This is a genomic window from Streptomyces sp. DSM 118878, assembly GCF_052936595.1.
The window spans coordinates 5614525-5842145 of sequence record NZ_CP193622.1 but is presented as its reverse complement, the minus strand read 5'-3'; the positions used below and the strand labels follow the sequence as shown (position 1 = coordinate 5842145).

200 protein-coding genes, 2 tRNA genes, 3 pseudogenes and 1 riboswitch (2 of these 206 only partly in view) are annotated in these 227621 nt (G+C 70.8%); of the genes and pseudogenes, 95 read left to right on the top strand and 110 right to left on the bottom strand.

Going from position 1 to position 227621, the window contains the following annotated elements:
* From ACRAKF_RS26115 to ACRAKF_RS26095, 5 genes are all read left to right on the top strand, one after another.
* A protein-coding gene (locus ACRAKF_RS26115; protein WP_447039981.1) for a hypothetical protein crosses the window boundary here: on the top strand, positions 1-454 show its 3' portion. Its footprint begins 299 nt before the window's first position; the window shows 454 of its 753 coding nt (coding positions 300-753); its start codon lies off the left edge, out of view; the stop codon is at positions 452-454.
* Positions 451-1803, top strand: a complete 1353-nt coding sequence (locus ACRAKF_RS26110; protein WP_447039980.1) for an ATP-binding protein — start codon at positions 451-453, stop codon at positions 1801-1803. The genes ACRAKF_RS26115 and ACRAKF_RS26110 overlap by 4 nt, the downstream gene beginning before the upstream one ends.
* Positions 1804-1934: 131 nt before the next feature.
* The gene (locus ACRAKF_RS26105) at positions 1935-2300 is read left to right on the top strand and encodes an SH3 domain-containing protein (RefSeq protein WP_447039979.1); all 366 of its coding nucleotides are present in this window, start codon (positions 1935-1937) and stop codon (positions 2298-2300) included.
* A gap of 75 nt (positions 2301-2375) precedes the next feature.
* Positions 2376-3740, top strand: coding sequence for an FtsW/RodA/SpoVE family cell cycle protein (locus ACRAKF_RS26100; RefSeq protein WP_447039978.1), 1365 nt, complete (start codon positions 2376-2378; stop codon positions 3738-3740).
* Positions 3737-5227, top strand: a complete 1491-nt coding sequence (locus ACRAKF_RS26095) for a peptidoglycan D,D-transpeptidase FtsI family protein (RefSeq protein ID WP_447039977.1) — start codon at positions 3737-3739, stop codon at positions 5225-5227. Before ACRAKF_RS26100 ends, ACRAKF_RS26095 begins: the two co-directional genes overlap by 4 nt.
* A gap of 11 nt (positions 5228-5238) precedes the next feature.
* Here ACRAKF_RS26095 and ACRAKF_RS26090 read toward each other — a convergent pair whose 3' ends face one another.
* Positions 5239-6345, bottom strand: a complete 1107-nt coding sequence (locus ACRAKF_RS26090; RefSeq protein ID WP_447039976.1) for a ferritin-like domain-containing protein — start codon at positions 6343-6345, stop codon at positions 5239-5241.
* 147 nt (positions 6346-6492) lie between these two features.
* Between ACRAKF_RS26090 and ACRAKF_RS26085 the strand changes: the two genes are divergently transcribed.
* From ACRAKF_RS26085 to ACRAKF_RS26070, 4 genes are all read left to right on the top strand, one after another.
* The gene (locus ACRAKF_RS26085; RefSeq protein ID WP_447039975.1) at positions 6493-7431 is read left to right on the top strand and encodes an AurF N-oxygenase family protein; all 939 of its coding nucleotides are present in this window, start codon (positions 6493-6495) and stop codon (positions 7429-7431) included.
* Between the two features lie 39 nt (positions 7432-7470).
* The gene (locus ACRAKF_RS26080) at positions 7471-8196 is read left to right on the top strand and encodes a TetR/AcrR family transcriptional regulator (protein ID WP_447039974.1); all 726 of its coding nucleotides are present in this window, start codon (positions 7471-7473) and stop codon (positions 8194-8196) included.
* Positions 8197-8230: 34 nt separating this feature from the next.
* Positions 8231-8506, top strand: a complete 276-nt coding sequence (locus ACRAKF_RS26075; RefSeq protein ID WP_447039973.1) for a hypothetical protein — start codon at positions 8231-8233, stop codon at positions 8504-8506.
* Positions 8507-8635: 129 nt separating this feature from the next.
* A complete protein-coding gene (locus ACRAKF_RS26070; RefSeq protein WP_447039972.1) occupies positions 8636-9805 on the top strand; it encodes an NlpC/P60 family protein in 1170 nt (389 codons plus the stop codon).
* Here ACRAKF_RS26070 and ACRAKF_RS26065 read toward each other — a convergent pair.
* The 5 genes from ACRAKF_RS26065 to ACRAKF_RS26045 all read right to left on the bottom strand — a co-directional run bounded on the left by ACRAKF_RS26065 (position 9775) and on the right by ACRAKF_RS26045 (position 15621).
* Positions 9775-11013 (bottom strand): styrene monooxygenase/indole monooxygenase family protein, encoded by a 1239-nt coding sequence (locus ACRAKF_RS26065; RefSeq protein ID WP_447039971.1) that lies wholly within the window; start codon positions 11011-11013, stop codon positions 9775-9777. The two genes, ACRAKF_RS26070 and ACRAKF_RS26065, sit on opposite strands and share 31 nt — an antisense overlap.
* An 85-nt stretch (positions 11014-11098) precedes the next feature.
* A complete protein-coding gene (locus ACRAKF_RS26060) occupies positions 11099-11716 on the bottom strand; it encodes a GTP-binding protein (RefSeq protein WP_447039970.1) in 618 nt (205 codons plus the stop codon).
* Positions 11697-12119: a DUF742 domain-containing protein gene (locus tag ACRAKF_RS26055; RefSeq protein WP_447039969.1), complete on the bottom strand. Its 423-nt coding sequence runs from the start codon at positions 12117-12119 to the stop codon at positions 11697-11699. The genes ACRAKF_RS26060 and ACRAKF_RS26055 overlap by 20 nt, the downstream gene beginning before the upstream one ends.
* Positions 12116-12688, bottom strand: a complete 573-nt coding sequence (locus tag ACRAKF_RS26050) for a roadblock/LC7 domain-containing protein (protein WP_447039968.1) — start codon at positions 12686-12688, stop codon at positions 12116-12118. The genes ACRAKF_RS26055 and ACRAKF_RS26050 overlap by 4 nt, the downstream gene beginning before the upstream one ends.
* Entirely contained in the window at positions 12685-15621 is a 2937-nt protein-coding gene (locus tag ACRAKF_RS26045; RefSeq protein ID WP_447042179.1) for a sensor histidine kinase, read from the bottom strand. The genes ACRAKF_RS26050 and ACRAKF_RS26045 overlap by 4 nt, the downstream gene beginning before the upstream one ends.
* A 377-nt stretch (positions 15622-15998) precedes the next feature.
* On the opposite strand from ACRAKF_RS26045, the gene ACRAKF_RS26040 reads away from it, so the two are divergent.
* Positions 15999-16844, top strand: a complete 846-nt coding sequence (locus ACRAKF_RS26040) for a protein phosphatase 2C domain-containing protein (protein ID WP_447039967.1) — start codon at positions 15999-16001, stop codon at positions 16842-16844.
* Positions 16845-16881: 37 nt separating this feature from the next.
* Here the strand turns inward: ACRAKF_RS26040 and ACRAKF_RS26035 are convergent, their stop codons facing one another.
* A complete protein-coding gene (locus tag ACRAKF_RS26035; RefSeq protein ID WP_447039966.1) occupies positions 16882-17370 on the bottom strand; it encodes a MarR family winged helix-turn-helix transcriptional regulator in 489 nt (162 codons plus the stop codon).
* Positions 17371-17639: 269 nt separating this feature from the next.
* On the opposite strand from ACRAKF_RS26035, the gene ACRAKF_RS26030 reads away from it, so the two are divergent.
* Positions 17640-18473, top strand: coding sequence for a lysozyme (locus ACRAKF_RS26030; protein WP_447039964.1), 834 nt, complete (start codon positions 17640-17642; stop codon positions 18471-18473).
* A gap of 56 nt (positions 18474-18529) precedes the next feature.
* Here the strand turns inward: ACRAKF_RS26030 and lon are convergent, their stop codons facing one another.
* Complete coding sequence (lon, locus tag ACRAKF_RS26025) at positions 18530-20944, bottom strand: endopeptidase La (RefSeq protein ID WP_447039963.1); 2415 nt, start codon at positions 20942-20944, stop codon at positions 18530-18532.
* Positions 20945-21170: 226 nt separating this feature from the next.
* Between lon and ACRAKF_RS26020 the strand changes: the two genes are divergently transcribed.
* A complete protein-coding gene (locus ACRAKF_RS26020; protein ID WP_447039962.1) occupies positions 21171-22187 on the top strand; it encodes a methyltransferase in 1017 nt (338 codons plus the stop codon).
* Here the strand turns inward: ACRAKF_RS26020 and ACRAKF_RS26015 are convergent.
* Positions 22073-22978 (bottom strand): rhomboid-like protein, encoded by a 906-nt coding sequence (locus ACRAKF_RS26015; RefSeq protein ID WP_447039961.1) that lies wholly within the window; start codon positions 22976-22978, stop codon positions 22073-22075. The two genes, ACRAKF_RS26020 and ACRAKF_RS26015, sit on opposite strands and share 115 nt — an antisense overlap.
* A gap of 224 nt (positions 22979-23202) precedes the next feature.
* Between ACRAKF_RS26015 and ACRAKF_RS26010 the strand changes: the two genes are divergently transcribed.
* The 5 genes from ACRAKF_RS26010 to ACRAKF_RS25990 all read left to right on the top strand — a co-directional run bounded on the left by ACRAKF_RS26010 (position 23203) and on the right by ACRAKF_RS25990 (position 30174).
* Positions 23203-23901, top strand: a complete 699-nt coding sequence (locus ACRAKF_RS26010; protein WP_447039960.1) for a spermidine synthase — start codon at positions 23203-23205, stop codon at positions 23899-23901.
* Positions 23902-23966: 65 nt separating this feature from the next.
* A complete protein-coding gene (locus ACRAKF_RS26005) occupies positions 23967-24707 on the top strand; it encodes a response regulator transcription factor (protein WP_447039958.1) in 741 nt (246 codons plus the stop codon).
* A gap of 34 nt (positions 24708-24741) precedes the next feature.
* Positions 24742-25797, top strand: a complete 1056-nt coding sequence (locus ACRAKF_RS26000) for a HAMP domain-containing sensor histidine kinase (RefSeq protein WP_447042178.1) — start codon at positions 24742-24744, stop codon at positions 25795-25797.
* A 279-nt stretch (positions 25798-26076) separates the two neighbouring features.
* Positions 26077-29871: a multifunctional oxoglutarate decarboxylase/oxoglutarate dehydrogenase thiamine pyrophosphate-binding subunit/dihydrolipoyllysine-residue succinyltransferase subunit gene (locus ACRAKF_RS25995; RefSeq protein ID WP_447039957.1), complete on the top strand. Its 3795-nt coding sequence runs from the start codon at positions 26077-26079 to the stop codon at positions 29869-29871.
* Between the two features lie 114 nt (positions 29872-29985).
* The gene (locus tag ACRAKF_RS25990) at positions 29986-30174 is read left to right on the top strand and encodes a DUF6104 family protein (protein WP_351336564.1); all 189 of its coding nucleotides are present in this window, start codon (positions 29986-29988) and stop codon (positions 30172-30174) included.
* 108 nt (positions 30175-30282) lie between these two features.
* Here ACRAKF_RS25990 and ACRAKF_RS25985 read toward each other — a convergent pair whose 3' ends face one another.
* Complete coding sequence (locus ACRAKF_RS25985) at positions 30283-31125, bottom strand: hypothetical protein (RefSeq protein ID WP_447039955.1); 843 nt, start codon at positions 31123-31125, stop codon at positions 30283-30285.
* 200 nt (positions 31126-31325) lie between these two features.
* On the opposite strand from ACRAKF_RS25985, the gene ACRAKF_RS25980 reads away from it, so the two are divergent.
* Both ACRAKF_RS25980 and ACRAKF_RS25975 read left to right on the top strand, forming a co-directional pair.
* Positions 31326-32336: a DUF4097 family beta strand repeat-containing protein gene (locus ACRAKF_RS25980; protein ID WP_447039953.1), complete on the top strand. Its 1011-nt coding sequence runs from the start codon at positions 31326-31328 to the stop codon at positions 32334-32336.
* A gap of 1 nt (position 32337) precedes the next feature.
* A complete protein-coding gene (locus tag ACRAKF_RS25975; RefSeq protein ID WP_447039952.1) occupies positions 32338-33510 on the top strand; it encodes a helix-turn-helix transcriptional regulator in 1173 nt (390 codons plus the stop codon).
* A gap of 78 nt (positions 33511-33588) precedes the next feature.
* Here ACRAKF_RS25975 and ACRAKF_RS25970 read toward each other — a convergent pair whose 3' ends face one another.
* The 4 genes from ACRAKF_RS25970 to ACRAKF_RS25955 all read right to left on the bottom strand — a co-directional run bounded on the left by ACRAKF_RS25970 (position 33589) and on the right by ACRAKF_RS25955 (position 36861).
* Positions 33589-34188: a Clp protease N-terminal domain-containing protein gene (locus ACRAKF_RS25970; protein ID WP_447039951.1), complete on the bottom strand. Its 600-nt coding sequence runs from the start codon at positions 34186-34188 to the stop codon at positions 33589-33591.
* Complete coding sequence (locus ACRAKF_RS25965) at positions 34188-34397, bottom strand: helix-turn-helix domain-containing protein (RefSeq protein ID WP_447039950.1); 210 nt, start codon at positions 34395-34397, stop codon at positions 34188-34190. The genes ACRAKF_RS25970 and ACRAKF_RS25965 overlap by 1 nt, the downstream gene beginning before the upstream one ends.
* A gap of 163 nt (positions 34398-34560) precedes the next feature.
* Positions 34561-35523: a zinc-binding dehydrogenase gene (locus ACRAKF_RS25960; protein WP_447039949.1), complete on the bottom strand. Its 963-nt coding sequence runs from the start codon at positions 35521-35523 to the stop codon at positions 34561-34563.
* 114 nt (positions 35524-35637) lie between these two features.
* On the bottom strand, positions 35638-36861 hold the full coding sequence (locus ACRAKF_RS25955; RefSeq protein ID WP_447039948.1) for an NAD(P)-dependent malic enzyme: 1224 nt from the start codon (positions 36859-36861) through the stop codon (positions 35638-35640).
* 535 nt (positions 36862-37396) lie between these two features.
* Here ACRAKF_RS25955 and ACRAKF_RS25950 point away from each other — a divergent pair.
* The 3 genes from ACRAKF_RS25950 to ACRAKF_RS25940 are packed head-to-tail and all read left to right on the top strand — an operon-like array spanning position 37397 to position 40093.
* A complete protein-coding gene (locus tag ACRAKF_RS25950; protein ID WP_447039946.1) occupies positions 37397-38353 on the top strand; it encodes an ABC transporter substrate-binding protein in 957 nt (318 codons plus the stop codon).
* Positions 38354-38393: 40 nt separating this feature from the next.
* Positions 38394-39335 (top strand): amino acid ABC transporter permease, encoded by a 942-nt coding sequence (locus ACRAKF_RS25945; RefSeq protein WP_447039944.1) that lies wholly within the window; start codon positions 38394-38396, stop codon positions 39333-39335.
* A complete protein-coding gene (locus ACRAKF_RS25940; RefSeq protein WP_447039943.1) occupies positions 39332-40093 on the top strand; it encodes an amino acid ABC transporter ATP-binding protein in 762 nt (253 codons plus the stop codon). Before ACRAKF_RS25945 ends, ACRAKF_RS25940 begins: the two co-directional genes overlap by 4 nt.
* A gap of 293 nt (positions 40094-40386) precedes the next feature.
* Here the strand turns inward: ACRAKF_RS25940 and ACRAKF_RS25935 are convergent, their stop codons facing one another.
* On the bottom strand, positions 40387-41160 hold the full coding sequence (locus ACRAKF_RS25935; RefSeq protein WP_447039942.1) for a class I SAM-dependent methyltransferase: 774 nt from the start codon (positions 41158-41160) through the stop codon (positions 40387-40389).
* A gap of 91 nt (positions 41161-41251) precedes the next feature.
* On the opposite strand from ACRAKF_RS25935, the gene ACRAKF_RS25930 reads away from it, so the two are divergent.
* Positions 41252-41902, top strand: a complete 651-nt coding sequence (locus ACRAKF_RS25930; RefSeq protein ID WP_447039941.1) for a CGNR zinc finger domain-containing protein — start codon at positions 41252-41254, stop codon at positions 41900-41902.
* On the opposite strand, the gene sodX is transcribed toward ACRAKF_RS25930, so the two are convergent.
* On the bottom strand, positions 41785-42219 hold the full coding sequence (gene sodX, locus ACRAKF_RS25925) for a nickel-type superoxide dismutase maturation protease (protein ID WP_447042176.1): 435 nt from the start codon (positions 42217-42219) through the stop codon (positions 41785-41787). The genes ACRAKF_RS25930 and sodX overlap by 118 nt on opposite strands.
* A 144-nt stretch (positions 42220-42363) precedes the next feature.
* On the opposite strand from sodX, the gene sodN reads away from it, so the two are divergent.
* Complete coding sequence (gene sodN / locus ACRAKF_RS25920; protein ID WP_447039940.1) at positions 42364-42759, top strand: superoxide dismutase, Ni; 396 nt, start codon at positions 42364-42366, stop codon at positions 42757-42759.
* Between the two features lie 94 nt (positions 42760-42853).
* Here sodN and ACRAKF_RS25915 read toward each other — a convergent pair whose 3' ends face one another.
* Positions 42854-43513 carry a response regulator gene (locus ACRAKF_RS25915; protein ID WP_447042174.1) on the bottom strand — a complete coding sequence of 220 codons (660 nt, stop codon included), beginning with the start codon at positions 43511-43513 and terminating at the stop codon, positions 42854-42856.
* 383 nt (positions 43514-43896) lie between these two features.
* On the opposite strand from ACRAKF_RS25915, the gene ACRAKF_RS25910 reads away from it, so the two are divergent.
* Positions 43897-44928: a CPBP family intramembrane glutamic endopeptidase gene (locus ACRAKF_RS25910; protein WP_447039939.1), complete on the top strand. Its 1032-nt coding sequence runs from the start codon at positions 43897-43899 to the stop codon at positions 44926-44928.
* A gap of 259 nt (positions 44929-45187) precedes the next feature.
* Entirely contained in the window at positions 45188-47233 is a 2046-nt protein-coding gene (locus ACRAKF_RS25905) for a GTP-binding protein (RefSeq protein ID WP_447042172.1), read from the top strand.
* Positions 47234-47291: 58 nt separating this feature from the next.
* Here ACRAKF_RS25905 and sigJ read toward each other — a convergent pair whose 3' ends face one another.
* The gene (gene sigJ, locus ACRAKF_RS25900; RefSeq protein WP_447039938.1) at positions 47292-48200 is read right to left on the bottom strand and encodes an RNA polymerase sigma factor SigJ; all 909 of its coding nucleotides are present in this window, start codon (positions 48198-48200) and stop codon (positions 47292-47294) included.
* Positions 48201-48252: 52 nt separating this feature from the next.
* On the opposite strand from sigJ, the gene ACRAKF_RS25895 reads away from it, so the two are divergent.
* Positions 48253-49209 carry an aminoglycoside phosphotransferase family protein gene (locus ACRAKF_RS25895; protein WP_447039937.1) on the top strand — a complete coding sequence of 319 codons (957 nt, stop codon included), beginning with the start codon at positions 48253-48255 and terminating at the stop codon, positions 49207-49209.
* On the opposite strand, the gene ACRAKF_RS25890 is transcribed toward ACRAKF_RS25895, so the two are convergent.
* The 5 genes from ACRAKF_RS25890 to ACRAKF_RS25870 form a co-directional block, all read right to left on the bottom strand.
* The gene (locus ACRAKF_RS25890; protein ID WP_447039936.1) at positions 49198-49827 is read right to left on the bottom strand and encodes an HAD family hydrolase; all 630 of its coding nucleotides are present in this window, start codon (positions 49825-49827) and stop codon (positions 49198-49200) included. The two genes, ACRAKF_RS25895 and ACRAKF_RS25890, sit on opposite strands and share 12 nt — an antisense overlap.
* Positions 49828-49904: 77 nt before the next feature.
* A complete protein-coding gene (locus ACRAKF_RS25885) occupies positions 49905-50864 on the bottom strand; it encodes a hypothetical protein (protein ID WP_447039935.1) in 960 nt (319 codons plus the stop codon).
* A 560-nt stretch (positions 50865-51424) separates the two neighbouring features.
* Positions 51425-52084 carry a GNAT family N-acetyltransferase gene (locus ACRAKF_RS25880; protein WP_447039933.1) on the bottom strand — a complete coding sequence of 220 codons (660 nt, stop codon included), beginning with the start codon at positions 52082-52084 and terminating at the stop codon, positions 51425-51427.
* Between the two features lie 228 nt (positions 52085-52312).
* Complete coding sequence (locus ACRAKF_RS25875) at positions 52313-53389, bottom strand: family 2 encapsulin nanocompartment cargo protein polyprenyl transferase (protein ID WP_447039932.1); 1077 nt, start codon at positions 53387-53389, stop codon at positions 52313-52315.
* A gap of 103 nt (positions 53390-53492) precedes the next feature.
* On the bottom strand, positions 53493-54899 hold the full coding sequence (locus tag ACRAKF_RS25870) for a family 2B encapsulin nanocompartment shell protein (protein ID WP_447039931.1): 1407 nt from the start codon (positions 54897-54899) through the stop codon (positions 53493-53495).
* Positions 54900-55122: 223 nt separating this feature from the next.
* Between ACRAKF_RS25870 and ACRAKF_RS25865 the strand changes: the two genes are divergently transcribed.
* From ACRAKF_RS25865 to ACRAKF_RS25855, 3 genes are all read left to right on the top strand, one after another.
* Complete coding sequence (locus ACRAKF_RS25865; RefSeq protein ID WP_447039930.1) at positions 55123-55467, top strand: hypothetical protein; 345 nt, start codon at positions 55123-55125, stop codon at positions 55465-55467.
* A 139-nt stretch (positions 55468-55606) separates the two neighbouring features.
* Positions 55607-56197, top strand: coding sequence for an N-acetylmuramoyl-L-alanine amidase (locus tag ACRAKF_RS25860; RefSeq protein ID WP_447039929.1), 591 nt, complete (start codon positions 55607-55609; stop codon positions 56195-56197).
* Positions 56198-56249: 52 nt separating this feature from the next.
* Positions 56250-57182, top strand: coding sequence for a 1-aminocyclopropane-1-carboxylate deaminase/D-cysteine desulfhydrase (locus ACRAKF_RS25855; RefSeq protein WP_447039928.1), 933 nt, complete (start codon positions 56250-56252; stop codon positions 57180-57182).
* A gap of 12 nt (positions 57183-57194) precedes the next feature.
* On the opposite strand, the gene ACRAKF_RS25850 is transcribed toward ACRAKF_RS25855, so the two are convergent.
* A complete protein-coding gene (locus ACRAKF_RS25850; RefSeq protein WP_447039926.1) occupies positions 57195-58793 on the bottom strand; it encodes a Na+/H+ antiporter in 1599 nt (532 codons plus the stop codon).
* Between the two features lie 46 nt (positions 58794-58839).
* On the opposite strand from ACRAKF_RS25850, the gene ACRAKF_RS25845 reads away from it, so the two are divergent.
* The 3 genes from ACRAKF_RS25845 to ACRAKF_RS25835 all read left to right on the top strand — a co-directional run bounded on the left by ACRAKF_RS25845 (position 58840) and on the right by ACRAKF_RS25835 (position 60788).
* Complete coding sequence (locus ACRAKF_RS25845; RefSeq protein ID WP_447039925.1) at positions 58840-59100, top strand: UBP-type zinc finger domain-containing protein; 261 nt, start codon at positions 58840-58842, stop codon at positions 59098-59100.
* A gap of 243 nt (positions 59101-59343) precedes the next feature.
* On the top strand, positions 59344-59757 hold the full coding sequence (locus ACRAKF_RS25840) for an anti-sigma regulatory factor (protein ID WP_447039924.1): 414 nt from the start codon (positions 59344-59346) through the stop codon (positions 59755-59757).
* Between the two features lie 14 nt (positions 59758-59771).
* The gene (locus ACRAKF_RS25835) at positions 59772-60788 is read left to right on the top strand and encodes an RNA polymerase sigma factor SigF (RefSeq protein WP_447039923.1); all 1017 of its coding nucleotides are present in this window, start codon (positions 59772-59774) and stop codon (positions 60786-60788) included.
* A gap of 32 nt (positions 60789-60820) precedes the next feature.
* Here ACRAKF_RS25835 and ACRAKF_RS25830 read toward each other — a convergent pair whose 3' ends face one another.
* Complete coding sequence (locus ACRAKF_RS25830) at positions 60821-61279, bottom strand: hypothetical protein (protein ID WP_447039921.1); 459 nt, start codon at positions 61277-61279, stop codon at positions 60821-60823.
* Positions 61280-61359: 80 nt separating this feature from the next.
* Here ACRAKF_RS25830 and ACRAKF_RS25825 point away from each other — a divergent pair, with 80 nt between their 5' ends.
* Both ACRAKF_RS25825 and ACRAKF_RS25820 read left to right on the top strand, forming a co-directional pair.
* Positions 61360-62328, top strand: a complete 969-nt coding sequence (locus tag ACRAKF_RS25825) for a diacylglycerol/lipid kinase family protein (protein WP_447039920.1) — start codon at positions 61360-61362, stop codon at positions 62326-62328.
* A gap of 316 nt (positions 62329-62644) precedes the next feature.
* Positions 62645-62902, top strand: a complete 258-nt coding sequence (locus ACRAKF_RS25820; RefSeq protein ID WP_016639615.1) for a WhiB family transcriptional regulator — start codon at positions 62645-62647, stop codon at positions 62900-62902.
* A gap of 191 nt (positions 62903-63093) precedes the next feature.
* On the opposite strand, the gene ACRAKF_RS25815 is transcribed toward ACRAKF_RS25820, so the two are convergent.
* Together ACRAKF_RS25815 and ACRAKF_RS25810 are read right to left on the bottom strand one after the other, a co-directional pair.
* Complete coding sequence (locus tag ACRAKF_RS25815) at positions 63094-64560, bottom strand: PAS domain-containing sensor histidine kinase (protein WP_447042170.1); 1467 nt, start codon at positions 64558-64560, stop codon at positions 63094-63096.
* Between the two features lie 323 nt (positions 64561-64883).
* Positions 64884-65501 carry a TetR/AcrR family transcriptional regulator gene (locus ACRAKF_RS25810; RefSeq protein ID WP_447039918.1) on the bottom strand — a complete coding sequence of 206 codons (618 nt, stop codon included), beginning with the start codon at positions 65499-65501 and terminating at the stop codon, positions 64884-64886.
* A gap of 175 nt (positions 65502-65676) precedes the next feature.
* On the opposite strand from ACRAKF_RS25810, the gene ACRAKF_RS25805 reads away from it, so the two are divergent.
* Entirely contained in the window at positions 65677-66435 is a 759-nt protein-coding gene (locus ACRAKF_RS25805; RefSeq protein WP_447039917.1) for an SDR family oxidoreductase, read from the top strand.
* Between the two features lie 292 nt (positions 66436-66727).
* Positions 66728-67513 carry a glucosamine-6-phosphate deaminase gene (gene nagB / locus ACRAKF_RS25800; protein ID WP_447039916.1) on the top strand — a complete coding sequence of 262 codons (786 nt, stop codon included), beginning with the start codon at positions 66728-66730 and terminating at the stop codon, positions 67511-67513.
* Between the two features lie 129 nt (positions 67514-67642).
* On the opposite strand, the gene ACRAKF_RS25795 is transcribed toward nagB, so the two are convergent.
* From ACRAKF_RS25795 to ACRAKF_RS25780, 4 genes are all read right to left on the bottom strand, one after another.
* On the bottom strand, positions 67643-69151 hold the full coding sequence (locus ACRAKF_RS25795) for a glycoside hydrolase family 3 protein (RefSeq protein ID WP_447039915.1): 1509 nt from the start codon (positions 69149-69151) through the stop codon (positions 67643-67645).
* Between the two features lie 6 nt (positions 69152-69157).
* Complete coding sequence (locus ACRAKF_RS25790) at positions 69158-69988, bottom strand: carbohydrate ABC transporter permease (protein ID WP_447039914.1); 831 nt, start codon at positions 69986-69988, stop codon at positions 69158-69160.
* A complete protein-coding gene (locus ACRAKF_RS25785; protein WP_447039913.1) occupies positions 69985-70974 on the bottom strand; it encodes a carbohydrate ABC transporter permease in 990 nt (329 codons plus the stop codon). The genes ACRAKF_RS25790 and ACRAKF_RS25785 overlap by 4 nt, the downstream gene beginning before the upstream one ends.
* A gap of 94 nt (positions 70975-71068) precedes the next feature.
* On the bottom strand, positions 71069-72346 hold the full coding sequence (locus tag ACRAKF_RS25780; RefSeq protein ID WP_447039912.1) for an extracellular solute-binding protein: 1278 nt from the start codon (positions 72344-72346) through the stop codon (positions 71069-71071).
* A gap of 397 nt (positions 72347-72743) precedes the next feature.
* Here ACRAKF_RS25780 and ACRAKF_RS25775 point away from each other — a divergent pair, with 397 nt between their 5' ends.
* The 7 genes from ACRAKF_RS25775 (at position 72744) to ACRAKF_RS25745 (ending at position 81829) form a co-directional block, all read left to right on the top strand.
* On the top strand, positions 72744-73541 hold the full coding sequence (locus ACRAKF_RS25775; protein WP_447042169.1) for a GntR family transcriptional regulator: 798 nt from the start codon (positions 72744-72746) through the stop codon (positions 73539-73541).
* A 103-nt stretch (positions 73542-73644) separates the two neighbouring features.
* A complete protein-coding gene (locus ACRAKF_RS25770) occupies positions 73645-75780 on the top strand; it encodes a carbon starvation CstA family protein (RefSeq protein WP_447039910.1) in 2136 nt (711 codons plus the stop codon).
* Positions 75777-75977 carry a CstA-like transporter-associated (seleno)protein gene (locus tag ACRAKF_RS25765; protein WP_447039909.1) on the top strand — a complete coding sequence of 67 codons (201 nt, stop codon included), beginning with the start codon at positions 75777-75779 and terminating at the stop codon, positions 75975-75977. The genes ACRAKF_RS25770 and ACRAKF_RS25765 overlap by 4 nt, the downstream gene beginning before the upstream one ends.
* A 122-nt stretch (positions 75978-76099) precedes the next feature.
* The gene (locus ACRAKF_RS25760; protein WP_447039907.1) at positions 76100-76369 is read left to right on the top strand and encodes a DUF3311 domain-containing protein; all 270 of its coding nucleotides are present in this window, start codon (positions 76100-76102) and stop codon (positions 76367-76369) included.
* The gene (mctP, locus tag ACRAKF_RS25755) at positions 76366-78009 is read left to right on the top strand and encodes a monocarboxylate uptake permease MctP (protein ID WP_447039906.1); all 1644 of its coding nucleotides are present in this window, start codon (positions 76366-76368) and stop codon (positions 78007-78009) included. The genes ACRAKF_RS25760 and mctP overlap by 4 nt, the downstream gene beginning before the upstream one ends.
* Before the next feature lie 134 nt (positions 78010-78143).
* Positions 78144-78266: riboswitch (cobalamin riboswitch) on the top strand.
* Between the two features lie 129 nt (positions 78267-78395).
* Positions 78396-80807 (top strand): ribonucleoside-diphosphate reductase subunit alpha, encoded by a 2412-nt coding sequence (locus ACRAKF_RS25750; protein ID WP_447039904.1) that lies wholly within the window; start codon positions 78396-78398, stop codon positions 80805-80807.
* Positions 80807-81829 (top strand): ribonucleotide-diphosphate reductase subunit beta, encoded by a 1023-nt coding sequence (locus tag ACRAKF_RS25745; protein ID WP_447039902.1) that lies wholly within the window; start codon positions 80807-80809, stop codon positions 81827-81829. The genes ACRAKF_RS25750 and ACRAKF_RS25745 overlap by 1 nt, the downstream gene beginning before the upstream one ends.
* Positions 81830-81911: 82 nt before the next feature.
* Here ACRAKF_RS25745 and ACRAKF_RS25740 read toward each other — a convergent pair whose 3' ends face one another.
* The 10 genes from ACRAKF_RS25740 to ACRAKF_RS25695 all read right to left on the bottom strand — a co-directional run bounded on the left by ACRAKF_RS25740 (position 81912) and on the right by ACRAKF_RS25695 (position 92219).
* Positions 81912-83288, bottom strand: a complete 1377-nt coding sequence (locus ACRAKF_RS25740; protein ID WP_447039901.1) for a bifunctional albaflavenone monooxygenase/terpene synthase — start codon at positions 83286-83288, stop codon at positions 81912-81914.
* Positions 83285-84397 (bottom strand): epi-isozizaene synthase, encoded by a 1113-nt coding sequence (gene cyc1 / locus ACRAKF_RS25735; RefSeq protein WP_447039899.1) that lies wholly within the window; start codon positions 84395-84397, stop codon positions 83285-83287. The genes ACRAKF_RS25740 and cyc1 overlap by 4 nt, the downstream gene beginning before the upstream one ends.
* 302 nt (positions 84398-84699) lie before the next feature.
* A complete protein-coding gene (gene def, locus ACRAKF_RS25730; protein ID WP_447039897.1) occupies positions 84700-85350 on the bottom strand; it encodes a peptide deformylase in 651 nt (216 codons plus the stop codon).
* Between the two features lie 81 nt (positions 85351-85431).
* Entirely contained in the window at positions 85432-86412 is a 981-nt protein-coding gene (locus ACRAKF_RS25725) for a tetratricopeptide repeat protein (RefSeq protein ID WP_447039895.1), read from the bottom strand.
* Positions 86413-86587: 175 nt separating this feature from the next.
* Positions 86588-87838 carry an HD-GYP domain-containing protein gene (locus tag ACRAKF_RS25720; RefSeq protein WP_447042167.1) on the bottom strand — a complete coding sequence of 417 codons (1251 nt, stop codon included), beginning with the start codon at positions 87836-87838 and terminating at the stop codon, positions 86588-86590.
* Positions 87839-87927: 89 nt separating this feature from the next.
* The gene (locus ACRAKF_RS25715) at positions 87928-89352 is read right to left on the bottom strand and encodes an HD-GYP domain-containing protein (RefSeq protein ID WP_447039894.1); all 1425 of its coding nucleotides are present in this window, start codon (positions 89350-89352) and stop codon (positions 87928-87930) included.
* A 178-nt stretch (positions 89353-89530) separates the two neighbouring features.
* Complete coding sequence (rsrA, locus tag ACRAKF_RS25710) at positions 89531-89839, bottom strand: mycothiol system anti-sigma-R factor (protein ID WP_363253195.1); 309 nt, start codon at positions 89837-89839, stop codon at positions 89531-89533.
* Complete coding sequence (locus ACRAKF_RS25705) at positions 89836-90519, bottom strand: sigma-70 family RNA polymerase sigma factor (RefSeq protein ID WP_447042165.1); 684 nt, start codon at positions 90517-90519, stop codon at positions 89836-89838. The genes rsrA and ACRAKF_RS25705 overlap by 4 nt, the downstream gene beginning before the upstream one ends.
* A 232-nt stretch (positions 90520-90751) precedes the next feature.
* Positions 90752-91402 carry an alpha/beta hydrolase family protein gene (locus ACRAKF_RS25700; RefSeq protein WP_447039892.1) on the bottom strand — a complete coding sequence of 217 codons (651 nt, stop codon included), beginning with the start codon at positions 91400-91402 and terminating at the stop codon, positions 90752-90754.
* A 1-nt stretch (position 91403) separates the two neighbouring features.
* Complete coding sequence (locus tag ACRAKF_RS25695) at positions 91404-92219, bottom strand: SOS response-associated peptidase (RefSeq protein ID WP_447039891.1); 816 nt, start codon at positions 92217-92219, stop codon at positions 91404-91406.
* An 874-nt stretch (positions 92220-93093) separates the two neighbouring features.
* Here ACRAKF_RS25695 and ACRAKF_RS25690 point away from each other — a divergent pair.
* From ACRAKF_RS25690 to ACRAKF_RS25670, 5 genes are all read left to right on the top strand, one after another.
* On the top strand, positions 93094-94083 hold the full coding sequence (locus ACRAKF_RS25690) for an AAA family ATPase (protein WP_447039889.1): 990 nt from the start codon (positions 93094-93096) through the stop codon (positions 94081-94083).
* The gene (locus ACRAKF_RS25685) at positions 94076-96718 is read left to right on the top strand and encodes a S8 family peptidase (protein ID WP_447039887.1); all 2643 of its coding nucleotides are present in this window, start codon (positions 94076-94078) and stop codon (positions 96716-96718) included. The genes ACRAKF_RS25690 and ACRAKF_RS25685 overlap by 8 nt, the downstream gene beginning before the upstream one ends.
* A gap of 155 nt (positions 96719-96873) precedes the next feature.
* Entirely contained in the window at positions 96874-97542 is a 669-nt protein-coding gene (locus ACRAKF_RS25680) for a TnsA-like heteromeric transposase endonuclease subunit (protein ID WP_447039885.1), read from the top strand.
* Between the two features lie 139 nt (positions 97543-97681).
* Positions 97682-98053 carry a hypothetical protein gene (locus ACRAKF_RS25675; RefSeq protein WP_447039883.1) on the top strand — a complete coding sequence of 124 codons (372 nt, stop codon included), beginning with the start codon at positions 97682-97684 and terminating at the stop codon, positions 98051-98053.
* A gap of 144 nt (positions 98054-98197) precedes the next feature.
* Positions 98198-99472, top strand: coding sequence for a DGQHR domain-containing protein (locus ACRAKF_RS25670; protein ID WP_447039881.1), 1275 nt, complete (start codon positions 98198-98200; stop codon positions 99470-99472).
* Between the two features lie 249 nt (positions 99473-99721).
* Here ACRAKF_RS25670 and ACRAKF_RS25665 read toward each other — a convergent pair whose 3' ends face one another.
* From ACRAKF_RS25665 to ACRAKF_RS25655, 3 genes are all read right to left on the bottom strand, one after another.
* Positions 99722-100525 carry a hypothetical protein gene (locus ACRAKF_RS25665; RefSeq protein ID WP_447039880.1) on the bottom strand — a complete coding sequence of 268 codons (804 nt, stop codon included), beginning with the start codon at positions 100523-100525 and terminating at the stop codon, positions 99722-99724.
* A gap of 141 nt (positions 100526-100666) precedes the next feature.
* Positions 100667-100957, bottom strand: coding sequence for a hypothetical protein (locus ACRAKF_RS25660; RefSeq protein WP_447039878.1), 291 nt, complete (start codon positions 100955-100957; stop codon positions 100667-100669).
* A 45-nt stretch (positions 100958-101002) separates the two neighbouring features.
* Complete coding sequence (locus tag ACRAKF_RS25655; RefSeq protein WP_447039877.1) at positions 101003-102025, bottom strand: hypothetical protein; 1023 nt, start codon at positions 102023-102025, stop codon at positions 101003-101005.
* Positions 102026-102183: 158 nt separating this feature from the next.
* Between ACRAKF_RS25655 and ACRAKF_RS25650 the strand changes: the two genes are divergently transcribed.
* The 6 genes from ACRAKF_RS25650 to ACRAKF_RS25625 all read left to right on the top strand — a co-directional run bounded on the left by ACRAKF_RS25650 (position 102184) and on the right by ACRAKF_RS25625 (position 107160).
* Positions 102184-102546, top strand: coding sequence for a hypothetical protein (locus tag ACRAKF_RS25650; RefSeq protein ID WP_447039875.1), 363 nt, complete (start codon positions 102184-102186; stop codon positions 102544-102546).
* A gap of 318 nt (positions 102547-102864) precedes the next feature.
* Positions 102865-103035: a hypothetical protein gene (locus ACRAKF_RS25645; protein ID WP_447039874.1), complete on the top strand. Its 171-nt coding sequence runs from the start codon at positions 102865-102867 to the stop codon at positions 103033-103035.
* A gap of 558 nt (positions 103036-103593) precedes the next feature.
* Entirely contained in the window at positions 103594-104328 is a 735-nt protein-coding gene (locus ACRAKF_RS25640; protein ID WP_447039873.1) for a M50 family metallopeptidase, read from the top strand.
* A 32-nt stretch (positions 104329-104360) separates the two neighbouring features.
* Entirely contained in the window at positions 104361-105704 is a 1344-nt protein-coding gene (gene aroA / locus ACRAKF_RS25635; RefSeq protein ID WP_447039872.1) for a 3-phosphoshikimate 1-carboxyvinyltransferase, read from the top strand.
* Between the two features lie 17 nt (positions 105705-105721).
* The gene (rsgA, locus tag ACRAKF_RS25630) at positions 105722-106732 is read left to right on the top strand and encodes a ribosome small subunit-dependent GTPase A (RefSeq protein WP_447039871.1); all 1011 of its coding nucleotides are present in this window, start codon (positions 105722-105724) and stop codon (positions 106730-106732) included.
* Positions 106733-106836: 104 nt separating this feature from the next.
* Positions 106837-107160: a DMT family transporter gene (locus ACRAKF_RS25625; protein WP_447039870.1), complete on the top strand. Its 324-nt coding sequence runs from the start codon at positions 106837-106839 to the stop codon at positions 107158-107160.
* A 10-nt stretch (positions 107161-107170) separates the two neighbouring features.
* Here ACRAKF_RS25625 and ACRAKF_RS25620 read toward each other — a convergent pair whose 3' ends face one another.
* Positions 107171-107776 carry a TetR/AcrR family transcriptional regulator gene (locus tag ACRAKF_RS25620; protein ID WP_447039869.1) on the bottom strand — a complete coding sequence of 202 codons (606 nt, stop codon included), beginning with the start codon at positions 107774-107776 and terminating at the stop codon, positions 107171-107173.
* A gap of 142 nt (positions 107777-107918) precedes the next feature.
* Between ACRAKF_RS25620 and hisN the strand changes: the two genes are divergently transcribed.
* Together hisN and ACRAKF_RS25610 are read left to right on the top strand one after the other, a co-directional pair.
* Entirely contained in the window at positions 107919-108716 is a 798-nt protein-coding gene (gene hisN, locus ACRAKF_RS25615; protein WP_447039868.1) for a histidinol-phosphatase, read from the top strand.
* Between the two features lie 238 nt (positions 108717-108954).
* Positions 108955-109356, top strand: coding sequence for a CBS domain-containing protein (locus ACRAKF_RS25610; RefSeq protein ID WP_447039866.1), 402 nt, complete (start codon positions 108955-108957; stop codon positions 109354-109356).
* Between the two features lie 70 nt (positions 109357-109426).
* Here ACRAKF_RS25610 and ACRAKF_RS25605 read toward each other — a convergent pair whose 3' ends face one another.
* The gene (locus ACRAKF_RS25605; protein WP_447039864.1) at positions 109427-110896 is read right to left on the bottom strand and encodes a catalase; all 1470 of its coding nucleotides are present in this window, start codon (positions 110894-110896) and stop codon (positions 109427-109429) included.
* Between the two features lie 125 nt (positions 110897-111021).
* Between ACRAKF_RS25605 and ACRAKF_RS25600 the strand changes: the two genes are divergently transcribed.
* Both ACRAKF_RS25600 and ACRAKF_RS25595 read left to right on the top strand, forming a co-directional pair.
* Positions 111022-111438 carry a Fur family transcriptional regulator gene (locus tag ACRAKF_RS25600; RefSeq protein ID WP_447039863.1) on the top strand — a complete coding sequence of 139 codons (417 nt, stop codon included), beginning with the start codon at positions 111022-111024 and terminating at the stop codon, positions 111436-111438.
* Positions 111439-111625: 187 nt separating this feature from the next.
* Entirely contained in the window at positions 111626-112768 is a 1143-nt protein-coding gene (locus tag ACRAKF_RS25595; RefSeq protein ID WP_447039861.1) for an ABC transporter substrate-binding protein, read from the top strand.
* A gap of 71 nt (positions 112769-112839) precedes the next feature.
* On the opposite strand, the gene ACRAKF_RS25590 is transcribed toward ACRAKF_RS25595, so the two are convergent.
* From ACRAKF_RS25590 to ACRAKF_RS25575, 4 genes are all read right to left on the bottom strand, one after another.
* A tRNA-Met gene (locus ACRAKF_RS25590) sits at positions 112840-112913 on the bottom strand.
* Between the two features lie 137 nt (positions 112914-113050).
* Positions 113051-114964, bottom strand: coding sequence for a sel1 repeat family protein (locus tag ACRAKF_RS25585; RefSeq protein ID WP_447039860.1), 1914 nt, complete (start codon positions 114962-114964; stop codon positions 113051-113053).
* 298 nt (positions 114965-115262) lie between these two features.
* Positions 115263-115336: transfer RNA gene (locus ACRAKF_RS25580), tRNA-Met, on the bottom strand.
* 51 nt (positions 115337-115387) lie between these two features.
* Positions 115388-118360, bottom strand: a complete 2973-nt coding sequence (locus ACRAKF_RS25575) for a UPF0182 family membrane protein (protein WP_447042163.1) — start codon at positions 118358-118360, stop codon at positions 115388-115390.
* Between the two features lie 137 nt (positions 118361-118497).
* Between ACRAKF_RS25575 and ACRAKF_RS25570 the strand changes: the two genes are divergently transcribed.
* Entirely contained in the window at positions 118498-119037 is a 540-nt protein-coding gene (locus tag ACRAKF_RS25570; RefSeq protein WP_447039859.1) for a PPA1309 family protein, read from the top strand.
* A gap of 97 nt (positions 119038-119134) precedes the next feature.
* On the opposite strand, the gene ACRAKF_RS25565 is transcribed toward ACRAKF_RS25570, so the two are convergent.
* The 4 genes from ACRAKF_RS25565 to ACRAKF_RS25550 all read right to left on the bottom strand — a co-directional run bounded on the left by ACRAKF_RS25565 (position 119135) and on the right by ACRAKF_RS25550 (position 122404).
* Positions 119135-120223: a YlbL family protein gene (locus tag ACRAKF_RS25565; RefSeq protein WP_447039858.1), complete on the bottom strand. Its 1089-nt coding sequence runs from the start codon at positions 120221-120223 to the stop codon at positions 119135-119137.
* Between the two features lie 92 nt (positions 120224-120315).
* Positions 120316-120486 carry a hypothetical protein gene (locus ACRAKF_RS25560; protein WP_447039857.1) on the bottom strand — a complete coding sequence of 57 codons (171 nt, stop codon included), beginning with the start codon at positions 120484-120486 and terminating at the stop codon, positions 120316-120318.
* Between the two features lie 139 nt (positions 120487-120625).
* Positions 120626-121090: a molybdenum cofactor biosynthesis protein MoaE gene (locus ACRAKF_RS25555; RefSeq protein ID WP_447039855.1), complete on the bottom strand. Its 465-nt coding sequence runs from the start codon at positions 121088-121090 to the stop codon at positions 120626-120628.
* 198 nt (positions 121091-121288) lie between these two features.
* Positions 121289-122404 carry an SDR family oxidoreductase gene (locus ACRAKF_RS25550; RefSeq protein WP_447039854.1) on the bottom strand — a complete coding sequence of 372 codons (1116 nt, stop codon included), beginning with the start codon at positions 122402-122404 and terminating at the stop codon, positions 121289-121291.
* 191 nt (positions 122405-122595) lie between these two features.
* Here ACRAKF_RS25550 and ACRAKF_RS25545 point away from each other — a divergent pair, with 191 nt between their 5' ends.
* Together ACRAKF_RS25545 and ACRAKF_RS25540 are read left to right on the top strand one after the other, a co-directional pair.
* Positions 122596-124116, top strand: a complete 1521-nt coding sequence (locus ACRAKF_RS25545; protein WP_447039853.1) for a zinc-dependent metalloprotease — start codon at positions 122596-122598, stop codon at positions 124114-124116.
* Positions 124113-124637: an NUDIX hydrolase gene (locus ACRAKF_RS25540; RefSeq protein ID WP_447039851.1), complete on the top strand. Its 525-nt coding sequence runs from the start codon at positions 124113-124115 to the stop codon at positions 124635-124637. The genes ACRAKF_RS25545 and ACRAKF_RS25540 overlap by 4 nt, the downstream gene beginning before the upstream one ends.
* A gap of 114 nt (positions 124638-124751) precedes the next feature.
* On the opposite strand, the gene ACRAKF_RS25535 is transcribed toward ACRAKF_RS25540, so the two are convergent.
* The 4 genes from ACRAKF_RS25535 to ACRAKF_RS25520 form a co-directional block, all read right to left on the bottom strand.
* Positions 124752-125507 (bottom strand): AIM24 family protein, encoded by a 756-nt coding sequence (locus tag ACRAKF_RS25535; protein WP_447039850.1) that lies wholly within the window; start codon positions 125505-125507, stop codon positions 124752-124754.
* A gap of 17 nt (positions 125508-125524) precedes the next feature.
* Positions 125525-126205, bottom strand: coding sequence for an AIM24 family protein (locus ACRAKF_RS25530; protein WP_447039849.1), 681 nt, complete (start codon positions 126203-126205; stop codon positions 125525-125527).
* An 11-nt stretch (positions 126206-126216) separates the two neighbouring features.
* The gene (locus ACRAKF_RS25525; protein WP_447039848.1) at positions 126217-127959 is read right to left on the bottom strand and encodes a TerD family protein; all 1743 of its coding nucleotides are present in this window, start codon (positions 127957-127959) and stop codon (positions 126217-126219) included.
* A 117-nt stretch (positions 127960-128076) separates the two neighbouring features.
* Positions 128077-128724, bottom strand: a complete 648-nt coding sequence (locus ACRAKF_RS25520; RefSeq protein WP_447039847.1) for a M48 metallopeptidase family protein — start codon at positions 128722-128724, stop codon at positions 128077-128079.
* 236 nt (positions 128725-128960) lie between these two features.
* On the opposite strand from ACRAKF_RS25520, the gene ACRAKF_RS25515 reads away from it, so the two are divergent.
* Together ACRAKF_RS25515 and ACRAKF_RS25510 are read left to right on the top strand one after the other, a co-directional pair.
* A complete protein-coding gene (locus ACRAKF_RS25515) occupies positions 128961-130139 on the top strand; it encodes a TOMM precursor leader peptide-binding protein (protein ID WP_447039845.1) in 1179 nt (392 codons plus the stop codon).
* A 41-nt stretch (positions 130140-130180) separates the two neighbouring features.
* Complete coding sequence (locus tag ACRAKF_RS25510) at positions 130181-131575, top strand: ABC1 kinase family protein (RefSeq protein ID WP_447039843.1); 1395 nt, start codon at positions 130181-130183, stop codon at positions 131573-131575.
* 12 nt (positions 131576-131587) lie between these two features.
* Here the strand turns inward: ACRAKF_RS25510 and ACRAKF_RS25505 are convergent, their stop codons facing one another.
* The 5 genes from ACRAKF_RS25505 to ACRAKF_RS25485 all read right to left on the bottom strand — a co-directional run bounded on the left by ACRAKF_RS25505 (position 131588) and on the right by ACRAKF_RS25485 (position 135597).
* Complete coding sequence (locus tag ACRAKF_RS25505; RefSeq protein ID WP_447039842.1) at positions 131588-131797, bottom strand: hypothetical protein; 210 nt, start codon at positions 131795-131797, stop codon at positions 131588-131590.
* A gap of 145 nt (positions 131798-131942) precedes the next feature.
* Entirely contained in the window at positions 131943-132266 is a 324-nt protein-coding gene (locus ACRAKF_RS25500) for a hypothetical protein (protein ID WP_447039841.1), read from the bottom strand.
* Positions 132263-132631: a WhiB family transcriptional regulator gene (locus ACRAKF_RS25495; RefSeq protein ID WP_447039840.1), complete on the bottom strand. Its 369-nt coding sequence runs from the start codon at positions 132629-132631 to the stop codon at positions 132263-132265. The genes ACRAKF_RS25500 and ACRAKF_RS25495 overlap by 4 nt, the downstream gene beginning before the upstream one ends.
* 168 nt (positions 132632-132799) lie before the next feature.
* On the bottom strand, positions 132800-133141 hold the full coding sequence (locus ACRAKF_RS25490) for a hypothetical protein (protein ID WP_447039838.1): 342 nt from the start codon (positions 133139-133141) through the stop codon (positions 132800-132802).
* Positions 133142-133302: 161 nt separating this feature from the next.
* Entirely contained in the window at positions 133303-135597 is a 2295-nt protein-coding gene (locus ACRAKF_RS25485; RefSeq protein ID WP_447042161.1) for an ATP-dependent DNA helicase UvrD2, read from the bottom strand.
* Positions 135598-135666: 69 nt separating this feature from the next.
* Between ACRAKF_RS25485 and ACRAKF_RS25480 the strand changes: the two genes are divergently transcribed.
* Positions 135667-135909 (top strand): mycoredoxin, encoded by a 243-nt coding sequence (locus ACRAKF_RS25480; protein ID WP_447039837.1) that lies wholly within the window; start codon positions 135667-135669, stop codon positions 135907-135909.
* Positions 135910-135913: 4 nt separating this feature from the next.
* On the opposite strand, the gene nudC is transcribed toward ACRAKF_RS25480, so the two are convergent.
* The 6 genes and pseudogenes from nudC to ACRAKF_RS25450 form a co-directional block, all read right to left on the bottom strand.
* A complete protein-coding gene (gene nudC / locus ACRAKF_RS25475; protein ID WP_447039835.1) occupies positions 135914-136861 on the bottom strand; it encodes an NAD(+) diphosphatase in 948 nt (315 codons plus the stop codon).
* A gap of 73 nt (positions 136862-136934) precedes the next feature.
* The gene (locus tag ACRAKF_RS25470; RefSeq protein ID WP_447039834.1) at positions 136935-138338 is read right to left on the bottom strand and encodes a dipeptidase; all 1404 of its coding nucleotides are present in this window, start codon (positions 138336-138338) and stop codon (positions 136935-136937) included.
* Positions 138339-138348: 10 nt separating this feature from the next.
* Positions 138349-142170 carry a UvrD-helicase domain-containing protein gene (locus ACRAKF_RS25465; RefSeq protein ID WP_447039832.1) on the bottom strand — a complete coding sequence of 1274 codons (3822 nt, stop codon included), beginning with the start codon at positions 142168-142170 and terminating at the stop codon, positions 138349-138351.
* Between the two features lie 83 nt (positions 142171-142253).
* Positions 142254-142955 (bottom strand): hypothetical protein, encoded by a 702-nt coding sequence (locus ACRAKF_RS25460; RefSeq protein WP_447039831.1) that lies wholly within the window; start codon positions 142953-142955, stop codon positions 142254-142256.
* A 96-nt stretch (positions 142956-143051) separates the two neighbouring features.
* Positions 143052-146708 (bottom strand): ATP-dependent helicase, encoded by a 3657-nt coding sequence (locus tag ACRAKF_RS25455; RefSeq protein ID WP_447039829.1) that lies wholly within the window; start codon positions 146706-146708, stop codon positions 143052-143054.
* Positions 146709-147046: 338 nt separating this feature from the next.
* Positions 147047-147412 (bottom strand): annotated as a pseudogene (locus ACRAKF_RS25450) (MGMT family protein); the annotation flags it as partial.
* Between the two features lie 173 nt (positions 147413-147585).
* On the opposite strand from ACRAKF_RS25450, the gene ACRAKF_RS25445 reads away from it, so the two are divergent.
* The 3 genes from ACRAKF_RS25445 (at position 147586) to ACRAKF_RS25435 (ending at position 153667) form a co-directional block, all read left to right on the top strand.
* On the top strand, positions 147586-150363 hold the full coding sequence (locus tag ACRAKF_RS25445) for a lysylphosphatidylglycerol synthase domain-containing protein (protein ID WP_447039828.1): 2778 nt from the start codon (positions 147586-147588) through the stop codon (positions 150361-150363).
* Positions 150364-150479: 116 nt separating this feature from the next.
* Positions 150480-152027: an alpha/beta hydrolase gene (locus tag ACRAKF_RS25440; RefSeq protein ID WP_447039826.1), complete on the top strand. Its 1548-nt coding sequence runs from the start codon at positions 150480-150482 to the stop codon at positions 152025-152027.
* Positions 152028-152098: 71 nt separating this feature from the next.
* Positions 152099-153667 carry an alpha/beta hydrolase gene (locus ACRAKF_RS25435; RefSeq protein ID WP_447039825.1) on the top strand — a complete coding sequence of 523 codons (1569 nt, stop codon included), beginning with the start codon at positions 152099-152101 and terminating at the stop codon, positions 153665-153667.
* A 77-nt stretch (positions 153668-153744) separates the two neighbouring features.
* Here ACRAKF_RS25435 and moeZ read toward each other — a convergent pair whose 3' ends face one another.
* The 6 genes from moeZ to ACRAKF_RS25405 form a co-directional block, all read right to left on the bottom strand.
* Entirely contained in the window at positions 153745-154923 is a 1179-nt protein-coding gene (moeZ, locus tag ACRAKF_RS25430) for an adenylyltransferase/sulfurtransferase MoeZ (RefSeq protein WP_447039824.1), read from the bottom strand.
* A 183-nt stretch (positions 154924-155106) separates the two neighbouring features.
* Complete coding sequence (locus tag ACRAKF_RS25425) at positions 155107-156060, bottom strand: NAD-dependent epimerase/dehydratase family protein (RefSeq protein ID WP_447039823.1); 954 nt, start codon at positions 156058-156060, stop codon at positions 155107-155109.
* Positions 156061-156205: 145 nt separating this feature from the next.
* Positions 156206-157474, bottom strand: a complete 1269-nt coding sequence (locus tag ACRAKF_RS25420; protein ID WP_447039822.1) for a hypothetical protein — start codon at positions 157472-157474, stop codon at positions 156206-156208.
* The gene (locus ACRAKF_RS25415; RefSeq protein WP_447039821.1) at positions 157471-159276 is read right to left on the bottom strand and encodes a DUF3492 domain-containing protein; all 1806 of its coding nucleotides are present in this window, start codon (positions 159274-159276) and stop codon (positions 157471-157473) included. The genes ACRAKF_RS25420 and ACRAKF_RS25415 overlap by 4 nt, the downstream gene beginning before the upstream one ends.
* Positions 159277-159539: 263 nt before the next feature.
* Positions 159540-160823 carry a DUF3152 domain-containing protein gene (locus ACRAKF_RS25410; RefSeq protein ID WP_447039819.1) on the bottom strand — a complete coding sequence of 428 codons (1284 nt, stop codon included), beginning with the start codon at positions 160821-160823 and terminating at the stop codon, positions 159540-159542.
* A gap of 86 nt (positions 160824-160909) precedes the next feature.
* Positions 160910-161977, bottom strand: coding sequence for an alpha/beta fold hydrolase (locus ACRAKF_RS25405; protein ID WP_447039817.1), 1068 nt, complete (start codon positions 161975-161977; stop codon positions 160910-160912).
* A gap of 193 nt (positions 161978-162170) precedes the next feature.
* Between ACRAKF_RS25405 and ACRAKF_RS25400 the strand changes: the two genes are divergently transcribed.
* The 4 genes from ACRAKF_RS25400 to ACRAKF_RS25385 all read left to right on the top strand — a co-directional run bounded on the left by ACRAKF_RS25400 (position 162171) and on the right by ACRAKF_RS25385 (position 164051).
* The gene (locus ACRAKF_RS25400; protein ID WP_447039816.1) at positions 162171-162392 is read left to right on the top strand and encodes a hypothetical protein; all 222 of its coding nucleotides are present in this window, start codon (positions 162171-162173) and stop codon (positions 162390-162392) included.
* Positions 162393-162541: 149 nt separating this feature from the next.
* Entirely contained in the window at positions 162542-163183 is a 642-nt protein-coding gene (locus ACRAKF_RS25395; protein WP_447039815.1) for a TetR/AcrR family transcriptional regulator, read from the top strand.
* 140 nt (positions 163184-163323) lie between these two features.
* The gene (locus ACRAKF_RS25390) at positions 163324-163551 is read left to right on the top strand and encodes a DUF3107 domain-containing protein (RefSeq protein ID WP_194138286.1); all 228 of its coding nucleotides are present in this window, start codon (positions 163324-163326) and stop codon (positions 163549-163551) included.
* 230 nt (positions 163552-163781) lie between these two features.
* Positions 163782-164051, top strand: coding sequence for a hypothetical protein (locus ACRAKF_RS25385; protein ID WP_447039814.1), 270 nt, complete (start codon positions 163782-163784; stop codon positions 164049-164051).
* Positions 164052-164109: 58 nt separating this feature from the next.
* Here the strand turns inward: ACRAKF_RS25385 and ACRAKF_RS25380 are convergent, their stop codons facing one another.
* Positions 164110-164847, bottom strand: a complete 738-nt coding sequence (locus ACRAKF_RS25380; protein ID WP_447039813.1) for a ferritin-like fold-containing protein — start codon at positions 164845-164847, stop codon at positions 164110-164112.
* Positions 164848-165357: 510 nt separating this feature from the next.
* Between ACRAKF_RS25380 and ACRAKF_RS25375 the strand changes: the two genes are divergently transcribed.
* The gene (locus tag ACRAKF_RS25375; RefSeq protein WP_447039812.1) at positions 165358-167574 is read left to right on the top strand and encodes a DEAD/DEAH box helicase; all 2217 of its coding nucleotides are present in this window, start codon (positions 165358-165360) and stop codon (positions 167572-167574) included.
* A 143-nt stretch (positions 167575-167717) separates the two neighbouring features.
* Positions 167718-168602: an alpha/beta fold hydrolase gene (locus ACRAKF_RS25370; protein WP_447039811.1), complete on the top strand. Its 885-nt coding sequence runs from the start codon at positions 167718-167720 to the stop codon at positions 168600-168602.
* 56 nt (positions 168603-168658) lie between these two features.
* Here ACRAKF_RS25370 and ACRAKF_RS25365 read toward each other — a convergent pair whose 3' ends face one another.
* On the bottom strand, positions 168659-169588 hold the full coding sequence (locus ACRAKF_RS25365; RefSeq protein ID WP_447039809.1) for an NYN domain-containing protein: 930 nt from the start codon (positions 169586-169588) through the stop codon (positions 168659-168661).
* A gap of 237 nt (positions 169589-169825) precedes the next feature.
* Here ACRAKF_RS25365 and ACRAKF_RS25360 point away from each other — a divergent pair, with 237 nt between their 5' ends.
* A complete protein-coding gene (locus ACRAKF_RS25360) occupies positions 169826-169978 on the top strand; it encodes a hypothetical protein (protein WP_447039807.1) in 153 nt (50 codons plus the stop codon).
* 124 nt (positions 169979-170102) lie between these two features.
* Here ACRAKF_RS25360 and ACRAKF_RS25355 read toward each other — a convergent pair whose 3' ends face one another.
* From ACRAKF_RS25355 to ACRAKF_RS25345, 3 genes are all read right to left on the bottom strand, one after another.
* Entirely contained in the window at positions 170103-170708 is a 606-nt protein-coding gene (locus tag ACRAKF_RS25355; RefSeq protein WP_447039805.1) for a MarC family protein, read from the bottom strand.
* Between the two features lie 139 nt (positions 170709-170847).
* Entirely contained in the window at positions 170848-171729 is an 882-nt protein-coding gene (locus tag ACRAKF_RS25350; protein WP_447039804.1) for a PHP domain-containing protein, read from the bottom strand.
* Between the two features lie 200 nt (positions 171730-171929).
* Positions 171930-172571, bottom strand: a complete 642-nt coding sequence (locus ACRAKF_RS25345; protein WP_447042160.1) for a DUF6758 family protein — start codon at positions 172569-172571, stop codon at positions 171930-171932.
* A 191-nt stretch (positions 172572-172762) separates the two neighbouring features.
* Between ACRAKF_RS25345 and ACRAKF_RS25340 the strand changes: the two genes are divergently transcribed.
* Positions 172763-174016 (top strand): MFS transporter, encoded by a 1254-nt coding sequence (locus tag ACRAKF_RS25340; protein WP_447039803.1) that lies wholly within the window; start codon positions 172763-172765, stop codon positions 174014-174016.
* Between the two features lie 96 nt (positions 174017-174112).
* Here ACRAKF_RS25340 and ACRAKF_RS25335 read toward each other — a convergent pair whose 3' ends face one another.
* Positions 174113-174697 (bottom strand): suppressor of fused domain protein, encoded by a 585-nt coding sequence (locus tag ACRAKF_RS25335; RefSeq protein WP_447039801.1) that lies wholly within the window; start codon positions 174695-174697, stop codon positions 174113-174115.
* A gap of 505 nt (positions 174698-175202) precedes the next feature.
* Between ACRAKF_RS25335 and ACRAKF_RS25330 the strand changes: the two genes are divergently transcribed.
* Positions 175203-176330 (top strand): magnesium and cobalt transport protein CorA, encoded by a 1128-nt coding sequence (locus ACRAKF_RS25330; protein WP_447039800.1) that lies wholly within the window; start codon positions 175203-175205, stop codon positions 176328-176330.
* A gap of 23 nt (positions 176331-176353) precedes the next feature.
* Entirely contained in the window at positions 176354-176866 is a 513-nt protein-coding gene (locus ACRAKF_RS25325) for a hypothetical protein (protein ID WP_447039799.1), read from the top strand.
* Between the two features lie 71 nt (positions 176867-176937).
* Here ACRAKF_RS25325 and ACRAKF_RS25320 read toward each other — a convergent pair whose 3' ends face one another.
* On the bottom strand, positions 176938-177705 hold the full coding sequence (locus tag ACRAKF_RS25320) for a hypothetical protein (protein WP_447039797.1): 768 nt from the start codon (positions 177703-177705) through the stop codon (positions 176938-176940).
* Positions 177706-177894: 189 nt separating this feature from the next.
* Between ACRAKF_RS25320 and ACRAKF_RS25315 the strand changes: the two genes are divergently transcribed.
* The 3 genes from ACRAKF_RS25315 to ACRAKF_RS25305 are packed head-to-tail and all read left to right on the top strand — an operon-like array spanning position 177895 to position 180936.
* Entirely contained in the window at positions 177895-179175 is a 1281-nt protein-coding gene (locus tag ACRAKF_RS25315; protein WP_447039795.1) for a magnesium transporter MgtE N-terminal domain-containing protein, read from the top strand.
* A complete protein-coding gene (locus ACRAKF_RS25310) occupies positions 179162-179758 on the top strand; it encodes a DUF1003 domain-containing protein (protein ID WP_447039794.1) in 597 nt (198 codons plus the stop codon). Before ACRAKF_RS25315 ends, ACRAKF_RS25310 begins: the two co-directional genes overlap by 14 nt.
* 44 nt (positions 179759-179802) lie before the next feature.
* Complete coding sequence (locus ACRAKF_RS25305; protein WP_447039793.1) at positions 179803-180936, top strand: Mrp/NBP35 family ATP-binding protein; 1134 nt, start codon at positions 179803-179805, stop codon at positions 180934-180936.
* Between the two features lie 76 nt (positions 180937-181012).
* Here ACRAKF_RS25305 and ACRAKF_RS25300 read toward each other — a convergent pair whose 3' ends face one another.
* From ACRAKF_RS25300 to sigE, 5 genes are all read right to left on the bottom strand, one after another.
* Positions 181013-181678 (bottom strand): hypothetical protein, encoded by a 666-nt coding sequence (locus ACRAKF_RS25300; protein WP_447039792.1) that lies wholly within the window; start codon positions 181676-181678, stop codon positions 181013-181015.
* Positions 181679-181801: 123 nt separating this feature from the next.
* The gene (locus ACRAKF_RS25295; RefSeq protein ID WP_447039790.1) at positions 181802-182260 is read right to left on the bottom strand and encodes a sec-independent translocase; all 459 of its coding nucleotides are present in this window, start codon (positions 182258-182260) and stop codon (positions 181802-181804) included.
* Positions 182261-182469: 209 nt separating this feature from the next.
* The gene (locus ACRAKF_RS25290) at positions 182470-184305 is read right to left on the bottom strand and encodes a trypsin-like peptidase domain-containing protein (RefSeq protein ID WP_447039789.1); all 1836 of its coding nucleotides are present in this window, start codon (positions 184303-184305) and stop codon (positions 182470-182472) included.
* Between the two features lie 129 nt (positions 184306-184434).
* The gene (locus ACRAKF_RS25285) at positions 184435-185451 is read right to left on the bottom strand and encodes a zf-HC2 domain-containing protein (protein ID WP_447039788.1); all 1017 of its coding nucleotides are present in this window, start codon (positions 185449-185451) and stop codon (positions 184435-184437) included.
* Positions 185448-186179 (bottom strand): RNA polymerase sigma factor SigE, encoded by a 732-nt coding sequence (sigE, locus tag ACRAKF_RS25280; RefSeq protein ID WP_447039787.1) that lies wholly within the window; start codon positions 186177-186179, stop codon positions 185448-185450. Before sigE ends, ACRAKF_RS25285 begins: the two co-directional genes overlap by 4 nt.
* Before the next feature lie 225 nt (positions 186180-186404).
* Between sigE and ACRAKF_RS25275 the strand changes: the two genes are divergently transcribed.
* Positions 186405-187103, top strand: a complete 699-nt coding sequence (locus ACRAKF_RS25275; RefSeq protein WP_447042158.1) for an O-methyltransferase — start codon at positions 186405-186407, stop codon at positions 187101-187103.
* Between the two features lie 246 nt (positions 187104-187349).
* Here ACRAKF_RS25275 and ACRAKF_RS25270 read toward each other — a convergent pair whose 3' ends face one another.
* The gene (locus ACRAKF_RS25270) at positions 187350-187517 is read right to left on the bottom strand and encodes a DUF3117 domain-containing protein (RefSeq protein ID WP_003966491.1); all 168 of its coding nucleotides are present in this window, start codon (positions 187515-187517) and stop codon (positions 187350-187352) included.
* Positions 187518-187823: 306 nt separating this feature from the next.
* Here ACRAKF_RS25270 and chcB point away from each other — a divergent pair, with 306 nt between their 5' ends.
* Positions 187824-188624: a 2-cyclohexenylcarbonyl CoA isomerase gene (chcB, locus tag ACRAKF_RS25265; protein WP_447039785.1), complete on the top strand. Its 801-nt coding sequence runs from the start codon at positions 187824-187826 to the stop codon at positions 188622-188624.
* Positions 188625-188669: 45 nt separating this feature from the next.
* On the opposite strand, the gene ACRAKF_RS25260 is transcribed toward chcB, so the two are convergent.
* On the bottom strand, positions 188670-189260 hold the full coding sequence (locus ACRAKF_RS25260) for a DNA-3-methyladenine glycosylase I (protein WP_447039784.1): 591 nt from the start codon (positions 189258-189260) through the stop codon (positions 188670-188672).
* Positions 189261-189484: 224 nt separating this feature from the next.
* Positions 189485-189817: pseudogene (locus ACRAKF_RS25255) on the bottom strand (DivIVA domain-containing protein); the annotation flags it as partial.
* Positions 189818-189942: 125 nt separating this feature from the next.
* Between ACRAKF_RS25255 and folP the strand changes: the two are divergent.
* Positions 189943-190803 carry a dihydropteroate synthase gene (gene folP, locus ACRAKF_RS25250; RefSeq protein WP_447039783.1) on the top strand — a complete coding sequence of 287 codons (861 nt, stop codon included), beginning with the start codon at positions 189943-189945 and terminating at the stop codon, positions 190801-190803.
* Positions 190804-190855: 52 nt separating this feature from the next.
* Here folP and ACRAKF_RS25245 read toward each other — a convergent pair whose 3' ends face one another.
* Positions 190856-191614, bottom strand: coding sequence for an LOG family protein (locus ACRAKF_RS25245; protein WP_447039782.1), 759 nt, complete (start codon positions 191612-191614; stop codon positions 190856-190858).
* A gap of 77 nt (positions 191615-191691) precedes the next feature.
* Positions 191692-192771 (bottom strand): succinyl-diaminopimelate desuccinylase, encoded by a 1080-nt coding sequence (dapE, locus tag ACRAKF_RS25240; RefSeq protein ID WP_447039781.1) that lies wholly within the window; start codon positions 192769-192771, stop codon positions 191692-191694.
* Positions 192772-192833: 62 nt separating this feature from the next.
* Here dapE and ACRAKF_RS25235 point away from each other — a divergent pair, with 62 nt between their 5' ends.
* Positions 192834-193733, top strand: coding sequence for a heavy metal transporter (locus tag ACRAKF_RS25235; protein WP_447039780.1), 900 nt, complete (start codon positions 192834-192836; stop codon positions 193731-193733).
* Positions 193734-194058: 325 nt separating this feature from the next.
* A complete protein-coding gene (locus ACRAKF_RS25230; RefSeq protein WP_447039778.1) occupies positions 194059-194481 on the top strand; it encodes an ATP-binding protein in 423 nt (140 codons plus the stop codon).
* A gap of 76 nt (positions 194482-194557) precedes the next feature.
* Here the strand turns inward: ACRAKF_RS25230 and ACRAKF_RS25225 are convergent, their stop codons facing one another.
* Together ACRAKF_RS25225 and fdxA are read right to left on the bottom strand one after the other, a co-directional pair.
* A complete protein-coding gene (locus ACRAKF_RS25225) occupies positions 194558-195676 on the bottom strand; it encodes a bifunctional succinyldiaminopimelate transaminase/glutamate-prephenate aminotransferase (RefSeq protein ID WP_447039776.1) in 1119 nt (372 codons plus the stop codon).
* Positions 195677-195768: 92 nt separating this feature from the next.
* A complete protein-coding gene (gene fdxA / locus ACRAKF_RS25220; protein ID WP_030573070.1) occupies positions 195769-196089 on the bottom strand; it encodes a ferredoxin in 321 nt (106 codons plus the stop codon).
* A 143-nt stretch (positions 196090-196232) separates the two neighbouring features.
* Here fdxA and ACRAKF_RS25215 point away from each other — a divergent pair, with 143 nt between their 5' ends.
* The 3 genes from ACRAKF_RS25215 to ACRAKF_RS25205 are packed head-to-tail and all read left to right on the top strand — an operon-like array spanning position 196233 to position 199045.
* Positions 196233-197234, top strand: coding sequence for a GNAT family N-acetyltransferase (locus tag ACRAKF_RS25215; protein WP_447039775.1), 1002 nt, complete (start codon positions 196233-196235; stop codon positions 197232-197234).
* Positions 197235-197294: 60 nt separating this feature from the next.
* Positions 197295-198143 (top strand): transglutaminase family protein, encoded by an 849-nt coding sequence (locus ACRAKF_RS25210; RefSeq protein WP_447039774.1) that lies wholly within the window; start codon positions 197295-197297, stop codon positions 198141-198143.
* Positions 198144-198190: 47 nt separating this feature from the next.
* Complete coding sequence (locus tag ACRAKF_RS25205) at positions 198191-199045, top strand: transglutaminase-like domain-containing protein (RefSeq protein ID WP_447039773.1); 855 nt, start codon at positions 198191-198193, stop codon at positions 199043-199045.
* 89 nt (positions 199046-199134) lie between these two features.
* Here the strand turns inward: ACRAKF_RS25205 and ACRAKF_RS25200 are convergent, their stop codons facing one another.
* From ACRAKF_RS25200 to ACRAKF_RS25185, 4 genes are all read right to left on the bottom strand, one after another.
* Entirely contained in the window at positions 199135-201333 is a 2199-nt protein-coding gene (locus ACRAKF_RS25200) for a hypothetical protein (RefSeq protein WP_447039772.1), read from the bottom strand.
* A gap of 164 nt (positions 201334-201497) precedes the next feature.
* Positions 201498-201866 (bottom strand): DUF6113 family protein, encoded by a 369-nt coding sequence (locus ACRAKF_RS25195; protein WP_447042156.1) that lies wholly within the window; start codon positions 201864-201866, stop codon positions 201498-201500.
* A 98-nt stretch (positions 201867-201964) separates the two neighbouring features.
* Positions 201965-202888 carry an N-acetyl-1-D-myo-inositol-2-amino-2-deoxy-alpha-D-glucopyranoside deacetylase gene (gene mshB / locus ACRAKF_RS25190; RefSeq protein WP_447039771.1) on the bottom strand — a complete coding sequence of 308 codons (924 nt, stop codon included), beginning with the start codon at positions 202886-202888 and terminating at the stop codon, positions 201965-201967.
* 31 nt (positions 202889-202919) lie between these two features.
* Positions 202920-203114: a hypothetical protein gene (locus ACRAKF_RS25185; protein ID WP_447042154.1), complete on the bottom strand. Its 195-nt coding sequence runs from the start codon at positions 203112-203114 to the stop codon at positions 202920-202922.
* 145 nt (positions 203115-203259) lie between these two features.
* On the opposite strand from ACRAKF_RS25185, the gene ACRAKF_RS25180 reads away from it, so the two are divergent.
* Positions 203260-205425: a prolyl oligopeptidase family serine peptidase gene (locus ACRAKF_RS25180; protein WP_447039770.1), complete on the top strand. Its 2166-nt coding sequence runs from the start codon at positions 203260-203262 to the stop codon at positions 205423-205425.
* Positions 205426-205450: 25 nt separating this feature from the next.
* On the opposite strand, the gene ACRAKF_RS25175 is transcribed toward ACRAKF_RS25180, so the two are convergent.
* From ACRAKF_RS25175 to ACRAKF_RS25155, 5 genes are all read right to left on the bottom strand, one after another.
* Positions 205451-206491: an ABC transporter ATP-binding protein gene (locus tag ACRAKF_RS25175; RefSeq protein ID WP_447039769.1), complete on the bottom strand. Its 1041-nt coding sequence runs from the start codon at positions 206489-206491 to the stop codon at positions 205451-205453.
* Positions 206466-207473, bottom strand: coding sequence for an ABC transporter ATP-binding protein (locus ACRAKF_RS25170; protein ID WP_447039767.1), 1008 nt, complete (start codon positions 207471-207473; stop codon positions 206466-206468). The genes ACRAKF_RS25175 and ACRAKF_RS25170 overlap by 26 nt, the downstream gene beginning before the upstream one ends.
* Positions 207474-207479: 6 nt before the next feature.
* Complete coding sequence (locus ACRAKF_RS25165) at positions 207480-208472, bottom strand: ABC transporter permease (protein ID WP_447039765.1); 993 nt, start codon at positions 208470-208472, stop codon at positions 207480-207482.
* Entirely contained in the window at positions 208465-209388 is a 924-nt protein-coding gene (locus tag ACRAKF_RS25160) for an ABC transporter permease (protein WP_447039764.1), read from the bottom strand. Before ACRAKF_RS25160 ends, ACRAKF_RS25165 begins: the two co-directional genes overlap by 8 nt.
* A gap of 69 nt (positions 209389-209457) precedes the next feature.
* Entirely contained in the window at positions 209458-211083 is a 1626-nt protein-coding gene (locus tag ACRAKF_RS25155) for a peptide ABC transporter substrate-binding protein (protein WP_447039762.1), read from the bottom strand.
* Positions 211084-211460: 377 nt separating this feature from the next.
* Between ACRAKF_RS25155 and ACRAKF_RS25150 the strand changes: the two genes are divergently transcribed.
* From ACRAKF_RS25150 to ACRAKF_RS25130, 5 genes are all read left to right on the top strand, one after another.
* Positions 211461-212483, top strand: coding sequence for an ABC transporter permease (locus ACRAKF_RS25150; protein WP_447039761.1), 1023 nt, complete (start codon positions 211461-211463; stop codon positions 212481-212483).
* Positions 212484-212567: 84 nt separating this feature from the next.
* The gene (locus tag ACRAKF_RS25145) at positions 212568-214355 is read left to right on the top strand and encodes an ABC transporter substrate-binding protein (RefSeq protein ID WP_447039760.1); all 1788 of its coding nucleotides are present in this window, start codon (positions 212568-212570) and stop codon (positions 214353-214355) included.
* A gap of 90 nt (positions 214356-214445) precedes the next feature.
* A complete protein-coding gene (locus ACRAKF_RS25140) occupies positions 214446-215426 on the top strand; it encodes an ABC transporter permease (RefSeq protein ID WP_447039758.1) in 981 nt (326 codons plus the stop codon).
* 11 nt (positions 215427-215437) lie between these two features.
* On the top strand, positions 215438-216463 hold the full coding sequence (locus tag ACRAKF_RS25135; protein WP_447039757.1) for an ABC transporter ATP-binding protein: 1026 nt from the start codon (positions 215438-215440) through the stop codon (positions 216461-216463).
* A 163-nt stretch (positions 216464-216626) separates the two neighbouring features.
* A complete protein-coding gene (locus tag ACRAKF_RS25130; RefSeq protein WP_447039756.1) occupies positions 216627-217667 on the top strand; it encodes an ABC transporter ATP-binding protein in 1041 nt (346 codons plus the stop codon).
* 1968 nt (positions 217668-219635) lie between these two features.
* Here ACRAKF_RS25130 and ACRAKF_RS25125 read toward each other — a convergent pair.
* The 7 genes and pseudogenes from ACRAKF_RS25125 to typA all read right to left on the bottom strand — a co-directional run.
* Positions 219636-220129, bottom strand: a pseudogene (locus tag ACRAKF_RS25125) (GNAT family N-acetyltransferase).
* 220 nt (positions 220130-220349) lie between these two features.
* On the bottom strand, positions 220350-221525 hold the full coding sequence (locus ACRAKF_RS25120; protein WP_447039755.1) for an ABC transporter ATP-binding protein: 1176 nt from the start codon (positions 221523-221525) through the stop codon (positions 220350-220352).
* Positions 221518-222579 (bottom strand): ABC transporter ATP-binding protein, encoded by a 1062-nt coding sequence (locus ACRAKF_RS25115; protein WP_447039754.1) that lies wholly within the window; start codon positions 222577-222579, stop codon positions 221518-221520. The genes ACRAKF_RS25120 and ACRAKF_RS25115 overlap by 8 nt, the downstream gene beginning before the upstream one ends.
* Positions 222580-222592: 13 nt before the next feature.
* Positions 222593-223555, bottom strand: coding sequence for an ABC transporter permease (locus tag ACRAKF_RS25110; protein ID WP_447039753.1), 963 nt, complete (start codon positions 223553-223555; stop codon positions 222593-222595).
* Entirely contained in the window at positions 223548-224477 is a 930-nt protein-coding gene (locus ACRAKF_RS25105) for an ABC transporter permease (RefSeq protein ID WP_447039751.1), read from the bottom strand. The genes ACRAKF_RS25110 and ACRAKF_RS25105 overlap by 8 nt, the downstream gene beginning before the upstream one ends.
* 90 nt (positions 224478-224567) lie before the next feature.
* The gene (locus tag ACRAKF_RS25100; RefSeq protein ID WP_447039749.1) at positions 224568-226193 is read right to left on the bottom strand and encodes a peptide ABC transporter substrate-binding protein; all 1626 of its coding nucleotides are present in this window, start codon (positions 226191-226193) and stop codon (positions 224568-224570) included.
* A 522-nt stretch (positions 226194-226715) separates the two neighbouring features.
* Positions 226716-227621 carry the final stretch of a translational GTPase TypA gene (gene typA / locus ACRAKF_RS25095; RefSeq protein ID WP_447039748.1) on the bottom strand. Its footprint extends 969 nt past the window's final position, so 906 of the gene's 1875 nt are visible here — the last part of the coding sequence; its start codon lies beyond the right edge, outside the window; the stop codon is at positions 226716-226718.

The window sequence follows — 227621 nt, the reverse complement described above, 5'->3', positions numbered from 1 at the left end:
CACCGCCTACCGGAAGACCCTCGCCCGTCTTGCGGACTGCGCCGCGGAGAGTTCCGGCACCCGGGAGCGGTGTCCGGTGCTCAAGGCGTACTACCGGGACCTGACCGGCGACGACAAGGACGACCTGATCGTCGGCGTCTCGATGCCCGACGACAATCTCGACGTCCGGGTGTACGCCGAGGAGGAGCGGCAGCTCACGCAGATCATGGAGATGAGCGACGCCGTGCTCGGGGTCGAGCTGGCCGGGCGCGACCTGATCATCCGCGCCGTCTCCAGCCTCGCGGGGTACGAGTACCACACGGTCTGGTCCTGGGACGCCCATCAGAAGGCGATGCTGCCGACGAGCGACGAGATCGTGCGGGCCGCGGACGCGCACCGCGCGCGGACGCCGCACCCCTCCCGTTCGGTGGGTCCCGGCGCCACGCCGGCGCCGTCGGGGAGCGGCGGACGATGAGCCACCGGCAGCCGCGCGGGCCGCGGTTCCCCGCCTGGACGGCGTCGCTCACCTGGAAGGCCGCCGTCTTCATCACCGTCATGTGCTGTGCGCTCGCGGCGCTGCTCGGCGCGCTCGTGCACGTCTCGGTGACCGACCAGACCGTCGGCCAGGCACGTGAGCGCGCGCTCTCACGCCTCGAAGAGGTCACCGAGCGGTACGAGGCGGGCGACCGGCTCGGGCCCGGCGCGGGCATCGACCCGGCGGGGCTGCCGGAGCGCCTGCGGGAGCTCGCGGTGGACGGCGATCGCGGCACGATGGTCGCCTCCCACGAGTCGCGGCCGACCGTGTGGGCCGCCGGGCCCGCGGACGGGGGCCGGGCGCTGGCCGTCCAGGTGGACTACGCGCAGGGCGCCCGCACCATCGACGGCCTCGACCGGGCGATCCTCGGCTCCTCCGTCCTCGCGATCGGCGCGACGCTGCTGGTCGGCGCGTTCGCCGTGACCCGCGTGACCCGGCGGCTGCATCTGACGGCACAGGTCGCCAGGAAGATCAGCGGCGGGGATCTGGACGCCCGCGTCAACGACCTCCGCACCAGGGAGCCGGCACGCCGTCAGGACGAGGTCGCCGCGGTCGCCGGGGCGCTCGACACCATGGCCTCCTCGCTCCAGGGCAAACTCCTGAGCGAGCAGCGGTTCACCGCCGACGTGGCCCATGAGCTGCGTACGCCGCTGACCGGGCTGCACGCCGCGGCGGAGCTGCTGCCGCCGGGGCGGCCGACCGAGCTGGTGCGGGACCGGGTGGCCGCCCTGCGCACCCTGACCGAGGACCTCCTGGAGATCTCCCGGCTCGACGCGAGGAGCGAGCAGGTGGACCTCGACGCGCACCGGCTCGCTCCACTGGCGGAGCGTGTGGTGCGGGGTTCCGGCGAGGGGGCGGAGCTGGTCGTCATCCGTGACGTCACCGTGGAGACCGACCGGCGGCGCCTTGAGCGAGTCCTCGGCAATCTCGTCGCCAACGCCCGCAAACACGGGCGGGCGCCGGTGCTCGTCTCGGTCGACGGGCCGGTGGTCACCGTGCGGGACCACGGGGACGGCTATCCGGACTACCTCGTGGAGCACGGCCCGCAGCGCTTCAGGACCGAGGGCACGACCCAGGGGCACGGCCTCGGTCTGACCATCGCGCTCGGCCAGGCCGGGGTCCTCGGCGCCCGGCTGACCTTCGCCAACGCGGCGGACGGCGGCGCCCTCGCGACACTGCGGCTGCCCTACGAGGAGTCGGCCGCCGAGGCGGGGGCCGGCGAGGCGGGGGCCGGCGAGTCTGTTGGTGAGGGCGGTCCCGGCGAGGACGGGCGTGACGGCGCGGCGTGAGCCTTTGCGCACACTCCGTGCCGCTTTTACTGTGAGTTGCGGCTTATGCGCAGTTCCCGGAGCCGCCCCCACCCGCGGCTCACGCGCACGCGCCGAAGGCCGCCCCGTTCGCTCCCCTCGGAGGAGAACCCATGCCCCTGCGGACCACAGCCACCCGGCTCGGCATACTCGTCGCCGGCGGCGCCCTCACCGCCCTCACCCTCACCGGACCCGCCGTCGCCGGACCCGCCGTCGCCGCGGACGGCGCCGACAGCAAGGCGCCCGTCTACAAGGGCCGCGTCATCGCCAAGTCCGGCCTCCTGCTCCGCAACGCCCCCAACCGCGGCAGCCGCGTGATCCGCAGCGTGCCGTACGGCAAGGTGGTCACCATCTACTGCAAGACGCGGGGTGACCGGGTGGGCAACAACAACCTCTGGTACCTGCTCACCGACGGCACGTGGGCGTGGGGTTCCGCGCACTACATCGCCAACATCGGCAAGGTGCCGCGCTGGTGCTGACGCCACCTCACCCCATCCGGCCGACATAGCCGACATAAGCGGACTTCAGGGCTTGTCGCTTGCTACGTTCCCGGCATGACCGGAACACGAGCGGGCCCCGCACCCCCCGCGGTGCCCGCCGTCCGCGTCCCCCGGCGCCGCGGCACCGAACTCGCCCTGCTCGTCCTCGCCGTCCTGCTCTGCGTGTACGGCTACTGCGGTGTCGGCCTGGCCAGGCAGGGCTCCGTCCCGCCCGGCGCCGTCGGTTACGGCGCCGGGCTCGGGACGCTCGCCCTCCTCGCGCACCTCGCCGTACGGCTCCGCGCCCCGTACGCCGATCCGCTGCCGCTGCCCATCGCGGTGCTGCTCAACGGGCTCGGCCTGGTGCTCATCTACCGCCTCGACCTCCAGACGCCGCACGACGAGGCCGCGCCCGCCCAGCTCGTCTGGTCCACCGTCGGCGTCGCGCTCTTCATCACCGTGGTGCTCCTGCTGCGCGACCACAGGACGCTCCAGCGCTACGCCTACCTCTCCGTCGTCGCCGCGCTGGCCCTGATGATCGTGCCGATCTTCTTCCCCGCCGTGAACGGCGCCCGGATCTGGATCAGGTTCGGCGGGCTCTCCATCCAGCCGGGCGAGTTCGCCAAGGTCCTGCTCGCCGTCTTCTTCGCCAGCTACCTGGCGGCCAACCGCAGCGCGCTGGCCTACACCGGCCGCACCGTCTGGCGGTTCACCCGGCTCCAGCTCCCCACCGGACGCGTCCTCGGGCCCGTCGCCGCGGTCTGGCTGCTGAGCGTCGGCGTCCTGGTCCTCGAACGCGACCTCGGCACCTCGCTGCTCTTCTTCGGGCTCTTCGTGACCCTGCTGTACGTCGCGACGGGCCGCATCGGCTGGATCGCGGTCTGCCTGCTGCTCGCGGCGCTCGGCGCGTACGCCGTCGGCTCGCTCGAACCGCATGTGCACGGCCGCGTCCAGGACTGGCTGGACCCCTTCGCCTCCATCGAGGCGGGCGCGGGACCCAACCAACTGGCCCAGTCGCTCTTCGCGTTCGCGGCCGGCGGAATGCTCGGCACCGGGCTCGGGCTCGGCCACTCCGTCCTCATCGGCTTCGCCGCGAAGTCCGACTTCATCCTCGCCACGGCCGGCGAGGAGCTGGGCCTCGTGGGCCTCTGCGCGGTCTTCGCGCTCTACGCCCTGCTCGTCGAGCGCGGCTACCGCGCCGGTCTTGACCTGCGCGACCCCTTCGGGCGGCTGCTCGCCGTCGGGCTCGCCTCGATCATCGCGCTCCAGGTCTTCGTCATCGCGGGCGGCGTGATGGGCCTCATCCCGCTCACCGGCATGGCCATGCCGTTCCTCGCGCAGGGCGGTTCGTCGGTCGTCACCAACTGGATCATCGTGGCGCTGCTCATCCGGGTCAGCGACTCGGCCCGCCGCCAGGTCGTGGCCCGGGAGGGGCGGTGACCCGGTACATCCGGCACGCCGCCGTGTTCTGCGCGCTGCTGCTCGTCGCCCTGCTGGTCAACGCCGTCCGCGTCCAGCTCGTCGACGCCGGGTCCCTGGACACCGACCCCGCCAACCGCCGCGTGCCCATCGTGCGCTTCGGTGAGCCGCGCGGCGACATCCTGGTCGACGGGGTCGCCGTCACCGGCTCCAAGGACACCGGGGAGCAGCTCCGCTACGAACGTACGTACAAGGACGGCCCGCTGTACGCGCCCGTGACCGGCTTCGCCTCGCAGGTCTACGGCACATCCCTCCTGGAGGACGCCGAGGACTCCCTCCTCTCCGGCACCGATCCGATGCTGGCCCCGCTGCCGTTCTGGAACGACCTGACGCGCGCGCGGAGTCCGGGCGGCAAGGTGGAGACCACCATCAGGGCGGCGGTGCAGCGGGCCGCCTACTCCGGTCTGGGCGGCAGGCGGGGCGCGGTCGCCGCGCTCGAACCGGCGACCGGGAAGATCCTCGCCCTGGTCAGCACCCCCAGTTACGACCCGGAGCGGCTCTCGGGGAACGGCGGGGCGGTGGCGGACGCCTGGGCGGAGCTGAACCGCGCCCGCGAGAAGCCGATGCTGAACCGCGCGATCCACCGGACCTATCCGCCGGGGTCGACGTTCAAGGTGGTCACGGCCGCCGCCGCGCTCGACTCGGGCACCGTGACGGATCCGGACGAGCCGACCAGGTCCCCGGACCCGTACACCCTGCCCGGCACCCGTACGCAGCTCACGAACGAGGTGGACGGCTGCGCCGACGCCTCGCTGCGCCAGGCCTTCCAGTGGTCGTGCAACACGGTCTTCGCCAGGCTGGGGGTGGCCACGGGGCTGCGGGCGATGGTGCGCACCGCACGGAACTTCGGCTTCAACGACGCGGGCCTTCGCATCCCCTCCGCCGTGGCGCGCAGCAACTTCGACACATCCCTGGACAAGGCGCAGCTCGCGCTCTCCGCCATCGGGCAGTACGACACCCGGGCGACGCCGCTTCAGATGGCGATGGTCTCGGCGGCCGTCGCGAACGGCGGCTCGGTCAGGATGCCGCACCTGGTGGAGCGGACGACCACGGACGACGGCGACGTGGTCGGCGCCACGGGGCACCGGACCCTGCGCCAGGCGATGCACCCGGCGACCGCCATGCGGCTGCGGGAGATGATGACGGATGTCGTCGAGAAGGGCACGGGGGCGAACGCCGCCATCCCCGGGGTGACCGTCGGCGGCAAGACGGGGACGGCGCAGCACGGCGTCGACAACAACGGGACGCCGTACGCCTGGTTCGTCTCCTGGGCGCAGGCCCCGGGCGACCCGGAGCCTTCGGTGGCGGTGGCCGTGGTGATCGAGGACGCGGCGGCGGACCGCGGGGACATCAGCGGCGGCGGCAGTGCGGCGCCGATCGCCAGGGCCGTGATGGAGGCGGCCCTGAAGCCGGGAGCGACCACGGACCGCGGACCCGCTCCCGGCTGACCGGCGCCCCGCTACTCCTGGCCGCCCGCGGCGATGGTCTGTCCGACCTCGGTCACGCGCGCGTGCTCCTCGGCCGCGAAGCGTTCCGCGTCCAGCTCCTCGGCGATCTCCTCGTCCTGGCGCATGAGCTGGTCGAGGTTGTGGTCGCCCATCTCGAAGACGCCCATGTCCACGTACGCCTCCTGGAGGCGCTTGCCCCACAGGCCGATGTCCTTGACGCAGGGCACGATGCGGCTGAAGAGCAGCTGCCGGAACAGCGCGAGGTACTCGGACTGCTCGCTGTACTCCTCGGCCTGGGCCTTGGGGATGCCGAAGTTCTCCAGGACCTCGACGCCGCGCAGCCGGTCGCGCATCAGGTAGCAGCCCTCGATGACGAAGTCCTCGCGCTCGCGCAGCTCCGCGTCCGTGAGCTCCTTGTAGTGGTCACGCAGCGCCATCCGCCCGAAGGCGACGTGCCGGGCCTCGTCCTGCATCACGTACGCGAGGATCTGCCGGGGCAGCGGCTTGGTCGTGGTGTCGCGGATCATGCCGAACGCGGCGAGCGCGAGGCCCTCGATGAGGACCTGCATGCCGAGGTAGGGCATGTCCCAGCGGGAGTCGCGGAGGGTGTCGCCGAGCAGCGCCTTGAGGTTGTCGTTGACGGGGTAGAGCAGCCCCAACTTCTCGTGCAGGAAGCGGCCGTAGATCTCGGCGTGCCGCGCCTCGTCCATGGTCTGGGTCGCGGAGTAGAACTTCGCGTCCAGGTCGGGGGCCGACTCCACGATGCGCGCCGCGCACACCATGGCGCCCTGTTCACCGTGGAGGAACTGGCTGAACTGCCAGGGCGTGTAGTGCTTGCGGAGCTCCCCCTTGTCCCGTTCGGTCATCTTCGCCCAGTGCGGGGTGCCGTAGAGCGACATCGACTCGTCGGGGGTGCCGAGGGCGTCGAGCGGGTCGACCTCCAGATCCCAGTCGATGCGCGTGGCACCGTCCCACTGCTTGTCCTTCCCCTTCTGATAGAGGGCCAGGAGACGATCGCGCCCTTCGTCGTACTCCCAGCTGAGGCGGGCCGAACCGGCCGACGGAATCTGCCAGTTGGGCTCCCCGAGAGGCATGGTGTAGAGCTCATGCGTCGACATACAGGCAGGCTCACACGCTCCTGGACAAGGGGTCAACAAGTGGCGCGCGAGGGATTGACGGCCTTACTGACAAGCAGTCTCATAAGAGATGACCGCCGGTAACCCCACTGTCGGCGCCTCACCTCCGACGACAAGGCAGGTATCCGCATGTCGACCGTGCCGGAAGACGTTTCGCTCCAGGGGCTGCGGGACGCGCTCGGCCTGCTCAAGGACAGGGAGCAGGTGGCCGTCCGGCTCCTGGAGTCGTCCGCCAGGAACTCCTTCGACCCCGACAGGGACCTCGACTGGGAAGCCCCGCTCGAAGAGGGCAAGTGGTTCTGGCCGCCGGAGCTCGTCTCGCTCTACGACACCCCGATGTGGAAGCGGATGTCCGAGGAGCAGCGCTTCGACCTCGCCCGGCACGAGGCCGCCGCCCTCACCTCGCTGGGCATCTGGTTCGAGATCATCCTGATGCAGCTCCTCGTCCGGCACATCTACGACAAGTCGGTGACCAGCGCGCACGTGCGCTACGCGCTGACCGAGATCGCCGACGAGTGCCGTCACTCGATGATGTTCGCGCGCGTGATCGAGAAGAGCGGGGCGCCGACATACCCCGTCACGCGCCTCCACCACAACCTCGCGCGCGTCCTGAAGACCGTCTCCACGACGCCCGGCTCCTTCGCCTGCACGCTCCTCGGCGAGGAGATCCTCGACTGGATGCAGCGGCTCACCTTCCCCGACGAGCGCGTCCAGACGCTGGTGCGCGGTGTGACCCGTATCCATGTGGTCGAGGAGGCCCGTCATGTGCGGTACGCGCGTGAGGAGCTGCGGCGGCAGATGGTGACCGCGCCGCGCTGGGAGCGTGAGCTGACGCGGGTCAGCAGCGGGGAGGCGGCGCGGGTCTTCTCCCTCGCGTTCGTGAACCCGGAGGTCTACACGAACGTCGGCCTGAACCGGGCGGAGGCTGTCGCGCAGGTGCGGGCGAGCGGGCACCGCAGGGAGGTCATGCAGAGCGGGGCCAAGCGGCTCACGGACTTCCTGGACGACATAGGGGTGCTTCGGGGGGTCGGCCGGCGGCTCTGGAGGTCTTCGGGATTGCTGGCCTAGCGCCCCTACGGGGACCCCCGCCCGGTTACGCTGCGAGGCATGACCTCGCCGGCCACCACCCCCGCGTACCGCCGCCTGAGCGTCGAAGCGCGGCGGCGGCAGCTCCTGGAGTCCGCGCTGTCCCTCTTCGCGCACCGCGCGCCCGAAGACGTCAATCTCGATGACGTCGCGGAGGAGGCCGGAGTCTCCCGGCCGCTCGTCTACCGCTACTTCCCCGGCGGCAAGCAGCAGTTGTACGAGGCCGCGCTGCGCTCCGCGGCCGACGAGCTGGAGCAGTGCTTCGCCGAGCCCCCGCGGGGCCCGCTCACCCAGCGGCTCTCGCGGGCGCTCGACCGGTACCTCGCCTTCGTGGACCAGCACGACGCCGGGTTCAGCGCGCTGCTCCAGGGCGGCAGCGTGGTGGAGACCTCGCGGACCACCGCCATCGTGGACGGCGTCCGCAGGGCCGCCGCCGATCACATCCTGGCCCACCTGGACGTGCCGGAGCCGGGCCCCTCGCTGCGGATGACCGTACGCATGTGGATCACCGCGGTGGAAGCGGCCTCGCTGATCTGGCTCGACGGGGGGAAGCAGCCGCCGCTGGACGAGTTGCGGGACATGCTGGTCGAGCAGTTCATGGCGGTGCTCGTCACGACGGCGGGACGCGACCCGCAGACGGCCGACGTCGTGCGGTGGGCACTCGCCAAGGAGACGCCCGAGGGCCCCGTGGGCGGCCTCGCCCGGCGGGTCCTGCCCGTGGTCGCCGACGCGGCCCACCTGCTGTGAGTACCCGCGCCGCCCGTGGTGTGACACTGGTGGCGTGAAGAGCGAAGAGACCCCCTTCGTGGGCGGCCCCCTGGACGGCCGGGTGCTCCCGGTGCTGCTCGGGCCGACCGGGCACCCGCCGAAGGTGTACCGCGTGCCCGTCCCCGACGACGCGGGCGGCCCGCCGACCGTCCTGGTCTACCGCAGGGCGCCCGCACAGACCGGCCGGCGCCTCTCGCTGACCGCGCGGTGGCGGTACGAGTACGACGAGAGCGGCGACAAGGGCGGCGGCCTGAAGTGGCCGTGGACCAAGCCCTCCGGCGCAAGCTGACACGCCGTCACCCACTGGACGGGTGACTTCATTGCGCCGACCGGACACCCTCCGGAGGCGGACCGCGGAAGTCGGGCCGATGCTCGCGGTGCGCGGCGGAAGGGCCGCCCGCGCACCGGAGGTGATGAGGTGTCAGGCAAGCTGCTGCGCTGGGTCTGCACGGGGGCCGTGGTCGGTGTCCTGTTCACGGCCGCTCCCCCGGTCCAGGCGCTCCCGGCGCCGGCGCCGGACCCCGAAGGCCGTTCCGTGCCCGCGCTCCTGATGGACCTTCAGCGTCTCTACCGCAAGGCGGAGGACGCCACGGAGAAGTACAACGCGACCGCGGAGAAGCTGAAGAGGAAGCGCGCGCACGCCGCCGATCTGCGCGCGAAGCTCGCGAAGGCGCGCGCGTCGCTCAAGGACAGCAGGGGCGACGCGGGCCGCCTTGCCCGTCAGCAGTACCAGAACGCCTCGGCCACCGACGTCTCCTCCTACCTCCGCCTGCTCCTCGCCCGCGACCCGCAGCACGCCCTCGCCCAGGGCCATGTGGTCGGCCGGGCCGCCGCCGACCGGGCCGCGGCCGTGGAGCGCATGACCAGCGGCGCGAAGAAGGCGGACGCCCTGGCCGCGGCGGCGAAGCGGGCCGTGGACGAGCAGGCCGCGCTCGCCGCCCGGCGGAACAAGCAGCGGAACACCGTCGTCCGGCAACTGAAGGAGGTCGAGGAGCTGCTCGCCTCGCTGACCGGGGACCAGCTCGCGTCGCTGCGCAGGGCCGAGGACGCGGGCGCGAAGAACAACCAGAAGCGGTTCATCGCCACCCGCGCGCTCGGCGGCAGCCCGGCCAAGCGGGCGCCCTCGGTCCGGGGCCACAAGGCCCTCACGTTCGCGGTGAAGCAGATCGGGCGGCCCTACAAGTGGGGCGCCGTGGGCCCCGAGGCCTACGACTGCTCGGGGCTGACCTCACGGGCCTGGCAGCGCGCGGGCCGCGAGATCCCCCGCACCAGCCAGGAGCAGTGGAAGCGGCTGCGCCGCATCCCGCTGAACGAGCTGCGCCCCGGTGACCTCGTCATCTACTTCCCCAAGGCCACGCATGTCGCGATCTACCTCGGCGACGGCAAGGTCGTCCAGGCGCCCCGGCCCGGCGCCCGGATCAAGGTCTCGCCCATCGCCGCCAACCCCGTGCTCGGCGCGGTGCGGCCCGACCCCGGGGGCCGGGCCATGCGCGGCTACACCCCGCCGAAGCTGCCCAAGGGCGCCGCGTCGGGCAGCGACCTGGGATACCGCGACCGTCAGGCGCCGGCCGCCACGGCCTCCAGGTAGGCGGCGGCCTTCGCCGGGTCGTAGAAGTAGTCCTCGAAGTCCGCCGGGTCGTTGAAGCCGTTCGCGAAGCGGTCGGCCACCGGCTGGAGCTGACAGCCCGCGCCGAGGATGTTCAGGACGTGCTCGGGCGGGGTGCCCAGCATCGCGTTCGTCCACTTGGTGACCGACTGGGCGGTGTCCCAGTAGCGGTCGAACGCCGACTGCATCCACGCCTCGTCGAAGGGCTTGTCACCGTGCTCGACGATGGAGGAGATGTACGAGGCGGCGCACTTGGACGCCGAGTTGGAGCCCTGTCCCGTGATCGGGTCGTTGGCGACGACGACGTCCGCGACGCCGAGGACCAGACCGCCGCCGGGCAGCCGTCCGATCGGCTTGCGGACCGTCGGCGTGTACCGCCCGGCGAGCGTGCCGCCCGCGTCGGTCAGCTCGACCTTCGTGGCGCGCGCGTACTCCCAGGGCACGTACTTCTCCAGGAGTTCGAGCGTCAGCGCCAGGTGCTCCGAGGGGTCCTTGACGCCCTGGAAGACGTCCAGGGGGCCGCCGGGTACGCCCTCCCAGAACAGGATGTCGGCGCGGCCCGTGTGGGTGACGGTCGGCATCACGAAGAGCTCGCCGACGCCGGGCACGAGGTTGCAGCGCACCGCGTCGAACTCGGGGTGCTCGGGGCGCGGGCCGAGACCGTGCACGTAGGCGACGGCGAGGGCGCGCTGCGGCTCGCTGAACGGGGAGCGGGCGGCGTCACGCTCGAACATCGAGACCAGCTCGCCCTTGCCCGCCGAGACGAGCACCAGGTCGTAGGTGCGCGCGAAGTAGTCGAGGTCGGAGACCGCGGCGCCGTGGATGACGAGCTGGCCGCCGCGCTGCGCGAAGGTCTCCATCCAGCCGGCCATCTTCACGCGCTGGTCGACGGACTGGGCGTACCCGTCGAGCTTGCCGACCCAGTCGATGACGCGAGCGGAATCGGGGCCGGCGACGGAGACGCCGACGCCCTCGATCCGCGGGGCCTGCGACTCCCAGAAGTTCGCCTGGATGTCCCGCTCGTGCTGGAGCGCGGTGTGGAACATGCACTGGGTCGACATGACCCGCCCGGACCGGATCTCGTCCGCCGTCCGGTTGGACATCAGAGTGACCTCGTACCCCTGGGCCTGGAGCCCGAGGGCGATCTGGAGCCCGGACTGACCGGCTCCCACGACAAGTATCTTCCGCATGAGGGCACTACTCCTACGTACGTTCACAAAAGGCTGGGGGGAAAGGCGGGGGAAAGGCTTGGGGGAAAGGCTGTGGGGGGCGTCGTCACTCGGGAGCGACGTCCAGCGCGTGGCCGACGAGGGCGAGCAGCGCCTCGATCGCCGCGACCCGCTGGCGCGCGTCCATGATCAGTACGGGTATGTGCGGCGGCACGGTCAGCGCCTCGCGCACATCGGCGACCTCGTACTCCTGGCTGCCGTCGAAGTGGTTCACGGCCACGATGTACGGCAGGCCACAGCTCTCGAAGTAGTCGAGGGCCGGGAAGCAGTCGGACAGCCTGCGGGTGTCGGCGAGGACCACGGCGCCGATCGCACCGCGCATCAGGTCGTCCCACATGAACCAGAAGCGCTGCTGTCCGGGCGTGCCGAAGAGGTAGAGCACCAGGTCGTCGTTGAGCGTGATGCGGCCGAAGTCCATGGCCACCGTGGTGGTCGTCTTCTCCGGTGTGTCGCTCAGGTCGTCGGTGCCGACGCTCGCCTGCGTCATCAGCGCCTCCGTCTGGAGGGGCGTGATCTCGGAGACGGCGGTCACCAGCGTCGTCTTGCCGACGCCGAAGCCGCCCGCCACCACGATCTTCGTGGCGATCGGGGCGCGTGACGTGTCCGTCTGCCAGGGCTGTAGCTGACCCTCGTCCTCGAGGAGTTCAGAGACGGCGGAGTCCACTCAGCACCCTTTCCAGCAGTGCGCGGTCGGGCCGGCCCGGGCCGTGGCCCGTTCCGTACACCCGGATCTTTCCCTGGTCGGCGAGGTCGCTCAGAAGTACGCGGACCACGCCGAGCGGCATCTTGAGGAGGGCCGCGATCTCCGCGACCGTGCGCATGCGGCGGCAGATCTCGACGATCGCCTGTATCTCCGGCATGACACGGGATGTGCCCTTGGTCAGTTCGAGGCGCTCGTCGGGGGCCTCGATGGCCGCGCTGCTGGCCACGAAGGTCTCGACGAGCAGGACGTGCCCGAAGCGGGTCCGTCCGCCGGTCAGCGAGTAGGGCCGCACCCGGGCGGGTTTTCTGTCGCCGCCGCGCTGGGGCAGCTTCGGCGTCGCACGGCCGCCGCTCCCGCCGCTCATCGCGCGTTCTCCAGCGACTGGCGCAGCTCGCTGCGGAGTTCGGGGGTGAGGACGTGTCCGGCGCGGCCGACGAAGAGGGCCATGTGGTACGCGACGACGCTCATGTCGCAGTCCGGGGTGGCGTGCACGCCGAGCAGCGAACCGTCGCTGACCGACATGACGAAGAGGCTGCCGTCCTCCATCGCGACCACGGTCTGCTTGACCGGGCCGCCGTCCATCAGCTTGGCGGCACCCACGGTGAGGGAGCCGAGTCCGGACACGATCGTGGCGAGGTCGGCGCTGGAGCCCTTGGGGCCCTTGGGGGCCGCCGAGGGGCGCTCGGCGTTCTGCCCGGGGTCGGAGGAGAGCAGCAGGAGTCCGTCGGACGAGACCACCGCGACGGAGAGAATCCCGGGCACCTCCTCCACGAGGTTCGTGAGCAGCCAGTGCAGATTGCGGGCTTCACGGCTCAGGCCGTACTGCCCGGGTCCTGTCGTGCCGCCGGACGTGGTGGGTGCGGCGGATGTGGCGGGTGCGACGGATGTGGCGGGCGCGACGGAAGAACTGGGCGTGCGCATGGGTGCAGTCAACTGCTTGCCTCCTCGACTGAGTCCCCCATTACGTCTGCGGCTTTTACGTTCTTTTCGTTACTTTGTGATGGTTCGTCGCGCTGCGCCGGTTCTGACGTGGTCGGTGTCTCGACCGGCTCCTCCCCGGCGATCTCGGCCTCCACGTCCCGACGGCCGCTCTCCGCGCCCTGGTGGAAGCCGCCGAGGCGGCGGCGGAGCGCCGAGGCGTCCACGGAGCCGCCGCGCGGCCTCGGCACGGGGGCCGAGGGCGCGGTGATCTTCGGCGTGCGCTTGGGCAGGCCCTTGTCGGTGACGCGCTCCCACTTGGGCGGCCTGGGGGCCGCCTCGGGCCTGGGTTCCGGTGCCGGCTCGGGCCGGGGGTCCGCTTCCGGGGCGCGGGGCGGTGCGAGCTCCATGGTCGTCTCGGACGAGGGCAGGGGCACGGCTTCGGGCTCGGGCGCGGCTTCGGGCTCTTCGGCCTCCGGCTCGGGCTCCGCGGCCTGCGGCTTCGGCTCCGGCTCCGGCTTCGGCTCGGGCTTCGGGAGTGCCGTCTCCAGGGTCCGCTCGGCCGCCGCGATCAGCGGGTCGCCGCCGTCCTCCGAAACGGCGGTCAGCCGGCCCGGGATGACGTTGGAGTTGGCCTCGGCCTCCGAGCCCGGCAGATGAACGACGCTCTCCCCGGCCGCGCCCGGGGTGACCACCCCGCCGGGCGCCCCCGCCAGGTCCGGCGCCGCCGCGAGGATCGACTTGGGCAGCACCACGACCGCCGCCGTGCCGCCCTGCTTCTGCTCCCGCAGCCGCACCCGGGCCCCGTGTCGCGCGGCGAGCCGCGCCACGACGTAGAGGCCGAGGCCGAGGCCGTCGCCGCTCTCCTGGTCGTACGCGTCGTCCGGGTCGAAGTCGGTGAGGCGGGCGTTGAGCTCGCGCATGCGGTCCTCGGCGACGCCGATGCCCTCGTCCTGCACGGAGAGCATGACCTCGCCGTTCTCCAGGAGCCAGCCGGAGACCTCGACGGGGGCGTCCGGCGGCGAGAACGAGGTCGCGTTCTCCAGGAGCTCGGCGGTGAGATGGCTGATGTCGTCCGCGGCGAAGCCCGCGATGTGGGCGTGCGGCGGCAGCGTGGCGATGCGGACGCGTTCGTACCGCTCGATCTCGGAGACGGCGGCCCGCACCACGTCGACCAGCGGGACCGCGCCGGGGTTCTGATGGCCGTGCTCGGCGCCCGCGAGGACCAGGAGGTTCTCGCTGTGGCGGCGCATGACCGTGGCGAGGTGGTCGAGCTTGAAGAGCGTCGAGAGGCGGTCCGGGTCCTGCTCGCGGTCCTCCAGGTTCTCGATGACGGCGAGCTGGCGCTCGACCAGCCCCAGGGTGCGCAGGGCCAGGTTCACGAACGTGCCGTGGATGGACTGGCGTACGCGGTCCAGGTGCGCGGAGGCCTCGGCCAGCTCGGTACGGAGGGCGTCGCGCTCGTCGGCCATGGTCCGGCGCTTGCCGATGAGGTGCTTGCGGTCCGCTTCGAGCGTGGTCAGCCGCTCGGTGAGCGCGGCGGCGTGGCCGTGCAGCGCGTTGACGGAGCGTACGACCTGGGCGAACTCGTCGTCGCGGCCGGTGAAACGAATCGGCTCCTGGGGCGCGGGCTCGGTGGCGAGACGGGCCGAGCCGAGGCGCAGGACGGCGAGCGGCCGGGTCAGCGAGCGGGCCATGGCCATGGAGACGCCGACGGCGGCGAGCAGGCAGACGCCGATGAGCGCGATCCGGATCTCCAGGGCCGTGACGTCGTCGTCGCGGAGCTGGGCGAGGTGCTTGGTGCGCTCGACGCCGAGCGCGGACTCGGTGCCGCGCATCAGCTCGATGCGGGCGGAGAGGGCCGCGTCGAGCTTCTTGGGGTCGTAGGCCAGCTCGGCGTCGGAGAGCGTCGGCTGGTCGGTGAGGCGCTTGAGGTACTTCTCGGCGGCGCCGGCGTCGGAGCCCGTGACGGTCGACTCGTACGTGGCGCGGGCGGAGTCGTCGGCGGTGTCCGAGAAGTCGGCGAGCGCCGCCAGTTCGCGGGTACGGGCCTGCTGGGCGGCGGCGCTGAGCCCGGCGCGGCGCTTCGCGGCCTCCGGCGACTCCTCGGTGACGGTGCTCGGCAGCCCCGTGACCGGGTCGACGCCGGGCGTGGTGGAGGCCGGCCGCTCCACGGCGAACGCGGCCAGGAGCAGGCCGCGGGCGGCGGCGGCCTGCTCGACGGCGTGGTCGAGGTCGACGAGGGCGAAGGCCCCCTCGTTGGCCTCGGGCGGCAGCCGCTCGGCCAGGTCACGGGTGAGGCCGTGCAGTTCGGTGATGACCTTCGTGTACGCCTCGTGGGCGTCGAGGGCGCTGCTCTTGCCGGTGAGCGCGGACCGTCGGACGGCGGCGATGTCGGCGAGGTCGCCGCGGAGCCCGGCGGGGGCGTCGGCCTCCCGCAGCTCGTCGATCTGCCGGTCCACGCGGGCGCTGCGGCTCTCGGAGAGACCCCTGCCCTGCGGGCGGCCCGCGGCGATGAAGGACGTGACCTCGTCGCGCTCGTCGGCGAGCGAGTGGCCGAGGGAGACCGCCTGCTGCGTCTGCTCGGCGAGGGTCACCAGGCCCTGTGTGTCGTTCAGCCGGTCGGAGGCGGCGATGACGGCGGGTGCGCCCGCCCCGGCGATCGCGGCGGCCACGACCGCCACGGCGACGATCAGCCGGTTGCGCACGCGGGCGGTGGGCCGCCCGGTGACGGCGGGGGCGCCGCCGGTGGGCGTCCTGGGTGTGGGGGCCGACGCGGACGAGGGCTCGGACGCGGGCGAGGGCTCGGCGGCCGGGGCCTGCGTCACCTCGTCCGTCTCCGTCACGGGGTCCGTGACGGTGCGCTCCGGCGCTTGCTCGGTCGGGTTGGTCGCGTCCGGCGTGGTCCCTTCCGGGGCCGTCTGCTTGCCTTTGCGCCGAGGCCGCATCTTCTGCACCGGTGCTCGCATTCTTGTTCTCGGCTGACCTGGGCCCGGATGACGGTATGTCAACACGAGCGCGCCCCAGGTACGGCTCCAGACCATTCCAGTGCCATTGGGTGGCGGACGCGCATCGTCTGCCTGGCCACCCGAAGGAGTGAACATCGGGGAGGAGTTGGCGGGCAAGTCCTCACGGGGCCGCCACCGGGGCCGTTCGGAGCGCCGGTTGGACGTTGCCGGGCGCCTTTGGCAGGATTCGCCGCCACACCTCGGCGGAGTTGATCATTCCGGCCCAATTCCGGCGCGTGACCTGCTGGTACTGGACAAACCCGTGGGCTCCTCCACCTCTGAGGGGCCCGCGCGAACGTCTCATGCAGACTGGCTGGATGCGTATCGAACTCGCCACCGAGCCCGGAGACCCCGCACGCCCCAACGAGGACTACGCGTCGGTCGCGCTTCCCGCGTCCGGACAGGGTGGTTCGCTCGTTCTCCTGGACGGCGTGACGCCGCCGGAGGGTTCGGTGGGTTGTCCGCATTCCGTCCCCTGGTTCACCGCCCGGCTGGGCGGCGCACTGGGTGAACTGTCCGCTTCGCGGCGAGATATGACGCTCCCTGAGGTGCTGGCCGAGGCAATCACGCGTACCGCCGAAGCGCACGGTTCAACCTGTGACCTTTCTCACCCACGCACCCCTCAGGCAACGGTGGTGCTCGTGCGCTGGGACGCCGAGCGCGTCGAACATCTGGTCCTCTCCGACTCGGCGCTGCTGCTCGCGGGGCGCGACGGCGGGGTGACCGCGGTCCTGGACCGCCGCCTCGCGGAACTGCCGCCCGCGGTGCGGGCGCTGCGCGACCAGGTGCGCGCCCTGCCGCGCGGCTCTGCCGAGCGCGAGGTGGCGGGACGCGCGTACGGGGCGGCGGTCGAGGCCCTGCGCAACGCCGAGGACGGCTTCTACACCGCGGCGGCCGACCCCTCGGCGGCCCTGCGCGCCGTCACCGGTGAGGTGCCGCGGACGGAGGTCACCGCGGTGGCGGCGCTGACCGACGGGGCGTCGCGCTGGGTGGAGACGTTCCGCGAGGGCGACTGGGCCGACTGCCTGGAGCTCGTGCGCAAGGAGGGCCCGCAGCACCTGGTCGACCGGGTCAGGGAGCTGGAGCTCGCCGACCCCGACCGCCTCGCCTTCCCGCGCGGCAAGCGCCACGACGACGCGGCGGTCGTCTACGCGGAGTTCTGACCCCACGGCGGTCCGTCCGCGGTCATGACACGGGCTCTCAGCCCTCGGCGCTGCTGTTGAGCTGGCCGAGCAGTCTGGCCAGCTCGGCGACCTCGGCGCGGTCCCAGCCCTGGAGGCGGCGCACGTACTGGGCGCGGCGGGCGGCGCGCACCGTGCGGAAGCGGGTGCGGCCGTCGCGGGTGAGCCGGATCAGCCAGGCGCGGCCGTCCGCCGGGTCGGGCTCCCTGGAGACCAGGCCGAGTTCCTCCAGGGCCCGGAGCTGGCGGCTCATGGTCGCCTTGCCGACGCCGATGTACGCGGCCAGCTCGGTGGCCCGCTGCGGCCCCCCGTCGTCCAGGCAGACGAGCAGGCCGTACGCGGCGGGCTCCAGGTCGGGGTGGACCTGGCGCGCCATCTCGCCGGACGAGGCCCGTGCCCGGCGCATCAGGAGCGTCAACTCCCGCTCCAGGGAGAGGAACTCACGGTCCGCCCCCGGCTCGGCGGCTGCGCCGTCCCCGCCCCGCACGCCCTCTTCTGCAGCACTCATGTCCCGCTTTCCCGATTCTGAAAGTTTCCGCCGGAAGGCTTCCCCGCCGCGGTCGCGGCGACAGCGGCCTGACCAGTATTTCGCAAGGTCGGAACGGTGCCGCTCCGGCGCCACCGCCACAGGAGTGGACCAACGGCAGCGGCTTGCCCCTCTTCCCCGGCGGCGGTCTACGTGCGTAGCTTTCAAGTGACATGTTCACACCATGGCGGTCGCCAGAGCATGTCGACAGGTCCCCACCGAGCACCACCGAGGCCATCGGAGGCACGCACATGCCCGTGCACAGACCCGGATCGGCCCGCCGCTCGCGCTTGTCGCCGGCGGGGGTTCTCCTCGCAGCACTCTCCGCGCTCTCCCTCCTCCTCACGCTCCCCACACCGGCCCAGGCTGACGACGTCCCGCCGCGCGGCTCCGCCCGCCTCGGCCAGGGCGTCATCGAGCACGACGGCCAGGGCGGCCGCCCCTCGGGCGGTGACGCCACCCAGACCGAGGGCGTCGACGTCAGCAGCCACCAGGGCAACGTCGCCTGGCAGACCCTCTGGAACAGCGGGGTGAAGTGGGCCTACGTCAAGGCCACCGAGAGCACCTCGTACAAGAACCCCTACTTCACCCAGCAGTACACCGGTTCGTACAACGTGGGCATGATCCGCGGTGCCTATCACTTCGCCACGCCCGACACCTCCAGCGGCGCCACCCAGGCCAACTACTTCGCGAGCAACGGCGGGGGCTGGTCGCGCGACGGCAAGACACTGCCGGGCGCCCTGGACATCGAGTGGAACCCGTACGGTGCGGCCTGCTTCGGCAAGTCGCAGTCGGGGATGGTGAGCTGGATCCGCGACTTCCTGACCACGTACAAGGCGCGCACCGGGCGTGACGCGGTGATCTACACCGCGACGAGCTGGTGGAAGCAGTGCACCGGCAACTACAGCGGCTTCGGCGCGAGCAACCCGCTGTGGATCGCCCGCTACAACACCAGCCCGGGTGAACTCCCGGCCGGCTGGGGCTTCCACACCATGTGGCAGTACACCTCGTCGGGGCCGACGGTCGGCGACCACAACAAGTTCAACGGCGCCCTCGACCGGGTCCAGGCGCTCGCCAACGGCTGAGCACACGGCGGTGGCCGGCCCCGGGACCCGGGGCCGGCCACCGCTTCGTCACGGCGTCAGGCCGCTACGGCGACCTTGATCCCGGCGTCCGCGAGCGTCACCTCCAGCGCCTGGCGCACATCGGTGACGGCGTGCACGTCGAGCTTCTCCAGGACCTCGGCGGGCACGTCGTCGAGGTCCGCCTCGTTCCGCTTCGGGATGATCACCGTGGTGATCCCGGCGCGGTGCGCGGCGAGCAGCTTCTGCTTGACCCCGCCGATCGGCAGGACCCGGCCGGTCAGTGAGATCTCGCCGGTCATCGCCACGTCCGTGCGGACGAGTCGCCCGCTGAGCAGCGACGCGAGGGCGGTCGTCAGCGCGACGCCCGCGCTCGGACCGTCCTTGGGGACCGCGCCCGCCGGGAAGTGGATGTGCACGCCCCGGTCCTTCAGGTCGCCCACGGGCAGCTCCAGCTCGGCGCCGTGCGAGCGCAGGAAGCTCAGCGCGATCTGCGCCGACTCCTTCATGACGTCACCGAGCTGACCGGTGAGCGTGAGCCCCGAGGCGCCGGTCTCCGGGTCCGCGAGCGAGGCCTCCACGTAGAGGACGTCGCCGCCCGCGCCGGTGACGGCCAGCCCGGTCGCCACACCCGGCACCGCGGTGCGGCGCTCGGCCGGGTCCTGGGCGGACTCGGGCACGTGGTGCGGGCGCCCGATCAGGCCGCGCAGGTCCGCGTCCGTGATGGTGAAGGGCAGCTCCCGGTCGCCCAGTTCGTGCTGGGCCGCGACCTTGCGGAGCAGCCGCGCCACCGAGCGTTCGAGGTTGCGTACGCCCGCCTCGCGCGTGTACTCACCGGCGAGCCTGCGCAGCGCGCTCTCGTCGAGGGTGACCTCGTCCGCGCCGAGGCCCGCCCGCTCCAGCTGGCGCGGGAGCAGGTGGTCGCGGGCGATGACGACCTTCTCGTCCTCGGTGTAGCCGTCCAGCCTGACGAGCTCCATGCGGTCGAGCAGCGCCTCCGGGATGGCTTCGAGGACGTTGGCCGTGGCGAGGAAGACGACGTCGCTCAGGTCCAGCTCGACCTCCAGGTAGTGGTCCCGGAAGGTGTGGTTCTGGGCCGGGTCGAGGACTTCGAGGAGGGCGGCCGCCGGGTCGCCCCTGAAGTCCGAGCCCACCTTGTCGATCTCGTCGAGGAGCACGACCGGGTTCATGGACCCGGCCTCCTTGATGGCCCGCACGATCCGTCCGGGCAACGCCCCCACGTACGTACGGCGGTGGCCGCGGATCTCCGCCTCGTCGCGTACGCCGCCGAGCGCGACCCGCACGAACTTGCGCCCCATGGCGTGCGCGACGCTCTCGCCGAGGCTCGTCTTGCCGACACCGGGAGGGCCCACCAGGGCGAGGACGGCGCCGCCGCGGCGGCCCCCGACGACCCCGAGACCGCGGTCGGAACGGCGCTTGCGCACCGCGAGGTACTCGGTGATGCGCTCCTTCACGTCCCGCAGCCCCGAGTGCTCGGCGTCGAGGATCTCCTGGGCGCCCTTGATGTCGTACTCGTCCTCGGTGCGCTCGCTCCACGGCAGTTCGAGGACGGTGTCGAGCCACGTCCTGATCCAGGAGCCCTCGGGCGACTGGTCGCTCGCCCGCTCCAGCTTGTCGACCTCCTTGAGGGCGGCCTCGCGGACCTTCTCGGGCAGGTCGGCGGCCTCGACGCGGGCGCGGTAGTCGTCGCACTCCTCGCCCTCCTTCTCGCCGCCCAGCTCGCGCAGCTCCTTGCGTACGGCGTCGAGCTGGCGCCGCAGCAGGAACTCGCGCTGCTGCTTGTCCACTCCCTCCTGCACGTCCTTGGCGATGGACTCGGCCACGTCCTGCTCGGCGAGGTGCTCGCGGAGCTGCTCGGTGGCGAGCCGGAGACGGTCGAAGGCGTCCTCGGTCTCCAGGAGCGCGATCTTCTGCTGGACGGTGAGGAAGGGGGAGTAACCGGAGTTGTCGGCGAGCGTGGAGATGTCCTCGATCTGCGTGACGCGGTCGACGACCTGCCAGGCGCCGCGCTTCTTCAGCCAGCTCGTGGCGAGCGCCTTGTACTCCTTGACGAGCTCGGTCACGGCGCCGGGCAGGGGTTCGGACACGGCGTCGTCGATCTTCAGGCCCTCGACCCAGAGGGCCGCGCCGGGCCCGGTCGTGCCCGCGCCGATGCGCACGCGGCTCCGGCCGCGGATCAGCGCGCCCGGGTCGCCGTCCGCGAGCCGCCCGACCTGCTCGACGGTGCCGAGCACGCCGGTGGCGGCGTACGTCCCGTCGATGCGCGGAACAAGCAGCACCTTCGGCTTGCTGTCGCCCTCGGAGCCGGCGGCGGCCTGCGCGGCCTCCACGGCAGCGCGCACCTCGGCGTCGGAGAGGTCGAACGGGACCACCATGCCGGGCAGGACCACCTCGTCGTCGAGCGGCAGCACGGGCAGAGTGAGCGGTGTGTACGAGGTGGACTCAGTAGCCATGATCTCCCCTTCGGCATTCAAGTTGAGCTATACCGGCTCAATGCTTGTGAGCGCCGCGGTGTTCCCCAAGTGATGTTCGCTCTGAGCGATCGGCGGAAATCCGTCAGTGGTTCCTGCCCGCCTCTGTACGAATCGGCGCCCTGCCAGGACGGTGGTCCCCCGACCCACGCACACGTCCGGCCCGCACGTCCGGCCGCACGTCCGACCCGCACGGAGGAGACCCACGGTGGACACACCCGAGGCGCAGGACGTCACCGGTCAGCTCGTCGAGCACGCGCTCGGCCATCTCTTCTCCGCGGCCCTGCGCACGGCCGCGCGCTGCCGGGTGGCCGACCTCATGGCCGCGGGCCCGCGCACCGCGCGCGAGCTGGCCGAGCTGACCGGCACGGACGCCGGGCACCTGCGGCGCGTCCTGCGCTACCTCGCCACGCGCGGCGTCTTCCGCGAGGACGGGACCGGCGCCTTCCACCTGACGCCGACCGGCGACGCCCTGCGCACGGACGTGCCGTACTCACAGCACGCGGCGGTCCTGATGCTGACCGACCCGACGTTCCAGCGGACCTCGGCGGGTCTTGAGGAGACCGTGCGCAAGGCGGGCCCGTCCTTCGAGCGGCTCTTCGGCGAGCCGTTCTTCGCGTACCTGGCGAAGGAGCCCGGGCTGCGGGAGTTGTTCGACTCCGGGATGGCGTCGCTCTCGGCCCGGGTCGACGCGGTGGTCGCGGGGACGTACCCCTTCCCGGAGCACGGCCGGGTGGTGGACGTCGGCGGCGGGCGCGGCGGGCTGCTCCTGGCGGTCCTGCGCGGGCGCCCCGGCCTCTCGGGGGTGCTCTTCGACCAGACGCCCGCGATCAGCACGCACGTCCTGAGCGGCGAGGAAGCGGTGCGGGGCCGGTGGAGCGCCGAGTCGGGCGACTTCTTCACGGAGGTGCCGAAGGGCGGCGACCTCTACGTCCTCAAGCACGTCCTGCACGACTGGCCCGACGACGGCTGCCTGCGGATCCTGCGCAACTGCCGCGCGGCGATGGCCCCGGACGCCCGCCTCGTCATCGTCGAGTCCGTCCTCTCCGAGGGCAACGCCCCGCACCCCGGCAAGGCGATGGACCTGGCCATGGCCTCCGTGGTGGACGGTCAGGAGCGCACGCGGGAGGAGTTCGCCGCGCTGCTCGCGGCGGCGGAGCTGAGGCTGACGCGGGTGCTGCCGACGGCGGCGTTCCCCTCGGTCGTCGAGGCGGTGGCGGCGTGACGTGACCGGCGGGCGCGCCGGAGCAGCGGCCAGGTGGCGACGCCGATGGCGAGGGCGAGCAGATGGCCCCAGTTGGTCATCGGGTCCTCGAACGCGATCAGGTCGTCCACCAGGACCCAGCCGAAGCCGGCCAGGACGGTCCATCCGGACCAGGGCGGCAGCAGCCCCGCGAGCGCCCCGACGCTGGCGGCCACGCCGAAGCTGATCCCGTAGTCCAGGCGGTGCAGCGAGCTGTCGGGCAGGTGCCCCGCGAGGACCGAGAGGCCCACAGGGACCTCCGTGGCGAGCGTGGCGACGACGTGGCCGAGCAGGAAGACCCCGGCCGTGCGGAGGCCGCCGATGCGGCGTTCGAGGGCGGTCAGGACCAGCAGGAAGCCGATCGCGTACGGCGAGGTGATCCCGCCCGCGATCCACAGGGCGCTGGCGGTCAGGACGAGGGCGGGGCTGTGCGCGAGGTGGGCCACGTCGGTGCTCGAACCGTGCAGCAGCGAGGAGACGAGCCGCGGGTCCGCGTACTGGGTGACGAGCGACGTGACGGCGAGGACGAGCGCGTACGCGAAGGTGAAGGGCGTGGCCCTCGGCCCCGGGAGCAGCTTTCCGAGCCGGAGCGGAAGCCGGGCCCCCGCCGGTGCCCTTACCTTCTCGTGCTCGTGCTCGTGCTCGTACTCGTGCTCATACTCGTACGAGCCGGCGGGCCTGCGGTCCCGCTGGCCGGGGATCGCGTTCAGGGTGGGCCGCTGCTGCCCCTTGCGCGCGCGGGCGACGTCCGGGGGCTCGACGCTCTGGTTCACGGGTGAGGGGCTCCTTCCGGCGTTCCATCCCACCCTTTGCTGTTTTTTCCGCGGTTGTCCAACGTCCGAAGCAATGCGTGACGCAATTCACAGCAACCCGGAGGGTGACTTCTGCGTCACCGCGTTGCCGCCTGTCGGCGGGCCGGCGTCCGACCTCCGACTTCCGGCTCCGGGGTTCCGCGTTGCCACCCGCCGCGTGCGGCGCATTCCCTACGCTGAGTGCCATGCGGACCGACACCACCGCCCCCGTCGTCATCGACCGACGCGAGGGCCCGTACGGCGAGGTCGTGCTGCGGCGCCACGGTGAGCTGCTGCAGATCATCGCCAACGGCTGTTTCCTGATGGACACCTCCGACGGCCGCTCCGAGCGACTGCTCGTCGACGCGGCGCGGGACGCCCTCGACGGCAGGGCGGAGCCCAGCGTCCTGATCGGCGGGCTCGGCGTGGGGTTCTCCCTGGCCCACGCCGCCGCGGACCCCCGCTGGGGACGCGTCACCGTCGTCGAGCGCGAGGCGGCCGTCATCGACTGGCACCGGGAGGGACCGCTGGCCGGACTCTCCGGTGCGGCGCTCGCGGACTCGCGTACGCGAATCCTCCACACCGACCTCGTGACATACGTCTCCGAGGCCCTGGACCCCGCTTCCGGGCCCGCCGAGACGTACGACGCGCTCTGTCTCGACATCGACAACGGCCCGGACTGGACGGTGACGGAGAGCAACAACTCCCTTTACTCGCCTACGGGTCTGGCCGCCTGCAAAGCCCGGCTGAACCCGGGCGGAGTGCTCGCCGTGTGGTCCGCCAGACCCTCGTCCACTTTCGACGACGCTCTACGGAATGCCGGGTTCCGGCAGGTAACCACCCAAGAGATCCCCGTTGCCCGAGGCGTCCCCGACGTGGTGCACCTCGGCGTCAGGGCTGCGTAGCCGGGGCCCCTTCGCGCCCCGTACGCTGCTGACCGAACACAAGCGATCAGTGTCAGGGGCGGGCGATGGAGCAGACACACACCTCCCAGAACGGCGCGGCGGCGGCGACGCCGGGCGCCCAGCGCCGGGTGCTGGTGGTCGAGGACGACCCGACGATCGTCGACGCCATCGCGGCCCGGCTACGCGCCGAGGGTTTCGTCGTGCAAACGGCGGTGGACGGCCCGTCGGCGGTCGACACCGCCCAGGCATGGCAGCCCGACCTGCTGATTCTGGACATCATGCTGCCGGGCTTCGACGGCCTGGAGGTGTGCCGCCGGGTCCAGGCCCAGCGCCCCGTCCCGGTCCTCATGCTCACGGCGCGCGACGACGAGACGGACATGCTGGTCGGGCTCGGTGTCGGCGCGGACGACTACATGACCAAGCCGTTCTCCATGCGGGAGCTCGCGGCCCGCGTGCACGTCCTGCTGCGCAGGGTCGAGCGGGCCGCGCTGGCCGCCACCACGCCGCGCAGCGGCATCCTGCGCCTAGGCGAGCTGGAGATCGACCACGCCCAGCGGCGTGTGCGTGTGCGCAGCGAGGACGTCCACCTGACGCCCACGGAGTTCGACCTGCTGGTCTGCCTGGCCAACACCCCGCGCGCGGTCCTCTCCCGCGAGCAGCTCCTCGCCGAGGTGTGGGACTGGGCCGACGCGTCCGGCACCCGCACGGTCGACAGCCACATCAAGGCGCTGCGCCGCAAGATCGGTGCCGAGCGCATCCGTACCGTGCACGGCGTGGGCTACGCCCTCGAGACCCCCACGCCATGAGGCCGGCCTCGCCATGAGCGGGCCCTTCGGCGAGATGCGGCCGTTCTCCATCAAGACCAAGCTCGGCGCCCTCGTGGTCGTCTCGGTGTTCATCACCACGGGCCTGCTCCTCGTGGCCATGAAGACCGAGACCGAGCTCCGCTTCATCACCGTCTTCTCGGTGATCGCCACGCTCCTCATCACGCAGTTCGTCGCGCACAGCCTCACGGCCCCGCTCGACGAGATGAACGCGGTGGCCCGCGCCGTCAGCCACGGCGACTACACGCGCCGGGCGCGCGGCGCCGACCGCCGCGACGAGCTGGGCGACGTGGCCTCCACGATCAACGCCATGGCCGACGACCTGGAGGCCCAGGACACCCAGCGCAAGGAGCTCGTGGCCAACGTCAGCCATGAGCTGCGCACCCCCATCGCCGGCCTGCGCGCGGTCCTGGAGAACGTCGTCGACGGTGTCTCCGCCGCCGACCCCGAGACGATGCGCACCGCCCTGAAGCAGACCGAGCGCCTGGGGCGGCTCGTCGAGACCCTGCTGGACCTCTCCCGCCTCGACAACGGCGTCGTACCGCTGAAGGCCCGCCGCTTCGAGGTGTGGCCGTACCTGTCGGGCGTGCTCAAGGAGGCCAACATGGTGGCCTCCGCGCGCGCGGGCATCGCCTCGGGCTCCGGCAGCCACACGCGTACGGACGTCCATCTGCACCTGGACGTCTCACCCCCCGAGCTGACGGCCCACGCGGACGCGGAGCGGCTGCACCAGGTCGTGGCGAACCTCATCGACAACGCGGTCAAGCACAGCCCGCCGCACGGCCGCGTGACGGTCCGCGCCCGGCGCGGCCCCTTCCGCGAGTCCCTGGAGCTGGAGGTGCTCGACGAGGGCCCCGGCATCCCCGAGGCGGAGCGGCACCGCGTCTTCGAGCGCTTCAACCGCGGCAGCCACGCGGGTGCCAGCGCGCAGAACGCGGGCAACGACGGCGGCACGGGTCTCGGCCTCGCCATCGCGCGCTGGGCGGTGGACCTGCACGGCGGACAGATCGGAGTGGCCGAATCCCCTCGCGGCTGCCGCATCCAGGTCACTCTTCCGGGCCTGTCCGAGTGATGAAGTTGACGTAGGGTTCGAAGCGGAAGCGATGAGTCGGGCCCCTTCGGGGGTACTCGGCAGCCGCCGCCGCGCGTAGACGGCCTTCGGGCGTACCCGCGCGGCCATCTCGCGTTGCGGAACTTCGCTTGTTTCCCGCCATTCACAGCGCCGAAACCATCGTTCCGGTGTGACTTACGCGACGGATGACGGGCCCGGCCTGCACCTCGCGCCGATGGAGGCGTAGCCTTTATTTCCGCTGTCCATCACCTTGTGAAGCGGAAGAGGGCGGTTACCGCCGTGTCGTCAGAGTCCCCCAGTAACTCGAGCATCTCGACCGACCAAGACGGGCAGGGCAAGGACCCTGCCGCCGCCTTCGGTCCCAACGAATGGCTCGTCGACGAGATCTATCAGCAGTACCTCCAGGATCCGAATTCGGTCGACCGAGCCTGGTGGGACTTCTTTGCCGACTACAAGCCAGGGGTGGGCGCTTCCGTAGCCGCCGCCCCGGCGAAGCCGGCGGGTGACACGGCCGCGGGGGCCGCGGCCACCAGTGCTCCCGCCCCGGCCGCCCAGGCTCCCGCCGCGAAGCCCGAGGCCCAGGCCCCGGCCGCGCCGGCCGCCGCCCCCGCGGCGAAGCCCGCGGCAGCCGCTCCGGCCCCCGCGGCCAAGCCGGCGGCCGCGAAGCCCGCCGCCAAGGCTGAGCCCGCGAAGGAAGCCCCGGCAGGACCCGAGTACGTGACGCTGCGCGGCCCGAGCGCCGCCGTCGCGAAGAACATGAACGCCTCGATCGAGGTCCCGACGGCGACGTCGGTCCGCGCGGTCCCGGTGAAGCTGCTCTTCGACAACCGCATCGTCATCAACAACCACCTCAAGCGCGCCCGCGGCGGGAAGATCTCCTTCACGCACCTCATCGGGTACGCGATGGTGCAGGCCATCAAGGCCATGCCGTCGATGAACTACTCCTTCGTGCAGAAGGACGGCAAGCCCACCCTGGTCAAGCCGGAGCACATCAACTTCGGCCTCGCCATCGACCTCGTGAAGCCCAACGGCGACCGCCAGCTCGTCGTCGCGGGCATCAAGAAGGCCGAGACGCTGAACTTCTTCGAGTTCTGGCAGGCCTACGAGGACATCGTCCGCCGCGCCCGCGACGGCAAGCTCGGCATGGACGACTTCACCGGCGTCACGGTTTCCCTGACCAACCCCGGCGGCCTCGGCACCGTCCACTCGGTCCCCCGCCTGATGCCCGGACAGTCGGTCATCATGGGCGTCGGCGCCATGGACTACCCCGCGGAGTTCCAGGGCACCTCCCAGGACACCCTGAACAAGCTCGGCATCTCGAAGGTCATGACGCTCACGTCGACCTACGACCACCGGGTCATCCAGGGCGCCGCCTCCGGCGAGTTCCTGCGGATCGTCGCGAACCTCCTCCTCGGCGAGAACGAGTTCTACGACGAGATCTTCAAGGCGCTGCGCATCCCCTACGAGCCGGTCCGCTGGCTCAAGGACATCGACGCCTCGCACGACGACGACGTCACGAAGGCCGCCCGCGTCTTCGAGCTGATCCACTCCTACCGCGTCCGCGGCCACGTCATGGCCGACACGGACCCGCTGGAGTACAAGCAGCGCAAGCACCCCGACCTGGACATCACCGAGCACGGCCTCACCCTGTGGGACCTGGAGCGGGAGTTCGCGGTCGGCGGCTTCGCCGGCAAGTCGATGATGAAGCTGCGCGACGTCCTCGGCGTGCTGCGCGACTCGTACTGCCGCACCACCGGCGTCGAGTTCATGCACATCCAGGACCCCAAGCAGCGCAAGTGGCTCCAGGACCGCATCGAGCGCCAGCACGCCACGAAGCCGGAGCGCGAGGAGCAGCTGCGCATCCTGCGCCGACTGAACTCCGCCGAGGCCTTCGAGACCTTCCTCCAGACGAAGTACGTCGGCCAGAAGCGCTTCTCCCTGGAGGGCGGCGAGTCCGTCATCCCGCTGCTCGACGCCGTCATCGACAGTGCCGCCGAGTCGCGCCTGGACGAGGTCGTCATCGGCATGGCCCACCGCGGCCGCCTGAACGTCCTCGCCAACATCGTCGGCAAGTCGTACGCCCAGATCTTCCGCGAGTTCGAGGGCAACATGGACCCCAAGTCCATGCACGGCTCCGGCGACGTGAAGTACCACCTGGGCGCCGAGGGCACCTTCACCGGCCTGGACGGCGAGCAGATCAAGGTCTCGCTCGCCGCGAACCCGTCCCACCTGGAGACGGTCGACCCGGTCATCGAGGGCATCACCCGCGCCAAGCAGGACATCATCAACAAGGGCGGCACGGACTTCACGGTCCTGCCCGTCGCCCTGCACGGTGACGCGGCCTTCGCGGGCCAGGGTGTGGTCGCCGAGACGCTGAACATGTCGCAGCTGCGGGGCTACCGCACCGGCGGCACGGTCCACATCGTCATCAACAACCAGGTCGGCTTCACCGCCGCCCCGGAGTCGTCGCGCTCCTCCATGTACGCCACCGACGTGGCCCGCATGATCGAGGCGCCGATCTTCCACGTGAACGGCGACGACCCCGAGGCCGTCGTCCGCGTTGCCCGCCTGGCCTTCGAGTTCCGCCAGGCGTTCAACAAGGACGTCGTCATCGACCTCATCTGCTACCGCCGCCGCGGTCACAACGAGTCGGACAACCCGGCGTTCACACAGCCGCTGATGTACGACCTGATCGACAAGAAGCGCTCGGTGCGCAAGCTCTACACCGAGTCCCTCATCGGTCGCGGCGACATCACCCTGGAAGAGGCCGAGCAGGCGCTCCAGGACTTCCAGGGCCAGCTGGAGAAGGTCTTCACGGAGGTCCGCGAGGCCACCGCGCAGCCGACCGAGTCCGAGGTTCCGGCGCCCGAGGCCGAGTTCCCGGTCAAGATCGACACCGCGATCTCCCAGGAGATCGTGAAGCGGATCGCCGAGTCCCAGGTCAACATCCCCGACCGGGTCACCGTCCACCCGCGCCTGCTGCCGCAGCTCCAGCGCAGGGCGGCGATGGTCGAGGACGGCACGATCGACTGGGGCATGGGCGAGACCCTCGCCATCGGCTCGCTGCTCCTGGAGGGCACCCCGGTCCGCCTGTCGGGCCAGGACTCGCGCCGCGGCACGTTCGGTCAGCGCCACGCGGTGCTCATCGACCGCGAGACGGGCGAGGACTTCACGCCGCTCCTGTACCTCTCCGAGGACCAGGCGCGCTACAACGTCTACGACTCGCTGCTCTCCGAGTACGCGGTGATGGGCTTCGAGTACGGCTACTCGCTGGCCCGTCCCGAGGCGCTGGTGATGTGGGAGGCGCAGTTCGGCGACTTCGTCAACGGCGCGCAGACGGTGGTGGACGAGTACATCTCGGCCGCCGAGCAGAAGTGGAACCAGCACTCCGGCGTCACGCTGCTGCTGCCGCACGGCTATGAGGGCCAGGGCCCGGACCACTCGTCCGCCCGCATCGAGCGCTTCCTCCAGCTCTGCGCGCAGAACAACATGACGGTCGCCATGCCGACGCTCCCGTCGAACTACTTCCACCTCCTGCGGTGGCAGGTGCACAACCCGCACCACAAGCCGCTGGTGGTCTTCACCCCGAAGTCGATGCTGCGCCTGAAGGCGGCGGCCTCGAAGACGGAGGAGTTCACCACGGGTGGCTTCCGGCCGGTCATCGGTGACGACACGGTCGAGGCGTCGGCGGTCCGCAAGGTCGTCTTCTGCGCCGGCAAGCTGTACTACGACCTTGAGGCCGAGCGGAAGAAGCGCGGCGACACGGCCACCGCGATCATCCGCATCGAGCGTCTGTACCCGCTGCCGGGTGCCGAGCTCCAGGCGGAGATCGCGAAGTACCCGAACGCCGAGAAGTACCTGTGGGCGCAGGAGGAGCCGGCGAACCAGGGCGCGTGGCCCTTCATCGCCCTCAACCTCATCGACCACCTGGACCTGGCGGTCGGCGCGGACATCCCGCACGGCGAGCGCCTGCGCCGCATCTCGCGGCCGCACGGCTCGTCCCCGGCGGTCGGCTCGAAGAAGCGCCACGAGCAGGAGCAGGAGCAGCTCCTGAACGAGGTCTTCGAGGCCTAGGCCCCGACGGTTCCACCCGCTGGGCCCGGCCCCCGAGTGCTCGTCACCCGGGGGCCGGGCCCTACTGCCTGAACACCCCTGATCACCCCTGATTCACCCCTGACGGAGAACGCCTTGTACTTCACCGACCGTGGCATCGAGGAACTGGAGAAGCGGCGCGGCGAGGAGGAGGTCACCTTCGAGTGGCTCGCCGAGCAGCTCCGCACCTTCGTGGACCTCAACCCCGACTTCGAGGTCCCGGTCGAGCGCCTGGCGACGTGGCTGGCGCGACTCGACGACGAGGACGACGACGAGGACGAGTAGGCGTCGCGTGCGGGGCGGGGCGGGGCGGGGCGGGGCGGGCGGGGCTATGGAGCTACGGGCTCGCGGAACCCCGCGCGCCGCTGACCGGCGGCTCTGCGGCGCGCTCCCTCAGCCGTGCGGCCGCGTCCCGTCGTGCGCCCGCATCCTGTCGTACGCCAGGCCGAGTGCGCCCTGCGCCAGCAGGACCCCGGCGGCCGTGGCCCAGCCCGCGCTGCGCCGTCGCACCGCCCAGGCCGCCAGCGGGAGGCCCACGGCCACCTGCGCCGCGGCCAGCGTCCGCGCCCGGGGGCCTCGCATCCAGGGGCCGAGCGGCCCGCTCTCGACCACGTCGAACTCCGCCCGCACCGCGTCCCGCCACCCGGTCCACTCGATCGGGCGCGCGCCCTGGCCGGCCCGTGCCGCCTCCCGCAGCCGGTCGGCCGGTTCACCGGGGTCGAGCCCCGGCGGGAGCGCGAGACCGGTGCGGATGAGGACGGCGAGCAGCCCCCGCATCCTGGCACGCGCGTCGGCTCCGGCGTCCGGCCTGGTCAGCGCGGACAGGGACTGCACGTCCAGTACGGGGTCGAGGCCGAGCCGCGCGGCGAACGTCCGCATCGCCTCGTCCTCCCCGACCGCCGTGCCGCTCGCCAGCCATTCGTAGCCGACGGTGCGCCGGAATCCGGCGGCGAGGGTGTAGCCGGAGCGGTCGGTGTCCCACCACAGGGCCAGCACAGGCCAATTCGATCCCACGGCGAGCGCCGTGGCCCAGCCGGTGACCACCCGGTCGACCGGCTCCTCGCCGCGCTGCCACGGCCGCCCCTCGGGCACCAGGACGCTCCAGCCGCGGCCCGCGGGCGCGAGCACCATCCGCTCGCGGAGCAACTGGGCCATGGGTCCGACCGCGTCGGGTTCGGCCCGGCAGAGCAGCAGCGCACCGGCGGTCCCGGTGCGCTCGGAGGCTTTGGACGACATGTTCCTACGCTAGGACAGATCCGACTATTCGGCTCTTAAACCCCGGAAAGGGGTCACGCTCGAAGGCCGCGGGGAGGTCACGGGAAGGTCACGCCGGAAGGACCCTTCACATGTCTTGACTTCCCCGAACCGCGATATATCGTGAATGACAGAAGACGCGATATGGCGCGTCGAGTTCGAACCGTCGAGGAGGCAGCTCCATGCCTGAGTGGTCCGTCGCCGAGCCGCAGAAGCTCACGTTCGACGCCCCGGTGAGCGCCCTCCGGGTCCGCGTCGTCAACGGCACGGTGAACGTGGTGGGCACGGGCGAGGACTCCGCCCGCCTTGAGGTGTCCGAGATCGAGGGTCCTCCCCTGACGGTGAGCCATCGGGACGGCGTGGTCTCCGTCGCCTATGACGACCTCCAGTGGAAGGGCTTCCTCAAGCGCTTCGACTTCAAGGGGTGGCGTCGCAGCGCGGCGGTCACCCTTGCCGTGCCGGCCGGGACGCGCGTCGAGGTGGGCGCGGTCGGCGCGGCCACCATGGTCTCCGGCATCGAGGGGCGTACGGAAGTCAGGGGCGTCACCGGCGGCACGACGCTGGTAGGTCTCTCCGGCCCGGTCCACGCCGAGACGGTCTCGGGGAGCATCGAGACGCAGGGCGTCACCGGCGAGCTGCGGTGCGTCTCCGTCTCGGGCGACCTGACCGTGGTCGAGGCCGCGGGGCCGTCCGTTCGGGCCGATTCGGTGAGCGGCTCGATGATCGTGGACCTCGCCCCGGCGGGCGAGGCGCCGAAGGTGGCCCTGACCAACGTCACGGGTGAGATCGCGGTCCGGCTGCCGCATCCCGCGGACGCGGAGGTGGAGGTGGACACCACGAGCGGCACGGTGTCGAACGCCTTCGAGGATCTGCGCGTGAGCGGCCAGTGGGGCGCCAAGCGCGTCACGGGCCGCCTGGGCACGGGCAGCGGCCGGCTCAAGGCGGCCACGGTCTCCGGTTCCGTCGCGCTTTTGCGCAGGCCGCCCATGGACGAAGATCCTTACGGAGAAGGTCCGTACGCAGAAGGTCCGTACGGGGAGCCTCCACAGGACCAGGCGCCACACGGCACGGACGCGGACGGCCCGGGGCCACACGGACCTGAGCCGCACGACGAACCGCTGGACCCCGCCGCGGCCGACGACCAGACAGGCCCGACCGGCCCTACTGGCCCGACAGACAAGAAGGTGCTCTGAGATGCCTCCCGTGTTCGCCCACGGCCGCCTGCGCCTGTATCTGCTCAAGCTGCTGGACGAGGCCCCGCGCCATGGTTACGAGGTGATCCGCCTCCTGGAGGAGCGCTTCCACGGGCTGTACGCACCCTCGGCAGGCACCGTCTACCCCCGCCTGGCGAAGCTGGAGGCCGAGGGCCTGGTCAGGCACACCACCGAGGGCGGCAGGAAGGTGTACGCCATCACGGACGCGGGCCGCGCCGAGCTGGCATCGCGCAGCGGTGAGCTGGTCGACCTGGAGCTGGAGATCCGCGACTCGGTCGCCGAGCTGGCCGCGGAGATCCGTGACGGCGTCCAGGGCGTGGCGGGCGATCTGCGCCGCGAGATGCGGGCGGCGGCCAAGGAGACGCGTACGGCCGGCGGGGCGGGGTCCGGTGCCTTCCCCGACCCGGCCGAGTTCCTCGACGCCGCTTGGGGCGACAAGGAGGGCTGGCGCCAGGCCAAGGAGGAGTTCAAGCGCGCCAAGCAGGAGTGGAGGGAGCAGGCGCGGCGGGCCAAGGACGAGAGCCGCCGGGCCCGTGACGAGGCCCAGCGGGCGCGCCGCGAGGCCAAGGAGGCCCAGGAGCGCGCGCGGACCCTGGCCCAGGAAGAGGTCCAGCGCATCGCCCGGCGCATCCGGGAGCAGATCGAGGGCCACTATCCCCGCGAGGACTGGCCGACGGGTGTCGAGGAGGGCCTGACGAAGCTGGCCAAGGAGTTCGGCCAGTTCGGCATGGATCTCGGCAAGGACTTCGGCGCATGGCCGGGCTCCCGCACGTCCGGCTCATCCGGCTCATCCGGCTCATCCGACTCATCCGGCTCATCCGCCGAGGCGAAGGATGCCGACGGCACGCGGGACTCGGCCGAGCCGGGGGACGCCGGGAGCGCCGCCGATGCGGGGTCCGGGACCAAGGCCGGGGCCACGTTCAGTACAGCTCCCGAGGACGTCCCCGTCGGCTACGTCCCCGACTGGGCCGAGGAGGACTCGACCGGTGACCCCGCCCGCGACCTGGACCGCCTCTTGGACCGCTTCCGGGACGACATCCGCGACACGGCCCGGGACCACGGCGTGACGGGCGAGCAGTTTCGCGATGCCCGCCGCCACTTGAGCACCGCGGCGGCACACATCGCAGCGGCCCTGCGAACGCCCGGCCCCTGACGCCACACCACGCCACGCCACGGGCCACCGAGCCCCCCCCCCGGGGCGGCCACGCCCCCGCCCCGGGGGCAAGGCCGCCTACGTCCCGTCATCCCCCGCGAACAGCACCCGCTCCAGTTCTCCGTAGGTGACCCCGTGCTCCGCCAGGGCCTCGGAGACCGTGCCGGGGCGGACCGTGAGGGCGAGGAGGATGTGGTGGGCGCCGATGGAGCGGTCACGGCGGGCCGTGGCGACGCGGAGGGACTTGACGAGGACCTCCTTGGCGTCGCGCGTGAACGGCAGATGCCCCGACCAGCCCCAGCCGCGCAGCCCCTTGCCCCGCCGGGCGCCCCTGCCGGAGCCCGCACCGGCCAGTACCCCGGCCCCGTGCGCCTCCTCGACCCGGGAGACGATCTCGTCGACGTCGATGCCGAGCCCGGCGAGCGCCTCGGTGTCCGCCTGGGAGAGCCCGCCCCTGCGCCGCGCCTCGGCGAGGGCCGCTTCGAGCGACTCCCGCCGGTCCATGGCGCCCAGGGCCGTCAGCGCGAAGGCGGCACGGCTGCCGGTCCCCTCGGCCGGCTGCGCGAGCAGGGCGAGGAGCATGTGCCCGTCGTCCACCGCCGCCGCCCCCGCCCGTTCCGCCTGTCCGGTCGCGCCCAGCACCACGGCGCGGGCGTCTTCGGTGAATCGCTCGAACATCACTGCCTCCCGTACTTCTTGTGCACGGCCTGCCTGCTCACTCCGAGCTCCGTGGCGATCTCCTGCCACGACCAGCCCTGCATGCGCGCGCTGCGCACCTGCACGGCCTCCAACTGCTCCACCAGCTTCCGCAGTGCGGTCACGGCCCGCAGTCCGACTCGGGGGTCACGATCGCCCGCGCGCTCGGCGAGATCCGTTGCTTCGGTCATGGATGTCAACTTACATTGACATCGACCAGTCGTCAACCATAGTTGACGATACGGGAGACGGTACGAGACGGGAGACGGTACGAGACGGGAGACGGTACGAGACGGGAGACGGTACTGGCGGCGGTACCGGCGGCGGTATCGGCGGCCGTACCGGCGGCGGCCCTCAGACCTCCAGCACGATCTTGCCGAAGAGGTCACCGGAGGCGAGCCGTTCGAAGCCCTCGCGCGCCCGGTCGAGGGGCAGCACCTCGTCGATCACGGGCCGCACGCCCGTGGCCGCGCAGAACGCGAGGAGGTCCTCCAGTTCGTCCTTGGTGCCCATCGTCGAGCCGACGACCTTCAGCTCCAGGAAGAAGATCCGGGTGAGTTCCGCGTGCGCGGGCCGGTCGCCGCTCGTCGCCCCCGAGATGACCAGCGTGCCGCCGGGCTTCAGCGACTTGACCGAGTGGGACCACGTCGCCGCGCCGACCGTCTCGATCACGGCGTCCACCCGCTCCGGCAGCCGCGCGCCGGACTCGACCGCCTCCACCGCCCCCAGCTCCAGGGCCCGCTTCCGCTTGGCCTCGTCCCGGCTCGTGGCGAAGACCCGGAGGCCCGCCGCCTTGCCGAGCACGATCGCGGCCGTGGCGACACCGCCGCCGGCGCCCTGCACGAGGACCGAGTCACCGGGCCGTACACCGGCGTTGGTGAAGAGCATGCGGTACGCGGTGAGCCACGCGGTCGGCAGACAGGCCGCCTCCGCGAAGGAGAGCTCCTTGGGCTTGGGCAGCACGTTCCAGGTGGGCACGGCGACCCGCTCGGCGAACGTCCCCTGGTACTTCTCCGTCAGGATGGAGCGGCTCTCGCGCGGGCCGACACCGTGCCCGGACTGGCCGATGACGGAGTGCAGGACGACCTCGTTGCCGTCCTCGTCGATCCCTGCGGCGTCACAGCCGAGGATCATCGGCAGCTTCTCCTCGCCGAGGCCGACCCCGCGCAGCGACCACAGGTCGTGGTGGTTGAGGGAGGCGGCTCGGACGTTCACGGTCGACCAGCCGGGGCGGGCGTCGGGGGCCGGGCGCTCCCCCAACTCCAGGCCTGAAAGCGGCTGGTCACGGTCGATTCGGGCGGCATAGGCAGCGAACATGCCGCCGACCCTAGGCCGCCGCCGGGCCACGGCGGAACCTCGTACGACTGTGACACGCGCCGCGCCCCCCGCCGCGGCGTGCACGGCAGGGGGCGCGGTCGGCGCGACGGGCGCTCAGCGGCGGGCGACGCCCTCCGCGCGGGCCGTGGCGGCGACGGCCGCGGTCACGGCCGGGGCGACCCGCTCGTCGAACGGCGACGGGATCACGTAATCCGCGGCGAGCTCGTCACCCACGACGGCCGCGAGGGCGTCGGCGGCGGCGATCTTCATGCCCTCGGTGATCCGCGAGGCACGGACCTGGAGGGCGCCGGCGAAGATGCCGGGGAAGGCGAGCACGTTGTTGATCTGGTTGGGGTAGTCCGACCGTCCGGTCGCCACCACGGCCGCGTACTTGTGCGCGACGTCGGGGTGGACCTCCGGGTTCGGGTTGGCCATGGCGAAGACGAAGGCCTCGGGAGCCATGGACGCGACGGCCGCCTCGGGGACGGTGCCGCCCGAGACGCCGATGAACACGTCGGCGCCGGCGAGCGCGGACTCCAGCGAGCCGCTGAGCCCGGCCTTGTTGGTGAGCTCGGCCAGCTCACGCTTGACCGGGGTGAGGTCCTCCCGGTCCCGGCTCACGACGCCCTTGCGGTCCGCGACCGCCACGTCGCCGAGCCCCGCCTCCAGCAGGAACTTGGCGATGGCGACACCGGCGGCACCGGCCCCGGAGATCACGGCGCGCAGCTCGCCGAGCGTGCGCCCGGTCAGCTTCGCCGCGTTGCGCAGCGCGGCCAGCGTCACCACGGCCGTGCCGTGCTGGTCGTCGTGGAAGACCGGGATGTCGAGCCGCTCCTGGAGCTTGCGCTCGATCTCGAAGCACCGGGGCGCCGAGATGTCCTCCAGGTTCACGCCGCCGAACGACGGGGCGAGCCGCACCACGGTGTCGACGATCTCGTCGGCGTCGGTCGTCGCGAGCGCGATCGGCACCGCGTCCACGCCGCCGAACTGCTTGAAGAGAATGGCCTTGCCCTCCATGACGGGGAGGGAGGCCTCGGGACCGATGTCCCCGAGGCCGAGCACGGCGGTCCCGTCGGTCACGACGGCGACCACGTTCGACTTCCACGTGTAGTCGTGGACGAGCTCCGGCTGCTCCGCGATGGCGCTGCACACCTTCGCGACGCCGGGCGTGTACGCGAGGGACAGGTCGTCCTTGTCGCGGACCGGCACGGTGGCCTGCACGGCCATCTTGCCGCCGCGGTGCAGCGCAAACGCCGGATCGAAGGGTTCCGCAGCATCCGCGGGGCCCTCGTGATCCGTACTGCTGTCGCTGCGAGGATTGACGATCTCCGCTGCCACTGTTCTGACCCCTTAAGTCTTAATCATTCGTTGAGGGTGTCCGCTCCTGGTTGAGAAGCGGGCGGGCACCGCGTCCGTTCTCCGCCTGTCGGCGGAGGGAGGTACGGACACGCGGGCGCGCCGCACACGCGCCCTGAGCCCCGGATGAGGGGTGTAACCACTCTTTCTACCCGACAGCGGCAGGGAGGGGCGAGTGACATTGGTTGCAGCCGGGCGAAGAGGACCGCGGGATCCGGGAGGCGTCACGCCGGGTGCCCCGAATTGACCGTATCGCGCTCACGCGAGGTCCAGATGGCGAGATTCGCTGCCTATCGGCGCCTATCGGCCGGTTGGCACGGATTGGCTGCGGAACCTTTTCACCCGCACTGCACCGGCCTGTTGGGATTCGGATTCTTCCCGTTATCCGATTTTGACATCACGGGCACCCAGAATCGGACGGTCCGAATGGCAAGATGCCGTCATCACACGAGGTCGCGACACCCGAAGGTGTGTGCACGACTCATCGGCAGCTCCCTCATCCGCCGGAGGACCCACCATGACCGCAGGCTCCATTTGTCGTAAGACCGCAGCGAAGTCCGCGAAGTCCCGGATCGCGGCGGTCGGCGCGATCGCGGTCGCCGGCACGCTGCTGCTGTCCGGCTGTGGCGACCAGACCAAGGACAAGAGCGGCGAATCGGCCAGCGACGCCCCGCTCGCCGACAAGCTCCCCAAGGACATACGCGACAAGGGCGTGATCAAGGTCGGGTCGGACATCGCCTACCCGCCGGTCGAGTTCAAGGACAAGTCCGGCAACACCGTCGGCATCGACCCGGACCTGGGCAAGGCGCTGGGCAAGCAGCTCGGCGTGGAGTTCGAGTTCGAGAACGGCACCTTCGACACCCTCCTCGGCGGCCTGCGCTCCAAGCGCTACCAGATCGCCATGTCGGCCATGACGGACACCAAGAACCGTCAGGAAGGCGTCGACGAGGACACCGGCAAGAAGGTCGGCACCGGCGTCGACTTCGTCGACTACTTCACGGCCGGCGTCTCGATCTACACCAAGAAGGGCGACGACCAGGGGATCAAGACCTGGGCGGACCTCTGCGGCAAGAAGATCGTCGTCCAGCGCGGCACCGTCTCGCACGACCTGGCCAAGGCCGAGTCGAAGAAGTGCGGGGGCGGCAAGAAGATCTCGATCGAGCAGTTCGACAACGACCAGCAGGCCCAGGCCCGGCTGCGCTCCGGCGGCGCCGACGCCGGCTCCTCGGACTTCCCGGTGGCCGCGTACGCGGTGAAGACCTCGGGCGGCGGCAAGGACTTCGAGCTGGTCGGCGAGCAGGTCGAGGCGGCCCCGTACGGCATCGCGGTCTCCAAGAAGAACCCCGAGCTGCGCGACGCGATCAAGGCCGCGCTCGACGCGATCATCAAGAACGGCGAGTACGGCAAGATCATCGCGAAGTGGGGCGTGAAGGACGGCGCGGTCGAGGAAGCCACCGTCAACGGCGGCAAGTGACCGACGACCGACGTCTCCTAGTCGCTGAAAGGCCACTGACGTGACCACCGACATCTCCAAGAAGGGCCCGGGGGACGACGTCCCGAAGGCACGACCGGCGGAGGCCATCAAGGCCATCCCGGTCCGGCACTTCGGCCGCTACGTCGCCGCGGTCCTCGCCATCGGCGTCCTCGCCTCCATCGTCTACGCCTTCTCGCAGGGCGACATCAGCTGGGGCGCGATCCCCGACAACTTCTTCGACGACCGCATCCTCACGGGTGTCCGCGAGACGCTGATCCTGACGTTCCTCTCGATGCTCATCGGCGTCGTCGGCGGCGTCATCCTCTCCGTGATGCGCCTGTCGAAGAACCCGGTGACCTCGTCGATCGCCTGGTTCTACATCTGGTTCTTCCGCGGTACGCCGGTCCTGGTCCAGCTCTTCGTCTGGTTCAACCTCGGCTTCGTCTTCGACTACGTGAACCTCGGCCCCGTCTACAAGGACGAGTGGTCGGACTTCATGACGCCGTTCCTGACGGCGCTGCTCGGCCTCGGCCTCAACGAGGCCGCGTACATGGCGGAGATCTGCCGCGCCGGCCTGCTCTCGGTCGACGAGGGCCAGACCGAGGCGTCGCACGCGCTCGGCATGAGCCACAACAAGACGTTGCGCCGCGTGGTCCTGCCGCAGGCGATGCGCGTCGTCGTGCCCCCGACGGGCAACGAGTTCATCAACATGCTGAAGACGACGTCGCTGGTCGCCGCCGTCCAGTACTACGAGCTCCTCAAGTACGCCCAGGACATCGGCACCTCGTCGGGCGCGACGGTCGAGACGCTGCTGCTCGCCGCCTGCTGGTACCTGATCATGACGTCGGTCCTCAGCATCGGGCAGTTCTACCTGGAGCGTTACTACGCGCGCGGTTCGTCGCGCTCCCTGCCGAGCACTCCATGGCAGAAGATCAAGGCCAACATGCTGTCCCTCAACAGCCCGCGGGGAGGCACCGCATGACCGCCATGGTGAAGGCCGAGAACGTCCACAAGTCGTTCGGCAGCGTAGAAGTGCTCAAGGGCATCGACCTGGAGGTCAAGACGGGCGAGGTCTTCTGCCTCATCGGCCCCTCGGGCTCCGGCAAGTCGACGTTCCTGCGCTGCATCAACCACCTGGAGAAGATCAACGCCGGGCGGCTGTACGTCGACGGGGAACTGGTCGGCTACCGGCAGAAGGGGGACAAGCTGTACGAGCTCAAGGACAGCGAAGTCGCCCTCAAGCGCCGCGACATCGGCATGGTCTTCCAGCGCTTCAACCTCTTCCCGCACATGACGGCCCTGGAGAACGTCATGGAGGCGCCGGTCCAGGTCAAGGGCGTCGCCAAGGCCGAGGCCCGGGAGCGCGCCGGACAGCTTCTGGAGCGCGTGGGCCTCGCCGACAAGGCGGGCAACTACCCCTCGCAGCTCTCCGGCGGCCAGCAGCAGCGCGTCGCGATCGCGCGGGCGCTCGCGATGGACCCGAAGCTGATGCTGTTCGACGAGCCGACGTCGGCGCTCGACCCCGAGCTGGTCGGTGACGTGCTCGACGTGATGCGCGACCTCGCGGAGTCCGGCATGACGATGGTCGTCGTCACGCACGAGATGGGCTTCGCGCGCGAGGTCGGCGACAGCCTCGTCTTCATGGACGAGGGCGTGGTGGTCGAGTCGGGCCACCCGCGCGACGTGCTCACCAACCCGCGCCAGGAGCGGACGCAGTCGTTCCTGTCGAAGGTGCTTTAGCGCTCCGCTCGGCGGGGCAGTGCTCGGTTCGCCTTTCCGGCGCGGGGCAGTGCTCGGTTCACTCTTCCGGTGCGGGGCAGTGCTCGGCTCGCCTTTCCGGCGCGGGGCAGTGCTCGGCTCGCCTTTCCGGCGCGGGGCAGTGCTCGGTTCACTCTTCCGGTCGCTTTCCGGTCACTTTCCGGTGCGGGTTCGGTGCGGGTTCGCTGCGGGATCGCTGCGGGTTCGCTGCGGCCGGGCGCGCGGTTCCCCTGCCCCTCGCGGGGGCGTCCCTTCGGACGCCCCCGCTTCTTTCGTTACTTCAGCCCCAGGACCACCGCGTCCGCGGGCGAGGCCCAGACCGGGCGGGCCTCCGCGAAGCCGGCCTCACGCAGCGTCCGCACGTGCCACTCGGCAGAGGGCATGTCGCCGTCGGCGTGCTCCCCGTAGATCTCGAACCGCTTGGCGGTGGGCTCGGCGAGGACCGGGTCCTGCGCGGCGAGCCGCCACCACTCCTTCCAGTCCAGGACGCCCTCGGCCTTGGCGCGCTCCATCTGCCGGTGGCGGAAGGCGCCCTCCGCGGCGTTCAGGCGCGGGGTGGCCGGGTCGGGCATGTGGTCGGCATTCATGAAGACGCCGCCGTCGCGCACGAGCCCCGCGACCTGGCCGTAGAGGGCGGCGAGCGGTTCGCTGAAGAGCCAGTGCAGGGCGGTCGCGGTGAGCACGGCGTCGTAGCTGTCGTGCGGGAGCGCGGCGGCCCAGTCCGGGTCCTTGAGGTCCGCGGTGACGAAGGTGACCCGGTCGTCCCCGGCGAACGTGCCCTCGGCGATGGCCAGCAGCGCGGGGTCCAGGTCGACGCCGACACTGGTGGCTTCGGGGAACCTCTTGAGCAGCCGGTCCGTAATACTTCCGGTACCGCACGCGAGGTCGAGTACGCGCGGTGCGGTTCCGACCACGGCCTCGACCATGTCGAGCATGATCGTGAAACGCTCCTCGCGGTCGGGCAGGTACCACTGCTGCTGCCGGTCCCAGCTGTCCTGCCAGGCGCGCCAGTCGGTGCCGAGCCCGGTCCCCGTACCCGTCTCCGTCATCGAAACCCCTCCACTCCGTAATACCCTGGTACCGCAGACGGCTATTACTTGCCGATGAGTCGACCATAGACCGCCCTCGTAAGGACTACAAGTGGAACTGGCCTATTACTCGGACTACGCCGTACGCCTGGTCAACAGCGAGGAGCCGGGCCGCAACAAGGACACGCTGACCTCCGTCGAGGTGATCAGGGAGCTGTTCGGGCCCAGCACGCAGATGGCCCGCCGCGCGACGGACGCCGACGTCACGCGCTTCCGGTCGGTCCGGGCGCGGCTGCGCGCGGTGTTCGAGGCTGCGGACGGCGACGACGAGACGCTCGCGGTCGACCTGCTGAACTCACTGCTCCTGGAGTTCCCGGTGAGCCCGCAGATCTCGGGGCACGACCACCGGGACGACAACGGGCGCCCGCTGTGGCACATGCACCTGGCCGACCACCCCTCGAACGCCACCGCCGGGTACGCGGCCATCGCCGCGATGGGCCTCGCCTTCCACCTCACCGAGCACGGCGTGGAGCGCCTGGGCCTGTGCGAGGCGGCTCCGTGCCGCAACGCCTACCTCGACACGTCCACCAACCGCTCCCGGCGCTACTGCTCGGACCGCTGCGCGACCCGCGCCAACGTCGCCGCCTACCGCGCCCGCAAGCGCCTGGAGACCGAGCGCTCGGCGAGCACAGGACGTACGGCCGAGACCGTCCAGCGCGCCAGCGCGAGCGGTGAGCGGCGTCCCGGCGTGGGCGGGCGGTAGCGGAACCACACCTTCCCGAGAACGAGGTCCTCGGGGACCACGCCGTAGTCGGTGCTGTCGCCGCCCGCGAACGTGTTGTCGCCGAGCACCCACCAGCCGCCGTCACGGCGCTCCTTGGCCCGCTTGACGACCAGCAGGTCCTGCTGGAACGGATGGCGCAGGATCACCACGTCACCCGGGCGGACGCGTGCGCCCCACCGGACGAGCAGCCGGTCCCCGTGGAGCAGTGTGGGCACCATGGAGGGGCCCGTCACCTCGGCCGCGCCCCATGGCAGCGCGGCCCTTCCGCCCTCGGTCTCCTGCGACAGCTCCGGCATCGCCGGCACCTCCCCGGTCCCATCGTCCACCAGTCCCAGTCTGACCCTGGACTTTTGTCCTAAGCCCATGGGGGCACTCGCGAAATCCGGTCTCTCACGGAGTAATGTCCCACCTGAGAAGACGATCACGAGGAGGACCGCTCCATGCTTTCCCGCCTGTTTGCCCCCACGGTAAAGGTCAGCGCACACTGCGACCTGCCCTGCGGCGTGTACGATCCCGCCCAGGCCCGGATCGAGGCCGAGTCGGTCAAGGCCGTGCAGGAGAAGATGGCCGCCAACGACGACGCGCACTACCAGGCGCGCGCCACGGTCATCAAGGAGCAGCGTGCCGAGCTCGCCAAGCACCACGTCTCGGTGCTCTGGAGCGACTACTTCAAGCCCCCGCACTTCGAGAAGTACCCGGAGCTGCACCAGCTGGTCAACGACACCCTGAAGGCCCTCTCGGCCGCCAAGGCGTCGAAGGACCCGGCCACGGGCCAGAAGGCGCTGGACTACATCGCCCAGATCGACAAGATCTTCTGGGAGACCAAGAAGGCCTGAACCAGGCTTTTCCCCGAAGGGGCCCGTCCACTGTGCCAGGGGCGGGCCCCTTCGGCGTTCCGCCCCGCGGACGGGCCCCCGTGTTCCGTCCCGACTAGCCTGCCGCTCCGCGGGGGCGTGCGAGGCCCAGGTCGTACGCGAGGATCGTCGCCTGTACGCGGTCGCGCAGGCCCAACTTTCCGAGCACCGCGTTGACATGCGACTTCACCGTGCCGGTGGTCACGCCGAGCGCCTCGCCGATCTCCGCGTTGGTGTGCCCGGCGGCGACGAGGGCCAGCACCTCGCCCTCGCGGGGCGTGAGGGCCTCCACGAGAGCGGGGTCCGGGGCGGGCGCCGTGCCGGCGAAGGCGTCGATCAGGCGGCGCGTGACGGTGGGCGCGAGCATCGCCTCGCCGGAGGCGACGACGCGGATACCGGCGAGGAGTTCCTGCGGCAGAGCGTCCTTGAGCAGGAACCCGGAGGCCCCGGCGCGCAGGGCGTCGTGCACGTAGGCGTCCTGGTCGAAGGTGGTCAGGACGAGGACGCGCGGTACGGGCTCGGGCCCGTCGGTGAGCAGCCGGGTGGCCGTGAGGCCGTCCATCCCCGGCATGCGGATGTCCATGAGGACCACGTCCGGGTTCAGCTCGGCCGCCAGACGCACGGCGTCGACCCCGTCCGCGGCCTCCCCGACCACATCGAGATCCGGCTCGGCGTCGACGACCGCGGCGAACCCCGCCCGGACGACGGCTTGGTCATCGACGACCAGAACACGGATGGTCCGGGCGCCGGGCCCTGAGTTGCCTGAGTTGCCTGAGTTGCCTGAGTTGTCGGTGGTGCTGATGGTGCGGCTCCTTCAGGGGAGAGGGGAGAGAGGGAGGGGGGAGAGAGGGGCCCCCATGGTGGCCCGGTCACCTCCATAGTGGCCCGATCGTACGGAAAGCGTGGCCAGGCGGCGGCCGAGCGGAGACCGCCCTGGCAGGGGCTCGGCGGCCGAGCCGAGACCGCCCCGGCAGGGGCTCGCCGCCCGTGGCCCCCGCCCCCGGCCGCGGCCCCGCCCCCGTCACGAGGGATACCGGTCCACGCGTATGCCCCAGGGAGGAGGCGATGATCGTACGAGCGGCCGACGCGAGGCCGCGGGACCGCCGGAATCCTTGACGCATGACGTCCCCGCACTCCCCCTACTCCCCCCGTTCCCCCCAATCCCCCCACTCCCCCGCCTCACCGTCGGACCCCTGGGGCCCGCCCCCCGTTCCGTACCCCTACGAGCCCCGCCCCCCGTACGTACCGCCGCCGCTCCCCTACCACCGTCTCGCCCTGGCCACCGGCACGCACCGCTGGTGGCGGCCGGTGGCCGGGACCGCCGTGGTGCTCGGTGGCGCGGTCGCCGCCTCGCTCCTCGTGCTGCTCGGCGCGGAGATCGCGGGCTCGGCCCTCGACAGGCCCGTGGGCAAGGACGGGTTCCACGTCTGGGGCGGCATCGGGGAGACGGGACAGGGCCTGCTCACCCTGGCGCTGCTGCTCCCGGTGGTGTTCCTCGCCGCCCGCTGGTCCCAGGGGCGTCCGGCGGGGACGGTCTCGTCGGTGGTCGGACGGCTGCGCTGGGACTGGCTGGTGCGCTGCCTGCTCCTCGCGGTGCCGCTGGTCGCCGCGTCGATCGGGACCATGCTGCTGCTCCCCGAATCGTCGGGCGACGGCACGGACGAGATGGTGTGGGCCGGGCTCCCCGACTTCCTGCTCGGGCTCGCGATGGTCTGCGTGCTCGTTCCGTTCCAGAGCGCGGCCGAGGAGTACGTGTTCCGGGGCTGGCTCACCCAGGCGGTCGGCGCCTGGTGCCGCTCGCCGTGGCTGGCCATCCTGCCCCAAGCACCGCTGTTCGCGGCGGCCCACGGCTGGGGCACACCGTGGGGCTTCGCGGACCTGGTGGTGTTCGCGCTGGTCGCGGGCGTGCTGACAGTGCGTACGGGTGGCCTTGAGGCGGCCATCGGGCTCCACGTGATCAACAACCTGATCGCCATGGGCCTTTCGGCCGCCATCGCCGGAGCGCTCTCCAGCGACGAGACGGCCGCTGACATGGACGCGGCGGCGGTCTGCGTGGACACCGTGATGATCTTCGGTTACGCGGTGCTGGTGCTGTGGTGGGCCCGGCGCCGCGGGGTCGAAGCGGTGGGCACGGGCACTGCCTGTGCCTGACGCCCGGACTTAATCGGTTGCCGCGCGCGGCGGCGGCCTGCTGCACTGGCGGAGTCGGCGAGCAGCCGGCACCCGTCACTCGCGGCCCGCGCGCACTCCCGCGCGGCCCACCAAGGAGAAGAAATGCGGCGTTCGTGCATGTCCCGCTCAGAAGGAAATAACCCCTCTTCCAAGGACATGACGGTACGTGCAATCGCATTCACCTGCTTCGAACCTGAACCCGCACGCAAGCCCTGACACCAGGCCGGGCGCGAGATACCTGAACCTCGGCATCCTCGCCCACATCGACGCCGGCAAGACCAGCCTCACCGAGCGGCTCCTGCACAGCGCGGGCGTCATCGACGAGGTCGGCCGCGTCGACGACGGCAGCACCCTCACCGACTCGCTCGCCCTGGAGCGACAGCGCGGCATCACGATCAAGTCCGCGGTCGTCTCCTTCGCCATCGGCGCTCCCGGAGGCACGGGCGACGACGACGTCACGGTCAACCTGATCGACACCCCCGGGCACCCTGACTTCATCGCCGAGGTGGAGCGGGTCCTGAGCGTGCTCGACGGTGCCGTGCTCGTCATCTCCGCCGTGGAGGGCGTCCAGGCGCAGACCCGCGTACTGCTGCGCACCCTGCGGCGCCTGCGCATCCCCACGCTCATCTTCGTGAACAAGGCCGACCGCACCGGTGCCCGCCACGAAGGCGTCCTCGAACACATCGCCCGGCGGCTCACCCCCGACATCACCCCGATGGGCACGGTCGAAGCACTCGGCACACGCGAGGCGCGCTTCACCCCGTTCACCACGGCGGCCCCGGGCCTGGCCGAACTGCTCGCCGGACACGACGACGAACTGCTCACCGCGTACGTGGAGAACCCGGCCACCCTCACGTACGGGCGGCTGCGCCGCGAACTGGCCCGGCAGACCCGGCGCGCCCTCGTGCACCCCGTCTACTTCGGCTCCGCCATGACAGGCGTCGGCGTCGGCGAACTGGCGGCCGGCATCGCGGAGTTCCTGCCCTCCGACGCGGGGGACGCCGAAGCTCCGCTCTCCGGCAGCGTGTTCAAGGTCGAGCGCGGCACGGCCGGGGAGAAGATCGCGTACGTACGCGTGTTCTCGGGCACGGTCCGCACACGTGACCGCCTCGACATCGCGGCGGGCGACGGTACGGACGTCAGGGAGGGCAAGGTCACCGCCGTCAGCGTCTTCGAGCACGGCGCCGACGAACGCGGCGCACGGGTCCCGGCGGGCCGCATCGGCAAGCTGTGGGGCCTCGGTGACGTGCGGATCGGTGACGTGATCGGCGTACCGCCCGCGGGAGCGGGGGCCGGGGGGCGGTTCTTCGCGCCGCCGACCCTGGAGACGGTCGTCGCCCCGGTCAGGACCGGCGACCGGGGCGCCCTGCACGTGGCCCTCACGCAGCTCGCCGAGCAGGACCCGCTGATCGACCTGCGGCAGGACGACGTACGGCAGGAGGTGTCCGTCTCGCTCTACGGCGAGGTCCAGAAGGAGGTCATCCAGGCGACCCTCGCCGCGGACTTCGGCCTGGACGTCACTTTCCGCGAGACGACGACGATCTGCGTGGAGCGGATCGTCGGCACGGGCGAGGCGTTCGAGATCATCGACAAGGACCCGAACCCGTTCCTCGCCACGGTCGGGCTGCGGGTGGGGCCCGCGCCGGTCGGGGCCGGTGTGGAGTTCCGGCTCGGCGTGGAGCTCGGTTCGATGCCGTACGCGTTCTTCCGCGCGGTCGAGGAGACGGTCCGGGAGACGCTGGGCCAGGGGCTGTACGGCTGGCGGATCCCCGACTGCACGGTCACGATGACGCACTCCGGGTACTGGCCGCGGCAGAGCCACTCGCACGGCACGTTCGACAAGAGCATGTCGAGCACTGCGGGAGACTTCCGGCACCTGACGCCGCTGGTCCTGATGGACGCGCTGCGCCGGGCGGGCACGGCGGTGCATGAGCCGATGCACCGCTTCAGGCTCGACCTGCCCGCCGACACCTTCGGGGCGGTGCTGCCGGTCCTGTCGCGGCTGCGGGCCGTGCCGCACACACCGACGACGAGCAAGGACTCGTACCGTCTGGAGGGAGACATCCCCGCGAACCAGGTGCACGCCCTGGAGCAGCAGTTGCCCGGGCTCACGCGCGGCGAGGGCGAGCTGGAGTCCGCCTTCGACCACTACGAGCCGGTGCGCGGCACCGTCCCGACCCGCGCACGGACGGACGACGACCCGCTGCACCGCAAGGAGTACCTGCTCCGGGTGGTGCGCAGAACGAACGGGGGAGGCCGGGAAGGCTGCGGCGGCCATGGCTGACCGGCCGCTGCCTCCCTCCGGGACCGGGGGCCGGGCCCCGGTCCCCGGGCCCGCGCGGTCAGGCCAGCAGCGCCTCCGCGTCCAAGCCCTGGAGGCGCTCCGGGTCGGCGATGATGTTGATCTCGGTGATCCTGCCGTCCACGACCGTGAAGGCGCCGACCGAGAACAACGTGCCGCCGGGCGCCGCGATGAGGCCGGGCAGGCCGTTGACCAGCACCATGACCTGGACGTCGGCGAGCTGCGCGAACATCGCCGCCTGCCCCGCCACCGTCGCCGCGCCCCGCACCAGCTTCGACAGGCCGGAGGCGAGACCGCCGCTGTCCGCGCGGAGCACGACGTCGGGGTCGAGAAGCGTGAGCAGCGCGTCGAAGTCGCCCGCCTTGGTGGCCGCCATCCAGGCCTCGACGACCTCGCGCTGCTTGGCGACATCGGTCTCCGGGGCCGGGGCGGAGCCCTGCACGCGGCGGCGGGCCCGGCTCGCGAGCTGCCGGGTCGCGGCGGCCGAGCGCTCGACCACGGGCGCGATGTCCTCGAACGGCACGGCGAACATGTCGTGCAGTACGAACGCGAGGCGCTCGGCGGGCGCGAGGGTGTCGAGCACGACGAGAAGGGCGAGGCCCACGGAGTCGGCGAGCAGCACCTCCTGCTCGGGGTCGACCGCGTCCAGGCGGCTCAGGACGGGGTCGGGCACATGGGTCTCCAGGGAGACGTCCAAGGAGTCCTCACGGCGGGACTGCCGGGAGCGCAGCAGGTCGAGACAGACCCGGCCGACCACGGTGGTGAGCCAGCCGCCGAGGTTCCGCACCTCCGCCGCGTCGGAACGGCTCAGCCTGAACCACGCCTCCTGGACCGCGTCCTCCGACTCCCCGAGCGAGCCCAGCATGCGGTACGCGACCGCGTTGAGACGGGGCCTGTGCTCCTCGAACGCGGCTGCCAGGGCGGCCTGTTCCGAACGGTTCTGATCCATCTGTCACATTCTCCCGTCGCGTTCCTGTGCGAGCCACAGTAAGGAGTTTCGTATGAAGACCACCAAGGCCAACAAAGCCGACGAGACCGATGAGTTCGACGAGATCGATGCCGACCTCGTACGCCGATTGGTGGCCGAGCAGTTCCCGCGGTGGGCCGACCTGCCCGTGGCACCGGTGCCGCTGTCGGGCATGGACAACGCCACGTTCCGGCTCGGCGACGACCTCTCCGTACGGCTGCCGCGCTACGCCCGGTGGACCGGCCAGGTCGAGCGCGAGCAGCGGTGGCTGCCGCGGCTCGCCCCGCATCTGCCGCTCACCGTGTCCACGCCGGTCGCGCGGGGCGGCCCTGGGCAGGGCTACCCCTTCCCGTGGTCGGTCTACCGCTGGCTGGACGGGGAGGCCGCGACCACGGAAGGGCTGGCCGACCCGGTGGCCGCTGCCGGACAACTGGCCGAGTTCATCGCGGCGTTGCAGCGGATCGACGCCGCCGGCGGCCCCGCGCCCGAGCTGAGCAACGCCTTCCGCGGCGAGCGCGTGGGCACCGAGTGCGACTCGCTCGCGGCCGACTCCCTCGTCCGCGCCAAGATCGCGAAGCTGGACGGCATCGTCGACACGGAGGCGGTGACGGCCGTGTGGGAGGCGGCGCTCGCGGCGCCCGCTTGGCACCGCGACCCCGTCTGGCTGCACGGGGACCTCGCCACCGGCAACCTCCTCGCCGTCGACGGGCGGCTCCACGCGGTCATCGACTTCGGGACGCTGGCCGTGGGCGATCCCGCCTGCGACCTCATCCCGATGTGGATGTTCCTGCCCGCGACGGCGCGGGGCGCGTTCCGGGCGGCGGTCGGCATGGACGACGCCACCTGGGCGCGGGCCCGCGGCCTCGCGCTCGCCGGGTCACTGCCGGTGCCGGACGACCCGTTCTTCGCGGTTCCGCAGCGGGTGACGGCGGCGCTACGGCACCTGGACGCCGTACTGGAGGATCACGCGGAGCACGGCTCAGCCGGCTGAGGCCAGCGCCGCTTCCAGGTCGGAAGGGGTGCGGTACAGGAGCCCCCGCATGCCCAGGGCCACCGCCGCGTCCACGTTCTCCTGGCGGTCGTCCACGAACAGGCAGCGGCCGGGGGCGACACCCGCCCGCCGTGCCGCCGCCTCGTATATGCGGGGGTCCGGCTTGGTGACGCCGAGGTCCGCGCTGCTGAGCACGGCGTCGAAGAGCCCGTCCGGGCCGGTGAGGCCGAGCAGCGCGAGGTCCTCGGCCAGCCATGGCGTCGCGTTGGTCACGAGCACCACCGGCAGCCCGGCCGCGCGGGCCCCGCGGAGCAGCCCGACCACCGTGTCGTCGGCGCGGAACTTGGTCTCGGCCAGCACGTTCCCCAGCTCGCGGCCGCGCTCCAGCGGCACGCGGTCGGCCAGCCCGCGGGCGATCGACTCGACCCACAGCTCCTTGGTGATCTCCCCGCGCATCAACGGCAGGTCGTTCTCGGGCGCGAAGCCGACCGCGGCGGTGCTGCCCGGCGGCAGCCCTGCCGCGGCCTCCTGCTGTTCGAGGTCCGCCATGTCGTAGAAACGGATCACGCCATCAAGGTCACTCAGCACGGCGTCGAACGCCCGATCGGAGATCGTCATCCCACGTGTCTATCACCACGGGCCGAGCGCCGCGGAGGGCGCGTGCCACCGCCCGGCCAGTGCCACCGCAGGCAGCGCTAGTCGAGCTCCTTGCGGACGGTGGCCCGTACCCGGTCAAGGTCTGCCCGTACTGCCTCGTACCGGGCCTTGTCGGCGCGGAGGTCCGCCCGCTGCTTCTCGTCGCTGACCGTCCACCACACGCCGGCCGTGTTCAGCTCGCGGTTGCACTCGATGTCGGCGACGGCCGTGCCGAGCTCCTTCTCCGTACGTGCCGTGTTGCCGTCCTCGCGGCCCTTGCGCCACGCCTTGTCGTGGAAGGCGTGCGTCGGGCTCTCGTACCGCTCGAAGCCCTTGCCCCGCACGCAGCGCGACCAGTCCCGGAAGGCCCTGCGCACCCGCTCGTCCTTGGCCACGGCCTTGTCCAGCTTCTCGACGCGTCCGGAGACGGAGGCGCGCAGCCGTGCCGCCTTCTCGTCCCCCATGACCCGCCGCTGCCCCAGCGCGGCACAGCCGCCCTCGGGGACCGCGCGGCCCCGCACCACTTCGGCGCGCCCGTCCCGCACACCGGTGCCGTGCAGCACGCTGTCCTCCCGGTCCGTCGGCACCCGCCCCTTGGGACCACGGCCGTCCGACGCCGCCTCGATGCTCTCCGGGTCGAAGCCATAACCCCAACGCCGGGCCTGGCCGAGGTCGAGCATCCCGTACGGAGACACGGAAACCACCACCGAGAGCAACGGGGCCGCCATCTCGACCCGGCCGGGGTGCAGCGGGAAGTCGTCGAAACCGTAGGACCGCATGCACCGCTGGGTGACCCGCGCCTGCGCCTCTTCGATACGGTCGTAGTCACGGCGGCTGAACTGGTAGCGGTCCAGCGGCAACGCGGGAAAGTCCTTCTCGCTCCGGACCCTGGGCACACCGGGCTCGCGCGCGTACCCGGGAGCGTCGTCCTCCGCCGACGAGCCGAACCCGCACCCCGCCGACGCCACCCCCATCAGCACCAGACCCGCCAGAACGAGCCCACCCCGCCGCCTCTTCACGTACCCGTACCCCTCCCCCAGTGGCACCGCGCCGTCGATCAACCGACGGACCTTACCGCGCGCGGCAGTTGGGGAGTACGGGGGTACTGGCATCAAGGCCGCGTCAGCCTTGAGGGCGCCTCGGGTCAGGCCACACCCACCCCGCCCCGGGGGCCGGAGACGGGCAGGCCTCGAAATCAGCGCTTGCGGTGACGTGACCGACCGCGTCTGCCCGCCGCCCGGCCGCCGGGGCGGTCACCGTCCTCGTCGGTCACACAGGCCTCGCATCGCGCGTTGCGGCACGGCCCGGGGCCCCATACCGGGACGAACACCCCGAGCACCTTGCGCCGCCGGATCGTCGTGCCGACCGGACATCCGCAGGCCTTGCACACCGGCTCATCCTGCGGGCCTTCGCCCTGGCCTTGGTCTTGACCTTCACCTTGACCCTGGTCTTGGTCTTGGCCGGGGCCTGATCGCGGACCTTCGCTGCCCATACGCGCAGCCTATTCCCGCCGGACGCCACTGGGCAGCCCCGCGGCGACGCCTCCTGGCCAGTTTCCCGTCCTCGTCGGGACCGCCTCCTACGCCGAGGCCCCCGCGTCCCGCGGTTCACGCCACATCGGCCACATCCTCGGCCCGTCGGGCAGGTCGAGCGGCGTCCCCGTGAAGGCGAACCCGAGGCGTTCGTACAGCTCACGGCTTCGGGCGTTGCTCGCCTCCAGGTAGGCGTGTTCGCCCTCCCTGTCGCACCGTTCGAGGACGGCGGCGACGAGGGCCGTGCCGAGCCCCTCGCCCTGCCGGTCCGGCCGCACGGCGATCATGTGGAGGTACTGGTGGGCCCGGTCAGTCGGGTGGGAGGCGTCCGTCAACCGGCCTATCAGCTCGACCCGCTCGTTCTCCGGGTCGACGGCCTGCCGCAGCAACGCGGGCCCGTCCTGCCCACCCTGCTCACTCTCCCCGTCCCGCCCGTCCCGCTCGCCCTGTCCGTCGTCGTCGGCTGGGCCGTCCGCGGGGACGGACCACCACAGGGCCGCGGCGGCGCCGTCCTCGGTGACGTCGATGTACCCCTCGGCGATGGCCAGGTCGAAGAAGGCGCCCATCAGCGCGCCATGCCTGCGCCGGCGGTGCTCCTCGCCGGGAAAGACCCACCTGCTCACCGGGTCCCCCATGAACGCCTCGTCGAGCAGCCGCACCACATCGGCCCGGTCCCCCTCCCCGGCCCTACGGATCGCCACGCCCACAGCCCGCCCCTCCCGATCACCCTCGCCCCAACGGAACGGCGCGCCGCATCGAGCACTCAACTACGCTCGGAGGCTCGCCGGTTGCAGCCTAAGTGATCGCCTCACGGGCAACAGGGAGGGCCCCGCGGCCGCCCGAACCGGCACCCGCGAGGCCCGTCGCACACGCCTCACCGCGTACGTCTTATCCCCCTGTCAGGGCCTCAACCGCCAGGCCCCATCGCTCGCGCCTCAGTGCGTACGGCGCGTCACGAACTCCGCGAGGGCGAGGAGACCGCCCGCCGACTCCGGGTCCGGCACCGCCCTGGCGAGCTGCCCCATGGCCCGGGACATCCGGTCGGCGGCGTGCACCTGCGCCCAGTCTCGGCCGCCCGCGCGCTCCACCGCGCTCGCCGTCCGCGCCGGCTCGTCGTCCCCGCCCGGCGGACCGCCGTACAGCTCGGCGAGTTCCGCCGCGGCCGGGGTACCCGAGGCCAGTGCGGCCACCACCGGCAGGGACTTCTTGCGGGCGGCGAGATCGGCGCCCGCCGGCTTGCCCGTACGTAGGGGATCGCCCCAGATGCCGATGACGTCGTCGATGAGCTGGAAGGCGAGCCCTGCCTGGCGGCCGAAGCCGTCGAGCGCGTCGGCCGCCTCGGTCTCCGCCCCCGCGTACAGCGCCCCGATCGCGCACGCGCAGCCGAGCAGCGCACCGGTCTTGGCCTCGGCCATGGCCAAGCACTCGTCGAGCGTGACCTGCTCCGGGGAGCGGCGCTCCAAGGACCAGTCCATGAACTGCCCCTCGCAGAGCTCCTCCACACACAGGGCCAGCCGCGTGGCGGCCTCCGAGGCCCCCGGGTGGGGGTCGTCGGCGAGCAGCCGCTGCGCCAGTGCCTGCATGGCGTCACCGGTGAGGATCGCGGCGGCGTCGCCGAACACGGTCCAGGCAGTGGGCCGGTGCCTGCGCGTGGTGTCGCGGTCCATCACGTCGTCGTGCAGGAGTGTGAAGTTGTGGGTCAGCTCCACGGCCGCGGCGGCACGGACCGCCGTCTTCTGCTCCCCGCCGAGCGCCCGCACCGCCGCGAGCACGAGGGCGGGCCGGATGGCCTTGCCGCCGTTCCCCGTGGCCGGTGTGCCGTCGGCGTGCTCCCACCCGAGGTGGTAGCGCGCGACCCCGCGCATGGCAGTGGGCAGTGAGTCGACCGCCGTGCGCAGCTCCGGATCGACGTGGGCCCGCGCCGCGGCCAGGATCTCGGCGGCCTCATGGCCCTCACCCACCCCCTGCGCCGGCAGTGTCACGCCTGCCGTGTCCGTCGTCGTGTCCGTCATGGACTCACCCCGCGTAAGGACGTGGACGGTGGCGGTTCCTCGGTCTGTGGGCGCGTACGGACAGGTTGTACCCCGCGACGCGGCCATGGACGCCGACCGGGGGTCACGTCCAGCGGCCGATCTCGACGTCCTCCAGGACGCCGAGCGCGTCGGGGACGAGCACGGCAGCGGAGTAGTAGGTCGACACCAGGTACGAGATGATCGCCTGCTCGCTGATGCCCATGAACCGTACGGACAGGCTCGGCTCGATCTCGTCCGGGATGCCGCTCTGGCGCAGTCCGATGACACCTTGCTCCTCCTCGCCCGTACGCATGCAGATGATGGACGTCGTACGGGCCTCGGTGACCGGGATCTTGTTGCACGGGAAGATCGGCACACCGCGCCAGGTCGGGATGCGGTTCCCCGCCATGTCGATGGTCTCGGGGACGAGCCCGCGCTTGTTGAGCTCGCGGCCGAACGCGGCGATCGCGCGCGGATGGGCGAGGAAGAGCTTGGAGCCGCGCCTGCGGCTGAGCAGTTCGTCCAGGTCGTCGGGGCCTGGCACACCGGCGTGCGGCTGGATCCGCTGGTCGTACTCGCAGTTGTTCAGAAGGCCGAACTCGCGGTTGTTGATCAGCTCGTGCTCCTGGCGCTCCTTGAGCGCCTCGACGGTGAGCCGAAGCTGCTGCTCCGTCTGGTTCATCGGCTGGTTGTAGAGGTCGGCCACGCGCGAGTGGACGCGCAGGACTGTTTGGGCGACGCTCAGTTCATACTCGCGCGGCGCCGATTCATAGTCCACGAAGGTGCCCGGCAGTACGGCCTCGCCTACGTGCCCCGCCGAGAGGTCGATGGGCGCCTCGCCGTACGTGTTGGTGCGCTGGGCCGGGATGGACCGCAGCCGCTGGAGGTGGCCGCGCAGGGCTTCGCTGCGCTCGGCGACCTGTTCGAGATCCTGACGCGGGAGGACGAGCACCGTACAGGCCGTCACCGCGCGCGTGGTGTACTCCCAGATCGCCTCGGGGTCGAGGAGCGCCTGCTCCCCGAAGTACGAGCCGTCGGCGAGCGTGCCGAGCACCGTGTCGTCGCCGTAGGGACCGGTGCCGACCTTCTCCACCCTGCCGTGCGCGAGCAGGAAGACCTCGCCCGAAGGGCTGCCGAAGGAGGTCAGGACGTCGCCCGCGGCATACTCCCGCTGCGCGCAGCGGGAGGCCAGCTCGCCGAGCACCTCCGGGTCGTCGAAGTCCCGCAGCACCGGCAGCTCGCCCAGCTCGGCAGGGATGACCTGGACCTGGTCGCCCGTCTTCACGAACGTCACCCTGCCGTCGCCGACCGAGTAGCTCAGCCTGCGGTTCACCCGGTACGTGCCGCCCTGCACCTGCACCCACGGCAGCATCCGCAGCAGCCAGCGCGAGCTGATCTCCTGCATCTGCGGTGCCGACTTGGTGGTGGTGGCCAGGTTCCGCGCGGCCGACGTGCCGAGGCTCTGCTGCGGCTTGTCCGACTCGGCGCGGATCTCTTCGCCTACCGACATTGGCTGTGCCCTCCCGAGTACTGCGGTGATCCGCATGGCTGCGGTGATCCGCATACGTGCGGCGATCTCGCGGACCACACTTCCAGCACGCCGCGTGGCCGCGCCATTACACAAAAGAGGGGGAATGGATCACGCGCCAACGGGGCATGGAGGGCGTTTTCGCCCGTTCGGCCCAGCCGGGTGGCGCATGGGAACTCGGGGGCCGGGGCACCCGTTGGACCGCATGCGGGGCATTCGCACCGCCCGCACCCTTCAGACCTTCCGCACCATTCTCACCATTCATGACTTCCGCACCTTTAGCACCTTTCGCACCGACTGGCAGGAGAAAGCAATGGCGGGCTTCCTGGATCGCGCCAAGGAGCAGGCGCAGCGCGGCCTCACTCAGGGCAAGCAGAAGATCGACGAGGTCCAGGAGAAGCGGGCGGGCGACGCGCTCCTGAAGAAGCTGGGCGCGGCGTATTACGCCGAGCGCCGGGGCTCGGGCTCCCCCGAGGCCACCGCGCAGGCGCTACAGGCCGTGGAGTCCCACATCGCGGCGAACGGCGACGCGTTCCTGCACGGCAACTGACCGGATCGGCTCGCACGGTGCCCGAACACGCCCCGGATTGCTTCCGAACGGCTGGTCCGGGCACCGGAGTTCCGGTACAAGCAGGGCGTACGAGGCGGTTCGCGACAGGCGGCCGTCGCGCCCCGCAAAGGAGGCGGTCATGGCCCCACCCATGTCCGCGGGACGCTTTCTGGCCGCGCTGCGAGACGAGGGTGTCACCGTCGTCGAGGTCGGCGACTGGGAGCACCACAACCGCAACCACAAGGGCCCCTGGGGCCCCGTGCACGGCGTCATGATCCACCACACGGCGACCGAGGGCAGCGAGCGCACGGTCGAGATCTGCCGCAAGGGGCACCCCTCACTGGCGGGTCCGCTCTGCCACGGCGTCATCACCAAGGACGGCCGCGTCCACCTCGTCGGGTACGGCCGTGCCAACCACGCCGGGCTCGGCGACGACGAGGTCCTGCGGGCGGTCATCGCCGAGAAGCGCCTGCCCTCGGACAACGAGTCGAACACCGACGGCAACCGCCACTTCTACGGCTTCGAGTGCGAGAACCTCGGCGACGGCGAGGACCCCTGGCCCGACGCGCAGCTCGACGCCATCGAGAGGGTCTCGGCGGCGGTCTGCCGCGTCCACGGCTGGACGGAACGCTCGGTGATCGGCCACCTGGAGTGGCAGCCGGGCAAGGTGGACCCCCGCGGCTTCACCATGAAGGCGATGCGGTCACGCATCGAGGAGCGCCTCAAGTAGGCCCGCGCAGGGTTCCCCCGCCGCACGACGAGCCGCGGGGGACAATGGCGGGGTGCATCCCACCCCGCCCGTCGGCCTGCGCCCACGACTGCCGTCGCCGTTGCAGCGCGTCGAGGACGACCGCTTCGAGCGCCACGGCGTGCGGCTGCTGCTCAAGCGGGACGATCTGATCCACCCGGACCTGCCGGGCAACAAGTACCGCAAGCTGGTGCTGAACCTGTCGGCCGCCGCCGACGCCGGGCACGACACCCTGCTCACCTTCGGCGGCGCCTACTCCAACCACCTGCGCGCCACCGCCGCCGCGGGCCGCCTCCTCGGCTTCGCCACCATCGGCGTCGTACGCGGCGACGAACTCGCCGGGCGCCCCCTGAACCCGTCCCTGGCCCGCTGCACGGCCGACGGCATGCGGCTGCACTTCGTCGACAGATCGACGTACCGCGCGAAGAGCGACCCGGCGACGCTGGACCAGATCCTGCGCGAGACGGACGCGCGAGGCGCCTACGTGATCCCCGAGGGCGGCAGCAACGCCCTGGCCGTCCGGGGCTGCGCCGCGCTGGGCGAGGAGCTGCGCGAGCACACCGACGTGGCGGCGGTGGCCTGCGGCACCGGCGGCACCCTCGCGGGGCTCGCCGCGGGGCTCGGTCCGGAGCGCCGGGCCCTTGGCATACCCGTGCTCAAGGGCGGCTTCCTCGGCCCCGGCATACGGGCGCTGCAGCAGCGGGCACTCGGCGCCCCGACCGCCAACTGGAGCCTGGACGAGCGCTTCCACTGCGGCGGATACGCCCGTACGCCGCCCGGACTGCTCGCCTTCGCCGAGGACTTCGAACGGCGCCACGGCGGGGGCATCGGCCTCTCCGTGGAGCGGCTCTACGTCGCCAAGCTCCTCCACGCGCTGACCGCCCTCGCCGCAGAGGGCGCCTTCCCGCCCGGCACCCGCCTCACCGCGGTGATCACCGGCGCCCGGGACGGCCTGCCTCAGGCCTGAGTCACACCTGACTCAGTCGTCGACCTCGCGGTGGACGGCCGCCTCCTCCAGGTCCAGCTTGCGCAGCAGCGTCCGCATCATCTCGTCGTCGATGCGCCGCTCGTCCCGCATCTTCACGAAGACCTCGCGCTCCGCGGCGATCGCCTCGCGCGCCAGGCGGCGGTAGGTGTGGTCCGCCGACTCGCCCGTCACGCGGTTGGGCTGGCCGAGCCGTTCCCACACGGAGTTGCGGCGCCGCTCCAGAACAGTGCTCAGACGGTCCTGGAGGGGCTGTGGGAGGCAATTGCGCTCGTCCCGCATGAGTTCCTCCACCCTCGCCTCCGCGGCCTGCGAGGCGGCGTTCTGCGCCTGCGCCTCGGCGAGGGTCTGCGCCTGCGCGTCCCGGCCCGGCAGTTTCAGGACACGGATGAGCCACGGCAGCGAGAGCCCGTGCACGACGAGCGTGCCGATGACCGTGGTGAAGGTCAGGAACAGGACAAGGTTGCGCGCGGGGAATGGCTCCCCGTTCTCCATGACGAGCGGGATCGAGAAGGCGATCGCCAGCGAGACCACGCCCCGCATCCCGGCCCAGCTCACGATCAGCGGTCTGCGCCAGTCCAGGTCGTCCTCACGCTCCCTGATCCGCCGGGAGACCATTCGCGGCAGATACGTCGCCGGATAGGACCACACGAAACGCACCACCACGACGCACACGAAGACGCCGGCGGCGTACCAGGCGGCCTGGCCGACGCTGTACTCGCCGAGCCCCTTGAGCACGACGGGCAGTTGCAGCCCGATGAGGGCGAAGACCGCCGACTCCAGGATGAACGCGACGACCCGCCACACGGCGGCCTCCTGCAACCGCGTCTCGAAGTCGACCTGCCAGGAGCGGTGCCCCAGGTAGAGGGCGACGACGACCACGGCGAGCACTCCGGAGGCGCCCACCTGCTCGGCGGCGGCGTACGCGACGAAGGGGATGAGCAGCGACAGCGTGTTCTGCAGGATCGACTCCTTGACGTGCGTGCGCAGCCAGTGGATCGGCACCATCAGGATCAGTCCGACACCGACGCCGCCGACCGCGGCCACCAGGAACTCGCGGACGCCGCCCGACCAGCTCGCGCCCTCGCCGACCGCCGCCGCGAGAGCGACCTTGTAGGCGGTGATCGCGGTCGCGTCGTTCACCAGGGACTCGCCCTGGAGGATCGTGGTGATCCTCGACGGCAGGCCGACCTTGCGCGCGATGGCGGTCGCCGCGACGGCGTCCGGTGGCGCGATCACGGCACCGAGGACGAGCGCGGCCGTCAGCGGCAGATCGGGGATGAGCAGATACGCGAGCCAGCCGACGGCGACCGTGGCGAACAGTACGTAGCCGACGGAGAGCAGCGCGACGGGTCTGAGGTTGGCGCGCAGGTCCAGGTAGGAGCTCTCCAGGGCGGCCGTGTGCAGCAGGGGCGGCAGGATCAGCGGCAGCACGATGTGCGGATCGAGGTGGTAGTCGGGCACTCCGGGCACGTACGCGGCGACGAGGCCCGCACCGACCAGGAGCAGCGGTGCCGGTACGGGGGTCCTGCGCGCCGCCCCCGCCACCACGGCGCTCGCCGCGACCAATGCCACCAGGGGCAGTACATCCATCGGCAGACCCCTCCGCCTTCCGTTTTCCCGACGTAACCTGGCAATCATGAACGAGTGCCCGCATGTCGCCGCGCTGCCCCGACCCGAGGTGTCACCCCTGAGCGACACGTGCCTGGAGTGCCGTGCGGCCGGCAGTCACCCCGTCCAGCTGCGGCTCTGCCTGGAGTGCGGGCACGTGGGCTGCTGCGACTCGTCGCCGTTCCGGCACGCGACGGCGCACTTCAAGGAGACCTCACACGCAGTGATGAGGACCTTCGAGCCCGGCGAGAGCTGGCGCTGGTGCTTCGTGGACGGTTCGATCGTCTGACGCCTGGGTACGTCAACCCGGCACCCGTTCTTTCCAATTGGGGTCGCCGAACCCCTAGCCACTGTGTGTACTCGTATGCTTACTATGAGTGACAGCATCAGGGCGGGGCCCCCGGGACACGGAGCTGGGGATCGCGGTAGCGTCACCGCAGAACTACGTGGCGCGTTACCCGTGTGACGCAGGCCGGACCGCCGGACGGTGGGCCGGAGCCCCGAAAGTGCTTGTACCACCTTGGAGGTGAGGGTGTCCCACATCGCAGGCGAGCCCGGAAATCAGGACTTCGTGGAAGTCCGCCTTCCGGCTGCGGGTGCCTACCTGTCGGTGCTGCGGACGGCGACGGCCGGCCTCGCGGCGCGTTTGGACTTCACTCTCGACGAGATCGAGGACCTCCGCATCGCGGTCGACGAGGCCTGCGCGATCCTCTTGCAACAGGCCGTGCCCGGCTCGGTGCTCAGCTGCGTCTTCCGGCTCGTCGACGACTCGTTGGAGGTGACGGTCTCGGCGCCCACGACCGACGGCCGGGCCCCGGAGCGGGACACCTTCGCCTGGACTGTGCTGTCGGCCCTCGCGGGCCAGGTGGACTCCACCGTCGCCGAGGACAACACCGTCTCGATCAGCCTCTACAAGAAGCGCGGCGCGGGACCCGGGCCGGCGTGAACGGAGACGGGCCGGTGCGGGACGAAGAGCGCGGCACAGAGAGTCTGCCCGTCGACGGCAGGGAGGGGATGCCTCGTATGACCACCGGAATCCCCGAGCAGCAGGCCAAACCGCACCCGGAGGACCCGGAGCAGCCGGGTCCGGCGACCGGGGCCGAGGCCGATGTGTCGGAGCAGGCAGAGCCGACCGCCAAGGACGGGCTCGAGCAGCTCTCCGGCCGGGGCGGCGGGCGACGGGCGGGAATCATGAGCGAGCACGAGCACAGCCGTCACGATCCACGGGACCGGAGCAGCGCACGCGCGATGTTCGTCGAGCTGCGCGCCCTGGAGAACAGCAGCCGGGAGTACGCGGAGCTGCGCAACCAGCTCGTGCGCATGCACCTGCCGCTCGTCGAGCACCTGGCCCGTCGCTTCCGCAACCGCGGCGAGCCGCTCGACGACCTCACCCAGGTCGCCACGATCGGCCTGATCAAGTCCGTCGACCGGTTCGACCCGGAGCGCGGCGTGGAGTTCTCCACGTACGCGACTCCGACGGTCGTCGGCGAGATCAAGCGGCACTTCCGCGACAAGGGGTGGGCGGTCCGCGTCCCGCGGCGCCTCCAGGAGCTGCGTCTCTCGCTGACGACGGCGACGGCCGAGCTGTCCCAGATGCACGGCCGATCCCCCACGGTGCATGAGCTGGCGGAGAAGCTGGCCATCTCCGAGGAGGAGGTCCTGGAGGGCCTGGAGTCGGCGAACGCCTACTCCACGCTGTCCCTGGACGTGCCCGACACGGACGACGAGTCGCCGGCCGTGGCGGACACCCTGGGCGCCGAGGACGAGGCCCTGGAGGGCGTCGAGTACCGCGAGTCGCTCAAACCGCTCCTGGAGGACCTGCCGCCGCGCGAGAAGCGGATCCTGCTGCTGCGCTTCTTCGGCAACATGACGCAGTCGCAGATCGCGCAGGAGGTCGGCATCTCCCAGATGCACGTCTCGCGCCTGCTGGCCCGCACGCTGGCCCAGCTCCGCGAGAAGCTCCTCGTGGAGGAGTAGGCCGCCCCGCGGCCGCCCCGCGGAAGCAGGCGCTACTTCTGGTCCTGCACGCTGCCGGGGCCCCGGATGCCGAGGGCCTCGGTCGTCACCGGATGGACCAGCAGCACCAGTGAGACGATCGCCACGACCGCGAGGGCGATGCCCGCGGGGATCGCGGCGCTGTCGGCCTGGAGCAGTTGCCAGGCCACCGGCAGCGCCATGATCTGCGTGATGATCGCGGGCCCCCGGCTCCACCGGCGCAGCTTGAGCAGTCCGCGCGCGGCGAGCAGCGGCAGCAGCGCCAGGACGATCAGCGTGACGCCGCCGGTCTCGGCCTGCCGCGGGTCGTCGGGCGATCCCGCGAGGCCCATCACGAGCATGTACACACCCCCGGCGAAGAGGGCGAGGCCCTCCAGCCCGGCCAGGGCCGCGGCGGCGGTGAGCCGCCCGGGGCGCGGGCCCGGCGCGGGCGGCTCCGGGGCTTCGGGGGTGGTTTTCCGCTCAGTACTCACTCCAGCAGGGTAGCTCTGTGTGCCCGCCCCCCGGCACCTCGGTCTGGGCCGTCCGCGAAGCGCTAGGTACCCTGCTGAGCATGCGTGCACTTCTCGTGGTCAACCCGGCGGCAACCACCACCAGTGCGCGTACGCGTGACGTCCTGGTTCACGCACTGGCGAGCGAGATGAAGCTCGATGCGGTGACGACGGAGTACCGGGGACACGCCAGAGACCTCGGCCGGCAGGCCGCGGAGAGCAAGGACATCGAGCTGGTCGTCGCTCTCGGTGGCGACGGCACCGTCAACGAAGTCGTCAACGGACTGCTGCACCACGGCCCCGATCCCGACCATCTCCCGCGCCTCGCCGTCGTCCCCGGTGGCTCGACCAACGTCTTCGCGCGCGCCCTGGGGCTGCCGAACGACGCGGTGGAGGCCACCGGCGCCCTGCTCGACGCCCTGCGCGAGGGCAGCGAGCGCACGGTGGGCCTGGGCATCGCGGGCGGCACGCCGGGCACGGAGGACGAGGCGGTGCCCTCGCGCTGGTTCACGTTCTGCGCGGGACTCGGTTTCGACGGCGGCGTGGTCGGCAGGGTCGAGCAGCAGCGGGAGCTCGGCAGACGCTCCACGCACGCGCTGTACGTGCGCCAGGTGCTGCGGCAGTTCATCGACGAGCCCCACCGCCGGCACGGCATGATCACGCTGGAGCGGCCCGGCGAGGACCCGGTGACCGACCTGGTGATGTCGATAGTCTGCAACACCTCGCCCTACTCCTACCTGGGCAATCGCCCGCTGTACGCATCCCCGCGGGCGTCGTTCGACACCGCGCTGGACGTACTGGGCCTGAAGAAGCTGTCGACGGCCGCGGTGGCCCGCTACGGCACGCAGCTCCTGACGTCGACGCCGGAGCGGGGACCGCACGGTAAGCACGCGGTCACGCTCCACGACCTCACGGACTTCACCTTGCATTCAAAGGTTCCACTACCCCTCCAGATGGACGGTGACCACTTGGGACTCCGTACGAGCGTGACGTTCACAGGCGTTCGCCGTGCACTGCGTGTGATTGTGTGAGTAGAAGGGCCTAAAGTCCTTTCACTCGAACGTTTAGGCCAGGATCCACCCCATGGAAGTACGGCTGTGACCCAGCCGACACTGAGGAATCAAAAAAAACTTCCCGGAAGGGGTTGTATCCGCCGCCGAGGTTTGCGAATCTCTACATGGCGATCGGGACGGCCCGCAACATCGGCCCCACAGAAAGCCAGAACCCCTCCTCCACCACAGGTCCACACCAGGCAACTGGGAGTCGGCCCTTCCCGTGCGGGGGGATTCGTGAAAGCGTTCACATTCACAAGCAATCTGCATGTAATACCAAGGAGAGGTAGCAGCCATGGACTGGCGTCACAACGCCGTTTGCCGCGAAGAAGACCCCGAGCTCTTCTTCCCCATCGGCAACACCGGTCCTGCGCTGCTGCAGATCGAGGAAGCCAAGGCCGTCTGCCGCCGCTGCCCCGTCATGGAGCAGTGCCTGCAGTGGGCGCTCGAGTCCGGCCAGGACTCCGGCGTCTGGGGTGGCCTCAGCGAGGACGAGCGCCGCGCAATGAAGCGCCGCGCCGCTCGCAACCGTGCACGCCAGGCCAGCGCCTGACGCCCACACCCCCGACGAGCCTGAGCTTGGCGGCGCGTACAGCGTGTACGCATCTCCCCCCGAGCCGCAGCCGCGCAGTACCCCCGATGCGCAACGCAACGTGAGCAGTGAGCCCCGGACCATTTCGGTCCGGGGCTCACTGCTGTGTGCTGCCCGGTTCACGGCCGGCGCCGCCGCGGCCGCTGTCGCCGTTACTTGTCGCCGTGGATCGGGATGTCGAGGAGCACCTGCGTGCCGCGCTCGGGGGCGCGGACCATGTCGAAGCCGCCGCCGAGCTCCCCCTCGACGAGGGTGCGGACGATCTGCAGGCCGAGGTTGCCGGAGCGGTGCGGGTCGAAGTCGTCCGGCAGACCGACGCCGTCGTCCTGGACGGTGATCAGCAGCCGCACATCCTTGCTGGTGCCGCCGCGCACCGCCGAGACCTCGACCGTGCCGGTGTCCCCCTCGCGGAACCCGTGCTCCAGGGCGTTCTGAAGGATCTCCGTGAGCACCATCGACAGCGGTGTCGCCACCTCCGCGTCGAGGATGCCGAAGCGTCCGGTGCGCCGGCCCCTGACCTTGCCCGGCGAGATCTCGGCGACCATCGCGAGGACCCGGTCGGCGATCTCGTCGAACTCCACGCGCTCGTCGAGGTTCTGGGAGAGCGTCTCGTGGACGATGGCGATGGAACCCACGCGGCGCACCGCCTCCTCCAGCGCCTCCCGGCCCGTGGCCGAGTCGATGCGGCGGGCCTGGAGACGCAGCAGCGCGGCGACCGTCTGGAGGTTGTTCTTCACCCGGTGGTGGATCTCCCGGATGGTCGCGTCCTTGGTGATCAACTCCCGCTCACGTCGGCGCAGTTCCGTGACGTCGCGCAGGAGTACGAGTGAACCGATGCGTGGCCCCTTGGGCTTGAGCGGGATCGCGCGGAGCTGGATCACTCCGTCTCCGCCCTCGATCTCGAACTCACGCGGCGCCCAGCCGCTGGCGACCTTGGCCAGGGCTTCGTCCACCGGACCGCGCGAGGGCGCGAGTTCGGCGGTGGCCCGGCCGAGGTGATGACCGACCAGATCGGCGGCGAGGCCGAGGCGGTGGTAGGCGGAGAGGGCGTTCGGCGAGGCGTACTGGACGACGCCGTCGGCGTCTAGCCGCAGCAGACCGTCCCCCACGCGCGGGGACGCGTCCATGTCCACCTGCTGGCCCGGGAAGGGGAACGACCCGGCGGCGATCATCTGCGCGAGGTCGGAGGCCGACTGAAGATAGGTCAGCTCAAGACGCGAAGGCGTGCGGACCGTCAGCAGGTTGGTGTTGCGGGCGATCACTCCCAGTACACGCCCCTCCCGTCGTACGGGGATGGACTCCACCCGCACCGGGACCTCCTCGCGCCACTCGGGGTCGCCCTCGCGGACGATGCGGCCCTCGTCCAGGGCCGCGTCCAGAAGAGGGCGCCGGCCGCGCGGTACGAGGTGGCCGACCATGTCGTCCTGGTAGGAGGTGGGGCCCGTGTTGGGCCGCATCTGCGCGACCGAGACATAGCGGGTGCCGTCACGGGTGGGAACCCAGAGCACGAGGTCGGCGAAGGACAGGTCGGAGAGCAGCTGCCACTCCGAGACCAGCAGATGCAGCCACTCGAGGTCGGAGTCACCGAGGGCGGTGTGCTGGCGTACGAGGTCGTTCATGGAGGGCACGAGTGGAGCGTACCTGTCGTGCACGGCGGCTCCCGTCGAGCCGCGGCGCCAGGGCGGGACCCTCGACCCGCCGCGGCACCGCAGCCCTTCAGGTGCATCGGCCGCCAGAATGTGCGGTACTGGTCGGCCGATCAGGAGGTTCCGGCGCGGTCAGGGCAGAGAGCGCCGGCCCCTCGGTCCGCTCGCCTGTGCGGGGAGAGCGGAGGCTTTACCCTCGCATTGTGGACTAGACCATTCTCGGATGTCTACGCGTCGACGGATCTTTGTTCTCGCCGCTTCTCGTCGCTTCCTCCGAGGGGCGCGCCCGCGGGGAATCAGCCCCTGTTCCCCGGCAGTCCACTCCCCGGCCACGCCGACATCGCCAGAGCCGCCACCGCTTCCAGGTCCTCCCTGCTGGCGCCGTCCCTGGCCTGCTGGGACATGCCCTGGAAGACCGCTCCCGTGTAGCGGGCGAGGGCCGAGGGGTCGGCGCTCTGCGGCAGCTCGCCCGCCGCGACGGCCGCGGCGACGCGGGCCTCGATGTCGGCGATGTTGGCGTTCCGCCGCTCGCGCAGGGCCTCCTCCACCTCCGGGGTCGTGCAGTTCGTGGCGGCGGTGATGACCAGGCAGCCGCGCGGATGGGCGGGGTCGGTGAAGGCGGCCGCGGCCTCGCGCAGCATCCGCTCCACACCGCCGCGCACGGTGGGCTCCTCGTCGAAGGCGGACCCGCCGAAGACGCCGTACCTGGCGCCGTACCGCACGACGACCTCGTCGAAGAGCGTGCGCTTGTCGCCGAACGCGGCGTAGAGGCTGGGGGCGCCGATACCCATGACGCGGGTCAGGTCCGAGACCGACGTGCCCTCGTACCCGTGCTCCCAGAAGGCCTTGATCGCCTGTTCGAGCGCCGTCTCGCGGTCGAAGGAGCGGGGGCGGCCGCGCTGTTTCGTCGCCATGGAGTGAATTGTATAGCGGGCGCTAGTAAATGGAGGCGACGTGGGTTACGGTTCTTTCTGTAGCGAGCACTAGCTAATTCCGTCGGAAAGATCCACGGAGAGATCCGCAGAGGATCCACGAAGAGATCCACGAAGGATCCGCAGAGGATCCACGGAGAAAGAGGGGGCGTCTGTCATGGGTATGTCCGAGGGCAGGCTTGCGGGAAAGACGGCACTGGTCACGGGGGCGAGCCGGGGCATCGGGCGAGGAATCGCCGAGCGGCTCGGGCGGGACGGGGCGCGGGTCGCCGTGCACTACGGCAGCAATGAGACGGCCGCGAAGGAGACGGTGACCGCGATCGAGGCCGCGGGCGGCTCCGCCTTCGCGATCCGCGCCGAGCTGGGCGTCTCCGGCGACGCCGAAGCGCTCTGGGCGGAGTTCGACCGGCACGCGGACGGCCTGGACATCCTGGTGAACAACGCGGGCATCGGGCTGTACGGCAGGGTGGACGAAGTGCGCGAGGAGGACTACGACCGGGCGTTCGCGGTCAACACCAAGGCGCTGTACTTCATCGTGCAGAAGGGCCTCGGCCGGCTGAGCGACGGCGGCCGCATCATCAACATCTCCTCCGGGGTCACCCGGATCGCCTTCCCGGTCACCATCGCGTACTCCATGACGAAGGGCGCGGTGAACGTACTCACGCACACGCTCGCCCAGGAGCTCGGCCCCCGCGGGATCACCGTCAACGCGGTGGCGCCGGGGATCGTCGAGACGGAGATGATGCGGGGCGCCCCCGAGGAGCAGCGGGCGGAGATGGCGGGGTACTCGACCTTCGGCCGCATAGGTCAGCCCGCCGACGTGGCGGACATCGTCTCCTTCGTCGCCTCGGACGACGCGCGATGGATCACCGGCCAGTACATCGACGCGACGGGAGGTTCCGCGCTGGGGCTGTGACGGCCGGGGCCGGCGACGGGCGGGGCCGGCGACGGGCGGGACCGGTGACGACCGGGGGCCAGCGACCGGCGGGACTGGCGACCGCCGGGGCCGGCGACGGGCGGGGACGGCGACCGCCCGGGCCGGTGGCGGGTGCGGACGGCGTCGCCCCGGCCCGGGGAAGTTCGGCGGGCGCGGGGCGGGCGGAGGGGTCAGCATGGGCGGGGGAAAGGACTGTTCTCGGGGCGCGGCTCTGCTAGATTGGTCTATACCACCACCTTCATAGAGCCCTCTCCAGATCGGCAGGCCCAGCGTGGAAGTTGTCATCGTCCCGGACGCCACGGCAGGCGGCGAGCTCATCGCGGAGGCCATGGCCGCCCTGGTGCGCCGTAAGCCTGACGCCCTGCTCGGTGTCGCCACCGGATCCACCCCCTTGCCCATCTACGAGGCGCTGGCCGCCAAGGTCGCCGCCGGTGACGTGGACGCGTCGCGGGTGCGGATCTGCCAGCTCGACGAGTACGTGGGCCTGCCCGCCGGGCACCCGGAGTCCTACCGCTCCGTCGTGCTGCGCGAGGTCGTCGAGCCGCTCGGGCTGAGCGAGGCCTCGTTCATGGGCCCGAACGGCAGCGCCAAGGACGTGCAGTCGGCGTGCGTGCAGTACGACAAGGCGCTGGCCGAGGCCGGTGGCGTCGACCTCCAGCTCCTCGGGATCGGCACGGACGGGCACATCGGGTTCAACGAGCCGTGCTCGTCGCTCGCTTCGCGTACGCGGATCAAGACGCTGACGGAGCAGACGCGGGTGGACAACGCGCGCTTCTTCGACGGGGACATCGAGCAGGTCCCGCACCACGTGATCACCCAGGGGATCGGGACGATCCTGGAGGCGCGGCACGTGGTGCTGCTCGCCACGGGTGAGGGCAAGGCGGACGCGGTGGCCGCGACGGTCGAGGGGCCTGTCGCCTCCATCGTCCCCGCGTCGGCCCTGCAACTGCATCCGCACGCCACGGTGGTCGTGGACGAGGCCGCCGCGTCGAAGCTGAAGCTCGCGGAGTACTTCCGGCACACCTTCGCCGACAAGCCTGCCTGGCAGGGACTGTAAAGAGGGGCCTGGCTCAGGTCGTGCCGAAAGGGGCGCCCCCCGCTGGGGGGCGCCCCTTTCGTTTGGTGGGCCTTGGCCCGGCGGGCCTTGGCTCGGCGGGCCCTTCGGCTCGGGCCGTTCGAGGGTGGGTCAGCCCGCGGTGATGACTTCTGCCGCCGCCTCGCCGCAGACCCTGGCCGCGCCGCGGGTGGCGATGTGGAGGGCGCCGGTCGGGGCGGACTGGGGGACGCCCATTTCGACCACGATGGTGTCGGGGCGGGCGGCGAGCAGGGTGTCCAGGGCCGCGGACATCCAGCCGTGGCGGTGGGCGTCGCGGACGACCGCGACGATGCGCCGCTCCCCCGCCGCCGCGAGGGCCTCGGTGCCCGCCGCGCCGCCGGAGAACGTGCCCGCCGTGGTGCCGGGGAACCTGCGCTCCAGTTCGGCCGTGACGCCCCACGGGGTCTCGTCGCCGACCGCGATGTTCGGGAGGGGGCTGAAGGTGGCGACGTAGGGCGCCGAGGTGAGCGGAGCGGCGTAGGTCTCGCCGCGGGTGACCGTCAGGGCGCGGCGGGCCGCGACCAGGCCGATCCCGCTGTCGGGTGCGCTCCCCGAACGATCGGGCGCGCCCGAACCGCCTGACGTCGCGGCCCAGCCCGCCAGGGCCCGTACGCGGTCGGCCGCGTCGGCGAGGCGTTCCTCGGGCAGTTCGCCCGAGCGCACCGCCGCGACGAAGGCGTCCCGCAGCCGCAGCACGGTCCCCTCGTCCGAGGGCCCGCCACCCGTGCAGATCGCGTCGGCGCCGGCGGCGATGGCGAGGACGCAGCCGCGTTCGAAGCCGTACGTGCCGGCGATGGCCTGCATGTCCATGCCGTCGGTGACGATGAGTCCCTCGTAGCCGAACTCCTCGCGGAGCAGGCCGGTGAGGATGCGGCGGGAGAGCGTTCCGGGGTTGTCCGGGTCGAGGGCCGGGGCCAGGACGTGGGCGCTCATCACGGCCCGCGTGCCCGCGGCGATCGCCGCGCGGAAGGGCGCGAGGTCGCGGGAGTTCAGGACGTCCCTGTCGACGTCGATGACCGGCACGGAGTGGTGCGAGTCGATCGCCGTGTCGCCGTGCCCCGGGAAGTGCTTGGCGGAGGTGGCGACGCCGGAGGACTGCATGCCCTCGACGTAGGCGGCGGTGTGCCGGGCCACGAGTGCGGGGTCCGCGCCGAAGGAACGTACGCCGATGACGGGGTTGTCGGGGTTGGCGTTGACGTCGGCCGAGGGCGCCCAGTTGAGGTTGATGCCGCAGGCGGCGAGGCGGCGGCCGAGGTCGGCGGCGACCTCGCGGGTCAGCGTCGTGTCGTCGACGGCGCCGAGCGCGTGGTTGCCCGGGTAGGAGGAGCCGGTGCGCACCTCCAGGCGGGTGACGTCGCCGCTCTCCTCGTCGATGGCGATCAGGAGGTCGTCGCGCTCGGCGTGCAACTGCGCGGTGAGGGCGGCCACCTGCTCGGCGGTGCGTACGTTGCGGCCGAACAGGCTGACGGAGGCGAGGCCTTCGCCGATCCGGCGGCGCAGCCAGTCCGGTGCGGCGGTGGTGCCGTCGAAGCCGGGCTGGAGCACGGCCAGGGCGTTACGGGTGAGGGTGTCACCAGCGGGCGTCGTGAGTGTCGTCATCAGGCGTTATCCCTTCACTGCGCCGTCGGTGAGGCCGCTGACGGCCCTGCGCTGCAGGAAGACGAAGAGGATCAGGATCGGGACGGCGAAGAGGGAGGCGGCGGCCATGGTGGCGCCCCAGTCGTCGCCGAAGGCGGTCTGGAAGCTGGAGAGCCAGACCGGCAGGGTCTTGGCCTCGGCCTCCTTGTTGAGCACGAGGACCAGCGGGAACTCGTTCCAGGCGGTGATGAAGCCGAAGAGCGAGGTCGACATCAGGCCGGGTGCGAGCAGCGGCAGGATCACCCGGCGGAAGGCCTGCATACGGGTGCAGCCGTCGACCATGGCGGACTCCTCCAGCTCCTTGGGCACCGCGGCGACGAAGCCGCGCAGCGTGAGGAGGGTGAAGGGCAGGATCATCACCATGTAGAAGAGGGTCAGCGGGATCAGGCTGTTCAGCATGTCCGCGTCGCGCACGATGATGTAGATCGCGATGACCATGACTTCCCAGGGCGCCATCTGCGCCAGCATGAAGCCGATGATGAAGCCGCGCCGGCCCTTGAACCGCATGCGGGCGAGGGCGAACGCCGCGGTCACGCCGATGATGAGGGAGAAGAGGACCGCGAGGAGCGTCACGGTCAGGGAGTTGCCGACCATGGTCCAGAAGTGGTCGGCGTCCATCGCCGTCTTGAAGTGCTCAAGCGTGGCGTCGGTCGGGAACCAGACCGGGTCCTCGGCGATGATGTCGCCGGTCGGCTTGAAGGCCGTCGCGAACATCCAGTACACGGGGAAGACGCAGAGGACGAAGATGACGACGGCGACCAGGTTGGGCCACAGCCGGCCCAGCAGCGAGCGGTTCACAGCTCGTCCTCCTCTTGCTTGAGCACGATCCGCAGGTAGAACGAGGTGATGGCCAGCAGGATGATGATGGTGAGCAGCGCGATGGCGGCACCCATGCCGAAGTGCTGGTTGCCCATGCCCTCGATGTAGGCGTAGACGGGAAGGATCTCGGTCAGCCGGTCGGGGCCGCCCTCGTTGATCGTGAAGACCTGGACGAACGCCTTGAAGACCCAGATGATCTCCAGGAACGTCGTGGCGTAGAGGAAGGGCCGCAGGTACGGCAGTGTGACCTGGGTGAACTGCTTCCAGGCGCCGGCGCCGTCCAGCGCGGCGGCCTCGTACAGCTCCTTGGGGATGGTGGTCGTGGCGGCGTACAGGTTGATCGCCACGAAGGGGATGGACATCCAGACGACCAGCAGCAGGACGACGAAGAAGGTCGAGTACTGCGTGGCCAGCCAGTCGTGGTCGGCCATCGACTCGAAGCCGATCTTGGCGAGCACCCAGTTGACGACGCCGAAGCGCTGCGCGAACAGCCACTGGTAGACCGTGCTCGCCGCGACGACGGGCATCGCCCAGGTGAGGACGAGGCCGAGCAGGAGGAACGTGCGCATCTTCTGGCCGAGGCGGGCGAGGAGCAGTCCCACCAGCGTTCCGAGGGCCATGATCAGCACGACGTTGACGGCGGTGAAGGCGATCGAGCGGCCGGTGACCCGCCAGAAGTCCTCGCCGGTGAGGACTTCCTTGTAGTTGTCGAATCCGTTCCACTCCGTCAAGTGCAGAATGAACTGCCGCATGTTGAGGTTCTGGAACGACAGCACCCCGTTGTTGACCAGCGGCCAGCCGAGCAGCAGCAGGGTGACGGCTATCGCGGGGGCGAGGAGCAGATAGGGCGCCACCCCGGCGAGACGTTTTGGTCCCCCGCGCGGGGTACTGGGCTTCGGCCCGCCTGCCGGTGTCTGCACCTCCGTCGGGCCGGAGGGCGGCCGTTCGGTCTTCTGCACGGTCATGCTCGCCATCTCTTTCGTGGGCATCGCGGTACGCAGAGGTGAGCCGGGGGCGGCGAGGTCGTGTCACCCGCCGCCCCCGGCAGGAGGGGCGTCCTTACTGCTTCTGCGACAGGCGCTTGTTGAGCTCGCCCTCGACCTGCTTGGCGGCGTCGGCAGGCGACTTACCGTTGAGCACCGCGGTCATGTAGTTCTTGATCGGGTTCGGCGGGTTCTCGACCGCGCCCCACTCCGGGATCAGCGGGGTGGTACCGCCGCCCGCGGTGGCGGGAGCGGCTGCCTCGGCGGCCGGGTTGCCCTTGAGGTTGGACTCCAGGGCCTTCTTGTTCGGGATCGTGCCGCCTTCCTTGGCGAACTGACCCTCGAACTTGTCGGACAGCGCGATCTTCAGGAACTCCTTGGCGAGCTCCTGCTTCTTGCTGGTCGCGGCGATGGCGAGGTTGGAGCCGCCGAGGAAGACGCCCTCGGGCTTGTCGGCGGTGGCGCCGGGGATCGTGAAGAAGCCGATGTCCTTCTCGATCTTCGGGTTGGCCTTGACGGCGGTGGGCGCTTCCCAGCTCATGCCGATGAAGGCGCCGGTCTTGCCCTTGGCGAAGACCTCGGCCTGCTGCGGGGTGGCCTCGTCCTTGTTCTTGGGGGCCTTGGAGAGGTCCGCGAACTGCTTGTACGTCTTCATCGCCTTGGTGATCTTGGGGTCACCCAGGTTGGAGACGTACTTGTCGCCGTCCTTCTTGACCAGCTCGGCGCCCTCACCGATGGTCAGGCCGACGAAGTGGTACCAGTTCTGGCCGGGCATGTAGATCGGCTCGGCATCGGTCTTCTCGGCGATCTGCTTCAGGTTCTTGAGGAACTCGGCGCGGGTCTTCGGAAGCTCCTTGATGCCGGCGTCGGCCCAGATCTTCTTGTTGTAGACCACGACGCGGTTCAGGACGAACCACGGGGCGGCGTACTGCTTGCCGTCGATGACCGAGGCCTTGTTCATCGACTCGGTCCAGTCGGCGCCGATGGACTCCTTGAGGTCACCGAGCTCCGCGAGGCCGCCGGTCTTGGCGTACGCCGCGGTCTGGGTGTTGCCGATCTCGAAGACGTCCGGCGGGTTCTCCTCGGAGAGGGCCGTGGTCAGCTTCTGCTGAATGCCGTTCCACTGCTGGACCTCGAACTTCAGCTTCGCGCCGGTCTTCTTCTCGAAGGCGGCCGTGACGTCCTTCTGCCACTGGTCGGGCGTCGAGCCGTCCATCGCCCACAGCGTCAGCGTCTGGCCCTTGAAGCCGTCGGCCCCTCCGGCGTTGTCGTCGCTGTCGCTGTCGCCGCCGCATGCCGCGACCGAGACCAACATGCCCGCGACACCAATGGCCGCTATGAGCTTGCGCTTCACGTCACCCTCCTCAAGGGATGCCAGTCAACCCCCCACCCGCAGCGACCGAATGGACCGAGATCTGCCCGTGGGACTGGAACCTGGTCTTTAATGGTGTAGACCAGTACGGGGAGCTTGGCCTAGACCTTTAGGGGTGTCAAGGGTGTATAAGAAGGGCTGTCACGTCCGTTATCGGACCGACACCTGAGGAGCGGGACTCCCCCTTCGCACCTCGACTTCGCACCCCGGATTCCCGGCGGGCGACTTTCGTTCGGGCGACTTTCGTTCGAGCAGGGGGACCCAGGGCCGTACCGTGCCACGATGTGAGCCGCGACAGACGGAGGAGCCGGTGACGGCAGCAGCACAGGAGCCGAACCAGTCGCTGAAGAGCGGCGGCCGGGAGACGGGTGGGCGGACCATGGGCACCGAGGCGGGCAGTACCAGGATCGACGCGGGCGCGCCCGCGTCGACCGACGGCACGGGCGCCCCGAGCATCGGCCGCACCGCGCGCGTACCCAAGTACTACCGTCTGAAGCGGCACCTCCTCGACATGACGGAGACGCTGCCGCCCGGCACCCCCGTCCCCCCGGAGCGCACGCTCGCCGCCGAGTTCGACACCTCGCGCACGACGGTCCGCCAGGCCCTTCAGGAGCTGGTCGTCGAGGGCCGCCTGGAGCGCATCCAGGGCAAGGGCACCTTCGTCGCCAAGCCGAAGGTGTCGCAGGCACTGCAACTGACCTCGTACACCGAGGACATGCGCGCCCAGGGCCTGGAGCCGACCTCGCAGCTCCTGGACATCGGCTACATCACCGCCGACGACACCCTCGCCGGGCTGCTCGACATCGGCGCGGGCAGCCGGGTCCTGCGCATCGAGCGGCTGCGCCTGGCCAACGGCGAGGCGATGGCCATAGAGACCACGCACCTCTCGGCCAAGCGCTTCCCCGCGCTGCGCCGCTCCCTGGTCAAGTACACCTCGCTCTACACCGCCCTCGCCGAGGTCTACGACGTGCACCTCGCCGAGGCCGAGGAGACCATCGAGACCTCGCTGGCCACCCCGCGCGAGGCCGGCCTGCTCGGCACCGACGTCGGCCTGCCCATGCTGCTGCTCTCCCGGCACTCCCTGGACGGCGAGGGCCGGCCCGTGGAGTGGGTGCGCTCGGTCTACCGCGGCGACCGCTACAAGTTCGTGGCCCGCCTGAAGCGGCCGATGGACTGAGAACGCCCCGCCCTCCCCACGAGTCCCGTACGCGGTCTGGCGCGCGGCACTCCACTGCCCTACGTTCCTGACGTCATCGCATGATGAACGGGAGGACGGCCCGGTGCGCAGAGCGAATCCCCGAACCATCGTCGTCTGGAGCCTCGTCGCGCTGGTCGGCGCCGCGGGCTGGAGTGTCCTCGCGCTGGCGCGCGACGAGGAGGTGTCGGCCGCCTGGATGGTGGCCGCGGCCCTCGGCTCGTACGCCATCGCCTACCGCTTCTACTCGAAGTTCGTCGCGCACAAGGTCCTGAAGGTCGACAGGACCAGGGCGACGCCCGCCGAGCGGCTCGACAACGGCATCGACTTCCACCCGACCGACCGCCGCGTCCTGCTCGGCCACCACTTCGCGGCGATCGCGGGCGCGGGCCCGCTGGTCGGCCCGGTGCTGGCCGCGCAGATGGGGTATCTGCCGGGCACCATCTGGATCATCGTCGGCGTGATCTTCGCCGGGGCCGTGCAGGACATGGTCGTGCTGTTCTTCTCCACCCGGCGTGACGGCAAGTCGCTGGGCCAGATGGCGCGCGAGGAGATCGGCCCCTTCGGCGGGGCCGCGGCCCTGCTCGCCGCCTTCGCCATCATGATCATCCTGCTCGGCGTGCTGGCCCTGGTGATCGTCAACGCGCTCGCCGAGTCGCCGTGGGGCACCTTCTCCATCGCGATGACCGTCCCCATCGCCCTGCTGATGGGCTTCTACCTGCGGGTGCTGCGTCCCGGCCGGGTCAGCGAGGTCTCCCTCATCGGCATCGCGCTGCTGCTGCTCGCGCTGGTCGCGGGGCGCTGGGTCGCGGAGTCCTCGCTCGCCGACACCTTCACCCTCGCGCCGTCGACGCTGGTCATCTGGCTGGTCGCGTACGGGTTCATCGCCTCGATCCTCCCGGTGTGGATGCTCCTCGCGCCGCGCGACTACCTCTCGACCTTCATGAAGATCGGCACCATCCTGCTGCTCGCCCTCGGCGTGGTGGTCACCCTGCCGACGCTGAAGATGGACCCGGTGACCGACTTCGCCTCCCGCGGCGACGGTCCCGTCTTCGCGGGCTCGCTGTTCCCCTTCGTCTTCATCACCATCGCGTGCGGGGCGCTCTCCGGCTTCCACGCGCTGATCTCCTCGGGCACGACACCGAAGATGATCCAGAAGGAGACGCAGGTCAGGATGGTCGGCTACGGCTCCATGCTGATGGAGTCGGCCGTCGCGATCATGGCGCTCGTCGCCGCGTCCATCATCGACCCCGGGCTCTTCTTCGCGATGAACGCGCCCGCGGGCGTCGTCGGCGACACCGTCCAGGAGGCGTCGAAGGCCGTCGCGGGCTTCGGGTACTCCATCTCCCCCGCCGAGCTCGCGCGCGCCGCCGAGCAGGTGGAGGAGTCGTCGCTGCTCTCGCGCACCGGCGGCGCGCCCACGCTCGCCGTCGGCGTCTCCGAGATCTTCTCGAAGGTCACCGGCGGCTCGATGCGGGCCTTCTGGTACCACTTCGCGATCATGTTCGAGGCGCTGTTCATCCTGACCGCGCTCGACGCGGGCACGCGCGTGGGGCGCTTCATGCTCCAGGACATGCTCGGCAACGTGTACAAGCCGTTCAGGAACGTGAGCTGGAAGCCCGGCCTGATCCTGACCAGCGCAGCCGTCACCGGTCTGTGGGGCTACTTCCTCTGGGTCGGCGTGCACGAGCCGCTCGGCGGGATCAACCAGCTCTTCCCGATCTTCGGCATCGCCAACCAGCTCCTCGCCGCCGTCGCCCTGGCCGTCTGCACGACGCTGCTCGTGAAGTCGGGGCGCCTGAAGTGGGCCTGGATCACCGCGGTGCCGCTCGCCTGGGACGCCACCGTGACGCTCACCGCGAGCTGGCAGAAGGTGTTCTCCGACGACCCCCGCGTGGGCTTCTTCCAGCAGCGCTCCGACTACCAGGACGCCATCGAGGCGGGCAAGGTCCTGCCGCCCGCCAAGTCCATGGACGACATGCACACGGTGGTCACCAACTCCACGGTGGACGGGGTGATCTCGGCGGTCCTCGCCCTGCTCATCGTCGTCGTGATCGTGGACGCGGCGCGGGTCTGCGTCCGGCACATCCGCGACCCGTGGGCCTCGCGGCTGAGCGAGGCCCCGTACGTGGAGTCGAAGCTGACGGCCCCCGCCGGACTCTTCCCCACCCGCGAGGAGAAACAGGAGGCCTCGCGGCAGGAGCCGGCGGCCCACCCATGACCGCACTGCTGCTGCGCGGACTGCGCTGGATGCGCTGGTACGTCCGCGAACTCACCGACGAGACGGCGTACGAGCGGTACGTGGCGCACGTACGCAAGGAGCATCCGGCCGCGGCCGTGCCCGACCGCCGGGCCTTCGAGCGGATGCGGACACAGACACAGGAGTCGGACCCCCGGCAGGGCTTCCGCTGCTGCTGAGCCCCGCACGCCGCAAGGGCGAGTCCCGTCCGTTATTCGGACAGGGGTTCCATAGCGCGAGACTCTCGCTTAGATTTCCCGCACGTTAAGCATGGGATAAGTGAGTGAACGGGAGCCGCGATATGTCAGATGCGCCTGAAGTGAACAGACCGGTGGTCACGCCGGTCCGCGTGGTCATCGCGGTCTGCCTTGTCGCGCCGTTCGTGGCGATGCTCTGGGTCAGCTCGTACGCCAAGATCGACCCGACCTTCATCGGCATCCCGTTCTTCTACTGGTACCAGATGCTGTGGGTGGTCATCTCCACGGCGCTCACGATGATCGCCTACAAACTGTGGCAGCGTGACCAGCGCGCCCGCAAGACCGAGCAGGTCCAGGGGGGTGCGGGCCGATGAACGTCCTCGCAGCAGGCGCCGGCGGTGTCAACGGCATCGCGCTCGCCGTCTTCATCTTCTTCTTCATCGCCGTCACGGTGATGGGCTTCCTCGCCGCGCGCTGGCGCAGGGCCGAGACCGAGAGCCTGGACGAATGGGGCCTCGGCGGCCGCTCGTTCGGCACCTGGGTCACCTGGTTCCTGCTCGGCGGCGACCTCTACACCGCGTACACCTTCGTCGCCGTGCCCGCGGCGATCTACGCGGCGGGCGCGGCCGGCTTCTTCGCGGTGCCGTACACGATCCTCGTCTACCCGCTGATCTTCACCTTCCTGCCGCGGCTCTGGTCGGTCTCGCACAAGCACGGCTATGTGACGACCTCGGACTTCGTGCGCGGACGCTTCGGCTCCAAGGGGCTCTCCCTGGCGGTCGCGGTCACCGGCATCCTCGCCACGATGCCGTACATCGCGCTCCAACTCGTGGGCATCCAGGCCGTGCTGGACGTCATGGGCGTCGGCGGCGGCCCCGACACCAACTGGTTCATCAAGGACCTGCCGCTCCTCATCGCCTTCGCGGTGCTCGCGGCGTACACGTACTCCTCGGGTCTGCGCGCCCCCGCCCTGATCGCGTTCGTGAAGGACGGCCTGATCTACCTCGTCATCGCCGTGGCGATCATCTACATCCCGATCAAGCTGGGCGGGTTCGACGAGATCTTCCGGGCGGCCGACGCCAAGTTCTCCGCCGCCAACGACGCCGCGGGCAAACCCGTCGCGGGCCTGGCGCCGGCGCAGACCGGGCAGTGGACGTACGCGACACTGGCCCTCGGCTCCGCGCTCGCGCTCTTCATGTACCCGCACTCGATCACGGCGACGCTCTCCTCCAAGAGCCGCGACGTGATCCGCCGCAACACCACGATCCTGCCGCTGTACTCGCTGATGCTCGGCCTGCTCGCGCTGCTCGGCTTCATGGCGATCGCGGCCGGGGTCAAGGTGGAGAACGGGCAGCTCGCGATCCCGCAGCTCTTCGAGAACATGTTCCCCGACTGGTTCACGGGCGTCGCCTTCGCCGCGATCGGCATCGGCGCGCTCGTCCCCGCCGCCATCATGTCGATCGCCGCCGCGAACCTTTTCACCCGCAACATCTACAAGGACTTCATCAGGCCGGACGCGACGCCCGCGCAGGAGACCAAGGTCTCCAAGCTGGTCTCGCTCCTGGTGAAGGTCGGCGCGCTGGCCTTCGTCCTCACCATGGACAAGACCGTCGCGATCAACTTCCAGCTCCTCGGCGGCATCTGGATCCTCCAGACCATGCCCGCGCTGGTCGGCGGCCTGTTCACGCGCTGGTTCCACCGCTGGGCGCTGCTGGCCGGATGGGCGGTCGGCATGCTCTACGGCACCCTGGCCGCGTACGGCGTCGCCTCTCCCTCGCAGAAGCACTTCGGCGGCTCCTCCGACGAGATCCCCGGCATCGGCGAGATCGGCTACATCGGCCTCACCGCGTTCGTCCTGAACGTCGTCGTGACGGTGGTCCTCACCTTCGTCCTGAGGGCCATGAAGGCCCCCGACGGCATCGACGAGACCTCGCCCGAGGACTACACCGCGGACGCGGGAGACCCCGGCGTCGCCACGGAACTGCCCCCGGCCACCGCGGGCGCCGCCCACTGACCGCACCCCTCGCACGGGCCCCCGGGGGCCCTCTCCGGAGATGACGCAGGGCCGCCGGGCAACCGGCGGCCCTGCGTCATCTCCGCGTACCGACACAAGATGTGGGCCCGCTTCGGCGAGCCAGCACAAGATGTATGCTCATGCTCGCTGTCGCCGCAGGGGAATCCGGTGCAAGTCCGGAACTGTCCCGCAACGGTGTACGTGTACGCATTTGGCGTACGCGGAGTCCGAAGACCTGTCGGCAGCGCACCCGTGCCGTCCGGCCCGGGTGCCGACCGTCCGGGCCTCGCGGAGTGGGCCGGTGGACGTGGTGCACCGCCCTGCGCGCGTGCTGCCCGTGCGCCTTCCCCTCCCCTGGCCCAGAGCCGAGCGAGGGAGTGCCCCACGTGACCATCGCGCCTGCCGAACCAGCGTCAGCGACGAAGCCGCCGACCGCCGAGGGCGGCGAAGGAACCGACGGCCCGGGAACCGCGCTGCTGCGCACCCTGACCGACCTCACCGCCGACCTGCCCGACGCCGACCCCGGCCGGGTCGCCGCCGCCGCGCTGCGGGGCCGCTCGGCCCGTGCCGACGAGGCGGAGCTGCGGGAGCTCGCCACCGAGGCCGCCGCGGGGCTCATCTCCGAGGACCCGGAGTACTCGAAGCTCGCGGCCAGGCTGCTCTCGATCGGCATCCGCGAGGAAGCGGCGACGCAGGGCGTGCGCTCCTTCACCGACTCCATCGCGGTGGGCCACCGCGAGGGTCTGATCGCCGACCGCACGGCGTCGTTCGTGACGGAGCACGCGGCCCGGCTCGACGCGCTGGTGGACGCGGCTCTCGCGGACGGCGCCGACTTCCGCTTCGGCTACTTCGGCCTGCGCACCCTGCACGGCCGCTATCTGCTGCGCCACCCCCTCACCCGCCAGGTCATCGAGACCCCGCAGCACTTCATGCTGCGCGTCGCGAGCGGCCTCGCGGAGGACGAGGGTGCCCGCGCGGTGGACGAGGTCGCCGCGCTGTACGGCCTGATGAGCCGCCTGGACTACCTGCCCTCGTCGCCGACGCTCTTCAACTCCGGCACCCGCCACCCGCAGATGTCCTCCTGCTACCTCCTCGACTCCCCGCTGGACGAGCTGGACTCGATCTACGACCGCTACCACCAGGTCGCGCGCCTCTCCAAGCACGCGGGCGGCATCGGACTCTCGTACTCCCGCATCCGTTCCCGCGGTTCGCTGATCCGCGGCACGAACGGCCACTCCAACGGCATCGTGCCGTTCCTGAAGACCCTCGACGCCTCGGTCGCCGCCGTGAACCAGGGCGGCCGGCGCAAGGGCGCCGCCGCGGTCTACCTGGAGACCTGGCACTCCGACATCGAGGAGTTCCTCGAACTGCGGGACAACACCGGTGAGGACGCGCGCCGCACGCACAACCTCAACCTCGCGCACTGGATCCCGGACGAGTTCATGCGCCGGGTCGCCGCCGACCAGGACTGGTCGCTGTTCTCCCCCGCCGACGTGCCCGACCTCGTGGATCTGTGGGGCGAGGAGTTCGACGCCGCCTACCGCGGGGCGGAGGCCGCCGGGCTCGCGAAGAAGACCCTCCCGGCCCGGGAGCTGTACGGCCGCATGATGCGCACCCTCGCGCAGACCGGCAACGGCTGGATGACGTTCAAGGACGCCGCCAACCGCACCGCCAACCAGACGGCGGAGCCCGGCCACACCGTGCACTCCTCCAACCTCTGCACGGAGATCCTGGAGGTCACGGACGACGGCGAGACGGCGGTCTGCAACCTCGGCTCGGTCAACCTCGGCGCGTTCGTGGACACGGCCGCCGGTGACATCGACTGGCAGCGGCTCGACGAGACCGTCCGTACCGCCGTCACCTTCCTCGACCGCGTCGTCGACATCAACTTCTACCCGACCGACCAGGCCCGGCGCTCCAACGCCAAGTGGCGCCCGGTGGGCCTGGGCACGATGGGCCTCCAGGACGTCTTCTTCCAGCTCAAGCTGGGCTTCGACTCCCCCGAGGCGCGCGCCCTGTCCACCCGCATCGCCGAGCGGATCATGCTCGCCGCGTACGAGGCCTCCGCCGACCTCGCCGAGCGGAGCGGCCCCCTCCCCGCCTGGGAGAAGACCCGCACCGCGCGCGGCGTCCTGCACCCGGATCACTACGACGTCGACCTGACGTGGCCGGAGCGCTGGGCCGCGCTGCGGGAACGTATCGCCGTGACCGGCATGCGCAACTCGCTGCTGCTCGCCATCGCGCCGACCGCCACCATCGCGTCCATCGCGGGCGTCTACGAGTGCATCGAGCCGCAGGTCTCCAACCTCTTCAAGCGCGAGACGCTCAGCGGTGAGTTCCTCCAGGTCAACGCCTATCTGGTGAAGGAGCTGAAGCGGCTCGGCGTCTGGGACGCGCAGACCCGCGAGGCACTGCGCGAGGCCAGCGGCTCCGTGCAGGGCTTCGGCTGGATCCCCGAGGACGTGCGCGCGCTGTACCGCACGGCGTGGGAGCTCCCGCAGCGCGGCCTCATCGACATGGCCGCCGCGCGCACGCCGTTCCTCGACCAGGCGCAGTCCCTGAACCTGTTCCTGGAGACGCCGACCATCGGCAAGCTCTCCTCCATGTACGCCTACGCCTGGCAGCGGGGCCTGAAGACCACGTACTACCTGCGCTCGCGCCCCGCCACGCGCATCGCCCGCGCGGCCGGCTCCGGTGCGACCGCCGCCACCGCCCCCGCCCCCGCGCAGGTCACGGCAGCCGAAGACGCCGTCGCCTGCTCCCTGGAAAACCCCGAGTCCTGCGAGGCCTGCCAGTAATGAGCACCACGACCAACAGCACGAAGAACCTCCTCGACCCGGGCTTCGAGCTGACCCTGCGCCCCATGCGCTATCCGGACTTCTACGAGCGCTACCGGGACGCGATCAAGAACACCTGGACCGTGGAGGAGGTCGACCTCCACTCCGACGTCACCGACCTCGCGAAGCTCTCGCCCGGCGAGCAGCACATGATCGGCCGTCTCGTCGCGTTCTTCGCGACCGGTGACTCGATCGTCTCGAACAACCTGGTGCTCACGCTCTACAAGCACATCAACTCCCCCGAGGCGCGGCTCTACCTGAGCCGTCAGCTCTTCGAGGAGGCCGTGCACGTGCAGTTCTATCTGACGCTGCTCGACACCTATCTCCCCGACCCGGAGGACCGCGCGGCGGCCTTCGACGCGGTGGAGGAGATCCCCTCCATCCGCGAGAAGGCGGAGTTCTGCTTCCGGTGGATGGACTCCGTCGAGAAGATGGACCGGCTCGAGTCCCAGGCCGACCGGCGCCGCTTCCTGCTCAACCTCATCTGCTTCGCCGCGTGCATCGAGGGCCTGTTCTTCTACGGTGCCTTCGCGTACGTCTACTGGTTCCGCAGCCGCGGCCTGCTGCACGGCCTCGCGACCGGCACGAACTGGGTGTTCCGCGACGAGACGATGCACATGAGCTTCGCCTTCGACGTCGTCGACACCGTCCGCAAGGAGGAGCCCGAGCTCTTCGACGACGCGCTGGGGACGCAGGTCACGGACATGCTGAAGGAGGCCGTGGAGGCCGAGCTCCAGTTCGCCCGTGATCTGTGCGGCGACGGCCTGCCGGGCATGAACACCGACTCGATGCGCGAGTACCTCCAGTGCGTCGCCGACCAGCGGCTCCAGCGGCTCGGCTTCGCGCCGGTCTACGGCTCGTCGAACCCGTTCTCCTTCATGGAGCTCCAGGGCGTGCAGGAGCTGACCAACTTCTTCGAGCGGCGGCCCTCGGCGTACCAGGTCGCGGTGGAGGGCTCGGTCTCCTTCGACGACGAGTTCTGAGAGCCTGGGTCATCACCTCGGCGCGGACCGGTCCGGGTGTGCCCGCCCCCGTCACGGGGGCGGGGCGGGCACACCCCTCGGTTCAGCGGGGCCGCACCCGCATGAGGAGCTTCTTGGGGTGCAGGGTGATGCCGACGCGGGTGTCCGTGTCGGTCTCCGCGACCGGCTCCAGGCGCCACTTCGGCGCCACGGTCCCCAGGATCAGCGTCAGTTCGGCCAGGCTGAAGTGGTCCCCCGGGCACTTACGGTTACCGACGCCGAACGGCATCATGGCGAACTCCGGTACGTCCGCGGCGCGTTCCGGGTTCCAGCGGTCCGGGTCGAACTCCAGGTGCCGCTCGAAGGAACGCGGGTCGCGCTGCATCGCGTAGACGCTGTAGACGATGTCCGCGTCAGCCGGAATACGGTAGCCGCCCAGTTCGGTTTCGGCCACGGACCTGCGCGTGAATATCCAGGCCGCCGGACGGATACGCATGGCCTCGGTCACCACATTGCGGGTGTGCCGCAGCTCGCCGAGATCGGCGAAAGTGATCGCGCGGCCCGGGGCCACGGAATTTACTTCGTCAATCAACTGCCTTTCCTGTTCTCGGTGTTCGGTGAGCAGATGGAACGTCCACGCCAGCGTCGACGCGACATTCTCCGCGCCCGCGACGACGAGGGACACCACGTGGTCGTGGATCTCCTGGTCGGCCAGGGGCCTGTCCGACTCGTCCGTGGCCCGCAGCAATTCCGCGAGGAGGTCGTCGGGGCCCCCGGGTCCCGCGCCGCGGCGCTCGGCGATGATCTCGTCGACGAGCGTGTGCAGATCGGCAAGGGCGCTCTCGAAGCGCCGGTTGGCGGGGGTCGGCACCCGGTGGAGCGGGCCGGCCGAGAGCACCATCCGGCGGTAGAGGCCGTCGAAGACGGTGTGCAGCGAGTCGGCGATGCGGTCCGCCTTGGCGCCTATCGACTCGACCTCCAGGAGGGAGCGCGAGACGATGCGCACGGCCGTGCGGAACATCTCCGCACCGACGTCGACCGTGGTGCCCGGCTGCCAGCGGGCCGCCGTGGCGCGGGCCTCCTCCTCCATCACCTTGGCGTAGTCGGCGATCCGCTCGGGCCGGAACGAGGGCTGCATCATGCGGCGCTGGCGCCGGTGCAGCCGGCCGTTGCTGGTCGCCACGCCCTTGCCGAGGAGCACCTCGAGGGTGTCCCAGAGCGGGCCGCCGACGACGTACTCGGGGCTCTTCAGCATGGCGCCGACGAGCTCCGGATCGCAGACCGCGTAGGCGGTTTTGGGTCCCAGCCTGATCCGTACGAGATCTCCGTGGTCCCGCAGCGCCGAGAGGAACCCGAGCGGGTCTCGGACCAGGTTCCAGGCGTGCCCGAGCAGCGGGACGCCGCCCTTCACGAGTGGTGGGGTGCGCAGCGGCCCGGGGCCTGACGCGGCGGGCGCGGGCACCGCGGATTCGACGCTCATTCCTCACCTACCAGTTCGTTTTCCGCCATGATTTCTTCGGTCACGTACGGGGGCATCGACCTGTCGTCCCAGCTGTCCACCCGATAGCGTCCGGATTCGTGGTGGAACCAGTACACGGATGAGAACCAGTTCCGCATATTGAAGACGCATGATTCGAGCGCGTCCGCGAGTTTCTCCCCATTCTCCGTCCCGTCCGCCAGTTTCCCGGCGAACATCAGCACTTCTTTCTCGGTCCGCAGGAATTCCGTGACGCAGCCGAGGACCCGCCGGCGCACTTCCCGTACGGCTTCTTCGAGTGTCAGTCCCTCGTGGTGAATGAGGCTGATCCCGAGATTGTGCAGTTCGTCTCCGGCGAGTTCCTTGGGGAGCGAGCACAGGTCGTTGTACCAGGCGGAGAAGTCCTGGGTCGCGAGTGCCGCACGCCGGTACGCGGGGTGCCTGCGTATCTGGCGCGGCAGCTCACGCCGCGCGGTCGGCTCCAGGAGATCGATCCACGCCCAGTGCGCGAACGTCAGGCGCCGCAGCTCGATGTACGTGTCGACCGGCGGGATGGTGCCGCACCGCCGGTTCTTGAACTCCTGGTCGTACGCGTCGATGACCGGGTGGAAGTGCCGGGCGAACCTGGCGTTCCAGCTCGGGCCCAGGAAGGAGTACAGGCGCAGGACGCAGTCGGCGAACCCCGCGACGAGCGGGTCGCCGTGCCGCAGGTACCGCCTCGGGTCGTCGAGGGTGCCGTGCAGGCCCCGGCAGAGGCGCCGCCACTGGCCGGTCCTGCCGTGCACCGAGTCCCGGTCGTGCCGGTCGTCCCAGGCGAAGAACCAGCTGCTGAGGTCCGCTATCGCGGTGAGCAGGTCGTCGGGCGCCCCGATGTAGTAGCCCGCCACCAGGTCGGTGTAGCAGAGTCCGTCCGCGTACCGCTCGACCTTGTCCGGCGGCATCAGGCGCATTTCGCGCAACCAGGTCCTGGACTTCTCCTGAAGTTTGGGCCAATACGGGTGCAGACGGCGGGGGAAAGACCCCTCGATCACCGGAACCGCCAGTGCCGGGGGGACCATTGCCGTCGGTGCGCTTGGCTGTGTCTGTGAAGTGCTCCCGGAATATGCAGGCACGAACGAACCCCTTTCAGCGCCTGAGCGCGCGCGCCCCTCCCGCTGTACCGGGCGCGCGCCGTCGTGTATCCCCCGCGCTTTCCATTCAGCACCACAACTGACCGATCAGGGAACAGTTTTGCGCCATTCACTACCCCTCCGCGCCGAGAACCTCCCCTTACGTGACTGAATATGGATCTTCGACAGCCGGATCGGCTCGCGCGGACGAACCGCTCATGCCAACGGCCCCTGGCCGGGGAGCAGTTCCCGACCAGGGGCCGTTGGTGTCACGCGGTTCCCGCGTCTCTCGTGCGGCGCGCGCGTCAGTCGTTCGGGACCACGGGGTAGCGCGGAGTGCCCTCTTCCATCTGGCGGAGCGCGTCCTTGCGCTCGCGCTTGGAGAGGCGGTCGATGTAGAGGTAGCCGTACAGGTGGTCCGTCTCGTGCTGGAGGCAGCGCGCGAAGTAGCCACCGCCGCGGACCTTGATGGGGTTGCCCTTCTCGTCCTGGCCGCTCACCTCGGCGTAGTCCGGGCGGGCCAGCGGGGCGTAGGCGGTCGGCACGGAGAGGCAGCCCTCGCCCGAGTCGTCGAGGCGGCGCCGGTCGGCGGGCAGCTCGTGCAGGACGGGGTTGCAGACCACGCCGACGTGGCGCACGCCCTCGTCGTCCATGCAGTCGTACACGAAGACCTTCAGGTCGACGCCGACCTGGTTGGCGGCCACGCCCACGCCCTGGGCGACGCGCTGGGTCGCGAACATGTCGTCGACCAGCTTCGCGAGGTCCTCGTCGAAGGCCGTGACGTCCTTGCACTCCTTGTGCAGGACCGGGTTGCCGACGACGGTGATGGGCCGGGACGTGCCGCGCTCGCGGTAGGCCGTCTCCCGCTCCTCGCAGTCCTCCGTGTCGATGACGAAGCCCTCGTCGTCGACGGGGAGCACCCCGCCGGAAGCCTGCTGCTCAGTGTCCTGCGCCATGTCCGCCGTACGCCTTCCTTGGAACCCTCAAGAGATTGTGCCGGTACAGCCTACGGCGAACGGCGGGCGGCGCCCCACGGGTCAGCAGACCTCTTCGAGGTCCCGCCAGTCGCGGGAGTCCGGGCTGTCCGCCACCCAGCTGTCCAGGAGCCCTCGCACCAGGGCGGCGGGCGCCGCGAGACCGCACTCACGCTCCGGCACCCAGATCGCGCCGGGGCTGCGGTGGCCCAGCGGCCCCGGGTGACCCGGCTCACTGTGGTCGTGCGGGTCGAGGTGCTCCCCGTCGCCCTCGTCGCTCGGCATCCGGGACTCGGAGCACATGCGGCACAGCAGCCGTACGGAGGACGACCAGTCCTCCGCGGCGAAGCCCGCGTCGGCGGCGAGCCGCTCCAGGGCGTCCCTGTCCTCCTCGGTGGCGGCCTCCAGGAGGACCACCCAGGTCGGGACGGGAGAAGGGGCCCAGAGCTCGATCTCGTCGAACACGGGGTACGAGTGCCCGTCCGCCGTCGTCCGCTCGCCGTGCGGGACGCCGTCGTGCAGCACGACCTCGCCCCAGCGGCGCCCGGAGGAGGGCAGCGGGATGGACAGGAGCTCGATGCGGGCCGGGTCGAGCCTGCGGCCCCACACGACCTCCGCCTCGCCCTCGGGGGAGAGCCGCACCGCCGCGCTGCCGAGATCCATCCCCGTGGGCTCACCGGAGGCGGCGACCCCGCCGGGCACCCGCAGGCCGTACGCCTGCCAGGCGCGGCGGGCCAGCGGCCAGTCCTGGAGGGCGGTCGCCGCGATGCCGACGTTCCACCAGTCCGGGGCGCCGGCCGAGCGGTCCAGGAGCGCGACGGCGCGCAGCCCGGCGGCGCGGGCCTGCTCCCAGTCGTGCCGGAACTTGTGCAGGAGCGCGAGGTTGAACCAGGACTCGGACAGCCAGGGCTCCAGGTCCGCCGCGCGCGTGAGCAGCGCTCCCGCGTCCTCGTACCGGCCGTCGCCGATCAGCGTGAACGCGCGGTCGGTCGCCTGCCGCCATGAGGCGGAGGGCCGGTGCCGTCCCTTGCCGAAGATCCTCACGATTCCCGCCTGATTCCCGCCTGTCACGATTTGGAATTCCCATCTGCGAGGGGCGCGGCGTCGGGGCGCTGCCCCCGTGCACCCTCTTCTTCGCATCCAACCACGTACGGTCGGACGGTCGCTCATTACCCATGGGTTACCCAGCAGGGGACGAGCTAAGGCCCGCCCTTCGTCCTCACCCCCGCGCCGCGCCCCGTGGCCCGCTCCGCTCCCTGGCGAGGACCCTCGCCAGGGATTCCACCACCTCGGGCTGGTGGTCGCGTCCGGTGGCCAGGCGCAGCCGCTCCAGGGCGTACAGCGGACCGCCCAGCGCCCCAGACGGCCCCTCTCCCCGCGCCATCTCGTCGTACGCGTTCGCGGTGCGCACGATGCGCGCGGTCAGCGGCTGCTCGCGGTACGGGTCGGCCTGCCGCTCCACGACCACGGCGACCGCGGGGTCCACCCCCGTCTGCCGGACGACGGCGCCGCCCAGCAGGGCTATGCGGCGCTGCTCCGCCTCGGGCAGCCCCGCGGTCGCCCCCTGCGGCACCGGGTCGACCAGGGAGAGCTGGCCGATGTCGTGCATCAGCGCCGCGTGCTCCAGGACGGTGAGGTCCGGCTCGAAGAGCCCGAGGTCGCGCCCGACCGCCTTGCTGAGCCGCGCGACGCGGTGGGCATGGCCCTGCGGGGTGCATCCGGCGATCTCCGTGGCCCTGGCCAGCGACGCGATGGTCTGCCGGTAGGTCGCCCGCACCGCCGCGTAGCGCCGGAAGGAGAGCTGGGTGAGCAGCAGCGGGAGGCTGAACACGGGCAGCGCCCAGAGCCCCGCGACGGCCACCGCGAGCGCCATGACGGCCCCCGTCGCGCACACGGCGGAACCGATGCCGAGCAGGGCCCGCAGCTCGTCGCGGAGCAGCGGTCCGAAGGGCCAGCGGGTACGGGCGTGCGCCGTCGCGGCGGCGAGGACGGCGTCGCAGAGCGCGGTGAGGACGAGCACGGCGACGATGACGAGCGCGAAGTACGGGCCGTGGCCGACCCACTCCTTCAACAGGCCGCTGTTGTAGAGCGGTTGGAAGCAGACGGCGGCGAAGCCGACGGTCAGCAGCCGCCGCGCCACCTGGTCGGGCGAGGGGCCGCGCCCCCTGGCCACGTGCGGCACGGCACCCGCCAGGGAGGCGGCGACCACCACGGCGATCACCTGCGGCGCCCCGTGGTGGGTGTCGTGCCCGGCGTTCTCCCCCAGCAGGGCGTACGCCAGGGCTCCCGCGGCCCCCAGCGGCGCCGGCTCCCGAGTCCGCGCGCTCCCCCACCTGGCGAGCTCCCCCAGCGCGACGAGCACCCCGAAGGCGAAGGCCGTCCGCCCCTCGACGACGCCGTGCCAGAGGGTCCAGGCGAGCGCGGTCAGGGCGAGGAGGGCGGCGACGGTCTGGGCGAGCGTCACGGGCAGGCCGCCGGGGCGCTCCTCGCGCGTACGCGGCTCGGCGTCCGGGGCGGCTTCGGCGCGTCCCGGGCCGCCGGGCGCCACCGAGGGGGCGGTCACCGGGCCGCCGGTCCGGACGCGGGGCCGGGGGCCGAGCCGGACGCCGAGGGCGCGGGCAGCGCAGACGGTACGTTTCCGCGCCGGTCCGGGGGCTGACCGGAGGCGAGGTCGAGGGACTGGCCCGGGAGGTCCGACGTGACCCCGGGGTGCCAGCCGTGCCGGCCGAGCGCACGCGTCAGCGCGGTGACCATCACCGGGTCGAACTGGGCCCCCGCGCACCGGTCCAGCTCCTCCAGCGCCACCTCGACGGGCCTGGCCCGGCTGTAGGACCGCGTGGACGTCATCGCGTCGAAGGCGTCGGCCACGGCCACCACCCGGGCGCTCTCCGGGATCTGCCGCCCGGCGAGCCCGTAGGGGTATCCGCTGCCGTCGATCCGCTCGTGGTGGTGCAGGATCGCCGCCCGTGCCTCACCGAGGAAGCCGATGCCGCGCACCATCTCGTGGCCGTACTCGGGATGCAGCTCGATGACGCGCCGCTCCTCGGGCGTCAGCGGGCCGTCCTTGCGCAGCAGCCGCGTGGGCACGCCGAGCTTGCCGACGTCGTGCAGGATGCCGGCGAACCGCAGGACCTCGACGCGGTCGTCGTCCATGCCCAGCTCCCGGGCGATCAGCACGGAGGCACGGCCGACCCGCTCGCTGTGCCCGCGGGTGTACCGGTCCTTCAGGTCGACGGCCTGGACGAGCGCCCTGATCGTCGCCTGGTGGGCGGCCCGCTCGTGGTGGTACTGGGCGAAGGCCCAGCAGGAGACGCCCATGGGCAGCAGGACGAGCAGCGCGGCGGGGGGCCCGTAGGGGCTGGTCCACAGGACGGCCATCATCAGCCCGGCGAGGCCGTGCACGGCCACGGGCGCGAGCGAGCGCAGGAAGAGCCCCCGCCACGCGGCCCGCGCGGGCACCCGCTCGGCGGTGGCGAGGATGCCGCCGTCCAGGGCGGTGAGCACGGCCGCGAAGGCGAGCACGGCGGCTCCCGCGGGCCCCAGCACGTACGGGAAGTCCGGCGCGGAGGTGGCCGCGGGCCCGCCGAGCGCCGCGTACACCCGCGCGGAGCTCCAGGAGGCGAGGGCGAGCTGTGCCGCGCGCCAGACGCGCCGCACCCACCGGGGGCTCCGGTCGGCGCGGGCGAGCAGCGTCCCCGGCACGGCGACGAGCGCGGCGGCGGCGGGCGGCAGCAGGAAGACCCCGGCGAGCAGCACGGGGAAGAGGGTGCCGAGGCTGCGCGGGGCGCGGCGTCCCGCGGCTCCGCCGGCCCTGCCCCTGAGGCGGTCCAGCAGGGCGTTGCGCTCGCACCCGGCGTAGAGCACCGCGAGGAGCGCGACCGCGGGCCAAGGGGTGTGCGCGCCCAGGGCCGGCGCGGCACAGGCGGCGCCGCCCAGGGCGACGCACAGGATGTAAGCGCGGGCCCACACCGGCACCGACCGCATGGAGGTCTCCTCCCCGTCCAGGTCGGAGACTAGGTGCGCGGCCCATCGGTCCGGTTCCCGTCAGCGGGGAATTAGCACCTTCGGGTGACGGGAGGGAAAAGAGGGCCGAACAGCGAAACAGGCCGCGCAGAATGCGCGGCCTGCTCCTGCTCTCAACCCCCGGGCGCCGCCCGGGGCTTCACGCCTCCGAGGCCGTCACGTCCTGGATGACGTCCTGCTCGGGCACGGTCTGCCCGGAGCGGATCAGATCGATGCGGCCCATGACCTTCGCCCGCAGGTCGACGGGTACGTCGTCCGAGCCGCAGCAGCGCTTGACCAGCTTCTTGACGGCCTGTTCGAGTCCGTACTTCTCCAGGCACGGGGAGCACTCCTCGAAGTGCGTCTCGAACTTGGTGCAGTCGCTGTCCGGCATCTCGTGGTCCAGGAACTCATAGAGATGGTCCAGGACCTCACTGCAGTCAGTCTCGTGCGGCTCTCCGCAGCTCATGAGCCTGAGCCTTTCGTTCCGTTCGACTCTCCTGCACCGGCCGGGACGAGCCCGCGGTCACGGGCGTAGTCCTCCAGCATGCCGCGCAGCTGGCGGCGGCCACGGTGCAGACGGGACATCACCGTGCCGATGGGTGTCCCCATAATGTCCGCGATCTCCTTGTACGCAAAGCCCTCTACGTCGGCCAGATAGACGGCGATGCGGAATTCCTCGGGGATCGCCTGCAACGCCCTCTTCACGTCCGAGTCGGGCAGGTGGTCGAGCGCCTGTGACTCGGCCGAGCGCAGACCGGTGGACATGTGCGACTCGGCACGCGCGAGCTGCCAGTCCTCGATCTCCTCGGCGGCGCTGCGCTGCGGCTCGCGCTGCTTCTTGCGGTAGGAGTTGATGAACGTGTTGGTGAGGATGCGGTACAGCCAGGCCTTGAGATTGGTGCCCTCTCGGAACTGGTGGAATGACGCGTACGCCTTGGCGTACGTCTCCTGCACCAGGTCCTCCGCGTCCGCCGGGTTGCGCGTCATGCGCAGCGCCGCCGAGTACATCTGGTCCAGGAAGGTCAGCGCGTCCCGCTCGAAGCGGGCCGTGCGCTCCGCGGCCGTCTCCGGCCTCTCCGGATTCTCTCGGGGCTGCTCCGCTTGACCGTGTTCGGTCCCTGCGTCGGTCCCAGTGACCGGACCCACCTCCTCCAACGACGTGGCGAGGCCGAAAGCAGCCCCACTCGAATCGGAGGATAGACGACGATCCGCTCCGCGCGCCGCCCGAATAGTTGCGTTTTTGGGTGCGCTCAACACCGTCCACTCCAGGTCAGCGGCGCTGGAGCGGTTCGGGCAGATGGTCGAACCCATGCGGCGGACTCCCTCTCGTACGAACAGGTCGGCGACGGTGTTCACCGTCTGTTCGCGACAACAGAGGTCACGCGTCCAACATTCCCGTCCAGCGCGTCACGGCGTCCGTGATCCGCTTCACGGCCTCGTCCTGGCCGGTCTCCGCGCGCTTGGGCACGGCGAACCCGTGATCGGCGTACGGGACTTCCACCAGCTCGTACGTGCCGCCGTCGGGGAACTCGGCGGGCCTGCCGAACGGGTCGTTGCCGCCCTGCACGACGAGCGTGGGCACGCCTGCCGCGAGCAGCTCGTCGGCGCGTGACTTCTCGGGCTTGCCCGGGGGGTGCAGCGGGAAGCTGAGGGCGAGCACGGCTGCGGCGCCCAGTTCGGCCGCGGTCCGGCAGGCGACGCGGGCGCCCGCGCTGCGGCCCCCGGAGATCACCGGGAGCCCCGCTTTCGCCAGGGCGGGCCAGACGCCCCGCCATCCGGCGTCCAGCGCTCTGGGGGCGGGCGCCAGCTTCTTGCCCGCCACCCGCCAGGGCTGTTCCACCAGGGCCACGCTCACGCCGTGGGCGGGCAGCGCGGCGGCGAGCGCCCGGAGGTCCCTGGCCTCGATCCCGCCGCCCGCGCCGTGGCTGACGGCGAGCAGGAGCCGGGCGTTCGCCTGCGCGGGGTGCCAGGTGATCCGCGCCTCGCCGACGTCGGTCGGGACCGTTTCGGTCTGTGTCTCGTGCGTCACATCAGAAGAGTGTGCCCTCTTCAGGCCCGTCCAGCTCCTTCAGCAGCTCGGGGCCGTTGTTGCGTACGTTGCTGACGGCCGTCGACACCGGGAAGGCCCGCATCAGTCCGTGCGGCGGCGGCTCCAGGAGGGTGCGCAGGTCCTCGACGTCGGTGCGGGACGGGTCGAGCCAGGCGTCCCAGCGGTCCGGGGTGAGCATCAGCGGCATCCGCGGGTGGATGTCGGCGAGCGAGCGGGGGCCCTCGTCGGGGGCGACGGCCAGCGGCGACGTCTCGGCCTCCGTGGTGATCACCGTGCAGGTCACCCACCAGGCGAGGGGGTGCTCGTCGGGGAGGGTCTTGTCCCGCCAGAACTCGTAGAGCCCCGCCATGGCGAAGACCGAGCCGTCGGCGGGCGTCACGAAGTACGGCTGCTTGCGCGGCCGCTTCTTCCTGCCCTCGACCTCCAGCTGCCGCTCCTCGGGCGCGGTGACCCACTCGTAGTAGCCGTCGGCAGGGATGACGCAGCGCCGGGAGGTGAAGGCGCGGCGGTAGGACGGCTTCTCGTGCACGGTCTCGGCACGGGCGTTGATCATCCGCGCGCCGCCCTCGGGCGTCTTGGACCAGGAGGGCACCAGGCCCCACTTCAGGGTGCGCAGCTGGCGAACCGGCGCCGGGTCCTCGGCGTCTTTCAGTGGACGGTCCAGGACGGCGTAGACCTCTTTGGTGGGCGCCACGTTGAAATCGGGGGCCAAGGACTCCTCGGGCTCGTACTTCTCGACCTCGAAGATCCCCGCGAGATCCTCGGGCCCACGACTCGATGCATACCGTCCGCACATATGGAGAACCCCTTTGACCTGCGGAAATATCTGTTTAGTCAGCACCAAGTCAGCACAGTGCTGGCCAGCGTCACATCCATCACCTTGACCGCCCGGCCAGCGGCGTCCGGCGTAAGGTGCCCGCACGTGTCCGCCGTTGATGCTCCTGTGCCCCGGCCACCGGGACACGTGCAAGAGTGACAGACCGCTACTGAGCGAGCGGTCGAGGCGAACCAAGTCGCAGGTAGTGACGTGACCAGCCGTAACCTAGGGTCTTCATAACCTTACGGAATACAGACGGGTAGTCCGAGTGGTGACCAGGGTTCCGGTGATCGTCTAAAGGAGGGCACCGCCCAGACCGGTGCCACAGCGGACCACGTGCTCGCCCATGGCCTCGGCCAGGTCCGTCGCCAACGGAATGTCCCGCCTGCGCCCCTTCGGTGCGCCCTTCACCCAGCCGTGGAGAGACCATCCGCCTCCCGCCCCATCCCAGGGGCGGCGGCTGGCACAGCGTCGCCGGCCGAACGGGATCTTCGGAGCGAGCGCTCGCTTCTCGCAGGCAGATCCCCGATCCGGAAGCAGGCTGAGGAACTGAATGAAGGCGGGGCCTGAGAGGGGCGCCGAGCACCTAGATTGCCTGCACTCGCCCCTTGCTCGGCATACATGATTCGGGCATCACCGGCAGACAAACCTGCCGCGGCCTGGGTTACAGATAGATCCCAGGCCAGCAGGCTGCGCGGGTTCTGGCGCCGCGATCCGCTCATTCGGACATCACGGCCAGTGGAGGATCCGGGCAGCAGCCCGGAGCCCAGGGCCGTACGATGCAGGCGCAGGGGCCCGCCGATTTGGGTATACCTCTTCTTACAAACAGTCCACATCGGAGGGTGACAGGCGTATGGCGGCGAACGCCGATCACCTGAAAGCTCTTGTGAGGGCGCACTCCGAAGCCAACGACGACCTCTTCTACAGCGTCGCTCTACAAGTTGCGGCGAAGTCCGCCCGCCAGGGGCAGGGAAAGTTCGCCGTAGAGCTGCGCGAGCTGGTCGAGGCCGCCCAGCAGAGGCAGGGGAAGCCGGACTCCCAGCAGCGTGCCGCTACTCCGGTGGTGCAGCCCCGCGGTGAGCTGACCAGTCTCCTAACGGCAGGCTATCCGGACACCCAGCTCGACGACATGACTCTGGACGCCGGACTGCGCGCCTCGCTGGATCGTGTGCTGCACGAACAGCGACAGCGTGCACGGCTCGAGCGTTTCGGCTTTACCCCGGTGCACCGCATTCTGCTGTCCGGGCCTCCCGGGACAGGCAAAAGCATGACGGCAGCGGCGCTGGCGGGAGAGCTGAAACTGCCTCTGTTCACCATTCGTCTGGACGGTCTGATCAGCCGGTTCATGGGCGAGACCGCCGCCAAGCTGCGTCTGGTCTTCGACGCCGTGGCCCAGACCCGTGCGGTCTACCTGTTCGATGAATTCGACGCTCTGGGAGCCGAACGGGCAGCAGGCAACGACGTCGGCGAAGCCCGCAGGATCCTCAACTCGTTCCTGCTGTTCCTCGATGAGGCGCCCTCTGAGAGTCTCGTGGTCGCTGGCACCAACCACCACCAACTTCTGGACCAAGCTCTGTTCCGCCGCTTCGACATGATCGCCACCTACGGCCCTCCCACCGGCGAGGAAGCTGTACAGGTGCTGCAGCGACGCCTAGCCGGAATGGACACAAGCACACTACGGTGGGACCTCGTGACAGAACGTGCATCGGGCCTGAGTCACGCCGAGCTGGTCAAAGCGGCGGAAGCAGCGGCCAAACGAGCCATCCTGGCTGACCGGGACGTGGTGGACGAGCAACTGCTGCTGGAAGCCCTGAGCGAGCGGCACGCCACCCACCATGCCTGAGCCCAACTCTTCCGCACAGCTCAGTCCGCACCTGATCGTGCCCTGGGAGGCCGCCACCCTCACGCCGCGCTCCGAGGCTGCCGGCGGGAGCGGTCCGGACCTGGTTCAGCACACGGACCGGCAGAGGCATGCCGACGCTTTGGTGGACGGGCTGGAGACGGCCCGCCGTGAGGCAACCCAGCTCATGCAACAGGTTCCCGAAGACCGTCAGCCTGACGGTTTCGCGGTGCGCATCGAGGCGGCTCGCGACCATCCTCTGAGCCTGGAGCGCCTGGACGCATCTGGCCTGACGCTCATGAGCAGCCACCCGCAGACCGAGAACACTCAACAGGACGCACTGGTCTGGATCCCCTTCGACAAAGTCACCTCGTTCACCCAGCGGATCGCCGATTTCACGGACAACACCCCCGGCGGTAACCCAAAACAGGCCCTGTTGGTGGCCAATATGGAACAAGTCCAACGGGCTCTGCTGGAGCACCTCTGGCAGGAGCGGCAGGATCTGCCGCCGCTGGACGAGGAGCGGTGGTGGGAGTTGTGGTTCGATCCGCTGATCTCGCCGACGGCGGTTGCCACCTTGCGTTCCCTGGCCGAAGATCGTCGCTGGCAAGTCAGTGAACGGGCAATCCATGTCGGGGAACGCCTGGTGGCTCACGTCGCGACGACCGCTAGCGAGCTGGCGTTCCTGTTGGCCACGAACGCCTGTCCTGCTGAGATCCGCAGTCCTACCTTCGCCGAGGGCCTCTACACCGTCGACCGCGAATTCCGCGTGGACCTGGTCAAGGACCTCGCCACGCGCATCGAGCCGGCCGCACCGGAAGCCCCGGCGGTATGCATCCTGGACACAGGGATAGCCCAGGAGCATGCCCTGCTGAAGCCCGCGCTGCACGAGCGCGCCTACAGTGTGCTCCCCGGCAGCACGCCGGCCGACCGGATCGGGCACGGCACGCAGATGGCTGGGCTCGCCCTATTCGGGGACTTCGCCGCAGCCCTTGAATCACAAGGTCCCGTCGTACTCGGTCACGGCCTTGAGTCCGTGAAGATCCTCAACGATGTTCACACACCCGACGTGTCCCCGCGGACCTGTGCGGAGACCACTGCGAACGCGGTCGCGACCGCTGAGATCGGCAACGGAGGCCCCGAACCCTCGGGACGGGTCTTCTCGATGGCTGTCACCCGGGAGTCCGGGGAAGGGGAGAACGGCGTAGACGGGACAGCCACCCTGTGGTCGGCCACGCTGGACGCCCTGGCGGCAGGCACGGACGTCGCCGTCCGGGACGACCGGATCGAACTGGTCGGAGCGCCCGATCCTGAAGCCTCACGCCTGATCATCGTCAGTGCTGGCAACATCCGCGGTGCTGTCCCCCACCAGATGCGTCGCGACGACGGCACGCTCGATCCGCTGCTCCTCTCCGACCTGTCGCGCATCGAGGAACCCGCCCAGGCACACAACGTACTCACCGTCGGGGCGTGCACGCATATGGACGCCGTCCCCGATTCCGCCCTGTTCAGCGGATTCCGTCCGCTGGCGGCTCCCGGTGCCCTGTCCCCCTTCAGCCGGACATCGGTGGCGCTGACCAACGGCTCCATCACCAAGCCCGACATCGTTCTGGAGGGCGGCAACATGCTCGTCGCCCCTGACAACAGCATCCTGGACCCACACGATCTAGTGAGCGTGGCGACCACCCACCACGACCCGGCGCGTCAGCTGACCTGGACGAACGCCACGAGCGCTGCCACGGCCCAGGCGGCTGCGCTCGCCGCCACGGCGATGAGTACCTACCCCGGGCTGCGGCCGGAGACTGTTCGCGCCCTTCTCGTGCACGAAGCCCAGTGGACCCCGGCCATGGTCGAACAGGGCCTGTTCAAGAAGACCGGCGCCCCCAAACTCGCCAAGGGCGACGTGATGCGACAGGTGATCCGCCGGTACGGGTGGGGCATGCCCACCGCCGAGCGTATCCGCAGCAGCGCCTCGAACGCCGTCACCATGATCATCCAGAACACTCTGGTGCCGTACAAGGTCAAGGGCGGGCAGGCTCGTCTGGCCGAACTTAAGCTGCACGAGCTGCCCTGGCCCCTGGAACAACTGCGCGACCTGGCCGAGACCACCGTCGACCTGCGCGTGACGCTCGCCTACATGATCGAGCCCAATCCCGGCCGACGCGGCATGCTCGGCCGCTACAGCTACGCATCCCACGGCCTGCGCTTCGCCATCAAAGGCTCCGCCGAATCCGGTGACTCCTTCCAGAGGCGACTGGCCGAACAGGCCGAACACGAAAGCGACGGCCTTGGCAACCCCAAGGCATTCGAGTCCAACAGCAGGTGGCTGGTCGGCCCCCGGGCCCGCAACCTCGGATCCCTGCACGCTGACATCTGGCGCGGATCGGCAGCCGAACTCGCCGACTGCGGCACGCTAGCCGTCTACCCCGTCGGAGGCTGGTGGAAGGCGAACAGGCGCAACGACCGCATGGGCCTGCCCGTCAGCTACGCCCTTCTGATCTCCCTGCGCACACCGGAGGTCTCCACCGATCTGTATACGCCCATCGCAACTCAGCTCGGCGTATCGATCGGAGTGGCTCCACACGCCCAGACCGAAGTCGTGGACGGCATCCCCATTCAGATGGAATTCGGCTGGTAGCTTCCCGGGCGAGTTCGGTCGAGGCCGAGCTTGACCCGACCGCGCCCACTGACCTGCGACAGCGATGATTGATCCATTGCCACGGAAGTTTGACCACCGGTAGGTTCCTGCCTGCGAAGTTTGACTGGTGGGGCTGCTGATGGTCAGGGGGCATCGTGGGAGCGCCGGCGCTTGCGTACGGCGATGCCGCGTTATCGGCCTTTGAACTGGACTTTTACGACGCGGGTGAGCGTCGACGGGAGCCGTTAGGACGGGCCTGGGGCACACGGTTCGAGGCAGGCGACCCGACCCGTACGTTCAACTGGGCCAAGGACACCGAGGGTTTCGCCGGCTGGTACTACTCGGTGACCGCAGGTGGCCACGTGGGCTACGAGTCGCGGCTGGAGCGGGACCGGCTGATCCTGATGGACCGGGATCCGGAGATCATCGGGATCGCGTCGCAGCCGTTCTGGCTGCACTGGCGCGAGGGGAAGCGCCTGCGCCGCCACGCTCCGGACTACTTCGTACGGCTCGCGGACGGCCGTGCCCGAGTGGTCGATGTTCGCGCCGGTGACCGGATGGACAAGGCGACCGCGGAGCTGTTCGCCGGGACCCAAGTGGCCTGCCGGGCGGTGGGCTGGGAGTTCTCCCACGTCGGCGTTCCCGACCCGGTAGCCATGGCGAATGTCCGGTGGCTGTCGCGCGCTATCGCAGGCGCCGGTGCGGCCGCCGCACCGATCTCGCCGAGCGGCTGCTGGACATCTTCGCGGAGCCGACTGCGTAATTGGCAGAGGCAGTTGGAGGCGGTGACCGCTTGCTGGTGCTGCCCGTGCTGTTCCACCTGATGTGGTCGGGGATCCTGGCCGCGCATCTGGAGGGCGGACTCCTCCAGGCCGAGAGCCCGGTCTGGGCGGAAAGGCGGCAGGGTGAGTAGTTGCGACGGCCGGCGGGGATCGCGGTCGGCTCGACCTCGACCTCGACCTGGTGGCGCAGGTCACTGGACAGAGCGTCACCAACCTGCGACGGGCACTCCCCGATGCCCCGGGGCGCGTTGACTCCGACCCGGCTCGGACCTGCGTCTTCTCCACGGCACTCGACCGCCAGCTCACAGACTCCCCGACCAGGCTCAACCTCGTCATGCTCCTGTTCGACGCCTACCAGGACGGCACCCACCGGCACCAGCTCAGCACCCGCTACAAACTCGACCGGCGCATCGCACTCCAGCACCAGCACCAGCACCAGCACCCAGGCGGACCCATGCGCCACACCCACAACCTGATCACGCTTCTGGCCGCCCTCGACCCCGTCGACCTGCACGACATGCTCGCCCCATTGATGCCAACACCACCCCCGTGATCACGGTCAAATTTCGGCAGCAAAACATCAAGAACGATCACCACTACGAGTTAGCGTCGACAGTTTCTGTCGACGACTTGTGTTGGGCGAATTCCGTCTGCCACCGTTCATCTGACAGTTCCTCAAGTTAGGAGTGATGTCGCAGTGGCAGAAATCAAACGACCCGCGCTGATCGAGGTGCAGCGCGGGCGGGCCATGGTGTCGACCACGTTCACGCCAGCCCAACTGCACGACGCAACAGACGTCGACGCCTACGACCCGGAGCGGGGCAACGACCCCGAGAACGGCTATCAACGCCGGGGATCAGCCACTCGCATGGCACAAGCGGCCTCCTTCTACGGCGAGGGCGAAGAGAAGCGCCAAGGCCGGGTCTTTGAAGACCGGCACGGCTTGATGCCCAACCCGATCATCGCCAACATCAGGCCAGCTGTTGACGGAGATCCCACGGATGACTTGGGGCTCGGTCTGCCCGCAGGTGTGATCATCAAGTTCTCCTCCGACGAAGACCGTCAAAGGGTGCGCGCCGCGATCGAAGGCGGTGGCAGCGTCACGGCGGCCGGAATGATCACGCTTGATGATGCGGCCATCACGTGGATCGTTGATGGGCAGCACCGGAGCGGCGCAATCCGGATGCTCAGCGAGCGGAACAGGCTCAGCGACGACTTCCCGGTGCCGGTCAAGCTCATGCTGGGGTTTGACCGCAACGAGGAGATCAAGCAGTTCTACTACATCAACCGGGAGGCGAAGAGCGTTCCCACCGATCTGACTGCCGACCTGCTCCAGCGGATGGCCCGGCAGGACAGTCACGAGGCCGAGTACCTCAGCGAGCGCAAAGGCAAGGGCAGCCTCCTCGCGGGCGCCGCCATCTACGACGCGATGGTGAGCAAGGGCAGCCCTTGGCTCACGCGCATCCGCAAGCCGAACGAGAAGATCTCCAAGGACACTTCGATCGCTGTGTCCCAGTTCATCGGCAGCCTGAAGCCGCTGCAGAACGCGCAGATGCCGCGCGAACTCAGTCCGCAGGAGTGGGCACTGATCATCGATGCATTCTGGGAAGCCGTCGCCCGGATGCTGCCTACCCCGTTCGATCCGACCGAGCAGCCCGGTGACTGGGTGCTACTCAAGACTACGGGCGTGACCACGATGCATCGCGTGCTCGCTGACTGCCTGCCGATTGTGATCCAACGTGGCGCTCGGCTGTCTGACGCGCAGCAGTACGAACTGTTGCTGGCCGATCTGCCCACACTCGCTGGGATCGTCATCAACCCGGATACCGGTGAGGAACACCAGGTTGATGGAGCCGAGTTTTGGCGATCTGCCTCAAGCGCCTCGCAGTACACCGGCCGCTACGGTACTGATCGCCTCGTCGGCATGATCCGTGGTCTCATCGCTAAGACGAACAGCGCCATCACCGTCTAGCCGAGACGAACGGTCCACACAATGAGGGCGGTCGAAGCCATTACAGCTGGCTTCGACCGCCCTTTCACTCTACGCGCGGCCAGCTGGCAGCCGGTCAAACTTCAGTGGCAAACCGTCAAACTTCACTGTCACAGGTCACCCACGTGGGGCTTCCCTGTCGGCAGCCAAGCGACGCGCAAGCCGTCCAAGCTCTTGGCCCGGGTGAAATCCGCAGCGCAGGAAGCCCACGAACCCTGCTGAGCCGCGTCTCTACCGTCGCGCGAGCCTCGCAAGGAATGTGTCTACGAACTTCTCGACTTCAGCTTTCGAGTGCACATCGCGGACATCGAGGCGGCTGACCCACTCAACCCCAGCGTTGATCATCAGGCTGTCCCGGCTGCTATCACTTGACGCTCTGCCTGGCTTTCCGTGATGAGGGCCATCCACCTCGATGACCCCCGCACGCCCTCTGTAAGTGACCAAGAAGTCTGGCTCTCGTGTAGACCCGAGCAGCCGCATCCTACCCAGGGGCATGATGCCGATCGTCTCGCTGTCCGACAGAGTGGCCTGCCGTTCCTTCAGCACTTGGTAGACCCTGTGCTCCCACTCGTTGGTGAAGTGCAGGTCATCCTCGATCGGGTGCTGATCCTCGGGCTCAAGGCGGATCCTCCGGGCCTGGTTCGTCGGCATGGGCCCGTTAGCCGTGCGGAGTTGCTTCCGCCAGTCCGCGCTAGGAACCGGGACAACCGGACTGACCTCGATCGAATCGATGCGCATGCTGGCCCGCCTGGGCACGACGGCGTGCATACCACCCTCGATGCGACTCAGCACCGCTTCCGTGAACTGATCAACCAGGTTCGGTTCCACCGTGAAGTACACCATGTACTCGTCCGGCTCGTACTCGTTCGAGTTCCAGAGAATCAGATCGACCGCAAGCACGTCAGTGGCGGCAATCGCAGCCTCGGTATCGCCCTGCTGGTAGAGCAGAGTGGCAGCAGCGGCCAACCACTGCTCCCCCACTTGGTCGATCGGGTTCTTCTCCATGATGTCGGCCAGCGACAGCGCTTCACCCATACAGAGCATTCTGACAGCCGCCACTGACAACACCGCTGCTCTCCGGGCCCGATTGGAACGGTAGATCGAATCGGGCCGGGGGCGCCAGCTACACTCTGTCGCGACACAAACACGGGAATGAGGTGCACACTGCTGGTCGAGCTACTGGCAGGAGCTGCGTTCGGGAAGGCGATCCGCCACGCAAAGCTTGACCAGCAGGTAGCGGCAGACGCTACAGCCAAAGAGGCGGAACGCAAGAGGATCCGTCGCGTGCATGCCGAGCTCAAAAAGGCGCCGCCAATCGAGAATGAGGCCGTACGGACCCACACGAGTCAGAGCTCCCTCGACACACTGGTATACGCAAGCCGGACATTTGCGCGCCGGGATGCCGAGGGCGACCCCGGCGGCGAGCGCGGACACCTTGCCGAGCAGATTGCGCACCGCGTCACGCACCAAGACCGCTTCGTCGGACCACGGGCCGGACTGACCGCCCGCCCCTCACTCCTCCCTGGCACCCCGGGCGACTTCGGCCATGACCTCCGTAGCAATGCCGAGGAGGGGGCGGCGGAAGTCCCCGTAGGCGGCTTTCCACCACGCCGAGGTGCGCGGGTCGAGGATCTGGCACGTGATGAGCGCGTCCCAATCGGCCGCCACCCGACAACGTTGAATGTGGTGGTCCTCGTGCGGGAAGCGCCCCGTGCGTCGCGCCTGCCCTACGCGCAACACGCTCTGCCGTAGGACAACGTCGTTGCTCTCATCGAGCAGACGCAACGCCCGGTCCGTGTCCGTGAGGTTGGCCGTGCTGACCATGTCGATCAGGCCGGCCATGCCGTCGCCGCGCGTGGGCCCCAGCTTGTAGCCTTCCGCCTCCATCAGCTCGCGCAGGCGTCTCGCCCCAGGGTTGGCGGAGAGGAATGCATCTTCTAGGGCCTTCTGGCTCAGCGGGCTGAGGGGCTGTCCCATCTCGACGCACATGGCCCCGAATGCGTCGCGCAGACCCGTTTTCCAGGCACGCTTCCCCCCGGGGGCTTGCTCCACGTCCTCCAGGAAGGCGTTGATCTGATCCTGGCTGAGCCCGCGAAGCTGGGCGAGGTGGACGAACATCGCCAGCACCGGCTTGGGTGAAAGGGGAAGCAACGCCTCGATGGCCTTCTGGGAGTAGACGTTGATTCTGGGAGGCGCCGGTCCGAACTCAGGTCGCTTCAGAAGGTTCTCAACTCCTTTCCTTAGTCTGGTGCGGAGTTCGCGGGTGGCGCCAGGATCCGGATTCATCGCCAGCAGCCTCCCTTTCACCCCCGGGCACAGCTGGCCGACAATGCGGGCCCGAGCACAGAGTTCGGCGGCCAGCACTACGTTATCGACCTCCTCGGCGGTGGCGTCCACGGTCGGCTTCGGGATGAAGCCCTTGCGGTAGTCGAGAAGGAACGTCTTGTCCTTGTAGACATCCGGACCGTAGCCAGCAGCGTCCAGGGCTTGCCGTACGGGCTGGAACGCAAGGGGTGGCTTGTTGTCCGGGCTCACGCCCTGAGGCTAGGCATCCTCACGGGGCGGGGGTCCACTTTTCTGCCTACCCGCCATCCGGCGCTTGCGGTCCGATGGGCTCTCCACGAGGACGAGGACTTGCGGGGCTAACCCCCGCTCCCTCCATCGTGGCGATCCCAACTCACCGGAGGTCCCTCATGTTCAGCATCGACGGCATCACATTGGCGGCCGCCTCCCAGGTCACGGCACCCTTGCCTGCTGTCACGTTCGACCTGTTCACCGTATTCGTCGTCGCCGTCGCGCTGGTGCTCGCGTGGCTCGTCTACCGGTGGACGGCCCCGGCTCCGGGGTCCCCCGTCCAGGCGTCCAAAGGCGAACGGCTCGCGTACGCCATCGGCGCCGCGGCGTCGGTCATCGTGATCGGCGGCTACCTGGTCGGCGGGTTCAGGGGGTTCGGGTACCCGGAGACAGACGCCCGTCCGGTGTTCCGTGACAGCCGTCCGGCAGCGCTCATGCAGGGGCTCGTGGCCGACGGTAGTCCTGCCGGCCACGGGCCGTAGACCCGTGGCCGGACCAGGTCCCAGGCGGTCAGGTCGAGAGAACGCCGCACGGACGCCTGCTGGCCGCGGATGGTCACCAGCCGCACCGTGCCGTCGTCGGTGATGCCACGCTGCCGGTCGGCACGGACCTTGACCGGCTTGTCGCTTCCCCTCGACGGCGTCGACCACCGCCTCGCTTACCCGCTCCTGGGTGATCAGATCCCTGCACGCGACGACCGCGCGGGCGGCGAATTCGACGTTAGTGCCGATTTCCGTTCCGATGCCGCCGCTGGGTAGCTGTTCGCTCACTGCGGAAGTCGCTCCCTACGAGAGCCGGGCGTGGAGTCCCCCGAACACCTCGGAAGGCACCGATGGAAGGTCCAGAGAGCGATCTCATGGCTCTTCGGATACCGCCGCCTGACCATCCGCCACGAACACAAGGGCAGACACTTCCTCGCCTTCCTCGGGCTCGCGGCAGTCATGACCTGCTACAAGAAGATCGCCACGTGAGACACCGTCTTGCCAACGAGCCAGGCCGATGCCGCCGGTGCTCATGCACGGTGTGAGCGTCATCGAGGTTGAGGGCCGCCAGCGACCAGCCTGGGCGCACTCCACAGCACCAGGAGTGCAGCGCCAGGCTCACGGCGGAGACCCCGAGCCATTCACGGACCGGGCTCTGAAAGGCGCCATGCGAACCAGGCACTCAACGATCACCGGTGCCTCACGGCGTGGCCTTGGTCACGCTGCGTCTGAAGCAGCCACGTACGGCCCACACAGGCACACCGGGATCGGTACGAGCCTCGCACTCACAGACCAGCGACTCGTGTGCAAGGAGATCAGCACCAGCCCAGCACGGGACGGGTTCACTGGGGTGATCACAGGTGTCTACAGGTCAGCACCCAGTCAGCACGGGTAAAGAAAAAGCCCCGGAGCGATCCAAGGCCGTAGGGCTGTGACCTGCACGTTTGCCGTCAGGAACGATCCCTGTTACGTCGGCGTCTCAGGTACCGTCCGCACATACGTGCCAGACTGCCAGACCCCGTACGACCATAGGAGTCAGTCCCACTAATGGATCAAGGACTCGAGACCGCCGCCGACGCCAGCCTGACCGGTCTCTGGGACCGGATCTTCGGCACGCAGGCCGCACCCGACGAGTGGCTGGTCATAGCCACCGGCGTCGTCGCGCTCGCCGTCGTGGTGCCACACGGCGTCTGGCGGCTCGCCCGCAACGCCGTCACCATCGCCCACGAGGGCGGCCACGGCCTTGTGGCGTTGCTCACCGGGCGGCGCCTCGACGGCATCCGGCTGCACTCCGACACCTCCGGCCTGACCGTCTCGCGGGGCAAGCCCAGCGGCCTCGGCATGATCCTCACCGCGGCGGCCGGCTACACCGCCCCGCCGCTGCTCGGTCTCGGCGGCGCGGCGCTGCTCGCCTCCGGGCGCATCACGGCGCTCCTGTGGATCGCCACCGCGCTGCTCGTCGCGATGCTGGTGATGATCCGCAACGCGTACGGCGCCCTGACGGTCGTCCTGACCGGCGGCGCCTTCCTGCTCGTCTCCTGGCTGACCAGTTCCGAGGTGCAGGCCGCCTTCGCGTACGCGGTGGTGTGGTTCCTGCTCCTGGGCGGTGTGCGGCCCGCCTTCGAGCTCCAGTCCAAGCGCCGGCACGGGGGCGCGGGCGACTCGGACGCGGACCAGCTCTCGCGGCTCACGCACGTCCCCGCCGGCCTCTGGCTCTTCTTCTTCCACGCCGTCTCGCTCTGCTCCCTGATGGGCGGGGCCCGCTGGCTCCTCGACGTCTGAGCGGTGTCCCTGCCAGCCACTAAAGTGAGGGCATGACCGAAACCCCGGCGAACACCGCCCTCTGGCCAGCCCCGCACGCAAGCGGAGCCGTCACCGCGACGGTCCATGTACCCGGTTCGAAATCGGTCACCAACCGCGCGCTCGTCCTGGCCGCGCTCGCCGCCGAGCCCGGCTGGCTGCGCCGCCCGCTGCGCTCCCGCGACACCCTCCTGATGGCGGGCGCCCTGCGCGCCATGGGCGTCGGCATCGAGGAGACCATCTCGTCGAGCTCCACCGCGGCCGGCGCCCCCGAGGGCTCCGGCGAGGCCTGGCGGGTCATCCCCTCGGGGCTGCACGGCCCGGCCACGGTCGACGTCGGCAACGCCGGTACGGTCATGCGCTTCCTGCCCCCGGTCGCCGCCCTCGCCGACGGCCCGATCCGCTTCGACGGCGACCCCCGTTCGTACGAGCGGCCCCTGACCGGCGTGATCGACGCCCTGCGCGTGCTCGGCGCCCGCATCGACGACGACCACCGCGGCGCGCTGCCCCTGACCGTGCACGGCGCCGGCGCCCTGGACGGCGGCCAGGTCGAGATCGACGCCTCGTCCTCCTCGCAGTTCGTGAGCGCCCTGCTGCTCTCGGCCCCGCGCTTCAACCAGGGCGTGGAGGTGCGGCACGTGGGCGGCGCCCTGCCCTCCATGCCGCACATCCGGATGACCGTCGACATGCTCCGCGCGGTCGGCGCCCAGGTGGACACCCCCGAGGCGGGCGGCGAGCCCAACGTCTGGCGGGTCACCCCCGGCGCGCTGCTCGGCCGTGACCTGACCGTCGAGCCGGACCTCTCCAACGCGCAGCCGTTCCTCGCCGCGGCCCTGGTCACCGGCGGCACGGTCACCATCCCCGACTGGCCCGCGCACACCACGCAGCCCGGCGACGCGCTGCGGGAGATCTTCACCGAGATGGGCGGCTCCTGCGAACTGACGCAGGCGGGCCTGGTGTTCACCGGCTCCGGGTCCATCCACGGCCTGGACGTGGACCTCAGCGAGGTCGGCGAGCTCACGCCCGGCATCGCGGCCGTGGCCGCCCTCGCCGACTCGCCCTCCACGCTGCGCGGCGTCGCCCACCTGCGGCTGCACGAGACGGACCGCCTCGCCGCGCTCACCAAGGAGATCAACGAACTGGGCGGCGACGTCACCGAGACCGCCGACGGCCTGCACATCCGCCCCCGCCCGCTGCACGGCGGCGTCTTCCACACCTACGACGACCACCGCATGGCGACCGCGGGCGCGGTCATCGGCCTCGCGGTCGACGGCGTACGGATCGAGAACGTCGGGACGACGGCGAAGACGCTCCCCGACTTCCCCGACCTCTGGACCGGAATGCTCGGAAACGGCTGACGGGCGGAGAGACGACCATGCGCCGTTACGGCAAGAACCCCGACGAGGACGACATCCGCGTCCGCCCCAACCGCAAGGGCAACCGCCCCCGTACCCACATCCGGCCCAAGCACGAGGACGCGGCCGAGGGCATGGTCCTCACCGTGGACCGTGGCCGTCTCACCGTCCTCGTCGAGGACCGGGTCATCATGGCCATGAAGGCCCGCGAGCTGGGCCGCAAGGCCGCCGTGGTGGGCGACAGGGTCGCGGTCGTCGGGGACCTGACGGGCAAGAAGGACACCCTCGCCCGGATCGTGCGGATCGCGGAGCGCACCTCCGTCCTGCGGCGCACCGCCGACGACGACGACCCGTACGAGCGGGTGGTCGTCGCCAACGCCGACCAGCTCGCCATCGTCACCGCCCTCGCCGACCCCGAGCCGCGCCCGCGGCTGATCGACCGGTGTGTGGTGGCCGCGTACGACGGCGGTCTCGAACCGATCCTCGTGCTGACCAAGTCGGACCTCGCGTCGGCCGACAAGATCCTGGAGACCTACGCGACGCTCGACATCCCCTACGTGGTGACCAGCCGCGAGGAGTTCACCGACGGCGCGGAGCTGGCGCGCGTCCACGAGCTCCTGGACGGCAAGATCACGGCCTTCGTCGGGCACTCGGGCGTGGGCAAGACGACGCTGGTCAACGCGCTGGTGCCCGAGGAGCGGCGGCGCACCACCGGGCACGTCAACGCGGTCACGGGCCGCGGCAGGCACACCACGACCTCCGCGCTCGCGCTGCCCCTCGCGGGCTCGGGCGGCTGGGTGGTCGACACTCCCGGCGTGCGGTCCTTCGGGCTGAACCACGTGGACCCCTCCCGCGTGATCCTCGCCTTCCCAGATCTGGAGCCCGGGACGGTGGACTGCCCGCGCGGCTGTAGCCACGACGAGAAGGACTGTGCCCTGGACGCCTGGGTGACGGATGGTCACGCGGACCCGGCGCGGCTGTACTCCCTGCGACGGCTGCTCGCCACGCGGGAGCGGCGCGAAGACGACTGACCTCCCCGGTGTTTGCGGCTTCGCGGGACCGGTAAGGGCATAATCGCACCGAGCCGGAACCGGCCGGGCTGAGCGGTCACCGAACATAGTGCGGGAGGCAGGTCATGGCGTGGCTGCTGGTCATAGTGGCGGGAATCCTCGAAACCGGCTTCGCGGTCTGTCTGAAGCTGTCGCACGGCTTCACCAGGCTCTGGCCGACGATCGCGTTCGCCAGCTTCGCGCTCGGCAGCTTCGGTCTGCTCACGCTCGCGCTGAAGAAGCTGGACGTCGGGCCCGCGTACGCGGTGTGGACCGGCATCGGCGCCGCGGGCACCGCGATCTACGGCATGGTCTTCCTCGGTGACCTGGTCTCCACGCTGAAGATCGTCTCGATCTCGTTCGTGATCATCGGCGTGGTCGGCCTCCAGCTCTCGGGCTCCGCGCACTGACCCGGCCGGCCTATACCGCTCCGACCCACCGTCCGATGGCCCCGCGCACCACTTCCGCGGGGTCGTCGTCGTTCCCGGCGGGCGCGACGACGTAGGACAGGGCGAGGCGGACGGCGCTCTCGCAGGCCAGGGCGAGGTCGGGCTCCCTGGCCCGGCCCCGGCCGCCGAGCGCGGCCACCGCCCGGTCGCGCACCAGTGCGAGCAACTCGGCGGAGTTGGGCACCCCGGCGTCCGCGCGGCGCTGCGCGGGCACGGGTGAGGAGGACCCGGCCACGCGGCTCGGCGCGGGCAGCCGCTCGCCCCAGCAGCCGGTGAGCGCGGCCCGCACCAGGGGGTTGCCGCGGGCGGCGCCGACCGTCCAGGCGGCCACCGCCGCGAGCCGGTCGGCGGGCTCGCGCTCCTCGGCGAGTGCGCGCTCGACGCCGTGCAGATAGCCGTCGGTCTCGCGCCTCAGCAGGGCGCGGGCGAGGCCGTCCTTGCTGCCGAACTCGTTGTACAGGGTCTGCCGGGACACTCCGGCGACGGCCGCGACGTCGACCATGCGGACGCCCGGCCAGGGCCGCCGGGCGAGCGCGGTGTAGGCCGCGTCGAGCAATGACTCCCGTGCCGCAGGCATCGTCGCCTCCCCGGGCCGCATCGGCTCCGGATGCCAGAGTTGACGGGCTCGGAGGCGCTGTCAATAGCTTTGGCGCGAGGCGCCCGGGCCTGTCCGCCACGGGGTGGTGGCTCGTCACTTTCGAGATCGATACTGTTCATGCATGCCCGACTACCACGATGATCTGCGTCTCGCCCATGTCCTCGCGGACGCCGCCGACGCCCAGACCATGAGCCGGTTCAAGGCTCTCGACCTCAAGGTCGAGACCAAGCCGGACATGACGCCGGTGAGCGAGGCCGACAAGGCGGCCGAGGAGCTGATCCGTACCTCGCTCAAGCGCACGAGGCCCCGCGACGCGATCCTCGGCGAGGAGTACGGGATCGAGGGGACGGGCCCGCGCCGCTGGGTGATCGACCCGATCGACGGCACGAAGAACTACGTACGGGGCGTCCCCGTCTGGGCCACGCTGATCTCCCTGATGGAGGCAAGCGAGGGCGGTTACCAGCCGGTGGTCGGCGTCGTCTCCGCGCCCGCGCTCGGCCGCCGCTGGTGGGCGGCGAAGGGCGGCGGCGCCTACACCGGGCGCAGCCTCACGTCGGCGAGCCGGCTGCGGGTCTCGCAGGTCTCCCGGCTGGCGGACGCCTCCTTCGCGTACTCCTCGCTGACCGGCTGGGAGGAGCGGGGGCACCTCGACGGCTTCCTCGACCTCACGCGGTCGGTGTGGCGCACGCGGGCCTACGGCGACTTCTGGCCGTACATGATGGTGGCCGAGGGTTCGGTGGACATCTGCGCGGAGCCCGAGCTCTCGCTCTGGGACATGGCGGCGACCGCGATCGTGGTCACGGAGGCCGGCGGCTCCTTCACCGGTCTCGACGGCAGGCCGGGCCCGCACAGCGGCAACGCGGCGGCGTCGAACGGCCTCCTCCACGACGAGCTGCTGGCCCGGCTGGACCAGCGCTGACGGGTCGCTGGACCAGCGCTGACGGGTCTCTCGTACCGCGAGCGGGGCGACGTACGCCCTGAACTGCCCTGAACTGCCGTGAACTGAGCGCCCGCGACCCCTTGTTGGCGCCCTGCTCGGCTGCGACTCTATGAGTCCCCCCACTTGTGAACTTGTGAATCCGTTCTCCAGCAGGTAGCGGAGGCAATCCTTCGCCCACCGGGAGGCCGCGGTCTCACCAAGGAGGTGGCTCACGCCCATGATCGTCCGCGATGCCATGAGCACGGTGGTCCTGACCATCGGTCCCACCCACACCCTGCGCCAGGCAGCCCGGCTGATGTCCGCGCGCCATGTCGGCGCGGCCGTCGTCCTCGACCCCGACACCTACGGCCTCGGCATCCTGACCGAGCGCGACATCCTCGACTCGCTCGCCCTCGGCCAGAGCCCGGACACCGAGATCGCCGGCACCCACACCACCACCGAGGTCGTTTTCGCCACCCCGTCGTGGACCCTGGAGGAAGCGGCGGACGCCATGGCGCACGGCGGCTTCCGGCATCTGATCGTCATGGACGGGAACGAACCCACGGGGATCGTCTCGGTGCGCGACATCATCCGCTGCTGGGCGCCCGGCCGGCGCGCGGCGGCCCAGCTGACGGGGTGACGGAACGGCGGCGGGCCGGCCCCCCGAAGGGGAACCGGCCCGCCGTCTCGCTACGACAAGTGAGGCTGGGTCAGCCGCGCAGGGCCTGGACCGCGGCCTCCAGCCGCTTGCCGAAGTCTCCGTCGGCCTGACGGAAGTTGTTGATCGCGCGGTCCACGATGTCCTCGCGCGAGACCTTGGCGAGGAAGCCCGCCAGGTTGTCGATCAGGCGGCCCTTCTCGTCGTCGGTCATCAGGCGGTAGAGGTTGCCCGCCTGCACGAAGTCGTTGTCCTCGGCGTGCCGGGGCGTCTCGTGGTTGCCGGTGGCGCCGGTGACGGGGACGGGCTGCCACAGCGCCCGGTCCGTCTGGAAGGGACCGCCGAAGCTGTTCGGCTCGTAGTTCTTCGCGCCCTTGTGGCGGCCGTCGTACAGGAAGCCGTCACGGGAGTGGGTGCGCGCCTCGGTGGCGTGCGGGCGGTTCACCGGCAGATGGTCGGCGTTGATGCCGACGCGGTAGCGGTGGGCGTCGCCGTACGCGAAGAGACGGCCCTGGAGCATCTTGTCCGGGGACGGCCCGATGCCCGGCACGAAGTGGGCGGGCGAGAAGATGCTCTGCTCGACCTCCGCGAAGACGTTCTCCGGGTTGCGGTTGAGCTCCAGCTTGCCGATCTCGATCGGCGGGTAGTCCGCGTGCGGCCACACCTTGGTGAGGTCGAACGGGTTGAAGCGGTACGTGGCCGCCTCGGCCGCCGGCATGATCTGCACCTGCACGGTCCAGGACGGGAACTCGCCGCGCTCGATCGACTCGCGCAGGTCGCGCTGGTGGGAGTCGGGGTCCTCACCGGCGAGCTTGTTGGCCTCGTCCTGCGTGAGGTTCTTGATGCCCTGGTCGGTCTTGAAGTGGTACTTGACCCAGAAGACCTCGCCGGCCGCGTTGTTCCACTGGAACGTGTGCGAGCCGAAGCCGTCCATGTGGCGGTACGAGGCGGGGATGCCTCGGTCGCCGAAGAGCCAGGTCACCTGGTGGGTGCTCTCGGGGCTGAGCCCCCAGAAGTCCCAGACGTTGTCCGCCTCCTGCGAGCCCGTGTAGGGGTCCCGCTTCTGGGTGTGGATGAAGTCGGGGAACTTGATGGCGTCCCGGATGAAGAAGACCGGGGTGTTGTTGCCGACGAGGTCGTAGTTGCCCTCTTCGGTGTAGAACTTCAGCGCCCAGCCGCGCGGGTCGCGCACCGCGTCGGCCGCGCCGAGGTTGCCGGCCACGGTGGAGAAGCGCAGAAACGTCTCCGTCTCCTTGCCGACCTCGGAGAGGAACTTCGCCCGCGTCCACTGCGAGACGTCACGGGTGAGCGTGAACGTGCCGTAGGCGCCCGCGCCCCGGGCGTGCACGACACGCTCCGGGATGCGCTCGCGGTTGAAGTGGGCCAGCTTCTCCAGCAGGAGCTGGTCCTGCACGAGCACCGGACCGCCGAGGCCCGCGGTCTCGCTGTTCTGGTTGTCGGCGACCGGTGCTCCGGCCTCCGTGGTGAGCGGTCCCTGCGTCACGTGCGCCTCCTGCGTCATTCCTGCGGGTCCTGTCCCTTGGCTTGCGATGAGTCCGATCCTACAATGGACATTGTCTAAGTCAAGCAACCATCCAAAGTCACACCCGTTCGGGACTTGTTCCCTCGCCTGTTAGGCTGGTTTTCATGAGTGACCTGCTGGAACGACTGCGCGGACGCGGTTGGCGCATGACGGCGCAGCGGCGCGTGGTGGCCGAGGTCCTCGACGGGGACCACGTCCACCTGACGGCCGACGAGGTGCACGCCCGTGCCGTCGGCAAGCTGCCCGAGATCTCCCGGGCCACCGTCTACAACACGCTGGGCGAGCTGGTGTCCCTCGGCGAGATCCTCGAGGTCTCCACGGACCGCCGCGCCAAGCGGTACGACCCGAACGCGCACCGCCCCCATCACCACCTGGTCTGCGCCCAGTGCGGAGCCATCCGGGACGTCCACCCCACGGGCGACCCCCTGACCGACCTGCCCGACGCGGAGCGCTTCGGCTTCACGGTCCAGGGCGTCGAGGTCACCTACCGCGGCGTCTGCCCGAACTGCGCGTCGGCGTAGCAACGCCTCTCGTACGTCCACGAAGCCCCTGGTGCCGTCTGCGGCGCCGGGGGCTTTCGCGTGCCCGGGGGCTTCCGGACGCCGGCAGTGGGTCATATCGTCGGCGGGTCCCGTGCCCGTACGGCGGGGTCTCCTCGCGGAGCCGGGGCCGGAGCCGGTCGTGAACCATCCGCCCTCGGGAGGCCCCATGCGCACTGGTACCCGCACCACTGCTCTGGTCCTGCTCATGGCGGGCTCGCTGCTCGCGGCGGCGGGCTGCGCCGAGGAGGACGACGAGCCGCCCGCCGGGCCCGCGAAGCCCCGCGCCGGCGCCCCGGTGGCGGGCTGCGGCAAGGGAAGCTGGACCGACCCCGCCGACCTCGCCCCCGACCGCGAACCGGCCCGCTGCGCCCGCGACACCCCGGCCCCGAAACCGCTGGGCGAGCGCCGCAGCGTGACGATCGCGACCGGCACCCTGAGTGCCGAGTACATCGCTCCGCTGCGCGTGGCGGTGGACAAGGGTGAGTTCAAGAAGGAGGGCCTGGACGTCGAGCTGAAGGTCCTGCCCACCCCCGACGCCCTGCCGCTCCTCGCCGAGGGCGGCATCGACGCCCAGTGGGCGGCCCCCGAGGCCGCCGTGCTGAACGGCATCATCAGCGGCTTCGACATCAGGTGGACGGCCGGCAACTTCTCCCCCGACCCCCGGTCCAAGAGCGGCCTGTGGGTGAGGCTGAAGAAGGGCGAGAGCGCCGGCCGCGTCCGCATGGCCGGCCGCAAGCTCGGCACGATGATCGGCAAGGGCTCCGTCATCGCCTACCCGATGGGCAAGGCCATCGAGAAGCACGGCGGCGGCCTCGACGAGGTCCGGTTCCGGCAGCTCGGCCCGGCGGACGTGCTCACCGCGCTGGAGAACGGCGGCACCGACGCGGCCTGGCTGCTCGACCCGGTCTGGCGCAAGGTCGACGGCGACAAGCGGTACGCGTTCCTCGGCGGCCAGCCGCTCGGCGAACCCCTCGGCGGGCTCCTCTTCGGCCCGAACCTCCTCAAGAAGGCCCCGGACGCCGGCGTCGCGCTGCTGCGCGCGTACATCCGTACCGTCAACACGTACTTCGCGGGCGACTACAAGGCCGACGAGTCCTTCACGAAGGAGCTGGCCCATCTGCTCGACACGGACGAGGAGGTGCTGCTCTCGACGCCGTCGCTCCGCATGGACTGGGAGATCCGCGCGGGCACCACGGACCGGCTCCAGGCCGCGTACCGCGCGGCGGGCGTCACCGAGGGGGACCAGGTGGTCCCGGAGTCGAAGGCGGTCGACCGCGAGCTGTACGAGAAGGCGGTGGGACACAAGTAGCGATGCCGCGCCGCGCCCCGGGAAACACCGAAGGCCCGGAACCTTGTCGGTTCCGGGCCTTCGGCCTTCAGTAGCGGGGACAGGATTTGAACCTGCGACCTCTGGGTTATGAGCCCAGCGAGCTACCGAGCTGCTCCACCCCGCGTCGGTAAACACAACAGTACTTCAAGGCTACGACCAGCGCAAATCCGTTCTCCGCCGCCCATGGAGGGGGGCGGGAGCCCCTCGGCACCCGCCCCGTCCCAGGTGTCCGCCGCACCCGGAGGGCCTCACCCGGAGGGCCTACGCGGACTGCTCCTGCCGCAGGGCCTCCCGCAGGCGTCCCGCCCGCTCGGCGACCTCCGCCGGGCCGAGCTCGACCGCGCGCGTGGCCCAGCGCTGGCCCTGGGCGAGCTGCCCGTGCCGTGCGTAGAGCAGCGCGAGGCGGAGCGCCGCCCTGCCGTGGCCCGCGTCGGCCGCCCGGGTCCACCAGAGCGCGGCCTCGGGCTCGCTGCCCTCCCTGGCGAGCAGCAGGCCGAGGTTGAACGCGCCGTTGCGGCTGCCCGCCTCCGCGGCCTTGCGGTACCACCGCGCGGCCTCGACGACGTCGCCCCGCCCCGCGGCCAGCATGCCGACCCGGACCTGGGCCCGCCGATGGCCCTGCTCGGCGGCCCGCTCGTACCACTCCTCGCACTCGGTCTTCTCCGTGGCCGGTTCACCGAGCGCGGGCGGCGTCTCCGCCGGGCGCCGCGCGTCGAGCACCGTGCCGAGCCGGTACGCCGCCTCGGCGCTGCCGCCGCCCGCCGCGCACCGCAGATGCCGCTCCGCCTCCTGGTCGTCGCCCTCGCGCAGCCGCGCGGTGCCGACCTGGAGGGCCGCGTCGGTGTGCCCGGCGGCCGCCGCGCGTTCGTACCACCGCAGGGCGGACGCCTCGTCGTTCCTGCTCGCGTACAGGATGCCGAGGTTGAACGCCGCGTCGACGCTGCCCGCCTCCGCCGCCTTGGAGAACCACGGCTCGGCCCCCGCCGCGTCGCCGCCCTGGAGCAGCAGCACGGCCAGCGCGTTCGCCGCTTCGCGGTGCCCGGCGTAGGCGGCCCTGCGGTACCACTGGTCGGCCTGCGCGGTGCGGTCCTGCTCGGCGCAGAGCAGCCCGAGGTTGTACGCGCCGTTCACGTCGCCCGCGTCCATGGCGGCGCGGTACCAGCGCTCGGCGGTCTGGTTCTCGCCGCGCTCGGCGTGCAGCGCGCCCAGGGCGTTCGCGGCGTTGCCGTCGCCGTCCTGGGCGGCCTTGAGCCACCACACGGCGGCGCTCTCCTGGTCGCCCGCGTCCCTCAGCAGGAACCCGAGCGCGCAGGCCGCCCTGGCCTCGCCGTCCTTGGCGGAGTTGAGGTACCAGCGCCCGGCCTCCTTGAGGTCGCCGCGCTGCTCCAGGATCGCGCCGAGGTGCAGGGCGGCCCGCCGGTGCCCGCGCGCGGCGGCCTGGCGGTACCACTGCTCGGCCTCACCGGCCGGTCCTCGTACGTCCTTGGCGGCGCGTACGCCGTTGTCCGCGCGCCCGTTCTTGCCCGCGCGCGGGTTCTTGTCCGCGCGCACGTCCATGGCGGCGTCGCGGATCGCCCGTACGGGGTCCTCGCCCGGCTCGGCGCCCTCACCGCGCTCTGCGGCTGCCCGCCGGTCGAGCGCGCGGGCCAGGCGGTACGCGGCCTCGCGGTGGCCCCGCTCGGCGGCGACCCGCATCCAGCGCTCGGCCCCGACGTCCCCGCGGTGCTCCAGGAGGTCGGCGAGCGCGTACGCCCCGAGCGTGTGGCCCTGCTCGGCGGACTGCCGCAGCCAGTACTCGGCGGCGGGCTCGTCGCCGCGCTCGCGGTGGTGCCTGCCGAGCGCGTGCGCGGCGGCAGCGGAACCGGCGACCGCGGCGACCCGCCACCAGCCGGCCGCCTCGTCGGCGTAACCGCGCTGGTGCAGGAGGACACCGAGGTTGTTGGCCGCGGCACGGTCGCCCTCGGCCGTCGCCGCGCGCAGCATCGACTCGGCCCCGTCGAGGTCACCGCGGCGCAGCAGAAGGCTTCCCAGGACGCTCATGGCGTCGACATCGCCTGACTCGGCGGCCAGCCGATGGCGAAACTCCTCGGCGGCCGCCCCGGGATCCTCCCGGTCGGCCGACTGCACAAACCGCCCCGTCTCCAACAGAGTTGCCTTATCCCCCATAACGTCCATCGTCGCACCACCTGCAACCTGGGTACACCTGGTATACCGCAGCCAGTGAGGTCACTTCAGCGTTTTGTCGACATGCCCACAGAGAGATAAGTGAAACACAGATCCCCCAACTCTCCCCCGCGCAGACACGGTTCACATTTCTTGGCATAGGCCACCCGCACACGCAGTTTCGCCGTCGCTTCTCGAACCCGCTGTTGACGACCGCCCGGGCGCGTCGCCGACACCGCCGCTTCCGGGCAGGCCGCACCGCGCACGACGAAGGCCCGGATCCAAAAGGATCCGGGCCTTCACCTTGCAGTAGCGGGGACAGGATTTGAACCTGCGACCTCTGGGTTATGAGCCCAGCGAGCTACCGAGCTGCTCCACCCCGCGCCGTTGTGTTCAAACCGTACCACGGCGCGAGGGGGCCTCCTGACCAGCTACTCAGCCACTGTTCTTGTCGCCGTCCTTGTCGCCGTTCTTGTCGGCTGCCTTGTCGGCGTCCTGGTCCCCGGCCTTGTCCGCGTTCTTGTCGGCGTTCTTGTCGCCGTCCTTCTCCGCGGCCTTGGCCGACGCCTCCTCGGCGCGCTGAAGCGCCTCCTGGAGCCGCTCCTGGGCCTCGCCGTACTTCTTCCAGTCGCCGTCCTTCAGGGCCTTCTCGCCGTCCTCGAACGCCGTCTGGGCGTCATCGAGCGCGGCCTGGACCGTCGGGTCGCTCGCCTTCGGCGGCTTGGTCGGCTCGCCCTCGTCCTGGTCCTCGCCCGGTGGCTGGGTGGACGCGCCGGCACCGAAGACCTGGTTGAGGCCCTCGCTCAGGGTGTCGGCGAAGGCGGTCTCCGTGCCGTACGAGACGGCCACCTTCTTCAGGAGCGGATACGCCGACTTGCGGCCCTGCACATAGACGGGCTCCACGTAGAGGAAGCCGTCGTCCAGTGGCACGGTCAGCAGATTGCCGTAGAGGACGTCGGAGTCGGCGCCCTTCATGTCGCGGACGAAGTTGCCGACCTCCGTCATGGAGTTCAGCTTGTTCTGCACCTGTTCAGGTCCGTCGACGTCGCCTCTGACTCTCAGGAGCCGCATCTTGCCGTAGTCCGCACTCCTGGCGTCTGCGTCCACCGTCATGAAGGCCCGTAGGTTGGGCCGCTCACTCGGTGTGAACGTCGTCGTCAGCGCGAACTGCTGCCGGTCCTGGCCCGGCGACTTCAAGGACAGGTAGTACGGCGGGACCGCGCTGTCGTCCTTCTTCGTCGGGTCGTTCGGGACCTGCCACGCGTCACTCGCGTTGTAGAACTGGCCGGCGTCCGTGACGTGGTACTTCGTCAGGAGCTCGCGCTGCACCTTGAACATGTCCTGCGGGTAGCGCAGGTGGTCCATCAGCGTCTGCGGGATCTCGCTCTTGTCCTTGACCGTGCCCGGGAACGCCTTCTTCCAGGTCTTGAGGACGGGGTCCTTCTCGTCCCAGGTGTAGAGCTTGACGTCACCGGTGTACGCGTCGACGGTCGCCTTCACCGAGTTACGGATGTAGTTGACCCGGTTCTGCTGGGCGATCACCGTGCGCTGGCTGTCGGCCTGCGACAGCGAGTCGGCCGTGGTGTCACCGAGCGTGGTCCGCGAGGCGTACGGATAGCCGTTGGACGTCGTGTAGGCGTCGACCACCCACTGGATGCGGTTGCCGACCACCGTCGGATACACGTCGCCGTCGATCGTCAGCCAGGGGGCCACCGCCTCGACGCGCTCCTTGGGCGTGCGGTTGTAGAGAATCCGCGAGCCCTCGCCGATCGCGCCCGAGTACAGGATCTGCGGCTCCCCGAAGGACACCGCGTACGCGGCGCGGTTGATCGGGTTGGAGAGGTTGACCCCGCTGTCGCCCTTGTAGCTGTAGGTCTTCTGGCCGCCGCCGTTCTCCTCGTAGTCGAGCTCCTTCTGGGGCCCGCCCACGATGGAGTACTGCGACGTCTTCTCGCCGTAGTAGATCCGCTGCTCGTACTCACCGAGGTCGCCGGTGGTGGGCAGACCGGACTCGGTGAACGCCGGGGCGCCCTTGGAGCCCTTCTTCGTCTCCGTGCCCTTGGCGGCGACCATGCCGTAACCATGAGTGTAGGCGAAGTGGTCGTTGATCCAGTTCCGCTTGTCGAGCTTGTTCACGTCGATCTCGCGGAGGCCGACGATGGTGTCCTGGCCGTTGTAGCGGTCCACGTCGAGCGTCTTCGGGAACTGGTAGTAGCTGCGCTCCTGCTCCAGCTGCTGGAACGTCGGCGAGACGATGTTCGGGTCGTTCAGCCGGTAGTTCGCCGCCGACTCCGCGTCGTTGCGCTTCTTCTTGGGGTCCTCGTCGACCTTGCCCGCGCCCTCGTAGGCCTCGGGCTTGACGCCGCTGATGCCGTACGCGTCGCGGGTGGCCTTGATGTTCTTCTTGATGTACGGCGCTTCCTTGGCCTGCTCGTTCGGCTGGACCTGGAACTTCTGGACGATCGCGGGATAGAGCCCGCCGATGAGGATCGCCGAGAGCACCATCAGGCCGAAGCCGATGACCGGGAGCTGCCAGGTGCGCCGCCACAGCGTCGCGAAGAAGAGCAGGGCGCAGATGACCGCGATGCAGAAGAGGATCGTCTTGGCCGGCAGATAGGCGTTGGCGTCCACATACCGCAGGCCGGTCCAGTTGCCCGTCGCCTTGAAGTCACTGGACTTCACCGCGAGGCCGTACCGGTCGAGCCAGTACGCGACGGCCTTGAGCGTGACGAAGACGCCGAGCAGCACCGAGAGGTGGCCGGTGGCCGCAGCGGTCGCCCGCGCGCCGGGGCTGGTGATCCGCAGCCCGCCGTACAGGTAGTGCGTCAGGGCGGCGGCGACCAGGGAGAGCACCGTCGCCGCGAAGCCGAAGCCCAGCAGGAAGCGGTACCAGGGCAGGTCGAACGCGAAGAACGCCACATCCATGTGGAACTGCGGGTCCTTCTGGCCGAAGGGCACGCCATTGACCCACAGCAGCCATGTGCGCCACTGCCCCGAGGCGGACGCGCCCGCGATCAGGCCCACCAGGGCAGTGATCCCGATGAGCAGCCACTTCTTGTACGGGGCGATGCCCATGCGGTACCGGTCGAGGCTCTGCTGCTCCATCGACATGGCACTCAGTGGCGGGCGCAGCCTGTGCGCCAGCCAGATGTTCACTCCGACCGCGACCGCCATGAGGAGGCCGAAGACGGAGAAGAGGCCGATCTTGGTCCACAGGGTTGTCGTGAAGACCGATGAGTAATTGACCGAGCGGTACCACAACCAGTCCGTCCAGAACCCGGAGAACATGACAAAGGCCATGGCCAGCACGGCCAGGACCCCCAAGGTCATGAGCAAGGTCCGGACACGACGGGAGGGTCGGCCCACTCTGATCCGTGGCCCCGTCGGGCCTCCGCCGCGGTCCGGCATCTGGAAAGCCAAGGTGCGCACCTCGAAGTTCGCTGTTGATCCGTCAGGCCCCCGAGATCGTGGAGCCACACCTATGCAACTTACTCACGCTTTACTCGGTTCCCGTTTCTCGGGACTAACGAGGCAGGATTGTGACCATGTCCAACACTCCCATGGCAGCGAGCCCCCTCACCCGAGCCGTCCTCGAGATCGACGAGTACGTCTCCGGCCTCGGCTGGGACCGGCCCGCCCGCCTCTTCGCGCTCGTCGACACGGCGCGACTGCGCACCCAAGAACCCGGCCTCGCCTCACAGCTCGGCCTCGACGACGGCGTGGAGCACGCCGGCCTCACCCCCATCGAGCAGGAAGAGATCCCCGCGAACAAGCCGCTGGACGAGTTCCTCGGCACCATCGCCTGGCCCGACGCGGTGGTGGGCTGCGCCCTCACCGTGGAGCGCCAGATGCTGCCCCCGTCCGCCGAGACGTCCGTCCCCGAGGGCCTGAGCGACGCCGAGCTCGCCGACTGGGTGGCGGCGCACCCGGAGCGCCAGGAGGTCCGCATGACGGTGGCGGTGCTCCGTGACGGCGCGCGCGAGTCGGCGCTGCGGCTGCGCGAGAAGGACTCGCCGACCGAGGTCCTCACCGGTTCCGACCTGGTGCCGGGTCTGGCGGACGCGCTGGCGGCGACATTCGCGTAGCGACGCTCGCCGTGTCTGCGGTCTTCTGATTCCCGTACGCGGGTGGGGCCTCCTCACCCGCGTACTTCCGTACCCGCGTACTTCCGTCAGCGGTCTCTCAGCCCGCGCTGCACCGGGGCAGGTCGGCCGTGTCGCCCTCGCGGATCTTCTTGAGGGACTTCACGGCGTCGGCGATGGTGTCCACCTTGATGAGCGTGAGTCCGCCGGGCACGTCGCTCGCGGCGGCCTCGCAGTTGTCCTTGGGCGTCAGGAAGTACTCGGCGCCCTTCTCCCGCGCGCCGACGGTCTTCATCTCGATGCCGCCGATCGGGCCGACCTTGCCCCTGTCGTCGATCGTTCCCGTGCCGGCCACGAACTTGCCGCCCGTGAGGTCGTCCGGGGTGAGCTTGTCGACGATGCCGAGCGCGAACATCAGTCCGGCGCTGGGGCCGCCCACGTCGGCCAGCTTGATGTCGATCGTGAACGGGAAGGTGTGGTCGGTCCCCGCCTGGATGCCCACGACGGCACGGTCGCTGTCGTCGGCCTTCTTCGTGGTGATCTTGATGTCCTCGGTCCGCGTCGACTCCTTGCCCGCCTTCTCCGCGGCGGCCGCCTCCTTGACCGGGACGATCGTGAACGTGACGCTGTCGCCGGGCTTGCGCTGGGTGACGAGCTTCGCGACGTCCGTCATCTCCTTGACGGACTTGCCGTCGACCTTCTTGATGACGTCGCCCGCGTGCAGCTTGCCCTCCGCCGGGTCGCCCTTGAAGACGGTGGAGACGATGACCTGCGACTGCACCGGCAGCTTCAGCTCCCGGAGCGCCGCGACCTTGGCGCTCTCCTGTGACTGGCTGAACTCCTCGGCGTTCTCCTGCGAGGACTGCTGCTCCGTCTTGCCGTCCGGGTAGAGCGTCTCGTGCGGCACCACGATGTTGTCGTGCGCCAGCCAGCCGTAGACGGCCTCCGCCAGGTTCATGTCGAAGTCGGCGCTGGTGACCCTGACCGTCGTCATGTTGAGGTTGCCGGTCGTGGGATAGGTCTTGTGCCCGGAGATCTGCAGCACCGGCTCGCCGTCGTGGTCGCCGAGGGTGTTCACCGTGGGGCCCGGGGACATCTCGGCGTACGGCACTTTGATGAGCACTCCGGCGCAGAGCAGCGCGATCAGCATCAGGGTGGAGGCGAGCATCGTCGCGGTGCGGCGTGGCATGGAAAGACAGTACGGGACCGGCCTGTCAGGGAACCTGCGGGGCCGGTCCGTCCGAGGCCGTGCGCCACGCGCGTGGTGCTCGCCGGACGGGCTCACGTGCCGGTGTGGGACTTCTCCATGGCCTCGCGAAACGCGGCATAGCCGTTGAGCTCGGTGTCGTCGCCGGTCTTGCCCGACTTACGGTTACGGGCGGCCCACGTGCCCCACAGCCCCGCACCGACGGCCGCCAGAAACGGAATCAGCAACCAGGCAAGTGATGCCATGTAGACCTCCCGACCCCTGTACGACCCGCGACTGACTGATCAGCAGATTAACCGTCCGTACGGTCAACGCTCACGGCAGGGGTCGGGTTACGCAACCGGAGCCACACGGGTCAACCGGCCCCGCCGGCCCGCTCCCGCCTCAACAGGCGCCGACCCACTCCTCATTGCCGTCGGAGAACCGCTGGTGCTTCCAGATGGGCACCTCGTGCTTCAGGTCGTCGATGAGTCTGCGGCAGGCGGCGAAGGCCTCGGCCCGGTGCGGACACGAGACGGCGACGACCACCGCGAGGTCGCCGACCGCGAGGTCTCCGACGCGGTGCACGGCCGCCAGGGCCCGCACCGGGAACTCCGCCGTGACCTTCTCGGCGACCCTGCGCAGCTCGGCCTCGGCGGTGGGGTGCGTCGAATAGCCCAGCTCGTCGACGTCCGCGCCCCCGTCGTGGTTGCGCACCGTCCCCACGAAGAGCGCCGTGCCGCCCGCCGCGTCGTCGCCGACGGCACGGAAGACCTCGTCCAGGGAGAGCGGGGTGTCGCGGATCGCGAGCAGGCGGATCGGGTCCTGGGCGGCCTGCTCGCCGGGGTGGTCGTTCGTGGTGCGTGCCATGCGGCCATGGTGCCGCACGGCACTGACATCACGGAATAGATCTTTCGCCCGGCACGCGCGCGTGGGCCCTTGGAGCTCCCTACAGGGACGCCGCTGCGGGGTGGCGCGACCAGTGGCGGCGCGACCGGGGCTCCCCGCGGGGAACGCGCCCGGTGGGTTCCGGGGCCGCCGGGCTTCGCTCCGGGCGGCCCCGGGGGCTCAGATCCGGCGGCGGGCCTTGCGTGCGCGCCGCACCACCGCGGCCGCGCCCAGCAGCGCGACCGTCGCGCCCGCGGCACCCGCCGCCGTCGCGTCCTTCCGGCCGAGCCGCCGTCCCGCCACGGTCCGCCGCCCCGCGACCTCCTCGAGCAGCTCCGCGAGGACCTCCTCGTTGGTCCACTGGGGCCGCCACCCGGCGTCGTGCAGCCGGCTCACGCTCACCACCCAGGGGTACATCGTGTAGGCGAGGTCACCGGCCGGGGACGGCGTGAGGCCGATGCGGTGCAGCCGCGCGGCGGCGCCGAGGGCGACCGTGGAGGGCAGCTCCATGCGCCGGATCCCGCTGAGCTCCTCGACCTCCTCCTGTTCGAGCCAGCCGTCGCAGCCGACGGCGAGCTCCCCGTCGACCTGCTCCAGGACGGCGTACTCCAGGGCGCTGCACAGGTCCTCGACGTGGCAGAACTGCCAGGCGGGCCGGGAACCGGCCACGACCAGGAGGCGGGGCGACTCGAAATAGCGGGTGAGGGCCGTGTCGGTGCCGCCCACCAGCGTCGCGGGCCGCACGACGGTGACGTTGAGACCGGGGTGGGCGCGGGGTGCCCGGCGGGCGAGCCGCTCGACCTCCAGGAGGTCGCCGACGCCAGTGGCCTCGGCGGTCGCACGCAGTTCGGCCTCTTCGGAGAGGGGCAGTTCGTTGTCGGGCAGTGCTCCGTAGACCATCGCCGAGGTGCACAGGACGACGCGGTGGACGCCCGCGGCGGCGGCAGCCGTCAGGACGGTCTGGGTACCACGTACGTTGTACGCGGTACGGGCCGCGCCATCGGTCTCCAGGTCGAGATCGAGCGCGAGATGCACCACGACGTCGGCGCCGCGCAGCTTCTCGGCGATCGCGGGGTCCCGGACGTCCAGGATGTGCCACTGGGCCTGCGTGCAGTCGCCGCGGCGCTCGTCGATGGCGATGACCTGCTTGATCTGCTCCGAAGCGGCGAGGCGCTCGGTCAGTAGCGCGCCCACGCCGGAAGCGGCGCCGGTGACGGCGACGACCGGCCCGCGCAGGGGCGAAGAGGAGGCTGACGGGTTTCGCGCTGCGCGAACCTGTGGATCTGGGGAACTCACCGGGCGTCTCCAGCGGTTGTCTTCAGTACGTACCCGAATGACGCGTACGTACCAGGTGGCATCCATCCTGCCGCAGGCCATCAGTGGGCGAAGCATCGAGGCCCGAACCCGTCATGGTGTCTACGCTGGGTGGTGTTGTAGGGCAGCCGCCGCCGGAACGATACCGGCGGCCTTACGAGCCGAGGAATCCCGTGAGTGACACCCCATTCGGATTCGGCCTTCCGCCGGAGGAGCCGGAAGACGGCGACGAGGGCAAGAAGAAGGACACCCCCGGAGGGGGACAGGGCGCTGGTGGCCCGGCGAACCCGCTCGGTTTCGGGGGGTTCCCCGGGGCCGGCGGCCCCGGCGGCGGTGACAATCCGTTCGCCGCGATGTTCGGTTCGATGAACCCGAACGACCTGGGCGCCGCGTTCCAGCAGCTCGGCCAGATGCTCTCGTACGAGGGCGGCCCGGTGAACTGGGACATGGCCAAGGACATCGCCCGGCAGACCGTCGCCCAGGGCACGTCGGACGGCGTCAAGGACGCCAGCGTGGGCCCGGCCGAGCGCTCCGCCGTCGCGGAGGCCGTGCGCCTGGCCGACCTGTGGCTGGACGACGCGACGTCGCTGCCGTCCGGGTCCGGCACGGCCGTGGCGTGGAGCCGTGCCGAGTGGGTCGAGGCGACCCTGCCGGTCTGGAAGGAGCTCGTCGACCCGGTGGCCGAGCGGGTGGGCCTCGCCATGGGCGATGTGCTGCCCGAGGAGATGCAGGCCATGGCGGGCCCGCTGATCGGCATGATGCGCTCCATGGGCGGCGCCATGTTCGGCCAGCAGATCGGCCAGGCCGTGGGCGTGCTCGCGGGCGAGGTCGTCGGCTCCACCGACATCGGCCTGCCCCTCGGCCCGTCCGGCAAGGCCGCGCTCCTCCCGCTGAACATCCAGGCCATCGGCAAGGACCTGGGCATCGACAAGGACGAGGTGCGGCTCTATCTGGCGCTGCGCGAGGCCGCCCACCAGCGGCTCTTCGCCCACGTCCCGTGGCTGCGCTCGCACCTCTTCGGCGCCGTCGAGGGCTATGCCCGCGGGATCAAGGTCGACACGGCCAAGCTGGAGGACGTCGTCGGCCAGCTCGACCCGCAGAATCCGGAGCAGCTTCAGGAGGCGCTCCAGCAGGGCATGTTCCAGCCGGAGGACACCCCGGCCCAGAAGACCGCTCTGGCCCGCCTGGAGACGGCTCTGGCGCTCGTGGAGGGCTGGGTGGACGCCGTGGTGCACGCCGCGGCCAAGCCCCGTCTGACGTCCGCCGACGCGCTCCGGGAGACGCTGCGCCGCCGTCGGGCGACGGGCGGCCCGGCCGAGCAGACGTTCGCCACGCTGATCGGTCTCGAACTGCGTCCGCGCCGCCTGCGGGATGCCTCGCGCCTGTGGGCCTCGCTCACGGACGCGCGCGGCGTCGACGGCCGTGACGACCTCTGGGAGCACCCGGACATGCTGCCGACGGCGTCCGACCTGGACGACCCGGACGGCTTCGTCCACCGCGAGCAGATGGACTTCTCCGAGCTGGACAAGATGCTCGGCGAGGCGGCGGGCAGCGGCTCATCGGCCAAGCCCGACCTGCGCAAGGACAAGGGTGACGACGAGGGCAAGGGCGACGGCCAGCAGTCCGATGCTTCCGGCGATTCAGGCGATTCCGGCGATTCCGGCAAGGAGTCCCCGGAGGACGAGGGCAAGTGAGTCTGTACGACGACACGGTCCTCGTCCTCAAGGGGTACGAGGACCAGTCCGAGCTGCGCCAGGCCTATCTGGACCACCTGTCCACGCACGGCGACGACGGCATGTGGAAGGCCTGCACGGCGGGCCACGTGACGGCGAGCGCCCTGGTGGTCGATCCCGCACGCGGACGTGTGCTGCTCACCCTGCACAAGAAGCTGCGGATGTGGCTCCAGATGGGCGGCCACTGCGAGCCGGGCGACACGACGCTGGCCGACGCCGCCCTGCGGGAGGCCACCGAGGAGTCCGGCGTACCGGGCCTGACGCTGCTCCAGGGCGGCCCCGTCCGCCTGGACAGGCATCCGATCCCGGGCCCGTGCACGCAGCACCTTGACGTGCAGTACGCCGCGCTCACCCCCGAGGACGCCATCGAGGCGATCAGCGACGAGTCGCTCGACCTGCGCTGGTTCTCGTACAAAGAGGTGGCGGGCGTAGCGGACGAGTCGGTCGTACGCCTGGTGGAAGCCACGAGGGCACGCCTGTAGGGACCGCTTCGAGGCGCCCCGCAAGAGCCGCCGAAGGGGCGCGGGGAACTGCGCGACCAGCCACATACGGCCCGCAGTCCCCGCGCCCCTCAGCTCCGGGTTCGGTTCCGGTGGCTAACTCCAGACGTTGCCCTGGTTCTGTCCCCTGGCGCCCTGCTGGCCCACGCCGAACTGAGCGCCGGCGCCCTGCCCGATGACCGCGTTCTGAGGCGGCAGCATCTCGCTCGGCTGCACGAGCGCGTAGCCCTGCCCCATGAAGCTGAGCTCCCAGCCCTCGCCGGTGTTGCCGCGGCGCCTCCAGACGCCCGAGGAGTGGGTCTGGGCCTGCATCTGCACGCGCAGGCCGTTGGACCAGGCGACGATCGCGTCCGCGTCGGCGTTGACGTACCGGTCGGGCGTGACCTGGAGCATCAGCGGCTGGCCCGACGTCATCAGCGCGACCTTGCCGCGTCCGGAGATGTTGAGCTGGTACTTGCCGGAGCCGGAGATGCCGTACTGGCTGTCCACGGCGATGACCTGGTGGGTCAGCGACGAGTCCATCGCGAGGACATAGCTGCTGTCCACGGTCAGCCCGTCCTGGTCCACGTCCACCACATGGATGTACTGGGCGAGGTTGGCGAAGTAGACGGTGCCCTGACCGTGGCACCGCATCAGGTCGAGGCCCTCGCCCGTCTGCGCGCGTGCCCGCTGGTTGCCCCGGCTCTGGTACTCGGCGTCGAACTCGATCAGGCCCTGGTAGGCGACCATGGAGCCCTTACGGGCCAGGATGTCGTCGTGCCCCTCCAGGGCCACCCGCAGGAGCTGCGGGTTCTGGACGCTGTAGCGCTCGTGCGTCTGCTGCTCGGCATGCGCGAAAAGTGAGCTCTGCATGATGTTGGTGTTCCCCCTCAGCCCCGCGCCCGGAGACGGTCGGTGCTGTCCTCGCTCGGCTGTACGACGACGATGCCCTCTCCGGAGAAGCCCATCTGATAGGCCTCGCCGCTGCCGCGTCCGATGAGGGAACCGGCCTTGAAGCTGCGCTTGCCCTTCACCTTCAGGTTCGGGGACCAGGCGATCAGGGCGTCCGGGTCGACGTACGTCTCGTCCTCGCCGCGACCGCAGTCGACGACGACGGGGGTCCCGCGCGAGGTCAGCGCGACCCAGCCCTGACCGGAGATCTTGATGTTCCACAGGCCCTGGCCGGCGAACTTGGCCATGCCCTTGACCCGCTCGACGCCCCACTGGAGGGAGGTGTCGAAGGCGAGCAGGTTGGTGCCGTTCACCGAGAGCGAGTCGCCCGCCAGGTTGATGACGACGACATCCGCTCCGTAGTCGGCGAGGTAGAGCAGGCCGTCTCCGGAGCACTTCATCAGGGGCGCGCCCTCGCCGGTCATCCACTCGCGTGCGACCTGACGGACGGCGGGCGGGTTCGGCTCGTACTGCACGAAGCCTTCGTAGGCGACCATCGAGCCCACGCGCGCGTAGAGGTCGTTTCCGGTCTGCATGGCCACCTTGACCATGTGGTGGCCGTGGTTCTCCATGCGGGTGGCGACAGGTGCGGGAGCGAAGCCCGCGAGCTGCTGGTTCATGACGGGCTCCCTCAGACCTCGTACGGCTGGACGACGATGAAGTTGCCGGGCGCACCACGGAACTGGAGGTTGACGCTCTCCCCCGTGGAGCCGGCATAGGCGTTGCTGCGCATCCGCACCTGGCTGGAGACGATCGCCTGGGCGGCGGCCGACCAGGCGACGACGGCGTGGCAGTCGGCGAACGTCGTCGGCGTGACGGGCAGCACGACGGGCACACCGTGCGTCTTCACGATGACCGTGCCGGTGCCCTGGAACTGCATGACGAACAGCGCGCCGCCGGGAATGCCGTGGCCCTCGATCCTGCGCACCTCGTGCTGCAGGGTCTCGTCGAACGCGAGCACGTTCTCCGCGGAGACACAGATCGCGTCGCCCTGGAGTTCCATCGGGTGCAGGTGGGTGCCCTCCTCGGCGAGGAAGACCTGGCCACGGCCGGAGCAGCGCATCAGCTGCATCTCCTGGCCGGTGGCATTGCCCACGATGCGGCCCGCGAAGCCGGCGCCCTTGTAGCTGAACTCGACCTTGCCCTGGTAGAGCACCATGCTGCCCTGGCGGGCGAGGATCGGCTGCTCGCTGACCCCGAGGTCGACGCGGACCAGCTTCTCGTTCTGCTGGGTCCAGCGCTGGCCGGTGGGTGCCTCGCGGTACTTCTGCAGCGCGGCGGCGACACCGGCGCCCTGAGGAGCGGCGCCCTGCGGCACGCCCTGAGGCACGCCCTGCGGAGCGGGCTGGCCGGGGAACTGGCCGCCCTGCGGCTGGCCGTAACCGGGAGGCATGGGCGCGGCCGGCGGCTGGCCGTAACCAGGAGGCATCGGGGCCTGCGGCTGCTGGCCGTAGCCCGGAGGCGGGGGCGCGGTCTGGCCGGGAGGCTGCTGCTGGCCGGGCACCTGGCCGAACTGGGGCGGCTGCTGCTGACCTGGCTGGCCGTACGGGGAGGGCGCCTGCGGGGGCGGCACGGAGCCGCCGGGAGGCTGGCTCATCGGGGCCACGATCGTCTGCGCGGCGTGCACCGACGGGTCGGCGGGAGCGGGCGGCGGCGTGGCACCCTGCGGCGGCGCGAAGTGCTGCGCGGGGGCCGGGGCGGCGGGCGCCGGAGCCGGGGCGGGGGCCGGAGCCGGGGCGGGCGCTGCTGCGGCGGGGGCGCCGAACGCCGGCGGCGCCGCGGCCTGCGCGGGCGGCGCGAAGGAGGGCGCGGCACCGCTCTGCGGCGGCGCGGGCGCGGGCTCCTCCTCGGCGACCTCTCCGCCGAAGTTCTTCAGGAGGGCGTCGAGCCCGCCGTCGAATCCCTGTCCGATCGCGGCGAACCGCCAGACGTCCTTCAGATAGAAGTCGCCCAGCATGACGGCGCGCTCCGTGGAGAACTCCGCGCCGCTGAAGGCGTAGCGCGCGACTTCCTCGCCGCCCGCGACGATGCGGATGTACCCCGATGCGACCTGCGACATCTGCCCGGCACCGTCGATCGTCGCCGTGAACGACAGTCGCTGGATCTGCTGCGGGACGCGGTCGAGCGTGACGCGGAAGGACTCGGTGTCGCCGGCCTGCGCGCCGAGGAGCTGGATCGACTCCTCCGGCGACTTCGGCTGGTTGAAGAAGATGAAGTAGCGGTCGTCCGACAGCCGCTCGCTCGCGTCCAGGCCGAAGCAACTGATGTCGAAGGACAGTCCGGGGGCGGAGATCTGCACACCTACGTACAGATCGGTCCCCGCTGTGAGGTCACTGATCTTGGCCTTGTGGCCTCGTTGGAATTCCCTGGCCATACGTAACGACCGTCCCCCATCCCGAATGTGATTGCGTCGCGCCAGGCTAACCGCAAAGTCGGACAACGGACCAAGCCGGTACAGACCCGCTACACAACCGTCCGCGACCGCGGACGCTCACTCCTCGCGGGCGGCGGGCAGATGAGGCAGCCGGTCGGCCGCGACCACACCTTCGAGGTAACCCCGGGCCCTCTCGGTGCGCGGATAGGCCTCCAGGAGACGCCAGAAACTGGGGCCGTGTCCGGGGACGAGCAGATGGGCGAGCTCGTGGACGAGGACGTAGTCCACGACGTACTCGGGCATGCCCTGGAGCCGGTGCGAAAGACGGATGCTGCCCTCCGAGGGGGTGCAGGAACCCCACCGGGTGTTCTGGTTCGTGACCCAGCGGACGGAAGCGGGCCTGGCCCGGCCCCCGAAGTACTGCTCGGAGAGCTGCTCGGCGCGCTCGGAGAGCTCCGCGTCGCCGAGGAGCCGCTTGCTCTCCTGCGCCGCGAGCTTGTCGAGCATCACGCCGACCCAGCGCTGTTCCTCCGCCTCCGACATGCGGGCGGGGATGAGGACCACGGTGCGGTCGCCCTCCCGGTAGGCCGAGACCGTTCTGCGCCGGCGGGCGCTGCGTCGGACCTCGACCGCGCTGGCTTTCGCACCGGTTTTCGCACCGGCTTTCGCGCCGGACTGCGGCGGACTGGTCGTGCTGCGCTGTGGAGGCCCTGCGCGGCGCGCCGAGGTCTCCCCAGCGACGCGAGGGAACGGGTCTGCGGGCACGCCCCGACGTTACCCGCTGGGCATGGGGGAAGTCCCGCCTCCGGGGCGGTTCGGCGCTGTTCCCCTCCCCGTCCGTTTGACTAATAGGACCGGCCGGTTTGACGAGTACGGCCTATTAGTACGACGAATACCCCCTGCCTGTGGACAACGCGAGGCGGAGATTCGGCGGGGCGGGCACTCTGGCAGTCGATCGGTACCGCGGACGGGCGGCGCCGGCCGGACGACGGGGGACGACCATGCATCCGACGCTGAAGCCCGCGCTGCGGCGCGGCTGGCGGGACCTGAGCACCGTGCAGTTCGGGGTGGCGCCCGCGCACGCCTTGGTGCTCGGCCCGATGGACACGGCCACGAGCAGCTTCCTGAACCTCCTGGACGGCACCCGTGGGCTGCCGCTCCTGCGCGAGGAGGCGCAGCGCATGGGCCTGCCCGAAGGACATGTGGACCGTCTCGTGGGTGAGCTGTCGCGGGCCGGACTCCTCGACGACTCGACGGGCGGCGGGCCCGCCGCCGACGGTCTGCGCGAGCGGGGCGGAGTCATGGACCGGCTGCGGGCCGACCTGGCCTCGCTGTCGCTCTCCTCGTCGGAGCCGGGCGAGGCGATCGGGAAGCTGGCGGCGCGCCGGTCCATGCGCGTGCGGGTCCAGGGCGCGGGCCGGGTGGGCGCCGTGGTGGCCTCGGTCCTCGCCGGCGCGGGCGTGGGCCGGGTCGATGTGCTGGACGGCGGTCAGGTGGAGCCGTGGGACGTCGCACCGGGCGGGCTGCCCGCCGAGTCGATCGGGGAGCGCAGGGACACGACCGTACGACGCCTCGTCCGCGGGTCGGCGCCGGACCGGCCGCCCCGCGCCGCTCCGCCGAAGCGCTCCACAGCCGCCGGCCGTCCGGCAGGGGCGCCCCCGGGTCCTGAGGGCGACGCGGGGCTCTCCCTCGTGATCGTCGCTCCGCGGGACGGGCTGCACGCCTATGCTCCCGACGCCGCCACCGCGGAGGACCTCCTGGCCGCCGGCACCCCTCATCTCTATGCCGGTGTGATCGAGGGCACGGGGGTGGTGGGACCGCTGGTCCTGCCGGGAGCGACCGCGTGTGCCGGATGTCTCTTCCGGCAGCGCGCGGACCGCGACCCCACGTGGCCGCGCATGCTGGCCCAGTGGCGCTCGGGGCGCGCCCGGCATGTGCCCGCGTGCGATCTGGCGCTGTCGACCTCCGTCGCGGGGCTGGTGGCGGGGCATGCCCTCGCGTTCCTGGACGGAGCACCATCGGCCTGTACGAACGCGCGATGGGAGGCGTCCGTGCCCAATTTCCATTGGCACGCGCGCCCGGTCCGGGCACATCCTGCCTGTCCTTGTGGGGCGGCTGAGCACGTTAAGGGGGATCGGCTCACCACGGACAAGGAGCCGCACGCAACAATGGCCGGGTAACCGCCTGAGAGGGCGTGGCAGTCTGGGACTTGGAGGGGCGAATGTCTGATCTTCCCCGGAAGGCGGTCACACGGACCGCCAAACTGGCCGCGCTGCCACTCGGCTTCGCGGGACGCGCGACCTGGGGGCTCGGCAAGCGCATCGGCGGCAAGTCGGCGGAAATCGTCGGCCGTGAGCTCCAGCAGCGCACGGCGGAGCAGCTCTTCAAGGTCCTCGGGGAGCTGAAGGGCGGCGCCATGAAGTTCGGGCAGGCCCTGTCCGTCTTCGAGTCCGCGCTGCCCGAGGAGGTCGCGGGGCCCTACCGCGCGGCGCTGACGAAGCTTCAGGAGGCGGCGCCTCCGATGCCGACCCGCACGGTGCACTCCGTGCTCGCGGAGCGGCTCGGCGAGGACTGGCGCGACCGGTTCCTGGAGTTCGAGGACAAGCCCGCGGCCGCCGCGTCGATCGGTCAGGTGCACCGGGCGGTCTGGGAGGACGGCCGCGAGGTCGCGGTCAAGGTGCAGTATCCAGGGGCGGGCGAGGCGCTGCTGTCGGACCTGAACCAGATCAGCCGCTTCGCCCGGCTGCTCGGCCCGCTGATCCCGGGCATGGACATCAAGCCGCTCATCGCCGAGCTGCGTGACCGTGTGTCGGAAGAGCTCGACTACGCCTTGGAGGCACACGCGCAGCAGGCGCACGCGAAGGAGTTCGCGGACGACCCGGACGTGGTGGTGCCGGCAGTGGTGCACCAGAGCGATCAGGTCCTGGTCACCGAGTGGATGGACGGGACTCCCCTGTCGGAGGTGATCGCGGACGGCTCGCAGGAGCAGCGCGACCGGGCTGGTCAGCTGCTGGCCCGCTTCCTCTTCTCGGGCCCGGCGCGCACGGGTCTGCTGCACGCCGACCCGCACCCCGGGAACTTCCGGCTGGTGCCCGATGGCGAGGATGGCTGGCGGCTCGGCGTCCTGGACTTCGGCACGGTGGACCGGCTTCCCGGCGGCCTGCCGGTGACCATCGGCGAGGCCCTGCGGATGACGCTGGAGGGCGAGGCCGACGCGGTCCACGCGATGCTGTGCGAGGAGGGCTTCGTCAAGGAGTCCGTGGAGCTCGAACCCGACGCGGTGCTCGACTATCTGCTGCCGATCATCGAGCCGATGCAAGTGGACGAGTTCACGTTCACGCGGGGCTGGATCCGCAGCCAGGCGGCCCGCGTGGCCGATCCCCGCTCCCCCGCCCACCAGTTGGGCAAGCAGCTGAACCTGCCTCCGTCGTATCTGCTGATACACCGTGTGACGTTGAGCACCATCGGAGTGCTGTGTCAGCTGGGGGCGACGGTCCGGATGCGGGACGAGCTGGAGGAGTGGCTGCCCGGCTTCGTGGCGGAGCCGGACGTGGACACCGAGGCCGCAGCGGTGGCCGAGGCCGAAGAGGAAGGCGTGGCGGTGGCCGAGGCCTGAGCTGCTCCGCGCCTACCAGCGGTCGGAGTCGAGGCGCCCCTCGATGGCTCTGATGTTGTCGCGCGCGCAGGTGTCGCAGAAGTAGCGGCGCACGCCGTTCTCGACTGAGTAGGTCCAGGTCAGCGGCGTACCGTCGGCGGTCTCGCCGCAGAGGGAGCACACCGGGTCCGCCGCGGGCGCGGCCGCGGAGGCGTCCGCGGCCGGAGGGTTCTGCTGGTCCACCCCGTGACCCTATCGCCCGCTTCCGGACGTGCGCGTGCGTGGGGCACAACGCACTGCGGGGGCCGGTCCGTTCGGACCGGCCCCCGTTCGCTTCTTCGCTTCTGCGCTTCTTACGCTGCGCTTGTCTCTCGCGGTGTCCGGGCTCTTACTGCATGACCGCCATGGCGAGCGCGCGCCGGGCACGCAGCGATGCGCGCTCCGCGCGGCGCTGCATGCGGCGGGCCGCCAGCAGGCGCTCGGCCGGGCGCCGGGCCTCGGCTTCACGCAGTCGTTCGTGCATATGCGCACGAGCCATGGCTTCTGGGATGAGTTGCATCTCACGGGTCCTGTTCTGGCGCGAGGCGTGCGCGCCGGTGGTGGTGAAGTCCTGGGTGGCGGAGCCGGCGGGCTCGCTGGTCGCTGCCTTCATCGGGGCCTGCTTCTTCGGGTCGTGCGTCAGGGGGCGATCGATGGTTCCGGTGCTGTTCATGCGACGACCGGGTTCTTGCGCGGGCGGCCACGGGGCCGCTTGCGGGCAACGACGACGCCCTGGACGAACAGCTCGCCGCCCCAGACGCCCCACGGCTCACGCCGCTCCTTGGCGCCGGCGAGGCAGGCCTCCATCAGCGGGCAGGTGCGGCAGAGCGACTTGGCGTACTCGACGTCGGCCGGGGACTCCGCGAAGAAGACCTCGGGGTCGTACGCACGGCAGGGGACGGGTACGCCGAGGTTCTCGATGGCGTCGTCGAGCGCGGTGAGCGCGGTCAGGGGGGTCAAGGTCGGGTCCTCCGTGGGAGTGGGCGGGGCGATCGCTTGTGCAGGTGGTACGGACGGGGCGTGCGCTTCGAGTTGCACGGTGTGGTTTTCCTCGTCTGGTCGTGCCGGCCTGGGTCGGCCGGTTGGCGGCTGGTACCGGGTCTTGCTGGTGGCCCCTTCTCCTTGTCTTCCTGTTCGGGGAAAACAAAAGGGCCGCGGATCCCGGGTGGGGTTCCGCGGCCCTGAAGGCGCCTGTCTGATCGCTGATCAGACTGGATCACTCCAGGGTTCGAGCCCACGGAAGGCCCACATCAGGTGGTGCTGCGTCGTCTGCTTGCGGAATCCGGCACCGGCTGCCGCAAAGGCATAGGCCTGGGCCTGCGCCTTCGCTACTGCTGCTTCCGGTGCCTTGGTCGGTCGCTCATTGCCCTCGATGGCCTCGCGAACGGGGAGACCGGAGAGAGGCAGGGAGACGGACAGCGGACGCACGGCGGGGGTGCCGCCGGACAGACCGGTGCCCTGGTTCGAGAAGCCGAGCAGGCAGGAAGCGACGACCGAGCGATCGGTCATTTTGGCGGTGCTGATGAAGCTCTCGGTAATGCTGATCACTGGAATTCGCCTCCTCTCGGCGTCTAAGGGATCGACCAGAATCGATCCTGCGGAACAAGTACAGCACGGGGCCAGGGCTTCGGAGAAGCCGCCGTTCCCGTGCCTAAGAACCTATGGGTCTTCCTTGCGCATGCGCAAACTATTTTTTCGACGAGTTTGAATCACTCGTCGTCGGCGCCCCTTACACCGTCCTGACCTGCACAGATAGCGAGGACTTCGGCGCCGAAGCGGTGAAACTTGCGCACGCCGACACCAGGGATGCGCGCCAGCTCGCCCTCGTCTTCGGGCACCGCCTCGGCGATGGCGATCAAGGTCTTGTCCGTGAAGACGCAGTACGCGGGCTGCCCCAGACGCCTCGCCTGGACACTCCGCCACTCCCGCAGCCGTTCGTAGAGCCCTTCGTCCATGTCGGACGGGCAGTCCTCGCACCGCATCAGCTTCATCTCGCCCGCGTCGGTGAGCGTCCGGCCGCAGACACGGCAACGGGCCGGCGTGCGGCTCGTGCGCTGCCGTCGGCCGGATACCGCGCCCGGCGCCGCCTCTCCGGCGCTGCCGCGCTCCACACCGCCGGGGCCGCCGCCCGCCGCGCGCGCCGCCGATCCCGCGCCGGAGCCCGGCCGCAGGCCGTCCAGGAAGCGGCTGGGACGGCGGTTGGGACGGCCGCCCGGTGAGCGGGAGAGCGCCCAGGAGAGCCCGAGGTGCACGCGGGCCCGGGTCACGCCCACATAGAGGAGCCTGCGCTCTTCCTCGACCTGCTCGTCGGTCTTGGCGTAGGTGATCGGCATCATGCCCTCGGTGAGGCCGACGACGAAGACGGCGTCCCACTCCAGGCCCTTGGCCGCGTGCAGCGAGGCCAAGGTGACGCCTTCGACGGTCGGGGCGTGCTGGGCGTTCGCCCGCTCGTCCAGCTCGGCCACGAGGTCGGCGAGGGTCGCGTCGCCTTTGGCCCGCGCGAAGTCCTCGGCGAGGCGGACCAGCGCGGCCAGCGACTCCCAGCGGTCACGGACCGCGCCGGAGCCCGCGGGCGGCTCCGACGTCCAGCCCTTCGTGGAGAGCACGGCCCGCACCTGGGAGGGCAGGTCGACGACGTCGTCCAGGAGTGCGTCGTTGCCACCGAAGCGGGCGGCGCCGCGCAGGGCCGCGCCCGCCTCGCGGACCTCGGTGCGCTCGAAGAACCGCTCGGCGCCGCGCAGCTGGTAGGGCACGTTGACGTCGGCCAGGGCCTGTTCGTAGATCTCCGACTGGGAGTTCGTACGGAAGAGGATCGCGATCTCGCTGGGGGGGACGCCGTCGGCGATCAGGGCGCGGATGCGGCGGGCGGCGCCCTCGGCCTCGGCCGGCTCGTCCGCGTACTCCGTGTAGACCGGCTCGGCGCCGGGGTCGCGCTGGGAGATCAGTTCGAGCCGGTGGTCGGCGGCGCGGCCGCGGGCCTGGGAGAGCAGACCGTTGGCGAGGTGCACGACCTGGGGCGTGGAGCGGTAGTCGCGGACCAGTTTGACGACGGTCGCTCCCGGGTGGCGGGTGCGGAAGTTCAGCAGGTGGTCGGGGGTGGCTCCGGTGAAGGAGTAGATCGTCTGGCTGGCGTCGCCGACGACGCAGAGGCTGTCGCGGTCGCCCAGCCAGAGTTCCAGGAGGCGCTGCTGGAGCGGGCTCACGTCCTGGTACTCGTCGACCACGAAGTGCTGGTACTGGGAGCGGACCTGCTCGGCGATGTCGTGCCGGTCCTGGAGGATGCCGACGGCGAGCAGGAGGACGTCCTCGAAGTCGATGACGGCCCGGTCGCGCTTCAGGTCTTCATAGGCAGCGTAGAGCTGGGCGATCTCGGCGGGGTCGCGCGGGACGTCGCGGCCGGATTTGGCCGCCGCGGCGGCGTAGTCCGAGGGGACGGTCTGGGTGACCTTGGACCACTCGATCTCGCTGGTCAGGTCGCGCAGCTCATTGCGGTCGAGGCGGATGCGGCAGGCGGCCGCAGCGTCGGCCACGAGCTTGATCTTGCGGTCGACGATCCTGGGCAGTGACCCACCGACTGCTTTCGGCCAGAAGAACTGGAGCTGGCGCAGAGCGGCGGAGTGGAAGGTCCTGGCCTGGACGCCGGAGGCGCCGAGCTGGCGGAGGCGGCCGCGCATCTCGCCCGCGGCGCGGTTGGTGAACGTGACGGCGAGGACGCTGCCTGGCTGGAGGATGCCGGCGCGCACGCCGTAGGCAATGCGGTGGGTGATGGCCCGTGTCTTGCCCGTACCGGCGCCCGCGAGCACGCACACCGGCCCGTGCAGGGCGGTGGCCACCTCGCGCTGCTCGGGGTCGAGCCCGGCGAGCACCGCGTCGGCAGAGTCCGGGACCTGCGGGAAGAGGGTGGAGTGCGTTGCTGATGTCACCCCTTCATGCTGCCAGGTCGCCGGGGGCGGCTGAGCCGGTTGTCCACAGGGAGGCTGTTGCAGTCGTACTAATGCGGGAATGGCGGCGGGATCGCGTACGTTCCTTCAGTTGCGATGACGCACCCCGAGCGACAAAGGAGCACAAACGACATGCCGGGCACTGTGACGATGTACAGCACCACGTGGTGCGGCTACTGCCGCCGTCTGAAGGGTCAGATGGACCGCGAGGGCATCACGTACAACGAGGTCAACATCGAGCACGACCCGGATTCGGCGGCCTTCGTCGAGAAGGCGAACGGCGGAAACCAGACGGTTCCCACCGTTCTCTTCCCGGACGGCTCGACGCTCACGAACCCCTCGCTGGCCCAGGTGAAGCAGAAGCTGGCCGCCTGACGGTTCAGCCGACGGTGCCCGGCTTCGGCAGGGGCTTGCCGTACCAGAGCTCGATCAGACGGGCCGCAATCGAGATTCCGTAGGGAGGCAGGACCTCCCCGGACTCGAATGCGGCCCGCAGGTCTTCCCGGGAGAACCAGCGGGCCTCCTGGATCTCCTCGCCGTCCACGTTGATCTCCGCGGAGGTCGCGTCGGCCATGAAGCCGAGCATCAGGCTGGAGGGGAACGGCCAGGGCTGGCTCGCGACGTACTCCACGTGGCCGACGGTGACGCCCGCCTCCTCGAACACCTCGCGCCGCACCGACTGCTCGATGGACTCGCCCGGCTCGACGAAGCCGGCCAGGGTCGAGAAGCGGCCCTCGGGCCAGTGCACCTGGCGGCCGAGCAGGATGCGGTCCTCGCTGTCCCTGACCGCCATGATCACGGCCGGGTCGGTGCGCGGGTAGTGCTCGGCGCCGCAGGCCTGGCAGCGGCGGATGTGGCCGGCCGCCGCGATGACGGTGCGCTCGCCGCAGCGCGAGCAGAAGCGGTGCAGGCGCTGCCAGTTCTCCAGGGCCACGGCGTGCACCAGCAGACCCGCGTCGCGCGGTGAGAGCAGCAGCCCCGCCTCGCGCAGCCCGGCGGGGCGCGCCGACTGGTCCATGCGGCCCGGCAGGGAGTCCTTCTGGAGCGCGAAATAGCTGACGCCGTCGTCGTCGGTGCCCAGGAAGTAGCGGTGCTCCTCGGTGAGCGGCGCTTCGAAGGACGGGGTCATCAACAGTTCGGTGCGGCCCTCGGGCGTCTCGTCGATGAGCGCCTGGCCGCCGCAGACCACGAAGACGCGGGTCGTCGGGTGGCTCCAGGCTGCCGCGAGCCACGCCTCGTCCATGCGGTGGTGGGCCGCCCGGTCGATGCCGCTCGGCGCGGTCAGCGAGATCGGGCGGTCCGCGGTGTGGTCGGTCCAGGTGGTCACAGGTGCTTCCAACTCCCCCGATGGAATGGGTGGCTCGGCAGGGCGGCCGGCGGCGTGCTCGGCGGTCCGTGGATCAGTGTGCATCGCGCCAGTTCCGGGCGAGATCGCTCCACAGGTAGGCGGTCGTCTCCACGCCCTTGAGGAGCAGGTCGATCTCGACCTTCTCGTTCGGCGCGTGCCAGCCGTCGGAGGGCACGGAGATGCCCAGGAAGAGCACGGGGGCGGCGAGGACGTCCTGGAGGTCGGCCGCGGGCCCCGAGCCGCCCTCGCGCGTGAAGCGGATCGGCTGCTCGAAGGCGCGGCCCATCGCGCGGACCACCGATTGCAGGGCCGGGTGGTCCAGCGGGGTGAGGCACGGGCGCGTACCTGCGCTGAAGGTGGTGGTGTGCCGGATTCCGGCGGGGACGGTGGCCGCGGCCCACGCGCGTACGGCCTGTTCGACGCGGTCCAGCTCCTGGCCGGCGACCAGGCGGAAGGAGAGCTTCACCACGGCCGACGAGGGGATGATCGTCTTGCTGCCGGCTCCCTGATAGCCGCCGCCGATGCCGTTGACCTCGGCGGTCGGGCGGGCCCAGACGCGCTCCAGGGTGGTGTATCCGGCCTCGCCGCGGGTGCCGTGGGACTTGGCCGTGCGCAGCCAGCGCTCCTCGTCGAAGGGCAGCTCGGCGAAGAGCTCGCGCTCTCGGTCGGTGAGTTCGACGATGCCTTCGTAGAAACCGGGGATCGCCACGCGCCCGTGCTCGTCGTGCAGGGCCGCGACCAGGCGGGCGGCCTCGGTGGCGGGGTTCGGCACGGCGCCGCCGAAGGAGCCGGAGTGGATGTCCTGGTCGGGGCCGTGCAGCTGGATCTCGCACTCGGCGAGGCCGCGCATGCCGGTGCAGACGGTCGGGGTGTCCTCCGACCACATGCCGGTGTCCGAGACGATCACCGCGTCGGCGGCGATGCGGTCCTTGTGGGCCTCTATGAGCGCGCGGAAGTGCGGGGACCCCGACTCCTCCTCGCCCTCGACGAGGAGCTTCAGGTGCACGGCGGGGGCGGAGAGCCCGGTGGCCGCGAGGTGGGCGCGGACGCCGAGGGTGTGGAAGAAGACCTGGCCCTTGTCGTCGGCCGCGCCACGCGCGTGGAGGCGGTTTCCCTTGACGACGGGCTCGAAGGGGTCGGTGTGCCAGCCGTCCTCCCGGGCCGCCGGCTGCACGTCGTGGTGGCCGTAGACGAGGACGGTGGGGGCCTGTGGGTCGTCCGAGGGCCACTCGGCGAAGACGGCGGGCGCCCCGGGCGTCTCCCAGATCTCCGTGACCGGGAAGCCGGTCTCCTTGAGCTGGGCGGCGAGCCACTCGGCGCTGCGGTGCACGTCCCCGATGTGTTCGGGCTGGGCCGACACGGACGGGATGCGCAGCCACTCCGCCAGCTCGTCGAGGAAGGCGGCGCGGTGGTTCTCGATGTACGTACGGACGGCGCTGTCCGGGGTCTCGCTCATGGTCACGAGCCTATCCGCCATCCGAGGTGGATTCGTCCGGCGGTTCGCCTCCGGAGTGATCGGCCGCCGCAGCAAGCGGAACAGAGTGTTCCGCTCCTGGGGACGGCTCTCCGAGCAGCAGACGTTCGAGGTCGGCACGGTCCGGGAGGTTCCTGGGGCGGGCGGTCTCTCCACTGCGTACGTAGCAGAAAGCGGCCTTCACCGACTCCGGGGGGACACCTTGCTGCTCGGCCCAGGCGAGGCGGTACACGGCGAGCTGGAGGGGGTCGGCACTGCGGGTGCGGCTGGTCTTCCAGTCGACGATCTCGTACGTCACGTCGTCGCCGTCACCCTCCTTGTAGACGGCGTCGATGCGCCCCCGGATCACGCGGCCCGCGATGACGAACTGGAAGGGGACCTCGACGCGGTACGGGGTGCGGCGGGCGTACTCGGTGCGCTCGAAGGACTCCTTGAGTGCCTCCAGGTCGCGCTCATCGGCGATCTCCGCCTCGCCGGGCTCCCCGCCCGGCAGGTCCTCCGGGCCGAGCATCGGCAGCGGCAGCTCCTCGAAGCGGGACTCGACCCAGGCGTGGAACCGGGTGCCTCGGCGGGCCGCGGGCTGCGGCGGGCGCGGCATGGGGCGAGCGAGGTCCTGCGCGAAGCCGTCCGGGTCGGCGGCCAGGCGCATCAGCTCGGACGCGGTGAGCGAGGACGGCACGGGGACGTCCCTGACCGCCGCACGGGCGCGCAGGAGCTCTCCGGCGAGGGCGTCGAGGTCGCGGTCCCAGGAAGCGAGGGTGCGGGCCTCCTCCGGGGTGAGGCGGGTGCCGGGTCCCGCCGGGGCCGCTTCGGCGTCTGAGGCGCGGTCGGCGGGGTGCGGGCGTGCTTCCGGAGGCGGTGCCTGGTGGGGCACGCGCGCGTGGGCGGGGCTGTCTCCCGCTCCCGCCGCCCCCGGAGCCGGGGCCGGGGCCGGGGCCGGGGCATGGGCCGCCCCGTCGTCCGCCGGGTGCGGGAGCGTCGGGCGCTCCGTCGCGAGGTCGTCCCAGTCGTCCCAGCCGTCCCAGTCCACCGCGTCGAGATCGGCGTCTCCGTGGACGGCCTCTCCGTGGACGGCCTCTCCGTGGACGGCGTCCTCGTAGAAGGCTTCTTCGGGGAGTGCTTCTTCGGGGAGTGTTTCTTCGTCCTCCGGGGGTGGCGGCCACTCCGGGTCGTCGGCCGGGGGCACGTCGTCCTCCGCCGACGGGTGGGCGTCCACGTGGGAACGGGCGGGCTCCGGCGCGCCCTCGCGCGTGAGGCGGTCCAGGTGGTCGAGGACGGTGCGGGCGGCGGCCCGGCGGCGGGCCAGCGCGGCGTCGTCCAGGGGCAGTGGCCAGGCCTGGTCGGCGGAGGCCTCGCGCAGGGCAGGGTTCTCCTCGTCCTCGGCCGGCTCGTCCGCCCAGGCCTCGATCTCGCCGTGGCCCGCCGCGCAGTGTTCGTACAGCGCCTGGAGGAAGTCCGAGGGGCCGCGCCGCTTCTTCTGGGAGGGCCCCCACCAGTGCCCCGAGCCCAGGAGGAGCGAGCGGGGGCGGGTGAATGTCACATAGCCCAGGCGCAGCTCCTCGGTGCGCTGGTGGTCCTTCATGGCCTCGTGGAAGGCCTTCATGCCCTTGGCGTCCCACGCCTCGATGTCCGGCAGCGTGGCCGCGTCGCCGCGCAGCTCGTGCGGGACGACCTTGGCCTGCGCGGTCCACTTCTCGCGGCCCTGTCCGCTGGGGAAGGTGCCGTTGACCAGGCCGGGGACGGCGACGACGTCCCACTCCAGGCCCTTGGAGCGGTGGGCGGTGAGCACCTTGACGGTGTTCTCGCCGCCGGGCAGGGCATTGTCGAGGCCCTTCTCGTACTGCGCCGCGGTGCGCAGGAAGCCGAGGAAGGCGAGCAGGGTGGCGGCGTTGTCGTGGGCGGCGAAGGAGGCGGCGACGTCCAGGAAGTTGGAGAGCGTCTCGCGGCGGCGGGCGGCGAGGGCGCCCGGCGAGGCGGAGAGCTCCACTTCGAGCCCTGTGACGGCGAGCACCCGGTGCAGGACGTCCATCAGCGGATCGGACAGCGACCTGCGCAGGTCGCGCAGCTCGGCGGCGAGCCGGGCGAAGCGGACCCTGGCGTCGGCCGAGAAGGGCAGCCCGTCGTCGCCTCCGGAGGAGACGCCCGCGTCCATGGGCGACTCGAGGAACGTGTCGAGCGCGTCCGCCAGCGATATCACCTCGGCCGGGTCGACGCCCTCCACAGCCTCGGCGAGACGCCGGTCGGGATCGTCGGGGGCGGTGTGCCCGGGGCGGACGAGCAGGCGGGCACGGCGGCCGAGCAGGGCCAGGTCGCGGGGGCCGATGCGCCAGCGCGGGCCTGTGAGCAGCCGCACGAGCGAGGCGTTGGCCCCCGGGTCCTGGAGGACCTCGCAGACGGCCACGAGGTCGGCCACCTCGGGGAGGTGGAGGAGCCCGGAGAGGCCGACGACCTCCACGGGGATGTCGCGGGCCACCAGCGCGCCCTGGATCTCGGCGAAGTCCGTCGCCGTGCGGCACAGGACGGCGATCTCGCCCGGGGCCTTGCCGGTGCGCACGAGGTGGGCGATCGAGTCGCCGAGCCAGTCGATCTCCTCGGCGTGGGTGCGCAGCAGGGCGCAGCGCACCATGCCGTCGCGCTCGGCGCCGGGCGCGGGCCGCAGGGCCTCCACGCCCGCGTGCATCGCGCGCAGGGGCTCCGCGAGGCCGTTGGCTAGCTCCAGGAGCCGTCCGCCGCTGCGGCGGTTCTCGCTGAGCGCGTGGCGGGCCGCGGGGCGCCCGTCGGCGTACGAGAAGTGCTCGGGGAAGTCGTCGAGGTTGGCCACCGAGGCACCGCGCCAACCGTAGATCGCCTGGCAGGGGTCACCGACGGCGGTCACGGGGTGGCCCGTCCCGCTCCCGAAGAGGCCGGACAGGAGGACCCGCTGGGCGACCGACGTGTCCTGGTACTCGTCGAGGAGGACGACGCGGAACTCGTCCCGCAGGATCTCGCCGACCTCCGCGCGGGTGCGGGCGAGCGTCGCGGAGAGGGCGATCTGGTCGCCGAAGTCGAGGAGGTCCCTGGAGCGCTTGGCCGCGCGGTAGTACCCGACGAGCTCGGCGAGCTCAAGGCGGGCGGCGGCCGTCTCGGGGACCTTGCGCAGGTCGGGGTTGGTGAGCTTGGCACCGTCCAGGGCGCGGAGCAGCTCGGTGTCGTACGCCCGGAGGCGGTCCGGGCTCACGAGGTGCTCGGCGAGCTCGCTGTCGAGGGCGAGCAGGTCGCTGACCAGGTCGGGGAAGGAACGGGTCAGCGCGGGATACGGACCGGGGGCCTCGCGCAGCACGCGTGCGGCGAGCTGGAAACGGGTGGCGTCGGCCAGCAGGCGGGAGGTCGGCTCCAGGCCGATGCGCAGACCGTGGTCGGTGAGCAGCCGGCCCGCGAAGGCGTGGTACGTGGAGATGACCGGCTCGCCCGGGGAGTGGTCGGGGTCGGCGCGCGGCGTCGTCGTCGAGGGGTGATGGTCGGGCGGGGCACCGAACGGGTCCAGGGCCTCGGGGCCGGTGACCCCGGCCCTGATCAGCGCCTGCCGGACGCGCTCGGTGAGCTCGCCCGCCGCCTTGTTCGTGAACGTCAGGCCGAGGACCTGCTCGGGGGCGACCTGGCCGGTGCCGACCAGCCACACCACGCGCGCCGCCATCACCGTCGTCTTGCCCGAACCGGCTCCGGCCACGATCACCTGCGGGGCGGGCGGCGCGATGATGCAGGCCGTCTGCTCCGGGGTGAACGGGATGCCGAGGAGCTCTTTGAGCTGTTCGGGGTCGGTGATACGAGGTGGCACGTCAGAGAGGCTAGCGGTGGCCACTGACAACCGGGGCGTACCCGGCTGCGGACGGCCACCGCCCGCTCATGCGAGGCGTGGGGTCAGGAACCCGAGGCCAGCTTCTCCGGGTCGACGACATCGGCGGCCGGCGGGGCCTTGACGTCGACGGTCTTGCCGTAGTCGCTGAAGGTCACGGTGCCGGGGCCGTCGGAGCCCTTGTTCACGACCTTCAGGAAGTAGGGCTTGCCCTCCATCGCGACGTAGAAGGTGGTGGTCTCGCCGCCCTTCTTGCGGGTCAGGACGGCCGCCTTCGCGCCACCGACCTCGGAGTCGTCCTCGCGCTTCAGCTTCTTGAGGTTCTTGTTGCTGAACATGTCGTCGGGGTTGCAGATGGCCTTGCCGCCCTTGTTGGGCTGCTTCACCCAGCGGCCCTTGAGGAGCTCCGCCGTGGCGCCGCCGCCGCTGGACTCCCAGAACTTGTCGTCAGCCTTGGTGTACGAGGCGTCGCCCGCGGACAGGAACTCGGCCTTCCCCGTCTTGGCCGAGCCCATCGTGCCCTTGCAGTCGCCGGACTCGGCGACCGCGAACTCGATGTCGCTCACCTCGCCCTTCTGCTTCATCTGGCCCTTCATCCGGTAGGACCCGGCGTCCTTGGAGGCCTTGGACGCCTTGTCGGCGATCTTGTCGGCGCTCATGCCGTCGAAGGGGTCCGAGTCACCGCCGTCGCCGCCGCAGCCCGATACGCCGATGACGGCGGCGGCACAGACGACGGCCACTGCCAGGAGCTTCCGGTTGGCTGCCATATACGCGTACTCCTCAAAAAGGTGCGCCTGGGTCGGCACACAGCAAGTTCTTACGGTGACTTTAATTCGGCCATGTGGGTGCTGTGTCCCCCGGGGCTACTCCACGACGTGACGGCCCTCCGGCCGCGCGCTGCACGAGGCGCGGAAGGAGCAGTGTGTGCAGTGCTGGCCCGTGGTCGGTGTGAAGCGCTCGTCGAGGACCTTGCCCGCGGCCGTCGCGAGCAGGTCGCCTATCCACTCCCCCGAAAGGGCCTGCTGGGCCTGCACCTTGGGGAGGGATTCGCCGCCGTTCTTCTTGGCCGCACCCTGGCGGAGCTGCACCAGTTCCGCGCCGCCCGGTTCCGGTCGTACGCCGTCGAAGGCGTCGTCGGCTGCGCCCTCGCGGAGCGCGAGCTGGTAGACCGCGAGCTGCGGATGGCGGGCGACCTCGGCGGCGGTCGGCGCCTGCTTGCCTGTCTTGAAGTCCACTACGTAGGCACGGCCTTCCGCGTCCTGTTCGACGCGGTCCATCGAGCCCCGTACGCGTACTTCGTAGGGGCCCGCTTCAAGGGTCACGTCGAAGCCGTGCTCGCTGGCCACGGGGGTGCGGCTCGCGCGGTCCATGACGTGCCACTGGAGGAAGCGTTCGAGCGCCACGCGCGCGTGCTCCTTCTCCTGCGCCGACTTCCACGGCGCGTCGAAGGCGAGCGCGTCCCACACGGAGTCGAGGCGCTCCATGAGGACGGCGAGGTCGGCGGGGGTGCGTCCGGAGGCCACCTCGTCGGCGAGGACGTGCACCACGTTGCCGAAGCCCTGGGCGGCGGTCGAGGGCGCGTCCGCCTTCACCTCGCGGCCCAGGAACCACTGCAAGGAGCAGGTGTTGGCGAGCTGGTCGAGCGCGCTGCCGGAGAGCACGACGGGCTTGTCGCGGTCCCGCAGGGGGACCTCGCCGGCCGTCGGCTCGTACATGCCCCACCAGCGGTAGGGGTGTGCGGGCGGCACGAGGGGACGGCCGTCCGCGTCGCTCAGCGCGGCGAGCCGGGCCAGGCGCTGGGCCGCCGCCTCGCGCAGGGGCTCGGAGACGCGCGGGTCGACGGTGGTGGCCCGCAGCTCCGCCACGAGGGCGGCGACGGACAGGGGGCGGCGCGGCCTGCCCGTCACGTCCTTCGGCTCGACCCCGAGTTCGGTGAGGAAGCGGGACGGCTGGTCGCCGTCGTCGGCGGGTGCCTTGACCGCGGTCACGACGAGGCGCTCTCTCGCGCGCGTGGCGGCCACGTAGAAGAGCCGGCGTTCTTCGGAGAGGAGGGCTCCGGGGGTGAGCGGCTCGGCGAGGCCGTCGCGCCCGATGCGGTCGGCTTCCAGGAGGGAGCCGCGGCGTCGCAGGTCGGGCCAGAGGCCCTCCTGGACGCCCGCGACCACGACGAGCCGCCACTCGAGGCCCTTGGAGCGGTGGGCCGTCATCAGGCGTACGGCGTCAGGGCGCGCCGCCCGGCGGGTGAGGGTGTCCGCGGCGATGTCCTGCGCCTCGGTCTCCTCCAGGAAGTTGAGGGCGCCCCGGCCGCCGGTGCGTTCCTCGGCGCGGGCCGCGGCGGCGAACAGGGCGCAGATCGCGTCCAGGTCCCGGTCGGCGTTGCGTCCCGCCGCGCCGCCGCGCCGGGCGGCGCGTTCGAGGCGCCCGGGCCAGGGTGTGCCGTCCCACAGCTCCCACAGGGCCTCCTCGGCCGTGCCGCCGCCCGCGAGGTGCTCACGGGCCTTGCGGAGCAGCGCGCCGAGGCGCTGGGCACCACGGGCGTACGTGGGGTCGTGCGCGACGAGCCGCTCCGGCTCGGCGAGGGCGCGGGCAAGGAGCTCGTCGGAGGGCGGCGGCACGTGGTTGCCGGCCGCCCGCTCCTCCTCGCGCAGGGCACGGCCTAGCCGACGCAGATCGGCGGCGTCCATACCGGCGAGCGGCGAGCCGAGCAGAGCCAGCGCGGTCTCGGTGTCGAGCCAGGTGGGGGCGGTGCGGGGGGTGGCCGCGGACGCGGCGACAGCACCGTGAACCGGCTCGTCTTCACCACCAGGCATGGCCGCGAGCCCGGGCCCAGCTCCCGGCTCAGGCCCGGCACCGGGCTCGGACCCGGCATCCGGCTCGGACCCGGCGCCCGGCTCAGGTCCGGCACCCGGCTCAGGCCCGGCTCCCGGCTCGGGCCCGGCTTCCGGCTCAGGTGCGGCTTCCGGCTCAGGCCCGGCTTCCCGCTCTGACACGACATCCGCCCCAGACACCGCTTCAGCCCGAGCCACGGCTTCGACCCCCGCTGCCGCTTCCGGCTCTGTCTCCGACAGCACTGCCGTGGCCACCACCCGTAGCGCGGTCAGGAGTGGTGTCACCGCGGGCTCGTGGCGCAGGGCTATGTCGTCGCCGTCGATCTCCAGGGGGACGCCCGCCGCGCTGAGGCTGCGGCGGACCGCGGGGATCGTGCGGGCGCCTGCGCGGACCAGAACCGCCATGTCGCCCCAGGCGACGCCGTCCTCCAGGTGCGCGCGCCGCAGGATGTCCGCGATGTTGTCCAGTTCCGCACCGGCCGTCGGGTACGTGTACACCTCGGCCCGGCCGCCGTCCCTGACCGGCGTCAGCTCCCGGTGGGCCCGCACCTTCTCCGCGGGCAGCCTGGTGAGCGGCATGCGGCGGGTGAGCAGCCGGGTGGCGGCGAGCAGCTCAGCGCCCGACCTGCGCGACGTCGTCAGGACCTCGACCGGTGCCGGATCGCCGTCCGCGCGCGGGAAGTCGTACGGGAACTCCAGGATGCCGTTCACGTCGGCGCCCCGGAAGGTGTAGATCGACTGGTCGGGGTCCCCGAAGGCGACGAGCGTCCTCCCCGCGCGGTCACCGTCCTCGCCCCACGCGCGCGGGGAGCTCCGCGGCCCCTGGTTCCCGGCGAGGGCGTGCAGCAGCCGCACCTGCGCCGGGTCGGTGTCCTGGTACTCGTCCACGAAGACCGCGTCGTACTGCGCGCCGAGCGCCCGCTCCACCTCGGGACGGTGTGCGAGCAGCACCGCGCGGTGGACGAGTTCCGCGTAGTCGAGCGTCCCCTGGAGGTCGAGCACGTCCAGGTACTCGGCGAGGAAGGCCGCGGCGGCCCCCCAGTCGGGGCGGCCGCTGCGGCGGGCGAAGTCGTCCAGGGCGGCGGGGCCGAGGCCCAGCTCACGGCTGCGGGCGAGCACGGCACGCACCTCGTCGGCGAAGCCGCGGGTGGTGAGGCAGGCCCGCAGCTCGTCGGGCCAGCGGACGTGGCCACGGCCCTCCTTCGCCAGGTCGATCTGGCCCGCGAGCAGCTCACGTACCGCCACGTCCTGCTCGGGACCCGAGAGGAGCCGCAGCGGTTCCACGAAGAGATCGGCGTCCTGGTGGGCCCTCACGAGGGCGTAGCAGAAGGAGTGGAACGTGGTGGCCTGCGGGGCACGCGCCTGCCCTATGCGCAGCGCCATGCGGTCGCGCAGCTCGACCGCGGCCTTGCGGCTGAAGGTGAGGACCAGGATCCGCGCGGGATCGGCCCCGCGGGTGATGCGCGCGGCGACGGCCTCCACGAGCGTGGTGGTCTTGCCCGTGCCGGGACCCGCGAGGACCAGGAGCGGCCCCGCCCTGTGGTCAACCACCGCGCGCTGACCTGCGTCCAAGCGAGGGGGCTCCGTCGGAGCCGGCGGCGTACGCACCAGCCGGTAGGCACCCGGGGGCCCCTGTCGTACCTGGTGGTACGACGGGTGCTGGAGGTGCCGAGCGGAAGAAGGGGAGCTCACGTGGGTCGCCGGTCCTGGTGGGTGTGCTGGTCGAAGAGCGGCTGCGTGGTGGCCGCGGGGTGACGGGGATGTGTGCTGTCGACGCTACGCCAGTGCGTACGGGGGACGCGTGGCTTCCCCCGTACGGGTCACCGGCCCTCCGCCGGGCCCCCCGATGCCGGAAGCTGTCAGATGTGAGCCTCCGGAGCCTGCGGACGAGCGATCCCCGCGGCGTCGCCCTCCGGGGCGAGGCCGCCCGTACGACGTCGACCGGACGGCTCGGCGTCACCGACCGGCGCGACATGTGTCACATGCACCACATCCGTCATATTCATCACATCCACCACGCCCGCCACCTCGCCCCCGTCCCAGCGAGCCCGCCGCATGTCGAGCTTCGGCACATGCCCCTGGGCGGCGCGCGAAGCCTCACGCAGGGGCGTGCCCTCCGCGCGGTACCGGTCCAGGGCCCGCAGCTCGCTGCCCGGCAGCAGCACGCCGTCCGAGCGCACGACACGCCACCACGGCACGCTTCCTCCGTAGAGGGCCATCACGCGCCCGACCTGGCGCGGGCCCCCTTCCTGGAGCCACTCGGCGACGTCCCCGTACGTCATCACGCGGCCCGGAGGGATCATCTCCGCGACCTCGAGGACCCGCTCCGCGTACTCCGGAAGCTCGGGTGCGGCATGGTCGGACGGCACCCGTCCCGTTCTGCTCTCCTCGCTCATCCGGCCCATCCTGCCGCACTCCACCGACACCGTGGACGGCCCGCGAGGGAGCGTGCGGCAGCGCGTCCGAGGGAGCGACAAGTGTCGTTTCGTGACCACTTCGCGTCCTTGCGTTGCCCCCTGATGCCCCCCTGTAGTGATCCGGCATGCCACCATCGTGCGGGCGATGACTGGTGATACGAGATCAAGAAGAGACGACGGAGCGGCAGGGCGTGCATCCCGATGAGAAGGCGGGCACCTCTGCTTCCGAGTCACACCCGGACACCGGTGGCCCCAGCCCGAAGGCCGACGGCGACATCGGGTCCGACGCCGGCTTCGACCCCGGCATGGACGGCGATGGAGCCCACACCGACCGCGTGGAGCGCGACGAACCGCTCCTCTCCGCGCGCGTGCACCGCCCTTCCGACCTCATGCGGCTGCTCGTCGGCGTCCTCGCCGTCGTCGTGCTCCTCGCGATCGCCGCGTTCGCGCACGGCACGACGTCCGGCCTCGAACAGGACATCGACAAGGGGACGGAGCAGGCGCCCGACCTGCTGATCAAGGTGGCGGGTCTGGTCGCCAGCATCGGCGTCCTGCTCGTCCCCGTCGCCTTCGCGATCGAACGGCTGGTCAAACGCGACGGCCTCCGCATCGCCGACGGTGTCCTCGCCGCCGTCCTCGCGCACGGCGTCACCCTGGCCACCGACCTCTGGGTCGCGAAGGCCGCCCCCGGCTCCATCCAGGACGCCCTCACCAAGCCGTCCCCCGCCGACCTCCACGCGTTCACCGACCCGGTGCACGGCTACCTCGCGCCCGTCATCGCGTACATGACGGCCGTCGGGATGTCGCGCAGACCGCGCTGGCGCCTGGTGCTCTTCGTGGTGCTGCTGCTCGACGCGTTCACCATGCTCGTCACCGGCTACACCACGCCGTTCTCGATCTTCCTGACGGTGCTCATCGGCTGGACCGTGGCCTACGGCACGCTCTACGCGGTCGGCTCGCCGAACGTACGGCCCACCGGACAGACGCTCCTCGCCGGCCTGCGGCACGTCGGCTTCCACCCCGTCAGCGCCGCCCGTGAGGAGTCCCCGGACACCGAGCACGGCGACCGCGGCCGCCGCTACTTCGTCACCCTGGAGGACGGCCCACCCCTCGACGTCACGGTCATCGACCGCGAGCAGCAGGCGCAGGGCTTCTTCTACCGCGTCTGGCGCAGGCTCACCCTGCGCGGCATCACCCAGCGGCGCAGCCTTCAGTCCCTGCGCCAGGCCCTGGAGCAGGAGGCCCTGCTCGCGTACGCGGCGATCGCGGCCGGCGCCCACGCGCCCAAGCTGATCGCCACCTCCGAGCTCGGCCCCGACGCGGTGATGCTCGTCTACGAGCACACGGGCGGCCGTTCGCTCGACATGCTGGAGGACGAGGCGATCACCGACGACCTGCTGCTCGAGACCTGGCGGCAGGTGCAGGCGTTGCAGTCCCGGCGGATCGCGCACCGCAGGCTGGCGGGCGACGCGATCCTGGTGGATCGTTCCGGCACGGTGATCCTCACGGATCTGCGCGGTGGCGAGATCGCCGCGGGCGACCTGGTCCTGCGCATGGACACCGCCCAGCTCCTCACCGCCCTCGGCCTGCGCGTGGGCGCCGAGCGCGCGGTCGCGACCGCCGTCGAGGTCCTCGGCCCCGACGCGGTGGCCGACTGTCTGCCGCTGCTCCAGCCGATCGCCCTCACCCGCTCCACCCGCGGCACGCTGCGCAAGCTGGCACGCGAACGCTCCCAGCGCGAGCGCGAGGCGGTCCTCGAAGCCTCCCGCAAGTCCCGCCAGAGCGTCCGCGCGGACGTCGCGGAAGACCCGGACGTACGCACGGACAAACGGGCCCAGAAGCAGGTGAAGCAGGCCGCCAAACAGGAGCGGCAGGCCGAGAAGCAGGCCATAGACGACGCCCTGGAACAGGCCCGCGAGGAGGACCTGCTCACCCAGATCCGCCACCAGGTGCTGCTCATCCGGCCGACGGCGCCCGTCGAGCCGGCACAGCTCGAACGGATCAGGCCCCGCACGCTGATCAGCTTCATCGCCGGAGCCATCGGCGCGTACTTCCTGCTGTCGCAGCTCACCCACGTCGAGTTCGGCACGCTGTTCCAGGAGGCCCAGTGGGGCTGGGTGGCCGCGGCCGTCGGCTTCTCCGCGCTGAGCTACTTCGCCGCGGCGATGAGCCTTCTCGGCTTCGTGCCGGAGCGGGTGCCGTTCCTGCGGGCGGTGGCGGCGCAGGTCGCCGGGTCGTTCGTGAAGATCGTGGCGCCGGCGGCCGTCGGCGGCGTCGCGCTCAACACGCGCTTCCTCCAGCGCTCGGGCGTCCGGTCCGGGCTCGCGGTGGCCAGCGTCGGCGCCTCGCAGCTCTTCGGCCTCGGCTCGCACATCCTGCTGCTGCTGATCTTCGGCTATCTGACCGGGACGGAGAAGACGCCGTCGTTCACGCCGTCCCGGACCGTCATCGCCGGTCTCCTCTCCGTCGCGGTGCTCGTGCTCGTGGTGACGGCCATCCCGTTCCTGCGGAAATTCGTCGTCACGCGCGTGCGGTCGCTTTTCGCGGGTGTCGTGCCGCGCATGCTGGACGTCCTCCAGCGTCCCCAGAAGCTGCTCACCGGCATCGGCGGCATGCTGCTGCTCACCCTCATGTTCGTGCTCTGTCTGGACGCGTCGGTGCGGGCCTTCGGCAGCGAGGAGATGACGACGCTGAGCCTCGCGAGTGTCGCCGTGGTCTTCCTCGCGGGCAACGCGCTGGGCTCGGCGGCCCCCACCCCCGGAGGCGTGGGCGCGGTCGAGGCCACGCTGACCTTCGGCCTGATCGCGGTCGGCGTGCCCAAGGACGTGGCGGCCCCCGCGGTACTGCTCTTCCGGCTCCTGACCCTGTGGCTCCCCGTGCTCCCCGGATGGCTGTTCTTCAACCACCTCACAAGGAAGGGGCTGCTGTGACACACCCCTCCTGCGGAGGCACCGCGCCCGAGGCGGCCCCCTCCTAGAGGCACGGTTCCTCACCCGCACGGCCCGCGCCCCGAGCGCCCCGTCAGGAGCCGCCGCAGGATGGGCACATGCTCACACGGACCCAGCCACGCGCCACCGCTCTGGCCGCAGCCCTGCTCCTGTCCTCGACGCTCGCGGCCTGTGGCGGCGACTCGGAGGCCAAGGACCAGGACCTGTCGAAGCAGAAGCTGAGCTGGAAGGACTGCCCCTCGCCCAGCGCCGCCGAGGGCGGAGGTGACGCCCCGTCCCCGCTGCCGGGCGGGGCCGAGTGGCAGTGCGCCACCATGAAGGCGCCCCTGGACTGGTCGGAGCCCGAGGGCGACACGCTCGACATCGCGCTGATCAAGGCCGCCGCCGGTGGCGCCGAGGACAAGCGCATCGGCTCGCTGATCTTCAACTTCGGCGGGCCCGGCGGCTCGGGCGTCACCACGCTGCCCGCCTTCGGCGAGGAGTACGCCAAGCTGCGCACCCGCTACGACCTGGTGAGCTTCGACCCGCGCGGCGTCGGCCGCAGCGACGGCGTCACGTGCGAGGACGACGAGCAGCTCGACGAGTACTTCCAGCAGGACGCCACGCCCGACGACGAGAACGAGCGCAAGAAGCTCATGTCCAACGTCAAGGCCTTCAACGACGCGTGCGAGAAGAACTCCGGCCGTACGCTCCCCCACGTCCGCACCACCGACGCGGCCCGCGACATGGACCTGATGCGGCAGGTGCTCGGCGACGACAAGCTGCACTACTTCGGCATCTCGTACGGCACCGAACTGGGCGGTGTCTACGCGCACCTGTTCCCCGACAAGGTGGGCCGCGCGGTCTTCGACGCGGTCGTCGATCCCACCCAGGACGCCGAGCAGAGCTCGCTGGGCCAGGCCAAGGGGTTCCAGCTCGCGCTCGACAACTTCGCCGAGGACTGCGCCTCCCAGGAGGACGAATGCCCGGTCGGCGACTCGGCGCAGGACGTCAAGGACCGGATCGCGAAGCTCCTGAAGGACCTGGACGGCAGGCCGATCAGCGGCATCCCGCCGCGCGAGCTGACCCAGACCGCCGCCACCAGCGGCATCGCGCAGGCCCTGTACTCCAAGGACTTCTGGCCGTACCTCACCCAGGGGCTCGAAGAGGCCTACGCCGGCGACGGCAGGGTCCTGATGGCACTCGCCGACTCGATGAACGGGCGCAACGAGGACGGCCGGTACAGCAACCTCCAGGCCGCGAACGTCGCCATCAACTGCGCGGACGACAAGCAGCGCTACTCCGCCGAGGACGTCGAGAAGAAGCTCCCCGAGTTCCGCGAGGCCTCCCCGCTGTTCGGCGACTACCTGGCGTGGGGCATGACCGGCTGTACCGACTGGCCGGTCGTCGGCCAGGCCGACCACCCGGACGTGAGTGCCGACGGCGCGCCGCCCATCGTCGTCATCGGCAACACCGGCGACCCCGCCACGCCGTACGCGGGCGCGCGCGAGATGGCGCGGGCCCTCGGCGAGGACGTCGGCGTCGAGCTGACGTACAAGGGGCAGGGGCACGGGGCGTACGACAGCAAGAACCCGTGCGTACGGAGGAACGTGGACGGCTACCTGCTGGACGGAACGGTCCCGAAGAGCGGAACGGTCTGCTCCTGAAGCCCACTCCGGTCACTGTCAGTGGCCCCGCCTACTATGGCTTGACTGTCTTACAAGGGGGGAAGCGCGCGATGCGGCGTTTCGTACGGTCCGTGGCCCTGGCCGCCGTCGGTGTGCTGACGGCGGGGCTCGCCGTCGGCTGCGGCGGCTCGTCCGACGACGGGGAGGACGACGCGAAGAACCCGTCGGCGTCCGCCCCGGATCCGGGACCGAAGCCCGACCCCTCCTCCACCCTGCCCGCCTCGCTCACCTCGCAGAAGCTGGACTGGGACCGCTGCGAGGCGCCCGAAGGTGGGACGGCGCCGGGCTCGGGATGGCAGTGCGCGACGCTCGACGTCCCGGTGGACTATGCCGAGCCGGACGGCGACACGATGGGCGTCGCCCTGATCCGCGGGCGTACGACCGGCAAGGGCGAGCGCATCGGCTCCCTGCTGTTCAACTTCGGCGGCCCCGGCGGCTCGGGCGTCTCCGGGCTGCCCTCCTTCGCCGACATGTACGGCTCGCTGCGCGAGCGGTATGACCTGGTGAGCTTCGACCCGCGCGGGGTGGCGGCCAGTGAGGGCGTGCGGTGCCGCGACGACAGGGCGACGCAGGCCGCGGAGCAGAAGGTCGACCTCACGCCGGACACCGCGGCCGAGGAGAAGACGTACTTCGAGGACGCCGCGGACTTCGGCGCCGGCTGTGCACGCGGTGCGAAGAAGGTCATCGGGCATGTGTCGACGGTCGAGGCCGCCCGCGACATGGACCTCATGCGTCAGGTCCTCGGCGACGAGAAGCTGCACTACATGGGCGTGTCGTACGGTACGGAGCTCGGTGGTACGTACGCGCACCTGTTCCCTGAGCGCGTCGGCCGCCTCGCGTTCGACGCGGTGGTGGACCCGAGCGCGGACTCCGTGGGCCACGCCAAGAACCAGGCGAGGGGCTTCCAGCGTGCCCTCGACAACTACTTCACGTCCCGCGGCCAGGACCCCGACAAGGGCACGGCGAAGATCGCGAAGCTCTTCGAGAAGCTCGACGCCGAGCCGATGCGCGCCTCCGGCAGCAGGAAGCTGACGGAGTCCCTGGCCAGCACAGGCATCCTGGTCACGCTCTACAGCAAGCAGACCTGGCCCGCGCTGACCCGCGCCCTCGATGACGCCGACAAGGGCGACGGTTCGTCGCTGCTCCAGCTCGCCGACGCGTACAACGAACGCGACCCCTCGGGGAAGTACAGCACGCAGAGCCATTCGCAGCGGGCCATCTCCTGCCGCGACGCCAAGGCGCGGGCGACTCCTGCCGAGGCGAAGAAGCGCCTCGACGAGTTCCGGGACATCTCACCGGTCTTCGGGGAGTTCCTGGGCTGGGACACGGCCGGCTGGTGCTACGAATGGCCGGTGGCCGGGCTGCACGACTCCCCCGAGGTGAGCGCCCCGGGCGCCGCCCCGATCCTGGTCGTCGGCAACACCGGCGACCCCGCCACCCCCTACGAGGGCGCCCGCAAGATGGCGGACGAGCTGGGCAAGGGCGTCGGCATCCATGTGACCTGGAAGGGCGAGGGCCACGGGGCGTACGGCAACGGCAGCGACTGCGTGGACGACACGGTCGACGACTACCTCCTCGACGGCAAGACCCCGAAGGACGGCAAGGTCTGCGAGTCCTAGCGAGGAGAGCGAGAAGAGCGAAGTAGCGCGAAGAGGGGCCCCGCACCATCAGGTGCGGGGCCCCTCCTGTGCCACGTCTAGTAGATCGGCTTCTCGGGCTCGATCTGGTTGACCCAGCCGATCACGCCGCCGCCCACGTGGACCGCGTCCGCGAAGCCCGCGGACTTCAGCACGGCGAGGACTTCCGCACTGCGGACACCCGTCTTGCAATGCAAGACGATCTTCTTGTCCTGCGGAAGGCCGCCGAGCGCGGACCCCATGAGGAACTCGTCCTTCGGGATCAGCTTGGCGCCGGGGATGGAGACGATCTCGTACTCGTTGATCTCCCGGACATCGATGATCTCGATGTTCTCGCCCTCGTCGATCCACTCCTTGAGCTGCTTGGGAGTGATCGTCGAACCGGCCGCCGCCTCCTGGGCCTCCTCGGAGACGACGCCGCAGAAGGCCTCGTAGTCGATGAGTTCGGTGACGGTGGGGTTCTCGCCGCAGACCGCGCAGTCGGGGTCCTTGCGGACCTTGACCTGGCGGTACTGCATCTCCAGGGCGTCGTAGATCATCAGGCGGCCGACGAGCGGCTCGCCGATGCCCGCGAGGAGCTTGATGGCCTCGTTGACCTGGATGGAGCCGACCGACGCGCAGAGCACGCCGAGGACGCCGCCCTCGGCGCAGGACGGGACCATGCCGGGCGGCGGGGGCTCCGGGTACAGGCAGCGGTAGCACGGCCCGTGCTCGCTCCAGAAGACGGAGGCCTGGCCGTCGAAGCGGTAGATCGAGCCCCAGACGTACGGCTTGTTGAGCAGCACGCACGCGTCGTTGACCAGGTAACGCGTGGCGAAGTTGTCCGTGCCGTCGACGATCAGGTCGTACTGGCTGAAGATGTCCATCACGTTCTCGGCCTCGAGCCGCTCTTCGTGGAGGATCACGTTCACGTACGGGTTGATGCCGAGGACCGAGTCCTTGGCGGACGCCGCCTTGGAGCGGCCGATGTCCGCCTGGCTGTGGATGATCTGACGCTGCAGATTGGACTCGTCGACCTCGTCGAACTCGACGATGCCGAGCGTGCCCACACCGGCCGCGGCCAGGTACATCAGCGCCGGCGACCCGAGGCCACCGGCGCCGACACACAGCACCTTGGCGTTCTTCAGCCGCTTCTGCCCGTCCATCCCGACGTCGGGGATGATCAGGTGGCGGGAGTACCTGCGGACCTCGTCGACGGTGAGCTCAGAGGCTGGCTCGACCAGGGGTGGCAGCGACACGGGGACTCCGTTGGTCGGTTGTGCGGAACGGTTGTTCTGCACGTAACACTGCCACGCCCTTCTTCATTCCGAGATACCTGTTCCGATACGCGAGACGATCCCGTCCCACCAGCCGGGCCGCCGACAGCCCGGCGCACTTGGTGGGGCAGCGGTCGAGCGCCGCGGCCCGCCGCTAGGTCCTGGTCAGATGCGGCAAGCGGCCTCCATCCAGATGTCGGCGAGGGACTCCTCCAGGTTGATGCGGGGCCGCCAGCCGAGCCGGTCGCGGGCGGTGCGCACATCGGCCTGCTGCCAGCTTCCGCAGCCGTCCGGGTACGGGTACACGGCGGGCCCGCCGTGGTCCGGCTCGCCGCGGGGATGGCCGATGACGGGCCGTACGGACACCTGGTCGAGTTCGTGCAGGGCTCCGCCGTACCCCGCGACGCGGGCGAGCACGGCGGCCGCCTCGCGCAGCCGTACGGCACGGCCGGAGCCGATGTTCACGACGCCCTGCGCGGCGGAGAGCGAGGCGGCGTGCACGGCCCTCGCCACGTCGCGTACGTCGACGAAGTCCCGCTGCACGCCGAGGCCGCCCAGCTTGAGCTCGCCGTCCCCGGACTGCATCGCCCGCCGCATGGCCTCGGCGAGCCGCCCGAGGGGCGAGCCCGCGGGCGTGCCGGGCCCCGCGGGCGAGAACACCCGCAGGACGACGGCGTCGAGCCCGGAGCCGAGCACCAGCTCGGTGGCGGCCAGCTTGCTGACGCCGTACGGCCCGCCGGGCCTCGGCACCGCGTCCTCCGCGGTCGACGACCCCGGCTGGCTCGGGCCGTACTCGGCGCCGCAGCCGAGCTGCACCAGCCGTGCCCCGCAGCCGCTGCGCCGCAGGGCCTCGCAGATGGTGGCGACGGCGACGGTGTTGTGCCGGGTCAGCTCGCGGGCACCGCCCCGGGTCGCACCGGCGCAGTTGATCACTACGCCCGGGTGGACGGCGTTCAGGAACCGGGTGAGCGCACCTGGGCTGCCGCTGGCGAGGTCGAACCGTACGTCCGAGTCGTCGCCGCGGCCGAGCGCCGTGAGCTGCACCGCCGGGTCGGCGAGCAGCCGGTCGGCGACGAAGCGGCCGAGGTATCCATTGGCTCCGATCAGCAGCACTCTCATCGGGCGCCTCCCGGGGTGGCCGCTCGCGGGCGGAGGCGACTGCGGGTGGTCATCTGGCTTTCTCCTTCGGGATGGTGCCGTGGATCACGGGGTAAGGCGCCCGCGGTGTCGGCCCCGCGGGAGTTGTCGTGGCCGGTGGGGCGGCTCATGGCGCGGTGCCGGAGCGTGCGTGGGCCGAGGCCAGGGTCAGGGTTCTCGCCGCGTGGGCCAGCAGGACGAGGGCGGCGGCACCGCACGCGGCGGCCGGTACGACGCCGGGGCCCCAGGAGTCGACGGCGGCGGTGACGGGCGCGGCCAGGGCGTCGCAGCCGGGCAGGCGGCCCGCGAACACCAGGGCGAGCGCGGTGACTTCGCAGGCGCCCACCGCCGCGAGGAGCAGGGCGGGGGCGCGGTGGAAGCCGTGCGCGGCGAGCAGTCGCGCGAGGAACAGCAACGCGCCGAGCGCCCCGGCCCCGACGAGCCCCGCACGGGCTCCGCCGAGCACCGCCCAGGCCGCCGCGAGCAGCCCGGCGAGCGCGCCGAGGAACAGCGTGACCACGCCGAACAGCAACGGGCGTACGGCGGAGGCGAACTCGTCGAGGCCGCGGCTGGCGCGGAGCCGCCGTCCGGCCCGTACGGCGAAGAGCCGGGCGCACCAGGCCGCGGGCGCGACGGCGCACGTCAGGGCGAGGACCGGCGCGACGGCGGGCGGCTCCCAGAGATCACTGGGCCCGTCGGGGCCGCCGGCGACCGCGCCGCTCAGCAGGGCGTCGCCGAGCAGCCCGTACGCGACGAGCCAGCACGTCCACGCGCGCGTGGACGTGGGAAACCAACGCGCCCACGCGCGCGTGGCGGATGTCCGGCGAGTGGTGACGCGCAGCGGTCCGCGCCGCAGGGCGCACCACAGCGCCAGGGCCACGGCGAGCGCGCCGCCGAGCACCACCGCGAGCCGGGCGGCGCCCTCGCCCACCCGCGGCGCGGCCACCGTCGCCGCGCAGGCCGCGCTACCGGGCAGCAGTGCGAGAAGGGCCCATCCGCGCGCCGCTTCCGGCCCATGGCGTACGTCGGCTCCGGCGCCGGAAGGGGCGACTGCTGTGTCGTCGTCGCGGGGCACGCGCGCGTACATCTCCTCGGCCAGCGAGAACACGTCCCGGTGGCGGTAGCGCGCGGCCGCCCGGTCACTCAGTCCGCGCGCCTCCAGGCCGGCCGCGATCTCCAGCGGGTCGATGGCGCGTGCGCACAGCTCGTGGTGCTGGTGCATCAGCGCCTTCACGGGGTCGGCGGCACCGCGGCGCGAGGCCTTGCCGGGACTTCCGGCGCACCGCCCGGCCGTGGCCGTGGCCGTGGCCCCCGGCGGACGGCTCGCCTCCGGACGGGCCGCCGGGGCCCGCGGTGCGTCGTCCACCGCCCCGCCCGTACTTTCTGGGCCCGTCATACGGTCGCCCCCTTCAACTGCTCGCGCTCGTCGTCCTCCCGCTCGGCCCAGCTGGGCACCCCGGCCGGCTCCGGAACGGGCGCCGAGCCCGCCCAGCGGCCCGGCACGTGGGCCTCCGCCGGGTTGGCGAAGGGCACCGGCTCGCCCGTCTCGTCCACGGCGTCACGGCGCACCGGGCAGTGCGAGACGATCTCCAGGTAAATGCCGCGAAATGCCGCGACGTTCTGCTCGACGGTGAAGAGTTCGAGGGCGCGCGCCCGCGCCGCCGCGCCCAGGCGTTCGCGACGCGCGGGGTCGCGCAGGAGCGCCACGCACGCCTCCGCGAGCGCCCGCGGGTTGCGCGGGGGTACGACGAGTCCCGTACCGCCGATGACCTCCACGACCGCGCCGACGTCCGTGGAGACGGTCGCGCGCCCGCAGAACATGGCCTCGACCAGGCTGATCGGGAAGCCCTCGACGACGCTGGAGAGCACCACCACGCCGCCCGCGGCGTACGCGTCGGCGAGGTCGGGCAGCTCGGGTCCGCCGAGCTCCTCGAAGGAGACGGGGTTGTCGCCGACGGCGTGCGCGCCGTCGGCCTCGTCGGGGAAGAGCTGCGCGGCCAGCGCCCGGCACTGCGCGAGGTACTCCTCGGCCTCGTGGCCCTCGGCGGGCGCCCCGACGATCCGCAGGCGCGTCCCGGGCTCCGCCCCGCGGACCTCGGCGAAGGCGTGGAGCAGCGAGATCAGGTCCTTGGCCGGTTCGACGCGGCCGACCCAGAGCAGCGTGCGGGGGTCGGCGGCACGGTCGTCGTAGCCCCGCTCGCCGGTCTCGGTGAAGCGGTCGGCCGCCATGCCGGGATAGACCGTGCGCAGCTTGGCCCGGTCGGCGCCGCATCGCTCCTGCCAGCGCCGTACGTGTGTGTTGCCCGGGGTGATGAGCGCGGCCTCGCGGTACACCTCGGCGGCGAGGCGGCCGTGGAAGGAGGCGAGCAGGGCCCGCGCCGGTGCGCCCAGGTCCGTCTCGCCCGCGGCGAGGTAGTGCGCGCGCAACTGCGCGCCGTACTCGGTCACGAGGAGCGGGACTCCCGCGAAGTGCTTGGCGAGGAGACCCGGCAGCGCCGTCGGGCCGCCGGCCGTGGCGTGGCAGAGGTCGGCCGAGCCGAGCGCTTCGTCCTCGTACCAGTCGAGGGAGAGCGGTCGCAGCGCCCGCTCCATGTGCCCGGCGGCGGCGAGCAGGTCGGGCACGCGGGCGGCGCGGGCGGTCCGCAGCGCGCCGGGCGCACGGCACGCGCGCTCCAGCGTGCGCACGGCCACCTCGGAGCGCAGGGCGTCGACGAGGCCGCCCTGCGTACGGGCCAGCTCGGCGAGGCCGTACAGCGCGTTGCTGAAACGGTCCGCCACGTCGTCGGAGCCACCGGAGCCGAAGCCGACGCCCGCGCCGGAGCCGGAGCCCGCGCCAGAGCCGACGCCCGCGCCGGGGCCGATGCCCCCGCCGGAGCCCGGATCGTCGCAGTGGCACACCACGTCCACCAGCTCCGAGAAGCACTCCAGGAAGCGCCGCCGCGCCCTGCGTCCCCGCCCGCCCCGCGGGCCCGCCCCATGGAGCGCCCGGTCGTCGGCGGTCCAGAGCGGAGCCGTCCGCACCCGGACGACGTTGGGTGGCAGTTCGACGCGCCCCCGCGCCTCCTGGCGCTCGCTGCGGCTGAGCGCGTAGACGTCGAACTCATGCTGTTCGAGACCGCGTACGAGCCGGTCGGACCAGAGCGTTGCCTCACCACTCAGATACGGATAGCCACCCTCAGTAAGCAGCGCGACGCGCACGAGTGCACCCCCGATCTCCCGTTTGGGGAGCCGCCGTTGGTCCGGCGGCTCGCAGCGGGACGAACGTATGCGGTCATGGCGGTGGCGCGACGGACGGTTGTCCATCGCGCCACCAAAAGGGGTGAACGGTCGTAACTTTCTCGCGTCGGTAGCGTTCCGTCGCGCTATAGCCGCTCCACGGCCTGTTTTCGCTACGGAGAGTCAGGTTGCGGCCAGCTCCTCGCGGGCCCGGGGAGCGGCGAAAAGGGGCAGCGTCGCGAGGGTCAGCCCTTGGGGAAGGGCCAGGGGTTCGCCTTGCACTTGATGCCGTCGTGGTCGAGGAACTTGGTCTGCTGCTGCATGACGGGCGCGAGATCGCCGTTCTTGGTGCAGTCCGTGTGGTTGAAACCCAGCCGGTGGCCGACCTCGTGATTGATCAGCATCTGACGGTACGGCCAGATGGCGTCGCCATACGTCTTCGCGCCCCGCGCCCAGCGATAGGCGTTGATCATCACGCGTTCCGTCGCCGCGGAATCGCAGGAGACATTGTCCTGGGTGGTGTCGAGCCCTGACTTCGCGCACCAGGTCGCGGTCGTTCCCGGGCTCGCCAGGGTGATGACGAAATTGGGTTTCCCCGACGTGATCCGCTCGAAGGTACGAGCGCCCCCGTGGGCCCAACTCCGCTCGTCGTTCAGGGTCTTCTGCACGGCGTCGGCGAAGAGCGAACCGTCGAGACCGAGCCCCTTCTCCACGTCGACGCGGTACCGGTACCGCTGCCCCTTTCCGGGGGCCTTCTGGAATCCGGGCGCGACCTCGAAGTCGCCGGACGCCTTCATCTTCGCGTCCAGCGGGTACTTCTCGTCCATTTTCTGCTGGTACGTCACCGGGGGCGCCTCCGGCGCCTTGGCCGGCTTCCTCCGCTCGTCCGAACGGGACGCGGGATCGTCGGTGTCACGGTCACCGCCGCCCTTGGCTGCCCGGGGCCGGTTGTCGGCACCGTCCCCGCCGCCGGCGACCTGGCCGGCCACGACGACCGCGAGCACGGTGGTCACCGTGGCGGCCGCGAAGCCCGCGTAGGCGCGGCGGCTCCGCCGGCCCTTCCCGCCGTTCCCGCCCTTCCGGCCCTTCCCGCCGTTCCCGTCGCTGCCGTCGCCGAGATCGCCGTCAGCGGCGAAGAACGCGTCGGACTCGGGCCGCGGCTCGACGTCGTCCCACGCCGTGACGGAGGCGTACGGGTCGCGGGGCGGCGGCGGCCCGAGAGGCCCCCGCGTCCGCGCGTCTCCCTCGGAGAAGGCGGCCACGTAGTCCTGGCGGGGGCCCTGCCCGCGGCGTCCCGGCCCGGCGGGCGGCGGCGCTTGAGCGGGCCCCTTGCGCGACTGGGCGCCGATACCGCCGACCTCACCCCAGCCGCCACCGGTCTCCCGCTGCTCGGGGTGCCCACCGCGGGCCTGCGGCACGCCGTGCGGAGGCGTGCCGTACGAAGAGGCGGGGGTGCCGTGCGCCGGCGTCTCCTCCCCCGCCTGCGCGCGTCTGCGGCGGCCCGGGCCAGGACCCGCCTGCGGGCCCACGCGCTGCGACGGTGGCGCATCAGGGGTGCTCGTGTTGTCAGTCGTGTCTGCCGGACCCCGGCGGCTGTGCCGTCCCACGTGCCGCCTCAGCTCCTTGATTCCGTGCGCGAGGATTCCGTGCGGGAGGATTCCGTGCGCGGGCCGCTCTGCCCAGCAGTGTCGTTGGCGTCGTTGGTGTCGTCGACGTTGGTGGCGTGAGCGTCGTTGGTGTCGGCCAGCAGTTCGCGGAAGGCCGTGGCCACCGTCTGCGGATCCTCCATCATCGCCACGTGGCCCGCGTCCGGCAGCGTGAGCAGCCGCGAGTCGCGGAAGGCGGCCGCCGCCCTGCGTGCCATCCGGTACGAGACGAGCAGGTCGCGCCCTCCGTAGACGAGCAGGGTCGGTGCGAGCACCCGCTCGGCCTGCCGCCACAGTCCGTGCTGGCCGCCCAGCGTGTACGCGTTGACGATGCCGCGCGCCGAACGGGTCATCGCGTCCCAAAAATAGGGGAGCTGAAGCCTGCGCTCCATCTCCCGCACCGCCGCGTCGAAACCTTCCTGCGTCACCTTGCCCGGATCGCCGTAACAGAGCCCCATCACGCCGCGCACCCGCTGCTCGGCCGTCCACTCCCGGGTGAGCCGCGTGAAGAGCGCCGCGACGCCCGGCACCGCGAGCAGCCCGGTGGGCACCGCCGAGCGCTGCACGCGCAGCTCCGGAAGCGCGGGCGAGACGAGCGTCAGCGTACGGACGAGGTCGGGGCGGACCGCGGCGACGCGGGTGGTGATGGAGCCGCCCAGGGAGTTCCCGACGAGGTGGACGGGACCGCGCGAGCGGGCGTCGAGATAGCGGATGACCGCGCGCGCGTGCCCGGTGACGGAGTAGTCGCCGTCGTCCGGTGGCGGCGAGTCCCCGAATCCCGGCAGGTCGATCGCCTCGCAGTCGACCACGTCCTCCAGGAGCGGCATCAGGGCCGACCAGTTCTGCGAGGAACCACCGAGTCCGTGCACGTACAGCGCGGGTTCGAGACCGGGACGGACCGAGGGCCGGGAACGCACCGTGAGCGAGAGCCCGGGAAGACCGACGGAGTCGAGCCGCTCACCGTCCGCGACCGCCACGGTGCCCGGCTTGGGCGACGCCGTGGTGGCCAGCAGATTCGGCAGATCGGTCGAAGACATGCGGCAATGTTACGAGACGATCACGCGGTAGTTCACGTGTTCGCTGTCACAGATTGCGCATGGACCGCGTAGCGCCCCACCCGGGTTGCTCCTACGCTCAGAGAAAGCGGGCGAAAGGCTCATGCGAAGCGGGCGAGGAGGGCACTCGCACCACGAAAGGGCCAACAAGCACCGCAAGGGAAGAGAGCCACAGATGAGTGTCGACCCGACCGATCCCGAGACCTTCGAGACGGAAGAGAGCACCCCCGCCGAGGCCGCCGTGGAGGCGCCCGAGGCGGACACCGCCGAACAGCACACCGACCTGGCGCCGACCTCGGACGACTCCCTGACGGACGTGGACCCGAGCACGGCCAACGAGGCCGACGTCGCCGAACAGGCCCGCGTCGTCACCATCGACGAGGACGACTACCGCTGAGGCAGGCCTGACCGTATTTGCCCCGCTGTATACAGATTCAGTGGCCATCCGGTCCGTGAAATTCTGCGCCCGCACCGCACACATCACAGTTACCGAAAAGTACGATGGCGACGCGGCGCTCACCGCACATGGACGATTTGGGAGGCGGCGTGACAGCCATCGAGCAGACAGAGGCGGCCCGTCCACGGGGCACCCGCCTGCCGCGACGGGCCAGGCGCAACCAGCTTCTCGGCGCGGCGCAGGAAGTTTTCGTCGCACAGGGTTACCACGCGGCCGCGATGGACGACATCGCCGAGCGCGCCGGAGTCAGCAAGCCGGTGCTCTACCAGCACTTCCCGGGCAAGCTCGACCTCTACCTCGCCCTGCTCGACCAGCACTGCGAGTCACTTCTCCAGTCGGTGCGCACGGCCCTGGCGTCCACCACGGACAACAAGCTGCGCGTCGCCGCCACCATGGACGCCTACTTCGCGTACGTGGAGGACGAGGGCGGCGCCTTCCGTCTGGTCTTCGAGTCGGACCTGACGAACGAGGCCGCGGTGCGCCAGCGCGTCGACCGCGTGACCCTCCAGTGCGCCGAGGCGATCTGCGAGGTCATCGCCGAGGACACCGGCCTGCCCCGGGACGAGGCGATGCTCCTCGCCGTGGGCCTCGGCGGATACTCCCAGGTGGTCGCGCGGTACTGGCTGGCCAGCCGCAGCACGGTCCCCCGCGCCAAGGCGGTGGAACTGCTCACCTCGCTCGCCTGGCGCGGCATCGCGGGCTTCCCGCTGCACGGCACCGAGGGCCACTGACCTCCCGCCTGTTTTGTTCCCGTTCCGTGTTCGCTACCGGCGTTCACGACGGCGTCCGTACCCGTCCCCGCACCGGGCTAATGTGTGCTGGGTACGGCGCGGACGGCCGCGCACAGTCTGACCGTCGGAGGGACAAAGCCGTGGAGGTCAAGATCGGCGTGCAGTACGCGCCCCGCGAGATCGTGCTGGAGAGCGGCCAGAGCGCCGAGGAAATCGAGCACGCGGTGTCCGAGGCGCTGACCGGCAAGTCGCCGCTGCTGAGCCTCGTGGACGACCACGGCCGCAAGGTCCTGGTTCCGGCCGACCGCCTCGCGTACGTCGAGCTCGGTGAGCCGACCGCACGCAAGGTGGGTTTCAGCGCCCTGTAGTACCGCGCCCTCAAGGACGCAACGCACAAGTACGGCCCGGTGACAACAACCACCGGGCCGTACTTGTGCGTTGCGGTACGAGCTGACGGCGGTACGAGGCGACAGCCGTACGAGATGACAGTCGTACGGGATGAAGTGGTGGACGCCCGATCATGGAGGGTTGTTTTCCGACCGCCCGGGGTAGACCGGCTAGGACCGATTTGCACCTGGCCGCGAGGGAGGGCACCTCCGTGATTCTGGAAGCACTTGGCTCCACCTTGCTGGGCCTCGCCCTGGCGCTGGCCACGGCACACCGACTGGGCCACCGGCTGCCCGCGCGCAGCCTCGTCCTGGCGACGGGCCCGGTGGGCGCTCTCGTCGGCGCCTTCATCACCCACATGGCGCTCGGTCCCGGCCACGTCGTCGCGACGCTCCTGGGAGCGGTCGCCGTATCGGTGGCCCTGCTCTCGCTGCTGCTCCGCCCCACCGGCGGCAGACTGCGCCGCTCGGCGACGGCCTGATCGCCGCCAGACCGGGCGGTGCGCCGCCGCCACATGCCCGCGGCGGCGCGTCCGGCGGCTAGGCCGCCAGGCCCAGCGCCGCCATCCGCTTCGTGTGCGCCTCGGTGATGCGCGAGAACATGCGGCCGACCTCGGCGAGGTCGAAGCCGTCGGCCACGCCGCCGACCAGCATCGTCGACAGGGCGTCCCGGTCGGCGACGACCCGCTGCGACTGCGAGAGTGCCTCGCCCATCAGACGGCGCGCCCAGAGCGCCAGCCGCCCGCCGAGGCGCGGATCCGCGTCGATCGCGGCCCGCACCTTCTCCACGGCGAAGCTCGCGTGGCCGGTGTCGTCGAGGACGGCGAGGACGAGTTCACGCGTATCGGCGTCGAGCCGTGCCGCCACCTCGCGGTAGAAGTCACTGGCGATCGAGTCACCCACGTACGCCTTGACCAGGCCCTCCAGCCAGTCCGAAGGCGCCGTCTGGCGGTGGAAGCCGTCGAGCGCGGCGACGAAGGGCTCCATGGCCTCCGTCGGCTCCGCGCCGATCTCCGAGAGCCGGTTCCGCAACTGCTCGAAGTGGTGGAACTCCGCCGACGCCATCTTCGCCAGCTCCGCCTTGTCGCCGAGCGTCGGCGCGAGCTTCGCGTCCTCCGCGAGCCGCTCGAACGCCGCGAGCTCTCCGTAGGCGAGCGCGCCGAGCAGATCCACGACCGCGGCGCGGTAGTGCGGCTCGGCGGAGGCTTTCGTCCAGTCCTGGGCGGCTACCCCGGTGGGTTCGGCGGCGGATTCAGCGGCGGTGTCAGGCGTCTCCATGATGCGCACAATAGCCCGCTTGCGGTACCTCGTAAGGACCTGGCCAGCGACTGCGACCGCGAGCATGCGCCGACCGCGACCGCGAACATGCGCCAACTGTGACCGTGACCATGTGACGAATTCGCCGGACACGCATGCGAGATTCCGGGGTACAGTGGTAATGCGCCCGCTGGAGACTCGGCGGGCCTACGAATGAGGATGCCCGGTCGGTGGCCCGATCGGCTCCGACCCGACAGCCCTCCGGGCGGTCCGCGCGGATGCGGACGGCATGAGGAGGGAACCTCAGCGGTAAGAGCGCTCGAGCGCCGGCAGTGGTCCCGCGCCCCCGGCCCGCCCGACAAGCGGCCCCGGCGGTAGTGGCACGGTCACGACCCCCAGCGTTCGCCTCACGCCGCGTCTCACAGAAGAGGCATAGCCCTGACTACGACTTTCCGAGATCTCGGGATTCTTCCCGAGACGGCCGAGGCGCTGGAAGCCGTCGGCATCATCAGTCCCTTTCCCATCCAGGAGATGACCCTCCCCGTCGCCCTCTCGGGCTCGGACGTCATCGGCCAGGCCAAGACCGGCACCGGCAAGACGCTCGGCTTCGGGCTCCCGCTCCTCGAGCGCGTGATCGTCCCCGCCGACGTCGAGGCCGGCCGCGCCACGCCCGAGCAGCTCACCGAGGCGCCGCAGGCCCTCATCGTCGTCCCCACCCGCGAGCTCTGCCAGCAGGTGACGAACGACCTGCTGACCGCGGGCAAGGCGCGCAACGTCCGCGTCCTCGCCATATACGGCGGCCGTGCGTACGAGCCGCAGGTCGAGGCCCTCAAGAAGGGCATCGACATCGTCGTCGGCACGCCGGGTCGTCTCCTCGACCTCGCAGGCCAGCGCAAGCTCGACCTCAAGCAGATCAAGTGCCTGGTCCTCGACGAGGCCGACGAGATGCTCGACCTGGGCTTCCTGCCCGACGTCGAGAAGATCATCAACATGCTTCCGGCGAAGCGCCAGACGATGCTGTTCTCGGCGACCATGCCGGGCGCCGTCATCGGCCTCGCCCGTCGCTACATGTCGCAGCCCACGCACATCCGCGCCACCGCGCCGGACGACGAGGGCCAGACCGTCGCGAACACGAAGCAGCACGTGTACCGCGCGCACAACATGGACAAGCCCGAGATGGTCTCGCGCATCCTCCAGGCCGAGGGCCGCGGACTAGCGATGATCTTCTGCCGTACGAAGCGGACCGCCGCGGACATCGCCGAGCAGCTCGAGAAGCGTGGCTTCGCCTCGGGCGCCGTCCACGGCGACCTCGGCCAGGGCGCGCGTGAGCAGGCGCTGCGGGCGTTCCGCAACGGCAAGGTGGACGTGCTGGTCTGCACGGACGTCGCCGCGCGCGGCATCGACGTCGGTGGCGTCACGCACGTCATCAACTACCAGTCCCCCGAGGACGAGAAGACCTACCTGCACCGCATCGGCCGCACCGGCCGCGCGGGCGCCAAGGGCATCGCGATCACGCTGGTCGACTGGGACGACATCCCGCGCTGGCAGCTGATCAACAAGGCGCTCGACCTGGGCCTCAGCGACCCGGTCGAGACCTACTCCAGCTCCCCTCACCTCTACGAGGAGCTGAACATCCCGGTGGGCACCAAGGGTGTCCTGCCGCGCGTCGAGCGGACCCGTGCGGGTCTGCGCGCCGAGGAGATCGAAGACCTCGGCGAGACGGGTGGACGTGGCCGGGGCAGCGGCCGGAGCAAGGACCGCGGCCGTCCGGCCGCGGCAGCCGCCCCGGCCCCCGAGCAGGAGCGTCCCGCGCGTACGCCGCGGCGCCGCCGCCGCACCCGGGCCGGCAGCCCGCTGGACACCCCGGCGGTGCCGGTGACCACGGAGGCCCCCCGAGCGGCGGCTCCCGCGGCGCCCACCGCCACGGAGCCGTCGGAGCCGCGCACCCCGCGGCGGCGTCGCCGGACGCGTGGGGCCGGCGGTGCGGAGGCGGTAGCCACCGAGGCGGTCGTCGAGACCGCGGCGACGGCGGTGGCCGAGGCCCCGGTCGAGACCTCGGTCGAAGCCCCGGCCGAAGCCCCGGTCGAGGAGAAGCCGAAGCGGCGGACCCGCAAGGCCGCCGAGCCGGTGACCGAGGCGGCCCCGGCCGAGGAGAAGCCCAAGCGGCGCACCCGCAAGGCCGCCGAGCCGGTGACCGAGGCGGCTCCCGCCGAGGAGAAGCCCAAGCGGCGCACCCGCAAGGCCGCCGAGCCCGTCGCCGAGGTGGAAGCTCCCGCCGAGGAGAAGCCCAAGCGGCGCACCCGCAAGGCCGCCGAGCCCGTCGCCGAGGTGGAAGCTCCCGCCGAGGAGAAGCCCAAGCGACGCACCCGCAAGGCCGCGGAGCCCGTGGCCGAGGCGGCTCCCGCCGAAGAGAAGCCCAAGCGACGCACCCGCAAGGCCGCGGAACCGGTGACCGAAGCGGAAGCTCCCGCCGAAGAGAAGCCGAAGCGACGCACCCGCAAGGCTGCCGAACCCGTCGCCGAGGCGGCCACGGCCGAAGAGAAGCCCAAGCGGAGGACCCGCAAGGCCGCGGAACCCGTCGCCGAGGCGGAGATTCCGGCGCAGTCGTCGGAGGAGCCGAAGCCGCGTCGCCGTACGCGGAAGGTGGCTGCCGCTCCGGAGCCGACGCCCGAGGCCGAGGCTACTGTCGCGGCCCCGCGTCGCCGTACGCGCAAGAAGGCAGAGCCCGTGGAGACCCCGGAGAGCTGATCTCCCCCTCCGCATCGTGAAGGCCCGCATCCACCCGGATGCGGGCCTTCCGCGTGCCCGGCGGATCCTCATCCCGCTCCCCCCCCGAGGCAGGCAGAGCCCCATGCGCCCAAGGCCCAGGGGCCGGCATTAGCCTCGGTGCCATGAGCCGTCCGCCCACCTTCACCCCGCCGCCCTGCGCGGCAGCCCGCACGCTCCACACCCCCCGCGGCGCCTTCGCCACCCTGGACGCCGTGCCCGCGGCGGGCTCCGAGGTACGCGGGACCGTTCTGCTGCTCCCCGGCTTCACCGGCAGCAAGGAGGACTTCATCGCCCTCCTGGAGCCCCTGACCGCCGCGGGCTACCGCGCCGTCACCGTGGACGGCCGCGGCCAGTACGAGACCGCGGGCCCCGCCGACGTAGCGGCGTACGCGCAGCACGAGCTGGCCCGCGACGTCCTCGCCCAGGCGGCGGCCCTGGACGCCCCGGCCCGGCCGCACCTCCTGGGCCACTCCCTGGGCGGCCAGATCGCCCGCGCGGCCGTGCTCCTCGCCCCGGAGACCTTCGCCTCGCTCACGCTGATGTCCTCGGGCCCCGCGGCGGTCGTCCCGGCCCAGCAGGCCCGCGCCAAGATGCTGGCGGACGCCCTCGCGGTGCTGTCGATGGAGGAGGTCTGGCAGGCGATGCGGGCCATGGAACCGCCGCCCCCGCAGGACGCCGACACCGGCGGCACCACGGCCGAGGGCGCGGACGACAGCGAGGCCCTGCGCGCCCGCTGGCTGCGGCACAACCCCGCCCAGCTCATCGCCACCGGCGGGCAGCTCGCCAGGGAGCCGGACCGCGTGGCGGAACTCGCCGCCGCGCCGCTGCCCAAGCACGTGGTCTCGGGCGAACGCGACGACACCTGGCCCCTACCGCTCCTGGACGACATGGCGGCCCGCCTGAGCGCACACCGCACGGTGATCAGGGGCGCCGAGCACTCCCCCAACACGGACCGCCCGCACGAGACGGCCGCGGCACTGACCGCCTTCTGGAACGGCTTGCCGTAGAGAGCCACGGGAGGGGGAGCCACCGAAGGGGGAACCACGGAAGGAGGGAGCCAGCCTCAGTACAGCGTCTGCAAGTGCTCCCAGAACCCGTCCCGCAACGACCTCCGCAGATCGGACTGCCCCCGAAGCGAATACTGCAGCAGCCGCTCCGCCTCCACGAGCAGTTCCTGGTCCACGGAGCCGGGCAGGTACGGGTGGCCCGGCAGCAGCCCGACCAGCGCGTCGCGCCCCCGCGCGGCAAGCCACTTCGCGGCGATCTGCGCGCCGACGAAACGGACGTCCTCGCGGGAGGGCCGCTGCGCGGTGGGCCCGGGCTCGTACGACGTGACGACGCGCCGGCTCACGTACGGCTTGAAGAAGTCGAGGTCGAACGTCCGCTGGCTGTCGACCTCCCACAGCAGCGGCTCGGCCTGGTTGCGCCCCTCGGGTGCCTCGATGCCCCAGAGGTGGACGCGCGCGCCGTACCCCTGCGCGGCCTCGACCGCCGAGACCAGGTCCTCGTCGCCGCCGATGAGCGCGGCGTCGCTGATGGCACGGTGTCTGGCCAGTGACTCCAGGTCACTGCGGATGAGGGAGTCGACGCCCTTCTGCTGGTTGTTGGCGTTGAGGTTGCCGAGCCTGACCTTGACGTCGGGGAGCTCCGCGATCGACTGCTGTTCGGTGGTGTGGATGCGACGCCTGGCCCCGTCGTACCAGTAGACCCGCAACAGCCTGCTGTCGGCGAAGATCGTGCGGGCCTTGTCGATGAGCGCCTCGATGAGCCCCTCGGCGTCGAGGTCGAAGGCCCGCCGGTCCTCCGTACCGGTGGCGAGCCGGCCCGTGGCCGCGTACAGATACCCGGCGTCGACGAAGATCGCGTGCGTGGACGGGGTCTTCGCCACCTCGGCGAGCATGCGCTCAAGCAGTCCGTTGGTGCGCTCCAGCTGAGCGCTGATGTCAGCGGCGCTGTGGCGGTAGTCGGCTGCGTTGTGGTCGGCGTCGTTCATAGAAGGCCCAGTCTCCCGCTGGTCACACAGCGAACACAACCGGTGCCGCTACTCGCAGGTAATTAGGTACTCGAAAAATTTCCTTAGCGTAGGGAATGTTTGCAGGGGGCAACTCGTTTTACCCATCAGGAACGCGGGGCACAGTAGCTCCGCAACCCACACTTAACGGACAGGCAATGGCCTGGCCATCTCTAGTAGTTCTCCTTCAGGAGGATGACCAGACGAAGGGAGAAGCCCATGCGCTTCGAAATCATGCGACTCGACGACGTCGACGGTAACGCCGTGGACAGCACCGTCGTAGACGCCGCCTCCGTCAACCGGATCGTGCAGCAGGCCGCAGCAGTCGGCCAGCGCATATACATCCGGCCGGCCGAATCCTCGGCCTCGTAACGCAGACGACGCAGCAGACGACGAAGGGCCCCGTACGAAACCGTACGGGGCCCTTCCTGCGTCCACGGCATTCGGGCATCCATGGCGTTCGCGCATCCATGGCCTTCGCGCCCAGGCGGCCGTCTCAGCCGCCGTTGATCACCTGCGTGACGCCGTTGATGATCTGCTGCACTGCGATGGCGGAGAGCATCATGCCGGCGAGCCGCGTCACGAGGACGACGCCGCCGTCCTTGATGACCCGGATGATCAGCAGCGAGTACCGCATCACCAGCCAGAGCACCACGTGCATCGCCACGATCGCCGACCAGACGGAGACCTGCGTGCCGATGCTGTCGGCGTCCTGGACGGCCAGGATGACCGACACGATGGCGCCGGGACCGGCGAGCAGCGGCATGCCGAGCGGGACGAGGGCGACGTTGACGTCCTTGGTCTGCTTCGGCTCGTCCGTCTTGCCGGTGAGCAGGTCGAGCGCGATGAGCAGCAGCAGGAGACCGCCCGCGATCATCAGCGCGGGGACGGAGACGTGCAGGTAGTCCAGGATCTGGTGGCCCACGAGGCCGAACACCGAGATCACGCCGAAGGCGACGCAGACGGCCTGGAAGGCCATCCGCTGCTGCACCTTGGCGGGCCGTCCCGAGGTCAGGCCGAGGAAGATCGGGGTGATTCCCGGCGGGTCCATGATCACGAACAGGGTGAGGAAGAGGGAGCCGAATACGGCGACGTCGAACACAGTGATGCCTTGCAGAGAGTCGTAGCAGGTCGTACGGAGGGGCCGCGCCGACCGGCGCCGGGCGCGGGGCACGGTGGCCGCCGCCGCGGGAACAGTGGGACGCGGAGAGAAGGTGAGGGGGGAGAGAGGGAGAGCGGTCTTACGCGGCCGGGCTTCCGCCCGCGCCCGGGACGGGGAAGGCGCCCGTGGCCCGGCGGGTGATCTCGCCGTAGACCTCGGGGTCGGTGGTGAACTCCCCGAGCACGCACGTCTTGCGGCTGCCGTGGTAGTCGCTGGAGCCGGTGGCCAGCAGGCCGAGGTCCGCCGCGAGGCCGCGCAGACCGGCCCTGGTCTCGGGAGCGTGGTCCATGTGGTCGGTCTCGATGCCGTCGAGACCCGCCGCCGCCAGCTCGGCGATGGCGGCCTCGGGCACGACCTGGCCGCGCTTGACTGCGGCGGGGTGCGCGAAGACGGTGACACCGCCGGCCGCCTTGACCAGGCGGATGGCGTCGAAGGGGTCGAGCTCGTGCTTGTCGGCGTAGGCACGGCCACCATCGGCGAGCCACTGCGGGGTGAAGGCGTCCGAGACGGTCGGCACGACGCCCAGTTCGACGAGGGCCTCGGCTATGTGCGGGCGGCCGACCGAGCCGTCCCCCGCGATGCGCGCCACCTGCTCCCAGGTCACGTCCACGCCCAGCTCACGGAGCTTGCCGATCATCGTCTTGGCGCGCGGCACGCGGTCGTCGCGGACCAGCTCGCGCTCGCGGGCGAGCTCCGGCTCCTCGGGGTCGAAGAGGTACGCCAGCATGTGCAGGCCCACGCCGTCGAGACGGCAGGAGAGTTCCGCGCCGGTGACGAGGCTCAGCCGCGCCGGCCCCGGCAGCTCGCGCACGGCGGCGATCGCCTCCGCGTAGCCCCGCGTGGTGTCGTGGTCGGTCAGCGCGACGACGTCGAGACCCGCGGCGGCGGCGTTGCGCACCAGCTCGGCGGGGGTGTCCGTGCCGTCCGACGCGGTGGAGTGAGTGTGCAGATCGATGCGCACGATGCTGACTCCAGGCTCTGACGGGGCGGACGGCGGGGACGCTCAAGGATAACGGGACGCGAACACTCCCCCGCCCGCCCCCGCCGAGGCGTCCCTCACGGCGGTCCCAGCACCTTCCGGCGCCGCAAGCGCAAGCCCCCCAGGCACCGCAAGCACCCCAGGCACCGCGAAGCCCTCCCGCCGTCTCAAGTCCTGTGCCGTCAAGGCATGAGCAGACGCGGTGACAGTGCCCCGCAGGGCAGGAGGTCCACCTCGGCGCCCGCGTCCCGCAGATCCGTGAGGACCAGCTCGTCGTACATCAGGAGTCCCGACTGCTCGGGCCAGGCGATGGCCCACAGCCACAGGCCGCGCGCCTCGCCCGCGAAGACGGCGCGGTCGTCCGGCGTCCCCGACACGTGCCACAGCGCCGTGGGGCGCCCCGCGGCGAGCACCTTGGCCTGCGGCGGTTTGTCGACGTTCATATAGGGCCCGGGATCGGGTCCATCGACGCCCGCGTACCGCGCGCCGAGGCCGACGCCCAGTTCCTCGGCGACGAGCACCAGCTCACCGACGCCACCGAGCGGGGCGGGTCCCGAGCAGGCCACCGCGGTCGCCCTGCCGCCGCCCCTGTCATCTCCCGCGCAGGCCACGCCCGTGAACAGCCAGCCGACCGGCAACGGCCACGGCATCCACACCGGGACCTGGGTCCGGTGCACCACGACCTGGACCGCCTCCACGCTGGGTGGGATCACGGGCTGGACCGGATGCACGGTGCCGTGCGCATCGCACTGCCAGGAGTCGGCAAAGAGACCGGGAGCCCTGACCCGGCCACCACACTTCGGGCAACTGGGTTCGCCCCTCATGTTGCTCAACGGTCCTCCCCGGTCGTCGCCCCGTCAAGGACGATCACCCGTCCGGTGGCCCTGTCACCGGGGAAAACTAGGTGTAGCTTGCACTCATTAGCCTTGCTAACTTAATATGTGTATACGTCAACGATATTTATCGACCGTATCGACCGTATCGACCGCTGTGGAAGCAGCGAAGGAGCGGCTGTATGAACAGCAGCACAGGGGGTCCCGCGGAAGGGGACCCGTTCGACGTCGGGGCGGGCAGCATCCTGCGCCAGCCGAAGGCCGTGTGGGCCACGGCCGGCGCGTCCGTCGTCGCCTTCATGGGCATCGGGCTCGTCGACCCGATCCTGCCCTCCATCGCCGAGGGCCTGGACGCGAGCGCGAGCCAGGTCTCCCTCCTGTTCACCTCGTACTTCCTGATCACCGCCATCGCGATGCTGGTGACCGGCTTCGTCTCCAGCCGCATCGGCGGCAAGAAGACCCTGCTCCTCGGCCTCGCACTCGTCGTGGTCTTCGCCGCCCTCTCCGGAACCTCCGGCTCGGTGGGCGAACTCGTCGGGTTCCGGGCCGGCTGGGGGCTCGGCAACGCGCTCTTCGTCTCGACCGCCCTCGCCGTCATCGTCGGCGCGGCGGCGGGCGGCAGCGCCGCCGCGATCCTGCTGTACGAGTCCGCGCTCGGGCTCGGCATGGCCTGCGGGCCGCTGGTCGGCGCGCTGCTCGGCGACGCGAGCTGGCGCTACCCGTTCTTCGGCACCGCCGCGCTGATGGCGATCGGCTTCCTCTGCATCACGGCGTTCCTCAAGGAACAGCCGCGGCCCGCGAGGAAGACCTCGCTGCTCGACCCGATCAAGGCGCTCGGCCACGGCGGACTGGCCTCCGCGGCGGCATCGGCGTTCTTCTACAACTACACGTTCTTCACGGTGCTGGCCTTCACGCCGTTCGTGCTGAACATGACCCCGTACAAGTCAGGCGCGGTCTTCTTCGCCTGGGGCCTGCTGCTCGCGGTCTTCTCCGTGCTGGTCGCGCCGCGCCTCCAGAAGCGGTTCGGGTCGCTGAAGGTGCTCGGCGGTTCACTGGTGCTGCTCGCCGTGGACGTACTCGTGCTCGGCTACGGCGATCACACCACGGCCATCGTCTGCACGATCCTGTCCGGCGCGTTCATCGGCGTGAACAACACCGTCTACACCGAGCTCGCCCTCGGCGTCTCGGACGCGCCCCGCCCCGTGGCGAGCGCCGGCTACAACTTCGTGCGCTGGTTCGCGGCGGCCGCCGCGCCGTTCTTCGCGCCGAAGATCGAGGAGTGGAGCGACATCCACATCCCGTTCGTGGTCGCGGCCGTCACGGCGGTGCTCGGCGCGGGCGTGGTCTGGGTGCGCCGCGACTCGCTCACCGGCGAGGCCGAGGAACTGGAGCCGAAGCACGCCACCGAGGACGGCGTCGGCGTCTTCGCCAACTGACCCGTCCGACTGGTCCGTCCGACTGACCCGTCCGACTGGTCCGTCCAACTGGCCCGTCCGACTGGCCCGTCCAACTGTTCCGTCCCCCAGGGGACTTCAGTCCAGCGGCACGGACTTGCGCAGCGGATCGCGCAGGTCCGTTCCGCTGTTCAGCCAGCGCTCCCGCAGGGCCGCCGCACCGTGCACCCGCTTCCACGCCGCCTCGTTCGCCGTCATGGGCAGCAGCGGCAGGAACCGTACGGGCTCCATGGGTTCGTCGAGGTCCAGGTCCTCCACCAGACCCCCCGGCTCCGCGACGAGCACCGAGGTGAACGGCGCGCCCGGCCACAGCGGTTCCCCCACGTCCAGCGAGGCGCCGGGCACCACGACGAGGCCCTCCACCTGCGGCGACGCGGCGAGCACCGCGAGCGGGCGCAGCACCTTGTCCGTGTCGGCGAGACCACCGCGTACGGAGAGCACCAGCTCGGCGCGCGGGCCCTTGACGGGGTCGGCGAGCGCGGCGGTCGGGTCGGCCATCGGCTGGGCGGACATGCCGAGCGTGGCGTATCGCACCACGTCCCCGTCCGTGAACCGCAGCACTTCGACGCGGTCGGTGCCGAGGAAGGTCACCGCGGCGCGCGCGTCGGGTTCTCCGAGGCCGGTGCGGAGACGGGCCTCGACCAGCGCAAGAACATCTGCCATGACGCGAGCATAGAACTCGTCAGTGAAGGGCAAAGCGGGGGCTTGACACTTCAGTCGGCTGATAGTGTTGGCAGCTGGCTCAGGGCAGCACGCAGAAGCGTCGCTTTCAAGCCCTGCAGACAGACACTGACTTTGCGCCACGGGCGCAGAGGGCGCATGGGACTTCCCTTACGGGGGACCGGCCGGAGGAGGTGGGGCTGCAATGGAACGAAGTCGACCGTGCAGTACCACCCGCTCTTCCGCCCGGTGATCCACGCAGCCCGGTAGCTGCGCAAGCACACTCACCACGCACCACCGCATGCACTGTTCATGCCGTGTGCGACGGAAGAGCACTTCGTTTCACCTGATCTGTCTGAGTTATCTGATCTGTGTCAGTAGCGAAGCTGCCACCGCGACGGTGCGGTGCTCCCCGCTTTGCGGACGTGCCAAACATTCTCACCGCAGGACGTCCCCATTCCGGGTAGTTCCAACCGTTGCAGGCGGCCTCCGTCGAAGGAGCCTGCCCATGTCGATGATCCGCGACCTTCGTGCCGTCGTCCGCCCCTCGCTGCGCAAGGAGGACGGCCACTACTCCTCCTCGTACGACTCCTACGACGCGACCCGCGAGGCCGCGTCGGCCGTCGTCGACTGCGCCGTCTACCGCGACGGCCGGCGCGTGGAGTCCGCCGACACCCTCACGCCGCACGAGGCGATGCTCCAGGTCCGCCGCGAGGGCGGCTTCGCCTGGATCGGCCTGCACGAGCCGACCGAGGCCGAATTCGGCGGTATCGCCGCCGAGTTCGGGCTGCACCCACTGGCCGTCGAGGACGCCGTGCACGCCCACCAGCGGCCCAAGCTGGAGCGGTACGACGACACGCTCTTCACCGTCTTCAAGACCATCCACTACGTCGACCACGCCGAGCTCACGGCCACCAGCGAGATCGTGGAGACCGGCGAGGTGATGTGCTTCACCGGACGGGATTTCTTCATCACCGTCCGGCACGGCGGCCACGGCTCGCTGCGCGCCCTGCGGCGCCGCCTCCAGGAGGACCCCGAGCTGCTCGCCAAGGGCCCCTCCTCGGTCCTGCACACCATCGCCGACCACGTCGTCGACGGCTACATCGCGGTCGCCGACGCGATGCAGGACGACATCGACGAGGTGGAGACCGAGGTGTTCTCCGCCCCGAGCAAGGGCAAGGGCTCCGCGCGCGGCGTCGACGCCGGGCGGATCTACCAGCTCAAGCGCGAGGTCCTGGAGTTCAAGCGGGCCGTCTCGCCGCTCCTGCGGCCGATGCTGCTGCTCAGTGAGCGGCCCATGCGGCTCGTCGATCCCGACATCCAGAAGTACTTCCGTGACGTCGCCGACCACCTCACGCGCGTCCAGGAGCAGGTCGTCGGCTTCGACGAGCTGCTCAACTCGATCCTCCAGGCCAACCTCGCGCAGGCCGCCGTCGCGCAGAACGAGGACATGCGCAAGATCACCTCGTGGGCGGCGATCATCGCCGTGCCGACGGCCGTCTGCGGGGTGTACGGCATGAACTTCGATCACATGCCGGAGCTGCACTGGCGGTTCGGCTACCCGATGGTCCTCGCCCTCATCGGCGCCGCCTGTTACACGATCCACCGGACCCTGAAGCGCAACGGCTGGCTCTGAGCGCCAGTCGATAGGCTGCCGCCATGACTGCTGACCCGTTGCTCGGCCGCGCCCTCGTCGAGGAGGCCACCAAGAAGTCCGGCCTCATCTGGGTGCGGGGGGAGGGATCACCCGCGCGGGCGCTGTGGCACGTCTGGCACGAGGGCGCCGCGCACCTCGTCGGCGACGGCCCCGGCGAGCAGCCGCTGCCGGGGCTCGTCGACGGGGGCTCCGCCGAAGTGACCGTACGCAGCAAGGACAAGGGCGGGCGTGTCGTCGCCTGGACGGCCGAGGTCCGCGAGCTCCCGCCCCGCTCCGAGGAGTGGGAGGCGGCTGTCGCCGAGCTGAAGGGCAAGCGGCTCAACGCGCCGGACGCGGAGCGGATGACCGAGCGGTGGGCGCAGGAGTGCAGGGTCGTGCGACTGGCGCTCAGCGGTGTCGTCCCCGGGCTGCCCGACGGGTCCCTCGCGGCTGCGCCCCTGCCCAGCGTGGCGACCACGCGGTTGCCTGCGCCGGTGGCCCTGCCGCGGCTGCTTCTCAAGCGGCGGCGGGGCTAGGTCCTCTTCGGCCGCGGGTGCGTCGTGGTCGCTCGCGCAGTTCCCCGCGCCCCTTACGGGGCGCCCCGCTTCTACGACGTAGGCAGTTGCTTCCCGTAGTCGACCATCTCGGTCTTCTCCGGCTCCTGGAGGGGGAAATCCTTGTTCCACTCCGTGAGTTCCAGCGTGCCCGCGTGGCCGCCGCGCTCCAGGCGCAGCGGGTAGGGCTTGCCGTCCAGGGCGACGCTGAGCGTGCCGCCCGCGCCCTTGTCGCCGGTGATCTTGATGGTGCGTGTGGCGCCCGTCTTGCCGCGGTCGCCCTTGGCCAGCTCGCCGTGGAGCGTGAGCATGCCCGCGAGGAGCACGTCCTTGTCGGTGAAGCCGCTGAGCTGCTGATAGGCCGGATCGCCCTTCGGCACCTTCACGTACTTGCCGTCCAGCTTGGCCGCCGCGGCCTCGTCCGCGCCCTGAGACTGCTTGCCGTCGTCCTGGTGCGTCCAGAACCGCGTGTCGGCCTTCAGGAAGAGCTGCTCGTCCACGCGGAGCAACTGGAACGTCTGCCCCTTGGAGGTGACGGAACCGGTGCCTCCGTCGCCCTTGAGGCGCATGTCGAGGGAGTACGTGTGCCCCTTGCTCACCACGGTGCCGGAGAGCCGTACCCCCGACGCCGCCTCCGCGACCTTGCCGGCCTTGCTCTGGATCTTGGTGGCCGGGAGCTTGCCGATGCCGTTCGTGCCCGCGTCCGGGTCCACGTCGCTGCCGCACCCGGTCAGACTCGTGGCGCCCACGACCACGCCGGCGCACACCGCGCCCACGAACGCTGCCCTGCGGGCTCGGCTGGCCAGGGGAAGTGCGGTCACAGGTGGCGCTGCCTCTCGTACGGACGGCCTACGGCTTCGGCAGTACGGCAGCGTACCCGTGCCGGGGGAGCGACTCGGCGGCAGTCCGTACGGACCCTCCGCCGGGGCGTGTCCGACCGGGACGGGCTAGCCTGAAGCCCGTATTGCCGGACGAAACACCGTGAAACCACAGCAGGAAGGGGCGCACGTATGGCGGCAGGCGCCCCCCGGGTCTTCGTGTCCCACCTCTCCGGCATCTCCGCCTTCGACCCCAACGGCGACCAGGTCGGCCGCGTCCGCGACCTCGTGGCGATGCTCCGGGTGGGCCGCAAGCCCCCGCGGCTGCTGGGTCTCGTCGTCGAGCTGACGACCCGGCGCCACATCTTCCTGCCCATGACGCGCGTCACCGGCATCGAGTCGGGCCAGGTCATCACCACCGGCGTGCTCAACGTACGGCGCTTCGAGCAGCGGCCCACCGAGCGGCTCGTCATCGGCGAGATGCTCGACCGCCGGGTCCGCCTCGTCGAGACCGACGAGGAGGTGACCGTCCTCGACGTGTCGGTCCAGCAGCTTCCGGCCCGCCGCGACTGGGAGATCGACCGGGTCTTCGTACGCAAGGGCAAGGGCGGCACCTTCCGGCGCAAGGGCGAGACCCTCACCGTCGAATGGGCCGCCGTGGACGGCTTCTCCCTGGAGGAGCACGGGCAGGGCGCCGAGAACCTCCTGGCCACCTTCGAACAGCTGCGTCCGGCCGACCTCGCCAACATCCTGCACCACCTGTCCCCCAAGCGCCGCGCCGAAGTGGCCGCCGCGCTCGACGACGACCGGCTCGCCGACGTCCTGGAAGAGCTGCCCGAGGACGACCAGATCGAGATCCTCGGCAAGCTCCAGGAGGAGCGCGCCGCCGACGTCCTGGAGGCCATGGACCCCGACGACGCCGCCGACCTCCTCGCCGAACTGCCCGAGGAGGACAAGGAGCGCCTGCTCGCCCTGATGCAGCCGGCCGACGCCGCCGACGTGCGCCGCCTCATGGCCTACGAGGAGCGCACGGCCGGCGGTCTGATGACGACCGAGCCGATCGTGCTCCGCCCGGACGCGACGGTCGCCGACGCCCTGGCACGCGTCCGCATGGAGGACCTCTCGCCCGCGCTCGCCGCCCAGGTCTACGTCTGCCGTCCGCCCGACGAGACGCCGACCGGCAAGTACCTGGGCACCGTGCACTTCCAGCGGCTGCTCCGCGATCCCCCGTACACGCTCGTCGGGTCGATCATCGACGACGACCTGCAGCCCCTGGCGCCGGGCGCCACCCTGCCCACCGTCGCCGGGTTCTTCGCGGCGTACGACATGGTGGCGGCGCCCGTCGTCGACGAGGGCGGCGCGCTCCTCGGGGCGGTCACGGTCGACGACGTACTGGACCACATGCTGCCCGACGACTGGCGTGAGACGGAGTTCCATCTGGAGGAGGAGGCGGCGGACCATGGTGGCGGCTGACCGGGAGCGCGAGAACCGCGCCGAGACGCGGACCTCACGGTTCCGTCTCGACCAGCCGCGCACCCCGCGCCCCAAGCTGCTGCCGGACTACGACCCGGAGGCGTTCGGGCGGCTCTCGGAGCGGATCGCGCGCTTCCTGGGCACCGGCAGGTTCATCGTCTGGATGACGGTCGTCATCATCCTGTGGGTGGTGTGGAACATCGCGGCCCCCGACCACCTGCGCTTCGACCAGTACCCGTTCATCTTCCTGACGTTGATGCTCTCGCTCCAGGCGTCGTACGCGGCCCCGCTGATCCTCCTCGCGCAGAACCGCCAGGACGACCGCGACCGCGTCAACCTCGAACAGGACCGCAAACAGAACGAGCGGTCCATCGCGGACACCGAATACCTCACCCGCGAGATCGCCTCGCTGCGGATGGGCCTCGGTGAAGTCGCGACCCGCGACTGGATCCGCTCCGAGCTCCAGGATCTGGTCAAGGAGCTGGAGGAGCAGCGGCTCGCGCAGCACCTGGACGGCCGGACGGAGAGCCGCGTGGTGTTCCCGTCGGAGGGCGGACGCGGACGTGACGCAGACGACCGCTGACCGCCCTTCCCCGCCGGGGGTTACCGCGCCGTACTATCAATTGCATGGCTACGGAAGACGCGGTGCGTGAAGCACTGGCGACGGTGAACGACCCCGAGATCCACCGACCCATCACCGAGCTGGGGATGGTCAAATCGGTTGACATCTCCGCTGACGGGGCGGTGGCCGTCACCGTGTACCTGACGGTCTCCGGCTGCCCGATGCGCGAGACGATCACCAACAACGTGACGGACGCGGTCGCCGCCGTCGAGGGCGTCACGCGGGTGGACGTCACGCTCGACGTGATGAGCGACGAGCAGCGCAAGGAGCTGGCGTCCGCGCTGCGCGGCGGCACCGCCGAGCGCGAGGTGCCCTTCGCCAAGCCCGGCTCGCTGACCCGTGTCTACGCCGTCGCGTCCGGCAAGGGCGGCGTCGGCAAGTCCTCGGTCACGGTGAACCTCGCGGCCGCGATGGCCGCCGACGGCCTCAAGGTCGGCGTCGTGGACGCGGACATCTACGGCCACTCCGTGCCGCGCATGCTGGGCGCCGACGGCAAGCCGACCCAGGTCGAGAACATGATCATGCCGCCGTCGGCGCACGGCGTGAAGGTCATCTCCATCGGCATGTTCACCCCCGGCAACGCGCCGGTCGTCTGGCGCGGCCCGATGCTGCACCGCGCCCTCCAGCAGTTCCTCGCCGATGTCTACTGGGGTGACCTGGACGTCCTGCTCCTCGACCTGCCGCCGGGCACGGGCGACATCGCGATCTCCGTGGCGCAGCTCGTCCCGAACGCCGAGATCCTCGTCGTCACGACGCCTCAGCAGGCGGCGGCCGAGGTCGCCGAGCGGGCCGGCTCCATCGCCGTACAGACCCACCAGAAGATCGTGGGCGTGGTGGAGAACATGTCGGGGATGCCCTGTCCGCACTGCGACGAGATGGTCGACGTGTTCGGCTCGGGCGGCGGCCAGCGGGTCGCCGAGGGCCTCACGAGGACGACGGGCGCCACCGTGCCGGTCCTCGGCTCCATCCCGATCGACGTCCGTCTCCGCGAGGGCGGCGACGAGGGCAAGCCGGTCGTCCTGACCGACCCGGACTCCGCCGCGGGCGCGGCCCTGCGCTCCATCGCCGACAAGCTGAGCGGCCGCCAGCGCGGCCTGTCGGGCATGTCGCTGGGAATCACGCCGCGCAACAAGTTCTAGATGCCCTGCACGTTCTGGATGCCCTGAGTGGGGCGCCCGGAGGGCGCCCCACGAAAGGCCGGCTCCTCGTCGCCGCCTAGGCGTACGCGCCGATGTCCTTGATCACGGAGAAGCCGAGGCCGTACGGGCTCATGCCGCGCCCGTACGCGCCGAGGTGCACGCCCTCCTCCGTGGAGCCCGCGAGCACCCATCCGTACTCGGACTCGCGGTAGTGGAAGGGCGTGGGGACGCCGTCCACCGGCAGGGAGAGCGACGACCAGTCCGCGCCCTCCAGATCGTCCGCGAGGACCCACGCCGTCTCGGTCTGCTGGTCGAGCCAGTCGTCACGCAGCGTGTGGTCCATCTGGCTCGGCCAGGTGTACGACAGCAGGCCGACCCCGGCGAGCCAGGCCGCCGACGAGACCGACGTGGCCTCCAGGACGCCGCCGTCGGCGGTGCGCCGCACCGGGTTGGCCGCGACGGTCACCACGACCGCGAAGCGCTCGTTGTCGCTGTTGCCGATGGTTCCCTCACCGCGGACCGACGGCTCCTCGCCGTGGCCGATCGAACCATGCTCCACCGCGCCGTCCGCCGTCGCGCCGACCTGCATCAGCCAGCGCGGTCCCGTGAAGGCCTCGTCGAGGCCGTACCAGGGAAAGGGCGCCAGCAGGTAGCCGTCGACCGTACGCCGGGCGGAGGACACCGCTTGTACGGCGCCGTCCCCGGCCGCCGCCTTTGTGCCCACCCGACCTGTCGTCTCCATGTACCCGGCCGCCTCCTCGCTCTCGTGGGTCCGGAGCGGCCCGCCCCCCTCGGACGTCCTCACGCCGGACAACAACAAGGCAGGATAGCCACACCGGTGGGCGGCGATGGTTCAGGCGAGGCCTCAGGTGGCGTCCGCGTCGAACGGCGGACGGTCGCCGGAGGCGGGGTTCGCGGGCTTCTTCTGCATGTCCACGCGGGTGCCGGAGGGTGAGGCGGCGGCCTCCGAGGAGGCCGAACCGGAGTCGGACGAGTCGCTGTCGCGGCCGTGCACGGCGTCCGCGACCTCGTTCATCTCCTTCTTCAGGTCGAAGCCGTTGCGGATTTCCTTGAGCCCGAGCTCGTCGTTGTCGAGCTGCTTGCGGATGAACTTCTTCGGGTTCAGGTCGTCGAACTCGAAGTCCTTGAACTCCGGGCCCAGCTCCTGCCGGATGTCCGCCTTCGCGCTGTCCGAGAACTCCCGGATCTTGCGGATCGTTCGGGAGACGTCCTGGATGACCTTCGGCAGCTTGTCGGGACCGAAGATGAGCACGGCGAGGACGACCAGCGCCACTATCTCGAGTGCGCCAATGTCATTGAACACCTTGAGCTCCTTGCGATGTCCTCAGGCCGCCACAGGTCGTCGTCCGAGGTCTGGACCGTGACCACGGTACCCGCCGCCCATGTCCGTCCGGTAGCCGCTGCACGACAACCCGGATCACACATGACCGGTCCTTTACGTCTTCGGTCCTTTACGTCTTTCGGTCGCTTACCTCTTTCGGTCGTTCCCCGACTGGTCGGTCATTCATCGGGTCAGTCCCCGTCGGCCGCGCCGAGGACCAGGGTCACCTCGCGGTCGCGGCCGTCGCGCTCGACCGTGAGGTCGAGGCGGTCCTTGGGCCGGTGCGCGCGGACCTTGACGATCAGTTCGTCGCTGGAGTGCACGGCACTGCCGTCCACCTCGGTGATGACGTCGCCCGGCTTGAGCCCTGCCTTCTCGCCGGGGCCGTTCTCGCTGACGGAGGGGCCGCCGTTCTGGCCCTTGTCCGCGATGCGGGCGCCGTCGCCGGTGAACTCGGTGTCGAGCGTGACCCCGATCACGGGGTGGGTCGCCCGGCCGAAGTTGATCAGCTCCTCGGCCACGCGCTTGCCCTGGTTGATGGGTATGGCGAAGCCGAGGCCGATGGAGCCCTCCTGGCCGCCGCCCTTCTCCGCACCGTCGCCGGCCGAGCGGATGGCGCTGTTGATACCGATGACGCGCGCCTTCGAGTCGACCAGCGGACCGCCCGAGTTGCCCGGGTTTATCGGCGCGTCGGTCTGTAGGGCGTCCACGTACGAGGTGTCGCTGCCGTCGCCCTTCTCGCCGCCCGCGGTGATGGGCCGCTCCTTGGCGCTGATGATCCCGGAGGTCACCGTGTTCGCCAGGTCGAAGGGGGCGCCGATCGCCACGACCGGGTCGCCGACCTGGACGTTCTCGGAGTTGCCGAGGCGCAGCGGCTTCAGGCCCCGGACGCCCGAGACCTTGACGACCGCCAGGTCGTAGCCGGAGTCGTGGCCGATGAGCTTCGCCTTGGCGGTCTCGCCGCCGCTGAAGGTCACCGATATCTCGCCGTCCGTGCCCGCGGGCTCGACGACGTGGTTGTTGGTGAGGATGTGGCCCTTGCCGTCGAGGACGAAGCCGGTGCCCGTGCCCTGCGCCGAGTCGCCGCGGACGTGCAGGGTGACCACGCCGGGCAGGGCCGCGGCGGCGATCCCGGCCACGCTGCCCTTGGGGCGGTCCTTGGACTCGGTGCCGGCCTGGTCGAGCTCGATGTCGCCGACGCCGCCGTTGCGCTCCACGTAGGCGCCGATCGCGCCGCCGATGCCGCCGGACACGAGGGTGATCACCATGATCCCGACGAGCAGCACCCGCCGCATCCGCTTGCGCTTCTTCTCCTCGGCCTCCGGGGTCGGCGCCCCGGTCTGCTGGAGCGGCGCGTTCCAGGGGTCGTACGGCTGACGGTGCGGGGTCTGCGGGGCCACGGCCTGCGAGTGCGCGACCTGCGGGGCCACGGCCTGCGGCGGCACTGGCTGCGGGGCGCCTTGGTAGGGCGGCGGGGCGGCTCCCTGCGGGGGCACGGGACCGGGCGTGCCATGCGCCGGCGTACCGCCGTGTACGGCCGCGGGGAGCGGGGTGCCGTGGCCCGGCGTCGCCATCGGGTGTTGTACGGGGGGTGCGGGCGCCCACGGGCCGGGCTCACCGTAGGGCGGCGTGCTGTACGGGTCCGGGTCGTGCAGGGGCTGTGCATACGGCTGCGGCTGCGGCTGCCCGGAAGGGCCCTGACCGCCGCTCGGTGGCTGCGGCTGCCCGGCCGGAGTCCGGCCGCTCGGTGGCTGTGGCTGTTGCTGCTCTGCCGGGGTCCGGGCGCTCGGCGGCTGCGCGTACGGCTGTTCGGCCGTGGGCGGCGTCGTCGGCGTCGAGGCCTGCGCCTGCGGCGATTGTGTGCCCTGCGCCGGGATGGCCGGGGCCTGGCCGGAAGGCTGCTCCGGGGTGCCCGGGGCGAGGCCCTGCTCCGGAGCGCCCGGCTGCGGCGGCTGATGGGCGGCCCCCGGCGTCTCCGGCCGGGGGCGGCTCCACCATTTCGCCTTCGTGGGCTTGCCCTCGTCCATGCTCTCCCCACAACTGGCCCGCAGCGCACGCCGATACGTATCCAACTCCGTGCCCGCCAAGTGCTCCTGGCAGGCACGGCCCACCGCGATTCAACCAGGTTCTGGTGCGTGAGCGCAGGGCACGTCGCGTCAGCGGAGCGTGGCCACGCCTCGCGAGGGTCCCGAATCCGGTATCGCCGAGGTGGTGTTCGACGGGTCGGCGCCCTCCGCCTGCACCGACCTGAGCGCCGGTGGCACCTCGATACCGGGCGGCGTCGCACCGCGGTGGCCGGGCTGCGGCGGCGTTATCAACGGGGAGACCGCGGCGGCGCCCGCCAGGAGCGGTGCCGTCACGGCATACGCCGACGCCCGTGAGCGCGGGGACTGCCCGGCAGCCCCCGGCAGCAGCGGACCCGTCACCTCGGTGGGCGCGACCGGCGCCGCCAGGGCACCGGGACGCTGGCCCTGCGCCGACAGCGGATTACCGGCCCCGCGGCGCCGCACGGAGTCGGATGCCGCGGAGGAGCCCGCGCCCTGGGGACGCTGCGGGGTGACGTTGCTGTTGGCCTTGGAGCCGCCGGCCCTGGTGTCGCTCGTGTCGATGGGGGCGCCCGCCGTGACCCCGCCGAGCGCGATGGCGGCCAGCGACACCGCACCGGCCGCGGCGAACGCGAAGCGGCGTCCGCGCCAGACCGAGCGGTCGCCCTCGTGCCGGGTGACGTCATGAATGCGGAAACCGCGCCCCTCGCCGGGCAGCACCGTCGCATGGGCACCCGAGGGGGCATACCCCACGAAGGACTCCGTGTTCACGCCGAAGAGCCCGGTCCTCGGCAGCCCGGTGGAGCTGGATCCGGTGGCGAAGCCCGCTCCGCCACCCGGGGGTCTGGGACCGTCGGGCGGCTCGACACCACCGGCGGGCAGGCCCTGGAGGCGGGCCAGGAAGCTCTCGCTGGGCGGTGGCGGCGCCGCCTGCGCGAAGACGTTCTTCAGGCGACGCTGCGCGTCGGCCTCGGTCTTGCACATCGGACACGTCGCCAGATGCGCGAGGACGCGCTCGCGCGCGTCATGTCCCAACTCACCGTCCACCAGGGCGGCGAGTCGGTCTCCCAGATGCTGCTCCGCGCCGGCCAGGGGCCGCTCGGCGGGATTCGCCCGTGATCCACTCACGCGGTCGCGCCCCCTCCTCCCAGCGCCACGGCTCCGGGAGCTCCCACTGCTTGCAGGGCAGGGGTGTCGCCATCGAGCGCACGGCGCTCCGCGCGAGCCTCGGGAGAGCGGTGCTTGAGGGCCTTGCGGAGCTGGGAACGGCCCCGGTGGATACGGCTGCGGACCGTGCCGAGCTTGACGCCGAGGGTCGCGGCGATCTCCTCGTACGACAATCCCTCGATGTCGCAGAGGACCACGGCGGCGCGGAACTCGGGCGCGAGGGTGTCGAGCGCCTGCTGGACGTCGGCGTCGAAGTGCGTGTCGTTGAACACCTGCTGCGGCGACGGCTCGCGGCTGGGGAGGCGCTCCGCGGCGTCGTCCCCGAGGGCGTCGAAGCGGATGCGCTGCTTGCGGCGCACCATGTCCAGGAAGAGGTTCGTGGTGATGCGGTGCAGCCAGCCCTCGAACGTGCCGGGGGTGTACGTCGACAGCGACCGGAAGACACGGACGAAGACCTCTTGGGTGAGGTCCTCGGCATCGTGCTGATTGCCGGTCAGGCGATACGCCAGGCGGTACACGCGGCCGCTGTGTGTGCTGACGATCTCCTCCCAGGTGGGCGGAGTCCACGCCTGCGATTCCGCGTCAGCGGCAAAGGTCGCGGTCTGAGCGGAGTCGTTGGCACGGATGCGGTCAGCGGTGTCGGTCACGGATTTCGGCTCACCCGCCAATCCGAGAAAGCGCCGAAGCACTCCTCCCCGATCCGCGGACGCAGCCGCACCTCCCCTGTCGGCTCTGGTGGTGTCCAGTGGAGCCACTACCATAACCACCTCGCCCGTTAGCTCCGGATAAGCGTTTTTACGTGAATTTGGTACGGGCTTCTCAGCGGTTGTCCTGCCGCTTCGACGCGCCCGCTTCAAGTCTTGATCCATCCGTGACCCCCGCTGTCCTCACACCCCCTCATAACGCCTGGCCTCATCTGCGGGTTCCCGGCACCAACGGATACAGTCACGGCCAGGCAACCACGGGGACAGGAGAGGGCCATTACCGGCAACCGGCAGACGAGCTGGGCGTTCGCCGACGCCTTTGTCGCCGAGGACGAGGCGCTGCACTGGGCCCGTGACCGGGCCCAGGAGACGGGGCTGCCCTCGGTGTCGCCCGGCACCGGCGCCGCGCTGCGGATGCTCGCCGCCACGGTTGACGCGAAAGCAGTGGCCGAAATCGGGACCGGGACCGGGGTGTCGGGCATCCACCTGCTGCACGGCATGCGGCCCGACGGGGTGCTCACCACGGTCGATCCCGAGCCGGAGCGGCAGCAGTTCGCCCGCGAGGCCTTCCGTGCCGCGGGTTTCGCGGGCAACCGGGCGCGGTTCATTCCGGGGCGGGCGCTGGATGTGCTGCCGCGGCTCGCCGACGGCGGTTACGACCTCGTGTTCTGCGACGGGGACCGCACGGAGTCCCTGGAGTACCTCGCTGAATCGTTGCGCCTGCTGCGGCCGGGCGGGCTCGTCTGCTTCGAGGGTGCTTTCGCGGACGGCAGGACCGTGGACTCCGGGCCGCAGCCCGTCGAGGTCCTCTGCCTCCGTGATCTGCTGCGGACCGTGCGGGAGAGTGCGGAGCTCGTGCCGTCGCTGTTGCCGGTGGGGGATGGATTGCTGTGCGCGGTCAAACGGTAGCGCTGCGTTTGCCTGGGCGGTCCTTGCGGTGCGGTGCCCTCCTGAAAAGTGCTCGCCCCGTGGTTCCGTTCCCCTCGCCCCCGAAAAAGCCCGCCGCCGCGTAGTTCCGTGCTGTTGCTCATAAGCCTGTCGGGGAGTTCCCCGCATCCTTGGAAAGCGCTCGGCTCGGGTTCCGGGCCCGGAAACAGTACTGCCCCGGATCCGTTCGGGATCCGGGGCAGTGAAAAGTTTGGGCGCGCTTCCGCGTCAGCCAACGACCTTCTTCAGGGCGTCGCCGAGCGCGTCGGCCTCGTCCGGAGTCAGTTCGACGACAAGTCGTCCGCCGCCTTCGAGCGGAACGCGCATGACGATGCCCCGCCCCTCCTTGGTCACCTCGAGCGGGCCGTCGCCCGTCCGCGGCTTCATGGCCGCCATGCTCGTTCCCCTTCCTGAAACCAGCTCATCGCAGCCGACAACCCAGGTGTCACCGGCATCGAACATATTGCTTCCAGGCCATTATCCCGCATGGCGGGACCCCATGACCAACATCGGTCGGCATCGCTTGTGCAACGCGCACCCGCAAAACCACCCAATTCGGCGATGTGCCTGCGATACTTCGCCACTCCCCATGCCCCAGCGACTCATAATTGTTAGACGCAGGTCACATAACCGCCCTCATGCCGGACGCCGATGATCTCCGTCATGCTGAGACCCACGTACCGGACGAGCGGAAGGTTCACCATGGCCGACAGCGTGCTCTACGAAGTCAGCGACGGACTCGCGACGATCACGATCAACCGGCCCGAGGCCATGAACGCCATGAACGCGGAGGCCAAGGCCGCCCTGCGGGACGCCCTCAGGTCCGCCGCCGACGACCCCGCCGTGCGCGCCGTGCTGCTGACCGCGACCGGACGCGCCTTCTGCGTCGGCCAGGACCTCAAGGAGCACATCGGCCTGCTCATGGCGGACCGCGAGGCCGGTACGGGCCAGACGATGAGCACCGTCAAGGAGCACTACAACCCCATAGTCCGCGCGCTGGCGGGCATGCCGAAGCCCGTCGTGGCCGGGGTCAACGGCGTCGCCGCCGGAGCCGGCCTCGGCTTCGCGCTCGCCGCCGACTACCGCGTGGTCGCCGACACCGCCAAGTTCAACACCTCCTTCGCCGGGGTCGCCCTCACCGCCGACTCGGGCATCTCCTGGACGCTCCAGCGCGTGGTCGGCCCCGGCCGCGCCGCCGATCTGCTGCTCTTCCCGCGCAACATCACCGCGCAGGAGGCGTACGACCTGGGCATCGCCGGCAAGGTCGTGCCCGCCGCCGAGCTCGCCGCCGAGGCCGAGAAGGTGGCCCGCGCGCTGGCCGAGGGCCCGACCCTCGCCTACGCGGCGCTCAAGGAGTCCCTCGCCTACGCGGCGGACCACTCCCTGGACGAGGCGCTGGACAAGGAGGACGAACTCCAGTCGAAGGCGGGCGCGTCGGAGGACCACACGATCGCCGTCCAGGCCTTCATCGCCAAGGAGAAGCCGAAGTATCTGGGCCGCTGACGATCCGGGCCGCTGACGCCTCCGGGCCGCTGACGTAACCAGGCGCTACGGTCTCGGCGTCTCTCGGGCCACGCAGTCCGCGAGGTGGTCGTTCACGAGGCCGCAGGCCTGCATCAGGGCGTACGCCGTGGTGGGGCCGACGAAGCGTATGCCGCGCTTCTTCAGGGCCTTGGACAGAGCCGTGGACTCCGGAGTGATCGCCGGGACGTCGGCGAGCGACTTCGGGACCGGCCTGGAGACCGGGTCGGGGGCGAACGACCAGATCAGCTCGTCCAGTTCACCCTCGGACCAGCCGGCGAGCACGCGCGCGTTGGCGAGCGTCGCGTCGATCTTGGCGCGGTTGCGGATGATCCCCGCGTCGGCGAGGAGCCGCTCCCGGTCCTCGTCGGTGAACTTCGCGACCGAGGCGATGTCGAAGCCCGCGAAGGCCGCGCGGAAGCCCTCGCGGCGGCGCAGGATCGTGATCCAGGACAGGCCCGACTGGAAGGCCTCCAGGCTGAGCCTCTCGTACAGCGCGTCGTCACCGCGGACGGGCCGGCCCCATTCGGCGTCGTGGTACAGCACGTAGTCCTCGGTGGAGAGGCCCCAGGGGCAGCGCAGGCCGCCGTCCGGCCCCGCGACAGCATCGGTGCTCACTGGTCGTCGTCCCTCTCGTCCCGCTTCTCGGACCGCGGGGACTTGTCGTCCCGCGCCGACTCGTAGACGGGGTTCTCGTCGTACATGGGGTTCTCGTGGTGGTGCACGGGCTTCTCGTCGTACACGGGGTTCTCTTCGCGCACGGGCGTCCCGCCGTGGCCGGACCTTCCGCCTGATGTGCCATGCGAGTCGTGTCCGGCGTCGGAGCGGCGTGGTGTGTACCCGTCGAAGAGCGCCGGGCCCGCGACCGCCGTGGCCTGGGCGCCCGCCAGGGCCGCCTCCAGCTCGGCGATGCGGGCGTCCCGCTCGGCCAGCTCCGCGCCGAGGCGGCTGAGGGCGTCGTCCACGTCCGCCATCTCGTACCCCCGCAGGGTCAGGGGGAAGCGCATCGCGTCGACGTCGGCGCGGCGCAGCGGCCGGTCGGGGGGCAGCGGGTCGGTGAGGCGCTCGGGCGCGGCGTCGGGCAGGGCGCCGCTCTCGCCGCCGCCCACGACGGCGAGGGTCACCGCTCCGACCACCACGACGAGGGCGATGACCAGGAACAAGAACAAGACCATGGCTTCAGGCCCCTACGCTCGACTGCCCATGCTGAAAGTGTCAGAGTCCGATCGTGCCATGCGGCTGTGACAGTTAAGGTCGCAGGCGGCCGAACCGCGACGAGGACCCAGGAGGGCCACAGGGGATGCTCAGGCTTGGACGGCGCGAGTTCGACGCGCACGAGCCGGTGATCATGGCGATCGTGAACCGGACACCGGACTCGTTCTACGACCAGGGGGCGACGTTCCGGGACGAGCCCGCCCTGGCCCGCGTGGAGCAGGCGGTGGCCGAGGGCGCCGCGATCATCGACATCGGCGGCGTCAAGGCGGGCCCCGGCGACGAGGTGTCCGCCGAGGAGGAGGCGCGCCGTACGGTCGGCTTCGTCGCCGAGGTGCGCAGACGCTTTCCCGAGGTGGTGATCAGCGTCGACACGTGGCGGCACGACGTCGGCGAGGCGGTCTGCGAGGCGGGCGCCGATCTGCTCAACGACGCATGGGGCGGTGTCGACGCCAAGCTCGCGGAGGTCGCCGCGCGGTACGGGGCCGGGCTGGTGTGCACGCACGCGGGCGGGGCCGAGCCGCGCACGAGGCCGCACCGCGTCGTGTACGAGGACGTGATGGCCGACATCCTGCGCGTGACGGTCGGCCTTGCCGAGCGCGCGGTCGCTCTCGGGGTGCCCCGCGAGTCGGTCCTCATCGACCCCGGGCACGACTTCGGCAAGAACACCCGGCACAGCCTGGAGGCCACCCGCAGGCTGGGCGAGATGGTGGAGACGGGCTGGCCGGTCCTGGTCTCGCTCTCCAACAAGGACTTCGTGGGCGAGACCCTGGACAAGCCGGTCAAGGAGCGCGTCATCGGCACCCTGGCGACGACGGCGGTCTCCGCCTGGCTGGGCGCGCAGGTCTACCGCGTCCACGAGGTCGCGGAGACGCGTCAGGTGCTGGACATGGTGGCGACGATCGCCGGGCACCGCGCCCCCGCCGTGGCCCGCCGCGGACTGGCCTGAGCGGGTGTTGGCACGCGCGCGGGAACCCGGGCGGGCGCCCGCGCGCGGGGCCCTACTTTCCGACTTCCTTCGTCACCAGGGAGATGGCCTCGTCCACGTCGTCCGTGACGTGGAAGAGGAGCAGGTCGGCCTCGGAGGCCTTGCCCTGGGCGATGACGGTGTTCTTCAGCCAGTCGATCAGGCCGCCCCAGTACTGCGTACCGAAGAGGACGATCGGGAAGCGCGTGACCTTGCGGGTCTGGACGAGCGTGAGTGCCTCGAAGAGCTCGTCCATGGTGCCGAGGCCGCCGGGCAGGACCACGAAGCCCTGCGCGTACTTCACGAACATCGTCTTGCGGACGAAGAAGTACCGGAAATTCACGCCGATGTCGACATACGGGTTGAGCCCCTGCTCGAAGGGGAGCTCGATGCCGAGGCCGACCGAGGTGCCCTTGGCGTCGACGGCTCCCTGGTTGGCGGCCTGCATCGCGCCGGGCCCGCCGCCCGTGATGACCGCGAAACCGGCCTCCACGAGGGCTCTGCCGATCTCCACCCCCGCCGCGTACTCCGGTGAGTCCTCCGGGGTGCGCGCCGAGCCGAAGACGCTGATCGCGGGCGGCAGTTCGGCGAGTGCGCCGAAGCCCTCGATGAACTCCGACTGGATGCGCAGGACCCGCCAGGGATCGGTGTGCACCCACTCGGAGGGGCCTTCGGAGTCGAGGAGACGCTGATCGGTGGTGCCGGCCTGCACCTTGTCCCGCCGGCGAAGGACCGGGCCGAGCCGCTGCTCTCCGGGGCGATTTCCGGCAGCGGGGCCATCCTGGTTGGTCATCGTCTGCTCCCTCCATGCGTACGGAACCACAGCCTAGGTCTACGCGGGTTACCTCCGAGGGACCTCGGGATGTCCGGCTACGACGTCAGCCACTTCCGCAGCCGCTCCTCCGCCTCGGGGATCAGCGAGGCCTGCACGCGCTCGTCGACCTTGTGGGCGAGCAGCGGGTTCCCGGGGCTGAAGTTGACCGCGGGGACGCCGAGCGCGCTGAAGCGGGAGACGTCCGTCCAGCCGAACTTGGGGCGGGCCTCGCCGCCGACGGCCGCCATGAACGCGGCGGCGGCCGGGTGGTCCAGGCCGGGGCGGGCGGCGCCCGTGTGGTCGTCGACGATGAACTCGTCGACGCCGCAGTCCGCGAAGTAGTCGCGCACGAAGGCGAGGGCGTCCTCCTCGCTCCGGTCGGGCGCGTAGCGGAAATTGACGACGACGGTGCATTCGTCGGGGATGACGTTGGTGGCGACGCCGCCCTCGATGCGGACGGCGTTGAGACCCTCGTGGTACTCCAGGCCGTCCACCACCGGCTTGCGCGGCTCGTACGCGGCGAGCTTCACGAGGATCGGGGTGGCCGCGTGGATGGCGTTGGAGCCCATCCACGCGCGCGCGGAGTGCGCCCGCACCCCCTTGGTCTTCAGAAGGACCCGCAGCGTGCCCTGGCAGCCGCCCTCGACCTGGCCGTCGGTCGGCTCCAGGAGGACCGCGAAGTCGCCCGCCAGCCAGTCGGGGTGCGCCTGTGCGACGTGCCCGAGGCCGTTCAGGTGGGCGGCCACCTCCTCGTTGTCGTAGAAGACGAAGGTGAGGTCGCGGTTGGGCTCGGTGACGGTCTGGGCGATGCGCAGTTGCACGGCGACGCCCGACTTCATGTCACAGGTGCCGCAGCCCCACAGGACGCCGTCCTCGTCGAGGCGGGAGGGCACGTTGTCCGCGATCGGCACGGTGTCGATGTGCCCGGCGAGGACGACCCGCTCCGCGCGGCCGAGGTTCGTGCGGGCCACCACGTTGTTGCCGTGGCGGTCGACCGTGAGGTGCGGCAGGCCGCGCAGGGCCGTCTCGATGGCGTCGGCGAGGGCCGTCTCGGAACCGCTCGGCGACGGGAAGTCGACAAGGCGGGCGGTCAGCTCGGCGGCGTCCAACGTGAGGTCAAGCGGGGTGTGAGGCATGCGGACGACCCTAACGTCCGAGGGCGCACCGGCCTGTCGGTGGTCTCCAGTACCTTGGACGCGTGCCTGAGCCACCCCCTCTCCCCCGGCGCGGCCGCCTCACCCGTATCGGAACCGCGGTCGCGGTGCTGCTCGCCGTCGCCGGCTATGTCGCCGTGCAGTACGTCTACGGCGGAAAGCCCTCCCCCCGGTGCACGGTGGTGTCGGCCAACGGCGACGGCGCGTCGTACGAGTTCACGGCCGAGCAGGCGGAGAACGCCGCGACGGTCGCCGCCGTCGGCACCTCGCGCGGCATGCCCGAGCGTGCCGTGACCATCGCCCTGGCGACCGCCCTCCAGGAGTCGGGCCTGCGCAACATCCGCTTCGGCGACCGCGATTCGCTCGGCCTCTTCCAGCAGCGCCCCACGCAGGGCTGGGGCAACGAACGCCAGATCATGGACCCGGCCTACTCCGCGGCGCGTTTCTACGCGCATCTGGCCGAGGTCCCCGGCTATTCGCGGCTGCCGCTCACGGTCGCCGCGCAGCGCGTGCAGCGCAGCGGCTTTCCGCAGGCCTACGCCAAGCACGAGCCGGACGCCGTGCTGCTCGCCGCGGCGCTCACCGGCCGCGCGCCGGGCACGTTCGGCTGCGAGGGCCGTACCGGCACGGAGCCCGGCGGCCCCGTGGAGGTGCGGGCCGCGCTGGAGCGTGACTTCGGCCGCGAGGTGCGCCCCGAGGCCGCGGGGGGCCGCACGGTGACGGTCCCCGTGCCCGCCGCGGCGGCCGACGGCGAGGCCCCGCGGCGCGGCTGGGAGCTGGCGCACTGGGCGGTGGCGCAGTCGTCGGCGCTGGGCGTGGAGCGCGTCTCGTACGCGGGGCGGGAGTGGCGCGCCGGAGGTTCGGGTACGTGGCACAAGGTGCCGGCGGGCGAGGCCGCGGGCCCCGATGCCGCCGACCGGGTTCGGATCGTCACCGCGCAGTAGTGCGACCCGTCCCTCGGTGGGAGGACGGAGATCGTCCCCTTGCCGAAACGCGGCCACCCCGCCCCCGACCTGGCCTCTCTCCCCGCGTACCCCTGGGGGCCAAGGGCATGAAGGTTTCTGCGGGTGGCCCAAGAGGTGGACCCTTCGCCCTCCTTCGTCCAGAGCTGATTATGCGACGCATTGCCAACTCTTTACGTTGGCCCGCCGTAACCAATCGGGGCTTGGAGCGGTATTCACAGCGTCCGAGCGCCGGAACCCATCCGGTGGGACGCCGGAGCCGATCCGGCCGGACACCTCACCGTCTTCTCCCGTCTGAAGGAGCATCATGTCCCTCCCCCTGACCCGCCGGATCGCCCGCGCGGCGCTGCTCAGCGCTGCGGGAGCAGCTTCCGTGGTCGGTGCGGCCGGCTCCGCAAGCGCCCTCCCCGCCGCGCCCGACCTGGGTGGGCTCACCGCGCTGGACACCGCGAACATCGGCGGCACCGTCGACAGCGCCGCCCAGAGCACCGGCAACCTCGCCGGTGAGGCCGGCAGCAAGGCCGTGAAGAAGGCCGTGCCCGCCGCCACGAAGATCGTCGGCAAGAGCGCCAAGACGACGACCCCGGCCGCCCAGCAGGCCGTCGGCACCGTCGCGGGCGCCGCGGGCGAGGTCGTCGGCGACACGGCGGGCACGGTCGCCAAGGACGGGCTGCCCACCAGCGCGCTGACCACGAACGGGCTGCCGACCCAGGGCCTGCCGCTCGGCTGATCGCTCGACCCCATGACGGAAGGGCCCGGAGCCAGTGGCTCCGGGCCCTTCCGTCATGCCGTCGCCGGTCCTGGCGTCACGCCAGGCGTTCGACCGCGGCCGCCACCCGCTCGTCCGTCGCCGTCAGCGCCACCCGTACGAACTGCTCGCCCGCGGGTCCGTAGAAGTCGCCGGGCGCCACCAGGACGCCCAGGGCCGCGAGATGGCCGACGGTGTCCCAGCAGGACTCCCCGCGCGTGGCCCACAGGTACAGGCTCGCCTCGCTGTGCTCGATGCGGAAGCCATGCTTCACCAGGGCTTCGCGCAGGGCGGTGCGCCGGGCCGCGTACCGCTCGCGCTGCTCGCGCACGTGCTGGTCGTCGCCGAGCGCCGCCACGACGGCCGCCTGGGTGGGCGCGGACGTCATCATGCCGCCGTGCTTGCGGATCTGCAGCAGATCGCCGAGGACGGCCGCGTCACCGGCGATGAACGCGGCGCGGTAGCCCGCGAGGTTCGAGCGCTTCGAGAGCGAGTGGACGGCGACGAGGCCCTCGTACGAGCCGCCGCAGACGTCCGGGTGCAGGACCGAGACCGGATCGGCCTCCCAGCCCAGCTCCAGGTAGCACTCGTCGCTGACGAGCAGCACACCGTGCTCACGCGCCCAGGCCACGGCCCGGGTCAGCTCCTGCGCGCCGAGGACGCGGCCGGTCGGGTTCGAGGGCGAGTTGAGCCAGAGAAGCTTCATCCCGGCCGGGTCGAGGTCCGCCACCGCGGCGTCGGACGCGAACACGTCCGGGTCGTACGAGACGTGATCGGCCCTGGCCAGGCGCGCGCCCACCTCGTACGTCGGGTAGGCGAGCCGCGGGTGGGCGACGACGTCGCCCGGGCCGAGGCCGAGCTGGGTCGGGAGCCAGGCCACGAGCTCCTTGGAGCCGACGACCGGCAGTACGTTGCGGTGCGTGAAGCCCACCGCTCCCAGGCGCCGCTCGCACCAGCCGGTGAGCGCGTCACGCAGCTCGGGCGTGCCCCACACCGTGGGATAGCCCGGCGAGTCCGCCGCCGCGATCAGCGCTTTCTGGATCAGCTCGGGCACCGGGTCGACCGGCGTGCCCACCGACAGGTCGACGATGCCGCCGGGGTGGGCGGCCGCCGTGGCCTTGTAGGGCTCCAGCTTGTCCCAGGGGAAGGTGGGAAGGCGGTCGGAAACTGCGGACACGTACTGACTCCCGGCTTGCGTGGATGGACAAACGCCCCGGTCCCGTACGCAGGACCTGCCGTACGGGACCGGGGCGGCGCTTCGAGCCGCCGTTACTGGTTCTGCGGCGGCAGTGCGGCGATGAAGGCGTGGTCGCGCTCGATCAGGCCGAGCTTGCTCGCGCCGCCGGGAGAACCCAGCTCGTCGAAGAACTCGACGTTCGCCTTGTAGTAGTCCTTCCACTCCTCAGGAGTGTCGTCCTCGTAGAAGATCGCCTCGACCGGGCAGACCGGTTCGCAGGCTCCGCAGTCGACGCATTCGTCCGGGTGGATGTACAAGGACCGGGAGCCCTCGTAAATGCAGTCGACCGGGCACTCCTCGATGCACGCCTTGTCCTTGACGTCGACACAAGGCTGCGCGATGACGTAGGTCACGCTGTCGTTCCTCCTCGATACGGGCGTTGGCGGGCCGTCCTCAGGCTCCGCTCGCCTGGCGCGCGGGAGCGCGGCGTCGTCGATGCCCGCACCTAGTATCTCCGTTCCTGGGCATGATCCGAACAGGAGGGGCGCGAGAAGCCGTGGAATTCACTGCGGGCGGACGACTTGAGGTCCGCGTAACCCCCGCTGACGTGGGCAAACGTGTATCAGTCCGGCGTCGGAGCGATGCCGGTGAGCGCGGCGACAGATTCACCGACACGGTGGGTGTTCTCACATCGTGGGACAACGGTGTGCTGCTCATCACACGAAGGACCGGTGAAAGCGTCCGAATCGCGCAGAACACCCTGGTCGCGGGCAAGGTCGTACCGACGGCGCCGGCCCGCAGGCGCGGCCCCGCCGCCTCGTACGAGGAGCTGGCGCGGGTGTCCGCGCGCGCCTGGCAGCCGGTGGAGAGCGAGCCGCTGGGCGACTGGGAGCTGCGGGCCGCCGCCGGGTTCACGCGGCGGGCCAACTCGGCGCTGCCGCTCGGCGATCCCGGGCGGCCCCTCGACGAGGCGCTGCGCGGGGTGCGGGAGTGGTACGGGGCGCGCGGCCTGCCCGCGTACATCCAGACGGCGACCGGCGCCGAGGGCACCCAGGAAGTGCTCTGCGCGGAACTGGCGGAGCGGGGCTGGGAGCGCGAGGTCAGCGCGGAGCTGCACATCGGCGCGCTCGCCCCGGTCGGGGACCTGGACGCGGATGTGGCGCGCGTGGAACTCTCGCGTTCCTGCGACGAGGGATGGCTGCGGCGGTACGGGCGGGCCGCGGTCACCGGGCCGCATGTGCGCAAGGTGCTGGCGAGCGGGCCCTCGGTGTGGTTCGCTTCCGTGCCCGGGAGCGGTGACGCCCCGGCAGCCATCGGCCGGTGCGTGGTCGACGGGCGCTGGGCGGGATTCATGGCGGTCGAGGTGGATCCCGGGTGCCGCAGGCAGGGGCTCGCCACCTCGGTGATGGCCGCACTGGCCCGGCAGGCCCTGTCCGACGGCGCGTCGGCGGCCTGGTTGCAGGTCGAGAACGGCAACGACGGCGCGCGGGCGCTGTACGGCGGGATGGGCTTCGCGGCGCATCACACGTACCACCACTACCGGCACGCACGGGCCTGAACGGTAGGCGCGTGGCCCGGCAGCACGGCACGGCACACGGCAACAGCGCCCGACCAGGGCATGAGACACGAGGCACGTATGCACGCGGAGTCCGGCGAATGGCGGCGGCGGTTCGCCGAGGAGGTACGGTCCGAACGGCCCGATCTGGCCCTGCTGTGTCTGCTGATCGGCACGGAGGCGGACCCCTCGCTCGGCCAGGAGGGGATCGACGCCGCCGAGATCGAACTCGACCGGCTGGCGGGCCTGCTGCCCTTCCGCCCCGGCGGACCCCGCGCCTGGGCGACGGCGCTCGCCGAGCTCCTGGGTGAGCAGTGCGGCTTCCAGGGGACGCCGGGTGACTACCAGCGCCTGGACTCCTCCCTGCTGCACCTGGTCCTGCGGCGCCGCAAGGGGCTGCCGATCCTGCTGTCCGTGGTGTGGATGGAGGTGGCGCGGCGCGCCGGCGCCCCCGTGTACGGCGTGGCGCTGCCCGGTCACTTCGTGGTCGGCTTCGGGCCGCGCGACGAGCAGGTGCTCGCCGATCCGTTCGACGGCGGGCGCATCCTGACCCGGCAGGACGCGGAGCTCCTCGTGGCGGGGACCGCGGGGACCGGGGTGCAGCCCTCGATGCTGGCACCCGCCGACCCGCTGAACATCGTGCAGCGCATCCTGAACAACATCCGCGCCTGGACGGCCGCACGCCCCGAGCGCTCGGAGGTCGCGCTGTGGGCGCTCGACCTGTCCCTGCTGCTGCCGGCACACCCCGCCCGCCTGCGCTACGAGCGGGCCCAACTCCTCGTACAGCGGGGCGACTTCCTCGGCGGCGCGGCGGAGCTGGACGAGTACGCCGATGTGGTGACGGCGGTGGAGCCGACCACCGCCGAGCGGGTGCGCCAGCAGGCACGGGCGGCCAGGGCCATGCTGAACTGAGTCCTTCGGGGCGGTAAGCGATCGGGCCGGGCGGGCACCACGGACGTATGCGTTCCCGAACCCCCGGAACCACCGAGTGGCGACGGCTGTTCGCGGCCGAGGCCGGGGCCCCGCGCCCCGACCTCGCGCTGCTGTGCCTGCTGATCGGCACGGAGGTGGACCCCTCCCTCGACCAGGAGGGGATCGACATGGCGCGGCGGCTGCTCGACCGTCTCGCCGAGCAGGCCGCGCTCGGCAGCGGCGGCGGCCCTCCCGGCACCCCGCGGGCGTGGGCCGCGGCCGTCGGGGAACTCCTCGGCGGGCGCTGCGGGTTCCGGGGCAGACCCGGCGACTACCAGCGCCTGGAGTCCGCCCTGCTGCACCAGGTCCTGCGGCGCCACAGGGGCCTGCCGATCCTGCTCTCGGTGCTCTGGGTCGAGGTGGCGCGGCGCGCGGGCGCCACGGTCCACGGCATCGCCCTGCCCGGCCACTTCGTGGTCGGCTTCGGTCCGCCGGACGGCCAGGTGCTCGCCGACCCCTTCGCGGGCGGCCGGGTCCTGACGGGCACGGACGCCGAGCTGCTCGTGGCGGCGGCCACCGGGGCGCCCCTCGCGCCGTCCATGCTGGTCCCCGCGGACACGCTGGACATCGTGCGGCGGGTCCTCGACAACATCCGCGCCTGGGCCGCGCCCCGCCCCGAGCGCTGCGACGTCTCCCTGTGGGCGCTGGACCTCTGTCTGCTCCTGCCGTCGCCGCCGCCCCGGCTGCGCTTCGAGCGCGCCCAGCTCCTCGTACAGAAGGGGGACTTCGCCATCGGCGCCCGCGAGCTGGACACCTACGCCGACGAGGTGGCCGGTACGGACACGGCGACGGCGGACCGGGCCCGGCACCAGGCACAGATGGCCCGCGCCCGGCTGAACTGAGCTTGCCGTGGAGAAGCAGGTGCGGATTCATGCCGGAGGCCGGGCGCCCCGCGTGGATGGGGTGCCCGGCCTCCGGGTGCCTACGAGGATCAGCTCGCGTTCGTCTCGATCACGCCGATCCGCTCGGCGGGCGTCTTGCCGACGAGTGCCTTGCCCATCGCCTGGGCGACGTCGGTCGGCTGGACCGGCGTCTTGTCGCCGTTGCCGCGCTGGATCAGGACCCCGTCGAAGACGTTGCCGTAGAGCTTCTCCAGCTCGGCCGTGTTGTAGTGCACCTCCAGAGTGCCGCCCTTGACGACCCTGGTCTCCAGGATCTTCGGGAGCGACTTCTCCGGGCCGAACGGGATCGACTTGTCGCCCGCCTTGATGGTGACGTTGGCGGACATCGCAGGCCTGGCGAACCGGGTCATGAACTTGTCGACCTCGGCCTTGGAGACCGTCGGCTTCCGCGTGGTCACCGGCACCTGGACCGTGCCCGCGCTGCCCGTCTCGACCTGCTTCTTGTAGGCCTCCGCGACGGCCTTGGTGGACGCCTGGGCGTCGATGCCCTTGCCGACCTTGCCGTAGACGGGCACGGCCTTGCCGGGCACGAACTCGACCGAGCCCTCCTTCGCCGATCCCGAGCCGCCCGCGGCGCGCTCCAGGGCGGCCGCCAGCTTCTCCTCGTCGACGGGCATGACGGGCTCGACGACGCGCTCGCCGCCGATCAGCGAACCGACCACCGAGACGGGGTTGTAGTCGCTGCCCGCGGCCTCCCTGACGGTGGCCTGGCTGTCGAGGGTCAGCCCCGCCTGGTCCGGCTTGAGCGTGACCTCCGTACCGTCCACCGACAGCTTCAGGGGCTTGGCCACGCGCTCGCCGATGGCCTGGTCGAGCTTGTTGACGGCCTCGTCACGGGTGCCGCCGCCGATGTCGACGCCGAGCACCGTGGTGCCCTTCGGCACGTCGGCGTGGTTCATCAACAGGCCCGCGCCGTACGCCCCGCAGGCCACGACGACCACGGCGACCGCGAGGAGGACCAGCTTGCTGCGGCCCTTCTTCTTCTTGGCCGCTGGCGCCGGGGCGGACGGTACGTCGGAGCGCACCGGCTCGGGCAGCTTCGGCGGGGTGTGCGCCATCGCACCGTCGGCGCCGGGGCCCGGCGGGAACGGGGAGTCGCCCTGCGTCGGCGGCACGACGGGGATGCCGCTGGTCAGCGTCTCGCCGGAGACGTTGCCGCCGGGCGGCGGCGCGGCGGGACCGGACTTCTGCGGGGTGAGGATCGCGGTGTCGTCGCCCATGGCGGGCGAACGCGGCGCGGCGCCCGCCGGGTTGCCGGGGCCGCCGGGCGGCGAGGGCCGGCCGGCTCCCGGGGGCGGCGCCATCGGGCCGTCGCCCGTGACAGGGCCGCCGGTCGGTCCCGCGGGGCCGCCGGAGAAGTAGGGCAGGTCGCCGCGGGTGGAGTCGCCGCCCTGCGGGACGCCCGCGCCGAGCGGGCCCGACGCCACGGCGCCCGACACGTCGAAGGAGCCCGTACCGGAACCGTTCCTGCCGGGGCTGGTGGGGCCCGCGGGGCCACTGGGACCGCCCTGTGGGGCGCTGGGGCCGCCCTGGGCGCCACCGGGGCCGCTCTGGGGGCCTCGGGAGGCTCCGGGGCCGCCGGGGCCGCCGGGGGCTCCTGAAGCGGGGGCCGACGGGCCGACGTTGGCCTGGCCGCCGCTGGGGGCGGGCGCGGACTTGCGGGGCGCGAACCAGTCGCTCGTCTTCTCCTCGCCCGAGCCGGCCGAGCCGGTGGGGCCGGCCGAGCCGGTGGGGCCGGCCGAGCCGGTGGGGCCCGTACCGGACGAGCCGGGGCCGCCCTCGCCCGCGGCGGACCGGGCACCGCTGCCGGAACCCGAAGCGGAACCGGAGCCCTGCGATCCGACACCGGTGGAGGAAGCCTGTCCCGCACCGGACGCACCGGGCCCACCAGGCGCACCGGACGCACCAGGCGCACCGGGTGCCGCGCCGTCACGTCGGCCGCCGTCGTCCGGCGCGTCGCCGCGCGAGCCGTCGTCGCCGACGGGTGTACGCATGACGACCGGCGGGATCGGCCGCGAACCGGGGATGTTGATCCGGATGCGGGTGGTCAGCGTGGTCTGGGTCTCGGGCTCCTCGGGCCGCTCGTCGGCGGCCTGCCGCCGCCCTCTGTCCGGGCCGCCGTCGGCAGCGCCCTGCGCCGGGGAGCCGTACGGCGGCGTCCCCGAGGGGTATGCGGCTCCACCGCGCCCCTGGGGCCCGGCGGACGAACTGTCATTTTCACGACTCAAGGCAGGTTCTCCTGGTTGACTCCGCCGCCCGTCTCGACCTCATCCGGGGTCCCCCAGGCCGGAGGTGGGGGAGGCTCGGCGGCCGCACCACCATACTGTCCGCCGTCGGCGCTCATTCTGTGCCCGGCGTCAAACCCGTGCGGAACACGGTCCGAAGTGGTACGTCACTTGCCAAGTCGGGCGGTGGACCCGCCCGGTTGCGGCCCTCGGCCGAGCGTGGCACACATCACAGCCACGGCCATCCCGCCGAGCAGGTAGGCGTAGCTGCCGAGACCCGCGCCGAAGAGGAAGTCCCCCTCGGGTCTGCTCGCGGTGAGCAGCATGACCGCCACCAGCCAGCCCGCGGCGGGCGCCACCGCCCCCGCCTTGGTGCCGACCGCCCGCGCCCCTCCGTAGAAGGCCCCCGCGGCACCCACGAGCGAGAGCAGCAACCCGGCGGGGAAGAAGCCGCCTTGGACGAGCGCTCCCGCCACGCCGATGACGGCGCCGAAGACGAAGAGACCGGCGTAGACCGCGACGCGACCCAGCCGCAGCGGCTGCGCGAGGAAGCTGCCCGCGGGCGCGGGAGCGGGGCTCGGCGTCGGCCTGGAGGAGCCCGCACCGGTCCCTGAGGAGGCCCTGGATCGCTTACTCACAGCGCCGTCACCTCAGTCACGTCCGTCACCCTTTCGAGGCCCGCGAAGAGATCCGTCTCCCGGGCCCCGCCCTCCGTGGACACGTCTCCCCGCACGAGTTCGTAGTACTCCACCTCGAAGAGGGGCTGCGCGAGGTCGTTGGAGAGGACGAAGAGCGGCCCGTCCACGGTGACCTGGGTGGCGTGCGCGGCCATGGCCGCCGCCTTGGCCGTCCTGAAGAGCGCGCCGTCGATCTCCGTGGTGATCCGCTCGTCGTCCGTGACGCCCGGCACGTCCGCAGGGGCGCCCGGAGTGCTGAACGACGACTGCGGGAGCACCTCGCGCAGCCACCGGAAGCGCTCCTCGACCACGGAGCGCGGGGCGCGGTTCCAGTAGATCTTGGCGATGGTGTGCGGCTCCCCGGCGCCGGCGCGGAAGGCCGGGTCGGCCGCGAGCTCCGCGGCGCGCATGGCGACGCGGTGCGCCTGGATGTGGTCGGGGTGGCCGTAGCCCCCGTCGGGGTCGTAGGTGACGAGGACCTGCGGCCTGACCTCGCGGATCACCTCGACCAGATGGGCCGCCGCCTCGTCGAGACCGGCCGACCAGAAGGCGCCGGGGCGGCGGTTCTGCTCGGTGTCCATCATCCCGGAGTCGCGGTAGCGGCCGGGGCCGCCGAGGAAGCGGTGGTCGGTGACCCCCAGCTCCTCCATGGCGGCGGCCAGCTCCCCGACGCGATGGGGCCCCAGACGGTCCTCGCGGTCGGCGGCGAGATGGGCGAGCTCGGCCGGAATGACCTCGCCCTCCTCACCCAGCGTGCAGGTGACCAACGTGACATGGGCGCCCTCGGCCACATACTTGGCCATGGTCGCGCCATTGTTGATCGACTCGTCGTCCGGGTGCGCGTGCACGAGCAGCAGGCGCCGGGCGGGCAGTTCCGTCATGGGACCACCCTACGAGGACGACGAGGGCGCCTCAGAACTTGATGTCGCCGATCACCCCCGCCACGTTGGTCGTCAGCTCGTTGATCGTCGGGGCGATGGACGAGCTCGCCAGGTAGAAACCGAGCAGTGTGCAGACCACCGCGTGTCCGGTTTTCAGTCCTGACTTCTTGACCAGCAAGAAGACAATGATCGCCAGCAGCACCACCGCCGAAACCGAGAGTGCCACGGCGGTCACCTCCAAGTCGTTGCCGTAACCCAGTGCGGACGCCAGCGGGTACATACCCACCCAGCGCTACGGATCATAACTATCCGTGCGGACGCATACCGGAGCACGGCAGCACAAGGGGGCGCATGCGCCATAGGCTCGGAAGATGACCACCGAAGACCCCGGAGTTCCCAGGCCCGGCGAGAGCCCGGCGCAGCCGCTCTCCTTCCCGCGTCAGCAAGCCCGTACGCAGCGCTTCACCCTCGGCGCGCCCCGTGCGTTCACGGTGGCGCCCGACGGCTCCCGCGTCGTCTTCCTGCGCTCCTCGTCCGGCACCGACCGGGTGGGCCGGCTCTGGGTCCTGGACGTGGAGGACGGCCGCGAGCGGACCGCCGCCGACCCCGAGGCGCTGCTCGGCGGCACGGCGGAGCGGCTCTCCCCGGCCGAGCGCGCACGGCGTGAGCGCAGCAGGGAGAGCGGCGCGGGCATCGTGGGCTACGCCACGGACGCCGCGGTGGAGTTGGCCGCGTTCGCCCTGTCGGGCCGGCTCTTCGCGGCGGAGCTGCGCGCGGGCACGACCCGCGAACTGCCCGCCGCGGGCCCCGTGATCGACCCGAGGCCCTCGCCCGACGGGCGGCACGTCGCCTACGTGTCCGGGGGCGCCCTGCGGGTGACGGGCGCCGACGGCGGGGGCGACCGGGTGCTCGCCGCGCCGGAGCCCGGCGAGCGGGAGACGGTGACGTACGGCCTCGCGGAGCACGTCGCGGCCGAGTCGATGGCGCGGCACCGCGGGTTCTGGTGGTCCCCCGACTCCGGCAGGCTGCTCGTGGCGCGGGTCGACGACGCGCCCGTGCGGCGCTGGTGGATCGCCGATCCCTCGCAGCCGGAGCGGGAGCCGGCGCGGATCGCGTACCCGGCCGCGGGCACCGACAACGCCGACGTACGCCTGTTCGTCCTCGGTCTGGACGGGTCGCGTACCGAGGTGGTGTGGGACCGGGCCCGCTTCCCCTACCTCGCCCGGGTGCACTGGTCGGCGGACGGCGCTCCGCTGCTGCTCGTGCAGTCCCGCGACCAGCGCGGGCAGCTCTATCTCGCGGTGAACCCGGAGAACGGCTCGACGCGGATGGTGCACGCGGAGGAGGACGCGGATTGGCTTGAACTGTTCGCCGGTGTGCCCTGCTGGTCGCCCAGCGGCAAGCTGGTGCGGATCGTCGACGAGGGCGGCGCGCGCGTCCTCGCGTGGGGCGAGAGGCCGCTGACGGGAGCCCAGTTGCACGTCCGCGCGGTCCTGGACGTGACCGAGGAGGACATTCTGCTCTCGGCGTCGGCGGGGCAGGCGGCCGCCGACCCCGAGACCGGTGAGGTGCACGTCTACCGCGTCAACGAACTGGGCGTGGAGCGCCTTTCGCGTGAGCCCGGCGTGCACGCGGCGGTCCGCGCGGGCGGCCTCACCGTGCTCGTCTCGGCCGCCCTCGACCGCCCGGGCTCGCGGGTGCAGGTGCTGCGGGACGGCAAGCGCGTGGCGACCGTGGCCTCCTGTGCCGAGCGTCCGGGGCTCACGCCGCGCGTGACGCTCACCGAAGGGGGCACGCGCCGCATTCCGTGCGCCGTCCTGCTCCCCACGGAATACAAGGCGGCGGACGGGCCGCTCCCGGTACTGCTCGATCCGTACGGCGGACCGCACGGTCAACGCGTGCTCCATGCGCACAACGCCTTCCTCACCTCGCAGTGGTTCGCCGATCAGGGCTTCGCGGTGATCGTGGCGGACGGCCGCGGCACGCCGGGCCGCTCCCCCGCCTGGGAGAAGTCGATCAAGAACGACCTGACGCTGACGCTCGACGACCAGGTCCACGCCCTGCACGCCCTCGCCGAGACCCACCCCCTGGACCTCGGCCGGGTCGCGATCCGCGGCTGGTCCTACGGCGGCTACCTCGCGGGGATGGCCGCGCTGCGCCGCCCCGACGTCTTCCACGCGGCGGTGGTCGGCGCCCCGGTGACCGACCTGCGGATGTACGACACGCACTACGAGGAGCGGTACCTCGGCGACCCGACGAAGACCCCGGAGACGTACCGCCACAACTCCCTGGTCGGCGACGACGGGCTGATCGAGGCGGCCGAGCCGCACCGCCCGATGCTCGTCATCCACGGCCTCGCCGACGACAACGTGGTGGTGGCGCACTCCCTGCGCCTGTCGTCCGCCCTGCTCGCCGAGGGCCGTCCGCACGAGGTCCTGCCGCTGTCGGGCGTGACGCACATGATGTCCAAGGAGGGCGTCGCGGAGAACCTGCTCCACTTCCAGGTGGACTTCCTGAAGCGCTCCCTGGGTTTGTAGCGCCCCCGGCTCTGGGCCCGCGGCGCTACGGCACGACCCGCTTCTCCTCGGCGAAGTGACAGGCCGAGTCGTGCGCCGCGGGCCCCTCCTCGTGCCGGAACTCCGCGGGCACCGCGAGCGGGGGCACTTCGAGGGCGCACCGCTCGCGCGCCTTCCAGCAGCGCGTGCGGAACCGGCAGCCCGAGGGCGGATGGGCGGGCGAGGGCACGTCGCCGCTGAGGATGATCCGCTCCCGGTGCTCACGGGCCTCGGGGTCGGGGACCGGCACGGCCGAGAGCAGGGCCTGCGTGTAGGGGTGCGTGGGGTGGTCGTAGATCTCCTCGTCCGTGCCGGTCTCGACGATCCGCCCGAGGTACATCACGCCGACCCGGTCGGAGATGTGCCGCACGATCGACAGGTCGTGGGCGATGAAGACGTAGCTCAGGTCGAACTCGTCCTGGAGCTTCTCCAGGAGGTTGATGACCTGCGCCTGGACCGAGACGTCGAGGGCGGAGACCGGTTCGTCGGCGACGATGATCTCGGGCCTGAGGGCGAGCCCGCGCGCGATGCCGATGCGCTGGCGCTGGCCGCCGGAGAACTGGTGCGGATAGCGGTTGAGGTACTCGGGGTTGAGCCCGACGACATCGAGGAGTTCCCGCACCCGCTGCCGCCGCGAGCCCTTCGGCGCGACCTCGGGATGGATCTCGTACGGCTCCCCGATGATGTCGCCGACGGTCATCCGCGGGTTCAGCGAGGTGTAGGGGTCCTGGAACACCATCTGGATGTTGCGGCGCACGGCCTTGAGCGCGCGTCCCGAGAGACCGGTGATGTCCTCGCCCTTGTAGCGGATCTCGCCCGCGGTCGGCCGCTCCAGGTTGACCAGCATCCTGGCGACAGTCGACTTGCCGCAGCCCGACTCCCCCACGATGCCGAGCGTCTCGCCCTGCCCGAGCTCGAAGTCGACGCCGTCCACGGCCTTGACCGCGCCCACCTGCTTGCGGATCACGACGCCCCGGGTCAGCGGGTAGTGCTTGACCAGGCCGCGGACCTGGAGGATCGGTTCACGCCCGGCGTTCGGGTGCGGCATCGAGCGTCTCCTTCCAGAAGTGGCAGGCGCTTCTGCGCTCGGCGGTGAGCCCCTCGTACGTCACCCGGGCGAGCGGCGGATCGTCGGTGCGGCACACGTCCTGGGCCATGGGGCAGCGGGGGTGGAAGGGACAGCCGGGCGGGATGTTCATGAGGTTCGGCGGCAGGCCCTTGATCGCGTAGAGGTCCTGGCCCTTCTGGTCGAGACGCGGGATCGATTCGAGCAGGCCGAGGGTGTACGGGTGCGCCGGCGCCCGGTAGATCTCGTGGACGGGAGCCCGCTCGACGATGCGGCCCGCGTACATCACGGCGATGGTGTCGGCGACGTCCGCGACCACGCCGAGGTCGTGCGTGATGAGGATCAGGCCCATGTTCATCTCGCGCTGGAGCTCCGCGAGCAGCTCCATGACCTGCGCCTGGACCGTGACGTCGAGGGCGGTGGTCGGCTCGTCGGCGATGATGAGGGCCGGTTCGAGCGCCATCGCCATGGCGATCATGATGCGCTGGCGCATGCCGCCGCTGAACTGGTGCGGGTACTGTCCGACGCGCTCCCCGGCGGCCGGGATGCGCACCCGGTCCATCAGCTCGACGGCCCTGGCCCTGGCGTCCTTGCGCGACATGCCCTTGTGCACCACGAACATCTCGCCGAGCTGCGCGCCCACGCTGAGCACGGGGTTCAGCGAGGACAGCGCGTCCTGGAAGATCATCGCCATTTCGGCGCCGCGCACCTTGCGCCGCTCTTCCTCCTTGAGCCTCAGGAGGTCCCTGCCGCGGAAGAGGATCTCGCCCGAGGTGATCTTCCCGGGCGGGGTGTCGAGGATGCCCATGATGGCCTGGGCGGTCACGGACTTGCCCGAGCCCGACTCGCCGAGGACGGCCAGGGTCTCGCCCGCCGCCACGCTGTAGTCGACGCCGTTGACGGCGTGGGCGACCCCGTCCCTGGTCCGGAACTCCACGTACAGGTCGCGCACTTCGAGCAGCATGGGCGCCTACCTCAGCTTCGGGTCGAGGGCGTCGCGCACCGCGTCGCCGAGCATGATGAACGCCAGCACCGTGACCGCCAGCGCGCCGGCCGGCCAGAGCAGCATGTGCGGGGCGTTGCGGATGTACGGGGAGGCTGCCGAGATGTCGATGCCCCAGCTCACGGTCGGCGGCTTCAGACCGACGCCGAGGTAGGAGAGCGTGGCCTCCAGGGCGATGTACGTACCGAGGGCGATGGTGGCCACGACGATGACCGGCGCCACGGCGTTCGGCGTGATGTGGCGGAGCAGCATCCGGGAGTTGGAGGCGCCGAGCGCGCGTGCCGCCTGGACGTAGTCGTTCTGCTTGGCGGTGATGACGGAGCCGCGCGCGATGCGGGAGATCTGCGGCCAGCCGAGCAGCACCATGAAGCCGACGACGGGCCAGACGGTGGAGCTGGTGACCACGGACAGGAGCACGAGCCCGCCCAGCACGACGGGGATGGCGAAGAAGATGTCGGTGATACGGGAGAGGACGGCGTCCCAGCCGCCGCCGAAGAACCCGGCGAGGCCGCCGAGGACGCTGCCGAGGACGGCGACGCCGAGCGTGGCGCAGACGCCGACAGTGACCGAGATCCGTGTCCCGTACACGACGCGTGTGTAGACGTCGCAGCCCTGCTCGTTGAAACCGAAGGGGTGCCCCGGCGAAGAGCTCTCCCGCGCGTTGGCGAGGTCGCAGTCGAGCGGGTTGCGGGTGGCGATGAGCGAGGGCCACAGCGAGATGACGACGAGGAAGACGATGATCAGGCCCGAGGTGATGAAGACCGGGTTGCGCCGCAGGTCACGCCAGGCGTCGGACCACAGGCTGCGGGCCGGGGCGTAGGGCCCCGTGCCGTCGGGCCCGGTGCCGCCGGGTCCGCCCGGTGTCTTCTCCAGGGACGTGGCCTCGCTCGCGGCCAGGTCCATCGCGCCGCCCATGCCGGTGGCGGCCATGGCTCCCTCTGGCTCCTGGGGTTCAGGCATAGCGGATCCTCGGGTCGAGTACGGCGTACAGGAGGTCGACGATCAGGTTGGCCACCAGGAAGACCAGCACGAGTACGGTCACGAAGCCGACGACGGTCTGGGTGCTCTGGCGCAGGATCCCCTGGTAGAGCTGGAAGCCGACGCCGTGGATGTTGAAGATCCGCTCGGTGACGATCGCGCCGCCCATCAGCGCGCCCACGTCCGTACCGATGAAGGTGACGACGGGGATCAGGGAGTTCCGCAGCAGGTGCCGGGTGATGACGCGGTGCCGGGGCAGGCCCTTGGCGATGGCGGTGCGGACGTAGTCGGCGCGCCGGTTCTCCGCGATGGAGGTGCGGGTCAGCCGGGTCACGTACGCGAGTGAGACCGAGGCGAGCACCAGGCCGGGGACGATCAGCTCGTCGTAGGGCGCCTCGCTCGACACGGAGGGTTTGATGGCGCCCCACTGGACGCCGAGCAGCAGTTGCAGGACGAGTCCGGTGACGAAGGTGGGGACGGAGATGACGATGAGCGTGAGCAGCAGCACCACGGTGTCGACGGGCCGCCCGCGCCGCAGTCCGGTGAGCACGCCGAGCGTGATCCCGATGACGATCTCGAAGACGATGGCGACGATGGTCAGCCGGATGGTGACCGGGAAGGCGGCCGACATCAGCTCGGTGACCTTCTGGCCGTTGAAGGCGGTGCCGAAGTCGCCGGTGAAGACGTTGCCCATGTACGTCAGGTACTGCTGCCACACCGGCTTATCGAGGCCGAACTCCTTCTTCAGCCGTACGGCCGTCGCGGGGTCGCACTTGCGGTCCCCGCACAGTCCCGCGACGGGGTCGCCCATCACGTTCACCATCAGGAAGATCAGCAGTGTGGCGCCGATGAAGACCGGGATCATCTGCAGCAGACGCCGGATCACATAACGTCCCATGGGAGCTCCGAAATAGGGGGAGCGGTCCGCCGGGCGCCGTGGGGCCACCGGCAGGGCCGTCCCGGCGTCTCAGTCGACCTTGATCTGGTCGTACACCGGCACGCTGAACTGGTTCAACGAGACGCCGGAGACCCGGTCCGAGTGGCCCGCGCTGCCGTTCTGGTACCAGAGCGGGATGGCCGGCATGTCCTTGGCGAGGATCTTCTCGGCGTCCTGGAACGTGCCGATGGCCTTGGCGGTGTCCGTCTCGCCGTTGGCCTCGTTGACGAGCTCGTCGAACTCCTCGTTGCCGTACTTGCCGTCGTTGGAGGAGGCGTCGGTGTAGTAGTTCGGCTCCAGGAAGTTCTGGATCAGCGGGTAGTCCATCTGCCAGCCCGCCCGCCAGGCACCGTCCAGCTCCTGCTTGGAGGCCTTGCTGCGGAAGTCGGCGAAGGTGCCTACGGGGTTGCCGACGCAGGCCTTGTCCTTGCCGAGCGCCTTGTTGATGGAGTTGCAGAGGGCGTCGACCCACTCCTTGTGCGAGCCGGTGTCCGCGTTGTACGTGACCTTGAGCTGTCCGCCGGGAATGCCGCCGCCCTCCTCGACGAGCTTCTTGGCCCTCGCGGCGTCGTAGTCGCACGCGGCGCCGCAGAGCCCCTTCTTGAAGCCGCCGTCGTCGCCGAGGACCGGTGAGGTCCAGTCAGAGGCCGGTGTCCGCGTCCTCTGGAAGATGGTCTCGGTGATCTGCTCCCGGTTGATCGCCATGGAGAGCCCCTGGCGGACCTTCTCCATGCCCGGCTTCGTCCACTCGCTGTCGTAGAAGGGGAACGCGAGGGTCTGGATGATGCCGGCGGGGGTGTTGATGTAGCGGTCGCCGAGGTCGTCCTTGACGTTCTTGAGCTGCGAGGCGGGGACGTCGTCGACCAGGTCGAGGTTGCCGGCCATCAGGTCCGTGTAGGCGGTGTTGTTGTCGGTGTAGACCCTCATGTCCACACCGCCGTTGCGCGCCTTGTCGTCCCCCGGGTACGCGTCCCACGTGCGCAGGGACATCTGCGAGCCCTTGGTGTACGAGTCCACGGTGTACGGGCCGTTGCCCACGGGCTTGGAGAGCCAGGCGTCGTGGTCGTCGTAGAACGTCTTGGGCAGCGGCGCGAAGGCCGGGTAGCCGAGGGTGTCGGGCCAGGTGGAGAACTTCTGGGTGAGCTTGACGGTGAACGTCTTGTCGTCGACGACCTTCAGCCCGGACAGGGTCTTGGCGCTCGGGTCGCCCTTGTCCGGGTGGACCTTGTCGTACCCCTCGATGTAGCCGAAGAAGTACGCGTTCTTCTGATTGTTCTCGATGTTCGCCCCGTAGTTCCAGGCGTCCACGAAGGACTTGGCGGTAATCTTCTCGCCGTTGCCGAACGTCCAGCCGTCCTTGATCCTGACCGTGAAGTTCTGTGCGTCCTTGGTCTCGATCGACTCGGCGACCATGTTCTCGGCCTTGCCGGTCTTCGGGTCGTACCGCTTGAGACCGCGGAAGATCATGTCGAGGATCTTGCCGCCCTGCACCTCGTTGGTGTTCGCGGGCTCCAGCGGGTTCTGCGGATCGCCCCAGGAGGAGCTGACGATCTCGGAGCCGGCACCGCCACCGCTCCCCCCGCCACCGCAGGCCGTCGCGGCGAGGGCGACGGTCACCGCGCATGCGGCCCACTTGGCGCGCGTGGCTCCACCCATGAAGTCCTCCTGTCCTGACTCAGCCCTGGCGTCACGTATCGCCAAATATCGCCGCAGCCCGGATGAACCGCATATTTACCCCGGCCGTATGAGTCGGAGCTCCTCCGGATGTACGAATTCCGAGACACGCACGCCCGTATATCGGACTCATTGCCCGGATCACTCGCATTGATCACGACTCGTCCATCACGCTTGATTACATCAAGGCAAAGGCAAGGGCTTTATCTGGTAAAGCTCTGGTCAAGGATCCCAAGAGCCCTCCAAGGCGGCTCACGATTCATTGACCGCGCGGTAAACGCCTTGCGAAAGTCGCGCCTAGCCCGTGGGTGCCTGCTCGTCCTGCGGAATCCTGATGACCCCTCCGGGCCTGGAGCGCCATGACCTCGCCAACTCCCGCCGCGTCCGCCACGCTTGAAGTGACGGACAAGACCGGCACCCCTGCTACGCCCAACGACCGGGGAAGCAAGGGGCGTTCACCCGGGCGGCTCGCCTGGACCCGGTTCAAGCGGGACAAGTCAGGCATGACCGCCGCCTGCGTCGTGCTCTTCTTCTTCGTCATCTCGCTGTGCGCGCCGCTGATTTCGAAGCTCTACGGCAAGGACCCCTACACGACGTACGGGGTGAACGATCCGAGCCTGTTCAACGAGTTCAGTTACCCGATCAAGCCCAACGGCGGCATCGACGGCGAATTCTGGTTCGGTATCGAGCCCCAACTCGGCCGGGACGTCCTGACCTTCCTGCTGTACGGGATGCGCAACTCGCTGCTGATCGCGGCGGCGACGACCATCCTGGTGACGCTGATCGGCATCGTCGTCGGCGTCACCGCCGGATACGTCGGCGGCAAGACCGACTACTTCGTCGGCCGCGTCATCGACATCCTCCTGGCCTTCCCCTCGACGCTCTTCTTCATCGCCTTCTGGCCCGTGATGATCTCGGTGGTCGTCGCTCCCGAGGACAAGACACCGACCTGGCTGACGGTGACCAGCCTCATCGCGGTCATGACGGCCTTCGGCTGGGCCTCCATCGCCCGGCTCCTGCGCGGCGAGGTACTCGCCCTGCGCGAACGCGAGTTCGTCGAGGCCGCGAAGGTCACCGGCGCCTCACCGGCCCGGATCATCTTCAAGGAACTGCTCCCCAACCTGTGGACGCCGATCCTCATCCAGGCCACCCTCGCCCTGCCGATGTTCGTCACCGCCGAGGCCGGTCTCGCCTTCCTGGGCGTGGGCCTGCAAGAGCCCACTCCCGACTGGGGCGTGATGATCCAGCGCGCCTCCGAGGTGTACGAGCAGGACATCACGTACATGGCCTTCCCCGGCATCGCGATGGTGATCTTCGTGGTCGCCTTCAACCTCCTCGGTGACTCGGTGCGCGACGCGCTCGACCCGAAGACCAAACGCTGACATTCCCGACCGCCGGCACCGCGACGGGGCAGTGCCGGGCCGCACCTCCGCTCTCCTTCTTCGACAATCAGGGTTGGTAGCCACATGTCTCTCTCCCGCAGGAACTTCGTCGTCGCGACCTCGGTCGCGGCGGGCGGATCGATGGTCCTTTCCGCGTGCAGCAGCGGCGGCTCGGGCGGCGGTGGCAACGGCGGCAAGCACGGCGGGGCCACGGAGTACACGGGCGCCGACGTCAAGATCGGCACCGCGGAGGACTCCAAGGGCCCGGCCCCCGCGGTCGCCGGCGCGCAGAAGGGCGGCACGATCTACGGCGTCGCCGAGGACGACGTGTCGCACATGGACCCGCAGCGCATCTACTTCGCGTACAACTCCTCGGTCGCCATGCTGTTCGCCCGCGCCCTCACCGGCTACTACGTCGACCCCAAGGGCGGCATGACCCTCGTCGGCGACCTCGCCACCGACACGGGCAAGGCGTCCGACGACAACAAGACCTGGACCTTCACGCTGAAGGACGGTCTGAAGTGGCAGGACGGCAGCGAGCTCACCGTCGAGGACGTCCGCCACGGCTTCGAGCGCTCCTGGGCCTCCTTCATCACCGAGGGCGCCTCGTACGTCCAGATGGCGCTGACCGGCAAGGGCGCCAAGTGGCGCGAGGGCTACAAGGGCCCGTACGGCGGTGACCACCTGGACTCGATCGTCATCGACAAGGCGAAGAAGACGATCACCTTCAAGCTGAAGGAAGCCCGCCCGGACTTCAACTTCACGCTGGCGATGACCTCGTACTCCCCGGTGCCCGTGAAGCACGACACCAAGGAGAAGTACGACAAGGCGCCCTTCTCCTGTGGCCCGTACATCGTCAAGAACCGCTCCATCGACAAGTCGCTGACGCTGACGCGCAACAAGCACTGGGACGCGAAGACGGACCCGATCCGCACCGCCTACCCGGACAGCTTCGAGTTCGAGTTCGGACCGACGGGCCTCAACTCCTGCGACCGCTTCATCGCGGACCAGGGCAAGGACCAGCAGATGATCGCCATCTACGAGCCGATCCCTGCCGAGCGCATGCAGAAGGTGCTCACCGACCCGGACGTCAAGAAGCGGTCCTTCAACGGCCTGTCCTCCGGCACGTACTACTACGCGATCAACACCAAGCGCATCACCGACGTCGAGGTGCGCAAGGCGCTCAACATCGCCTGGCCGCTGGAGCAGATCCGCCGCATCTACGGCGGCGAGTCCGCGGGTGACCTGGCGACGACCATCCTGAGCCCCGACATCATCGGCCGCGAGAAGTACGACGTCTTCGGCAAGCTGAAGAAGCCGCAGGGCGACCCGGAGCGCGCCAAGGCCATCCTGAAGAAGGCCGGCAAGCTCGGGCAGAAGGTCGTCTACGCCTTCCCGCAGCGCCCCACGTACGACAAGACCAAGGTCGTCATCGAGAACGCGCTGAAGGCCGCCGGCTTCGACCCGGTCATCAAGCCGCTCAACTCGACGGACTACTACGACCAGGCCCAGCGCATCGACAACAAGTTCGACGTGATGTGGTTCGGCTGGTCCCCGGACTGGCCGACGGCCTACACGCTGATCCAGCCGCTCTTCGACGGCGACGCCATCGGTGACGGCCAGAACAACATCTCCCAGACGGACGTCGACTGGATCAACGAGGCGATCAAGAAGAACGCGGTCATCTCGGACCAGAAGGAAGCCGGCAAGGCCTGGGCCGAGCTCGACAAGAAGATCATGACCGAGGTCGTGCCGATCATCCCGGAGACCTACCAGCGCCGCTTCTACCTGCACGGCTCGAAGGTCGGTGGCGCGCAGCACGACCCGCAGTTCGCCGCGACGCTGATCTACAAGACCTACGTCAAGGCCTGACGACCGGCCCCAGTGGCGAGACGGCCCTCCACACCGGGGGCCGTCTCGCCCCCTCCTCCCCCTCGGCATCCGTCAGGAAAACCAACTGCCATGCTCCGCTTTCTCCTTCGCCGCATCGCCGGTGGCGCGGTGATCCTGCTGATCATCAGCGTTCTCGTCTTCGTCCTCTTCTACGCCGCCCCGCGCGACCCCGCCCGGCTGGCCTGCGGCAAGGTCTGCTCCCCGGAGACCCTGGACCTGGTGCGGCACAACCTGGGGATCGCCGATTCGCTGCCGGTGCAGTACTGGCACTGGTTCGAGGGTCTGTTCGTGGGCCGTGACTACGCCAGCTTCGGCAACTGCCCCGCGCCCTGCCTCGGCTACTCGTTCCGCAACCGCGAGCCGGTCCTCAGCACCATCCTGGACCGCTTCCCGACCACCGTGTCGCTCTCGCTGGGCGCGGCCGTCGTCTTCGTCATCTTCGGTGTGGGCACCGGCATGCTGGCCGCCCGCAAGCAGGGCAAGACCCTCGACAAGATCGCGTCGTCCGCCTCGCTGGTCGCCTCCTCGCTGCAGATCTACGTCGTCGGCGTCTTCGCCGTGTACCTCTTCACGTACCAGCTCAAGTGGCTCGACCGGCCCCAGTACACCTCGATCAGTGAGGACGCGGGCGCCTGGTTCTCCGGCCTGATGATCCCCTGGCTGGTCCTCTCCCTCATCTTCACCGCCAACTACACCCGTATGACGCGCTCCCAGATGGTCGAGACGCTCAGCGAGGACTACGTGCGCACAGCGCGCGCCAAGGGTCTCTCCGGCCGTGCCGTCTTCTTCCGCTTCGCCTGGCGGGGCGCGATGGGGCCGATCGTCACCATCTTCGGCCTCGACCTGGGCGTGCTCCTGGGCGGCGCGATCATCACCGAGAAGACCTTCGCCCTGCACGGCATCGGCGACCTGTCGGTCCGCGCGGTCAACACCAGCGACCTGCCGATGCTGCTGGGCGTCGTCCTGGTGGCCGCCACGGCGATCGTCCTGTTCAACATCATCGTCGACGCGGTGTACGCCCTCATCGACCCGCGCGTGCGCCTCGCCTAGGAGCCGGACCCATGAGCACCCCCTTCCTCTCCGTACGCGATCTGCGCGTCCACTTCTCCACCGAGGACGGCATGGTCAAGGCCGTGGACGGCCTCGACTTCGAGCTGGAGAAGGGCAAGACCCTCGGCATCGTGGGCGAGTCCGGTTCCGGCAAGTCGGTGACCAACCTCGCCATCCTGGGCCTGCACCACAAGGACAGCACCGCGATCGACGGCGAGATCCTGCTCGACGGGCAGGAGCTCCTGACCGCCACCGAGCGGGAGCTCGAACGGCTGCGCGGCAACAAGATGGCGATGATCTTCCAGGACGCCCTGGCCTCGCTCTCGCCGTACCACACCATCGGCCGGCAGATCGGTGAGACGTACCGCAAGCACACCGGCGCCTCCAAGAAGGAGGCGCGGGCGCGCTCGATCGAGATGCTGACGAAGGTCGGCATCCCGCAGCCCGACCTGCGGGTGGACGACTACCCGCACCAGTTCTCCGGCGGTATGCGCCAGCGCGCGATGATCGCGATGTCGCTGGTCTGCAACCCGGCGCTACTGGTCGCCGACGAGCCGACGACCGCCCTCGACGTGACGGTCCAGGCGCAGATCATGGACCTCCTCAAGGACCTCCAGCAGGAGTTCGGCACGGCGATCATCTTCATCACCCACGACCTCGGTGTGATCGCCGACATCGCGGACGACGTCCTGGTGATGTACGGCGGCCGGTGCGTGGAGCGCGGCACCAAGAAGGAGGTGCTGCGGGCGCCGCAGCACCCGTACACCTGGGGCCTCCTGGGCTCGATGCCCTCGCTGGAGGGCCCGGTGGACGTCCCCCTGTCCCCCATCCCCGGCACCCCGCCGAGCCTCCTGAACCCGCCCACCGGGTGCCGTTTCCACCCGCGGTGCTCGTTCACGGAGCAGGTCGGGGGCGAGCGCTGCTCGGGCGAGCTGCCGCTCCTGGAGATCAGCGAGGGCCGCGGCGCCGCCTGCCACCTCACCCATGAGCAGCGGGCGGAATTCTTCACGGGCCTCGCGGGCTCGCGGACCGACTGACGACGACTCGCGACGGCGGCTGATGGCTGATGACTGACGGCTGATGACTGACGGCTGACGGCTGACGGCTGATGGCTGACGGCTGATGGCTGATGGCTGATGGCGTCGACCGGCGGCTACGACTACGACTACGACTGACGTACAAGTGACGGGATTCACGACGATGAGCAGCACCACACCCCCTCCTCTCCTGGACGTCAGCGGGCTGACCAAGCACTTCCCCGTCATGGGCGGCTTCCCGTTCAAGCGGAAGATCGGTGCCGTCCAGGCGGTCGACGGCCTGGACTTCACCGTGGCCGAGGGCGAGAGTCTGGGCCTGGTCGGCGAGTCCGGCTGCGGCAAGTCGACGACGGGCCGCCTGATCACGCGCCTTCTGGAGCCGACCGGCGGCAAGATCTCCTACCGGGGCCAGGACATCACGCACGCCTCGCGCAAGCAGCTTGCGCCGGTCCGCTCGGAGATCCAGATGATCTTCCAGGACCCGTACGCGTCGCTGAACCCGCGGCAGACGGTCGGCAAGATCATCTCCGGTCCGATGGAGGTCAACGGCATCAACCCCGCGGGGGGCCGCGAGGCCCGCGTCCGCGAGCTCCTGGAGACGGTCGGCCTCAACCCGGAGCACTACAACCGCTTCCCGCACGAGTTCTCGGGCGGTCAGCGCCAGCGCATCGGCGTGGCGCGGGCACTGGCGCTGGAGCCGAAGCTGATCGTCGCGGACGAGCCGGTGTCGGCCCTCGACGTCTCGATCCAGGCGCAGGTGGTGAACCTGCTCCAGAAGCTCCAGAAGGACCTGGACATCGCGTTCCTCTTCATCGCCCACGACCTGGCGGTGGTCCGGCACTTCTCGCAGCGGGTCGCCGTCATGTACCTGGGCCGGATCGTGGAGATCGCGGACCGCGAGGACCTCTACGGCAACCCGCGCCATCCGTACACCAAGGCGCTGCTTTCGGCGGTCCCCGAGGCTACGGCGGACGACGTACCGCGCCGCGAGCGCATCCTCCTGACGGGCGACGTCCCGTCCCCGGTGAACCCGCCCTCCGGCTGCCGCTTCCGCACGCGCTGCTGGAAGGCCACGGAGAAGTGTGCCTCGGAGGAGCCGCCGCTGGTCCGTGCCGACGGCAACGGGGAGGGGCACCTGACGGCATGCCACTACCCGGAGGACCCGACCCGTCTGACGGTCCCGGCAGCCCGCAAGACCCTCTGACCGCCCTCCGCCCTCCGGGCCCGGGCCCCACGCCCGCCACCTGGAACCGCCCTGCCCTCCCCCTTGACCCGAGCGGGGCGGGGTCGGTTCCGGGGGGCGGGGTGCGGGGTTGCGGGGTCCGGGATCTGGGACCCGTCCCTTCCTCGTCAGGCGCTCCCGAAGGAGGTTCGGTGGGGTGGGGTGGTCCAGTGGCGTTGCTTGGCTGCCGGGGCCGCCCGGTTCTCCGGAAGTGTGGCGCCTCCGCCCCGCCAGTAAAGGGCGCTCCGCGTCGGCTCCGCCGATTCCGCTCCGCTCCACCCTTGACTGCCGCGGCTCCACCGCAGGGGATTTGTTGGCCGGGCGGCCACGGGGGTGGGGCGACGGGGACGGTGGGGTGGGCGGTGCGGGTTGGCTGCCGGGTGCGGACTGGTTCTTCCGGGGCGGACGCCAAGGGGCGAGGTGGGCGGGGGCAGACCGGCTTCTCTGCTCGGGCCATCGGGTTTGGCTGCCGGGTGCGGACTAGTTCTTCCGGCGTGAACGCCAAGGGGCAGAGCGGGCGGGGGTGGAGCGGCCACTCTGCTCGGGTCATCGGGTATCGCTGCCGGGTGCGGACTGGTTCGTCGCAGCCTCGCCGAGGCTGAGGTTGCTCGGCCGGGCGGGGTGGCTCTGGTCCGGTGGTGGTGTCGGGTGTGGCTGCCGGATGCGGGCCGGTCCATACGGGGCGCGGGTCAGCTTGTACGGACTCAGCCCGGCGGGACCGGCTGCGCTCTGGTGGTGGTGTCGGGCGTCGCGGCCGGATGCGGATCGGTCCGTCGGGTGCGGGCGTTACGGGGGGTGGGCTCGGCTTGGCGGGGCGGTCGGCTTCTCCGGCCGGGCCTCGGAGTGGGGCGCCGGATGCGGACTGGACTGGTTCTTCTGCTTCCGGCGCCGAAGGGCGAGGGCAGGGGCCGATGTCGGCGTCGGCGTCGGTCGGAGCTGAGCTCGGCTTTCCGGCTCCACCGTCGCCGGTACGCGGTACGCGGTACGCGGTGCGCGGGCGCGTAGGCCGTTCGCCGTTCGCAGGCGTGCTGGCCACGGCGATGCAGGAAAGTCCCGCTGGCCGGCCTGGTTGCCTGCTTCTGACCTGTCGTTTCTCTGGCGAGGGTGGGGACTTTTCTGCAATCCCTGCGGTCAGCACATCCGGGGCGGCCGGGGTGTGCTCGTGAAGCCGCAGATGTAGGGGCAACGGGCGGGGAGTTAACGGGCGGGGAGTTGGGGCGTTACGCCTTCCGGCTGCGCGGGCTGGGCCGGGCTGGCGGCGGACTGGCGGCTGGCGGGGTGGTGGGGACCAACTTTGCTGACAGCGCACTCGCCGCCGCGTGCGCCCCCCGCTGGTCGAAACGCAACTTGCGCAAAGTTGGTCCCCGCCCCCGTCCCCCGTCCCAGAGGGGTGGACCGCCCCGTTCGCCGGCGCACCTTCCCTGACCTGCGTCCCGTACCGGCCCATCCATCCGCACCCAGCCACCTCAGCTGACCCACCCCACCCAACCGGCCGAGCGCTGCCCCTGACCCGCGCCTCGTATGGGCCGGTCCGCACCCGGCCGCGATGCCCGGCGCCGCCACTGGAGCGCTGCCGCCCTGCCCGGCCGAGCGTCCCCGGCGACGAACCAGTCCGCACCCGGCCGCGAGAGCCGATGACCCGAGCAGAGAAGCCGGTCTGCCCCCGCCCGCTCTGCCCCTTGGCGTCCGCCCCGGAAGGACCAGTCCGCACCCGGCAGTCAAACCCGTACCACCCACCCCACCGTCCCCGTCGCCCCACCCCCGTGGCCGCCCGGTCAGCAATCCCTCTGCGGTGGAGCCACGGCAGTCAAGGGTGGAGCGGAGCGGAATCGGCGGAGCCGACGCGGAGCGCCCTTTACTGGCGGGGCGGAGGCGCCACACTTCCGGAGAACCGGGCGGCCCCGGTAAGCAAGCAACGCCACCGGACCGCCCAAGCCGGGACGCGGTCGCTCAGCCCCCGTCCCCCGCCAACCGCGCATGCAGCTCCACGTCGAACCGCGCACCCCCGTACGCCAGCTTCTCGCGCTGTACGCCCTCCACCGCGCACGACGCCGGGTTGTCGGTCCGGTGGCCCAGTTCCAGGCGGTGGAGGTTCAAGTCGGCGAGGCCCAGGCCGTGAGGGCACGGAGGCCGGACGTGGCGGTGCCCCGGCCTCGGGCCTGCGGGGACGTCCAGTACGAGACCCAGCCCGTGCCGTGGAGCAGGTTCACCGCACCCACCGCCACGTTGCTGAGCGGCGCATCCGCATCCGCCTCGTCCACCACCGCGAAGGCGTACGCGGTGCCGGCCTCGCGGTCCGCCGCCCGGCGTTCGATCCAACCGGCCGCCGCCGCGAGGGAGTCCACGGGGCGGTCCGCCTGGCGGTCCATCCCGGGGGCCGCGAAGGCCGCGAGGACCGCGGCGGCGTCCCGGGGCCGCCAGGTGCGAAGCCTCAGCTCGGGCACGGGAAACCTCCGGAGTGATGACGGTAGATGGCGACAGATGGCGACAGATGGCGGCAGATGGCGGCAGATGGCCAGGTGGCCAGATGGCCAGATGGCGGCATGCGTGAGGGCGCCCCCGGCAGGAACACAGCCGGGGGCGCCCTCAATCACGTACGGCCAAAGGCCTGTGCCACGTACCAAGTGGCACGCGCGTGCCGAGTGGCAGCAACCGCCAAGCCGGTTACGCCGCCGTCACCACGTTCTTCTCCTCCGCGAAGTGGCACGCCGACTCATGCGCGGCAGGCGTGTCCTGGCCCTTGAAGCGCTCCGGCACCGCGAGCAGCGGGACCTCCTTGGCGCACTTGTCCTCCGCCTTCCAGCAGCGGGTGCGGAAGCGGCAGCCCGAGGGGGGATTCGCGGGGGACGGGACGTCGCCGGTGAGGATGATCCGCTCGCGGCCCTCGCGGGCCTCCGGGTCCGGGACGGGGACCGCGGAGAGCAGCGCCTGCGTGTACGGGTGCGTCGGGTGCTCGTAGATCTGCTCGTCCGAGCCGATCTCCGCCATCTTGCCGAGGTACATCACGCCCACGCGGTCCGAGATGTGCCGGACGATCGACAGGTCGTGCGCGATGAAGAGGTAGGAGAGGTTGAACTCGTCCTGGAGCTTCTCCATCAGGTTGATGACCTGGGCCTGGACGGAGACGTCCAGGGCCGAGACCGGCTCGTCGCAGATGATGATCTCGGGGTTGAGGGCCAGACCGCGCGCGATGCCGATGCGCTGGCGCTGGCCGCCCGAGAACTGGTGCGGGTAGCGGTTGATGTACTCGGGGTTCAGGCCGACGACGTCCAGGAGCTCCTGGACCTTCTGCCGGCGCGAACCCTTGGGGGCCACCTCGGGGTGGATCTCGAAGGGCTCCCCGATGATGTCGCCCACCGTCATACGGGGGTTCAGGGACGTGTAGGGGTCCTGGAACACCATCTGGATGTTGCGGCGGACGGCCTTCAGCGCGCGCCCGGACAGCTTGGTGATGTCCTGGCCCTTGTAGAAGACCTCGCCGGCCGTGGCGCGCTCCAGGGTCATCAGGAGCTTGGCGACCGTGGACTTGCCACAGCCGGACTCGCCCACGATGCCCAGCGTCTCGCCCTGGAAGAGGTCGAAGGAGATGCCGTCGACCGCCTTGACCGCGCCGATGTGCTTCTTGAGCAGGATTCCCTGGGTGAGAGGGAAGTGCTTGACCAGGTTGCGGACCTGGAGGATCGGCTCGCCGCGCTCGACCGGCGCCTCGATGGCCGCGACGGCGTCTTCGGCCGTGGCGGCGTCCACCGTCTCGACGTCGGAGACGTTCGGGGTGGCTTCGGCGTGCTCGTCCGTCTTCGAAGGCTTCGAGAGCTTCGAGGACTTCTTCGGCTCAGCCATGGATCGTCTCCTTCCAGAAGTGGCACGCGCTGCCGCGGCCCGGCAGCTCCGTGCCGTCCTGCTCGGTGACCGACACCAGGGCCGGGATCTCCGTGCGGCAGACGTCCTGCGCCTTGGGGCAGCGCGGGTTGAACGCGCAACCGCTGGGGATCTTGAGCAGGTTGGGCGGCAGGCCCTTGATCGCGTAGAGCTCCTGGCCCTTCTGGTCCAGGCGCGGGATCGAGTCGAGGAGGCCACGGGTGTACGGGTGCGCGGGGCGCTTGTACAGCTCGTGGACGGGTGCCGTCTCGACGATGCGGCCCGCGTACATGACCGCGATCTTGTCCGCGACGTCGGCGACGACGCCGAGGTCGTGGGTGATGAGGATCAGGCCCATGTTGTACTCGCGCTGGAGCTCCGCGAGCAGGTCCATGACCTGGGCCTGGACCGTCACGTCGAGAGCCGTGGTGGGCTCGTCCGCGATGATCAGGTCGGGCTCCAGGGCGAGCGCCATCGCGATCATGATGCGCTGGCGCATACCGCCGGAGAACTGGTGCGGGTAGTCGTTCACCCGCTCCTTGGCGGCCGGGATCTTGACCTTGTCCATCAGCCCGATGGCCTTGGCCTTGGCGTCCTTGCGGCTCAGGCCCTCGTGCACCCGGAACATCTCGCCGAGCTGGTAGCCCACCGAGAGGACGGGGTTCAACGAGGACAGGGCGTCCTGGAAGATCATGGCGATCTTGCGGCCGCGGATCTTCCTGCGCTCCTCGCCGGACATCTTCAGCATGTCCTGGCCGCGGAAGAGGATCTCGCCCTGCGGGATCTTCCCTGGCGGCATGTCGAGGATGCCCATGATGGCCTGGGCGGTCACGGACTTGCCGGAACCCGACTCGCCGAGGACGGCGAGCGTCTCGCCCGCGTCCACGCTGTAGTTGACGCCGTTGACGGCCTTGACCACACCGTCCCGGGTGTGGAACTCGACGTGCAGGTCCTTCACGTCCAGGAGGCGGCCGCTCTTCTCCTCGCCCGAGCGGGGGGCGGGGATCGAGTCTGTCTTGAGGTCGATGCTGGTCACGTTTACGCCTCCCTCAGCGCAGCTTCGGGTCGAGGGCTTCGCGTACGGCGTCACCCATCATGATGAACGCCAACACCGTGATACTCAGCATTCCTGCCGGGAAGAACAGCGTGTGCGGGTTGTTGCGGATGTCGCTCAGGGCGTCGGAGATGTCGCCGCCCCAGGAGAGCGCGTCGCCGCCGAAGCCGAGGCCCAGGAAGGACAGCGTCGATTCCGCGACGATGTACGTGCCCAGGGCGATGGTGGCGATGACGATGACCGGTGCGATCGCGTTCGGCAGGATGTGCCGGAACAGGATGCGCCTGGTCCCCGCGCCGAGTGCCTTCGCCGCCATGACGTAGTCCGCGTGCCGGGTGGTGATCACCGCGCCGCGCATCACGCGGGCGATCTGCGTCCAGCCGAGGAAGGCGAGGGCGCCGGTGATGACCCAGACGTTCCGCTCGGTGAAGGCGTTCAGGACGACCATCGCGCCGAGCAGGAAGGGGATACCGAAGAATACGTCGGTCAGGCGGGAGAGCAGGCTGTCGATGAAGCCGCCGAAGTAACCGGCCAGCATGCCGACCAGGCCGCCGAAGACGGTGACCAGGATGGTCACGCCGAAGCCGACCATGATCGAGTTACGGGCGCCGTAGACGACGCGGGCGTAGATGCTTCGGCCCTGGCGGTCGTAGCCGAACCAGTCCGCCTGGAAGAGGTGGCTGAAGTTCGGCTTCTGCAGGAAGTGGTTGGTCAGGTCACCGGTGCGCGGGTCGGCGCTGGTGAACATCGACGGGAAGGCCGCGACCAGCAGGACCACGAGGATCAGCAGTGCGGAGATGACGAACAGCGGCCGGCGTCGCAGGTCGCGCCAGGCGTCGCCCCACAGGCTGCGCGGCTTGCCCGTCGACTCCACGGTGTCCACGGCCTTGGCGTCGGCGTCGGCGATCGCCACGGCGTGTGCCTCGTCCGTGGCCGGGGTCTTGGTGAGGTCAGGCATAACGGATCCTCGGGTCAAGAACGGCGTAGAGCAGGTCGACGACGAGGCTCGCGAGGAGGTACACGAGCACCAGGACCGTCACGATGCCGACGATGACGGCGCCCTCACGGTTGCCCAGCGCGTCGAACAGCAGGTTGCCGACACCGGTCACGTTGAAGATGCCCTCGGTGATCACCGCGCCACCCATGAGGGTGCCGATGTCGGTGCCCAGGTACGTGACGACGGGGATCAGGGAGTTGCGCAGCAGGTGCCGGGTGATGATCCGGTGGCGCGGCAGTCCCTTGGCGACGGCGGTGCGCATGTAGTCCGCCTGCCGGTTCTCCGCGATGGAGGTCCGGCTCAGGCGTGCCACGTACGCGAGGCCGACGAGTCCGAGGACGAGCGCCGGCAGCAGGAGCTGCTGGAAGTTCTCCGAGTCCTGCACCGTCGGGGTCACCCAGCCGAGTTCGTTTCCGAAGATCAGCTGGAGGAACAGGCCGAACACGAAGATCGGGACGGAGATCACGAGGAGCGTGAAGAGCGTCACGGTGTTGTCGATGAGACGGCTGCGCCGCACGCCCGCGAGGACGCCGAGCGCGATGCCGACCACGAGCTCGAACGTCCACGCCATGACGGCGAGGCGCATCGAGACCGGGACGGCCTGCTTGATCTCATCGAGAATGGGCCTGTTGCCCGCGATGGTGTTGCCGAAGTCGCCCTTCAGCAGTCCGCCCATGTAGTGCAGATACTGCTCCCAGAGCGGCAGGTCGAGACCTCGGTCGTGCCTGATCTGCGCGACCTGCGCCGGGTCCGGCGGCTTGTCGCCCCACAGCGCCCTTACGGGGTCGCCGGGGAGCACGTTGACCATCAAGAAGATCAACAGGGTGGTCCCGATGAACACCGGGATCATCTGGAGCAGTCGCCTCGCGACGTAACGCCCCATGTGGTGCCTCCGTCCATTGCGGAGCCGTCCGTGAAGCGACGCCCGGGGTCTCCGGGCGTCGCTTCACATCGGACGGAACTCCGACGACTACTACTTCTCGAAGACCTGGACCTCGGAGAGGATCGGGTCACCGGCCTGGTCGAACACGACGTTCTTGACGTTGTTCGAGTGCGCGGAGAGCGTCTTGTTGTACCAGAGCGGGATGCCCGGGAAGCTGTTCTGCAGCTCCTTCTCGGCCTCCTGGTACAGCTTCGCGGACTCGTCGATCGTCTTCGCCTCGTCGGCCTTCTTGGTCAGCGCGTCGAACTTCTTGTCCGAGAAGCCGCCCTTGTTGCCGTCGACGCCCGTGCCGTACAGGTCGGCCAGGAAGTTGCCGTTGAACGGGTAGTCGAGCACCCAGCCGGAGCGGTAGATCGACTTGACCTTCTTCTGGTCACGGATCTCCGTGTCGGCCGCGAAGTCGGTCACCGCGTCGCCGACGCACTGGACGCCGGTCGACTTGGTGATGCTGTTGCAGACCGCGACGACCCAGTCCTTGTGCGGCTGGTCGGCGTTGTACTGGATGGAGATCTTGTTGCCCGGGACGCCGCCGCCGTCCTTGATGGCCTGCTTGGCCTTCTTCGGGTCGAACTTGCAGTACTCGCCGCAGGCGTCCTTCGTCCAGCCCTTGACGCCCTTGGCGACCCAGCCGGTGGCGGACTCACGGGTGCCGTGGAACACGGTCTTGGCGATGGTGTCGCGGTCGATCGCCATCGACAGGCCCTGGAGGACCTTGACGTCGATGTCCTTCCACTGCTTGGTGTAGAAGGCGGGGTTGATCGTGTTGATCGCCGAGAAGTCCTGCTCGATGGCGCGGTCGCCGAAGTCCTGCTTGAAGTTGGCGATCTCGCTGTTCGGCACCAGCGGCATGGTGTCGACGTTGTCCGACTTCAGGTCGGCGTAGGCGGCCGTGTCCTTGGAGTAGGCCTTGAAGTTGATGCCGCCGTTCTTGGGCTTGTCCTCGCCCTTGTAGTCGGCCCAGGCGGTGACCTGGATCGACTTCTTGTGGTCCCAGCTCTTGAACTTGTAGGGACCGTTGCCGACCGGCGTCTCGCCGTACTTCTTCGGGTCCTTCAGCGCGGCCGAGGGCAGCGGGAAGAAGGGCTTGTAGACCAGCTTGTACGCGTAGTACGGAATGCCGTTCTTCAGCGTGATGGTGAAGGTGTTCTCGTCGACGACCTTCAGGCCGGACATGGCCTTCTTCTTGGCCTTGCCCTTGGCCGGGTGCACGTCGTCGTAGCCGACGATGTCGCGGTACCAGGAGCTGTTCTGCTGGCCGTTGGCCGGGTCGGCCGCCCAGTTCCAGGCGTCGACGTACGACTTGGCGGTGACGGCCTCGCCGTTGTGGAACTTCCAGCCCTGCTTGAGCTTGACGGTCCACACCTTGGAGTTCTTGTCGGGGGTGACCGACTCGGCGTTCTCGTAGGTGATGTTGCCCTGCTTGTCGTAGTGGACAAGCCCGGTGAAGAGAGCGTCGATGACGACGCTGCCGTACGCCTCCATGGTGTTGGACGGCTGCAGGGCGTTCTGCGGCTCACCGTTGGCGTAGCTGACGATCCCCTTGGGGTCGACCTTCCCGCTGTTGCCGTTGTCGTTGCCGCCGCCACCACAGGCGGTGGCACCCAGGGCCACAACACCGGCTATCGCGACCCACTTGGCGCTCTTGGCACCACGCATGGGGTTCCTCCTCATGAGTCCACTTTGGTCACTACAAGAGGGGGTACGGGTGATCGCGCCGACACCCCTGACGGCGAAGATCGAGTACCCCAGTGTGCTCGTGAGTCGGCGCTCCCCACAGCGCGTGACCCATTGACCCGAGCTATACGCGGTCAACTATTAGCCATGCGGTACCGGTCGACCACACCCTTTTGGTCTCGGTTCAATCACACCTGGCACGTACAACTTCCAAAATCCGGACAAACCGATCCGAGATAGATGGTTGCGAAACGGACGTGTTATACATCTAACGGTCAGTGACGTCCGGATAACGGACGTTCCGGCGTCAAAAAGGAGTTGCCGCGGGCGGCTTCACGCGACAGTCGTCACACCGTATCTCCAGGGAAAACGCGAGAGGCCGGTTTCCGCGACGCTCCGGGCGGGAGCGGCGGAAACCGGCCTCATACGTCTCTGGGGCACCCCGGGAGGTTTGCCGGGGCCCACCCGAGCGTGAGCGCCCCGGAAGGGGCGTTCACGGGTGTATCAGCTGTGCTTGGCGCGCGAGGCGGTGCGGCCGCGCTGCTTCTGGTCCAGGACGACCTTGCGGATGCGCACGGTCTCCGGGGTCACCTCGATGCACTCGTCGTCGCGGCAGAACTCCAGGGACTGCTCGAGCGACAGCTTGCGCGGCGGGACCACGTTCTCCGTGGAGTCCGCGGAGGCCGCGCGCATGTTGGTGAGCTTCTTCTCCTTGGTGATGTTCACGTCCATGTCGTCGGCGCGCGAGTTCTCACCGATGATCATGCCCTCGTACACCTCGGTGCCGGCCTCGGTGAAGATGACACCGCGCTCCTGGAGGTTGATCATCGCGAACGGCGTGACCGTGCCGGAGCGGTCGGCGACCAGCGAGCCGTTGTTACGCGTCTTCAGCTCGCCGAACCACGGCTCGTGGCCCTCGAAGATGGAGTGCGCGATGCCCGTGCCGCGGGTCTGGGTCAGGAACTCCGTACGGAAGCCGATGAGGCCGCGGGACGGGACGATCCACTCCATGCGGATCCAGCCCGAACCGTGGTTCGTCATGGTCTCCATGCGGCCCTTGCGGGTCGCCATCAGCTGCGTGATGGCGCCGAGGTGCTCCTCGGGCGAGTCGATCGTCATGCGCTCGATCGGCTCGTGCACCTTGCCGTTGATCTCCTTGGTGACCACCTCGGGCTTGCCGACGGTCAGCTCGAAGCCTTCCCGGCGCATGGTCTCGACGAGGATGGCCAGCGCCAGCTCACCGCGGCCCTGCACCTCCCAGGCGTCGGGGCGCTCGGTGTCCAGGACGCGGAGCGAGACGTTGCCGATGAGCTCCTTGTCCAGGCGGTCCTTCACCTGGCGGGCGGTGACCTTGTGGCCCTTGCCGCCCTTGCCGACCAGCGGCGAGGTGTTCGTGCCGATGGTCATGGA

Excerpts from the sequence above, each read along its gene's own strand:
- ACRAKF_RS26000 (WP_447042178.1), top strand. The coding sequence starts at position 24,742 with ATGCGGCCGTTCTCCATCAAGACCAAGCTCGGCGCCCTCGTGGTCGTC.
- ACRAKF_RS25765 (WP_447039909.1), top strand. The coding sequence starts at position 75,777 with ATGACCGCACTGCTGCTGCGCGGACTGCGCTGGATGCGCTGGTACGTC.
- ACRAKF_RS26110 (WP_447039980.1), top strand. The coding sequence starts at position 451 with ATGAGCCACCGGCAGCCGCGCGGGCCGCGGTTCCCCGCCTGGACGGCG.
- ACRAKF_RS25785 (WP_447039913.1), bottom strand. The coding sequence starts at position 70,974 with ATGACCGTGCAGAAGACCGAACGGCCGCCCTCCGGCCCGACGGAGGTG.
- ACRAKF_RS25525 (WP_447039848.1), bottom strand. The coding sequence starts at position 127,959 with ATGGCCAGGGAATTCCAACGAGGCCACAAGGCCAAGATCAGTGACCTC.
- ACRAKF_RS25510 (WP_447039843.1), top strand. The coding sequence starts at position 130,181 with ATGTCTGATCTTCCCCGGAAGGCGGTCACACGGACCGCCAAACTGGCC.
- ACRAKF_RS25205 (WP_447039773.1), top strand. The coding sequence starts at position 198,191 with ATGCGTTCCCGAACCCCCGGAACCACCGAGTGGCGACGGCTGTTCGCG.
- ACRAKF_RS25135 (WP_447039757.1), top strand. The coding sequence starts at position 215,438 with ATGAGCACCCCCTTCCTCTCCGTACGCGATCTGCGCGTCCACTTCTCC.
- ACRAKF_RS25960 (WP_447039949.1), bottom strand. The coding sequence starts at position 35,523 with ATGTTCGCTGCCTATGCCGCCCGAATCGACCGTGACCAGCCGCTTTCA.
- ACRAKF_RS26090 (WP_447039976.1), bottom strand. The coding sequence starts at position 6,345 with ATGTCGACGCATGAGCTCTACACCATGCCTCTCGGGGAGCCCAACTGG.
- ACRAKF_RS25435 (WP_447039825.1), top strand. The coding sequence starts at position 152,099 with ATGCGGCGTTTCGTACGGTCCGTGGCCCTGGCCGCCGTCGGTGTGCTG.
- chcB (WP_447039785.1), top strand. The coding sequence starts at position 187,824 with ATGGCCGACAGCGTGCTCTACGAAGTCAGCGACGGACTCGCGACGATC.
- ACRAKF_RS25470 (WP_447039834.1), bottom strand. The coding sequence starts at position 138,338 with ATGAGCGAGACCCCGGACAGCGCCGTCCGTACGTACATCGAGAACCAC.
- ACRAKF_RS25335 (WP_447039801.1), bottom strand. The coding sequence starts at position 174,697 with ATGGCAGATGTTCTTGCGCTGGTCGAGGCCCGTCTCCGCACCGGCCTC.
- ACRAKF_RS25805 (WP_447039917.1), top strand. The coding sequence starts at position 65,677 with ATGGGTATGTCCGAGGGCAGGCTTGCGGGAAAGACGGCACTGGTCACG.
- ACRAKF_RS25290 (WP_447039789.1), bottom strand. The coding sequence starts at position 184,305 with ATGGACGAGGGCAAGCCCACGAAGGCGAAATGGTGGAGCCGCCCCCGG.
- ACRAKF_RS26010 (WP_447039960.1), top strand. The coding sequence starts at position 23,203 with ATGCGGACCGACACCACCGCCCCCGTCGTCATCGACCGACGCGAGGGC.
- ACRAKF_RS25530 (WP_447039849.1), bottom strand. The coding sequence starts at position 126,205 with ATGAACCAGCAGCTCGCGGGCTTCGCTCCCGCACCTGTCGCCACCCGC.
- mctP (WP_447039906.1), top strand. The coding sequence starts at position 76,366 with ATGAACGTCCTCGCAGCAGGCGCCGGCGGTGTCAACGGCATCGCGCTC.
- ACRAKF_RS26045 (WP_447042179.1), bottom strand. The coding sequence starts at position 15,621 with ATGCGGCCTCGGCGCAAAGGCAAGCAGACGGCCCCGGAAGGGACCACG.
- ACRAKF_RS25910 (WP_447039939.1), top strand. The coding sequence starts at position 43,897 with ATGACGTCCCCGCACTCCCCCTACTCCCCCCGTTCCCCCCAATCCCCC.
- ACRAKF_RS25310 (WP_447039794.1), top strand. The coding sequence starts at position 179,162 with ATGGTGGCGGCTGACCGGGAGCGCGAGAACCGCGCCGAGACGCGGACC.
- ACRAKF_RS25305 (WP_447039793.1), top strand. The coding sequence starts at position 179,803 with ATGGCTACGGAAGACGCGGTGCGTGAAGCACTGGCGACGGTGAACGAC.
- ACRAKF_RS25380 (WP_447039813.1), bottom strand. The coding sequence starts at position 164,847 with ATGGAGACGCCTGACACCGCCGCTGAATCCGCCGCCGAACCCACCGGG.
- sigJ (WP_447039938.1), bottom strand. The coding sequence starts at position 48,200 with ATGGATCAGAACCGTTCGGAACAGGCCGCCCTGGCAGCCGCGTTCGAG.
- ACRAKF_RS25440 (WP_447039826.1), top strand. The coding sequence starts at position 150,480 with ATGCTCACACGGACCCAGCCACGCGCCACCGCTCTGGCCGCAGCCCTG.
- ACRAKF_RS25180 (WP_447039770.1), top strand. The coding sequence starts at position 203,260 with ATGACCACCGAAGACCCCGGAGTTCCCAGGCCCGGCGAGAGCCCGGCG.
- rsrA (WP_363253195.1), bottom strand. The coding sequence starts at position 89,839 with ATGAGCTGCGGAGAGCCGCACGAGACTGACTGCAGTGAGGTCCTGGAC.
- ACRAKF_RS25330 (WP_447039800.1), top strand. The coding sequence starts at position 175,203 with ATGTCGATGATCCGCGACCTTCGTGCCGTCGTCCGCCCCTCGCTGCGC.
- ACRAKF_RS25605 (WP_447039864.1), bottom strand. The coding sequence starts at position 110,896 with ATGACGCAGGAGGCGCACGTGACGCAGGGACCGCTCACCACGGAGGCC.
- ACRAKF_RS25585 (WP_447039860.1), bottom strand. The coding sequence starts at position 114,964 with ATGGACGTTATGGGGGATAAGGCAACTCTGTTGGAGACGGGGCGGTTT.
- ACRAKF_RS25895 (WP_447039937.1), top strand. The coding sequence starts at position 48,253 with ATGAAGACCACCAAGGCCAACAAAGCCGACGAGACCGATGAGTTCGAC.
- ACRAKF_RS25650 (WP_447039875.1), top strand. The coding sequence starts at position 102,184 with ATGTTCAGCATCGACGGCATCACATTGGCGGCCGCCTCCCAGGTCACG.
- ACRAKF_RS25820 (WP_016639615.1), top strand. The coding sequence starts at position 62,645 with ATGGACTGGCGTCACAACGCCGTTTGCCGCGAAGAAGACCCCGAGCTC.
- ACRAKF_RS25965 (WP_447039950.1), bottom strand. The coding sequence starts at position 34,397 with ATGACCGAAGCAACGGATCTCGCCGAGCGCGCGGGCGATCGTGACCCC.
- ACRAKF_RS26035 (WP_447039966.1), bottom strand. The coding sequence starts at position 17,370 with ATGAGTGCTGCAGAAGAGGGCGTGCGGGGCGGGGACGGCGCAGCCGCC.
- ACRAKF_RS25595 (WP_447039861.1), top strand. The coding sequence starts at position 111,626 with ATGCGCACTGGTACCCGCACCACTGCTCTGGTCCTGCTCATGGCGGGC.
- ACRAKF_RS25110 (WP_447039753.1), bottom strand. The coding sequence starts at position 223,555 with ATGCCTGACCTCACCAAGACCCCGGCCACGGACGAGGCACACGCCGTG.
- folP (WP_447039783.1), top strand. The coding sequence starts at position 189,943 with ATGCTCAGGCTTGGACGGCGCGAGTTCGACGCGCACGAGCCGGTGATC.
- mshB (WP_447039771.1), bottom strand. The coding sequence starts at position 202,888 with ATGACGGAACTGCCCGCCCGGCGCCTGCTGCTCGTGCACGCGCACCCG.
- ACRAKF_RS25340 (WP_447039803.1), top strand. The coding sequence starts at position 172,763 with ATGAACAGCAGCACAGGGGGTCCCGCGGAAGGGGACCCGTTCGACGTC.
- ACRAKF_RS25665 (WP_447039880.1), bottom strand. The coding sequence starts at position 100,525 with ATGGGTGAAGCGCTGTCGCTGGCCGACATCATGGAGAAGAACCCGATC.
- ACRAKF_RS25160 (WP_447039764.1), bottom strand. The coding sequence starts at position 209,388 with ATGGGACGTTATGTGATCCGGCGTCTGCTGCAGATGATCCCGGTCTTC.
- ACRAKF_RS25570 (WP_447039859.1), top strand. The coding sequence starts at position 118,498 with ATGTCCAACACTCCCATGGCAGCGAGCCCCCTCACCCGAGCCGTCCTC.
- sodN (WP_447039940.1), top strand. The coding sequence starts at position 42,364 with ATGCTTTCCCGCCTGTTTGCCCCCACGGTAAAGGTCAGCGCACACTGC.
- ACRAKF_RS25695 (WP_447039891.1), bottom strand. The coding sequence starts at position 92,219 with ATGTGCGGACGGTATGCATCGAGTCGTGGGCCCGAGGATCTCGCGGGG.
- ACRAKF_RS25370 (WP_447039811.1), top strand. The coding sequence starts at position 167,718 with ATGAGCCGTCCGCCCACCTTCACCCCGCCGCCCTGCGCGGCAGCCCGC.
- ACRAKF_RS25210 (WP_447039774.1), top strand. The coding sequence starts at position 197,295 with ATGAGACACGAGGCACGTATGCACGCGGAGTCCGGCGAATGGCGGCGG.
- ACRAKF_RS26065 (WP_447039971.1), bottom strand. The coding sequence starts at position 11,013 with ATGCGGAAGATACTTGTCGTGGGAGCCGGTCAGTCCGGGCTCCAGATC.
- ACRAKF_RS25460 (WP_447039831.1), bottom strand. The coding sequence starts at position 142,955 with ATGGCAGCCAACCGGAAGCTCCTGGCAGTGGCCGTCGTCTGTGCCGCC.
- ACRAKF_RS25935 (WP_447039942.1), bottom strand. The coding sequence starts at position 41,160 with ATGACGGAGACGGGTACGGGGACCGGGCTCGGCACCGACTGGCGCGCC.
- ACRAKF_RS25985 (WP_447039955.1), bottom strand. The coding sequence starts at position 31,125 with ATGTCGTCCAAAGCCTCCGAGCGCACCGGGACCGCCGGTGCGCTGCTG.
- ACRAKF_RS25270 (WP_003966491.1), bottom strand. The coding sequence starts at position 187,517 with ATGGCGGCCATGAAGCCGCGGACGGGCGACGGCCCGCTCGAGGTGACC.
- ACRAKF_RS25980 (WP_447039953.1), top strand. The coding sequence starts at position 31,326 with ATGCCTGAGTGGTCCGTCGCCGAGCCGCAGAAGCTCACGTTCGACGCC.
- ACRAKF_RS25300 (WP_447039792.1), bottom strand. The coding sequence starts at position 181,678 with ATGGAGACGACAGGTCGGGTGGGCACAAAGGCGGCGGCCGGGGACGGC.
- ACRAKF_RS25420 (WP_447039822.1), bottom strand. The coding sequence starts at position 157,474 with ATGACGGGCCCAGAAAGTACGGGCGGGGCGGTGGACGACGCACCGCGG.
- ACRAKF_RS25405 (WP_447039817.1), bottom strand. The coding sequence starts at position 161,977 with ATGTCTTCGACCGATCTGCCGAATCTGCTGGCCACCACGGCGTCGCCC.
- ACRAKF_RS25400 (WP_447039816.1), top strand. The coding sequence starts at position 162,171 with ATGAGTGTCGACCCGACCGATCCCGAGACCTTCGAGACGGAAGAGAGC.
- ACRAKF_RS25600 (WP_447039863.1), top strand. The coding sequence starts at position 111,022 with ATGAGTGACCTGCTGGAACGACTGCGCGGACGCGGTTGGCGCATGACG.
- ACRAKF_RS25970 (WP_447039951.1), bottom strand. The coding sequence starts at position 34,188 with ATGTTCGAGCGATTCACCGAAGACGCCCGCGCCGTGGTGCTGGGCGCG.
- ACRAKF_RS25145 (WP_447039760.1), top strand. The coding sequence starts at position 212,568 with ATGTCTCTCTCCCGCAGGAACTTCGTCGTCGCGACCTCGGTCGCGGCG.
- ACRAKF_RS26030 (WP_447039964.1), top strand. The coding sequence starts at position 17,640 with ATGCCCGTGCACAGACCCGGATCGGCCCGCCGCTCGCGCTTGTCGCCG.
- aroA (WP_447039872.1), top strand. The coding sequence starts at position 104,361 with ATGACCGAAACCCCGGCGAACACCGCCCTCTGGCCAGCCCCGCACGCA.
- ACRAKF_RS25480 (WP_447039837.1), top strand. The coding sequence starts at position 135,667 with ATGCCGGGCACTGTGACGATGTACAGCACCACGTGGTGCGGCTACTGC.
- ACRAKF_RS25555 (WP_447039855.1), bottom strand. The coding sequence starts at position 121,090 with ATGGCACGCACCACGAACGACCACCCCGGCGAGCAGGCCGCCCAGGAC.
- rsgA (WP_447039871.1), top strand. The coding sequence starts at position 105,722 with ATGCGCCGTTACGGCAAGAACCCCGACGAGGACGACATCCGCGTCCGC.
- dapE (WP_447039781.1), bottom strand. The coding sequence starts at position 192,771 with ATGCCTCACACCCCGCTTGACCTCACGTTGGACGCCGCCGAGCTGACC.
- ACRAKF_RS25120 (WP_447039755.1), bottom strand. The coding sequence starts at position 221,525 with ATGGCTGAGCCGAAGAAGTCCTCGAAGCTCTCGAAGCCTTCGAAGACG.
- ACRAKF_RS25870 (WP_447039931.1), bottom strand. The coding sequence starts at position 54,899 with ATGTCGGTAGGCGAAGAGATCCGCGCCGAGTCGGACAAGCCGCAGCAG.
- ACRAKF_RS25155 (WP_447039762.1), bottom strand. The coding sequence starts at position 211,083 with ATGGGTGGAGCCACGCGCGCCAAGTGGGCCGCATGCGCGGTGACCGTC.
- ACRAKF_RS25105 (WP_447039751.1), bottom strand. The coding sequence starts at position 224,477 with ATGGGGCGTTACGTCGCGAGGCGACTGCTCCAGATGATCCCGGTGTTC.
- ACRAKF_RS25815 (WP_447042170.1), bottom strand. The coding sequence starts at position 64,560 with ATGAACGACCTCGTACGCCAGCACACCGCCCTCGGTGACTCCGACCTC.
- ACRAKF_RS25345 (WP_447042160.1), bottom strand. The coding sequence starts at position 172,571 with ATGAGGGGCGAACCCAGTTGCCCGAAGTGTGGTGGCCGGGTCAGGGCT.
- ACRAKF_RS26080 (WP_447039974.1), top strand. The coding sequence starts at position 7,471 with ATGACCTCGCCGGCCACCACCCCCGCGTACCGCCGCCTGAGCGTCGAA.
- sodX (WP_447042176.1), bottom strand. The coding sequence starts at position 42,219 with ATGCCGGAGCTGTCGCAGGAGACCGAGGGCGGAAGGGCCGCGCTGCCA.
- lon (WP_447039963.1), bottom strand. The coding sequence starts at position 20,944 with ATGGCTACTGAGTCCACCTCGTACACACCGCTCACTCTGCCCGTGCTG.
- ACRAKF_RS25810 (WP_447039918.1), bottom strand. The coding sequence starts at position 65,501 with ATGGCGACGAAACAGCGCGGCCGCCCCCGCTCCTTCGACCGCGAGACG.
- ACRAKF_RS25715 (WP_447039894.1), bottom strand. The coding sequence starts at position 89,352 with ATGCGGTCGGTGCCGGTGTGGGCCCGCGCTTACATCCTGTGCGTCGCC.
- ACRAKF_RS25315 (WP_447039795.1), top strand. The coding sequence starts at position 177,895 with ATGGCGGCAGGCGCCCCCCGGGTCTTCGTGTCCCACCTCTCCGGCATC.
- ACRAKF_RS25845 (WP_447039925.1), top strand. The coding sequence starts at position 58,840 with ATGAACGAGTGCCCGCATGTCGCCGCGCTGCCCCGACCCGAGGTGTCA.
- ACRAKF_RS25170 (WP_447039767.1), bottom strand. The coding sequence starts at position 207,473 with ATGCTGCTCGAAGTGCGCGACCTGTACGTGGAGTTCCGGACCAGGGAC.
- ACRAKF_RS25860 (WP_447039929.1), top strand. The coding sequence starts at position 55,607 with ATGGCCCCACCCATGTCCGCGGGACGCTTTCTGGCCGCGCTGCGAGAC.
- ACRAKF_RS25640 (WP_447039873.1), top strand. The coding sequence starts at position 103,594 with ATGGATCAAGGACTCGAGACCGCCGCCGACGCCAGCCTGACCGGTCTC.
- ACRAKF_RS25360 (WP_447039807.1), top strand. The coding sequence starts at position 169,826 with ATGCGCTTCGAAATCATGCGACTCGACGACGTCGACGGTAACGCCGTG.
- ACRAKF_RS25245 (WP_447039782.1), bottom strand. The coding sequence starts at position 191,614 with ATGACCAACCAGGATGGCCCCGCTGCCGGAAATCGCCCCGGAGAGCAG.
- ACRAKF_RS25850 (WP_447039926.1), bottom strand. The coding sequence starts at position 58,793 with ATGGATGTACTGCCCCTGGTGGCATTGGTCGCGGCGAGCGCCGTGGTG.
- ACRAKF_RS25950 (WP_447039946.1), top strand. The coding sequence starts at position 37,397 with ATGACCGCAGGCTCCATTTGTCGTAAGACCGCAGCGAAGTCCGCGAAG.
- ACRAKF_RS25775 (WP_447042169.1), top strand. The coding sequence starts at position 72,744 with ATGGGCACCGAGGCGGGCAGTACCAGGATCGACGCGGGCGCGCCCGCG.
- ACRAKF_RS25365 (WP_447039809.1), bottom strand. The coding sequence starts at position 169,588 with ATGAACGACGCCGACCACAACGCAGCCGACTACCGCCACAGCGCCGCT.
- ACRAKF_RS26100 (WP_447039978.1), top strand. The coding sequence starts at position 2,376 with ATGACCGGAACACGAGCGGGCCCCGCACCCCCCGCGGTGCCCGCCGTC.
- ACRAKF_RS25165 (WP_447039765.1), bottom strand. The coding sequence starts at position 208,472 with ATGCCTGAACCCCAGGAGCCAGAGGGAGCCATGGCCGCCACCGGCATG.
- ACRAKF_RS25175 (WP_447039769.1), bottom strand. The coding sequence starts at position 206,491 with ATGCCGCACCCGAACGCCGGGCGTGAACCGATCCTCCAGGTCCGCGGC.
- ACRAKF_RS25150 (WP_447039761.1), top strand. The coding sequence starts at position 211,461 with ATGACCTCGCCAACTCCCGCCGCGTCCGCCACGCTTGAAGTGACGGAC.
- ACRAKF_RS25975 (WP_447039952.1), top strand. The coding sequence starts at position 32,338 with ATGCCTCCCGTGTTCGCCCACGGCCGCCTGCGCCTGTATCTGCTCAAG.
- hisN (WP_447039868.1), top strand. The coding sequence starts at position 107,919 with ATGCCCGACTACCACGATGATCTGCGTCTCGCCCATGTCCTCGCGGAC.
- ACRAKF_RS25690 (WP_447039889.1), top strand. The coding sequence starts at position 93,094 with ATGGCGGCGAACGCCGATCACCTGAAAGCTCTTGTGAGGGCGCACTCC.
- ACRAKF_RS26040 (WP_447039967.1), top strand. The coding sequence starts at position 15,999 with ATGCGTATCGAACTCGCCACCGAGCCCGGAGACCCCGCACGCCCCAAC.
- def (WP_447039897.1), bottom strand. The coding sequence starts at position 85,350 with ATGGCGCAGGACACTGAGCAGCAGGCTTCCGGCGGGGTGCTCCCCGTC.
- ACRAKF_RS25685 (WP_447039887.1), top strand. The coding sequence starts at position 94,076 with ATGCCTGAGCCCAACTCTTCCGCACAGCTCAGTCCGCACCTGATCGTG.
- ACRAKF_RS25100 (WP_447039749.1), bottom strand. The coding sequence starts at position 226,193 with ATGCGTGGTGCCAAGAGCGCCAAGTGGGTCGCGATAGCCGGTGTTGTG.
- ACRAKF_RS25535 (WP_447039850.1), bottom strand. The coding sequence starts at position 125,507 with ATGCAGAGCTCACTTTTCGCGCATGCCGAGCAGCAGACGCACGAGCGC.
- ACRAKF_RS25375 (WP_447039812.1), top strand. The coding sequence starts at position 165,358 with ATGACCCTCCCCGTCGCCCTCTCGGGCTCGGACGTCATCGGCCAGGCC.
- ACRAKF_RS25940 (WP_447039943.1), top strand. The coding sequence starts at position 39,332 with ATGACCGCCATGGTGAAGGCCGAGAACGTCCACAAGTCGTTCGGCAGC.
- ACRAKF_RS25825 (WP_447039920.1), top strand. The coding sequence starts at position 61,360 with ATGCGTGCACTTCTCGTGGTCAACCCGGCGGCAACCACCACCAGTGCG.
- ACRAKF_RS25875 (WP_447039932.1), bottom strand. The coding sequence starts at position 53,389 with ATGACGGACACGACGACGGACACGGCAGGCGTGACACTGCCGGCGCAG.
- ACRAKF_RS26005 (WP_447039958.1), top strand. The coding sequence starts at position 23,967 with ATGGAGCAGACACACACCTCCCAGAACGGCGCGGCGGCGGCGACGCCG.
- ACRAKF_RS25500 (WP_447039841.1), bottom strand. The coding sequence starts at position 132,266 with ATGAACAGCACCGGAACCATCGATCGCCCCCTGACGCACGACCCGAAG.
- ACRAKF_RS25325 (WP_447039799.1), top strand. The coding sequence starts at position 176,354 with ATGACTGCTGACCCGTTGCTCGGCCGCGCCCTCGTCGAGGAGGCCACC.
- ACRAKF_RS26055 (WP_447039969.1), bottom strand. The coding sequence starts at position 12,119 with ATGAGCGGCGGGAGCGGCGGCCGTGCGACGCCGAAGCTGCCCCAGCGC.
- ACRAKF_RS25565 (WP_447039858.1), bottom strand. The coding sequence starts at position 120,223 with ATGCCACGCCGCACCGCGACGATGCTCGCCTCCACCCTGATGCTGATC.
- ACRAKF_RS25515 (WP_447039845.1), top strand. The coding sequence starts at position 128,961 with ATGCATCCGACGCTGAAGCCCGCGCTGCGGCGCGGCTGGCGGGACCTG.
- ACRAKF_RS25795 (WP_447039915.1), bottom strand. The coding sequence starts at position 69,151 with ATGACGACACTCACGACGCCCGCTGGTGACACCCTCACCCGTAACGCC.
- ACRAKF_RS26085 (WP_447039975.1), top strand. The coding sequence starts at position 6,493 with ATGTCGACCGTGCCGGAAGACGTTTCGCTCCAGGGGCTGCGGGACGCG.
- ACRAKF_RS25760 (WP_447039907.1), top strand. The coding sequence starts at position 76,100 with ATGTCAGATGCGCCTGAAGTGAACAGACCGGTGGTCACGCCGGTCCGC.
- ACRAKF_RS25865 (WP_447039930.1), top strand. The coding sequence starts at position 55,123 with ATGCGGGGCATTCGCACCGCCCGCACCCTTCAGACCTTCCGCACCATT.
- ACRAKF_RS25560 (WP_447039857.1), bottom strand. The coding sequence starts at position 120,486 with ATGGCATCACTTGCCTGGTTGCTGATTCCGTTTCTGGCGGCCGTCGGT.
- ACRAKF_RS25890 (WP_447039936.1), bottom strand. The coding sequence starts at position 49,827 with ATGACGATCTCCGATCGGGCGTTCGACGCCGTGCTGAGTGACCTTGAT.
- ACRAKF_RS25745 (WP_447039902.1), top strand. The coding sequence starts at position 80,807 with ATGAGCACCACGACCAACAGCACGAAGAACCTCCTCGACCCGGGCTTC.
- ACRAKF_RS26105 (WP_447039979.1), top strand. The coding sequence starts at position 1,935 with ATGCCCCTGCGGACCACAGCCACCCGGCTCGGCATACTCGTCGCCGGC.
- ACRAKF_RS25625 (WP_447039870.1), top strand. The coding sequence starts at position 106,837 with ATGGCGTGGCTGCTGGTCATAGTGGCGGGAATCCTCGAAACCGGCTTC.
- ACRAKF_RS25620 (WP_447039869.1), bottom strand. The coding sequence starts at position 107,776 with ATGCCTGCGGCACGGGAGTCATTGCTCGACGCGGCCTACACCGCGCTC.
- ACRAKF_RS25575 (WP_447042163.1), bottom strand. The coding sequence starts at position 118,360 with ATGCCGGACCGCGGCGGAGGCCCGACGGGGCCACGGATCAGAGTGGGC.
- ACRAKF_RS25140 (WP_447039758.1), top strand. The coding sequence starts at position 214,446 with ATGCTCCGCTTTCTCCTTCGCCGCATCGCCGGTGGCGCGGTGATCCTG.
- ACRAKF_RS25130 (WP_447039756.1), top strand. The coding sequence starts at position 216,627 with ATGAGCAGCACCACACCCCCTCCTCTCCTGGACGTCAGCGGGCTGACC.
- ACRAKF_RS25425 (WP_447039823.1), bottom strand. The coding sequence starts at position 156,060 with ATGAGAGTGCTGCTGATCGGAGCCAATGGATACCTCGGCCGCTTCGTC.
- ACRAKF_RS25230 (WP_447039778.1), top strand. The coding sequence starts at position 194,059 with ATGTCCCTCCCCCTGACCCGCCGGATCGCCCGCGCGGCGCTGCTCAGC.
- ACRAKF_RS25740 (WP_447039901.1), bottom strand. The coding sequence starts at position 83,288 with ATGAGCGTCGAATCCGCGGTGCCCGCGCCCGCCGCGTCAGGCCCCGGG.
- ACRAKF_RS25610 (WP_447039866.1), top strand. The coding sequence starts at position 108,955 with ATGATCGTCCGCGATGCCATGAGCACGGTGGTCCTGACCATCGGTCCC.